The sequence below is a fragment of the Algoriphagus sp. NBT04N3 genome (assembly GCF_019443765.1).
GTDB lineage: Bacteria > Bacteroidota > Bacteroidia > Cytophagales > Cyclobacteriaceae > Algoriphagus > Algoriphagus ornithinivorans.
In genome coordinates this window covers 2,452,687-2,683,372 of the sequence record NZ_CP048415.1, presented here as the reverse complement: position 1 = coordinate 2,683,372, position 230,686 = coordinate 2,452,687, and the positions used below count along the sequence as shown (strand labels likewise).

Sequence of the window (230,686 nt, the reverse complement as noted above, 5' to 3'; positions counted from 1 at the left end):
GATATTATCACTGGCGAGCACTTCAAAGCAATGAAGGATAAGGCTATCGTTTGTAACATTGGCCACTTCGATAATGAGATCGACATGGCTTGGATGAATAAAAACTATGGTCACACAAAAAATGTGATCAAGCCTCAGGTGGATCTTTATGATTTGGATGGAAAAGAATTGATCATTTTGGCTGAAGGCCGATTGGTTAATTTGGGATGTGCTACTGGACACCCTTCTTTTGTGATGTCCAACTCTTTCACAAACCAAACCTTAGCTCAGTTGGAGCTTTGGGAAAAGCATGAAGAATATAAGCCTGGTGTTTATGTGCTTCCTAAGCATTTGGATGAGAAAGTAGCAGCATTGCACCTTTCCAAATTGGGTGTTGAACTCGATACTCTTTCTGAAGATCAAGCCAAATATATTGGTGTTGAAGTAGAAGGACCATTCAAGCCTGAATACTATAGATATTAATTCGTTAAGAATTAAAGTATCAAAGCCCCGAAGTGATTCGGGGCTTTTTTTATGGATTGAGAAGTAATTTTCTTCCGTCGGAGAGCTGAGCAAAGGCATCTACTTTGCAACTGTCTTTTGCCACATATTCCAAAGAGTGAAGAACTGATTTACCGGGTTCTCTACTGATTCTCCAAGATTCTTTTCCCGCTCGGGGATAAACTTTTCCTGACCTGATGCAGGTCGCTTCCAATTTTCTTGGAGAATCCACAATCAATTGGATAGATCGACCTACGGGGTTTATTCCTGTAACTTCCCCCGTACTATTGATGGTGTTGATTCCAAAAAGTGTTCTTGAAATTTGATGAGTTAAGTTTCCATTGATGGTTGTTCCTGCTTCATTTTTTGAAATAATTCTGAGGTCTTCAAAGGATTCTTGAATTTCAATCAAACTTTTGGGAGTAAAGGTTCTGACTCCCTGTAATTTAAACTCCCCAAACTGATAATCCTGATAAGTTAGTGTCCAGCTTGAGGTAGGTGAATTGAGTCCGTATTGAAGAATGATTTTCCCTTTTCGTTCAACTTGATTTTTGATTTCACAAGCGATTTTTGTGTCAAAGTTGAGGGTGACAGTTCTGGTGGATTCAGTGAAAGTAACAGTTGGACACCCTGGAATAATCGTATTGGGAGACTGGTAATCTCCATATCGCAGGATAGCAAAAAAAAGAGACTCGCTGATATTGAGAGAATTATCCAAAAGTTGCCTCGACTCCACCGGAAGATTGGTTTGGATAGTTCTATCCACATCATCCTGACAGGAGCTTAATCCAATACTTGCAAATAACGCCCAAAACAGAATTCGTTTCATCAGTTTATTATTTGTTTTTAAGCTTAATCCTATTTTCATAGCGTGAGATACTTTCTGATTTTTAAACTAGAAAATGATAAAAGGCCCAGTCAAACTTTTTAAATCATCTTAAAATTTAATTCGTATCGGCCTTAATGTTCTTTCAATTACCAGGCCGAGTCTTTATCTTGGAGAAAGATAAATCCAAAATTTCTATGATTTTAAACGAAGGCATGCTCAAGGAAGGGGCATTAAAAGGGAAAAATATTTTGATCACTGGAGGAGGTACTGGATTGGGACGCTCTATGGGTGAGTATTTTTTGGAACTAGGAGCAAATCTCATTATCACCTCAAGAAAACTAGATGTTTTAAATGCAACAGCTGAGGAGATGATGAAGGAGAAAGGAGGGAAGGTTCTTCCGCTAGCCTGTGACGTCAGGGAAATTGATCAGGTGGAGAAAATGTGGGAAGATGCTACCAAAGAATTTGGGCAAATCCATGTAGTATTGAATAATGCTGCAGGTAATTTTATCAGTCCAACGGAGCGACTCTCCACCAATGCTTTCAATACAGTTTTGGATATTGTTTTAAAGGGTACCTCACAGGTCACTTTAACAGCAGGAAAGGACTGGATAGCCAAAAAGCAGAATGGAACATTTTTGAATATTGTGACCACCTATGCATGGACTGGATCAGGTTATGTGGTGCCTTCAGCAGCTGCCAAAGCCGGAGTATTGGCTATGACAAGGTCTTTGGCCGTAGAGTGGGCCAAGTATGGAATCAGATCCAATGCTATTGCCCCTGGACCATTTCCTACAGAGGGTGCATGGAGTAGACTTCTTCCAGGGGATTTGGTAAAAAAGTTTGATCCTGCCAAGAAAGTGCCGGTTGGGAGAGTTGGAGAACATCAGGAGTTGGCAAATCTGGCCGCTTACCTCGTTTCAGATTTTAGCTCATTTGTCAATGGAGAAGTAATGACCATAGATGGTGGAGAATGGTTGAAAGGAGCTGGAGAGTTTAATAATCTGGATCAGATTCCTCAGGAAATGTGGGATATGCTTGAAGCGAGTAGAGGAAAAAAAGCATGAGCCCCAAAGTGATTTGGGGCTACCTCAAAGCAAAATGGAAAATAAGGAATCTCTAATCCAAGTCTAAAGAGGAAGAGATTCCCTCTTTTTCAAATGTTTTGTTTTGATTGACGGACTCTTTGATACTTTTCTTTAATGCCTGATCGAGCTGCTGAGTCTCTTTCTTGATGATTTCTACAATTCTTTTAGACTCTATGGATTGTTGCTCTATGTCCAACACGTCTAATAGCCCCATGATGTTGGCCACTTTAGCTCTTAGGGTGTGAGATTGCTGAAATGCCAAGTCCTTGAGGAAATAATGGTGCTCTTTTAACCATAGCTCTTGCTTTTTCTTTTCTGTAATATCCAAAATTACTCCCTGAACTTTCTTAGGAAGATGCTCTTTGGTCCACTGAATAGTCCGACCAAAAGCCATGATCCAGATAGTTTGATTTCTTTTGGAAATCAACCTGAATTCCCGTTTGAAAGGGATGTTACCAAAACTTTTGAAATGCTTGGTTAAATCAATGGTTAACTGTTTGAAATCTTCCGGGTGAATGTGTTTTTCCCAAGAGATTTTTTCAGATGACAAAATTTCTTCTTCTGAATATCCCAGCGTTTGAGCTAGTCCTGAAGAAATGGTATTTGATTTTTCAAAAGGGTTGAACTCCCAAAATCCCAATAGTCTATCTTCAAGGATAGTATCCATGATTTCATTGGCGGAGTCCTCACTGTCCATGAAATCACCCAAACCGATGTTATATGGTTTTTGAGTTTCAATAGGATGCCCTATTCCAAGACAGGTTCCTATCTCTGAGCTTAAAAAGAAAAATTCCCATTTGGTCTTAATTAAATTCCCTGATGGGTAAGAGATTTTCTGAAGATCCACCACAAAAGATTGATGGTGGTTTTGCCATGCTTTTAAGCGGTTATTTTCATATTTTACCCAATCAGAAGAAAGAAAGCAGTCTGCAAATTGAATGGGTCTGTCTTTTTTCTCGAAAAGCGATGGGGTAGGTCCCAATCCTGAATCTGAATTCAATACAATCCCATTTTTATCCAAGGTTACTTGCATCAAGTAATCTGACCTTATGGCAAATTGAGCCAAGTAGTGGATGGATTTGGGGTGATTCATTTTCAAAAGTACATAAAAAACAAATCAAATTACATAAAATATATTATAAAATACATTAAAAAGTATATGAAATGAATAATTCTGCAATGAATTTAAATAGAACTGAGTTTGGAGATCCTCAAAACAGCGGAAATGTGATTTCCGAAAAGGAGGCATTTGAACTTTTGCATGCATGGGTAGAAAATGAAAAACTAATTGCTCATATGAGGCAGGTAGGACATTTGATGCGCTCTTATGCAAAAGAAAAAGCCTATTCAGAGGATGTTCAGCATAAATGGTTTTTGGCTGGATTACTCCATGACGCGGACTGGGAAAAGTGGCCCGAAACGCATTGTAATAAAATTGTGGAGGAATTAGAGGCTAGAAATATTGATCCTGAAATCATCAGAGCTATTGCTTCCCATGGTCCTAAATACTTTGGTGTAGATCCAAAAACAGAAATGGATAAAATGCTCTATGCCTTTGATGAATTGAGCGGTTTGATTCATGCTTATTCCCTAATGAGGCCCAATGGCTATGAAGGAATGGAAGTCAAAGGAGTGAAAAAGCGACTCAAGGATAAAACTTTTGCAGCACAGGTAAGTAGAGAAGATATAGCCGATGCTTGTGAGCGAGCGGAGATTTCATTGGATGATTTGATCCAATTTATTGTCAGGCATCAAATTGATGCTCTTTCTTAAATAAAAAAATAAATCCCCCAGAGGCAGGCTTTGGGGGATTTGTAAGAGAGTTTTTAATCTTCTTCCTCAGCTTCTTGTTCCAGAGGTTTGAAATTTCCCGGAGGCAAAGCCAATTCCTCATCTTTTTCGTAAGGGAAGACTTCTACAATTGGGCTTTCAGTGATGTCAGGCACTCGGAAACTAACCAGCATATTGCTGAGACTTTCCTGAATTCTATCGAATGCTTGTTTGACATCTTCGGCAGTGACTATCATGTATTGTGTCACCTTTTTTTCTTTGCCACTTTCTCCATCTGCTACCAAGTAAGTGATTTTGCACTTGTGCCAAAGATCTGCATCCTCGTAAAAGAACACATCCACTATATTACTCTTGCTAATTCCAGTCACCTGAAAGTCTCCACGAATCTGAGAGCCAAGTCTATCGTATAAAATTGCTTCAGCTTCAGTAAAAGACACTGCATCTACCAAGTACTGCTCGGATATATTTTTGAGCAAGCCCTGCTCATTTTCTTTTGCATATTTTACTTTGCACAAAAACCAAGTTCTCATATCATTCTAATTTGAGCCTGAAGGTAAAAGTTATAGATCGAAAGGCCATATTCGGAAAGGAGAAAATAAATGGCTTTGAGAAAGTAGAATTTTAATACATTGATATTCAATAGGCTGAGTTTTAATTTTTTTCCCTTTTAAGAAAAAACGTATCTTTTATCAGTCATATGAAAGATAAATTCTGGAATAGTCTTCCCATCCAACTTTTCTTGTTGCACCTCAAGAAAAATCTGGCCTTAATCCTGGTTTGGGTCCTGCTATTGGCAATTACCTTTGAAGGTTTTGGAGTGGTATTGGGTATCCCGTTTTTATTCTTGGATCCAGAATACTTGCATGAGGTTTCTTGGTTGAGCTTTATGTTGATGGGGATTGGATTCGCAGTCTTTACCATGGCCTATCACATGACAACATATATTATTGATAGCCGGGAGTTTCCTTTTTTGGCAGTTATCAATAAGCCTTTTATTCATTTCTGCGTTAATAATTCCATTGTTCCCACCATTTTCTATGCTTGCTATTGCTTTAGGTTTGTGGAGTTCCAACTTCAGAATAATCTTCAAACAGAATGGCAGGTTGCCGGGTATTTTGGTGGTTTTACCTTAGGAAGTATCCTTTCCTATAGTTTGATTTTCGGATACATTGCCTTTACCAATAAAGATTTTTTTATTCTGTTTGCCGGTTCAGTGGATAAGCGCCTGAGAAAAGTAAGACTAACCCGTGCCAATGTGCTGAGTAGATATAAAGATCTTAAATCAAAGAAAGGTCAAGTACACTATTATCTCAATCTCAAATTAAGACTGGTTCCTGTACGACCGGATATTGCAAGGTTTGAAAGTGGGAAATTACTAAGGGTATTTGATCAGAATCATCTCAATCTATTTCTGATTCAGATTTTTCTAATAATCTTCGTTTTATTCTTAGGCTTTTTCAAAGAAGAACCCATACTTCAATTACCTGCAGCCACGTCAGCAACTTTACTACTTGCAATTTTGGTGATGTTGGTAGGAGCGGTCAGTTTTTGGCTGAGGAGTTGGGCTACAGTAATTGTTTTTTCAGTTATTCTATTAGCCAATTATTTCTCCAACTTTCCTTTCCTAAATCGACCTCATGAAGCTTTTGGGATGAATTATCAGACAGAAAAAGCTTCCTATACGCTGGATAAACTCAATGAAATCCTGCATCCAGACACGGTGCTAAAGGATAGGCTCAACACTGAAAAAATCCTTGATAATTGGAAAGGGAACCTAGTAGAAGAAAAACCAAAAATGGTTTTGATTGCTGCTAGCGGTGGAGGTCAGCGAGCTGCACTTTGGACATTATCAGTCTTGCAAAATTTATATGCTATCAATGATGGTGAAGTAATTAAACATACAGAGTTATTCACAGGTGCTTCTGGAGGGGTTCTAGGAGAGGCTTTTTTCAGAGAAATTTACCTCAGGTCTTTGGAAGATCCTTCCGTCAACCCCACAGATTCTTTGTATCTGGATCAAATGTCGGCTGATAACCTCAACCCAATTATCTTTTCCTTACTAGTCAATGATCTTTTGATCAGAAATCAATATTTCAAATATAACGATAGGCGTTATCTGAAGGATAGAGGCTATGCTTTTGAAAATCAGTTGAATATCAATACTGATGGCATCATGGATAAACCGTTGCATGCTTATAAGGAGCCTGAAGAAAGTGGGAAAATCCCTCTCTTACCAGTTACTTCTTTGATAACCAATGATGGAAGAAAGCTGGTTATCTCTCCTCATTCCATGTCTTATTTGGGTACTTCTATGATGGGGAAGTTGGGTTTGGATGAGAAAAAACAAAGCATAGATTTCTTGCGATTTTTCAGAGAGCAGGATGCAGAAGACATACGCTTTCTTTCTGCATTGAGAATGAGCGCTACTTTTCCTTTTATTACTCCCAATGTGCAATTGCCTTCTGAGCCTGTTATGGAGACGATGGATACAGGATTATCAGATAACTTTGGGATTCAGGATGCTTTGAGATTTACCTATGTATTTCAAAAATGGATAGCTGAAAATACCTCTGGAGTAGTATTGATTACAATCAGGGATTCAGAAAAATCAACCGAGATTCCAGAAAGTCCTGTCCCCCGAATTTTTGAAAAGGTATTCAACCCGTTGAAAAATATTTACTCCAATTGGGACAATGTTCAAACCATTCAAAATGAGGTTCTCTTCAATTATATGGCAGAGTCCATGACTTTTCCATTGGAAAAAATTGAGTTTGAATATGCCCCGGAATTGGTTCAGGCCGAAGAACTCACAGGCAGTCAACAAACCATGCAAAGGGCTTCCCTGAACTGGAGACTAACTGCGAGAGAGAAGCAATCCATTTTGTTAAGTATTTACTCTCCAAAAAATCAGAATTCACTTCAGCGTGTCAGTGAGATTTTCTCTAAAAAATAAAAAGGAGTTTTTAGCTCCTTTTTTGCTTTCAAATCAATAGGCTAAGCCTAATTTTTTATAAATAAAATGCATCAACCAAGCGGGGCCTATCATTAGAAATTGAACATCTTTCAGAAAAGATGGCTTTTTTCCTTCTACTTTATGTCCATAAAACTGAAAAATCCAGGCGATAACGAATATACCCAAACTGATCATCCAGAGCTTGCCGGGGAATAAGATGTCCAGAAAGTTGGCTAAAGCCAGGCAGAGAGCAGAGAAAAATAACATTCCTAATGATAGTGGTGCTGATAGTGTTACATAATAAACCAATACCAAGAAAAGGATAATGGTTGCCCAATTAGCAAAATTTCCCAATAATGGAAGGTACTCGGGAAGGGGACCCTCAGGTATGCTGAAAATCAACCCAACTATGCTGAAAAATATAGCCGGAACACAAATCCAGTGAATTAATTTATTGGTCGGATTCTGATGGCTAAGGCCATATTCATGCAGGAGTTCATCAATTTTTCTCATAGCTATTTGGGTTTTTCCTCATCTTTGATTTTAAATTACAAATTCTCTATTTCAAAATTTATAAACTGAACCAAAATGTTTAGCTATTGGGAGTCAAAAAACTTTTTTAATCATGATCTGATTGTGGTGGGGGCAGGATTTGTGGGCCTTTCTACTGCTATTCATTTCAAGCGTAAAAATCCGAAAGCCAGTGTTTTGATTTTGGAAAGAGGAATTTTTCCGGTTGGAGCCAGTACCAAAAATGCTGGTTTTGCATGTTTTGGATCCCTAACAGAAATATTGGATGATTTTTGGAGTATGACCCAAGATGAGGTGGTGGAGTTGGTGAATAGAAGATATAAAGGACTCCAAAAGATCAGGAAAGAATTTGGGGATAAGGCCTTGGCGTATAAGCATAATGGAGGTTTTGAACTAATAGAAGAGGATCAGCTTGGGGCAGTTGAACAGATTCCTGAAATCAATCAACTTCTAGAAAAAAGCTTTGGAGGAAAAGTTTTCTCCAAGGTCAAGAAGTTTGAGAAAATGGGTTTCTCAGATAAAATCAAGATGGTGGTGAAAAATAGATACGAAGGTGAGTTGGATCCCGCCAAATACCTAAGTTGCCTTTGGAACTTAGCTGGTGAATTGGGAGTCAAAATCGTAACTGGAGTAGAGGTACTGGAAATTGAAAAAGACACTGGAAGAATATTGGCTACTGATAAGTCTGAAAATCCGTTTTTTGAATTTTTCGGAGGTCAGGTTGCCATTTGCTCCAATGCATTTACCAAAAAAATCTGGAAAGAGTCTGAAATGGAACCAGGAAGAGGTTTGGTGATGGTTTCTAATCCTTTAGAGTTTGAAATTCCTTGGAAGGGATGTTTTCATTTGGACAAGGGCTACGTGTATTTTAGGGCAGTAGATGGAAGACTCTTATTGGGAGGTGCCAGAAATGTAGATTTTGAAGGGGAAAAAACAACCGAAAATAAGGTGAATCCCAAAATCAAAAAGCATTTGATACAATTGGCAGAAGAGGTGATTTTTCCTGGAAAAACTATTGAATGGGATAGGGAATGGACCGGAATCATGGCTTTTGGAGCTAAAAAATCTCCATTGATACAGCAAGTAGGACTCAAAACAGCTGCCGGGGTAAGGCTCGGAGGGATGGGAGTGGCTTTAGGATGGCAGGCAGGAAAAGAACTTAGCGACCTTTTGAGAAAAGGGAATTGATTTTTTTTGGTTAGATTCAAGACTTCAATCACCAATTACTGATTAATGCAAGAGAATATTCGAGCTCCCAAAGTGCTGGATGCACTGATTCCACTCATTTTTTTGATAGTTCTGCTGGTTCTCAATATCCGTGTTTTTGGTACGGATGGACTGTCAGGATCCAATCAAATTGTCTTGATTTTATCTGCTGGAGTGGCGGCCTTGGTTGCTATTTATAGATTAGGATTTCATTGGGAAACCTTGCAAGATGGCATGGTAAAGAGTATTAGCTCAGCCATGTCCAGTATTCTGATTTTGTTTCTAATTGGTGCACTAGCCGGTACCTGGCTGCTATCGGGGATAGTGCCTGCGATGATTTATTATGGTCTTCAAGTCTTAAGTCCAACCATATTTCTATTTGCAGCTTGTATTGTCAGTGCTGTTGTTTCAGTTTCTACCGGAAGTTCCTGGACTACTGTTGCTACAGTAGGTGTAGCTCTTTTAGGAATTGGGAAGGCTTTGGGTTTTGAGGAAGGAATTATTGCAGGCGCAATTATCTCTGGTGCGTATTTTGGGGATAAAATGTCACCGCTTTCCGATACAACCAATCTCGCCCCGGCGATGGCGGGTACGGATTTATTTACCCATATCAAGCATATGGCCAAAACAACGGTTCCATCCATCACCATTACCTTTATCATTTTCATAATTATTGGCTTCAATTATGAAACTAATGGCTCTGTTGATGATGTGAAGGCAATTTCTCAGGTGATTCAGGAAAACTTTAATATCAACGGTTGGTTATTTATCGTGCCCTTGGTGGTTTTGGTTTTGATCGTGAAAAAAGTACCTGCAATTCCTGCTTTATTGGTTGGAGCTCTACTAGGTGGGGTATTTGCAATTATATTTCAACCTGAAATAATCGCCTTGATTGCTGATGAAGGTGGCTCATACGCTTATTTGAGTTTTAAGGCAGTGATGATGTCGCTTTACGGAGAGATATCTGTTGTGACCAGTAATGATGTAGTGAATGAATTATTGGTGACCAGAGGAATGGGAGGGATGCTTAATACCATTTGGTTGATTATCTGTGCGATGATCTTTGGAGGTATTATGGAAGTAAGTGGCATGCTAAGAGTATTGGCTGAGGCTGTAATTCAGAAAGTTCATCGTGTAGGGTCTTTGATTGCTTCTACCGCAGCTACCTGTGTGTTCTTTAACATTACCACTTCAGATCAATATTTGGCGATCTTGGTCCCAGGTAGAATGTATGCGGATGTCTACAAAAAGAGGAAATTGAAGCCTGAGAATTTGAGTAGAACGTTGGAGGATTCAGCGACTGTTACTTCTGTATTGGTTCCATGGAATACTTGTGGAGCAACGCAGGCTTCGGTATTGGGAGTGGCTACATTAGTGTATGCACCTTATTGTTTTTTTAATATTATTAGCCCATTTATGACCATTCTTTATGGGTATTTGAACATTGGTATTAATTATTACGAGGAGGAAGAAGTTTAGTGGCATGATTCCATTTCGGATTAGCAAAGATGAAGTAAACGCTCTTCCTTTAGGGCAGTTTGAAGGCGAAATTTACCTGATTGACCAGGCAGATGATGTGCAGGAGGTAGTCGATTTTCTCGAGGATCAACCTATGTTGGGTTTTGATACCGAGACCAAACCATCCTTCAAAAAAGGGATCATCAATCAAGTTTCTTTATTGCAGCTTTCTACCCCAGAGCAGGCATTTCTATTTCGTTTGAATGAAGTGGGTTTTCCGGACTCGGTCAGAAATCTTTTGGAAAAGGAAAATATCGTCAAAATTGGTGCTGCTGTGCATGATGACATCAAAGCATTGGGCAAGTTGACTGATTCTTTTTATCCCAATTCATTTTTCGATTTGAATGATGAACTCAAGAAAGTGGGCTTTCACAATGTGGGGGTAAGAAATCTTTGCGCTATGGTCTTGGGAATGAGAATATCTAAATCAGAGCAGGTTTCGAATTGGGAAGCAGAGGAACTCACCGAGAAGCAGCAGAGATATGCAGCCACAGATGCCTGGGCATGTTTGGAGATATTCAAAAAACTAAGAAAGGATGGGTATTTGGACTCTTTATTCAAGTCCTAATATTTCAATATCCTGACTTTCCTCTAAAAATTCTAAGACAGAGGGCCTGAGCTTCTCCCTGAACTCTAAGGTCATCTCGCAGTCTAATTCCATTTTTTGGTGTAAAATCTCCAAGTCCAATCTCTTGACCAGCTTCATAACCTCGTTCATAGCTGGATAGGGAAATTTGATTTGAACTTGCTCTTTTACCAGTTCTTCTATGATTTCATTTTCTTCTATAGCCAGACTGGCAGAGGTCTTATAAGCTTGGATCAGCCCGCTTACTCCTAGTTTGGTTCCTCCAAAATACCGAACCACTACGATCAAAATATTGGTTAGATTATTGGATCTTATTTGCCCAAGGATAGGATCTCCAGCGCTATGATTGGGTTCTCCATCATCCGAGGCCCTGAAAATATCTCCATCACGTCCCAGTACATAGGCAAAGCAATGGTGTCTGGCATCGTAGTACTTTTTTCTCAACTCGGCCTGTTGCTCTTTGATTTCCTCTTCTGTTTTAACAGGAAAAGCATAGTAATGGAATTTGCTGTTTTTATCCTTATATAGCCCGGAGGAAATCTTGGCAATGGTCAAAAAACTGTCTTTTTCTATATTCTCTTCCAAGGTTTTAAATTATTCGAGACTTCGAAATTAGAAAATTAACGCATTGTAATCCCTTTTCCCTTTGAATTGTCTTAATTTTAGATCTCTTGAACAGAGCAATGCAATTACATATCAATAAGGAAAAAGTACAAATTCTCGATTTAGGAGGAAAAGTGAACCTAGGGGGGCAATTGCATTTTTGGGAAAAAAACGACCTATTCCCAAAAGGAATTCAGCGATGCTTTTGGATTACTGCTGTTCCTGAAAATGAAAGTCGGGGGAATCATGCGCATTGGAAAGAGTCTCAGGTATTGGTAGCAATGCATGGAGTTATTCAAGTAGAAGTTCATCAACCCGGGCAACAAGCTCAATCCTTTACATTGGATCAACCTGGAAAAGGGCTTTTCGTGCCACCTATGCATTGGGTAAAAACTTCATTTAGCACTGATGCAGTTTTACTCGGCATGTCTGATAGAGAGTTTTCTGAGTCTGATTACATTCGTGACCTAGCATATTTTGAAAGTCTTGGATCAGGATAGAATAAAGCATGTGACATTTCAGCGTGAGGCTGTACAAATTGAATCCAAAGATTATTTTTTGGCAGGAGAGGTATTAGCCGATTTTCTGGAAGCTTTCGATTTTACTATTCATAAAAAAGACAAGCTAAAGGGTTGGATTTCATTTCGGATTACTTCTGATTACCATGCTATTTCCTTACCTAAAGCTCCTATGGGTGGCTTTTGGCTTGAAAGAGGATTAGACTCTCAAGTGATTGAAGAGTTTATTTCCTACGTTTTGGAAGAGCTGAAAAGCCTTGGTGTGAAGCAGGTCAAAATTATTCAAGCCCCCAAACCTTACTCAGAAGATGCAGATCTGATCAATTATCTTCTATATCATTCAGGATTTTTCCAGGAAAAGCTTCAGGCTCATCATTTTTTCTGTGGAACCAAAAGAATGAAAAAATTCATTCAGTCTGAGTCAAGCTCATTTTCAAAGAAGTTGAAGAATCAGAAATTAGAGCTTTGCATGAGTTCTATTCAAAACTTTAATTTCTTACAAGAGATTGTTTCTTGGAATAAAAGAAAAGGCTATCAAGTAAATTTGGATGAGTCCCGACTGATTCAGAAAGTCTCAAGTTTCCCTGAAAGATATTTCTTGATTTCTATAAAAAATGAAGGGATCGCCCAAGCTCATTCTTTGGCTGTCAAACTGAGTAGCAATAGTATGTATTATTATCTCTCGGCTGTAGATTCCAATACTAAATTCAAGCATTTAGGCGACTTGCTTCTTTGGGGGCTATTTCAATTGGCTGTTGATGAAAAGGTAGAATTTATTGATCTTGGTTCCTCGGAAACAGATTCAGGACCCAATCATAGCCTGATGTTCTTTAAAGCAAAATTTTCAAATGATGTATTCAATAAAATAATCTGGATTAAGGACATATGAAGATGAGTAAATCTGGAAAAGTTGTCATCATTTGTATTGCATACAACCATGAAGACTGGATCAAGGAGAGCTTAGAAAGCGTCGCCATGCAGGACTATTATAACAAAGAACTGCTGATCATTGATAATGGAAGTAAGGATCAGACTAAGAAGAAAATTCAAGAATGGGTAGCCCAATACACTGGTTTATTCCCTGTAAACACCTTATATCTTGATGAAAGTAAGCCATATTGTGCCTTATTTAACAAGGTCCTTTTCCAAACAGATGCGGAATATGTGGTAGACCTGGCAGGAGATGATGTTTTTTATCCTGACCATATTTCCAACTCTATCCGGGAATTAGAAAAAGATCCCCATGCAGCCTTTGTATTTTCAGATGCCTATATTTTGGAGCCCGGAGGAGCCATACATACATTTTATAAAAGGAATAATTTCGGCGAACTCTCAGAAGTAATTGAATTGGGGATTATTTATGAGACGCTTTTACAAAGAAGTTTTATCTGTGCGCCTACGGTAGTATTCAATGCAGCTATTTTAAAAAAGGAGGGAGGCTATGATCCTGATCTCTATTATGAAGATTTTGACATCCAATTGAGATTAGCCAGAAAATATAATCTGGTGTTTTCTGATCATATAGGTGTATTGAAAAGAAAGTTATACAATTCCATGTCTGGAAATCAATACCAGCGCTATGGTTCTAAGATGTTGCCCAGCACTTTGAAAGTTTGTGAAAAAGCTTTGGAAATGAATAGGACTCCTTCTGAAAATAAAGCTTTGGGAAAAAGATTGCAGTATGAATTGAAACACGCCCTCTGGTCAGGAAACTTCCAAGTAGCAGAAGGTCTTGTTCAATTGGGTGAAAAGACAGGATTAAAGACGCCTATTTTCAGTATCTACAAGCTTTGGGCAAAAGTAAAATTAGATCTTTCCTGGCTGTACGTTAGGGCAACCTAGCCTACAATTACTTGGGTGAGCTGTTGATCTTTGAAATACTTTTTACCGATTTTCAGGATATCCTCTGCCGAAAATTCCTTCAAGAAGCTTAATTTTTTTTGGTAAAAATCTAAGTCTAGGCTGGAGTGATGAACTGCTCTAAACCTATCCATCAAATCAAAAGCAGAACTAAATCTAGAAAGCATTTGTCCGATTTGGTAGTTTCGTACAATCTCCAATTCATCCTGATTCAAGGGCTCCCGACACAATAATTGCACTTCGTGTTCGATTTCTCTAATTACCTCATCCGTGAATGCTTTTTGTACATCCGCTGCAATTACAAAATAATTGGTGTCTCCAATTTCAGCCAAACTGGAATAAATCCCATAAGTATGACCCTTGTCTTCCCGGATATTTTTAATCAGTCTTGATCCGAAATATCCCCCTAAAATGGTATTGAAAACTGACAAAGGAATAAAATCGGGATGAGTTTTTGGGATCGAAAATTTTCCAACCCGTACACTGCTCTGCACTGCACTTTCCCTAATTTCATGAAAACTGTCAATCGGTTCAGGTTGAGGTAGTAAAATGGGTTCCAATCCTTTTCTATTCGGAATTTGCTCCAAGAATTCTATTAACTTTTCCCATTCTGAACTCGAGAAGTTTCCGGTAACAAATATTTCCAAGTTCTGCCAAAGAAGCTGTGAGGAATAGAAGTAAAGTTGCTCTTGCTTGATTTCATCTACATGTTCGAAATCAATCTCCACTCCATAAGGGTGGTTTTTTCCGAAAAGCGATTGCCTAAATAATTGACTAGCTCGGGATGCAGTTTTTTCTTTCTCCAGTTGAATACTCAATCTTCTCTGAGATTTTCTTTTTGCCAGCATTTCCAAAGGGAAAGTTGGAGTCTCTATCATTTCCAGGAAAAGAGGAAGTATTTCGAAAATATGGAGTTTAGTGCTCAAGATACTCATGCCTTCATGCCCGAAAGTAAGAATAGGAGAGATCTCACTGGCATGAAAATCCAAAAAGTTAGCGATTTGTTCGGCATCTCTTTTATGAGTGCCTTCAGCCAACATTTGAAGTGTAAAGGAAGGCAACAATGTTTGAGAAAGGGGAAGATTTGCTCTCTGTCCTTTACCAATTACTTCGATTTTCACCGCATCCAAATTGGGCGTAGGCATATGAAAAACATTGGCTCCTGATTGGAGAATGTGTTTTTCAGGCTCTATCAAATCAAAATCATCCGGAATTCTAAACTCCGGAGCAAGCCTTCTGTCTAGCATCACAAATTAATTGTTGGGAATAGTGTAAAGTAGAGAGAATCTTAACGTCTCTGCCAATGGATGGTTTTGAGTCTGTGGGACTAAATACGAAAAATCAAACCCGAGTTTATTCAAGTCAAATCCAACCCCCATGGTGAAATACCTTCTTCCTCCTTTAGTTGGATTTTCATAAAAATACCCTGTACGAAGAGAGAATTTATCATTATAAGTGTATTCAGCACCGAAAGAAACGGTTACTTCCTGCATTTCTTCGGAAAAACCATCTGGAGCATCTGCAAAGGATCCAAACATCCCGGAGATCAAAGCCCTATTTGGGTCTTTACCTCTGGAAATGATCAGATTTCCATTCTCATCAGTGGCTAGAGAACCGTCTGGATTGGTTTGATATACAGGTGGAGTAGGTACTAAAAGCTTGTTGAAATCCAATGCGAATGTGATTGAATTCATTTCGTTAATATCTATGCTGTATGCCGTACCAATTCTCAAGTTGGTAGGGATATAATCTAGATCATCTGCACTGTTATAGGTGATTTTAGGACCAATATTGGAAATGTTAACTCCCCATGACCAAGTACCTTCTTTAGAGCCTGCAAGAATAGGCTTGCTGTAGTATAAACCTACATCCGTTCCAACACTGACTCCAGGTCTGCTTTCACTGCCTCCAACCGAAGATATACTGCCAGATAGATTGGAATGAATAAATCGAGCTGAAATACCCAAACCCAAATTGGCAGAAAGTTTTCTTGAGTAAGTTGCGCCTAAAGCAATATCTCTTGGGTTAAATTCACCTAGTTCATTTCCTCTTCCATCAGTCAACTGGATGTCACCCATGTTGAAATAGCGAAGGTCAAATCCGAATGCTGAGTTTTCATCAATTTTAAAAAAACCGGTTAGATAGCTCAAGGACATATCATTCACCAATTTTCCCAGCCAAGGAGAATAAGAGAGTGAAAAACCCATTTGATCTTCTACGAAGGCAAGTTTACCACTATTCCAGTGAGCTGAATTAGCATCAGGACGCGTAGCAACACCCACATCCCCCATAGCAGAATGTCGGGAATCCGGAGCAAAATTTAAAAATGGAACTGCTGTAGTAATCACTCTCCGATCTGGGTCTTGGCCGGAAATGACAACAGAATTCTGTGCTTGAGCTGAATATCCCATTAACACGAACGCTCCCGCGAGTAATCCAATCTGCTTCCTAATGGCTTCTAATTTCATTCAATAACAATTTTACCGCTTGTAAAGTCCATAGAACCGTCAAGCTCTGACTGAAGCGTTACTCTGTAAATATAAGTTCCTTTTGCTGGATATTTGGTTTGATTTTGTAAAAAAATCCAAGTCAAATCCCCAATAATCTGTTTGGCTTCCACTAAACGCTGATTTTCTGCGAATAGTATCCTTCCTTCTAAATTTATTATTTCCAGCCTAATAAGCAGGTTTTCGCCTGCCCGATTATGCTTTATTTCAAAGTTAGTTAAAGTTTTAGCCGGATTCGGAAAAACTTTTTGATCCAAGATTTGAAGTTTATTACTTCCTTCGACCAACACCTCTATCATCTCAGTGCTTCCGTTCCCTACCAAGTCAAAGGCTTTGATTTCTAGACTGTTTTTTCCTTCTTTCAATCCAGAAATTTCCATCACGACCTCTCCCTTTGTATAGCTACCAGATAGACTATTAAATAGCTTGTTTAGGGAAATCTCCTGCTCATCATTAATAACTAGGAGTAATTGCTTTCCTTCTCTTAATCCTGTAATGTCAATTCCCGAACTATCTGTAAAACTGAAATTTGCGGATAAAGTTGTAGATGCAAAACGAAATGGAGCTTGGGACTGATTTTCTAGCTGTATTTCTATTTGGGGTCCCTCTTCATCTTGAATTTCATTCGCTTGCCCTCCGCTCTCTACTTTTTCAATCCCCCAGGCATCTTTCCCACTTTCTTCATCTTTTGCGTAAATACGGAGATTACTGCTTTCGAAGTTTTCGGCCAAGAGGGGAGGCAGTAGTAATTTTCCCTGAATTTTCCCATTTCTAACTTGTCCTTTCCCTTTGAAATAAATCAGACTTTCTTCCGGGAATTCAAGAGGTGCACTTTCATCTCCCAGCGTTTTGATTGCCTGCTGAGGTCCTCTGTAGTCAATTTCAAACTCACCACTAAACTCTGAAACCAGCTGCTGAGAAGCATTAATGATCTCTGCCTCATAGCTGACTTCCTGAAGGGGTGCTATTTGTTCTATGTCATTTCCTGCCTCATCCTTTAATGAAACAAGCCGGATAGAATGATTAGGTCTCGCCAACCTCATACTGGGATCTCCAAGCAGTGAGAAATTTCTATTGAGAGCTCCATTCAAACTCTGATTTTTGGTGTTTTTGAAAATGGTGCCCAAGTCTTGAAATTCCTCATTCTCTTTTCTAAAAACTTCTTGAATAAAAGCTTGATTGAGAGAAAAATTAACACTGCTAAAAACCGGTCGCCCTGTAGTCAATAATCCGATTGCACCTTTGCCTTTGGCAATTAAGAGTTCTTCAGCCGATGAACGCAGAAATGGACTATCATGCCTTCCAAATTCACAAGTAGCAGTAATCCAAAGTGGCAAATGCTTCATCTGAGGCCAGTTTGCGATATCTTCTACCCGAAAGACTTCTTCAGCAGTTAAGGTTGTTTCATTCCCATGCCCTATATAATTCAGAAATAAGGTTCCTTCGTCCAATGTTTTTTTCAGGGCTTCTTTGGCTTTGGGAGATCTTTGGGTAGTTCCATTTCTTACCTTCTCAAACCTGTCTAAGTAGATCTTATTTTGAAAATAAGCCGGATGATTCTGCTTGAGAAAACTAGCATGGGATTCCGCATCTCTCAAATGGATGTTGTTATCTGCATCATCCGCCATAAAAGAGATGTTTCTATGCCAGTTTCCTAACAGAGGCTGCGATTCATATTGGATGATTTTATTGATTAGCAAAGAGGCCTCCTGGAGGTTGATCACAGGTAACCTCCCAATTCCTATCTGCATAGGTTCATCTCCTTCACGGCTCTCTTCCCAGACTCCTTGCCCCATTTCCACTAGGCCGAAAAAATCATCAGAGCTATATGTGGTCAATGGATTGAGGCTATTCCTACTACTGTAAGTGGGGACAATATTCGGTCTTCCACCCAATTTGGATTTGTAGTCAAATGTACCCTTACCCAGGAATAGCACATTTTTTAAGTTGCCTCCTTTATGATAATGATAAGCTATAAAATCTCTAATGGCCACCACATCCCTATTTCCATATCCGAAGGAATCATAAATATCTTTGGTAATCACCACCTCTGCTAAAACACCCATACTCAATTTATGAGTTCTGAGTCTTTCAGCTTCCGAGTAAAAGGCTTCGGATGTGATGATCAGTAATTCGGGCCAAAATGTATCAGCTCGAAGTTCGGATGAAATAGGACTAACCTTTTCAATCGAAGGAATTTCAGTTGAACTTGCTACAGCAATTTTTTTGGAGGTAATTGTTCGGGTTGAGTTGGGGGCAAAAGATTTGGGTTGGAAAAAATCACTGACATCCCAGACTATTAAATTGGCATCAGAAATAGTGTAAGAAGATCCTTCTAATGAAAAATAAACTCCTGATTTCAAATTGGAAGTGGAAAAAGGTACTCCGATTTGAATATGCTCGAAGTAGGCTCTTGCATTTGGATCTGAACTGGTTAATCCAAGTTCAATGGTTCTCAGCTCATTTCCTGCGGGCCTTAGCTCGGATTTAAAAGCCTTTTCTCTGCCTTTGATTCCATAAGTTGTATTGGGAATGGGATCTATTTGTGTAGAAAAAAAGCTTTGTCCACTTTCAGATAACCTAAGCTCGGAGCTGGATAATGATTGGGCCATGATAACCCCATTTACTTTCCAAGCAGCGTTCGTATTGCCTGATTTTCTGATCGGAATAGATCGAATATTCCCCGTAGAAACTGGGGCTGAATACCAAGTTCTTCCAGAATTGAGAAGATTATTTTCTTCTCCTTTTATAGCAGACCATTGATAAAGAGTAGAAGCTGAAACTTCTGAACTGCTGGCGGAAATAGACTCTACTCGTTTAGGGCTTGTCTTTTTTCCTATCAAATAAGAAAGTGTGTCACGGTAAATATGATGCTGATAAGAAAGATTATTTTCCGGATTAATAAAAAAACCATGTGGGCCTTGCAGATAGACTAGCAGTTCATTTCCAGCAAGTAAAGTTGGGATTTCCCTTAGTGAAAGCGATTCATTGTTTAATTGCTGAGGTATGGAGCCAGGATATCCATAGATCGCCACTTCTGATAAATTTGCTGCTCCAATCTGAGTTAGGAGAGAAGGGTTAATTTTATAAATCCCTTCTTTTGTGACTTCAAATTTGAATAAAGGGCTTTGGGCAAAAAGTATTTGCGGTAAACTGCATACTAGCAGCAGGAAGAAAAAAAATATTCTGGAATTTAAATTCATTAAGTCTTCAACGCATTTTCCGCCAAGGAGAGTCCTAAGTATGCAAGAATAATGATCGGAATTCCTCCCAATCCAAGCCAAGCGATACAAATAATTCCCAATCCAATCAACACAAACCTAAATACATTATCCGAGAGCGAAAAGTTCTTGAATTTCAGGGCAATCAGTGGAATTTCACTCACTAATAAAATCGAAAACACCCATGCAATAATGATCAAAGTCCAGGGATTGGAAAGTGAGTTTTCTATCAAAAACCATTTCTTAGCTAGGTAGGGCAGAGTACTGATAAACAAAGCATTTGCTGGAGTAGGAAGTCCTATGAAGCGATCACTTTGTCTAGTGTCTATATTAAATTTTGCTAAGCGCATGGCTGACATCAAGGGAACGATCAAGGTTAGATATGGCAAGTAAGTGTTGTTGGTAGCCTCAGAAGTAAGTTGAAACAAAATGAAACCTGGCAATACTCCAAATGATACACAGTCCGCTAGGGAGTCTAATTGTTTTCCCAGTTCGCCTGAAACTTTTAATAGGCGAGCAGCAAACCCATCGAAAAAGTCGAAAACAGCGGATAAGACTATGAAATATGCGCCTGAAAGAACATTTCCGTTCAAGACGAAGCTAATCCCAATCACTCCCGAAAGGAGATTCATAAGGGTTAAGCCATTAGGAATATGTTTCAAAAATTTCAATAGCTCGCGTTTTTACCTACAAAAGGGTTGTAAATCTTTTCAAATTCTATGGAGGTTTCAGGTCCGTGACCTGGATATACGATGGTATCTTCCGGCAGGCTGAAAAGCTCACTTTTAATTTTCTCCAAAAGTAAATCATGATCTCCTCCCGGAAGGTCTGTTCTTCCAATGCTTCCTCTAAAAAGTGTATCGCCTGCAATACAGATTTTGCTGGTAGGATGATAAAACACTACGTGACCGGGAGCATGTCCAGGAACGAATAATACTTGTAATTCTTCCTGTCCAACCGAAATTTCCTTTCCCGGACTCACATATCCATCCGGTTCAATTCCCCTGTAGGCAGGAAATCCGTAATTGCGTGCAAGAACCTTGGCCGAATTTAAAACAGGAATCTCATTTTCATGAATCAAAAAAGGAATGCTGTACGTTTGCTCAACCCACTCATTGCCCAAGACATGGTCTACATGGCAATGGGTATTTAGTAACAGTTCAGGTTTTAAATTCTCCTGAATGATAAAGTCATATAATTCTTTTTTCTCTTCAGGTTCATAGCAACCAGGATCTATAATGGCAGCGGAGCCTTTTTCATCATAGATGATATAGGTGTTTTCCTGAAAAGGATTGAATGTGAAGCGCTTAATTTTCAACATGGTTTTTGTATTTCCATTTGAAACAAATTAAGGAATAAAACCTTTATTTTGGGTTATGGAAATAGATTTTTTGCTCATAGGTCAAGGTTTGGCAGGTTCTGCATTAGGATATAGACTAAAGAAAGCCGGATTTAAAATCAAGCTTTTGGATCAGCCTGATTTAAATCAATCTACCAAAATTGCTGCCGGCCTATACAATCCCGTTACAGGGAGAAAAATGGTTAAAACATGGAATGCTGACCAGTTATTTCCAGAGATTGAACCTTTTTATCAGGAGTTGGAGCAGGTTACTAAAAAAAGCTTTCTTCGCCCGATCAATATCTACCGGCCTTTCCTTTCCATAGAAGAACAGAATGAATGGATGGGAAATAGTGCAGATCCAGGTTTTTCCAAATACATCCAAAAAATATATCAAGAATCCCAGTCTGAATTTTTAAAGGATCCATACGGTGGGGTTTTGCTGAAAAATTCAGGTTGGCTGGATAGTAAAGCCTTCATGGAGGGCATGAGTGAATATTTCGGGGAGGACCTCATTTTGGATTATTTACAGGAGGATCAACTCCAATTTCAAGAAGGATTTTGGAATTATGGAGACCTAAAGGCCAGATCTGTGATTTATTGCAATGGGGTGGCGGCCAATCAGTCTAAATTTTTCGGTTTTTTACCATTTGCTCCGGTGAAAGGAGAAATTTTAGAGGTGAAGCAAGATTTTTGCCCGGATTACATCGTAAATAGAGGTGTGTTTAGGGTTCACTTAGGCGATGGAATTCACAGAGTGGGTTCTACCTACACTTGGCATGACTTGGATCAAGGGCCAACTGAACGGGCAAAAAATGAATTGACTGAGCGCCTAGCTGGATTAGTTCAGCTGCCAGTTGAAGAATATGTCAGCCACAAGACAGGAATTAGGCCGGCGACGAAGGACAGAAAACCTTTTTTAGGAAAACATCCTGACTTGCAGAGCGTTTACATATTTAATGGTTTTGGTGCTAAAGGAGTGTCATTGATCCCTTTTTACAGTCAAGTCATGGTGAATCACCTTACACGATCCACTCCTATTCCAAGTGAGGTAGCGATCACTAGGTATTTTAATTATATTTAGACATTATCTGGGTATAGAATGCAAATAAAGTTGACGCGATTAATTCTTTTTTTAGGCCTCTGGCTAAGCGCCGGAATGGCTTTAGCACAATTTGACCAAGAACGCTTCGGGAAAAACCGAGTGCAGCATAAGGAATTCGAATGGTACTTTTATTCCTCCAATAATTTTGAGGTTTATTATTACGATCGTGGAGGCGCCAATGCCAAAATGGCTATTGAATATTTGGAGTCAGAGTTCCAGCGACTCACTCAAATGATCGGCTATGTAGCCTATACCAAGCCTAAAATTTACATTTACAATACTCCTGAAGAACTGCTGCAAAGCAACCTTAATTTGAATAAGCAGGAGTTTAGCGAAGAAGGACAAACTAACTTCAGTCGATTAATTGCAGAAGTAGCATACAAAGGAGAAGTGGATCTTTTTAAAGAAGACTTGATATACGCTACTTCCAAAGTTATCATCCAAGAAATGTTGTATGGTGCATCTGTAGCTGATGCATTTCAGTCTAATTTGATGAATGCCTTTCCGGAATGGTATGTAGAAGGTATTTCTTTATACCTAGCGAAAGGATGGAGTAGAGAAATGGATGATTATATCAGACATTATCTCAGAGAGGAAGAAAACCCGAAAATTCTCAAATTGACTGACATTGAGGCGGCTTTGGTAGGTCAATCCGTTTGGAACTACATAGCGGAACGCTATGGAAGAAGGTATATTTCAAGCATACTCAATCTTTCCAGAATCAACAGAAATGAGGAAAATAGTATAGCCAATACAGTAGGTTTGAACTACAAAACATTCAAAGAAGATTGGCGAAAGTATTACATCACTATCAATGAGCAGGTAACCCAGACCTTCCAAGATATATCCAGCGAATCAGCGATTGCTGAAACCTCTCCGAGAATAGAAGGTGTCATCAATGATATTAAATTCAGTCCGGATGGATTGAACTTGGCTTATGTGATCAATAATGGCGGAAAGTTTAAAGTTCAGGTAAGAGAAGTTACCTCTGGACTCGAGCGAACTCTTTTTACAGGTGGGGCGGTCTATGAAGATCAGGACCCTAACTTCCGAGCCCCAGTCATAGCTTGGAGAGATTCAGCTAACCTAGCCATTGCATCTTTCAAAAGAGGATTGACCACATTGAGACTGCGCTCCATAGACGGAAGCACCCAAGACAAGATTTTCCTCAGAAATATCAACCAGATATTGAGCTTGGATTTCAACAGTACAGGAAGAAATATGGTGCTTTCAGCCATTTCTAATGGAAAAACAGATATCTACACACTTAATACCAGAGGACAGGGAAGAAGATTGACAAACGATGAGTTTGATGATTTGACCCCAATGTTTTTGAATGATTCGACCATTATTTATTCTTCTAATTTCACCGAAAAGTCTGATTCCACTGCAGAGCAAAGAACTAACCTGAAAGATTTCCCGGATAGTTATAATCTATTTTTACTGGAAGTAAGAGACACGATTCGAATTAGCAGACTGACCAATGCCTTGAGTAAGAATGTGAGACCTAGAAAAGTCAATAGCAACTCAGTGGTATTTTTATCAGACCTGAGTGGCATTAATAACTTGATGAGACTCAATGTTGGAAATCAGGTAGCAAGCCAGATATCAGGTTATGATAAAAGTTTAGAGTCTTTCGATGTCAATTCGAGAATGAATAAAATAGCATTCTCGGTTCGGGATGGAAAAGAGAGCTTCCTAATCTTGCAAAATTACAGTGGCGCTGATCGCTTTACTCCAAGTACTCCGAGAGTGCAGTTGGAGCAGGCAAAAAGCCTGAACGAAAGAATAGCTGCGAGACGGCTATTAGAGACTCCTAAGGAAGATACGACCCGAGTTCAGCGAACAGCTCCGCTAACTGTTCCTAAGCCAGCGGAGGAAGTGAAAATGGACACAGTGGCCAGCAACACAACTTCCTCAATTAATCTGGATAGGTTAAGATTCCAGAAAGGGAATGGGGTAAATACAGAGAATTATACATTTGACTCATTACCTAGTCCTCAGCAAGGTTTGGAGCAAGCCAATGCCCAGGAAAACAGAGTCAATCTGCTTGAATCTTTTAGAAAGCAAAGTCTTCAAAAAAGGGTGACTGGGCCTAGAAGAATGGAGCCACAATTCTTCACGAATAATATCAATACCCGATTTATTGTCGATCCATTGAGGGGTTTTGGAATAAGCCTTCATGGAAAAATGACCGATTTATTGGATAATCATTCTTTTCAGGGTGGGGTAACCCAAGCTTTGGATTTCAGGTCTGGAGGGGATTTGTACTTCGAATATGAATATTTGAAAAGTAGACTTGATTTCCGAGGAAGGTTTGATAGAAGATCTATCCGCATCACAGAAGGGGATATCACTTTCCAAAAGTATATTCTATCCAAAGTCGAGACTGGAGTTGCTTATCCTTTAAATGTCAACGCCAGAGTATACGTCGCTCCTTTCCTTGCAAAGACTCAATATTTCAATTTGAATTCTGATTCTCTGATTTTGGGTTCCAACTCACCAGCAAATCGCTTTGATGTAAATTATGCTGGTGCAAAGGCGGAATTCGTTTATGATAAGACCCAGCAAATCGGTTTGTATTCCCAAACTGGCCTGAAGGGTAAAGTTGGTTTCATGCACTATCAAGGCTTGAATAATTCCTCCAGAAGCTTCAGTAATTTTTATTTGGATATCAGGAATTACCAAAGAATCCATAAAAATATTGTGCTGGCTTCCAGATTGTATGCAGGGTCATTCTTTGGCAATAATCCTCAAACCTATTTGGTCGGAGGAATGGATAACTGGCTCTTCAATGAATTCTATAGACCGCCTTCCAATAGACCTGAGGCGTCGCCTGTAAGAAATCCGAACGGGGTAGAGAATTCCAATATTCTATTTGCGGATTTTGTGGATTTGAGAGGATACGATTACGATGAAATCAGGGGAAATAAGGTGATTACTTTTACCACAGAGCTTCGAATCCCTGTTTTCTCTTATCTCACCAGAGGAAATATCACATCCAATTTCATCAGGAACTTCCAGCTTGTTGGATTCTATGATATAGGTTCGGCATGGAACCATTCTGCTCCATGGGAGCGGGTAAATGATCAGAATACTGAAGTGATCAACACTGAGGGTTCGCCTTTTACTATAGTTTTAAATAATTTTAATAACCCATGGTTGCAAAGTTATGGAGCTGGACTACGCACAGTGCTCCTTAATTACTATGTCAAACTGGATGTAGCGCGACCAATCAGAAATTATGAGGCTGAAGATTTAAAGTTCTATGTAACTTTAGGCTATAATTTCTAAAACCACCACACATGATTAAATCTATGACCGGCTTCGGAAATGCCGGATGGGAGAATGAGGAGTTTATGATTCACGTTGAGGTTAAGTCTCTCAATTCAAAATTTCTAGACTTGTCTATTCGGAGTCCCCGTCAGTTTTCAGATAAAGAATTGGAAATTCGAAATCTGACTCAAGCCGTCCTGGAAAGAGGTAAAGTAGGTATCTCAATTGAGTTTTTAGCTAAAAATACTTCTGATATCCCTGTTAGTATCAACGAGGAGCTTTTTAAGGCTTATTATTCCAAGTTCCAGAATCTTTCTGAAACAGTGGGAGCAAATACTGCGGAGGTATTCAAACTAGCCTTACAGGCTCCTTCTGTAATCACAAATACCAATACCGATGAAAATGACACTGAGGCTGAGTGGGCATTGGTGAAAAAAGTGATCGAAGAGGCTTTGGCAAAATGTGATGAATTTAGATCTGATGAGGGCAAGGTGCTGGAGCAAAAACTGTTGGAAAACATAGAAGCTATTGCTGGAGGACTTGAAAAAGTGAAAGCAGAGGAGGGGCAGAGAAAAGAAAAAATCAAACAGCGAATTCGCGGACACTTCCAAGAATGGTTGGATGAAAATGATTTCGATAAAAATCGTTTTGAGCAGGAGTTGATCTACTATTTTGAAAAACTGGATATCAATGAGGAAATAGTAAGATTAGATACCCATCTCAAATATTTCAGAAAAAGCCTAAAAGAAGAATCCAATCAGGGTAAAAAATTAGGGTTCATTAGTCAGGAAATAGGAAGAGAAATCAATACTATTGGTTCCAAAGCGAATGATGCAGGCATACAGCAATACGTCATATTGATGAAGGATGAACTTGAAAAAATTAAGGAACAATCCATGAATGTATTATAAAAAAGGGCTGAAAAGCCCTTTTTTTATGAGTTCGATTTGTTTAATTCTCGATATCTTCTCTTATGGAAATATATAGAAAATACAGTTCAGTATATTCTTAAAGTATAAGGTCAGGCTACCCTCTGTCTTCCGTCTTCTGTCTTCCATCTCAATTATAAATGACGATTTCTATCGGTATCCCAGAAAGCGATATTATTCCATCCTATTCTTTCTCAGAATTTTCCCGGGTCTGATGTCTTGAAACTCACCTTGATCGACTATAAGTCGACCGTTGACCAAAACAAATTGAACTCCAGTAGGATATTGATGCGGGTCAGTAAATGTGGAGCGATCAATAATCTTTTCAGGATCGAAAATGGTTAAATCTGCAAAATTGCCTTTTTTGATAATTCCCCGGTCTTGAATCCCCAGTCTCTGAGCAGAAAGTCCGGTCATTTTATGGATTGCAGTAGGGAGGTCTAAAATGTTTTTTTCTCTTACATAGTATCCTAAAATCCTTGGGAAAGTTCCGTAGGCTCTTGGATGAGGATGTCCGTCTCCAGGCTGTGAAAGCCTCCCATCCGAACCAATCATCGTCATAGGATGCTTCATGATTCGTTCTACGTCGGCATCGTCCATTGCATGGTAAATGGTACCGGTTCCACCGTTTAGTTGGGCCTGAATGACGAGTTCAGCTCCATTTTCCACAGTGGGCTCCATTCCTTCCAATATTGCCCAATCATGTAGAGTTTTACCCTCCAATTCTTTTCTCCAAGATACTCTTGAAAATTGGATCCTTCTCAAATCATTCCCTCCACGGTCATTCAGGATATTGAATATGATTCCCGATTTGATACTGTCTTTTAAGATGGGGTCTTGGACTCTATTGGAAAATTCGCTTCCCTCCAAGGCCCAGCTAGGAATCAATACACTGATTCCGGTATGGGAAGCTGCATAAGGATACTGATCCATCATTATATCCAATCCTTCCTTTCTAGCGGAATCCACCAAGCTCAGTGTTTTTACGCTTGCTCCCCACATTTTGACCCCAATGGCTTTGTGGTGGGTTAATACAACAGGGATTTCAGCTTCTTTCGAAATTAAAATCGCTTCTTGAACAGCATCAATAAGTCCTAATCCTTCTTCTCTAAGGTGTGATGTATAAATACCCTGATAAGAAGAAGCCACTTTGGAAAGACTGATGATCTCATCCACTTTAGCAAATGTGCCCGGTAAATATTTTAAACCAGTGGATATTCCGAATGCACCTTCTTTCATCGCCATCTCTACGTAGTTTTTCATAGAGTCCATTTGAGAAAGAGTAGGGGCTTGGTCGACATTTCCCATTACCTCTCTTCGAATGGTATTATGCCCGATTAGATAAGCTAAATTTGGCCCTGTCCCAAGTTGCTCTAATGAATCCAGATATGAACCGAATGGCCAAGGTCCTCCTCCATCCGGCCCACCTAATGCAAGCGTAACACCCTGCATAATCAAACTTTTGGCATCCGGCATTTCCATGATAGGTTCCAAGTGCGTATGCATATCAATAAAGCCAGGACTTACCACCATCCCTGAGGCATCTATGATAGTTTTTGCTTCTGCATTTTTCAGGTCACCGATTTCTACAATTCGCTCATCTAGTATACCAATATCGGCTTGAAAGGAATCCGAACCCGTTCCATCCAGAATGGTACCATTGATGATGATAAGATCATACTTATCAGATTTACAAGATATTAGAGTTAGAAAAAAGAGAAGGATGAGACAGTTTTTCATGGTCTTAAATTGTATTCATCCTGAAAATAAGTGAAATAAAAAATAAAAGATGCCCTTTCATCATTTTTGAAAAAAGTAAAAGGGCCGAAGCCCCTTTTTTAATTCAGTCTGAATTTGATTGGCATAACCATTCTTGAGCGAACAGGTAAACCTCCCATCTTTCCGGGATTCCAATTCGGTGAACCCTCAATTACTTTGATAGCCTCTTCATCACATCCTCCACCAATTGATCTCATGATTTCTACATCCTGTACAGAACCATCCTTGTTGATTACAAAGCGTACCAAAACAGTTCCTTCAATGCCCATTCTCCTCGCTTGTGGAGGATATTTCAAATTGTCTCGTAGGTATTTGTACCAGGCTTCCATCCCACCTTTGAATGAGGCTTGAACTTCTGTAAAGTCTCGAATTTCATCAGCCTCGTCTATTATTGGCGGTCCCTCAGATAAAATTACATCAGGGATTTTATCAGTTTCCTGAGTATTGATATCTATGGGAATTTGGAGGTCTTCAATTTCGATGTCATTGGGTTGCTCCTTCAAAACAGGCGGCGCCTTAGGCGGGGGAGGAGGAGGTGTTTGTATGGTAAGTGGGATATCTATTAATTCCCAGGCTTGTTGAGTATTGGGGATTTCTTTGATAGGTCCACCTTGGTTGCTTTTCCATTCAAATGCTGCGAGAGCCAGACCTATGCTAGTTGCCAAGCCAAAATTCAGCAAAGTTCCAGACCACCTTTTGACGTCTGCTTTGGGGTTCTTTTTCAGTTCCATGTGTAATATGATTTGTGGTTAAAAATGAATTACCAAAGAATTTACACATTAAAAGCCTGTTATTTAGTGATTTAAGAGAAATTAACTATGTTAAAAGTTATCAAAAATTGGCAATAAAAAAGCCCAGACAATGCTGGGCTTTCTTGATATATTTAATTGATTAGCTCAATTTAAATCTAATAGGTAGTCTCATACGAGTTCTTACCGGACGACCTCTTTGCTTACCTGGAGTCCATTTAGGAGCGTTTTTCACAACCTCAACAGCTTCCTCATCGCAACCGCCACCGATTCCTCTCAAAACTTCAACGTCTTGAATTGAACCGTCAGTATTAATAACGAACACTACGATAACTGTACCTTCGATACCCATTCTTCTTGCTTGAGTAGGGTACTTTAGATTTTTGGATAGATACTGATTCCAGCCTGACATACCACCCGGTGGCTGAGGCTGAGTTTCTACCACGTCAAAGATTTCGTCTGCTTTTTCCTCTACTGGAGCTTCAGCAATGACAACCTCTTTGATTACAGTTTGCTCTTTAACGTCAACGTCAAAGTTTACCTCAATTTTTTCCTCGATTTCAACCTCATCAGGAATTTCTTGGATGATAGGCTGCTCCACTGGTGGTGGAGGTGGTGGAGGTGGTTGTTCGGTAATAGGAATATCGAGCAGCTCTTCAAAGTTGTCATCTGTCATGCCTAGATCTTTCAAGGCACCATCATCAAATGACTTCCATTCGAAAGCAGCAAGTGTTGCTCCTACAGCCAATGCCAAACCCAAATTCAGGAACATTCCTGTCTTTTTGGTTAAATCAGCACTGGGAGTCTTTTTTGCTTCCATGTTGAGTTTGATTATATAGGTTAAATGATTTCTTATTCAGTCTAACAATTGTAAGGATAATGATGCATTAATCCAAGTGATTTTGTACGGAGAGAGTCTTAAAATATGCTAATATTCCCAATAAAACCCCTATTTGATTGACAATCAAGTCAAATACATCAAAGGATCGGTTGGGAACAAACAACTGTCCCAGTTCAAAAGCAAAGGATGGTAATACCACAAAACCCAATACAATAGGGATATTTAGTTTCTGGAACCCTTGTTTTTTCTTTTGAAATCTGATGCCAGCCCAAAGAAAAGCTAAGATCGCAAATGAAAGTACATGGATTAATTTGTCCTGAAAATCGAAAGCATCTATTTCAGGGAATTTATCTCCAGGTGTCAGCATGGCAACTGCCAAAATCAATAACCAGGAAATAGCAAAAACTAAACGCAAAATTGAGAATTAATTTTTCCCAACTAATTCAGAGTATTCCTCGCTGCTCATCAAATCAGAAGGCAGGTCACCACTGATTTTCACCTTGACCATCCAGCCATTTTCATAAGGTGATTCGTTCACCAACTCAGGAGAGCTTTCCAGTTCTTCATTGAACTCAAGGATTTCACCACTCAATGGCATAAATAGATCAGATACAGTTTTTACAGCTTCTACTGTTCCAAAAACCTCACCTGCTTCTATTGTCTCTCCTACAGTTTCAACTTCTACATAGACAATATCGCCCAACTCGGACTGTGCAAATTCTGTGATTCCGATGATAGCAACATCACCATCTATTTTCACCCACTCGTGATCTTTGGTGTACTTTAATTCTTGAGGAAAATTCATGTTCGGTAAATTTTTTATAAGGGAGTCCAAAAATAAGATGATTCCCTTCTTTAAAAAATCTATTGAGATAAATTAAATCTTAATTGTCCACCAAAGGCTGTAGAAGCTCGCTTAAATGCAGTGGTTACACGTGGATCATTGATAGTTCGGTCAAAATAAATAGTCAGATTCAGGTTTTGGTTGATGACATAGCCAATCGTCGGTCTGATCTGAATGTTCAAGTTTCCATTTGTGACAGTGCTGCTCTCTTCAATTTTTCTTTGCACCTGTCTCGTGTCCACAACTTTCATATCCATTCTTAGCGTCAAATCATTTTTGAGGATAGTTTCTCTTCCCTGTATTTTAAATGGAATCTTCATTCCTGATTTGATATAGCCTATGTTGATACCAAAATCATTGGAACGCTGCTCTGTGACTTGCGCGTTGGAGAAGTTCAAACCTAAATTCCGCTCCTTATTATAGTTGACTGTAATATTCAATCTGTTTTTGGTTAGCAAGTCAACTCCAATCAATGGAGCAAATCTTTCTGAAAGCACTACCTGATTGAGGACATAGATTGGGATAAATAGTCCTTCATCATTGATCTCGTTAGGTAATCTGGTTTGCTGTAAACTGTTAAATAATTCCAGTCCTTGTTGGTATTGCAATGAATTGGAGAAATTGCTGGCATCATAAGTAGAGGCATAGCCGTGGGAAATATTTATGCTGCTGAAAATATCACTCAGGCCTTTCAGTCTTGACAAACCGGTATAATTGACTCTCCAGTTAGGGACAGGGATTTTCGGGAATGGATTCAAATCAAACTCATTTGGATCTTTTCCTTTATAGGCAGCCAAGAAAGATGGTACTAGTACATCCTGACCATTAATTCCATACTCTCCGGCAGCAGGATTGGCAGCATCCAGTCTGGATTTGAAAATAGCTCTATTGGATTCGAACTGACTGAAAATAGCTGAGTTGTTTCGCTCATCATCTCTTGCGAAGCTAGTCCCAAGAAGTATAGTAGTCACAGAATAAGACTGCATGTTTCTGGTAGGACTAATAGATAAATATTCCCCCGGATTCTCCATGGAGTTCCTGAATATTTCTTGGTAATCCCCAACTTCCCGTTTATCAGCATTCAGTGTAATCGTGAAATCTCGAACAGGCCTCACCAAAGCCCCAAATCTCATGTTCACAGCTCTATTTTGCCTGAAAGGTTGGGTTAACTCGGCGCTTGGAGCCATGACTCCCCGCATGGCTAATTCTGTTCTTATTCTAGGATCTTGGCTTCCAAAAAGGAAGGCTAACCCAGGATTGGTAAAGGCCCTGTCCATTCCCAATAATCCTGTATTGGGAAGATAACCTGGGAGGAAGGTTCCTTCAATCACCCCATAATTGAAAGTTACTTCCTTCACCATCATTAGTAACTTCAATATTTTATTGGTAAAAGGGGTTCCAATCGTATCCTCAGCATTGACAGTATTTCTGCCAGGTATGCTCGGTCTCGCAGGAGCATTCAGCGCCGAAAGCTTTTTGTTTTTGTTGTAAAGTCGTACTAAATCCAATTTCCCGTTGATAGTTTGCTCACGGGTATTTTGAATAGTATTTCCCAAGGTATCTCTTTGGCCTATGGCTCCAGTAAGCCAAGAATAAGTGGTATTGTATCGGTAATCTGAGCGCACCCAATCTAGAGCAGGTATCTTCGAGAATGGAATGGTGTAGTTTAGATTGACCGTATGATTATAATTCGTCCTTCTTCCAAAATTCCAAAAATTGGTTCGGACTGAGTCTATCTTTTCCTGTGTGTCCAAATCTCCCTGGGGTTCATCGATGACAGCCATCACAGTGCCGGTATAATCCACCCTTAGATTTTTGGTCAAATCCCAATTCAAGGTGTAGAACCTATTCATGAAAAATGACTTTTGGAATAAAGGATCCACACCACTGGTACTCAATTGATCATTTCTGTATTGTGATCTTAGGAATCTTCTATCTACATCCAGCCTTGCAAGTATCAGACTTGGGGAAAGGTTCAGATTGAAATCTTTGATCAATGATAAGTAAGGTTTGTTGAGAGCCCCTGAGCTTTTGAAAGGCTCGAAATTCAGAGGCTTGGGTGAATAAGAATAGGTAACATTTCCCCTGTTCGTTTTGAAATCGTATTGCTGTATTTGTGCGTTGGTTTGAGATACCATTCCTACAGCGTAGGAAAAGGAGAAATTACTGATATCATAAAAACGTGCCGGAGCCTCAGGATTGGATTTGAGTTTTCGGACATTATTGAAACTTATATTTTTTCGATTCAATTGATCCAAAGCAATTTGCCTGTATTCATCCCGTTCATCATCAGTTTCAAATTTCCTCAGTGCCAATTCAAATGGCACATCAGGATTTAATGGGTCATATTCAGGTCGGGTGGTTGAATTTTCCACACTGAAATACATGGGAATGCTGACTCCCAATTGCTCTGGAAGTAGCTTGTCTACATTGACATTGGTGGAAATATCGTATTGAGTAGTAGCCTGTCTAGCTCTTTGAGAAAGACGAGTTTCCAGCCCTCCAAAGCCAATGCTATTATGTCTTATGGATGCCGAAACCACGGCCAAGTCAGCAATTTTGGCATTGATATAAGCATTGGCAGCCCAGCCATTAGATTTGGTAAATCCTGTTACTCTCAATTCATTGGCCCAAATACAAACACTTCTACTTCCTCCCACTCCGGTACCTGGATTTCTTACCCCGATCATGCTGCCTTGGGTTTGATTCAGTTCAGGTCGACCTACCACAGTCACTTTATATTGCCTTACTGTTTTAGAGTAGGGGAGATTGAGCGGAACTCTCATATTATCCCGCTCAATTTTTACGTCCACAATTTCTTGAATGGCGATGTCAATCTCGTTTTCCAGTGGCCAAATCTGCCTTGGATCTCTCGTTCCCTTTGGAGTAATAATCAAAGGAACTTCTATTTCATAATAGTTATCTGTATAATCCGTTCCAATTCTCAGGAATGCTGTCAATTCACCATCCAAAGCATCTTCACTGTCCGCGTGGAAGAACATTTTGATTCGCTCAAACTGAACCAAATCCAAAGTGACATTTTTAAATACTGCACGGGCATCTCGGGCTGCTAAATCTTCCACGCAAACTCTCAAAGACTGCTCATTCAATCTTCTCTCAACAGTGGAAGTATTGTCTCTGTCTCTGACAATTCCTGGAGGGAGTACATAAGGGCTTTGGGTATCACTTCCTTGCGAATTTTCTTCAATCCCTACCACATCCACAGTGACATTGGAATTGTCTGGCTCAGGAATTTCAAAAAATCCTCTCTCAAAAAGAGATTCCTGGAATACCCTCCATTGACTTCCAATCATTCTAAAATTAGCCATACGCAATACAACTGGCTGACTAAACCCTGTCAAATAGGTACGCATCCATCGAATAGACTTGAATCCTGTGATATCACCCTGTGTGCGGTCAGGCTGGCGAACAGGAATTCTAAAGAGATACCAATTCACAGTTTCTCCAGCCTCAGTATGGGTTACTTTGTCTACAATATAATTTTGACCTACTTCCAGGTTGCCTGGTCTTAGGTCTATTTCGTACTCGTAATAATTTTCAAGTTCGTTGATGGTATTATCGGTATTCAAATCCTCGTTGTCAGGATTATTGGATCCTGAAGGGGTGTAAGGTAAATTTTGGTTGGCGGTAACTGGAGAGTTTCCTTCCATACCATTAAATTTCTTGTAACGCTCCAGAATTTTGACATTGTTTTGGTCAAACTGCTCGTCCAAATAGTACTGAAAAAGATCTCCGGAAACGTCCTGTCTGATTTGATTCAAAGCCTGTGGAGTTACGCTCAGCCTATCCAAAAACCTGGATTGGAAAAATGCAGCCTCATCTTCATTCTTCAAGCCATCCAATCCTACATCCTGATTTTGTCTGGCTGTTTCAGAGTTATCAAATGCCGGAAGCAAAAACTGTTTTCTTGTAATTCTTCCCCATTCATTAATTCGGGTTTCTGAAGGATCTCCATCTGCAGGCAATCCATTTTCAAAGGCATGGCTTCCATCTTTCATGATGTCCTCAGAAATGTCTCCCAAATTCAGGAATAGCTTTCCTCCCGTGGTGTTATTGGTATTGAAAATTCCATCCAGAACTCGTCCATTTTCACCTTGAATAAATGGGTCCAAAAGCCAGAATTCCACATATTCTATATTGGTTCTATCAAAATCCACTTCCGTGGTAATAGCTCTCGTTACCCCTCCGTAATTCAGTTCCGGATTAGGTAAAAGTCCATCTGCAGTTAAGTTAGGGTTGTAATTATACATCCCTCTTTCACTTGGAAAATAGGCCATTTCAAAAAGCGGCTCAGGTGTGATGATCACATCTCTATCCTGTTGAGGGAAAATTTCCTGAGGAACTACTCTTCTGACATAGTGGTTTCGGCGATCTTCCCGAGTGATGTTGGAAGGCACTCCCGGTCCATTTTCTCTATAGAAAATATTGTCAATATTGTACCAAGCCACTCTTGCTCTTCTGTAGGCAGCTCCGAGATTATCTTCAGTTTGATTACTTAAATCAAATCTATTGTCCGGAGTAGCAGGAGTGGAGGCTAGCTTCCAGTTTTGGTTCGCTGCACCGCCCAAATTGAATGGAGTGATTGCTGCTTCGAAATCGTCAATATATGATGCTTGTTCTCCATTGACCCTATTGGATGTACCCGGAATCAAATGCGCAAACTCACCGCTGATTTGAACCAAGGATGTTTCTTTGGTATCAGTAAATGGCAATGCATCAGCCAGCTTGGTCAAGAATCTTGACTCATCTGAGAAATTGGCATCCAATCCCCAAAGGCTATTCCTCAGAGTCTCATTACCGGTAGCTATTCTGGTGACATTAGGCCTTTCATTCAGATAAAGGAATGTACCGCCAACATTGAACTTGTCATTAAATAGGTAATCCAAACGGGTACCGAGCAAACTTCGTGTCTGGAATGAAACCAAATCTGCCTTTTCAAAGCTGATATTTAATTGCTTTCCGGATTCTAAAATCGCATTATTGATGATAACAAGTCGACCTACATTGTAATCAATAGTAAAGTCTACTCCCTCGGTTAGAGGAATATTACCAGCCATGACTATGACTGATCCAGGAGAAATATTCAATCCCGGTAACTGAATTTCACTGGCCGAACCTGCAGTCAATCTACCTTTAATAAAATATTTATTCAGTCTAGTAACTAGCTCGGCATCTGCTTGGGTGGTAGCGTAAAGCGTATCGTAAACATACTTTTCTCTCAAAACCGCCTCACTCGGAAGGAATTGGGAGGCAAGATTGGAGCCGAAAGGTTCCAGTTTAGGGAATATCAATAGCCCCCGACTGGAAATCATCGTCAGTCCTTCTACAAAATCAAAGTTTCCATCTGGAGCCGGGTCATTTTGTGGATTGAGATTATCTAAGCCCGTCAATCGAATCAGAGGGACATCTTTTACATTTTGGCCTTCTAAAAGGGAAGGGTTGTCCAAGCCTGTTCTATCATCTCTATAGATCACCTGAAGTTGGAAGCCATCTCTCAAAATTTGACTGGCATTGAGACTATAGACGTTTTTCATCATCAAATCCCAGGTTGGAACTCGGGTATTGATTCTTGCAGGTCTTAATAATTTGAGGAAAATCAACTCATCTTCTTGCCTGTTCTGGTAATCTTCTGTTAGTTCTCCGACTTTGTATACCTGACCATTATAGGTGTATTCGTAAGAAACAGCCAAGACTTCGTCATTTTGAAGTCTTCTAAAAAGTGAGATATAACCTAATTGAGGATTGAAAAAATACTCTGATTGTTCCAGTCTTCTGGCTCCGTTGATTTGCTCGAAGTCAACACCTTTTCTCAGCCCCAATGAACTTTCAATAGCTCGTGAACCTGTATCAAAAGGTCTAAAGGATGGGTTGTTTGCAATATTTTCAAAAAGCTGATTAGCTCTGTTTCCTGCCGGAGCATTAGGGTCTCCCGGGCCTACGTTTGGATTATTTGGGTTCAAAAGCCTGCGTCCTTCGCCTAGATCCATGAAAGCAGCGAAATTCCTCAGGGTTTCAGTATTGGCTGCCCGGTTCATGATATACACCTCAATTCTGGTAATATTCACTCCCGATAAGACCTGAGGCAATCCTCTCAGCCAGCGCTCATAATTATCTCTAAAAAAGTGAGAAAGGAAAAAGTGTCGGTTTTCATCATAGCGGGAAGCCTGAATTTCAAAGGATCTCCCCTGACCATTTGCATCGATCACCAAATTATCCCTCCGTCCTCTTTGAGTGGATGCCACAGCAGTGACGTTTAGCCTACCAAATTGCATTTGGGTTTTAACACCAAATAGATTTTGAGCTCCCTGAATTAGTCTATTTTGAACCGGCATAGAAACGTTACCGATTTCTATGGACTGAATGATATCTTCTTCAAAGCCGTTGAACTCTAATTTCATTTGATTTTGGAAATCAAAGGAATTGTTTGAGTCAAAGTTTGCGGCGATTTTCATTTTTTCACCCAAAGAGCCATTGACAGCCATTTGAATTTGTTGATCAAAATTGAATCCCCCATTACGCTGCTGCCTGATTGGAAGTGTAGGGTTATCTATTCTTCTGAATATGGCTCCAAAATCCAGATTGACGTAACCTGTAGGAGTGATGTTGATTTCACTGCCACCAAAAATTCGGTCAAAGTTAGGACTTACTGTCAGGGGAGGTATCAATCCTCTTCCTTCTACAGCACTTTCTCCATCTCCACCTCTAGCACGGCTTCTCCAATAATCTTGTCTGACTTTATATTCCTGAATTTTTGAGAATTGGTCAAAATCGTACTCTTGTTCATTCCCAACACGGGTACTGTCAAGTTCATCTACAATATTATATCTCAGGGTAGAGTCAATTTTGACCTCTACATTTTGATCAATGATGGGGCTCGGTAAAAAAGGAGAGGAGGGACGTAAATAAGGGTTCCTACTGGGGAATAAAGGATTGGTCCTCATGTTTTGCCAAAGCAAAAACGAGGGAGACATTCGTCTCTTGTTGAGTGAGTCGATTCGAGTCTGTGTCGTGTCGGCCTCTGTTTGTTGGGCCTGAGTGGGTGATAAACTCAGAAACAATCCAAACAGGATGAAGCAAACAGGCCAACTGCCTCGAGACCTTCCCCTGCAAAAAGTCAGTATCCTCCGAAAGTTCAATCCAAGTTTAAATTATGTGGTCTTTAAAGATGCTTTAATTAAATCTTCTAAAGAAATTTCTCCAGTGGTTTTTTTGAGCACCTGAGTGATATTTTTCTCCGCAGCCGCTTTTGGAAAACCTAAAGTAATTAAGGCTTGTAACGCCTCCTCACGTAATTTATTGCTTGATTTTAAAAATCCCAAAGAACTAGTAGAAACATCTGATCCGGATTTGCTGACTTTGTCTTTCAACTCAAGAATAATCCGCTGAGCGGTCTTAGCACCAATTCCTTTGACATGTTGAATAGTAGCTACATCACCAGCTAATATTGCCTGTTCGATTTCTTCGGAGCTCAAAGATGACAGAATCATTAAGCCGGTATTTGGTCCTACTCCGTTGATCGAAATCAGCAATAAAAAAAGACGCTTTTCATCCTCCTCTTTAAATCCGTAGAGTGTGTGAGCATCTTCCTTAATATGTAAAAAGGTGAGGAGCCTGATTTGCTCCTCATCCTTGATTTTACTGTATGTCTGAAGGGAAATTTTGACATGATATCCAATTCCTCCTACGTCAATGATCACATAGGTAGGGTCTTTGAAAACCAATTTTCCTCTCAAATAATCTATCATGGTCTACCTGCAATTTGTGCATCCACTACCGCTATAGCCACCATGTTGACTATCTCTCGGATGGAACTACCTAACTGTAGAATATGTACAGGCTTGTTCATACCCAACAAAATCGGCCCAATTGCTTCAGCATTTCCTAGTTCAGCCAAAAGCTTGTATGCGATATTTCCAGATCCCAAATCTGGGAAAATCAGGGTATTGGCCTTTTTGTTGATCAATTGGGAGAATGGATAAACATCTCTTTGGATCTCTTCATTCAAAGCCACGTTTGCCTGCATTTCACCTTCTATGATCAAGCCTGGGAATCTCTGTTTTGCCATGGCAGTTGCTTTTGCCATTTTCTCGGCGATTTCCCCTTTAGCTGATCCAAAATTGGAGTAAGATAAAACAGCAACTCTAGGCTCAATATTGAAGAATCGAACCGCGTCTGCAGTCAATCCAATGATTTCCACCAATTCTTCCGCTGTTGGATTCAGGTTTACTGTTGCATCCGCAAAGAAGTAAGGGCCTTTATCGGTATTCATGATATACATCCCGGCCACTCTCTTGGTTTTATCCTTTACTCCAATTGTATGAAGTGATGGAAGAATAGTCTTTGGATAATCTCTAGTCAAACCTGAGATGAATGCATCCGCCAAACCAGTTTCCACCATCATGGCACCAAAGTAGTTTCTTTGAGTTACGAGTCTGGAGGCGTCAGCCAAGGTCATACCTTTTCTTTGACGTTTTTTATACAGAATATCTGCAAACTGAGAAAGCTTCTCGCTTTCCTCCAATGGATCAATGATTGTTACATTTTGCAGATCTAATGAGTTTTCTTCGATCAAAGTCAAGATTTTAGCTCTGTTACCAAGCAATATCGGGTTGGCTATTTTCTCATCCCGAATGATCTGGGCAGCCTTCAATATTTTGCGGTTATCGGCTTCTGCGAATACGACTTTCTTAGGATCTTTCTTAGCTCTGGAAATAACCACTGACATCAATCGCTGATCGATACCAATTCTTTCCTGCAGTTCCAGTTCGTAAGCTGCCCAATCTTTAATTGGATTCTTAGCAACTCCTGAGTCCATTGCCGCCTTAGCTACTGCCGGAGCAATAGTGGTGATTAGTCTTGGATCAAGTGGTTTTGGAATCAAATAGAATCGACCAAACCCTAGTTTACTTTCACCATAAGCTTTGTTAACGATATCTGGAACTGGCTCCTTCGCCAACTTGGCGATTGCTTTGGCAGCTGCCAATTTCATTTCTTCATTGATTGCGGTAGACCTTACATCCAAAGCTCCTCTGAAGATATATGGGAATCCCAATACGTTATTTACCTGATTAGGATGGTCAGATCGGCCAGTAGCCATGATCACATCCTCTCTAGCTTCAATTGCCAAATCATAGGCAATTTCCGGATCAGGGTTGGCTAGCGCAAATACAATTGGATTTGCAGCCATCAATTTGATTTGGTCCTGGGATACAATATTACCTGCCGAAAGACCTAAAAATACATCTGCTCCTGCAAGTGCATCACTCAAAGTGCGCAAGTCTCTATGGGTAGCAAATTCTTTCTTGATATCATCCAATTCTGGTCTATCCTGACGGATTACACCTTCTTTGTCACACATCACCAAGTTTTCACGCTTCACGCCCAATGACATGTAGAATCGGGTACAGGAAACAGCTGATGCTCCAGCACCATTTACCACCAACTTGATTTCGGAAATATCTTTTTCAACTATTTCCAAAGCGTTGAGAAGTGCAGCTCCGGAAATAATTGCTGTTCCATGCTGATCATCGTGCATGACAGGAATGTTCATTTCCCGCTTAAGAGTCTGCTCGATTTCAAAGCATTCAGGAGCCTTGATATCTTCCAGGTTGACTCCCCCGAAAGTAGGCTCTAAGGATCGGATAATTTCGATTAATTTTTTTGGATCCTTTTCATTGATCTCTATGTCAAAAACGTCAATTCCTGCGAATTTTTTAAAAAGAACGCCTTTTCCTTCCATTACGGGTTTGGAAGCCTCTGGCCCAATATCTCCCAATCCCAGCACCGCAGTACCGTTTGAGATGACAGCGACAAGATTTCCTTTAGCCGTGTATTTGTAGACATTTTCTACATCAGCCTCAATTTCCTTACATGGTTCAGCTACTCCTGGAGAATAAGCCAAAGCCAAGTCCATTTGACTGGAAAGGGGTTTGGACGGGATTACTTCAATTTTCCCGGGAGAACCTTGAGTGTGATAATTTAGTGCGTCCTCCTTGCGAATTTTAATTGCCATATAAGCCGAATTATTTGGGTTTTAGGCCCCTTGATCCGGAATCCAGCTTACATCTGTATTGAGCAAAATGGTTTCAATTTCACGAAGGGCGTCCCGATGAACTTCATTGGGATAAAATACAAAGCCTTCAATGTAGTATAATTTACCCTTTTTCTCATCAACCATGAGATAACCCAGGTAAGAACCGCCCATACTGATGTTGTTGGTCTTCCAAGAAGCCCTTATTTCGGTGGTAAAATTATCATTTATCACCATGTTTCGGAAAGCTGGAACGATTTGTTTTTCAGTTACTACATAAGAGGTAGGATCGTCAGGATCGCCAAAAATATGATTTCTTGCTACTGAGTCTCTGATTTTCAGGATGTTTTCCGGAAAAGTCTGCTCTTCTGAGACATAATCTTCTACATGAAAAAACAGGCTGATATCTGCACGATTGGCGGTAGGGGTTGGCTGTCTTACCCATAAAAAGTTAGGAACAGACTTGGCAACTTGGTAAGAAGCGGGAATATTGATCTGTATCCCTAAGTTTTTCTCTGCCTCTGCATTGGCAGCTGTATTTTTTCTGGCTAGGATGATTTTTTCCAATCTGCCTCTTTCTCTTACCTCGAAAAGGTTCTGTAATCTATCTCCGTTCTTTTTTAGATTTTTTACCAGTTGCTCTTCCGTATTTCCAAAAAGGTATAATACCTCCTGACCAACTGCATATTCATCCTCAACTCTTAAGGAATATAATGAAGGGTCATTCAGGGCCTTTTCTTTGGACTCTTTTGAAAACTGAGCATTGATTACCTGAGAAGATGAGCCTCTATCATCAAAAGTGGTTACATAAATGAGGTTAGTGGACATTTTGAGCATTCTGGTCATTGCTCGTGGATCCACGGTGTTTACTTTGAACTTGCTCTCAGATCTTACCATGCCTGGCAAGTCTGCCTCAAAAATGTCTTTTAATGCATCTCCAACAGGTCCTGCATACTTGGCAGAATCTATTACTAAGATGATTTCCCCGATAGAACCCCGGGCTTTAGGTTTGGTACTGTTGGAATTGCTTCCTTCGCTTGAGCAGGAAATCAATAAAGTTCCTAGCAAAAGAATTCCTATAATTTGTGAAAGGGTTTTCATTCAGATTTGGTTTGATTCTTGGGAGATTCAAAATAAATACTTTCCAATCGGAAACCTGAATGCAAGCCCATCTTTTGGCCTTTGTTAAAAAAAATTAACAGTTTCCGGAGCTTTCAAGCCCCTGATATCAAAATTGTATTATCCGATGATAAGTTTTTGACCTGGCTTGATATTGTTTGAATTCAAATTATTCAGGCGTTTGAGCTGCTCCACTGTTAGGTTTGCATGTCTCTTAGAAATAATCCAAAGGGAATCTCCTGGCTGCACTGTGTAAGTTCTTTGTCCATTTGAATTGGTACTTGCCTGTGCTATTCCTCCTGAGTTGGAACCCGAAGAGGTGTAGAGTGTAAGGGTTTGTCCGACGCGGATCAAGTTGCCGGAAATCCCATTCCAAGCTCGGATTTGAGAAACTGTCACACCATGTCTACTGGCAATTGTTCCTAAAACATCTCCAGATCTTACTCGATAGGTAATTCCATTTCTCTGGATTTCCTCTGCTATAGATTCCACAGACTGTACTATAAGTTTATCTCCAGCGGCCAAATCTAGGGGTGCATTACCCAAAGAATCACTGATCCAAGCCAGATTTTCCTTTACAAAAAGGGCTTTCGATTTTGGGATTCGGATCGCCATGCTTCTATTGGCTTCCGGAATTTGTCTGGTTTTGATGGAAGGATTCAACTTCTCCAAATCAGGGATACAGAGGTTGGTCAATTCAGCCAGCTTATCCAGTGTCATTACCCGATCAAACCTGATTTTTTCATATGCAGGGGAGTAGGTAGGCTCTTCAAGATGAAAGTTATGTTCTTCCAAATGATTTAAGATGTACAGCATAGCCTGAAACTGCGGTACGTATCCGCGGGTTTCTCTTGGTAGGTAATTGTAAATTTCCCAGAATGTCTTTTTTCCTCCTGATCGTCTGATGGCTTTTCTTACATTGCCGGGACCACAATTGTAAGCAGCCATGGCTACTTCCCAATCTCCAAACATTCTATACAAGGACTTCAAGTATTTTGCCGCCGCATCAGTGGACATTTCAGGATCCATGCGATCATCCACATAAGGATTGACATCCATTCCATACATTCTTCCAGTGGCTGGCATAAATTGCCACAAGCCCATGGCCCCAACCCTAGATCTAATCTGAGGATCCAAACCCGACTCTATGATGGAGAGGTATTTTATTTCTTCAGGCATATCATGCTTGCGCATGGTTGCATCAAAAAGTGGGAAAAAGAGATCTTTTCTGGCCAAAACCATTTTGGTGTAATCTCTATTTCTAACCGTGAAATATTGGATAAATGAAAAAATTCTATCATTCAGCTCAAAAGGCATATCGGTTTTCATTGCCTTAATTCGCTTATCTATCTGATCGTATGTGAAGTCAGGAATGTATTCATAATGATAATTTGGCTGCACATCATCTTCTGAAAAGGGAGCAGCAGCAATAAGCTCATCGTCCTGTGAATAAGCATTTGTCAGGAAAATCAAACAAGAAAAAACTGAAAGTGTGATTGTTCTGAACAAAGTCTTTTTCATCATGAGAATGGGTTTAGTCGGTTAATTGAGTTAGATAATTACTAAATGCATAAAGCTCCGCTTCTTTAAACGAATTTGCAATGACTTGTAGTCCAATTGGCATGCCATTTTTATCTCTTCCATTTGGAATGGAGATAGCCGGAACACCTGACACGGATGCTTGCACAGTAAATAAGTCTTCTAAATACATGGCAACAGGATCATCACTATGCTCACCAAATTTGAAAGCAGTAGATGGCGTAGTCGGCAACAAAATATAATCAAAATCCTGCAAAAGATTTTCAGTATATTCTTTAATTAATCTTCTGACTTTCTGTGCTTTAGTGAAGTACGCATCATAATAACTGGCGCTGAGGACAAAAGTTCCCAACATGATCCGTCTTTTCACTTCTTCCCCGAATCCCTCCGTTCTGGTCAGTTTATACATGCTTTCCAAATTATGAGCATTGGGACTGCGGTAACCGTATTTTACCCCATCAAAACGGGAAAGATTGGAGCTGGCTTCTGCTGTGGTTAAAATGTAATAAGTAGGAAGAATGTAGTCTAGCAAAGGGAAGCTAACCTCTTCTACCTCATGACCTTCTTCCCTAAGTTGATCCAGTACTTTGAGAGTTTGCTCTTTAATTTCCGGCTGTAGTGCAGGTGACTCAATAGTCTCTTTCAGGTAAGCTACTTTAGCCTTTTTCTCGAAATGTAATAATTGAGAGTAAGGGAAAATTGGTTTTCTCGAGGAGGTATTATCAAACTCATCATGGCCGGCAATGACCTCCATGATCAGGGCATTGTCTTTTACAGACTTTGAAAAAATACCAATTGTATCGAAAGAGGAGGCATAAGCAATCAAACCCCATCTTGAAATTCTGGAATAGGTAGGCTTCATGCCTATAACTCCTGTGAATGCTGCAGGTTGACGAACGGAACCGCCGGTATCTGTTCCCAGTGAAGCTGTGCATAAATTCGCCTGTACAGCTACTGCAGACCCCCCTGAGGATCCTCCCGGTACGCGGGATTCGTCTTGAGCATTAAGAACTTTGCCATGGACAGAGTTTTCATTGGAACTTCCCATTCCAAATTCATCACAATTGAGACGGCCTATGATGATGGCGTCTTCCTGTATGAGTCTCTGAACTGCTGTGGAGGTGAATTGGGCTTCGAAGCCCTTGAGTATTGCTGAGGAAGCGTTGGATTCATGTCCTTCATAGCACAATACATCTTTGATACCAATTACCATCCCAGCAAGTTTCCCCGCTTTTCCTAAGGCAATTTTCTCATCGATTTGCTTGGCTTTTTCTAAAGAGGATTGCTCATAAACTTCGACGAAGGCGTTGAGATGCGCCTTCGTCTGAATGTTTTGTAAATAATGACCGACAATCGTCTGACAATCAGTCTCTTTTTTATCGAGCGATTTTTTGATTTCCTCGAATGAAATGAATCGTTCCAAAGCTTATTGGCTTAAGGGATTACTTTTTCTTGTCTTTCAGTCCCTCTTCGAGATCGTTTTGAATATCCTTGGTAGCATCTTTGAATTCTCTGATTCCGCGGCCTAGGCCTCTTGCTAATTCAGGGATTCTTTTTGCTCCAAATAATAGGAGAATGACCAAGATGATCAAAATGATCGAGCCACCGCCCATGTTTTGAATAAAACCCAATGTTGTCATGATTAATTTGTTTAGGGTAAATGTGGTCACAAAGATATAACTGTCATCGGCTTAGACAAAGAAGCTTTGCGACTCTATGAATCTTTTTCTTGAATATACGAATTTTATAGCTATTTCGATGTGATCCAGGTGGCTGGATCCATTTTTTGAAGACCTTTCCAAGTCTGGAAATGAACTTCAGCTTCGCCGTTTGCATCCGTAGCAACAGTACCAATTACGTCTTTTGCTTTGACAGTTTGACCTGATTTTACAGAAACGGACTTAAGCTTGCTATATAAGGTATAATACTCTCCGTGCTTGATCAATACCGTTTCCCCATAGCCCGGCATGGAGGCTACTTTGGCTACTGTTCCATCGAATACCGTTCTCACATTAGAGTTGGGTTGGGTACGAATGTTCAATCCATCACTCGGCACTGTGATACCTTTCAAAGTCGGGTGTGGATTATCACCAAATGTCTGGGTTACAAACCCTGTTTCTACAGGCCATGGAAGTCTGCCTTTATTTCCTGCAAAAGAACTGGAAAGCGCAGCTACTTCCGGAGTCATCGGCATGCTGCTTCCAGCTGATTTGGTGGCTTTACTGTTTTCTTTTCTGGCAGCAGCTTCTGCAAGACGGATTTCATCCTCAATTGCCTTTCTGATCATGGATTCCAACTGCTGTTGCTGCTTTTTGGTAGCAGTTATCTGCCTCTTAATGGAAGTTTCTTTCCTGGTCAGTGTATTGACCATGGTCTGCTGTTCCTTTCGGAGTTCCTCTAGTTTGGCTCTTTCCAACCTTTCCTCAGCCAATACTTTTTCCTTGTCTGACTTTCTCAGATCTAATTCAACTCTGATTTCCGCCAGTTCTGCTGCTACTTTTTGAATTTGTTCGGCCTGTTGTTTTCTGCTATCAGAATATTGCTTGAGGTATTTCAATCGCATATACAGTTGATTGAAACTTGAGGAACTAAAAACGAAAGCTACAATGGATAAGCTTCTATTCAACTTGGAAGCATTGTAGACCATTCTTCCATATTCGGCTTTAAGGTCTTTGAGTTGCTGTTCTAAGCTGGCAATTCTGCTTTCTGTGGTGGAGATTTCTTGATTCAGGAGTTTTACTTCCCGGTCTAGTGTATTGACCAAGCGGTTTTGGGTCTGAAACTGCTGCGTGATCGCGTTTAGCTCCCCAATCGTATTCTTTTTAGTAGCTGCGGTTTGCTTAAGAATTGCATCAAACTCCCGCAATTTGGCCTGAACTTCGGCTTTTTCCCTTTCCAATTCCTCCCGGGTTTTGCTCGTTTGAGCAAGAGCCTCCATTGAGAAAAAGGCTAAAAGAACAAGAGTAATTACTACAACGAACTGCTGACGCATGCTGATTCTAAAATCTAAATGGGAAACTCAAAGGTTCTGACTGTGGGTTGATGGACACCCATTCCAAATTAATGATGGTGTTCTGACTTCCTTCCGGAAGCTTGTAAGCCAATTTATAAAGCACTTCCGATGGAAAAGCCTGACCATTTACATCCTGAAAAGAAGCATAGCTAGCCAGTAAACTTCCCCTGTCATCCAAGGAATTGCTGACCAATTCAGAAACCTTTGCGACATTCACGTCCACCTTGCTAAAGTAGCGGACCTGTTCTCGTACCTGAGTTAACTCAAAGGACTTTCCAACTCGAACTAATCGATCCTGGTAATCAAAAGGATGAGGGGGATTTGCCCAAAACATGTTTTGAAATAAATCCAGTGATAGACTCAGTCCGTAGAAATTTTCAAATTCCGCGAAAGTCAAATTAATATCTTCCTTTCCGATTCGGTCTTTGATCTGAATTTTATCATTGGTAATCAATCCCCGAACTGCTTCCATGCCCATTCCCGGAGAAATTGTAAACCAAAGCACACTGTCCTTTTTTGCTCTCAAGCTTAAAGTACCCCGGGTGATTTTTCCGGATTCTTCTTCAATGATGACCTTTGCCTTGGCATTGATAAAATCATATTCAGCATAGGATGGAGCGAATTCACTCATTTTTCCATCTGACTCAAAAGGGATGACCTTTTTGGAACAGGCATTCAAAAAAATCACTGCCATTCCCAGAAAAAAGATTTTCAAAAGTCTACTCATGGTATTTTCCTTCTTTTATTTTCAAAGGTAATTTTTCAGAAGCCTCCGGACTGTCGGCTGCTTTTTTCCAAAATGAAATCGCTTCGTTTTTGTCTCCTAAATGGTAGAGAATATCTCCATAATGCTCCAACATAACTCCGCTAGGCTTGCTTTCGAATTCTAAGGCTTGAGCCATGTATTTCTTAGCTCCCTCATAATCCCCTAATTGAAACAATACCCATGCGTACGTATCCAAAAAAGTGCCATTGTCTGGAAATTTCTTAATTACTTTTTCAGACATGGTCTTGGCCTTTTCCAAATCCTTTTTTTCCAAAGAGAGAAAATAGGCGTAATTATTTAGGACTTGTTCATCATTGGGGTTGAGCACTAAGGCTTTTTCAAAAAACTGAAATGCTGAATCCTTTTTCCCAAGGTTATAAAGGGAGCTAGCCAAAGAGCCAAAAGCTACCTGATCCAATTGAGGATTTTTGTTGGCATTAAGTTCAATAGCTTTATTTAGAGATTCAACGGCAGCAGAATCTTTTTTCACAGCAGATTTCACTATCCCATCGTAAAACCAGAATTCAGGATTTTTAGGGAATTCATCCACACCCATAGTAGTGTATTTTTCTGCCTCCCGGAAATCCGGGTTTTCTCCAAAAGAACCTAGGATGATTTGCTCAAGGAGTTTGGCATTCTTTGCGTTGAGATCTAAGGAGCGCTTAAAGTAATTTCTTGCTTCTTCCTGCTTTCCGTTTTTTGCCTCTCTTTCTCCCAAAGCTTCAAATATTGCAGCGTTTGCGGGCTCTGTTTTGATCATAAAACCAGCTAAGCTATCAAGCAAGATTTCTCTTTCAGGAGTTTTGAATTCATTGAGGATAGAAACGAAAGCCCTGGATTTTACTTCAGGATCCAAGTCTGGACTGGCAAATGCGCGAATGAGATATTCATTTGATTTTTGAATCTGACCTTTCTCTTTTAACAAAGAATGGGCAGCCATTTGTAATTCTGGCTGATTGGGATATTTGCTGATTTCCTCATTGACCAGATTTAGCGCATCATCTACCAGATTGTTATTGTAAAGAATTTCTACCAAGCCTAAGACATAATTTGGATTTCCTGGTCTGGCTTCGATTAGACGTTCTCCTTCTTCTATTGCCTTTGCTAAATTGTTGTTTCTGAGGTAGATTCTTTGTTTTTGAACCGTTATTGGCTCCATGATTCCATAATATTCCTCAGCTCTGTCCAATACTACCAATGCTTTGTCGAATTCACCGGCATTCAATAGAATGGAGGCTAAATCCAGGTTGTACTGCTGGTTGCTCTCCCCATCGGCAGTCAGCCTGTCCAAGATATCAGCAGCTTTTAAAGGTTGCTTAAGGTTGGTGTAGATTTCAGCAACCATCAAGGCATAGTACTTATTTTCATCGTCCAGTTCCACAGCCTTGAGAGCAAATGGAAGAGCCTTTTCTGGCTGATTCGCTCTGGTGTAAACCTCTGCAATTTTATAGTTGATTGCAGGTTCATCCGGACTCAATTCCTCGGATTTTTGCAGGTAAAAAAAGGCTTTCTCCAAATCACCCAGATTCATCTGCTTGGTGCCTTCGATAAAATATCTACTGGCCAAAGCTTCGTTTTTTTGCTGCTTGCGCTCTTTTTTGGAGAGCTTTTGCTGGCTAAAGCCATCCCAAGCAAACAGGGATAGGGAAATATATAGAATTAGGAATTTCTTGGAACTCACGGATAATAGGATAATGGGATCAAAACACAAACATAATGCCTTTTACGAAAAGGCTTAAGAGAAAGCGGGTTTTCTCTGGATTTCTCTTGTCAAACAAATTTTTGCAAAAAATGATCCCGAATTTTCTAGCCTCTCCTTTTTACAAGGTTTTTTAACGTTTCTTTTTCCCAAATGAAAATTAAAACTGCAAATGGGATGATGAGTGCATTTTTGATGAAAAAGTCTAAAACCGAATTATCCGTGCTCAGATAGAATCCTCCGTAACTTAAGCCGAAAGCCAATATCAGGTAAAAGAGTCCTTTGCCCGTTTGATAGGGGATGGGGTAATATTTCTGCCCAAAATAAAAGCAAAGAATACACATCAGAAGGTAGCAGAGTAGGGTACTCATTGCTCCGCCCATGTACCCATAAATCGGGACAAAAATCCAAACTACCAAAATGCTGACCAAGGCTCCAGCCAGAGTGATCCAAAAGCTGTACTTGGTTTGATCAGTGACTTTAAACCAAATGGACAAGTTGAAGTAAATGCCCAGCAACAAGTAGCCCATCAATAAAATGGGTACAATAAATAGACCTGCTTCATAACCGGAACTTCGAAGCACCATTGGGCCGAGCCAGAATAAATTCACAGAAATAGCAATCATCAGCAGACTGCAGAAAATTATAAAAGCATGCATCACTTTTGCATAGATGGCCGCAGAGTTTTTGTTTTCTGATTCCCTGAAGAAAAATGGTTCTGCCGCGTATTTAAAAGCCTGAATTACCAGGTTCATTAAGATCGCTAATTTGAAATTCGCTCCAAAAACACCTCCAGCTCCCCGGCTGCTCAATCCAGGGTAGAAATTTTCCGGCAGTATGTATTCAAACAATAATCGGGAAACGAGTTCATTGGTTACTCCAGCCAAACCCATGAAAAGCAAGGGTAGGGCATAATTCCACATGGGTTGAAGTATTGTTTTTTCCAGTCGAAAAGAAAAAAGACCCGCTTTCCACCAAACAAAAGGAATAATCAATCCATTGGCGAAGAGATTGGCAAGCAGAATATATTCCACTCCCCAGTCCAACCTATATCCTAAGAACCCATCGGAAATCAGACCCGATTCGATCCATTGAGGAAATAAGATGATAAGGACAATGTTGAGCGCAACATTGAGAAATATATTGATCAGCTTGGCAGAGGCGAAGGAAATAGCTTTGTTGTCCAACCGAAGTTTGGCAAATGGAATTGCTAAAATTGCATCGAAGGATAAAATCAAGGCAGTCCACCTGAATAAATAGGCTTGCCCGGGATAGTCCATCCAATCAGCTAAGAAAGGAGCCAATAAATAAAGCCCCGAACCCAATAATAAGGTGGATAAAATGAGTAAAGATTGGCTGTTGGAATAAACTCGATGGGAATCAAGATTTTTTCCTGTGGCAAATCGAAAAAAGCTCGTTTCCATTCCGTAAGTGAAAACGATATTCATAAAACCGATTAGCGCATAGATGCTTGTAAATGAACCCAGCGATTCCTTGCTGAGATACTGGGTGTATACGATGATCAGTAAAAAATTAATGGACCGGCCCAAAATGCTGCTCAGTCCATAAATCGCGGTTTGCCCGGCCAGTTTTTTTAAATTACTCATGGGGAGTCAGGGAATTACTCTCCCTTAAACACAGGCTTTCTTTTTTCTAAAAACGCGCTTGTTCCTTCTTTGTAATCGCCTGATTTGACACATCTAGCAAAACTATTTGCCTCAGTTTGGTAGCCATTTTCCTCAGCTAAATAAACTGCATTCACGCAGTCGACGATCATTCCGATTGCCAAAGGAGCTTTAGACATGATTTTACCAATGATTTCTTCGGCTTTGGCCATTGCATCATTTTTGGTTGGGAGCACATGGTTGACAAGTTTGAGGTTCAGGGCCTCGTCTGCACCTATCATATCTCCTGTCATCATCAATTCATTGGCTTTGCCTCTGCCTACCAAAATGGTCATTCTTTGTGTACCTCCGTATCCCGGGATGATTCCCAAGTTCACTTCAGGTTGGCCGAATTTGGCATTGGCAGTAGCAATTCTCATATGACAAGCCATAGCCAATTCACAGCCACCACCCAAGGTATATCCGTTGGTTACGGCGATTACAGGCTTGTGGCAGTTTTCTATCATGGAAAAAATTTCCTGACCGTTTTCCGCAAATTTTCTGGCATTTACCTCATTCAATTCAGCTATTTCGCTGATGTCAGCACCTGCTACGAAGGCCTTTTCTCCAGCGCCCGTCAAGATGACTGCTTTGATGCTTTTATCATCGATGACTTGGTCAAAAATCTCTCTCAACTCTTCCAAGGTGGCAAAGTTGAGGGCATTCATTTTATCCTCTCTATTGATGGTAAGGTAAAGAACTCCTTCTTTTTCCTCGGTCAGAATATTTCGATAATCTCCCATAAATTATTTTTTGAGTAGCAAACAAATATACGAGCAGGGTACTCAATCCCAAATTCCCTTTGGGAAATTTCCTGGCTCAAGATCTGATTCCAAATTGATTTTATGGATATCATCAATCTAATTTAGTCATTTTCAAAGGCCCATCCGCCATTTTTTATTTACTTTTGCACTGGTAAAATAAAAACTAAATCCACAATATATATGTCTTCAAAAAAGAAAATCACCGTAGCCTATGGTGATGGTATTGGGCCAGAAATCATGAAAGCAACACTAAATATCCTGGATGCAGCAGGCGCGCAACTGGAATATGATGTGATTGAAATCGGTGAACAAGTATACTTAAAGGGGATTTCCTCTGGTATGGAACCTAAATCATTTGATTCACTTCGTGAGACCAAGGTATTTTTGAAGTCACCAATCACCACTCCTCAAGGTGGTGGATTTAAGTCCCTGAATGTGACTACCAGAAAGTCATTTGGACTATATGCCAACGTGAGACCTTGTAAGGCATATTCTCCATTTATTAAAACCCACTTCCCAAAAACAGACTTGGTAATCATTCGTGAGAATGAAGAAGATTTGTACGCGGGAATCGAGCATAGACAGACTCAGGAAGTTTACCAAACTTTGAAATTGGTATCTGAGCCGGGTTCAGAGAAAATCATCCGTTACGCTTTTGAATACGCTAAAAAGTATGGCAGAAAGAAAGTGACATGTATGACCAAGGACAATATCATGAAATTGGCCGATGGTCTTTTCCATAAGAAATTTGACGAGGTAGCAAAAGAATACCCTGAGATCCAGACTGAACACAAAATCATCGATATCGGAACAGCTTTGATTGCTGAAAGACCGGAAATTTTTGATGTGATCGTGACTTTGAACTTGTACGGAGATATTATTTCCGACGTAGCAGCTCAGGTTACAGGCTCTGTAGGGCTAGGCGGTTCTGCTAACGTAGGTGAGGAAGTTGCCATGTTCGAAGCGATCCACGGTTCTGCTCCTGATATCGCAGGAATGGGCATCGCAAACCCTTCAGGTTTGTTGAATGGTGCTATCATGATGCTGGTTCACATCGGCCAACCTGAAATTGCTGAAAAGATCTCTAACGCTTGGATGAGAACTCTGGAAGATGGTATCCACACCGGAGATATCTATCAGGAAGGTTTGTCCAGCAAGAAAGCAAGTACTCAGGAGTTTGCTCAGGCGGTAATCGAAAGATTGGGTCAGAAGCCTCAGAAGATGGCTGAAGCTTCTTTCGACAAAGAAGCGACTGAACCAATGAACATCAAGCTAACACCTAAAACCAAGTCAAAGAAAGAATTGATCGGGGTGGACGTATTCATCGATTGGGATGAGGACAACAGAGACCCTAATGTAATTGGAGAAAGATTAAGAAAAGCGAATGCTGACGGTCTTCAGTTGCAATTGATCACCAATAGAGGAGTGAAAGTATTCCCTGAGGGAATGAAGGAAACCTTCTGTACTGATCACTGGAGATGCAGATTTAAAACTGCTGATCAAAGAGTAATTTCTCATGATATAGTGTTGGAATTATTGAAGCAAATCCAAGGATTAGGCTTTGACTTTATCAAAACTGAGCATCTATACACATTTGATGGAGCGAGAGGTTATTCTTTAGCACAAGGAGAATAATCATCATCAAGTACATATTTTAATTTTGAAAGGGGGAGGATTTCTTCCCCTTTCTTTTTGTCCTATAATTTTTCCAAATTCGGATTCCTATGGATCAAAAACTTTCCAAACGAGTTTTAATTATCACCTATTATTGGCCGCCTAGTGCCGGTTCTGGAGTTCAGCGTTGGTTGAAATTTGCCAAGTACCTTCCGGATTCAGGATGGGAACCTGTCATTTTTACTCCCGAAAACCCCGATTTTGATCTGAAAGATGAATTTCTCCTAAAGGAAATCCCAGAATCACTGGAAGTGATGAAGTTTCCGATTTGGGAACCTTATTCCTTACTGGATAAACTCCGGGGAAAGGGGAAAACGCATCCAGCCAGAATCATGGAGCAGAAGAAAAAGGGAATACTGGAAAAGGCCGCAATCTGGTTAAGAGCCAATTTTTTGGTGCCTGATCCTAGAGTTTTTTGGGTAAAGCCATCAGTGAAATTTCTCTCTGAATTAGTCAAGGGAGGGCAGTTTGAGGCAATCATTACGACAGGACCTCCGCATTCCATGCATTTGATTGGGAGAGAATTGAAACGCAAGACCGGAGTTAAATGGGTTGCTGATTTCAGAGACCCATGGTCGGAATGGGAGTTTTTGGATACCATGCCGATGAGCCCAAACATTCGGAAAAAGCACCAAAAGCTGGAAGAGTCTGTTTTGAAAGAAGCAGACGAGGTTTTGACCATTTCGCCTACTTTTCAGAAGGACTTGGAGCGGCTTTCAAAAAGAAAAGTAAGATTACTTACCAATGGATTTGATCCTGCCGATTTACCAAAAGGATTTCAGCCAAAGCAGAAGAAAGAAGGGGAACTTCATTTGGTCTATACTGGAATTATCGACGCGATCAGAAATCCACTTCCTTTATTTAAAGCTTTGAAAGAGGAATTTTCTACCACTGAGGATAAAGTGAAATTTACCTTTGTGGGGAAAGTAAGCGAGCAAGTGAAAAAATTTGTGGAGGCAGACACTTGGCTAAAATCCATTGTGGATTTTGCAGGTTATGTTTCCCATCAAAAGGTATTTGAATTTTATGCTCAAGCAGATGCTTTGGTTTTGATTTTAACCGATACTAAAAATGCCAAAGGGAATATTCCCGGAAAATTATTTGAATATTTAGCGATCGGAGTTCCGGTTTTGGCTTTGGGTGATCCAAAAGGAGATTCGGCAGCAATACTTCAAAATACCGGAATGTCTCAGGTAGTTTCCCATGAGGATCATGTTCAGATACAAATAGCCTTACGGAAATTGATGGATGATAACATGCAGTCTGAATCCGAAGGCATGCCCAATCAATATTCCAGAAAATATCTATCCGCTCAATTAGCAGAGATTTTAGATGAAAATACCCTTTCTTGATTTAAGTAAGATTCCGAATGAAATTCAACTGAAGCTGCAAGAGAAGTTTGCTGAGCTTTTGAAAAGAGGAGTTTATTCTTTCGGTCAAGAGGTGGAGAGTTTTGAATCTAAAGTCAAAGAATTTTTAAATACCTCTCATGCGATAAGCTGTGCCAATGGAACCGACGCTTTGGAATTGGCACTTCGGGCATTGAATATAGGTTCGGGGGATGAGGTGATCCTTCCTGCTATGACTTGGGTAAGTACAGCGGAAGCCGTGATTATGGTAGGGGCTAAACCTGTCTTTTGGGATACGGATGAAAATGGACTCTTGGCTAAGGACTGGACCAAGGCCGTCACCCCAAAAACCAAGGCTGTGATCCCGGTTCATTTATATGGGCAGATGCTGGAGATGAATAATTTGATGGTCAAAGCCAAACACCATCATTTGAAAGTTATTGAAGATGCAGCCCAAGCATTTGGATCTTTCTACGATGGGAGCTTTGCCGGAACTTGGGGGGATGTAGGATGCCTGAGTTTTTATCCTACAAAAAATCTGGGTGCTTTAGGAGAGGCAGGTATGTGTTTATGTCAAGATGCTGGCTTGGCGGAGCGGATAAGGTTGATCAGCAATCATGGGCAACCAGAAAGAGATCAGCATAATTTGGTGGGAAGAAACAGTCGGATGGATACTTTGCAGGCTGCCTTTTTGAGAATTTATCTGGAGGATTTTTTCAAGCATCAGCAATTGAGAAAGGAATTTGCGGGAATTTACTGCGAAGAACTATCAGGTTTACCAGACCTTGAATTGCCTTTTAATTCCCAAGACCCAAGTTCGAATATGCATTTATTTGTGATCAAGTCTCCAAGAAGAGATTCTTTGAAGCAATACTTGGAAGAGCATGGGGTAGGAACAGCTATTCATTATCCTACTATTTTGCCTGATATGGTTCCTTACGAACATCAGGGTAATTATATGAATGCAAGAAAATTAAGTAAAGAATGTCTTTCCTTGCCTTTGAACCCCTGGATGAAAAAAGAGGAGGTTTACAGGGTTTGCAAATTGATTAAAGACTTTTTTTAAAGTAAACCTAAGCAAGATCAACATGCACTGCTCTTTATAATTCCATATTAAAACCTGGTTTTGCCAATTAGTTGAAAATCGGCTTATTATCAGCCTAAAGGATCAGATTCCGGAAGCTTCGGTCTTCGGTCATCTGTCTTCCAGCCAGATCATCAAAGCAAAAATGGCGAATGGAATTATATCGAATAACCAGATAATCTAACCCCGAATCTGCAAAGGGTTCTGAAAATTCCAATTCAATTTCCTATTTTCAAAAATGCCTTTCAATCAAAACCCGCTCTTTGTTGCTGGAGCGCTTTGTGTTGCCGTTTTTTTTGCAATCTGGTTAACCCGATTTTCATGGGGAAAAACCGTAGGAACTCCCATTCTGGTGATCTTAATCTGTGCCATTTTATCCAATGTAGGTATCATTCCCAGTGCCATGGGTGGTCATGTGGTTTATAATGGAGTTTTCAATTATTTGGCACCTTTAGGGATTTTTATTGCCCTTTTGGAAGTCGATTTAAAAAGCATCAAGAAAGCTGGATTGCCTCTTTTATTGATGTTTTGTTTGGGTACACTAGGAACAGTCATTGGAGTATTTGTAGCCTGGTTCGTGGTTCAGCCTCAATCCGAAATAGGAGATATGGCTTCTGCTGTGGCGGGCATGTTTACGGGCACTTATATAGGAGGAAGTATCAATTTCAATGCGGTAGCCCTCAGCTATGGAGTCAATGAAAACGGAACTTTGTATGCTGCAACTACTGTAGTGGATAACTTAATCGGTACACCTTGGATCATTGCCACTTTGATATTGCCGAGGTATCTGCAAAAACTTTTCCCTCGAAAAAAGCTGCAATCTGCCAAGCAGGCTCAGCAGATTCCAAGCGTAGAATTTATTTCACTTTCCTCCTTGGCTTCCATTTTAGCATTAGGCTTTTTGGCTATGGCTATTAGTCGAGTTTTGGAATATTATATTCCCCAAATTCCGGAAATCATCACTTTAACGACCATTGCCTTGATCCTCGCACAGTTTCCCTCAGTGCAGCAGTTGCACGGGAAGCATACTTTGGGATTTTTCTTTATTCTGGTTTTTCTCGCTGTAATAGGAACTCTCTGTGATGTGGGGGCACTTTCGGGAGTAGGATCTTTAGCAGGTACTCTAATCTTGTTTGTGGGCTTACTAGTGCTGATTCATGGTGTCGTGATTTTCGGTTTGGGAGCCTTATTCAAAATGGATTGGGATGTAATAGCTGTGGCCTCTCAAGCAAATGTGGGCGGGAATACTACCGCCATAGCAGCTGCTGAAAGTTTGGACAGGCCTGACCTGCTGATTCCTGGGGTTTTGGTAGGGAGCTTAGGAAATGCCTTGGGAACCTATTTAGGTTTTATGGTAGCGGGAATATTATAAAAGCCCTCAAATCAAAAGAAATGAGGGCTAAGGTAAAGGTGGTGGTGTTTTTTTTAGAAATAAAATGCAGTGCTGACTATCCCATAATAATCTGCTCTGGTTGGTAAATTAAATTTGTCTCTGAATACGGCATCTTTATTTACTCCATATTTTCCTTCAGCTCTGAAAGTAATCCAGTTAGAAGGTAAATATTCGAAAGTTAGAGTAGTAGCCTTAGATTGCCAGCCATTGGGAGTATTGGTTTTGAGTTCGGGTATGATGTTACTTGGATCATAAATGTATTCAAACCTAGAGGCAACGCCAAACTTGTCATTGATTGCATAACGGGCTGAGAATGCCGGAGCTATCACTTTATTCCAGCCTTTTTGGGCTGCTGGTTTGCGCTCAACCATGATGTCTAAGACAGGTAGAATAAGCAACCTTTTTGATAACCAGATTCGATAATAAATATTCTGATAATGCCTGAAGAGAGGTTTGGGTGCCATCAAAGACTGCTCATCAGCAAACATCAGGTTCCAGTTACCAACTATTTTACCGGGTTTATTGAGCGTCCAAGTAAGAGCATAAGCTTTGGTGGTGTTGGTCTCTCTTATCACTTGCCAGCCGTTTAAAACCATCGCGGTAAATGTGTTGAATTGATCAGGTTTGTAGTGTAACCTAATTCCCGCTTCATAATCGGGAGTAAAATCTGCAATATATGCCCGTGTTGCATGTAGATTTTCCTTATTCAGTACTATTTCAGCTCCGAAGTAGGAAGGGAATATACCCGCTTCAATTGCCCATTTAGGATTAAGATGGTAATAAATGGCCATCTCTCGAATTATTTTGGTAGAGGGGGTTTCTTCCACATAAAGGGCATCAACAATATGTCCTGAGTGTAAAGCCAATCGGAATCGAAATTTATTTTCAATTTCATATTGAGCCTGAACAAAGGCATAGGACATAGAAAATTGATTCGCATACAAGGGGTAACTGGTAAAATCTCTCCGTCCGTATTGAGTGACTTCATTTTGGGTAATGGGATCATAAAAGGTGTGAGTCTTTTGAGGCCCAAATACATATCCGAAATCACCGTAAAGATTTAAAGTCAACTTTCCATCATTAATCTGGGTGGACAGAAGATCCTTGATTTTAGAATTTTCCTGAGGAATGCTGTCACATAAAGATGTAAATGCAGCAGATGCTGGTATTGCAGAGTAATAGCAAAACAAGGCCAGCATTATGATTTTTTTCATAATTGAAATATTGAAATAAACAGGGTAGAATGAAGACAGCTAGCGTATTTCAAGCTGTTAGAAGAAGAGAAAAAATAGGCTAAAGCCTGAGAACCCTATTGAAAAGAAAAATGGGTAAGGTGGAATAAATTGATTTCTCCTTCTGATAGAGTAAGCCAATTCTTTGGAAGAAGTGTCTTTGATTTTCAGCAAAAGAAAATGATAAGAAGAAGCCAGTTTTGAATTGGCTTTGAAAATGGAAGGACTGAACCTGACTTTGAATCCCTACCAACTCCTGACCATCCAATGATGGAAATTGAAGCTGATCAATATGGGAAGACGTATGGCTTACAAAACTGGTTTGATGAAAATTGTTTGCCAAGCTCTTCGGAAGAAGAACCAAAACAGACAAGAGTAAAATGATGCTTAAGGAAGCAACAGTGGTCCGTAAATTCATCGGCTGATTATCGCCGCGAAGCTAGCAAAAAAGAATTCTATTTTTCAAAATGTAGGCCGAGTTTATTTTTCATGCCCTTTTTTTAATTATGTATATGTTAATAATTCATCGTTTTCTTGCCAAATCTCAAACGATCAAAAATAATCTTTGAAATATTTGAAAATATTGTTTGGATTCTATTTTACTTTGCATCGTGAAAGAGGAGAGGGCCAGACAATATCTCAATCCGCTTTATTCACGAACCCTTATTTTACTGCATTTAATCCTAGATTGAATTTATGAGATTGATCACGCTGATTTTTCTCTTTTTTGCAGGTCTTCTTTCTGTCATCGAACAGGAGGGGGAAGGGAGGATTATTTCATCAGGCGAACAGCCAGTCTCTTTCGAATTACAGGAAGGATCCTTTGACTATCAAGATTTATTTCTTCCTCATATTTCTCCAGTTCAGGGAAAAGTAAATTCCTCACAGCGCTGGAGAGAATGTAAAGATTTTAACCCAGCAGAAATTTATTTTCCAATTCTCCATCAAATCGGGGAGTTTGCGAAAATTGAATATACCCAAATATACTTCCTGCCTCATTTACTTTTCAGGCATACAATTGAAGTCAACGCTCCCTGATTTTTTGATAAGTACCTACTAATTCCCCAGGCTAAGTGTAGTCCGGTTATTCCATTTATTTTCTAAAAAATATCATGAAAACAGAAAAACAAGTAAGTTTTTCCAAAGGGAAAACTTATGCTAAAATCCTATTATCCATTACCATTCTAAGTGCATTAGTTGTAGGTATTAATTCCTGCACAGAAGTTAAATCCAAAAATACCACTGAAAAAGAGGAGCCGCTTATTCCAATTTTGGAACTGCAGCCTCAAACAGTGGAGGTTCCTCAAACATACATCTGTGATATTCAAGCGATTCAGTTTGTAGAAGTAAGATCCAAAGTAGAGGGTTTTGTAAATCAAATATTCGTGGATGAAGGTCAGCATGTGAAAAAAGGCCAAAAGCTTTTTCAGCTATCATCCGCTGAATACAATGAGTTGGTGAATTCAGCAAGAGCTAATTTGATGAAGGCTAAAGCTGAAGAAAAAGCAGCCAAAGTCGAAAGAGAAAGGCTATTGGTACTGGTGGAGAAAAATATTATCTCCAAATCAGAACTGGAGTTAGCTAATTCCAAACTCTCTGTAGCTGAATCCCAAATTGCAGAGGCTGAAGCTCAGCTAAAAGGTGCCCAAATGGGGCTTTCCTATACGACTGTAAAAGCTCCTTTTGACGGAATCGTGGATCGCATTCCTCACAAAATCGGCAGCTTGGTTAATGAAAACGACTTACTGACATCGATAACAGACATCTCTTCTGTATTTGCTTATTATAAAGTCAATGAGAGTGAATACCTCAGCTTTATGCGAACTCAAATTGAAGGAAACGATTTCTCATCGCTTGACGACAAGCTTTCTTTGATTCTTTCCGATGGAGAAAAATATCCTGAAAAGGGCCGCTTGGAAACCACAGAAGGCGATATTGAAGAGAAAACCGGTTCTATTGGTTTCAGAGTACGTTTTCCAAACCCGGATAAATTGATCAAGCATGGTGCTTCTGGTAAAATCCAGATGATGAGCAATTTGACTGATGTATTCTTGATTCCTCAGAAGGCGACTTTCGAAATACAAGATTTTACCTATGTCTATGTAGTAGATAAGGAAAATGTAGTGAAAGTGAGAAGCTTCAAGCCTCTTCAGAGGATGGGTGTTTATTACATAGCTCAAGGTTTTGAGCCTGGAGACAGGATTGTTTTGGAAGGAATTCAACAGCTACAAGATGGCGCAAAAATCCTTCCTCAGGCAATTGCTGCAGGTGATGTTTACTCAGACATGATTTCCTCTAACTAATCGCAACGGCTAATTTATTGCCACATGTTTGAGCTCTTTATCAGGAGACCCATACTCTCCACTGTGATATCTATATTTATCACGCTCTTGGGTTTGTTGGCCTTTACCTCATTGCCAATCACCCAGTTCCCGGACATTGTTCCGCCTTCAGTGACAGTGACCGCAAAATACACTGGCGCAAATGCCGAGGTATTAGCGAAGGCTGTTGCTACTCCGCTCGAAAGAGCAATTAACGGTGTTCCAGGAATGGAATACATGACTTCCGTCAATACCAATGACGGTATTACCCTGATTAATATTGTCTTTAAAGTTGGCACCGATCCAGACCAAGCTGCTGTAAACGTTCAAAACAGGGTGGCAACGGTCTTGGATGAATTACCTGAGGAGGTTATACGAGCCGGAGTTCAGACAGAGAAGGAAGTCAACAGTATGTTGCTTTACCTCAACCTGACTACCACTGACTCCACTCAGGACGAGAAGTTCGTTTACAACTTTGCAGATATCAATATTCTTCCAGAACTAAAGAGGATCGATGGGGTGGGTTTTGCCCAAATCATGGGGATGAAGGATTATGCCATGAGAATTTGGTTGAAGCCGGATCGATTGGCCGCATACGATATTTCTCCTCAAGATGTAACCGATGCGATTCGTGAGCAAAACGTGGAAGCAGCACCCGGAAAATCAGGGATCAGCTCGGACAGAGATCCTCAAGCATTACAATATGTATTAAAGTATACTGGGAAATTTAATCAAGAAGAAGACTATCGAAATATCACCTTGAAGGCTTTGCCTGATGGTTCATTATTGAAACTGAAAGATGTGGCAGATATTCAATTTGATGCCTTGGAATATAGCATGGTTTCGATGACGGATGGTAAGCCTTCTGCCTCCATCATGATTAAACAAAGACCAGGATCAAATGCAAGAGAGGTAATCAGCAATATCAAAGATAAAATGGTGGAGCTGGAAGGTTCATCCTTTCCTCCGGGGATGAGTTTCAACGTTTCATATGACGTAAGCCGTTTCTTGGATGCTTCTATCTATGAAGTAGTAAAAACCTTATTGGAAGCATTTATTCTAGTTTTCTTGGTGGTTTATCTCTTCTTACAGGACTTTAGGTCCACTTTGATTCCGGCCATAGCTGTTCCGGTCTCGCTGGTGGGGACCCTGTTCTTCATGCAGCTCTTTGGGTTTTCTATCAATTTGCTAACTCTATTTGCATTGGTGCTCGCTATCGGTATAGTGGTGGATAACGCCATTGTAGTGGTGGAGGCTGTTCACGTAAAGATGCATGAACTTAAGCTCAATGCCTTAGATGCTACAATTGCCGCAATGAAAGAAATTGGGGGTGCAATTGTGGCTATTACTCTTGTAATGTCCGCTGTGTTTATTCCTGTGAGTTTTCTTTCCGGTCCAGTCGGAATTTTCTACAGACAATTCTCCTTAACCCTAGCAATAGCTATCGTGATTTCCGGAATTAATGCATTGACCCTTTCTCCGGCTTTGTGCAGCATTTTGTTGAAACCCATGCATCATGGAGAAGAGAAAAAGTCTCTGATAGGACGTTTTTTCCTTGGCTTTAATTCAAAATACGATGCCTTGGCTGGAAAATATGCCAGTGTGCTGAAAGGTATTGTAGGTAGAAAAACAATCACTTACGGTTCTCTGGTCTTGTTCTTTGGCTTGACTTATGGAATGTTATCCATCGTTCCTACAGGTTTTATTCCAAATGAGGACCAAGGGATGATTTACGTCAATGTGACCACACCTCCCGGAGCAACTGTAGATAGAACCTCCACCATTATGGATGAGGTACAGGCAGCATTGCTTCCTATGAAAGATGTGGAGACAGTTTCCACATTGGCCGGATACTCTTTATTGACTGAGACTGCAGGTGCATCTTATGGTATGGGAATGGTCAATTTGAAAACCTGGGATCAAAGAGAACAAAATGTCAATGAGCTAATTGCTGAATACACTGAAAGAACCTCTCATATCAAAGGGGCTGACATTCAGTTTTTCGCTCCTCCTCCGGTTCCTGGTTTTGGTAATGCTTCTGGATTTGAAATGAGACTTCAGGATAGATCTGGCGGTGACTTAGGCAACATGGCAACAGTTACTGAGGAATTTCTGAAAGCCTTGAACGATCGACCTGAATTGGAAGGAGTCTTCACCAACTTTGATCCAAGCTTCCCTCAGTTTTTGTTGAGTGTCGATCATGATAAAGCTGCAAAATTGGGAGTCTCAGTCAATGATGCTATGGAAACGCTTCAGAGTTACATCGGTAGCTACTATGCATCCAATTTTATCCGATACGGGATGATGTACAAGGTGATGATTCAGGCTTCACCTGAATACAGAACCTCACCGGAATCTTTATTGGATATGTATGCTAAAAACAAAGAGGGTGAGATGGTCCCTTATTCCAACTTTGTCAGTTTGGAAAGGGTGTATGGACCAGAGCAGCTGACCAGATACAATATGTTTACTTCCGCCTTGGTTTCTGGTGATGCCGCACCAGGATACTCATCAGGAGATGCGATTAAAGCTGTAGAAGAGGTCGCTTTACAAACTTTACCTAGAGGATTTGATATTGACTGGTCTGGAATTACCAGAGAGCAAATTGCCTCGGGAAATCAAGCTGTCTACATATTCATCATCTGTTTGGTATTCGTTTACCTGCTATTGGCAGCACAATATGAAAGCTATTTCCTTCCTCTTTCTGTAATTCTGTCCTTACCGGCAGGGATATTCGGAGCCTATTTCTTTCTCTATTTGGTAGGCTTACAAAATGATATTTATGCGCAGGTTTCTCTGGTCATGCTTATTGGCTTGCTAGGTAAGAATGCGATTCTAATCATTGAAATAGCCATTCAAAATAGAAATAAGGGCGTCTCTATACTTCAAAGCGCGATCAATGGGGGCATGGAACGTTTGAGGCCTATTCTGATGACCTCTTTTGCCTTTATCTGTGGCCTGATTCCTTTGACCATTGCTTCCGGTGCAGGGGCAATCGGAAATAGAACAATCGGAACGGCGGCAGCCGGAGGAATGCTGATAGGAACGCTCATAGGAGTCTTTCTGATCCCGGGGCTTTATGTGGTTTTCGAAACCATCGATTCAAAATTAAAAGCTAATAAGGCTAAATCATCTCCAAAAATTCTTGTTGAGCAAGAAGTATTCGCATGAAAAATCTAGGTTTTGTTGCCTTAATATTCTTTTTGCTGGTGACAGGTTGTGCCAGTATAAAAGAAAACTCAAAAGAAACGAACCCGACTTTGCCGCTGGCATTCGAAGGTATTGATTCGCTAAGAACAAGCATAGGCTTACTGAAATGGGAAGAATATTTTCAGGATGAAAATCTGAAATCACTCATTAGGCATGGCTTGGTTCATAATCAGGATAACCGAATTGCATTGGAAAGAATCACCGCTTCCCGAGCAGGAATGAAGGCAGCAAAAGCTGCAATTTTTCCCGCCGTCTCAGGAATTGCAGGTGCTTCCCAGCGAAAATTTGGAGATTATACGATGGATGGGGTAGGAAACTGGGATACCAACCGTTCCGAAACCATTCCGGATGATAAAAGGATTCCGAATCCATACAAGGATTTCATCTTAGGAGCCAATTTCAGCTGGGAATTGGATGTATGGGGAAAATTAAAGAGTAAAAGAAAGGCAGCAACTGCACGTTTCCTCGCTTCAGAACAAACTTCCCATGCTGTGAGAACCATGCTGGTAGCAGAGATAGCTAAAAACTATTATGAGTTATTGGCGGTGGATCAGGAGCTTCAGGTATTGAGAGAGTCAATTCAGCTTCAGCAAACCGGTCTTGAACTCATGATTGACTTAAAAATGGCAGGGAAAGCAAATCAACTAGCAATCGATCAGTTTGAGGCCCTTTTGCTCAACTCCAAATCCAAGCTGGAAGCCAATAGAAGAGTGCAGAAATCTCTGGAGTATGAACTCTCAAGATTGGTAGGAGATGGAAATATAAAGCTTACCCGAAGTAATTTGAATGAAGTGATAGAAATGCCTAGGCTACTTGCCGTGGGGATTCCTGCAAATTTACTTCAAAACAGACCGGACTTGCGCGCTGCTGAGTTGGAATTGAAGGCTTCTCAGGCGGATGTTTCAGCAGCTAAATCTGCCTTTTTCCCTTCGATATCCTTGTTTGGGATGGCAGGATTCAATGCGTTCGAATTTAGCAGGCTTTTTTTCCAGCCCGCTTCAACAGCTTACCAGTTAGGCGCGGGATTGACAGCTCCTATTTTCAATAGAAGAGAAATCCAAAAAGAGTACATGTATGCCAAAGCAGATCAGAAAATCGCCTTTTTGGAATATGAGAAAAAGACCCTAAATGCCTACTTAGAAGTTCTTGATCTGGTAAATCAAATTAAAACCTACGAAAACCAAATGAAATTGAAAGCAGAGGAAGTAGAGGTTCAAAAAAGATCAGTTGATAATTCCTATACACTATTTACTGTGGGATATGCGAATTATCTGGAAGTTATAAATGCGCAAAGCAGAGCTTTGGAATCGGCCGTAGAACTGGCAGATTTAAAAGCGTCAAAACTTCAGTCCCATGCGCTCTTGTACAGAGCTTTGGGCGGGGGTATGGAATAATGGATTAGGTTTAGAGATGGTTAAAGAGGGAGTCGATAGGCTCCCTTTTTTTCTTTAGGAATCAAAAAAGCTGAATCTGTCCAGGCTTGGAAAATTGCTGAATGCCTTCCAATCTGAGAAGTTTCTTTTTGGCTTCCAATCCTCCTGCATAACCTACCAAACTTCCATCCGAACCTATAATTCTATGACAAGGTACAATGATGGATATTGCATTAGCTCCATTGGCTGAGGCAACAGCCCGAATGGCATCCGGATTTTGGAGTTGTTGGGATAAGGCTAAATAGCTTTTGGTTTCTCCAAAAGGAATTTGAATCAAGGCATTCCAAACCGATTTTTGAAAATCAGACCCGACAAAATGCAAGGGCAATTCGAAAGTTTTTCTCTCGGAGTTGAAGTATTCATTTAACTGGACTACTGCTTTTTCCAAAATAGGATGATTCCCTTCCTGATATGTTACATTTAATCCACTTTGAATTCGCTGATCAATAGCCTGACGCATTTTTCTGTATTTCCAGTCACAAAGGCAAAGTTGATCCTCGAAAACTCCCAAGAGAAGCTCTCCCACAGGAGATTGATAGGTTTGAGTAATTATTGTTTTCATCTTAAGGTCTTCTATATGCTTGGCGAGCCAAAATTTTCCATCCCCCTTCTTCCTTTACCCAAACCAGCATCACTCCTAAATTGAGTTTCCTAAGTTCTCCATCAACCCAGATGGATCCATTGACCAAGTGTCTAACAATACCCAAATCTTCTGAGGCATAGCTGATTTCCTGTTCACTGATGTCCCAAGTTTCATAATCGTTGATTTTCTCTTCGAATATTTTCAGAAATGCCTTTTGACTCTCAATTACCCCACCGCTATGTCCATAGCTCAGTTGTGTGGAGGTGAGAGCTCGGAGCTTTTCCACGTTTTCTGAGAGAAGTGCCTGCGTCAGCTCAGTCATTTTCCCTTCCAATTCGGTTTTGGATTGAGCGAATAATGGTGCATTACAGCAATATAGAAAAGCGAAAATCAGCAGGCATTTTTTCATAAGGAATAAGTTTTTTGGTATTTTGATAATTCTCAATTTTAGCAGAATATAATGTAAGGGTTCATTTTGCTTATTTTGAATCATGATACTATTCCCAAATCAATTAAAATTTTTCAATACAGGAACTAATATGTTCAAAAACATAAGAGTCAAAAATCTTAATAAGGGAATTTACTAGGGTCACCCTGAGCGCCTGCCTGACGTCAGGCAGGGAGTCGAAGGGTCCTCGACTCAGTTCGGACTGACCTAAACTTCATATCAACAATTAATTTCAATTGGGATGACATCTCCCAAGATAATAAACTCCCAATCTTAAGAGATAAAGGTTTTTTACTCAACGACAGCTTCTGCCTCAATTTCTACCAGATATTCATCTCCAATTAAATCCGCTTTGACCATAGTATTGGTAGGTTGGATCTCTGCAAAGCGTTCTCCGTGAGCTCTGGCCACCGCTTCCCAGTCTGAAATATTTCTGATGAAAATTCTGGTTCTGATCACATCTTCCAATTTTCCTCCCAAAGCCTGAATAGCCCCTTCCAATTTGTCAATGATAAAATGTGTTTGGGTGGCAGGATCTGAGCCTCCCATGGCAAACGATCCATGAGTAGCCGTGGTACCTGAAACAGAGATTCGATTTCCCTTTCTCACAGCTCTGCTAAAGCCTGCAACATCCTCCCATATCGTTCCGCTCAGAGCTTTGGTTCTTCCATCGTTTCCTTTCACAGTAGGATAGGGGGCAGGAAAAGACTCTACATGATGGCTTAAGTCTCCCGAAGCAGTCAAAAAAGGAGGTTTTCTATACTCGTCCCCACAATCTCCAGGGATTGGATCAAAGGTATTCAAGACCTCCTTGATTTTTTCTTTGTCCTGATCTTCGATTTGAAGTTTAAAAAGCTTTTGATTGTCCTCAATATGAGCACTTTTTCCAAGTCTGGCTCCGATGATGACTCCTCCTGCCGCCGGCTGGTCCATCATATATCTGCTGGCCACGTTGGCGATGCCTACTTCCTGTTTCTTTGCAACTTGGTCTAAGATCTGAAGTAAATCCTGGAGTTTATTCCAGCCACCAATCTGATCTACAAATCGCTTGTACTTCATCTGTGACCAAGTCAGGTTTTCGTTTAACAAAGGCTCTTCTTTTCCCAGCCATTTTTCTGAAAGAAATCCACCTCCAAGGGTTCCAAAGGCCAATAATTTGATTCCATGCTGCAAGCAAAGTTCTGTCATCTTCCCTGCAGCTCTTTGATCCAAAAGAGAATAACAAACTTGGTTTGATACCACTTTGATGCCTGAATTGACCACAATATTTAGATGTGCGGTGTCAAAATTGGTCAATCCCAAATGCTTGATCAGTCCTTCTTCTTTCAGCTCCTGCAACCAAAAAAGACAATCCACCCATGAAGGATGCGAATATTGCCAGGCGTGAAATTGCATCAGATCTATTTGCTCGGAATGCATTCTTGTTAAAGCTCTTTCCACTGCTTCCCTTACCTGATCTTTGCTTATGTTTCCGGGAGAGGGTACCCACTTGGTGAAGAATTGGACATTTTCTTTTCTGTAGGTTTGAATGTAAGTGCCGGTGATTTCTTCGGCCGAACCGTAATGATCTGCCATGTCAAAAGTGGTAAAACCAGCATCTGCATAGGACTTCATAGCTTTTGCAGCTTCATAGGGATTCACCTTGTTTCCATCTCTTTCCAGATCGGCGATTTGCCATAATCCAGTCAAAACAGGACATATATTCAACCCGGGAGCCAGTTCTATAGTGTGATTTTCTTTGCTCATAATTTTTAAAGGACTTAATCAGGTAATTCTGAAAATCGTTTTGCTACATCTACTCCTGACTTTTTCAGTTGTGTCCATTGGTAGGAGAATAACAGAGATGCGATTAGCAAAACCAAAAGGTAGACCCACGTACTATGGAAGTACCAATCACTTACCTGAGCATTTAGATCTTTTGAAATATGGATAATGAGGAATGTTGCCAAAAACAGCATGCCTAAAATGGCCAATATTCTTTGAACCTTTCGGTTTTTGATGGTTTTGATTTCTCCAGCCAAAGTAGGATTTCGAAAGGGCAAGAAAAACAGGGAAAAACTCATCAGTAAGAAATTGATCAGCATGGAAGTTACCATAATGTCTATTCCCAAAAAGAAATCCCCCGCAAAATGACTTCCCAATACTCCAATACTTGCCATAATTCCGCTGAGAATTAAGGCAGCATAAGGCGTTTGATATTGTGAGTGGATCAGTGAAAGTTTATTGGGGAATATACCGTCCTCTGCCCAGGAAAAAACCAGTCTGGAAACGGATAAAATCATAGCTGGTAAATCATTCAATAAGGCTATGGCAGCTCCGGCGAGAATCAGAATGCCCACAGTTGGGTTGAGTACATAACTCAGAACACCTGCTGCAGAAATATCTTTTTGCAGGGCTTCTTCAGCTACAAACTGCCAAGGCACCGTATGGTAGACTGCATAAGTAAATGCGATGTAGAAAATTCCTACGCCCAATATGGCCAATGCAATGGCTTTAGGAAGATTTTTGGAAGGGTTTTTTGCCTCCCCTCCGGCTTGGGCTATGGAATCAAAGCCGATGAAGCTTGAAAATAAAAGAGCAGCAGCAGTTAAAAATGTACCCCAACTGAATTCCGCATCGATCAGAGAAATGCTTCTTTTTTCTTTTTCTGAAAGTGCTTGCAGAAAATCCTGATGCTCAAAACTCAAACCTGAGAAAATAACAACAGCACCCAAGGCAAACATTAAAATCATCAATGGGATGAGAGTTCTCTCATAAAACTTAAGTCCTCGGATATTGATCAAGGTGAAAAACCAAATCAGAAAAAGTGCTAAACCGACTCTTACAAGTCCGATTTCCAGAAAACCTGCAAATGAAGTCCATTTCAAAGCCAATGCCACATCCCGAAAAAAGGGGATGACTACATAAGCAATGACCCCGATTACGATAGATAGCCCAAACCATTGGGAAAAACTGGCGATAAATCCCAAATAGGGGTGTAAAGACCTGCTGGCATACAAATAGGAACCACCTGCTCTAGGCATGGCAGTACTGAGTATGGCATAGGCAAAAGCAGCCAAAAGGGCTGGAATGGCAGCAAATAAGAATGCCGGAATTACGTAAGGCCCGATCCCAGGTACATTCCTTTGAATCATAAAGGGTACTACATAAATAGATGCTCCTATCATGGAGCAAATTCCTGTAGCTGCCAAGCCTAACAAACCCAGCTGTCTTTTGAGGTGATTTTCCATAGGTGAATTGATTCCGAAAATAGGAGAAGAATCAAGGAATCAAAAATGGAATGGTTTAAAAGGTAGGTCTAAGATAGAAGATGGGAGACCGAAGACAGAGGACCGAAGTTGGGAGACGGAAAACCGAAGACGGGAGAAGGAAGACCGAATGACCTTGCCTGTTGCTCAAAAATTACATTGAAGTTCAACCCTAGCAAACACCGGACATCTAACACCGGACACTTGACACTAAACTAAGTCAACCCTAATCAAGTCAGAGCTTTTAAATGCTTGTTTTTCCAATCCTTTGCTTCTTAACCAATCCAAAAAGGTCTGCACAGAATCCAAATCCATTTTTCCCCAAGAATCATCATCGCCCAAATGAGGAGCTGAATAGTTGAGGCATTTCATCAGATCTATATCGGCCTCATTTTCAGTCAAGTGATTTTTTAGAATTGTAATGGCTTCCTGAGGTTTTTCTTTGGACCAGAGAAACCCCTTTTTGCTGGCTTGAAGAAATTTAGCATAGAGATCAGGTTCCAAGTCGATTTTCTCCCTGCTTCCCGAAATGACAGGAGAATAGGAGTAGGGGATATCGTGATCACTCATTTTGAAATAATTAAACTCATACTTCATTTTCTCTGCCACTACACCTTCCCAATTCATAAAAATCCAGGTTGAGTCTGCATTTCCTTCAATCAGCCTGTCCCAAATGCCTAGCTTTTCAGGATAGCTTATTTTCAAATCTCCTTTTCCACCATCATTCTTGACCATTTCTTTGACAATAGCATCTTCATACTTTGCCTCATAGGAAGCGTAAACTTTTCCATCCAAATCCTTGGGGGAATTTATATGGCTGTCTTTTCGAACAGCAATAGCACTCAGGTCCTCCTGAAAAATGGCAGCTATTCCTAAAAGAGGAAAGCTATTTTCCTTGGTTCTATAGCTGATCAAGCTTTCCGTAGGACAAAGAGCCAGATCAGCTTTACCTAATTCTACCTTTTTGGCAGGAGTGAGCGCATAATTGTCTTCAGAAGGACTGATCAAATTCACATCCAGATCATATTCCTTAAAAAAGCCTTGATTTTGAGCTACAAAAAAGCCGATATGATTGATGTTTGGAGTCCAGTCGAGTGCAAGGTTGATTTTCATCATATTGAAAATTCTTTTAGGTTTTGGTAATAAAAAAAGATCCACAATAAAGTGAACCTAAAACTAAAAGCACTGCCTTTCAAAAAGGTTTGAAAAAACCCAAAGAAATGGAGAGAAGAAGAGGATTTTTATTAAATGAGTATGTTATTAGCCCTAAACTGAATTTACATTTCCAAGCGAGGAAATAGACACTAATCCAAGTGAGGGACTTATACTTTTTCATGAAAACAACTTTGTTTTAAAAATCGCTTTCATACCCTGCCTTGTTTTTCTGGAATTGCCGAAATTTTTATCTTCCATACTTACGGCATGGTAGAAATAACCTGTGAATTTTTACTACCTAGCTTAGATCCCTTCGGGATTATTTGGAACTAGTAATCTCCAATGATTTACCGAAAGTCGCGAAGCGACGATCGATTTTATAGCCAGAGATTTTAATCACTGGAAATCTTAGGTTGATAATAATAAATTGTAAGAGTCCCATAGGGCCGGCCGATTTTGAACGTGGTTTAATGGTGCCTCATTTTCCTTACAATTGAGCTGTCACTAGAGTATATCTCTTGCTAAACTTAATTTCTATTTCCAAAATAAAGATTGCCTCCTATCTTGTCGAAAGCATATCTTATTTAATATCTTCTATTCAAATATTTTGCTGAAGGCGTATTTCTTTTTATTTCAACTGTATTTCTTTTAAACTCCATTTATTGAATAGAAATCTGAGTTCCAAGACTGGTATTCGAACTTCCACCTACATAAATGTCAAAAGCTCCTGGCTCTACGATGTAATTCCCCTGATTGTCATAAAAACCCAAATGACGTTCATCCAATTCAAATGTGATGGTTCGAGTCTGGCCTGCTTCAATCAGTGTTTTTTCAAATGCCTTCAGTTCCTTGTTGGGTCTGGTCACCGATGCCACGATATCATGAATATAAAGCTGAATCACCTCTTCACCAGGTCGCTCACTTTCATTTTTTACATCTACCGAAACAGTCACTTTTCTTCCTTCATTGGAAACTTTCAGGCCGGAATAGGTAAAATTACTATAGCTCAAACCATGTCCGAAAGGATATAGGGGATCATTGCTGATATCAGAATAATGGGACCAGAATACTACATCACCTCCCGGAGGAGTTGGTCTTCCTGTGCTTTTTTGGTTGTAATAAATGGGCAACTGTCCCACAGATCTTGGGAATGACATAGGTAGCTTACCGGAAGGATTATAGTCTCCAAAAAGCACTTGTGCAATCGCATTGCCACTTTGACTTCCCAAATGCCAAACCTGAAGAATAGCTGGGATATTTGCATCAGCCCAACTCAAATCCAGCGGACGACCACTCATGTTGACCAATACTGATTTTGGGTTAACCTTTTGGATTTCCTCCATCAACTCTTGTTGCAGTCCCGGCAAACCAATATCAGACCGACTTCTTGCTTCCCCTGATTGAAAACCATTTTCTCCCAAAATCAAAAGCACTACATCCGCATTGGCAGCCACTCTTTTTGCTTCCGCAAAGCCACTTCTGTCATCGGTATTAATTTTTACTTCCGTGATAAAAGCCGTAGGGCCAAGGATCAAATCAGCTCCTTTCGCATATTGATAGCTGTTTCCCGGATAGTTTTGCAAGCCTTCTAAAACCGAAACAGCAGAATTGCTAATTGCTTCTGCTCTCCAGTTGCCAATCGGACTATCCTTGTCATCAGCCAGATCACCAATCACAGCGATTCGCATTCCCTCTTTCTTCAATGGAAGAATCTGCCCTTCATTTTTTAGCAGAACAATAGATTTTTTGGCCATTTCCAATACTCCCTGAATATGCTCTTCACTTCCAATGATCTCCTTCTCTCTTTCATCATTGCAATACTTGTAGGGATCATCAAATAAGCCTAATTCGTATTTGATTCTCAGAATTCTGCGAACAGCGTCATCTATCAGCTTTTCATCAACTTCTCCCGATTCGACCAACTTCTTTAATTCATTCAGATAGATATAAGACTCCATGTCCATATCCGAACCCGCAGTTACAGCATAGGAGGCGGCGGCAGCACTATCGATCGCAAATCCATGAGGAATCATCTCAGCGATGGAACCCCAATCTGAAACCACAAAGCCATCAAATCCCCATTTTTCCTTGAGTATTTCTCTTTGTAAAAAAGCATTGCCAGTGGCAGGTATTCCATTCAAATCATTGAAGGCATTCATAAATGTTCTTGCCCCAGCATCCAAAGCAGCTTTGAAAGGAGGTAAAATGATATTGTACAAAGTGGAGGTGCCTACATCCACCGAATTGTAATCTCTACCGCTTTCTGAAAAACCATATCCCGCAAAATGCTTCACGCAGGCAGCCAAGGTCAAAGGGTCCGAAAGATCTTCTCCCTGATAGCCTTTCACTCGGGCTATGGCGATCTGTCCGCCCAAATAAGGATCTTCTCCAGCACCTTCCATTACTCTTCCCCAACGTGCATCCCTGCCAATATCTACCATGGGAGCAAAAGTCCAGTTGATCCCAGCAGCGGCAGCCTCTCTGGCACCTATTTCGGAGGATCTACGGATGGCTTCCATATCCCAACTTGAAGCCTCTGCCAAAGGAATGGGACTCATGGTCTGAAATCCATGAATCATATCATAGCCTATAATCAGAGGTATGCCCAAACGACTTTCTTCTACTGCAATTTTTTGTACTTTTCTTACTTCTTCCACGCCAGTCACATTGAGCATGGAGCCTACCAAACCCTTTCTAAGATTTTCATACTTCATAGCCGCAGCCCCTTCTTGGGGAGTGGGTCCGGTTATTTCCCAGAAACCATTGTACTGGTTCATTTGACCTATTTTCTCCTCCAAAGTCATAATGGACAGCAAACTGTCAATTTTCTCTTCATAAGGGCTTTCCGAAGAGCTGGAACTTGAGTTGCTGCCTGAGTTGCAAGCAAAAATCAAAGCAAGTAAAAGGAAGAAGGGTATATTTTTCATAGCTAGCTTGGGTTCAGAATAATATTGGGGTAAACATTAATTACTTCTCATCCTAAAATTCATCAGAAGCCAAATTCTCTTTGATAAGTGGGCTTAAAGACCGAAGACAGAAGGCCGAAGCTTGCATTAATTGTACTTCAAGCCGTTTTCTAAGCCTTTTAAAATGGTCACGGGTGAAAAATGGATATGCTTAAAATTAGAAGTTTATTTTGAAAATAAGATGGAATAGCCTCTAAACCAAGAGGAATAAACTACATCAAAAATTCATCAGGAGATTTCGAAAGGCTCAATATGAATCAAAACATGACCTAACTCAGGTATTTCTCTTTTTAAAGTATCCTGAAGCTGATGGGCGATATCATGTCCTTCCCTTACTGTTAGATTTCCGTCCACATTGGCATGCAGGTCCACATGATATTTCATGCCGGCTTTTCGGATGTAGCACTTCTCGGTTCCATTGACTCCCTGCACTTGGGAAGCAATTCTTCGGATTGCTTCTGTTAATTCTTCATGATTATCCTCATCCATGACCTCGCCCAAAGCAGGTCGGAAGATATTGTAGCAGTTGTACAATATAAAGGCTACCGCAATCAGGGCTGCATAGTCATCCGCGACTTCAAATCCTTCCCCTCCAAAAATCGCAATCAAGATTCCTATAAAAGCAGCCACGGAAGTAATCGCATCACTTCTATGATGCCAGGCTTCGGCTTTGAGGGAACTGCTTTTGAGTTTTTTGCTCCTGTTATTCACCAACTGAAAGGATATTTCCTTCCAAAGGATAATGGCCCCCAGTACCCATAAAGTCCAGGATTTGGGACTGGGGTGGGGGGTGAGGATATTTTGAACAGCTTGGTAGGCGATGGTGGCGGCAGAAACAATTAGAAAACCAACCACCAAAAAAGTGATAAGAGGCTCTGCTTTTCCATGCCCATAAGGATGATTATCATCAGCGGGTCTTGCGGCATATCGAATTCCTATCAGGACCAGGATACTGGCAAATACATCCACGACAGATTCAATAGCATCGGCGATAAGGGCAAAAGAATTCCCGAAGAAGCCTGAGAAAAACTTGATTACTGCCAGCGCAGCATTGCCAAGCATACTAAAAATCACTGTTCGTATTGCCAGATTTTGTCGAGCCATGGGGCGAAGGTAGTGATTAATAGAATTATTGTGGGGAGAGTAATCGTGTAATTGGGAGGAGGGAGCTAGTTATTGGTTATTGAGTTATTAGGCGAGAGAGCCAATTTTTGTTCAGAGTTCAGTGTTCATAGTTGTTACCCGCTTGAATGGATTGTTATAGCAATGGAGAAAACTCAGCCGCACTTACTTCGATATTCGACATTCGGCGTTCGAAATTAGTAGGGATGAGTAATCGTGGGAAGGGAGTGATTGGTTATTGAGTTATTAGGAATGAGTAATCGAGTAATTGAGTAATTGTGCAATTGAAAGAGTGATTGTTCAGCATTCAGGCTCGCTAAAATGTCTTATCTAAAGGAAGGGAGTTAACTTGCCCGCCGTCAATCCTAATACGTCAATCGTAACTTTCTATAGTCGGTTTAATTTCAAAAACTTAGCTTATAAACTGGGTGTAAATAATTTTTTAGGAATTCTTCACTCCGCTATTTGAACTAATCTTGATTTTTACTTTCTTGTAAGAAGTTTTTCGTCCACAGAAAATTGGTTTTTTAAGTTGATGTATCCCAGAGCCATTCTCAATCCCATTTATCAGATTACATTCGTTTGCTGTCGTATAATAGCTCTTGAAATTCTTAAAGGGCAGTTTTTTGGAGTTCCCGAAGGTTTCGGAGATAATGGATATAGACGCCATGGAGAGGGGAAGTTAGGTATATATAGATGTTGTGTGCAACCATAAAACACGGAAAGTAAAATCATAGAATTATGGAAAAGCAATGTTTAGAAGCACTACGAAAAAAAAGACGTGAACTTGATTACTCACAGGAATATGTAGCCGGAAAATTGGGAATTACCCAAAAAGCCTACTCGGACATAGAAAATGGAAAAACGACTTTAAAAGATGGAATTCGTTTGAAGTTGTCAAAAATTCTTGACCTAAACCCCGATGATTTGTGCCCTATATCAAATTCTTGTAGCCACATATACAAAGCAAAAAACGAGGAGTTTATTAAGTTGTTAAAGAAAAACAAAATCGAAATCCCCAAGCATCTATTATAATACTAGTAATTTTAGGTATGAATTAGAAGCTTGACTACTTGTGTTTTATGATTTCTACAAATAATTTCGAATTAACAAAAACATATGCAAAAACAACTTTTTTATATTTTATCACTTCTATTTTTCCCTATGGTTTCATTTTCTCAAATAATAATTACCGGCCAAGTTGTTGATGCAGACGGCAGCCCAATAGAATTAGCGACAATTGCAGTATTCTCATCTGAAAATGAATTTATCAAAGGAGATTTGACCGATGAAACAGGCAGTTTTGTCATTGAAGTAAACAAAGGACATTATACAATTCAGATAACATACTTACAAAGTATCCTTTACCAAAAAGAAGACGACTTTCTCGAACATACAAACTTTGGTATAATCGAAGTTGAAAGCTCTATTCAGTTAGACGGGGTAGAGATCACAGCAAGCAATCGACCAGTAATAGAAAAGGAATTAGGAAAATACACCATTCAAAATCCCTCCACATCTCCTTTTGCAAAAAACAAATCAACTTTGGAGTTTTTGAGGTTTGTCCCTATTCTAAACCTTGACAACCAAAACAGCATCAGTATTCTGAATAAGGGCACAGCCACCATTTATCTTAACGGCAGAAAAGTTGAGGACAACTCAATGGCATTAAGCATATTGAAGTCCCTTCCCTCTGAGAATATAAAAATAATCGAAATCATTACGACCCCTGATAGCCGTTTTGATGGTTCCACAAGAAACGGTATTATAAATATCATTACGAAAAAAGAAGACGAAGGCCTCAGAGGGGCGGTCAATTCTACAATCTCGCAATCATATTTTAACTCTCAAAACCTGAATGGATTTCTGTCTTATTCCAAAGGTAAAATATCTACCACCACAACACTCTCATTAGACAATTCAAAAATCTTTGCGAGTTCCGATTACAGCTACAATAACCTTACTGATGATATTCAAACACAAATTAAAACCAACTCGGTTTCAAGATATAGAAACATTAATGGTAACCTAAACCTAAACTACGAAATAAGTAAAAATCAAAACATTGGCATCCAATTTTTTACAAAACTGAATGATATTTCCAACAAGCACCAAATCACCAATATATTTAAGCCTTTTAATGCGATACAATTGGATTCTGTTTACAATTCTGAAATTAGCAGCCAATCCCCCGATTACTTAACAACATATAAAGGCAACATAAACTATAATATTAAAATAGACAGCCTCGGCAGTAATATAGATATTGAGCTAAACAGATACCAGAACAACAACAATATCTATACACAAAATATTTTTACCCAAATTACAAACGATAACTCCCTTGAAATTACCCGTTTTTTGCAAAACCCCGACATCATAACATTAATTGGAAACTATAAAGCAGACTACACAAGGTTTCTTGATGAAGACAACATACTTAGTATTGGGGCATTTTTTACCAGAAGTAAAATAAACAATGATTTTTTCTTTGGCGATTTTGACGGAGCTAATTACGTTTCCGACCCACAGCAGACCAATAAATTTGAATACAAAGATGATATTTTAGCCGGGTATTTCAATATTGAAAAGGTTTTCAACGAAAAATGGGAAGGACAATTGGGCTTGCGTGTTGAAAACTTCAAAGCACAAGGTAAAACTGAGACCGACTCAGAACAGCTAAAAATTGATAACACATACCTATTTCCGTCATTTTCACTATTATTCCTTCTCAACGACAGCAACGAGTTTTCACTTGACTTTGGTTCCTATATACTAAGGCCGGGGTATTCCCATTTAAACCCATTTATTCATATCACCTCACCAAATTCTTTTAAAATTAACAACCCAAGCTTGAAACCCATATTGACCTATGAACTTAACTTTAACTATTCGTTCCAGGAAAATTATATGCTCGATGTTGGATATGAGATAAACAAAGACCTTTTCAATGAATTCGATATTGTCTTGCCCGGCAATGAGATTATGACTACCACAGCTAACTACGGAAACTCCAATGCAATCTTTTTTAATTTTATCTACTCCAACAGATTTTTCAAAAATAACTGGGATCTTTCAGCCATTTTAGACTATTCCTATGAAAAGGCAAAGGGCAGTTTTCAAGGAGTTGATATGGGTTTTTTGAACAGTCGATATTCATTTAAAATAAAAAACCAAATCAATTTAAGCAAGGAAAAGGATTTCTCACTTGGAATGAATTACGGCTATTCCAGCCGGTCAAGATTTGTTGGAGGTGAATTCAATGGCTTACATTCCCTTGAAGTTATCATCAGTAAAAATTTCAAGAATTTCAATATTTCCATTGGTGGTTACGACCTCGTAAGAGCTGATTTAAGGATTTCTGAATACAAACAGAATTATAATTTCAGCAAACTAATAAAATACTACAAAACAGCATTCATAACTTTTAACTACCAGTTTGGAAATAGGAAAGTAAAAAAAATACATGAGAAGGATGATAAAGAAACAAATAGAAGGTTGCTATAAGCAAGGCTTAGTCAGAACGCCTAAAAGTAAAGTTTTTGGCAAACCATATCAAAAATTTAAATTTTATGGATACTAAAAGTAAGTTTACAAATTTCGTTGCAAAGTTAGAGCAAAAAATGCTTGATAGCAACCAAGAATCAATGGTTCTCCTTGGCATTCAAGGAGAAGAAATAGGAGGTTCAAATGGCTCATGTACAAATGGGGTTGCGGCCTGTAGTGGATCCATCAACAATAGAAAATGTACCAATAGCAATGATACTGGTTGTACCGGATCGATAAACAGTAGGACTTGTAATATACAATAAGACTAATTCAATTTGAAGGCTTCCCTTTTTTTGGACAATTCTAAAATAGACAAAATCGGTTTTTGATGTTGACTATTACTACTATTAAGGGTGTTAATTGTGGGTAACTTCAGAGAAGTTATCCACTGTTAACGCCCATTGCTTTGCAAACTCCACTGGGGAGCAATTATTTAGGCTTCCATGGGGTCGATGATGGTTATAATCCTCTAACCATTCCCGTGTAACATCTCTTACCTCTTCGAGTGAAATAAATGAATAGTAGTTCAATACTTCGGTCCTGTAGGTTTTGTTGAATCTCTCTACAAATGCGTTTTGCATGGGTTTCCCTGGTTGGATAAATAATAGCTTTACTTGGTTTGTTTCTGCCCAAGTCCTGAGTGGTTCTGCGATGAATTCCCGACCATTGTCCACTCTGATCTGACTGGGCAAGCCTCTCCATTCTTTCAGTTCTTCCAATACCCTGACCACACGGAGTGAGGGCAGGCTGGCACTTATCTCAATATGAAGGGCTTCTCGGTTGAAGTCATCCAAAATATTGAGCGTTCTAAATCGCTGACCTGAGAGCAGACTGTCAGACATGAAATCCATCGACCAGCTGGAATTGACCAGTTCCGGCTGAACAAGGGGTTCCTTGACTCTTGCAGGGACTCTTCGCTTTCCTTTTCTGCGCATGCTCAGTTGGAGTAGTTTATAGATCCTATATACCCGTTTGTGATTCCAGATGATTCCTTCTTTACGCATTCGCTTGTATAATAGCCAAAAGCCATATTGCCCAAAGCGATCTGCATATTCTCGTACTGTATCCACTACTTTCAAATCATTCTTGACTGACTTGTAATAAAATGTGGACCGAGAATACTCAATCAGGCCGCAGGCCCTGCTGATACCCACCGGATAGCTTTCCAAAATATAATCTACCCGCTCTTTTCTATCAGCAGGGCTCAGAACTTTTTTCCTAGAACATCTTTGAGAATCTTGTTGTCCAGGGCCAGCTCCGCATACATCTGCTTGAGTTTCCGGTTTTCCTCCTCCAGCTCTTTGAGCCTTTTGAGCTCCTGAACTTCCATGCCTCCATATTTCTTTTTCCAAGTGTAAAAAGTACCTCGGTGGATCCCCAATTCCCGGCAAAGTTCATTGACATCCCTGCCGGACTCATGTTCTTTCACTGCCTTGATGATCTGGCTTTCAGTAAATCTTGACTTTTTCATACAGTTTAAAGTTAGTGACTTTGTCGTCTTTTAAACTGTCCTATTTTTGGGGAAGCTTATATAGAAAAGACGGCTTTTGGAGGACCACGCTTTGGCAGTCGCTGAATACTTACCATGCTTTCCTTCTGACAGCAGGGGCAGTATCGCGGGTTGTGGCTTTCCAGAATCCGGGGCTCCTTTTCTGGAATCGGAATTCCAAGTTCCCGGTGAATGAGGGCAATACTGATCTGCTTGGCTGAGCTTCCCAAGATCCCAAAGTGCCGAATCCGAACCAGTCCTTTGGGCAGAATATGCATGGAAAACCTTCTGATAAACTCCAGATTTTCCAGGCTCATCTCCAGTTTCTGAGCTCCTTGGCGGTAGTCTTTGTAGCTGAACCTAGTCTGTGTTGGACCAATATCCAGAATCCGGTGATTGGAGATCGCTACTTTGTGGGTATACCTGCCCAGGTATTCCAACACCGCTTTGGGATGACCAAAGGGCCGTTTGGCGTATACTACCCACTCTTTTTGAAAGAGTTGATTGATCAGTTCCTTTTCCGGTTGGATTCTTGACTTGAGTGCTTTCACATACTTGGCCCGGAACACCTTGCTCATGGCCTTGACCGGAAACAGGTACTTGCCTTTGCTTTTTGCAGTCTTCCACTTTTGGTATTTTGTCAATCCACCTCCCGGTACAATACAATGCAGATGGGGGTGAAGTGACATCGTCTGTCCCTGACTTTGCCGGCCTTTAGGTTTGCAAAGGAGAATTATTTGGGAAAATAAGAGCTAATATCTTTCCGATTATTAAGTGACTCAAATATTGAATAAATTAAAAAAGAATGGGGTGAACTTTCTTGCCGTCTAGGATAGTGACCTAGTGCCTGTATCAGTCCCCATTCTTAATTGAGTTGCCAGTAACCAGTTAGAATTTTAGGCTTTAGGCCTGTTAAAGGTTTTAGTTTCCGCAACTCTCATTTGTTAAACTTCAATGTCTAAATTATGAAATTCAAATCAATTATTGGAGTCGATGTAAGTAAATCTACACTTGATGCCTATCTGAAGATCAACCAATGCCACGCAGTCTTTGAAAATAATGAGAAAGGTTACCAGGAGCTGGTGGAATGGGTAATGGAAAACTCTGGGTTAATACTCGCAGAAGAACTGCTTTTCGGATTTGAATCCACTGGGATTTATTCTTCAGAACTTGCTTTGTTTCTTGAAAAGCACTCCCTACCATTTTATATCATCTCAGGACTTGAATTAAAGCGATCCTTGGGAATAAGAAGAGGTAAGTCAGACAAGGCAGACTCTAAAGACATAGCTGAATATCTTTATGAAAAGCAGGAGAAGATTATCCCCACTGTTCTTCCCAAAAAGGTCATCCAGGATCTCAAAAAGCTGTTTAATTACAGAGAGCGACTTGTAAAAGACAGAGCAGCTTACATCACCCGTATCAAAGAATATGAAGCTGTAGTTTCAGAAAACAAATTAAAAGTCTATCAAAAATCCAATACCGAAGTAATCGCTTGTTTAGATAAACAGATCCAAACCGTGGAGAAAGAAATAGACAAACTTTTACGCAAAGATGAACTGTTAATGAACCAATATAAGCTGATTAACTCTATCAAGGGCATAGGCCCACAGACAGCTGTTGCACTTATCGTCCTAACAGAAGGGTTTACCCTATTCGATAGCTGGAGAAAGTTTGCCAGTTATGCAGGAACAGCTCCGTTCCCAAACCAGTCCGGTACTTTTAGAGGAAAGACGAAAACGAGCAAGTTAGCGAACAAGAGAATTAAAACACTGTTGACTTTATGTGCAGGAACTGCCATCCAATACAGCACTGAAATGAAGACCTATTACAAGAGAAGAATCGATGAAGGTAAAAGCAAGATGAGCACCCTTAACATCATCCGAAACAAACTTCTCGCAAGGGCTTTTGCCGTTGTCAATCGAAATTCCAGCTATGTAGACATATTAAAATATGCCGCATGAAAAAAAAACTGAAAATCTTCTTGTTTAAACCTTAGAATACAGGCAGGCCCAGGTATGGAGAATGGCAATCATTCCCGGTTTTGCGCCCAGATGCTTTGGGTCTTTTGCAAAGCATGCTATAGTTCGCCAAGACGCTTCAAACAGGCAGTCATAGACTGCCTTAGGCTGGTACATTGCCAGTTGATTCAGCGTGTCGGGGAGCGTGAACACGACATGGAAATAGGGCACAGGAAGCAGTTCGGCTTCCCGCTTTGATATCCAATCCTCTCTGTTCTTGCCCTGGCACTTCGGACAATGGCGGTTCCTACAACTGTTATAGCTGATCCGTGTATTCCCGCAGTCGGTGCAGGCATCCACATGACCTCCCAAGTCAGCGGTTCGGCAACGCTTGATCGCAGACAGCGTTCTCAACTGCCAGCGGTTGAGCTGCGGGTGGCTTTCCACTTCCGGCCAGTGAAGTCTGAGGACATGGGCCACTTCAAAGCCTGCTTTCACTTTCTGGACAGGTAGAGTCTGTCCAGGGGACTGAAGGCACGGCTCTTCTCGGTCTGGGCCACGTGCAGATAAATCATGGTGGTATCGATGCATTCGTGTCCCAGCAAATCTTTAATGGTCAGAATATCCAGTCCTTCCTCCAGCAGGTGGGTGGCATAGGTATGCCGGAGCGTGTGAACGTTCATCGGCTTTTGGATCCCTGCTTTCTTTTTGGCTTCATTCACAGCCCACTGCACACCCCGCTGGGAATACCGGGAGTCGAAGTCGCCGCCGGCCCTGCCTTTGATCTCCTGATCTTTGCTGTTGAACACCCATTCGTTGGGCTGTTCGGCTTCCAGATAGGCTTTCAGTCCACGGATCAGCATGTCAGCCAGCGGGACGTAGCGGTCTTTCCTGCCTTTGCCATCCTTCACGTGAAGGACTTTCCGGTCAAAATCCAAGTCGGCGATCTTCAGATTCCGAACTTCAAAGCAGCGAAGACCACAGCCATACAGCAGGCCAATCAGCACACGGTGTTTGAGCAGTTTGGGAGCTTTAAGAAGTCTACGGACCTCTTCCTGACTGAGAACGACCGGAAGCTTCTTACTCCTCCTGATGGTAGGAAGTTCGATCCGCTTGTCCTTCATCCCCTCGATCCGATAGGCGAAACGAAGGGCGTAGACGGTGAACTTAAAGTAGGAATCCGAGGGAGTGTTGTGTCCACGCTTGACCAGATGCAGGTAATCATTGATCCGGTCGGGATCAACCTCAGTGGGTAATTCATGGAAATGAAGAGCAAGTTTGGCCAAGTGACGGCCATAGTTCGTTACGGTGCTTTGACTTTTGCCAGCCACTGTAACTTTTTGCTCAAACTTGGCTAATAGTTCAGCAAATCCAGCTATCTTGGAACAGGCAGCCTGGAGGATGGTTTCCTTTTTTTTTCATGATTAATAAGAGTTAATGAATGATCTAAAAAGTTACCGCTTCTTGGCTGTTCTTGAAACTACCGAAGGTTTAGTGCAATCGAGTAGACGGCCGTGAGCCATAGGCCCACGGTGCGCCTCTCACACCACCGTACGTACGGGTCTCGTATACGGCGGTTCATTGAATCTCAGGCTTTGATTTAGAGTAATAGTCCAGCATACTTAGATAACCTTTTCTTCTCAGTCTAGAGAGCGTAATTGTTGTTCCGAGTATGGGACTTTGGGCCACAGCCCATCCTCCTTTTCTGGTCCTGCTCCATGCGTAAGCATGGTCATGATCCACTCCAAGTCTGATTAGGTTTTTACGTTTTCGCTCGGGTTTCTTCCAGTCGTGCCAAATACAATATCTGAGTCGGTTCCTCAGCCACTCGTCGAGTTGTTTGAGCTTGGCCTGAATACTGGCCAGTCGGTAATTGTTTACCCATCCCATCCATACCTCATTGAGTTTTTGAAGCCTTTCCTCAAAACTGTATGGCAGGGTTTTCTTGGTGATCCATTTGAGCTTACGTTTCAGGTTTACCCAGCTTTGCTTCTTCACTATCAGTTGGTATTTGCCCTTTTCCCCTTTTTTTGTAGGTTGGCACGAAGCCATGACCTAGCAGCTCAAAGTCAGAGGGTCTTCGGATTCCGCTTTTCTCCTTGTTGATAGGCAAATCCAGTTTGTTCTTCAGAAACAGATAGACTTCATTGCCTACTTTTTGGGCGGATGCTTTGGACTTAGTATAGATACTGAAGTCATCGGCATAGCGCACGAATTTCAACCCTTTACTTTTGAGGTACTTGTCCAGTTCGTCCAATAATATATTGGACAGCAATGGACTCAGGGGACTTCCCTGTGGCATACCCTTTCGGCGTTTGTGCAGTTTTCCATTGATCTGGATTGGTGCTCTCAGCCATTTTCGGATCAGCCACAAAGTTGTGGGACATTTTACCCTATTGTAGATTAACTGAAGCAGTTTGTAGTGTTGTACCTCATCAAAGAAACCTTTCAGGTCAATGTCCACAATGTCCTGATAGCCATCATTGATGTTTTTCAGGGCTTGTGTTACTGCTCCGTGAAGGTTCTTTCCGGGTCGAAAACCGTGGCTCTCCTCTTCGAAAGTTAATTCGAATCGGGTGGCTAATTGCTGGCTAACTGCCTGTTGAAGCCATCTATCCACTACGCATGGGACTCCGAGTAATCTGGTTTTTCCGTTACTCTTTGGGATTTCAACCCCTCTGATAGCTTTAGGTACGTACCTCCTTTTCAGGATGTCGGTTAATACAGCTGTCCTGCCTTGGTCGATAAACGACTTCAATTCGGTCACCTGCATACCGTCCACTCCCGATGAGCCTTTATTACCCACTACTTGACGGTAGGCTTTATAAAGGTTTTTGGATTGAAGTACTCTTTCTATCATTACTTTGTTCTCCTTGTCCGCTTAAGAATAGGCTATCTCGCATGTGCGGGATTCCTATCCGAATTAGGACGCGATTCAATGTTCAGTCCTTCGTTATTCAGTGAGACCTCTGCAGTATTTACAGCTCGTTTCCGATAACTACTATGACCTCGGCTGACTTCTCTTGGACATTCCAGACGTCCAGAGACCTCCCTCGGTAAGATGAATATCCTTGTGTCTATCGCTGCTCTATCTACTATTTTGGCTTATCTCTGTTTCCAGAGCTTAGGACTTCGGCATGATGTGCTACCTCATCCAGCCTCATAGCCTCAGTATAGAGTTCCTTTTCGTCAGTACAGACACCGCAGTCTGGCTTACTTCAGTGCATACCTCACGGTAAACCACCTTGCCACTTGCTTGGCTTCGGGTAACGACTCCCGCGCTTAAGGGACTTTCACCCGTTGGAACGACCATCTTTTTGGTCTATATTCACCATTCAAGGCACACACATCGGCTATAGCAAATGCGGGCTGACTGCTTAAATATAAATTTATTACAACTAAATAAAATTCGGTCTGGCGGACAAAGATTCGGTTTCAAAATCCCGCACTTGCCATAGCCAGAGCCGTTGTGAGCAATTTAAAATGAAGACACTTCAGTGGAACATATATTCAAGCTACAATCTGCTAGTATTAGTATTCATCCTATGGGTCTTGCTTTACTTGAACACGTATATAAATCCAATCTTTATCCCGAGTGACTTTAGATGGGAGAATGGTCGACTACGCGAAGACATGACTTATTTCATGCTTGCACAATTTGTCATTTTGACTCTAGAGATTGCTTTTATCTCGCTACTCGGATTTTGGATTAACAGAAGTGTCTTTAAGAGAATGAATATGAATGAACCAAAAAAGTATGCCAAGTGGACTAGCATTGTACTATTCCTAGTCTTGACAATTTTCTCGGCATACTCACTTCTCAAGTTTTATTCGAGATTATGAAAAAGAAAAATCTGCTCAACAAGGTGTATAGTGCATACCCTTCGGGATAAGCATCAAACAAAAAACGTTATTAAAGCATTTTAAAATCTGATTATTATGAATTTTTTAGCATTAGATGTAGAAACTGCAAATGCAGATTATTCAAGTATCTGTCAAATAGGAATTGCAGAATTTGAAAATGGAAAAGTGATTAATAAATGGAGTACTTTGATAAATCCAGAATCATATTTTGATCCATTTAATATTTCCATTCATGGCATAGACGAAATTGATGTAAAAAACTCCCCGACTTTTGATAAAATCTATGAAGAAATAAAAAGTCGACTCGAAGAAAAAATCACTGTTCATCATATGCCATTTGATAGAGTAGCATTAACTAGGGTTTGTGAAGAATACCAACTGCCATCAATAAAAACAAAGTGGCTTGATTCAGCCAAAATAACAAGAAGAACTTGGGAGCAATTTGCAAATAAAGGGTACGGGCTTAAAAACATTGCTAACTATCTAAATATTAAATTTGAACACCATGACGCACTTCAAGATGCAATTGCTGCAGGTCTAATTGTTGTGAATGCTTGTTTAGTTAAAGAAATGTCGATTGATGATTGGTTTAAAAGAATTGGTAACCCAATCAACCAAAGGACTTCAAAATTTGATTATACAAGTTCTATCAAGCAAGATGGAAATCCTGAAGGCTCTCTTTTTGGACAAAACTTGGTGTTTACGGGTTCTTTATCATTACCAAGAAAAGAAGCTGCAATAATTGCAGCAAGAGTTGGGTGCAATGTTTTTGACTCAGTAACTCAAAAGACCACTATGTTAGTTGTTGGAACTCAAGATTCAACCAAATTAGCTGGTTATGAGAAAAGTTCGAAACATAGGAAAGCAGAGGAACTAATTGAAAAAGGAAATCAAATAAAAATTTTGACAGAAAAGGATTTTGTTGAAATGTGTAACGATGAAGATAAAGGCCTAGATTTTGAATCTCCAATTGAAGAGAATATCAATAAAGTATCAAAGACAATTAAATCTAAAAATCAATCTTTGGCAATAGAGATAAATCTTAATGAAATACTTGCAAATGCTTTTAATAGGCTGTCTAATGAACAAAAAAAAATCTTAGCAGAGGAAAGCAAAAAGAACAAAGATTTTTTAGATAGTATTCCGGATTTTATTCAAGACCAGAAAAGAGAGTTTGCGAAGAATTTTCAAATACAATTGTAAGCTTCCCTAAAAGTCGGCCATTTGAAAGTTGAATTGAAATTATCAACTTTAAATGGTTATTATGAAAAAATCGAGATTCACAGAAACGCAGATCGTCAAAGCGATCAAAGCTCATGAGGCCGGCAGAAAAGTAGAAGAAATCTGTCGTGAAATGGAAGTTACACCTGCCACTTTTTATAAATGGAAGCAGCGTTATGGCGGAATGGAAGCCAGTGAGGTCAAAAAGCTGAAAGAACTTCAGGAAGAGAATTCCCGCCTAAAGCGGATGTTTGCCGATCTGAGTCTGGTGCATGAGGCTCTCAAGGATGCGGTGGCAAAAAAGCTCTGACGCCTGACGAAAAAGGCATGCTGGTTCAGTTCATGGTCGAAGAACATGGAGTGAGCCAACGTCAGGCGTGTAAAACGCTTAGTGTGCCACGAAGTACTTTCCAGTATCACCCCAAACCAAAAAACGATATGCCCGTGATCCAGGCGCTGGAAGAACTGGTAGCCAAACACCCTGCCATTGGCTTTTGGCAGTCCCATTACCGGCTTCGCAGAAAAGGCCATCTATGGAACCATAAAAAGGTCTACCGGATCTATTCTGCCATGGGACTGAACATCAGACGCAGACACAAGAAGCGGCTACCGGCAAGGATCAAACAGGCCCTATACAGGCCGGAATCGATCAACCAAGTCTGGTCTATCGACTTCATGAGCGATAGCCTTTGGAGCGGCAGGCACTTTCGGGTTCTTAACATTCTGGATGACTATAACCGGGAAATGCTGGCTATGGAAGTGGATTTTTCACTTCCGGCACAACGGGTAATCCGAGTGTTGGAGTTTGTTGAGCTGGTCCGGGGCCTCCCCAAAATGATCCGCGTGGACAATGGACCGGAGTTTATCTCCCGTCTGTTGGATCACTGGTGTAGGGAGAAGAACATTGAGCTGGTCTTTATCCAGCCGGGCAAGCCGATGCAAAACGGCTATGTGGAACGCTGTAACGGATCGGTCAGAAAAGAACTGCTTAGCTCCAATGTATTTAATTCTCTGGATGAGGTCAGGGAAAAAGCGATGGAATGGATGGAAGATTATAACCGGGAAAGGCCCCATGAGGCACTTGGATATCGGACTCCCGTTGACTTATTGAAAGAACTAAAATGAACATATCTTTTACTTTTCAAACCGTAAAGCAGCGCAAAAGTGAATGCGGAAAGCGGCTCAAGACCGGTTGGCCCAAGCCAACCGCTCGCCTTGGTCTTGAACCACTTGGAGTATTCACTTACCTTCGCTTATCGGGTGAAAAGTAAACTTTTGACTGGCCCAATTTTCGGGGGAGCTTACACAATTAGAAAATATTGCATCTGCATTCGATCTTTTTGACATTGAATCTTATGAAGATGATGAGTTAGAAATCCTCTTCACCATTGAGTCTGAAATTGATGAGTTGGTTGAGATGAATTTCGATTTAATGAAGAATAAAATCGCAATTAGTGCTTTTTACAACCAAATCGATAATTCTACAAAATTTATTTTATCTGATTTAGAAGAAGATGATTGTCCTAAAAAGGTGAAAAAATATGCAAAAATCATTTTGGAAGAATTCCACAAAGCCAAAGAAAAAATTATAACCCGTTAATCAAAGCTTTACCCGAAATTAGATTATGTAGTGAATTTGATTGAAGTTATTGTTCATTCACCCTCGTAATTCGTAAATCAAAATTCTCTCACTTCCCTTTCTTCCCAACCCAATACAATCCGGTTCCGATTGCTACAAACATGGCGGTCATCCATACGGAGGTCAAGCTGACTTGGAACATCAGCCAGATACAGGCAAGTATGCCTAAAACAGGAATCAGCTTTCCTCCTTTTAAAATAAATCTGCCGGGTCCTTTGAATTTTGGTCTGAGGACTGGCACAGCCGCACAACTCATTCCAAATAGAAAGAGTCTTGCTAATACTGTCAAAGCTGCCAAGAAGGTAAAGGAACCCATAGCAGCTAAAGCAAAGGCAGAAATGCCAAAAAAGATCACTGAGTTTGAAGGAGTGAGGTATTTGCTATGAACCTGCCCAAACCAAGCGGGAAGTGAATTCTCTAGGGATAGGGCATAGGTCACCCGGGTTGCAGAAAACATGGAACTGATAAGGTTGGCTATCACGGAAGTTGCCACGCCTATCATCAAGATCACGGCTCCAATTTCTCCAAATAGGGCGGAAGAAGCATCTAATAGGGGAGTGGTGGAACTAGCCAAATCCGGAACAGCAGCTTGGGAAACCAATTGAATCAGCATATACAAAATGGCCACGATTCCTAAGCCTAAAAGTAATCCTAAAGGCATATCACGCTCTGGCCTTTTGGCTTCTCCCGCCGGCACTACAGCCCCTTCAAAGCCCACAAATGCATAGATCAGGAGTAATGTGGCCTTTCCTAAATCGGAACCTGCAGGTAGGGGAGAGTTGAATCTGGGAATCACATCTGCTCCAAGCATGGTAAAGCCTCCGAAGATTAAGCCTATCAGCACGGCGAATTTGATCACCGTGAATAGGGTCATGGTTCGGATAGACTCCAAGGAACCCAGTACATTGATCAGGCTTAAACCCAGGCAGGTTACCGCCAGAGAAATCAACCTTCCGCTTCCTTCCCCAGCTATAGGGAAAAAGTAGGCAATACTGTCTGTCAATAAAACTGTATTGGCGGCAAAGGAGATTAATCGGGCTAGGTAATACAACCATCCTCCCTGAAAACCCACGAACTTGCCGAAGGCCAGTGTTCCATATTTGATAGGTCCTCCGGTTCCTCTGAAATAGCTTCCCAACTCAGCAAAGCAGAGAATGATTGGAAGCATCAAAAGTGCACAGAAAGCATAAATCCAAACGCTGTATTCTCCTGCAAAAGCAGCTGCCCCGCTGGGAAGGCCAAAAATACCAGCTCCAATCAGGCCATTGACAACTAGCATCCATACACCCCAAAGTCCTAGGTTTCTCGGTAATTTTTCTTGGGTTTCTTCAGAGGAAGGGATTTGACTCACAAGTAAAGTTTTTGGTGAAAAACAGAATGGGGAAGATAAACAGAAAGTTGAAAGAATTAAATGCTTTTGGGATACTAGGCTTGTTACCGATTGGAAAAAGTTATTTCAGGTTTCTTAAAGCTCGCGGCGGCGTAGCGACGCAGCGGTTTTTATCTCCCGCAAAGTAAGTAGGCAGTGGCAGTAGGCAGTGTCGTCACCGCGAGGAACGAAGCGGTCTCAACAAGTCTGAATTAAGAATTATGAAGTCTTAAATATTGGCGTTTAAGAATTAATCTCCCGCAAAGAATTGAAGAAGTAAAGAAAGTCTGAAATTTGAAATGAGAAGTCTGAAAAGTAGGCTGTGATTACTCTCCCGCAAAGGATTGAAGAGGCGAAGAGTTTATGAAGCTATTTTTTCTATGCTTGCTATGGGGAAAAAATTTGCGTCAATTTTTGGACTAGTTAATAGTTATTAGGCTCTTTTTCCAGTTTGGGCTCAACTTATACCAAATCTATGTTTGCTACTGTGGCTATGTGGTTTTTAAAAATCTCTCGCGGTGACGCAAGGATTTTCTCCCACAAAGAATTGAAGAAGCAAAGAAAGTCTAAAAGATGAAATGAGAAGTATGAAAAGTAGGTGGTACCCAGTAATCAGTGTCGTCACCGCGAGGAACGAAGCGGTCTCACCAAGTCTGAATTATGAAGTTCGAAGTCTGAAATATTTGTGCTGTGATTAATCTCCCGCAATCAATTGAAGAAGCGAGGATGGTTTTGGAGTGGTTTGCGACAAGGGCTTCGACTCCCTGACTAGCCATCAGGCAGGCGCTCAGGCTGACATTGGCTTCGACTCTAAAAATCTGTGAAGGTCTGCTAATTTTTCTGCGTAGATCTGCAGGAAATAAAAGGGATAATATGCCTAAAAAAAGCCTCAAAAGTTCCTCTGCCCTTCGTAAATCGTAAATCAAAAATCTTAAATTTTAATCTCCGTGTTCTATGTGATGAAAATAATCAGTTGCGAAGAATAGAAAATAATCCTGTTAACCAGATTTCCTTCTTCTCTTGATAAACTTCTCCAACTCCACCGCATGAAATACAATCAAGCCCATTCCAAAACAAAATGCCAATTCCTCCAAAGTCAGCGCTTGGGTATGAAAAACACTATTAAAGAAAGGCAGATAAATCACTGCCAGCTGAATAAGCATGGTGGCAAACACGGATAAAAGGAGAGGGCTATTGCTTTTAAAGCCCTGTTCGTACAAAAAAGTCTGTTCACTTCTCACAGCAAGCACATGCCCTAACTGGGAAAATGCCAAAACCGTGAAAACCATGGTTTGCCAATGCCATCCATGCTCAATAGCCCAGAATTGGGAGAAAATAGTAACTCCAGCCATCAAGAGCCCAACCCAAATGATATGAACTCCAACCCCGTCTGCAAAGAGACTTTGACTGGGCGGGCGAGGAGGCCTTTTCATAATGTTTTTCTCTGCTCTTTCTCCCGCCAATGCCAACGCAGGCAGCCCATCTGTTACCAGATTGATCCATAAAATATGGATAGGTAAAAGCGGAATAGGCAATCCGAGTAGAGGAGCCACTACAATGGTCCAAATTTCCGCCCCATTACAGGTCATGATGTACTTTACAAACTTGCGGATATTGTCGAAAATTCTCCTTCCTTCACGAATTGCCCGGACGATGGTGGCAAAATTATCATCCAATAAAATCATATGAGCCGCCTCCTTACTAACATCTGTTCCGGTGATTCCCATGGCAACTCCAATCGTACTGCTTCGTAAAGATGGGGCATCGTTAACTCCGTCTCCTGTCATCGCTACATAATGTCCTCTTTTCTGTAAAGCTTTTACAATTCGAATTTTTTGATCGGGGGTCACGCGGGCATAAACCGAAATATGTTCCACTTCCTGCTCAAATTGCTCGTCGGATAATTGGGCAAATTCCTTTCCGGTCAGGATTTTCTGACCTGATTCTAAAATCCCCACTTCCTTGGCGATCGCTTTGGCTGTTTCTGGATGATCTCCGGTGATCATTACAGGATGAATTCCCGCAGTCTTACATTCCTGAATTGCCAATACAGCTTCTTCCCTTGGCGGATCTATCATTCCACAGATGCCAAAAAAGTCCAAATCCTTTTCCAGAGAATCGGCACTGATTTTTTCGGGTTTTTGATCTAAAATCTTTCCTGCAAAGGCCAAAACTCTTTGTCCATTGGCAGCCCATTCATTGCTTTTACTTAGAAATTCATCTTTATCAGCATTGGGAGTGCAGGCATCCAAGATGGACTCCATAGCTCCTTTGCAAAGCAAAATGATTTTGCCATTGGACTCATGAAGGGTACTCATTCTCTTTCTTTCCGAATCGAATGGGACTTCATCGAATCGGGGAAATAGTTTTTGGATAAACTGATAATCTTCTTCTCCCAAATTTCCTCTTACCCAATTGACCAAGGCCAACTCGGTAGCCTCGCCTTGCAAGTCTCCGTCTTCGTCGGGCTTGATATCATGATTCAAGGCCATGGCCAAATCTATATTGGAATAATTGCTGGTAATGGGGGCGATTTCTGCCGATGCTGTCTGCATGACAGTCATTTGATTTTTCGTCAAAGTGCCTGTTTTATCAGTGCAGATATAAGTGATCGAACCCAAGCTTTCCACAGCAGGAAGTTTTCGGATCAAGGCTTCTTTTTTTGCCAGCCTGGCTGCTCCCAAGGAAAGCGCTATAGTAATCAGGGCCGGCAATGCCTCTGGAATAGCTGCGACTGCCAAACTTACCGATAGCAGCAAAAGAGGGATAGGTTCCTCTCCCCGCAATATGCCGAAGCCAAAGATCAAAAGACAAATCAGCAAAACGAGGTAGGAAATGATTTTTCCAAAACGCTTCATCCTTTCTTGAAGCGGTGTTTTTGGTCTTTCCTCCTGAAGCAAATCTGCGATTTTACCCAATTGGGTTTGCATCCCGGTAGCTATCACCATGCCTATTCCTCTGCCATTGGTAACCAAGGTTCCCTTAAATAAGTGATTGGCACTTTCTACCTTCGGGCTTTCAATTATCTGATTTTTCAACCCTGATTTTTCTACCGGCACGGACTCCCCTGTCAAGGAGGCTTCGTCCATTTGTATGGAAAATCCTTCCAGCAATTGGATATCAGCTGGAATCATATTTCCTGCTTCCAATCTCACCAAATCCCCCGGAACCAATTCCTCAGACTTGACCTGAACATTCTTTCCATTTCTGATCAGGTTCGCCTGAACCTCACTCATTTTTTTGAGTGATTCCATAGCTTTTTCGGCTCTGTATTCCTGAACGAATCCCAAAATGGCATTGAGGATAATAATAACCAGGATAATGATGGTGTCAGTCCATTCACCAGCCACACCGGAAATCAAAGCTGCCACCATCAAAATGAGGATCATAAAGTCCTGAAACTGCTCCAAAAATAGTCTCCAGGCTGGTTTTCGCTTTTTTTCTTCCAAAAGATTGGGACCAAACTCAGCCCTTCTTTTTTCCACTTCCGCCTCACTCAGGCCTTTAGAGATAAAAGCTGAAATTTCCTGTGCTGATGAAGGAAAAAGTGACATGGGAAACTGGGTTAAACTCCTTTAAAATAAAAAAGTCTGAAGAGAATCTACCCCTCAGACTATTATTTGATTGAGCTTATTTTTAGAAACTGGCTTTAAGGGAAAGCTGGATATTTCGTCCCGGTCCTGAAATGCCGGAACTGAAAGGCCGATAGCGTTGATCCGTAATATTTTCAATTCCTGCATTCAAAATCAGGAAGTCAAAAATCGGATAGCTTGTTTTGAAATTCAGGGTATACCAGGAGGGAGCAAAGGTTTTTCCATCACTGTCTTTGGCATAAATTTCTCGCTTTGCACGCTCTTCTACGGGGAGCTCATCGAAGCTTTTTTCTCCCTGATAGCTTGCATAAAGTTGAACCTGAAGTTTGTTTTTTCTATAGGTCAATCTGCTGATTCCAAAGAGGGGAGCAGCATGTCGGGATGGGCTGATTGCACCATTGTCTAGTTCTTCTTCACCGCTTTGAATATTCAAATCCGATGAAAAGGAAAGGTGATCGTTCATTTTGATTTCCAGTCCAATTTGTAGCCCATATACTCTGGCCTGAGCTGCATTTTGGATCGCCTGTACCTTACTCAATTCACCTTGATAGATGATGCTGTCATTTCCTGCCAAAGTAAAATCCCTTCTAACCAAGGCATTATTAAGTAAAGTATAATAGCCTGTTACATCCAGTTTGGCGAAATCACTGAGTTTTTTGGCTACACCCAAATCCAAAGAATAGGCATATTCGGCTTCCAAATCAGGGTTGGGTACAGTCACAGCTCCGGGTTCAGAATCAAAAACCTTTCCTATATCATCCACATTGGGAGACCGAAAGGCCGTTCCAAAATTGCTGCTGATAACCCATGAATCATTGGGTCTATACACTCCTCCTATACTTCCTGTCAAAGCTCCATTGGAAAGATTGGCCTCTGTGAAAGGGAAGGGATAAAAGCTGGTATCGAATCTTGCATCCAAGCCAAACCAATTATAGCGCAGTCCAGCCTGCAGATTAACTTGCTCATTCAATTTGTGCTCTTCATTGATATAAACTCCAAATGAACGCCAATCCGCTCTCGGATATCTGGAAGGGCCGGGGCTTGATTCCTGGCTGATAATATTGGTGATCATACCATTGGAATAAACCTCATTCAGAACCCACTCAGCTCCATAAACCAAAGTATTATTGGCATCCAGGATTTTGGTAAAGTCGGTATTGATGGAAAAGGCTGTCACCTTTTCATTCTGTGTAGTCCGAATCGGTTTATTCAAATCCCTGTCTATTCTGCTTTCTTCAAAATGCTGATGTGCCAGCCTGATACTCATTTGATCAAATGCTCCTCTTTGAGCAAAATGTGTGATGCTCAGATTATTCATCATCCAGATTTGAGGTCCATAATCCCATTCAGCATAGCGGGGAAGACCATTTCTGATTCGGTTATGTCTGTCATATCTTCCATAGGGAGAAGTTTCAGAATAATGAAAACCGTATTGAAAATCCCAGGCTTGCGAGGGTTTGAATCGAACCTTTTGCATCAGATTAAGCTGAGAATAGGCAGAAGGAATTTGCCTTAAACCTCCATCCTCCAGAGGGATTACCACATCCTCTTCATTGATTCTTTTGACATAAAAGGGTTTCAGGTAATCATCGGGCCCATTAGATCCCTGTCTCAGATGATCATAGTCCCATGCACTGATACTCGTACTGATTGCCCATTTTTTCCAGCCAACATTCAAGTCCAGATGTCCTGTACTTTCATTATTTGCCGAGGAATATCGGGTGATTGCATTGCCGGAAATACTGGCATTTTCATCTAAGGAAAACTTTGGAGTCAGGGTATTGAAACTCATAACTCCGCCGACCGCATCGCTTCCATATATCACCGAACCCGGACCAAATAATACCTCTGCGTGCTCCATGGCAAATGGGTCCAGGTTGATCACATTTTGAATATTGCCTCCCCGGAAAATGGCTGTATTCATTCTGATCCCGTCCACCACATACAATAGGCGGTTGGTTGCAAACCCTCTGATCATAGGGCTTCCGCCTCCCTGTTGGCTTTTTTGGATATACACTTTTCCGGATACTCCCAGTAAATCTGCGGCAGTTTGAGGATTTTGGAATGCTATTTCTTCGGGTGATATGGATATTATTTTGGTAGGTAAATTTTCAGAAGATCGGGACCATCTATTGCCGGAAATCACCACCTCGCTGAGATTGAGGTTGGAGTTTTCCAGTTGGATAATATCTCCCAAAGTGAGCAGTTCATCATAGCTTATCTTGATGGTTTGATGACCAAAACTGCTGATAGTAATTTTTGAAGCCCCTTTGAATGGGCTCAAGTTGACCTGACCTTTGGAGTTTGTCAATTCAAAGGCAGGAGGTATTTCACTACTCAAGGTAGCGTAACGGATGGGTTCGGATGTGGCTTTATCTACCAAAGTGACTGTTTGAGCCTTTAGTTGAAAGAAAAAGCAAAGCATGCCAAACCCAATCAATACTTGTTTCATAATTGAAGAATTGATACGAATGGATAGACCTTTCCCGGTTTATCGGAATAGGAGATTTTTAGTGGTATATCAATTCAAAAAGTCGGGAGGGGAAAAGGGATTGGAAAGTAAGGGCTGAGGAACAGCCTGAGGGGTAAAGTTTGAATATTGTCTATCTATTTCCTGCGAAAAGGGTTTGGGAATCAAAGAATGATTGGCTTGAAAGAATAGGGTGAAAACGGCCAATTGTTGTTCTTTTTTTTCAGTTCCTTCTTCTTCCCAGAGTTTGGAGAGTTGCTTTTTGATTTTGGTTTCTTCCTTATCCCTCCAAACTAGGTATTGAATCTGACCTCCATCTTCTTTTATTTCGAGTACATCATACATTTCGCCTTGGTATTCAAACTCCCGTTCATGTTCCCATTCCAATAGCGTTTGGGATTCCTCTCTCGTGAAGCTTAAGGTGAGAAGGTCAGACTTTTCCTCAGATTCTTCAAACCTGCTTTCAAAGGAGTTTTGAAGCTGGGTCTTTTGAAAATTCAGCCACAGCAAGCTCAATGTCAGAGGGCCTGAAATCACAAAAAGGAGCAATATGGAGCTGAGACGGATTTTCAAGATTTAAGGATGAGCTGCCAATTTTCTTGAAAATTTACAATAATTAAATAAGTATTATGCTTTGGGAGTATGGAAGTGATAAAGGGCCTTGGGGAAGGCTGAATTATGAAAGTGTGAAGTCTGAAAAGTAGGCAGTAAGCAGTGGTAGTAGGCAGATTCGGAAAGTCTGAAAGATAAAGTGAGAAGTCTAAAAAGTAAGCAGTGCCGTCACTGCGAACCCGCCACTCTTTATTTTAATGATGATTAACTCGGAATGTTTCTAAGAATACAATTAATGGAAAAGAATTGGATCGGGTGAAGCAGTCTTAATAAATCTAAAAGATGAAGTGAGAAGTCTAGAATGTCCCTATGCGATTTTATCTCCGGAAATGGATTTAAGAGCCAAAGTAATTATCAAATCGCACCGCTGGTGCTCATGGCTCATTTCATAACTTATTTTCTACAATAATATCGCACCGCTGGTGCTCCTGAGTAGCTGGATTTTTGAGAGCCTCGGAAAGGCGTTTTGATTGTAGTATCTGGCATGACGAGTAATTAAGAGCTTCGGAGAAGCGATTTGATATTTAATCTTCTTCCGCAAAGAATTCAAGAGGCAAAGAGTTTATGAAGTTTCGTTTTCAATGCGTGCTATGGGATAAAATTATGCTTCAATTCTAGGGCTAGTTAATTGTCATTAGTTATTGGGTTCTCGTCCCAGTTTGGTGCCCACTTTTGTCAAATCTATGTTTTCTATTGTGGCTATGTGGTTTTTAAAAAATTCTTATTGTGGAGCGGTAATTTTTTTTCCCGCAAAGGAAATAAGAAGCAAAGAGTTTATGAAGTTTCGTTTTCAATGCGTGCTATGGGATAAAATTATGCTTCAATTCTTGGACAAGTTAATTGTTAGTAGTTATTGGGTTTTCGTCCCAGTTTGGTGCCCACTTTTGTCATATCTATGTTTTCTATTGTGGCTATGTGGTTTTTAAAAATTCTTATGGTGGAGCGGTGATTTTTTCTCCCGCAAAGAATAGAAGAAGCAAAGATGATTTTGGAGTGGTTTGCAACAAAGGCTTCGACTCTCTGACTTGGCGTCAGGCAGGCGCTCAGCCTGACAATAACTTCGACTCCCTGACTAGCCGTCATGCAGGCGCTCAGCCTGACATTGGTTTTGACCCTGAAAATCTGTAAAAAACTTGCCTAACGGCAGTCAGGTCTGCGAATTTTTCTGCGTTAATCTGCGGGAATTTGAAGCGATTATATGTTTAAACAAAGCCTCAAAAGCTCCTCAGCCCCTCGTACCCCGATATTTATCGGGGCGTAAATCGTAAATCAAAAATCTTAATCCCTGAGTCTCTCTATGTATTCCTCCGTCCCTCTGTGGTTTTAAAAGCTCGCTGCGGCGCAGCGACGCAAAGAATTGATATCCCGCAAAGAATAGAAGAAGCAAAGATGATTTTGGAGTGGTTTGCAACAAAGGCTTCGACTCCCAGACTAGCCTTCAGGCATGCGCTCAGCCTGACATTGGTTTTGACCCTGAAAATCTGTGAAAAACTTGCCTAACGGCAGTCAGGTCTGCGAATTTTTCTGCGTTAATCTGCGGGAATTTGAAGCGATTATATGTTTAAACAAAGCCTCAAAAGCTCCTCAGCCCCTCGTACCCCGATATTTATCGGGGCGTAAATCGTAAATCAAAAATCTTAATCCCTGAGTCTCTCTATGTATTCCTCCGTCCCTCTGTGGTTTTAAAAGCTCGCTGCGGCGCAGCGACGCAAAGAATTGATATCCCGCAAAGAATAGAAGAAGCAAAGATGATTTTGGAGTGGTTTGCAACAAAGGCTTCGACTCCCAGACTAGCCTTCAGGCATGCGCTCAGCCTGACATTGGTTTTGACCCTGAAAATCTGTGTAGTTCTGTGATTTTTCTGCGTTGATCTGCGGGAATTAGAAGCGATTATATGTCTAAACAAAGCCTGAGAAGTTCTTCTGCCCTTCGTACCCCGATATTCATCGGGGCGTAAATCAAAAATCTTAATCCTGAGTCTCTGTGTATTCCTCCGTGTCCTCTGTGGTAAAAAAAACTTACTCTCCCTTAATCAAACTCAAAAAACCCCCATTTCTCAATTCATAATCCACCCCTGAAACAGGATTGTTAAAGCCCTTCAGTTCTAATCTGATTTCCTGTTCAATTCTTCCCAAATCCCTGTAATAATTCAACCAAAAAGAAGAAGAGGAATTAAGGCCATGAACCTTGCACCAATTGAAATATCCTCTGCTATCGGTAAATAACTCAAGGTTGTATAGGACTAAAAAAAGGCAAAGAGGCTGATTCTTTTCATCAAAATCCCCACGCTCATCTTCCAAATAAAGCGTCCAGTATTTTTGCTTGATTTTTAGCTCCACCTCCAACATCAAATCTTTGAAAACGCCTCCATCTCTCACAAAAATTGTATGAGAGCGAATCAAATCATTAAAAGCCGTTAGAGGTGTTTGGTCCATATATTTTAATCGGATATTCCTAATGCTAAGTTGATAAAATTCCAGATTATTTCTTGTAAACGTTTCCATTTGAAGAATATTTATTGGCAATTGCTCTATTTATCCTTAAAATGAGTTAAAAATTGAGTGATTCGCTCGATTTGCCTCTAAACCCAAAATTTCCTTGCCTGATGGTTTTTAAGCTCCGTCACCTGTTGATAGTTTTCAGCCTTGCAGTTGTATCTTGTACTGAGCAAAAGCCTTTGGAAGAAAGCCATGACAGTCCCGTTCGGTCTCCTCAAGAGGAATTGGCAACTTTTCAGATTGAGAAAGGATTTGAAGTACAGTTAGTGGCTTCCGAACCCTTGGTAGAAAGCCCGGTGATCATCCAGTTTGATGAAGACGGCAGGCTTTGGGTGGTGGAAATGCGGGGCTATATGAGTGATATAGAAGGTTCGGAGGAAAGCCTGCCTGTTGGAAGAATTGCCATTTTGGAGGACTTGGATGGAGATGGGGTGATGGATCACAGGATTACCTATCTCGATGGCCTGATTATGCCGAGGGCTTTGGGTTTGGTTCGCAATGGAGCTTTAGTTGCTGAAAATAATGCACTCTGGATTACCAAGGATTTGGATGGAGATTGGAAAGCTGACACTAAAGTATTATTGGATTCTACCTATGCTTCGAATGGAATTCCGGAGCATTCCGATAATGGCTTTGTGAGAAACCTAGACAATTGGTATTACAGTGCCAAGTCCAGACTTCGCTATAAATTTCAAAATGGATTTTGGATTCGGGATAGCACTGAGTTCCGGGGACAATGGGGTATTTCCCAAGACGATCAGGGAAGGTTAGTGTATAATTATAATTGGTCTCAATTGCATGCCGATTTGGTGGCTCCCAATTCCATCACCAGAAATCCCAATCATCAACCCAGCACAGGCATTGATCATGGTTTGACTATTGACAGGAAGATTTTTCCCATCAGGTCAAATTTAGCGGTCAATCGGGGATATATTCCCGGAACTCTTGATTCTGCGGGGCGATTATTGGAGTTTACCTCTGCTTGCTCACCCACGGTTTATAGAGCTGATCTCTTCCCAAAGGAATATCATGGAAATATTTTCGTCCTAGAAAATGCAGGGAATTTGGTCAAAAGAAATGTGGTTCGGGAAAAGGGAATGCTTTTAGAGGCTTTTGACCCAAATCCTGGTAAGGAATTTTTAGCCTCAACAGATGAACGCTTTCGTCCTGTATATGCCAGTGTTGGCCCAAGCGGAGGGTTGTATATAGCAGATATGTATCAGGGAATTGTACAGCATGGAAGCTATATGACTCCCTATTTGAAAGAACAAACCTTACTGAGAAAACTCGAAGCTCCTGGGCATATGGGCAGAATTTGGAGAATTGTTCCCAAAGGCTATCAATATCAAAAACCTCCTCAGCTTTCAAAATTGGCTCCCGACCAATTTCAGGTCTATTTGGCCAATTCCAATGGTTTTTACAGGGATCAAGCTCAACGGATAATGGTAGAAAGTGGAGATCTAAAAATTGCTAGGGATTTACAAAATCTGGACTTTTCGCTGGGAGGAAAATATGCTTCGATTCACGGCCTTTATACGCTGGAAGGCTTGGGTGCTTTAGATAGTAAGATCCTTTTCAATGCCTTAAATTCCAGCAGTCCTGAGGTTCAAATTCATGCATTAAGGTTATTGGAAGCCTTTCAAAATGAGCCTGGTGTGAAGCAGAACTTAAAAAAGTTTTACCAAGCCAATTCAGGAACCAAAAACCCAACTCTGGCTCTGCAGATGGCTCTTTCCTCCTTCGTATTTGAGTCAGAGGTTCAGTTTGAGGCCTTGAAGCAAATGGCAGAGCAATATGGATATGAAGCCTTAATGCGGGATGCCATTCTTAGCAGTTTGGAGAAGCGTGAAAGTGACTTTTTGAATTTCTTAACAGCAGACTGGAAAAACCCTAATCCGGAAAAGGAAATAGTATTGGAAATGCTCAGTGCTGCCATTATTCGCAATAAAGATAAAAATGAGATAACAGATCTGTTGATATTAATTGAAAAGAACCAAGATAACTGGAAAGCACAGGCGATCCTAGCGGGGATGGCTGTTCAGGCAGGAGATGTTGAAAATATTGGCTTGGTTTCTTTTTCCAGCCAACCTGCATTTTTCAAAGATCAGAAAATGGGTTTGGACCTTAGGCAGTTGGAAAAAATCAAGCTCTTATTTCGATGGCCAGGCCATCAGCCTGAAATCGGAGAAAATACCACCATGATTCTGGATGCAGAGTCTATGAAGCAATTTGCCTCAGGAAGACAAAAATACCTAAGCGCCTGCGCAGGTTGTCATGGAGGAAATGGAAAAGGAGTTAACCGAATGGGCCCACCTTTAGCGAATTCAGATTGGGTTTTGGGAGATGAAAGAAGGCTTTCTTTGATTTTGCTGCACGGGATAGAAGGGCCCATTGAGGTAACAGGGAAAGAGTATGATGCTCCGGAAATTCTACCTGTTATGCCTTCCCATTCTACCTTGGATGATGGAAGTATTGCGGCCATTTTAACCTACATCCGCAACGAATGGGGAAATCAGGCAGCACCCATTTCGGGTAGAACAGTGGGGAGAGTTCGTCATACCTCACAGGGAAGAGTTTATCCTTGGTCTGCCAATGAACTGAATGAGCACGTGAAAAACCTTCAAGAATAAACCCCTACCTTATGAAACCCACCCGACGAGAATTTATCAAAACAGCCAGTTTGGGCCTTTTGGCTACAGGTTTTTCTATGCCTGCTATTCCGGATTTCCTCGAGGAATATAAAATGGGAATTGTGGTTCATTCTTATGGTCATCGGTACGGATCCAAAGTTGGAAGTTCTCAATATCCCGGTTTTCAAAACACCTTGGATTTCATGAGGCATTGTCATGCAATTGGGGCAGGAGGGATACAGATAGGAGTGGGAACCTGGTTTGGTGAAATGGGGCAAAAAGTCAGGGATGCAAGGGAGGAATTGGGAATGTACTTGGAGGCAAGTATTGCCATGCCTGAAGGGGAAACAGATGTAGACAGGTTTGAAAATGAAGTACTATTGGCGAAAGAAGCTGGAGTAAAGGTGATTAGGACTGTTTGCTTGGGAGGCAGGCGCTATGAAAATTTTAAGAGTAGAGAAGAGTTTGAAGCCTTCAAGGTATATTCCATTCAAAGAATTCAATTGGCTGAAAAGGTGGTGCGAAAGCATCAGATGAAGTTGGCGATAGAAAACCATAAAGATTGGAAAGCAGCCGAATTGGTAGAAATCCTGCAAAATCTCAGTAGCGAGTGGGTGGGAGCGACAGTTGATTTTGGAAATAATATATCCTTACTGGAATATCCGGATGAGGTGATAGAAACTTTGGCTCCTTTCGCCTTTTCTACCCATGTGAAAGATATGGGAGTCCAAGAGTATGAGGAAGGCTTTTTACTTTCAGAAGTTCCTTTGGGAAAGGGGATAGTCAAACTGAAGAAAGGGATAGAGCTTTGCAAAAACTATCATCCTGATGTAAATATTTCACTGGAAATGATTACCAGAGACCCTTTGAAAATCCCTTGTTTTTCGGAGAATTACTGGCAAACCTTCGAATATCCTTCATCTAAAAAATTTAAGAGGTATCTTCAAATGATCGGTAAAGAAAGCTTTGATGGAAAACTTCCTTCAATCAGCAATCTAGGTGAAGAAGAAATCCTGGCCTTGGAAGAAAATAACGTGGTGGATTGCTTAAGGTATTATGGAAAGCTGAATTCTTAAAGTCTGAAAGCTAAAGTGAGAAAGCTGAAAAGTAGGCAATAGGCAGTAGGCAGTGTTGTCACCGCGAGGAACGAAGCGGTCTCATAAAGGATGAAATTTGAAGTGAGAAAGCTGAAAAGTAGGCAGTTGGCAGTGGCAGTGTCGTCACTGCGAACCCGATTTTTAAAAAGATTATTCAACTTAAATAAGACCATTATTAAAACCTTAAATTTAAATTATAACATAAAGCCGGGTGAAGCAGTCATATAAATTCTGAAAGCTAAAGTGAGAAAGCTGAAAAGTAGGCAGTTGGCAGTGGTGTTGTCACCGAGAGGAACGAAGCGGTCTCATAAAGGATGAAATAAAAGTGAGAAAGCTGAAAGGCGCTACGTTTAAGTGGATATTAGTAATGCGGTCACTAAGGATAATATTGGCCGCCCACCACTACGAGGGACTTTGAAAAAAACCATTTCTCAATTAACCAAATACACAATTACACAATTAACCAAAAATCAGTAACCAAATGACAAACTTCAAAAAACTTCCCGGAATTCAACTTTTTTCACTCAAAGGCAAAAGTGCCATAATTACTGGAGGCTCTAAGGGTCTTGGTTTTGCAATGGCTGCCGGATTGGCTTCCGCAGGAGCAAATGTGATGTTGGTTGCCAGAAATCAAGAGGAATGCGAACAGTCTGCCAAAGAAATCGCTGAGGAATATCAAGTTAAAGCCATAGGGTTTTCAGCCGATGTGACTCAGGGAGATCAGATGAATGCGATGGCTGCCAAAGCTTTGGAGTCTTTTGGATCTATTGATATTTTGATCAATTCAGCCGGAATCAATATTCGTGGAGCCATAGACGAACTGACAGAGGAAGATTTCAAGAAAGTCATGGATATCAATGTCAATGGGACTTGGTTGGCTTCTAAGGCAGTAATTTCTCAGATGAAAAATCAGAAAAAGGGATCCATAATTAATTTAGCGAGTACCCTGGGTTTGGTGGGGCTAGCCAACAGAACACCCTATACCGCCAGCAAGGGAGCTATTGTCAATATGACCAAAGCCTTGGGCTTGGAGTTGGCACCATGGAATATCAATGTCAATGCGATCTGTCCTGGACCATTCTTAACTGAAATGAATTTACCGATCGCTGATACAGAAGAAGGAAAGAAGTTTATCGTAGGTGCCACGGCATTGGCGAGATGGGGAGAACTGAAAGAAATTCAGGGAGCAGCCCTGTTCTTAGCTTCCGACGCCGCAACTTATATGGTAGGGTCTATGGTGACCGTTGACGGAGGCTGGACTGCAAGGTGATTTTGAAGGCTGGATTTGAAGTGTGAAGCGAGAGGCGAGACTCAATTACCCAATAACTAATAATCAAAAAAATATCTCCCCTAATTACTTCTACAAATCAATTTATTACAGCGGATACCGATTAACTTTGAAAAATGACTTAGCCTTGATTTTTAGGCGTTAAGAATTCTTTTCTTTCTTTAGGATGCTTATGATTTGATGCTCTAAATGGGGCACTATATCCTCTACTACAGCCCAAACAGCCCAAAGGTCAACTCCAATGTAATCGTGAATTAATTTATCTCGCATTCCGGCGATTTTTTTCCATTCGATATCAGGATACTTTGAACGGAAAGTTTTATCCAATTGCTTCGTGGCTTCACCGATAATTTCAAAGTTTCTAATTACAGCATCCTGAACAAGGGAATTATTTAAAAAATCATTCTCATTCAATCCCTTTGTGTATAAAATGATCTTTGAAATACATTCAGAAATATGCTCAAGATAAATTATCGGATCTTTATTCATATTAACCTGATTAAATCAGATTCGATGTATGACTTAAGAGATGAATTCAAGGATCGTCTAGTGACAAGATCAACTCTAACTCCAAGCATTTCTGAAAGTTCTTGCTCCAATCCAATTAGTTCTAAAAGATCAACTTTTGTTTCAAAGTCGATTAAAATATCTAGATCACTTTTTTCATTTTGCTCTCCTCTGGCATAAGAACCAAAAACCCCCACAAGTGTAGGTTTAACCTTTTGAGTAATTGATTTGATGATATTTATTTGCCTTGGAGTAATCACTCTATAAAGATAATTGATTTTTTAATTGAATTCTACCACCTAAATGGTAAACAAGCTACCCAAGAAAATTTGATTCCTTTGAATAGAAACAGAAATAAAGAAGGTAAAATGGAAAGTAAGGCCTCAGTTCAGGAATTACACTTTTAAAAAGCTTAAGGGGATTGGGTGTAAATGAACATACATCCTTAAAAAATGCGATTTAATGGAGCTTATTTCAATAATCATATCGAACGGATTTGAACGCTGAGCATTGAACTAAAAGGGAGAGGCGATATTCAATAACTTAATAATCAATAACTTTTCATTTTATCAACTCCTAAGTTATTCATGTTCTCTAATTAGCTCAGAAAATAAATTTTACATTTTAAACTAAAAACTTGTTAAACTGGCTTTTTGATATTTCTTTTGACGAAATTTTAGTTATGAAGAAGTCAAGTTTGAATTATTTTTTCACATTTTGTTTTATCCTTTTTTTCCAAAGTGGATTTGCTCAAACAAATTTTACAACTGGGGAGGTAGTGACACTATCAGGTGACAGAATATCAGGTGAAATTGATTATAGAATTTGGGAAAAGAATCCAAAGAAAATTGATTTTAGAAATTTTGGAAGTGATGAGATAATTGCGTTTTCACCGGAAGATATACGTGGTTTTTCTGTAGCTAATGAGGTTTATGTAAGTGCGCGGGTAGAATCTGAGGTCTTAAGCAATGGTGAATTGGATTTTAGCTCTAGAATCGAAACTGTTGTTGAAACTGTATTTCTTCAGGCATTAGTGAAGGGGGAGAAAAGCTTATTTTATCTTAAAAACACAAACTCAAAAGATAACTTTTACATCAAAGTAAATGATGAATATGTTCATCTGAAGTACAAAAAATTTAAAAAAGAGGAAACTGTTAACGGCGTAAATCGAGTTTTCGCTGTTGAAAATAAGGTTTTCCATACCCAATTGGAAAACTATTTAAAAGATTGTCCAACTATAATGAAGGACCTTGCTTTTGTTCGGTATAATTCACAAAGCTTAACTCGTCTATTTTTAGAATATGCGAAATGTAAAGGAGATAGACTGGATTTTTACAAGACAGTTGAAAAGGTGTTGACAAGATTTGAAATTCTTGCAGGGGTTTCTATGTCAAAATTAAATTTTGAAGCTCTGAATCGACCCAATTTGACGGATGTCGATTATGGATCTTCAACAAATCCCACTTTTGGAATTTCATTCGATTTGATATTTCCAAAGAATATGAAAAAGTGGTCTCTATCCAATGAATTGCTGTATGCGGAATATAGATTTTTTGGTAGTAATATCAATCAAAAGTCATTTAACCACATAGAGAGGTCTGAAACAACCTTTGAGATTAAACAGATAAAATTGAACTCTATGTTACAGCATAGTTTATTTTTCAATTCTGTTGAGTGGTTTGTCCACGGAGGCGCCTCCTTCGGTTTTATTATCGATGAAACAAAAAATGAATTCATCGAGACAGAGTTTTTTAATTCGTTTCGAAGCGAAAATAAAGTTCCTTTTGAAAGTGATCGCTTAGCAGAAATGAGTTTCTTGGTTGGGACAGGAATAAGAATTGGAAAAATCTCAGGAACTGTTAGATATGAAAATGGTAACGGAATGTCTGATGTACCATCAATATCCTCTAAAACCCATAAAATATTTTTCTTAATAGGCTATAGATTATAACCAGCTTTCTTAATTCTATTCAAATTATAGGGGGGAATAACATTGAAATGGATTTCAACCCTTTACTAAGATGTGAGAGGCGAGAGATAAGAAGTGAGAGACTAGAAACGAGACACGAGAAGCGAGAAGCGAGAAGCGAGAATCAATAACTCTATAACTCTATAACTCAATAACTCACCACCTCATCAGTTACTCAATTACTCCCAAATCACCCCACCACCAAACTGATCACATATATGATTCCTATGGCGGTAACTCCCATGATCAGGGTGCCCAAGCTATGGGACTGATTTCCCTGTTTGATAGTCATTCCTGAAAGTTGAGTCACTACCCAAAAACCGCTGTCATTGGCATGGGAAATAGCTATTGCTCCAGCTCCTACCGATAAGGCCGTCAGAACTTTCATGGTTTCAGAGTCCAAACCCAATGGCCCAAGCAAAGGGGCAATTATGGATGCTGTGGTAATCATGGCCACGGTAGTTGAACCTTGAGCAGTTTTCAAGGCAAAGGCAATCAAAAAGGGTAGAAAAATCCCCCAATTTGCATCCTGCATCCCTTCACTCACCAAAGCTCCAATCCCGGAGTTTTGCAGCATTTTTCCAAAAACTGCTCCTGCACCTGTTATGAAAATGACCGGGGCCGCTATCAGCAATGCCTCGCCAATCCATCCTGAAGTGGATAGCATTTTCTTATCTAACTTCTTGGGCAAGGCAAAAGACAAAATTGCGCCAATCAATAAGGCCAATACAGGGGAACCTATAAAAGTGATAATGGTGATATGTCTGCCTGTTCCCAATGGTTGTGTAGGATAACTTGCAATAGAGGCCAAAATGATCAACAATAAGGGGATCACTATAGGTAAAAATGACTTGAAAACTGAAGGAAAAAGCTTTCTATCCAGTTGCCCTTCTGCCTCTGCCAATTTAGGCTTAAGAGGGATTTTTGAGACAAATCGATTAACAAAAATATAACCTGGAATCAGGGTCAGCAGTGATACAATTATTCCCCAGAAGATCATTTGGCCCAGATCAGCTCCTAATATTCCAGCCGTTGCGATTGGACCGGGAGTAGGCGGTACCAAAGAGTGGCTACACATGGCACCGAGGGAAAGGGCGATCATGGTACCTGCATAGGAACGATTACTTTTAAGCGCCAAAGACTTGGCGATAGGATTCATCATGATAATGGTTGAATCCCCAAAAACAGGAATAGAGAGGACGTAGCCTCCCAGCATCATGGTCAGATTGACGGATTTTTTTCCGATCCAAGATAAAATCCGTTCTGCAATGACGATCGCACCTCCTGTTTTTTCCAGAAATGTACCCAAAATAACCCCGAACAATATCAGAAGGCCTACCGAACCCAGAACCCCGCCGAATCCTTCGGAGATGGATTTTAGGATCAAATCGGTACTCATTCCTGCCAATAATCCATAGATCAAAGCACCTCCGAAAAGCGCTAAAAATGGATGAATATCAAATTTGACTATAGCCAGTAGGATGATTGCTAATACTAGCAGGATTAAGAAAATACTCAGCATGATGGGTTTATGTCAAGGTAGAAAAGATGGTCTTTCGACCGATTTCCAAAGTGTAGGCTAAAAATTACCCAATTTTCCCTAATTAAAAAGGCTGAATAGCGAGATGGGTGAAATTTCCTTTTGATAGGGGAGTTGGATGCTGATTAGAGCAAGCTTATTTTATTTCTTTCTCCAGCATTTCCAAAATGATTTCCAGGTCTGCTAAAAGAGGTTGATAATGTAGCGTTTGGGTGGCTTCAGTAGAAAGGATGAACTGTAATAAAGAGTTCTCAAACTCCAATGATTCCAGAATTGGTAAGATGGAACTTCCCTGATTGGTAACAGGAATACCCATTTGCGATGAAACTCCTGACTGTTCTAGGATAGTTCGAAGGCTAAACTCATCACTTCGAAATAAATCCAATGCCTTTTCTCTTTGAGCAAGCAAATCTTTCTCCTGCTTGGCAATATCATCTAAGGTCGCCAGCCAGTTTGTCAGATTATGGCGAAGGTTTAGGTTAGAAAGCTCCCTTAAACTTCCACTGCTGATCATTTCCAGTAAAAGTGAATTATTTGGATTGAAAGAAATGTCTCGCGAATAAGTCTGGAAAAGCATAGATGAAAGTTGAGAGCTACTAACCTCCTTTTTGTCTATCTGTATCAAAATAGCTTTGGCCGTTATCAGGTTTTCCTGATTGATTTTCATCAATTCCAAAAGCTTAGCTTTGGAGGTGCTAAATTCATTTTTCAGACCAATTAAATAATTCTGTTCCTTGTTCTTGATGATTCGGTTTTGGTTGGCATTATTGATCGCCAAGGCTATCAGAATTCCTATGACAACCAATAGAATCTCACCCAGCGCATAGACTAAATAATTTTTCAGCCGATTTTCTTTCAGGAGTTTCTTTCTGATTTTTTTAAAAAGGTGGAGCATTATGTGTTTTTTGAAAGCAAGGATTTAGAAGCAGAAAAGGTGGTTTGCTCAAATTGTATTGATCTATGTAAAATAGGAAAGGATCATTTCTTAATATACTAGAAATGGTTTAAAGCTTCAATTTGAAACCTTGATAAAGTCCAATTATGAGAATGATATTTTGATGAATACTTGATAATCAGATTATAGATGCGGTCTTTTAGCTTGGACAGTACTTATGCAAGTGGAAGTTTGATATGGGTGAGTTTATTTTTTTGATACCTTATATGAAAGTGATAAATATGAGTAAAATCAGTCCTTTTGCGTAAATATTCAGTTCTCTGCTGAGAATGAATTTTTTAACTTATGCTTCAATAAAAAGTGCAAAGATTCATAGTTTTTATCTATCGAAATTTTATTTCCATAAGAAAAAAATAAGCTATCTTCGATTTCGAAAAACAGAATTTCAATTTTAAATCCAATTAATAACATGTCAGACAAAGATTTAAATCCTAATGGCCCAAGAAGTTATGATATGAATGAAGGAGGCGATATCAGCAAGTGCCCATTTCACAATGGTGAGATGAAGCAAGTGGCTGGTGGAGGTACTTCCAATCGTGACTGGTGGCCAAATCAGTTGAAGATGAATATCCTCAGACAGCATTCTTCCAAATCCAATCCAATGGATCCGGATTTTAACTATGCAGAAGAGTTTAAATCCTTGGATTTGAAAGAGGTAAAAGCGGATATTGAAAAAGCATTGACTACTTCTCAGGACTGGTGGCCGGCAGATTATGGGCACTATGGTCCATTCATTATCCGTATGGCTTGGCACAGTGCGGGTACTTATAGAGTTACCGATGGCCGTGGTGGTGGAGGAACGGGAACTCAGCGTTTTGCTCCCTTAAACAGCTGGCCTGATAATGCTAACTTAGACAAAGCACGTTTGTTGCTTTGGCCTGTAAAGCAGAAATATGGTAAAAAATTATCCTGGGCCGACTTAATGATTCTTGCCGGGAACGTGGCATTGGAATCCATGGGACTAAAAACTTTTGGTTTTGGAGGAGGTCGTGAGGACGTATGGGAGCCAGAAGAGGATGTATACTGGGGTTCTGAAACTGAGTGGTTGGGAGATAAGCGATATACTGGTGACAGAGAGCTTGAGAATCCACTTGGAGCGGTTCAAATGGGATTAATCTACGTGAACCCAGAAGGACCTAATGGAAAGCCAGATCCTGTTGCAGCTGCCAGAGATATTCGTGAGACTTTCGGCCGTATGGCAATGAATGATTATGAAACTGTTGCCCTGATTGCGGGAGGGCATACTTTTGGTAAAACTCACGGAGCTGCCGATCCGACCAAATATGTGGGAAGAGAGCCTGCGGGAGCTTCCATCGAAGAGATGAGTACTGGCTGGAAAAATACCTATGGAAAAGGTCACTCTGAGCATACCATTACTTCCGGCTTGGAAGGTGCTTGGACTACTACTCCGGCGCAATGGAGTCATGACTATTTCAAACATTTGTTTGAATATGAGTGGGAATTAGACAAAAGCCCGGCTGGTGCCCACCAGTGGAAACCAAAAAATGGTGCTGGAGCAGGAACTGTACCTGATGCACATAATCCAGAAGTGAAGCATGCTCCATTTATGCTGACCACTGATTTGGCTTTGAGAATGGATCCGGATTATGAAAAAGTATCCAGACATTTTTACGAAAACCCAGAGGAGTTTGCCGACGCATTCGCAAGAGCTTGGTTTAAGTTGACTCATAGAGATATGGGTCCAAAGTCACTTTACTTAGGGCCTGAAGTCCCTGCTGAAGATTTGATCTGGCAAGATCCTATTCCTGCTGTTGACTTTGAATTGGTAGATGAAAAAGATATTGCAGGTTTAAAAGCGAATATTCTTGCTTCAGGCTTGACAGTTTCTGAGTTGGTATCTACCGCTTGGGCTTCTGCCGCTACTTACCGTAATTCTGATAAAAGAGGAGGAGCCAATGGTGCTCATATCAGGTTGGAGCCTTGCAAAAACTGGGAAGTAAATAATCCTGCTCAGTTGGAGAAAGTCTTGGGAACTCTAGGCAGTATTCAGGAAGAATTCAATAGCACTGCAGGTGGAAATAAAAAAATCTCCATGGCTGACTTGATCGTTTTGGCAGGCTCCGCAGGTGTTGAAAAAGCTGCCAAAGATGCAGGGTTTGAATTGACAGTTCCGTTTACACCGGGTAGAAATGATGCTTCTCAGGAAGAAACTGAAGTTGATTCTTGGGCCTTCTTGGAGCCAAGAGCCGATGGATTCAGAAATTATATCAGCAAAATTTGTCCGGTAAAGGCAGAAGAAATGTTGATCGATAAAGCACAGTTGATGACCTTAACCGCCCCTGAGCTTACTGCTTTGGTAGGTGGAATGAGAGTAATGGGTGCAAACTGGGATGGATCCAAGCATGGGGTGTTTACTCAGACTCCAGGTAAACTGACTAATGATTTCTTTGTGAATTTATTGGATATGAATACTACTTGGAGAGCCACCAATGACACTAATAATGTTTTTGTAGGTTCTGATAGAAATACCGGTGAACCAAAATGGACTGGTACCCGTGCAGACTTGATTTTCGGTTCCAATTCAGAATTGAGAGCAATCGCTGAAGTGTATGGATGCGAGGACGGAAAAGAGAAGTTTGTAAAGGACTTTGTAAAGGCCTGGAATAAAGTAATGAATCTGGATCGATTTGATCTAGCCTAATTTGCTCAAACCTAATAAACCGAAAAGGTGGTCTGGAAACGGATCACCTTTTTTTGATTGAAAATTCTAAAATATGACCTCGGAATTTGTAATTCAAACAAGCAGATTTAGAAGAGATAAATGGCGTAGCCATGGGCGAAAAAATAGCCAGGGGTTTTAACCCTTGGATCAAGTGAGGATAACCACCCCAGCACTGGCCCTATTTTTATTTTTGGAAATAAGCCTTGATGCCAGCAAGACGGGTAATGGTCATTTAAATCTCCAATAGATTCCATTAGCCACAACAATTTTTATTCTCTTGAATAGGAGGGCATTTGACAGTCCCATAGCTACAATAAACGCAACAATCTCCAGGTTTGGGCTTCAAAACGGTATGGCAATTCTCACATTCATAGAAAAACTGACAGGAATCTGTTGGCATAGTTTCTTCTTTTTGATGTCCACAATTAGGACAGGTGAGGGTAGATTCAAGAGTTATACTCATGGCTTTGTCGACTTTAAACTTGCTTTATAACCTGTAGACATTATAGCTCTTTCAATTTCAGAAACTTCTGTTTGGTTTGGGTCAAATTGAATCACCGTATTACCTTGGCTGTAAGAAGTATTGATTTGAATAATACCTGGAAGTTGCTTAACCTTTAGATCCAGATGTTGCTCGCAACCAGAACAGGTCATCCCATCTACAGAAAACTCTACCATCTGAAGGTTTTCCTGATTTGTAAAAAGCTGATTTTCCTGATTATTTTCAGGATAGAATCGGTCTGCGAATAAAGGGAATGCCAATAACAAACATGCAAGTATGGTAATGAGAGTTAGTGATTTTTTGTCTTGTAGAAAATTGAGAGATCCTTCTTCCTCACATTCGCACTCAAGCTGCTTTTTAGGTTTAAGTTTTTGAAACCACGCAAAGCCAAGTACTCCTACAGTGAAAAAAACAAGGAAAGGCCTTAATGGGTCTAACCAAGTGAATGTAGTGGCTAAACTTCCAGCACCTGCAATTAGAGCTAGCAGTGGAGTAATGCAACAAAGTGACGCTGAAAATGCAGTTAAAACACCAATCTTTAAGATCGTTTTCTCTGATTTCATATTGGGTTAATAAATGATTAAGGGAGTGAAGTTAAGATCTTTTTAATACAATAAAGTAGTCAAGAAGAATAATGAAAGGTTCAGGATTTCATTCGATTTTCTTTTTTCAAAGATTATACCCATTTAAAATCATTCCTTCCTTTACAGTCTTTAAATAGGTGATAACTTTTCCATCTTCTCCAACTTCTACCACACGGTAGCTAGGAAATGGGTTTCCCCAAGAACCTCCAAAATGCCCTGACCAAAGAAAAGGTTTCCTATTATAAAGCATTTGTCCATCCACATCGTGATCATGTCCATGAAAAGTAGCTTTCACATTTGAATAACTGGTGACAAGATCTAAAAATGGTTTACAGTCAATTCCGTGTCGGGTCCAATCATTTTGAGATATATGCACAAATACAAAAACGTGGGCTAGTTCAGTATATTTTTCCAGATGGGTGCTCAAAAAGTCTAAATCAGCACAGAGATATTCTCCCTTTTCATTGGAACAATCCAATAGGATGAAGCCATTATCCCCTTTCTTTTCAAATGAAAAATTGCTTGGCTGCCCCATCACTTCCTCAAAGGTTTCGGCGCTAACACGGTCATGATTTCCACGGGTCACATAATGAGGCACTTGAAGCTGGTTATAGACCTTCTTTACCTCAGGTAGCCATTTCGGGTCATCGTGGATTAAATCCCCATTGAATAAAACAAAATCTACCTCATTTTCCTTTTGTATGGCTTCAATTAAATTTTGATGGGATTGCTTAAAATCTGTCTCTGCTTGTCCAAAATGTCCGTCTGATGCGGTGATAAATTTCAATCGGGTCTTTTTCGGGAAGTCCATTTTCCCATAAAGCATAAAAGGCATAGTCATAAGAGAAGTGCCAAACAGGCTGATTTTTTGAAGAAAAGGTCGTCTTTGCATTGACTCAATTTATGGAATTCTGGCCAATCTTGATATCGCATCTAGATTTTTATCCTTTTACTCAATCCAGCCTTCAACTCCGCCTCGTAAGTGTGTTCAGGTGTTGATAAAGACCTAAAATCAAATAATCAGCTTTTAGCATTTTCGATAAGATGGTTATCAAAGTTTTTAGTTCGAATGAGACTCTGAAAAATTTTAGCTCAAAACAAATACTATTTAATTACTGAATTATGAGAATTCCATTACTTACCAGTTTGATGTTGTTGGTCACAGGTTTTGCCCTGGCCCAAAGTCCCGTTAGTGGGTTTATGAAGAAGAAAGGTGAAGGTTCCGTTGTGTTGACCCAGTTTAGGGAGTCTTATGACAGAGTCTTTTTGGTTCCTACCGAAGTAGATGGGGTACCAGTGTTTAATGAAGTAACTATTTCCAGTACTTCACTTTATGGGGAGTTCGGTATTTCTGATCGCTTCAACGTGATTGTGAACCTTCCATATATTAAAAGTGAAGGAAATGCTTCCGAGGCAGTTTTGCAGAATAACGGATTTGAAAATGAAAGATCCGGTATCCAAGACATCAAAATCTATGGTAAGTATAGCTTCTTGTCAAAAGCAGTGGGTACTAACCAATTGGATATCATAGGTTCTGTAGGTATTGAAACTCCACTAGGGAATTATTCAGCGGATGAAGGACTGCAGTCTATCATTGCCATCGGTAATGAGTCCACCAGATTCACAGGTTTTGGTATCGCACAATTTATGACTGACTTTGGTCTATTTGCAACAGGACAATTGGGATACAGCTTAAGAAGCAATCAAGTTCCAAATGCTGTGTTGAGTGAGTTGAAGCTTGGTTATGCAGGTTCTGCATTTTACTTGGATGCTTTTATTTCCAACCAACTATCCAGCAAAGATGGAGTAGACATTTTGGGTGAAGGATTTACAGGTTTCTTCCCAGCTACAAGAGTGAATTTCACAAGAATTGGACTTAACGGATATGTGCCTGTAGCCAAATTTGCAGGGATTGTAGGTGGAGTTAACTCTTACATCGCCGGTAGAAACGTAGGAAAATCAACAGGTTATTACGCTGGTCTAGCATTTTCTTTTTAATCAATCACTTATACAGCTGATACAGTTAACATTCAATTAATTAAAGACATGAAAAATATATTAAATATTAAATCCACATTGATTGCCCTTTTTGCAGTCATCACGTTCACAGCCTGTGAATCAGTTTCATCCTATGAAGATGAAAGCCCATCTATCGCTTTCGTTGCGGTTGCAAATGCTGACTTCAGCGTATTGGAAGCTGCAGCGGTAAGAGGAGGAGTAGCCGGTGTATTGAGTAATTCAAACCCAAATGATCCTTCTGGAGCTTACACGGTTTTCGCACCAACCAATACTGCTTTTGCAAGATTGGGTCTAAATGAGGAAACACTTGGTGTATTGCAGGTTCCATTCTTGACAAATACACTTTTGTATCACGTATCCAATGGCAACTTGCTTTCTTCCAATATAACTGCTGGCGGAATGTCTGCATCAGCTTTGGGACCACAGAGAAGATTTATCCAAAGAGGAGGTGATTTGTATATCAATGGATCAAAGATTCTTGCGACTGACGTAGATGCAAGTAATGGAACAGTCCATGTAATTGACAAAGTAATGATCGCTACTGGTGCGGATATCGTACAGTCTGCCATTGCTCTTCAGTCAGCCAATGTATTTATCAATCCAGAATTGAGCTTCTTGGTGGAGGCAGTAGTTTATGCAGGTCTTGCTGAAGCTTTGACTGCAAGTCCAGGAAGTCCTAAGTTTACTGTCTTTGCACCAACTGATCAAGCTTTCAAAGATTTGGGAGCAGCGCTTGGATTGACCTTCAACCAGCCTTCTGATATCAGACAATTGCCAGCTAATGTGGTTGGTCAGGTATTGTTGAACCACGTTTTTGTAGGTGAGAAATTTACAAGTGAATTGAATGCAGGAAATGTAAGCCCGTTAGGTGGAGATCCATTGACTTTGGGTGCATTTACTGAAGGAACACTAACAGTAAGAGGGGTCGGAAATAACACTCCGGCAAACATGGTGATTCCTGATGTGCAGACAACAAATGGTATTGTACACGTAATTGATAGAGTTCTTTTACCTAATTTGTAAGAACTATTTAGAGTATATAAAAGCCGATCTGATTGAGTTCAGGTCGGCTTTTTTTGTGAATTAATGTATTTGGATAAAAAACCCTAAAGTGAGGCCTCGGGATTACAAATTCCGAGGAGCAGATAAAGAGAAATACAGTTGAAATACAATAGAAATACGCTTTCAGTGAAATATCCCAATAATTGAGGTTTAGGGCCAACTCCATAGGAGCGGAAGATTTTCTAGCTTGGGGTTTTAACCCCTGGATCAATGGAATTAATTAATCCCAGCGCTGGCCCTATTTTTATATTTGGAAATGAGCGATCGTGCCAGCAAAACGGGTAGGGAGGGGTGTCTTTAAATTACTCTACCATCTTCCATTTCGATGGTACGGTCTGTTCCGGCAGCAAATTCTGGATCATGTGTTACAATCAACATGGTTTGCCCAAACTCTTGAGTTAGCTCTTTGAATTTATTATACACGATATCAGAGTTCTTTTTATCCAGATTTCCGGTAGGTTCGTCTCCCATTATCAACAAAGGGTCATTGATCAGGGCTCTGGCAATCGCAACCCTTTGCTTTTGTCCTCCGGAAAGCTGATTGGCTTTTTTCAAAGCATGCTCCTCCATCTCGAAAATTCTAAGTTTTTCCATTGCCCTATGCTCCAATTCTTCTCTCGAAACTTTCCCAAGTTTTAAACCCGGAATCATGATATTCTCCAATGCTGAAAATTCATTCAGGAGATAATGAAACTGAAATACGAATCCAATTTTTTCGTTTCTCAACTTTGCTAAATGATCTGCAGACCTATCTGTCACCAACTGATTATCTATGGATAGTTTTCCCTGATAATCTGTATCCATGGTAGAAAGAATATAGAGCAGTGTTGATTTTCCACAGCCTGACTTACCTACCACGGAGATAAATTCCCCCTTTTTTATTTCAAAACTCACCTTTTTCAATACCTGTGTTTTGGTAGGGTTATAGAAAAACTTATCAATATTTTCTGCTTGTAGAACTGTAGGTCTCATTTTCCTCTAATTATATCCACAGGGTCAACGCTACTCGCTTTTCTGGCTGGAAAGAAGCCTGCCAAATAGGTGGTGATCAAACTGAAAGAACCCCCGATCAGGTAATACTTCGGGTTATAATCTACCGGGAAAGTTTTAATAGTGGGCAAGGCATCTGTTTCAAATGGAACTTGGTCTATTCCGAGGCATGCTAAAAAGCCTAGAATCAATCCAAAAGCACCACCAATCAATCCTATGCTAAGCGCAATAGTGATAAAAATCCTATTGACATCTGTGCCGTTAAACCCTATTGCTTTGAGAATAGCTATCGTATCCAATTTCTCGTAGATCATCATGTTGAGAATATTGTATATCCCAAAACCTGAAACCACCAATAAAGTGATACCCACTGCATAGGAAATCAAAGTTCTGATCTGTGTTCCTGTTTCAAACTGTGCATTGACAGTTTGAATATCATCGGCGTCAATGCCAAAAATTTTCTCCATTTCTTTTGCCATATCAGGAGCCAAGTCCAGATCTTTTAGCTTCACTTGAATATCTGTTACGTAGGAAGGTGATTCGCCCAGCATTTTTTGTACTGTGGTGAGAGAAGCAAAGCTGTTACTGTTATCGAAATCTCCCAGACCGGATTGATAGTAGCCCACAACCTTCAGTTGGATTCTGTTTCCTTGGGCTGTGGTTACTTGAATCACATCCCCAACATCTGCCAACATCCGGTCTGCAGCCCCTTTTCCCAAAATAATGGTATTGGTCTGTGCCAATTCCGAATAATCACCAGATGTGATGTAATCAGTAAAGGCAAATAGCTGAGCTTCTTTTTCCACATCAATCCCATTTACAATTCCAGTGAGATCGATAGTTCCTACATTAAAGAATACTTGGGATGATATTTTCGGGCTTACACCCAAAACTCTTGGATCAGCTTGCAGAGTTTGAATAATTTTTTCTGCATCATGAATGGCTAATCTGCTTGTACTGGGCTTAATGGACCGGATGATATTGAGCGATTCAGAAAATTCCAGTGTTTGGTCTATAGGCTGATTAGGATTTGGCTTGATCTCATTATAAAATCGGATATGAGGTGTTCTATTCAGTACCAATCCGTCCAGCATGGTATTGAGCCCATTCATGAATCCTAATAAGGCCACAAACATGGTGATGCTGAACATGACGCCAACTGCAGCTACTGCCGTTTGCTTGATTCTGGCAAACATCAAGGCTTTTGAAAGCTCTATGATCAAGGACCATTTCATGGTTTGATCAGTTGGGTTTCTTTTCCAATTCCTTCCAATACTTGAGCGAATTGAAAGTTTCTAATGCCAATTTTCACAGGAATTGTATCTCCATCAGAATTGATGACCAATTCATCATTAATGAGGAAGTTTCGTGGTATGACTAGGGAGTTTTCGGCTGTGGCTGTAATAATATTTGCTTCCAAACTCAGGTTAGGGTATAGAACTTTAGGTTCTTTGGTAAAAGTGGCTTCAACCGTAAAGCTTTTGGACTTGCTATCCATCAAAGGAAATATCCTACTAACAATTCCCTGAAAAGTTTCTCCTTTGTAGCTATCCATGGTTACGATCACCTGCTGCCCAATTTCTATTTTTGATATATCATATTCGTCAATTTGAAGCTCCATGAGGAAATGATTTTCACTTCCTAATGTGGCTACCGGAGTCTGGGGATTGACCATTTCTCCCTTTTCTTTGGGAAGCGCATAAACTTTGCCTTTGATTCTGCTTTTCAAGACAAATTCACTTTCCAAAGCTCTGCTGATTGCCAAGCTTTTTGATGCACTTTTGGAATTGAACTCTATTTCTCTTTTCAAGTCTTGATATCGAATAAGAGCTGATTCGTAGGCAGTTTGGGAGTTTTCGAAGCTTAATCTTCGCTGCTCCAAATCCACTGCAGTCCCGATATTCTTTTCCCAAAGGTTTTTCTGCCGTACAAAAAGCATAGAATCATTTTGCATTTTACTCTTTGCAAAATCTATGGTGAGCTGAAGATCTCTCAGTTTGGATTGGTTTTGTTGGTAATCGTCAAAAACCTGTGCCAGTTCAGCATTTTCCCTATTTAGTCTCTCCTGCTCATTATAAATGGCGAGGATAGGGGTTCCTTCTTCGACTAAATCACCTTCCTTTACAAAAATCTCCTGAATAGGGCCAGTGTTATTGGCAAAAGCCTCATATTGGTTTACTGCTTTTATCAAGCCAGAAGCATAAACCGATTCGGTAATGGATGTGAGTTCGGGATAGGTGCTTTCCTGCTCAGAAGGAAAACAGGAGAAAATACTCAGGCTAATTGCTAGGAAAAGAAATACACGAAGGATAAATTTCATCCGTTAGGTCTTTGATTCTTTTCAAATTAAGGAAAGTAGTCCAGCTTTTTTCATGATAAAAATCACCCGGGCCATAAATTTTATAAAAACATTGAGTTTGAAGCTCAGTTAATTAAATCGAATAATTATTCCAATGCAAAAAAAATACAGCCTTTTTCTTCTTGCCTTAATTCTGCAATCCTGTGCTTTCCAGCCAATCAGACGAAGTAAAAATATTACTTATATCTCGGATCAAAACGAGTCGGAATTACCGGCTAAGGACCTGAATATTTTTGCTCCCAGAAAAGGAGAAGATTTACCTGTTTTAATTTTCATTCATGGCGGAAGTTGGAATAAGGGGAAGAAAGAGATTTATGACTTTTTGGGAAGTAGAATGGCCAGGAGAAAAGTGGTGACAGTTATCATCGATTATCCCTTAGCTCCGGATTATCAAGTTCCTGCTATGGAAAAGGCAAGTGCCCTGGCAGTGAAGTGGGTCTTTGAAAATATTTCAAAATACAGAGGAGATCCGGATCAAATTTATATTTCAGGACATTCTGCGGGAGGTCATTTAGCGGCTTTGGTAGCCATTAAAGAAGAACCCTTTCAGGAATTAGGCTTAAAAAACCCATTAAAAGGAGCCATTTTAAATGATCCTGCTGGGTTGGATTGGTTTTGGTTTTTAAGCGAAATGAAAGGGAGACCCAAAGGAACTGAAAATTATGATGCCTTTACAGATGATCCAGAAATTTGGAAAGCTTATTCTCCGATTTATTTTTTGGAGGGAAATGAAATACCCATCATGATTTTGGAAGGAGAGGAGACATACCCGGGCATCCGGCTGACCGTGGAGCGGTTTCGTAGAGCTGCTGAGCAAAAAGGGACCGATTTAACTTACTCCTTTTACCCAAAAACCAAGCACATTCCCATGATTACTCAGTTTTTTTGGACTTGGAGTAAGGGATATGAGGATATTTTGGACTTCATCAATTCTCAATCAAGTCTTCGGACGAGCTCTTCCGGAGTTAGCACCGGCAAATAGGTATTAGATAACTTTAAAAAATCTCTGTCGGAGGTGACTATAGCATCGATTTGATTTGATAATGAGATTTGATAAAAAATAGCATCTTCGATATCTTTAGAATCCATCCTAAGAGCATTAAGTATATCTTTTTCATCTCCATCCAAAAAATGAAACATAGGAACAATAATGGTTAATATTTCTCTGGTTTTGTTATAATCAAGGTACTTAAGAAGGAAGTAGGAGACTGTTTGAATTAACCCAGTTGTTACATAGCCTTTGATTTTTCCGCTTTCTAGAGCAAAAGTAAGTTTGTTGAAAATTCCGGGATCTTTTGTTCTTTTTATGGCTATGTCCAGTACTACGTTAACGTCAAAAAAGATCTTCATACCCTAATTTTTTTGCCTTAGCCTTGTAGTATTCTTCTTTGTAATCAAAATTTTCAGGGAAATCGAATTTAGGTAATGACTGCATGTATTCCACCAGCGACATTCCTTCGGGCAATCCGGTTTTGCGACTAATGAGTTTTTCGAAATGCTCTTCCACTAGGCTGGAAATACTTTTCTCCTCTTTGTCTGCATACCGCTTGATTTTATCAAGCAGCTCTGCATCAATAGTAATATTTAGGCGCTTTTTCATTTGATGCGTATTAATATTTAAATATACGCATTATTTAACTATTCGTTCTATAAGAAGCTGGTTTTAAGATGGATCTACATCGACAATCCATCGTACTGAGCGAAATTCCGGCCTGGATTGTAATTCTTCCAGTATTTCAGCCAGCCTTTCTTTGAAGCTTGTTTGGGTAGCGCCTGACCGATCTAGCTTGATCAAACTTTCAAATTGATATTGATTTTTGATCCTGCCAATTAGGGCTTTTTCTGGGCCTAGAACGATTTTCTTTACTGTAATCTGTGCCATTTCCCGATGAAGTGCATTGGCGGCTTTTTCGGTAGTTTTAAAATCAGAATGCCTGGTGGTAATCTTGACCAGCTTAACATATGGGGGATAATAAAACTTTTTCCTTTCCATCATTTCCTGACGGAAAAACTCATAATAATCTCCCTTAATTACCTTCTCAAAAATATCATTATCGGGATTTCTGGTTTGAATGATTACCTCTCCCTGAGTAGCTCTTCTACCTGCGCGACCTGCAACTTGCGTAATTTGCTGATAAGCTCTTTCGCCAGCTCTGAAATCCGGGAAATTTAAAATCCTATCCCCATCCCAAATCCCGACTACGGTAACTCTTCCAAAGTCCAGTCCTTTGGTGATCATCTGGGTTCCTACTAAAATATCGATCTGACCAGCTCCGAATTCCTCCAATAATCGCTGATACCCATATTTATTTCGGGTAGTATCCAAGTCCATCCGTCCCAACCTGGCTTCCGGGAAAAGCATACTTAAGGATTCTTCTATCCGCTCTGTTCCCATACCCATGGTAGAAAGTTGGGTGCTGGCACATGCCGGGCAGGAGCTGGGAACCTTCTCCTTATAACCGCAATAATGACAGCGCAATTCTTCCGCAAATTGATGGTAGGTTAGGCTGACATCGCATTGCACACATTGACCCGTCCAGCCACAGTCTTCACACTGAATGTATGGCGAGTATCCGCGTCTGTTCTGGAAAATCAGGACTTGTTCATTTTTGCTGAGTGCATCTTGAATTTTTTCTCTCATCAAGCGGGTTGAATCCAGCTTCAAGAGATTTTTTTTACGGTCTGCACTCAGATTGGCGAGATGATATTGTGGGAGTTGAGCTTCTCCATAGCGCTGATGCAACTGCACATAGCCGTATTTTTCCTGAAGTGCATTGAAATAAGATTCAAAAGATGGAGTAGCAGAACCCAACAGCGTTTTGGCTTGATGAAAATAAGCCAGCATAATGGCGGAATCCCTAGCCTGAAATCTAGGTGCTGGATCAAATTGCTTGAAACTGGATTCATGCTCCTCATCGACAATAATTAAACCCAGGGAATCAAATGGGAGAAAAATGGAGGAACGAACCCCCACTACAAATGAGAACCGGCCTGAAAGAACTCCGTTCCAAACTTCCACACGTTCATTATCTGAATATTTGGAATGATAGACTCCCATCTTCGAACCAAAGACTTGCTGTAATCTGCTGACTATTTGAGTTGTCAGGGCAATTTCAGGAAGCAGCATAAGTACCTGCGAACCACTTTCCAAAACTTCCTGAATTAGTCTGATGTAGATTTCAGTTTTACCGCTTCCTGTAATCCCGTGGAGTAAGACGCATTGCTTCTCCTCAAAATGTTGGTGGATTTCTGCTACCGCTTGCTCCTGTGAATCCGAAAGTTTGGCCGGTTCTTTTTCAGGCTCCATTTCTTCGATGCGGTTGACTACCACTTTGAAGCTTTCAAAAACACCATTTTTGATCAGGGTTTTCAAAGAGCTTTCGGAATCCCCCTCTTCCAACAAGGTAGCCTTATCAACTCCCTTTTCATTGAGTTTGATGTTTTTGAAAACAGGGACATCCCTAAGGTATTTTAGCAGAATGGACTCCTGTTTGGCTTTTCCTGCCAATCCCTCAAAAACTCCTTCCAATGCTTTTTTATCAGATGCGATTTCTGCTTTGATCCGGACTCTGGTTTCAATTTTTGGGCTGTATTTTTCCTGTACTTTTTCAAAAATCAATACTGCCTCTTTGGCAACCAAACTCTTCAATATGGGATGTATGGTCTTGACGCCAAGAATTTTTTCACAGTCTTCATAGCTCAATTCTGCCTGATTTTCTAAGGCGTCCAGGATTTTATCTTCCCTTTCATCCATAGGATAGGCAGCATTTTCCCGGTCAAAATTTGGGTTTGCCTGAACCTTTGACTCTGAAGATAGGCGCAAGCCTGAAGGCAAAGCCGCATGCATGACTTCACCTATATGGCAGCAATAATAGCTGGCCAGCCAAACCCAAAATCTGATTTGAAGTGGATTTACGGATGGTTGATCATCCAGTACTTCCAAAATAGGCTTGGCATCGTATGCCTGAGGAGGCTTATTATGAACTTTACCAATGATTCCAGTTAGGATCTTTTTTCGGCCAAATTGAACAATTACCCGGGCGCCAATTTGAATTTCGGAAGCCAGATTTTTTGGAATTTTATAAGTGAACATCCTTGGAATGGGCACAGGAAGTATGATATCCGCGAAATTTTTCCCGGATTCCATCATCATATTATCTTCTTCTCCAAAAAGGCTTTGCACTGAATCAGGCTAGATAGGGTAGTTGTGAAATAGTTTCTTCTATGCTTGAGACCGGTTTTTGACAAGTATGGTCAAAGCAGACATAAATTAAGGCATTTCCATCCGAATCAGGCTTTTTATCGGAAAGAATAGGGGCAGTTTCTGTCATGTTTTCTGCCCAAGCTACTATGGTATTCGGTTGATAGCCTCGCTGAATTTCTATAGCCTTTTCATGAGCGCCTTTTCCCAAGATTCCAATTTCAGCAGTAGGAACAAGCGACTCTAATAAAAAAGAGGCCCAATTACAGAGAAACCCGGGTTCTTTTAAAATTAAGCTTTTCATTCCTCCCAGCATTTTGGAAGCGACTTCACCGTATTTCTCTTCATAAGTAAATATCGAAAGTCTGTGTAGGTTTCGGGCCATGACAGAATTGGAGGCAGGAATGACATTGTCAAAGAGTTCTTTTTTGTCTGCAATAAGCTTTTCTGCTTTGGGATTGTTGAAAAAGAAGAATCCATCGCTTTCATCATAAAAAGCCTCTAGACAATAATCGCTTAATTTTTGGGCAAACTCTAAATAGGCTAATTTTCCACTGGCTTCAAATGCCATCAAATTGGCTTTGATCACCTGAGAGTAATCTTCCAAAAATGCGGGAGTGTAGTGATGACCGTTTTTGTAAGATCTATAGAGCAAATCTTTTTGGTAGAGCTTTTCTTTGATGAAATCTAAATTATTCAAAGCGAGCTTCAAGTAATGATGATTGCCAGTTGCATGATATGCTTGGATCAGGCCTGAACTCATTATGGCGTTCCATCCGGATAGAATTTTATCATCTTTGCCTGGAAAAATCCTTTGATTTCGGACCTCAAGCAGGCTGTTTTTAACTTGCTTGATTTTCTTTTTAAAGTCATCTTCTGACATACCAAATTCTGAAGCAATTTGAGAATAGCTTTCAGTTTGGAATAAGATGTTTACCCCATCTTCCCAATTTCCATTGGGTTTGAGATTGTATAATTTATTCAGCCAAGGGAGTTCATCTCCAACCAAATTTGCCAATTCAGCATAGGTCCAAGTATAAAATTTTCCTTCTACTCCTTCGCTATCTGCATCTAGTGCTGCATGAAATCCACCTTCTTCCTCTAGCATTTCCGCTTCAAGCCAGGCGATGGTTTCTTCAACTTTTTCCAAGAAAAAATGATCACCACTAACTTGGTATGCCTTGGCATAAAGCTCAACCAATTGACCATTATCATACAACATCTTTTCGAAATGGGGAGCAAACCATTCTCCATCTACAGAATACCTGGCAAAACCACCTCTCAAATGATCATAAATACCACCCATGCCGATTTTCTTCAGGGTAAAAAAAACTTTTTCCTTCAAGTCTTCATTTTTGGAAAGTAAGGCGTAATCAAGTGTGAAAAGCCAGATGGAAGGCATAGGGAATTTGGGGACACGATTCATTCCTCCCCATTCCATATCAAACTGGGAGCTGAGTTTTAAGCTTATTTCAGCCAAATCATCCGGATCAAAATCAAGTTCTCCTGCTGAAATCCCATATTTTTCGGTTTCTCGTCGGGCTAGACTTTTCCCGAATCCTTCCGCACTTTCAGCCAGCTGATCCTCATGCTTTGAGAAAGCATCTGCGATATTTGCCAAAAGACCCTTCCATTGATGATTCTTGAAATAGGTTCCTCCGTAAAATGGTTTTTGGTTAGGCATCAAAAAAACATTCAATGGCCATCCTCCCTGTAATCCCATGGCCTGAACCGCATCCATATAGATATTATCCAAATCAGGTCGCTCTTCTCGGTCTATCTTGATGCATATAAAGTGCTCATTCATTAAATCTGCGGTGACCTCATCTTCAAAGCTCTCCCTTTCCATCACATGGCACCAATGGCATGCTGAGTAGCCTATGGATACCAAGATGGGCTTGTTCTCTCTCTTAGCTTTTTCCAGTGCTTCTTCTCCCCATGGATACCAGTCTACTGGATTATGAGCGTGTTGGAGAAGATAGGGACTTTGACTATGAATGAGTCGATTCATTGATTTGATAATTTATAGAGAACTCTTTGAGGATTAATTGTATTGAAGATTATTCTTTAATGAAATCCTTGGAGCGTTTTTGAAACAGTTTCGATTTCATTGGAAAAATCAAATTCCTCGTTTAATAGTTCAAGTTTACTTTTTAAGTTCTGTAAGAATTTCTGATGCGATTTGCTTTCAGGATTAAGTGGACGATGAGCAAGTTCACGATTTACCTTTTGAATTTCCTGATAGGTAACTAGCGTTTCACGGGTGAATTGACTTTTTACCCACTTTTCCCAGATGTAGTTTTCGGCTTCTTCTGTCGGGTGGATTCTATCTTCTTTGTAAAATCTATAATCCCTTAGCTCATCCATCATGATTTCATAGGAAGGAAAATAGGAAACCGAATCAAGTTTTCTTTCCAATTCTGAGCAAAGTACTCTCAAGAGGCTTTTACTCAATTGATTTTCAGGGATGCCATCCTTGATATGTCTAACTGGGCTGACTGTTAAAATAATTTTGAGGTCTGGAAAGGCTCTAGAAAAGTTGTCCAAAACATGGAAGAGATCAAGCACCATTCTATCAAGATCTGTGATCTTCTTGTTAAATAAATTTTGAGGCTGTTTGTGACAATTGGCTACAGGTCCAAAGTCCTGATGCTCATAAATCCAGGCAGTACCAAATGTCAGGATTAAATGTGACCCATCTTTGAGATATTGATGGGTTTGTTCGATCTGGTGAGCCCACTTTTCTCTAAGCTCTTCTTTGGATTTCGCATTCAAATCAGAATGACTTGAATAGTGGAAAAATAGATCTTCCCGCTGCAGAATTCCCCCTTCATTTAATTTGTCCTTGAATAGGGCATGATCTAACAATTCCGCCAAGATACTGGGGTGAAAAATGGTACCAAAAGGGTTGACTAGAATATCAAACTTGGCTTCTTTCATCCGCCTTCCCATAGAATCAGCAAAGCAGGAGCCCATACTTAAAATTTTGGACTGATAAGTGATAGGGGAAGGGCTTTCGGGAATCGAAAAATTAGTCATCCATTGCATGCTGTGAAATTACAGAATTGAAGCTTTTTAAGCTTCCTATGGGTCACTTAATTTTCTATATCTACATGTGAATCCGTGGAAAAAAAAGCAGTAATGAAATTCTGACCCTGATGGGATCGAACTTATATAGGTAAGTTCAACTCCTTCAGAGTTGGTGTGGGGAGATGATGGAGCATTCTTTCCACCAGTTTCACTGGCGGTTATTGAGAGGTTTAACCACTTCGTGGTTATTGAAACTGAAAGACCGTTTAATCTTTTTGTAATAACTTTAAGGTGATTAAAATCCTGAAAGGATTTAACCTTATAATAACCACGGGCCTGCCTTTGCCGGTCATAGCCGTCAGGTTAAGGTTTTAAGTATCTCATTTAAGGCTAGTTTTCCTTTTTTCTTTTCTAGGTATAAAATTTTAGGAGCAAATTCTTTGAGTTGATCAAGTAAGGATATCAACTCTTTATGGTTTTTCAAAGCATTGATTAGATGATTTGATATGTTTTGGATCAGCCTGAAGTATTTCCAAACACTGCATAACACCTTGTTCTTTTGTAATACCTGATTTTGTAACCAATTGAAAATATTTAGATTAAGAATAATCCAGATCAACTTTCCATAAAGTTGGCATTCAAACCGATGGATTTTTTTGGTATTAAACTCGTCAATGGTGACCAGCGATTTCCAGGTTTTGAAGATCAGCTCGATTTGCCAACGTAAGGAATATACTTTCCTGATGTCTTTTCCTTTCAGCATCTCAGCGGGAACATTGGTAATCATGATATTTAACCTTGCCCTTGCCTTAAATTTGTCCGAAACCTTGTTTCCCGTAGATTTTGCCTGTTTTGAGGTTTTTCGAGTCTTTTCTCGTAGGTAGTCTCATCGGCAAGCGAAACCACAATCCGAACAGGAACTCTTTCTTTTTTCCCCAGAAAAACAGACATTTCCAGATATTCCAACTTATTTTTTTTGAGCTTCTTGAGGTAGGAGTTGATCTCCACTGGATCTTTTGAGTCCCGTTCTGAATAAATATTAACCTGTGGTGTCAACCGATTGATAAAGTAGGCTTTGGCTGAGTGAATCTTGGAAAGAAATCCCAGGGTACAATAGCCCATGTCTCTGAGAAAAAGATCATTTTCCTGAATATCATGGGTAAAATCGGCTGAGTCAGACTGATCATTCATCACCCCGGAAGTAAGCCTGAGATCAAGACTCTGCCCACTGAGAAAATCATATTCATATTGGACACTGATCATCGAAGAAGAGTGATGAAGCGCCCCTCCGTACCCTTTGTACTTTGCAGAAAAAGAATCTGGGAGGGCAAATTTGGTGGAATCCTTAATCCGAATCCGGTTGAAATGAGTTTTGAGTGCCTGCTTTTCGCCACTATAGCTGATCTTTTGAGTCAAAAGACAGTCAAGACACTTTTTAGAAAGTCGACAGCGGGTGAAGTAAACGGGTCATGAAGCGACTGCTTGGTGATGTTAATCCCGAATTCCTGAAATAGAAAGGAAGCCATATCTAGGAGACTGAAATCTTTCCCCCGTTGATAAGAAAACATGAGGCTCAACAGGAAACCGAAACCATCGAGCTTCGATTTCCTGATCGAATAGCCGGTTTCTTTGGCGAATGAATTGATGGATTTGGGGTTGAAATTTAGGAGAAATTTTTCTTTTAAAATCTGGTCTTTTTTCTGTATAAACCATTGATTTTCTATCTTTTAACCCTCAAAAATCCGTATATTAGAAGAAGAAAAAAGGCGGTAGACCGTGATTCCAACCGCCTTTTTAAACTAAAAAAACATTATACAAATATGAGCAAAAGGAAGAAAGATCCCAATGGGGATCTACGCTTTGTTCATAAATAAACTCACCCACAAGGTTTTAGCTTGCTAAACTGACGGCTATGGCCTTTGCCGGTAGGCAGGTGCAACCCGTGGAACGAAAAAAATATACCGCTAGCTCTTCATGACCCTGAAGGGGTCAAACTTTTTCTAAAGGCTGTTATGAAGATTTTTTCATAATTTTTAAAAAAAGATGAGTTCAACTGTGATTTTTTCCAACTCTTTCAGACTAATAAGTCAAAAGCCATTCAATGAATAAGGATCAAGAATTTGTTCAGCTCATTCAGGAAAACCAGGGACTGATCTATAAGATCACCACTATATATACCCGGGATCGAGAGGAGCAAAATGATCTCTATCAGGAAATTGTCTATCAGACTTGGAAATCTTTTGATCAGTTTAAAAAAGCGTCCAAACCCAGTACCTGGCTTTACAGGGTGGGTATGAATACGGCAATTACGCATCTTAATCAATCCAAGAAAAAGGTGACTGCAGTGCCTTTGGAGGGCTTGAGAGTAGAGATTGCGGATGAAAAAGATCCCATAAAGGAAGAAAAAATAACTCAGCTCTATGCAGAGATCAGAAAACTGAATCTGCTGGACAGAGGGATTGTCTTTCTCTATCTAGAAGGAAAAAACCATGAAGAAATTTCTGAAATCGTGGGAATCAGCATCAGTAATGTAGGTACGCGTATGTCGCGGATAAAGCAGAAATTAAAGCAAGGCGTTCACTCCAATAAAGCATACTAACATGGAATTAGAAGAAATGAAATCGCTTTGGGAGGACCTTAGCGTCAAAGTAGAACAACAGGAAAAAATTCAAAAGGAGATACTCATGGAAATGACTCAAAAAAAATATAGACAAAAAATAGGGCAAGTCGCATTCTCGGAAATATTGGGAAGTGTAATCTGTTTTGCCTGTGCAGGATACTTTATTTATAAGTTTCCTCAGTTACAAAATCCGGTTAATCAGGTATTGATGATCTTAAATATTTTGATTGTCACTATTATACCGGTATTCAGTCTCAAATCAATCTGGAGCTTGAATCAACTGGATCTGGGAGAGAGTGCACCGGTTCGGGTATTGGAAAAGTTTCAAAGAGATAAAAAGCGATTTTGGAAGGTTCAAAAATATGGACTTTACCTATCAGTGATTTTTCTGATCACTATCCTTCCTCCTTTGATGGAGTTGGCAGGAGATCCAAGTATGGTTGAGAGGTCTTGGTATTGGTTGGGATATGTACCAATAGGATTTATATTCTTATTCTTTTTTACTCGTTTTGTGATGAAGAAGTATCAGGCTTCGCTTAAGGATTCAGAGGAAGTTTTGAAAAATTTGGATTGATTGAGGACTCAAAAAACTAGAGTTTTTTTCAATTAGAGTTAGACTAATTAGGGTTTCGACTTTGTGTCAAATGATAGTTATATCTGCTGTCAGGTTGATCTGAGCCGAAGCCCTTTTTTGTACGTTCTATAAATACCGTAGCTTCTGACTTTATTATCCTATTTTCTCCCAAATTCTCAATACCTGTAAATCACCTAAACCATAGTGAGGAGCTATTTGACAAAAGTATCGAAAGGCTTCCTGAAAAGTGGAGTCGGGATTTTGTTGCTTGAATTGGATTAAAAGTTCAGCTGGTAAATTACGATTTTTGATCTCCTCTATTCCTTGGATTGCTTTGGATAAAAAGGGGAATCTACTTTCATAGCCGGAAATTTCGTTTGTAAGCATTTCGAAATTCCCTCCTTTGTAATGATCCCAAAGCTTTCTAAAAAGTAATAAATCCGAATCTGTAAGCAACTGGGCATTTTGAAATTGATCCTGTAAATCCTTTTGAGAAAGATTTGCAAAACTGTAAGGAGACTTCTCATCGGGAAGTACTAGATAGGATTTATGATTTTTTGCAACTAATAAACTGACGGCCTTCCAGAAATTTACTTGACAGAAGCAATCTTCCTCAAACCAAAAATAAACCTCTGACTTATCCGGGATTTTGGAGATTTTCTCGATTTCGGCCTTGGAATAGGTGTCGTAGTTTAGATCGTGATAATCCTCTGAAATGAATTTTTTTCTTGTTTTCCAAAATGATTCCTCTAAATCAGATTCAATCGGACCGTCAATTAAGCATTCTCTGAATATGATCTTTTCACCTATAATGTCCTTCGGAAACTGATCCTTCAATGCATCTCCATTGAGTATGTGGTAAATCATCTGGAAGGATATTTTTCCTTCATAAAATCGTAAGATTTTTTAATCAATTCCCGTAGAACGGATTCATTTATATCTGTCAACTTATTGATATATAAGCAGGAAACACTCATTTTATGTTTTCCTAGTTTGGATAATAACTCATCAAAGTTATTCTCCATGCATCCGAGTAAATAAACTGAAATTGAAGCTTTTCTGGGAGAAAACCCTACAATCAGAAAGTCTCCCTCTCTTCCTGAATCATACTTATAATGATATTGGCCAAAGCCTACTATAGATGGACCCCACATAACCGCTTTTTCACCTGTTACTTCTTCCATCATCTTCTTTAAGGCATAGGCGTCTTCCCTCTTTTTAGGAGATTCTACTGCCTCGATAAACTTGTCCACAGAGGCATCGGTAGCTTGGGTTTTATTTTCAGCCATAATCAGTTCATTAAGTGTTTTTTCAAGAAATCTGCGGTTGCTTGATCTACCCGGATCATGTTTCTCCATTTCATCCAATGATGTGTGTCTCCGGGAATCAATATAGATTCATAGGGCTTATTCAATTCTTCAAATCTTCGAATTAGATCTGTGGTTTGGCTCACATTGACATTTCTGTCATCATCGGAATGAATAAAGAGCACAGGTGAAGTCCAAGTTTCTAAATCTGCGATTGGGGAGGATTTCCATGCAACTTCCAAAGCTTTTTCATAGTCTGGAGCCACTTCATAACCATCCGGTAAATCATACCTTCCGTCCAAGTCATGAACTCCATGGATGTCCACCCCAACCTTAAATAAATCCGAGTCTCTAGCTAAAGCCAAAGCAGTCAAAAATCCGCCATAACTGCCCCCGTAAATCCCTATTTTATCAGGGTCAACTTGCGGTAAAGCTGCCAAAAATTCTCCTCCAGCCTTTACATCCTGATACTCTACAGCTCCCTGATAGTATCCATAAGCAGGCCGATGAAATTCATAGCCATAACCAATTCCTAATCTGAAATTGACTGAAAGGACAACAAAACCTAATTCTGCCAGATATTGGTTGAGTGCATAAGTATTAGAATAATAATCCATGTAGCTCCAGCCTAGAAGCATTTGCCTTTGTGGACCTCCGTGAACAAATACTACTCCTGGCTTTTGAGCAGGTCCCCCGGCTTTTTCAAAAAGCTGTCCATAGACTATCGTGCCATCTGGAGCAGTAAAACTGACCTGTTTGGGTGTAACCAAGCTTGTTTGAGGAAAATCAGAAGGAATCAAATTTTCCTGTAAAACGCGTATTTCCGCTCCCTTTTTTAAGGTGACTAAATGAGGCCTTTGAGCGGTTGCAGAAAAATATGCCAGCGTATTCCCTTGGCCAATGGTAACCGGATAGGCCTCAATTCCAGTTCCTGAAGTTTCCCAATTGAGTTTTTTGCTGAAAAGGTCAACGGAGCCAATATGCCTTCTATCCATATCTTCTTTTTCAGGACCGGTATTAGCCGAAAAGACTAATTTCTTGTTGTCTGGGCTCAGTTTGATTTGTTCCACCATATAATCTCCCGGAGTCAGTAAGGTAGTGGTCCCCGAGTTGATGTCTAAGGAGTATAAGTGTTGCCACCCATCTTGGTAAGACTCGAAAATCAGCTCGTTAGCGTTGGGAAAAGCAAAAAAAGGATAGCGGTAGGATCCTCTCAATGTTTCGGGAGCTTTCCAAAGCATTTTGCCTTCTCCTGAGCTCACATCTGCTATCCAAATTTCCCATGGGACATGTCTTGGTTCCAAAAGAGAAAAGGCTCCTCCTTCACCGCCCAATGTTTTAATAAAAGCTATCTTATTTCCATCCGAAGACCATTTAGGCTGAGAATAGCGATGAAAAGAAGGGGCTATCCAATGTATGGGTGTTTGAGTGTTTTCGAATATGCCTAAAAGCTGATGCCCGCCCCGATTTACGGTAAAGGCTATCTTTTTTCCATCAGGTGAAAATTCCAATGAATTAACAGAACCTTTGACTTCAAATAATTGGGTGGGTTTATCCTTCCCTGAAATATCTGCTTTCCATACTTGGCCATTTTTCAAAAAAACCAATTGTTGCCCTGCTCCTAAAAAGAAATCATCTCCCTCTGTAACGACTGCAGTGGCCTTTGTTTGAAGATTGATTTTCCAGATTTCAACCTTGGGAAGCTTGGGCAAATTTTGTGCATTGACAGTTGAGGAAGCATTGCCACCACCATGGTCGCCTCCTCTTACAAAAACCAACCAATTTCCATCAGGAGTAAATCGAAGACTGCTGATTTCTTGCCCATCATCTTCATTGAAAGAAGTGAGTTTGGTGGGTTTAAAATCTGGGCCTTCAGCGAAATACACATTGCGTTTTCCTTGTTCGTTCATGGCCCAGGCGATCTTTTCACCTGAAGGGGAGGAGGTCAGTTCGGAGGGAAAGCTGAATTTCCCCACTTGTTCCATGCTAAAGTTTTGGGCTTTTGCTAGAAAACAAAAAGTCAGGAATAGAATGAAAGTAAGCGATGTGGTCTTCTTCATGTTAGTATTGGTCGTGGAGGCGATAAAGTATCTTTTGAAGTTCGGTTTTTAATTCGTTGGATGAAATGGTGTAATTGTTAAAAAGACAGGAAAAGTGAAGGATTTTCCCGCTTTTTGTGATCAAATACCCACTGAGGGCATTACTCATGCTGAGAGTTCCTGTTTTAGCATAGATGTAGGGCTCCTGCCCAGGATCGGAAGGATACCAGTTGCGGATTGTGCCTGACTCTCCTCCGGCAGGGAAATAGGCTTTGATTTTTTCCAAAGGAACTTCAGCTCTGATTTTAGCCAAGAGTGCAATAATGGAACGCGGAGTAAACATATTTCGAGCTGAAAGCCCGGAGCCATCGTACCATACCGGTTCATCCGGTAAGTCACCTAATAAATTTTCCTTTGCGTAAGCAATGGCATCCCGAGTGCTTAGTTTATTGCTGAGTTGATCAGAAACCAACAGCAATAATTGCTCTGCTAGAAAATTATCCGAGATTTTCATCATCTGAGCATAAATGCTGTCAGCCGGCGTACTGAGTAATTTTTTTGGCTCTTCGGAAAAGTAGGCTTGGTCTTTTATCAGAGTGATCTTTTTATCTAAAATAGCTGAAAGCATCAAGGCCGTGAGCTCGGCAGAAGTCACAAAAGGGATGTCTCTTTCGAAACTTTTTTGTTCGGGCTTATCAGTAAATTGGTAGGAAAATAAGTTTTGATATCTATCTCTCTTGAAATTGTATCCAGTCCAATTTTCTGTTTTTTGAGCGGAAAGAAAGGGCTTAAACCAGGTTGGATTGATGGTGAAATTAGGATCTCCGATATCATACTTGAAGCGGAGGACATTTCCATAAATTGGAAAGGCTGAGCGCTCTGTGGCATAGTAAGCATTGTACCAATCCCAAGACCATCCTGGGCCAAAAGCATCTACTTGTTCAAAATTGTCCAGGAGATACAGCTCCTTTTTGCTGTTTTTTAAAAAATTAATCGCTTTCTCGTTTTTCAGATCGGGATGCAAAAGACTGGGATCACCGGTTCCCCAAAAAATCAAGGAGTCTCCTTTTTCCAGATAATTGAGGCCATTAATCAAGCTGTCACCCAAAACCGTGTAAGAGGTGTAAAAGGTGAAAAGTTTGGTATTGGAGGCAGGAATGAAATATTTGCCAGAATTGATATCTATCAAGGTTTTGTCCTTGATAGGGTCAACTACCATCATTCCCATATGCCCCTGATTGAAAACCTCAGATTTTTTAATGGAGCAGTTGATCTTCTGAACGGTACATGAACTACCGAGTAGCAGGATTGCGAAAAGAATTTTTTTCATTCTCTTAAAATAAAAAAAAGTCTCCTGCATTTTGGCAGGAGACTTAAAGGTTTACTGTTTAATTATTGATTCCACCAGATTCTATCCAGCAAAGTAACGGAAGGGACATTGTCGCCATTTCTACTGACCTCACTATCTGGATAGGCAAGTCTTCGGATATACTGCCCATTCAAATCTGGGTTTAAATTTTCCGGAAGTGTCATATTCTTATAGCTATAATCAAATCTCCTTGCATCATTCCATGTTTCAGGATGTAGGAATAGAGCTACCCATTTTTCTTTCATGATATCAGCCAAGGTTAAATTGGCGGCACCCATGCTTACACTAGGATCAGCCAAATAAGATGCTTTTTCTGCATCAGCAACACCCAGCATATTCATGTGCGCCTCGATTCCTGCTAAATAGGCCGAATAGGCTCTGGCTCTATCATTCTGTAAAGCAGCTTCCGCTTCAATGAATTTGAGTTCGGCAAAGGTCGCAATCAAAATAGGAGATTGAGTGGAGGTGTAAAACTGACCTGGGATCAAAGTGGATCTAGCACCTTGCTCTGGTGCATTTCCTCTTCCTGCTCCGTTTACTGTACCTACAAATTCCCCTTCGTCAGTGGTTCCGATCATCAATGGCAATCTTGGATCAACCGTAGGATAGGAAGTGCCATCCAGTGCTTCTACAAATTGCTCTGAGATCCATCCACCTAAAAGAAGGTTAGAGTTGTTGATGGCAACCTGAGCCCAAGGATTAAACCTTTGCTCGAAAAAGCTTACGCTTGCATCATCATTTGAAGAAGAAAAGCCTGCATTGACTGCTGCTAACAATTCAGATTCACTGTAGGCAGAAGTGCCTTTGGTATGCAATAAGAATCTTGCTTTTAAAGTATTGCCAAATTTTATCCAATTGGCAACATTGCCTTGATAAATGAAGTCATCATTCCCCATGGAAATGGAAGTTTGGCCTTGGAGGTTTGCAATACCTTCATCCAAGAGATCTAAGACTCTTCCATAGAGTTCTTGATCATCATCATAAGCCGGAGTCACGGTCTCAAAATTGAAACTTTGTGAAAACGGCACATCTCCAAAGAAGTCAACGGTCATTCCCAGATTGAGAGCCATGAGGATTTGAGCAGCTCCTTTATAATGATTTGCTCCATTTTCCTCACTTTTTTTAATGATTACATCCAAATCAGTCATCACATTATAAAGACTGAACCAAGTGCCACTGAAGTCCGAAGGATCCATTATGTCGGATGAACTGCCGGGATTTGGAGATGCTAAGTATTGTACGTAATTACTTGTAGCACTACCGCCCCTGAAAATATTGAGTGCGGTTTCATAAGTACTGTTAGTCATCAAACCTGAGATAGGTGCATCTTCAGGGTTATTAGGATTTTCATTGACATCCAAGAAGGAATCGCAGGCTGAAGCCATCAATACCACGGATGCTAAAATCGCTGATAGTTTATTTTTAAATTTCATCTTTTTCGTGGTTAAAGGTTTACAATCCCAAATTCAAAGTGAAGAATAGGCTTTGAACCCCCGGGAATCCCAATCCGGTGAATCCGACAGCATTGCCACCAGCTCCTGCAGAGAAAGACTCAGGGTCAAACCCATCCCAAGGAGTGTAAAGAATGATGTTGTTTGCTGCAACGGAGATTCTGGCTGTTCTGAAAGGAGTTCTTTCCAGAAGGTTTGGCTGTAAATTATAAGCCAAAGTCACATTTCTCAGTTTGATGAAGCTGGCATCTTTAACAAAGTTTTCAGAAGTGGTTCTGTAATAATTTCTCCAATATCCAGCTCCATAATTAACTCCGTCAGGTCCAACTCCCTGGCCCAGCCATACTTCTTTCGTGTTTTGAGATCCATCAGCCAAAACGCCTGGGAAAACCACGAAATCATTTCTTCTTTCTGAATCCTTTTGTTTACCAAAAGCAGAAAGGAAGTTGCCAAACTGATCATATTGCTCCAGTCCTGCTCTGAAATCAATTAAGAAGGAAAACTCTAGTCCTTTGTAAGAAAAGTTGTTTCTCAAGCCTCCAAAGAATTTTGGAACAGCATTTCCCAAGATTAGCTGATTACCTGTTCTCACTGGGAATCCATTTGCCCCAATAAGTACCGGTAAATCTCTGTTTAATTCTTCAGTTCCTTCTGGAGCCCCAGGGCGGATATAGCTACTTCCATAAATATTTCCATAAGCCTGCCCTTCTTTCAAGATCATCGTAACTCTACTTCCGGCATATCCGAATTGAGAGCCTACAACGATCTGATCAATACCTTCTCTGATTGCCTTGATTTCATTTTGGTTGGTAGTTAAGTTAGCTGTAACGTCCCAGCGGAAATCCCCTCTTTCAATTGGAGTACCTCCCAAAACGATTTCAAATCCTCGGTTCTCAATTTCTCCTGCATTGGTAATATAGGAAGAGAAGCCAGTTGCGTCGGAGATCGGAACTGGAATAATCTGATCTGCAGCATTGGATTTGTAATAGGTTACATCCAAACTTGCGCGGTTATTGAAAAATGCGAACTGTGTACCAAACTCAACAGAAGTAGTCGTTTCAGGTCTTAGATTAGGATCGCCAAATGTTGAATTTCTCGAGAAACCAACTTGCCCATTCAGAGGGAATACTCCCGGAGAAACAAAAGTTGCTCCCAAAATATGAGGGTTGGTGTCCTTACCTACCTGAGCCCATGATGCTCTCAGTTTACCGAAGGTGACCCATGATGGTAGATCAAAATTCTCGCTGAATACATACCCTAAATTAACTGAAGGATAGAAGAAGGAATTGTTATTCTTAGGTAGGGTAGAGGAGATATCATTTCTTCCTGTAATATTCAGGAAAAGGAAATTTTTGTAATCAACCATCAAATCCCCGTAGAAACCAACCAATCTTCGGATGCTTTTACCCTGAGAGGCAAAAATTTGAGTCGTATTATTCAAATTGTAGAATCCTGGAATCACGAAGTTGGTACCAGTAGCGGTTACCCTGTCAAACTTTCTTTCAAACACATCATTTCCTAATCTTAGACTGGTATTCCAATCAGAATTCCATTGTTTCTTCAAGGTGATGTAAAAGTTGGAAGTGATATCCCTGCTGTTAATTCTGGTTTCTTCTAAAAATCCTGTAGAACTTAACGGAACCTCGCCATCGATGCCCATAGGACCAGGAGTGATTTCAGTTCTGGAATCCGAATAATTGTCCATACCTAACCTATATGAAAAGGTCAGCCATTCTGTTGGGCTGTAGTTTAAGTTGATATTTCCTATGATACGATTGACATTGTCTTCGTAAGTAGCAAATCGGGCATCATAGATCGGATTGGTGTTTCCGTAGGTTTTCATGGTACCATCTGGATTGATGTAATCCCGCACATCGGTGGTTTCTGACCAGTACATCATCCGCTCCAAAAATCTATCATGAGGCACTCTGTTTCCTCCGGAGTTGGTGTAGTTAAATGAGCCGGAAAAGTTAAATTTCTCACTGGCCTTTACTGTACCGGATAATTTTGCACTGGTTCTATCCCAGGTAGAGAATGGTATAATTCCTTCTTGATCCAGTCTGCCAAAGGATCCGTAAAAAGTTGCTACTTCATTACCTCCTGATACACTTAAACTATTATCGAACTGCATTCCTGTATTGAATGCTCTGTTCCAGTTATCCTGATAAACATAATTCGGATCATTTTCCTCAGCAATATTGGCACCCCAGGAAGGCCAGAAGCTGGAATCATTTCTAACCCCGCTAAAACCTTGACCAAATTGATCCTGTAGCTCAGGTAGCTTTGCCAAATTATCGAAGCCTAAAGAAGAATTAAAATCTACACGAATCTGTCCTGACTTCCCTTTTTTGGTGGTTATGATTACTGCACCGTTGGCAGCACGAACACCATAAAGCGCTGTAGCAGCCGCACCTTTTAATACGGACATGGACTCAATGTCATTTGGGTTGATGTCAGCGATACGGTTGGACATACCGCGAGGCGTTCCATTGGATTCAATAGTCGAGTTGTCTACAGGAACTCCATCTACCACAAATAATGGTTGATTGTCTGCGGAAGGGTCCAAGGAGTTGATACCTCGAATAATGATTCTGGCCGACTGCCCTGGTGCTCCACCTGAATTGGTTACCTGAACACCAGCTACCTGACCTTGAAGGGCATTGACCACATTCGGCTGTCTTGTTTTAGTAATCTCGTCGGCATTAATACTTTGAGCTGCATAGCCTAAAGCCTTTTTCTCCTGCGAAATACCAAATGCGGTGACTATAAACTCATCGAGGTTGGACGTTTCTGTTGCAAGACTTACGTCAAGTGTGCTCCTGTTTCCTACAGGAACTCGCTGCGTTTCGAAGCCAATAAAGGAGAACACCAAGACCGCTTGGGTATTGGGAACTGAAATGCTGTATTTCCCGTCGATATCAGATACCACTCCCGTGGAGGTTCCCTGAATGACGATGCTGACACCCGGTAAGGGCGCTCCATCTTCTTTAGCGGTGACAATTCCCGAAACAGTCTGTTGGGCATACAATGGAATGCAAGCCAAAAAACCAATCAGAAAAAGCAACGCTGATTTGTAGCTGTTTTTCATGTGATTTTATGTTATGAGTTTAAAATTGGTTCTACAAAAACTAGAATTTTGCATTTTTTTACCGTTTTAAAGTCTGTGATTGTCAGTATTTACTTTAAAAACTGCATAAAAATGCCTGATTCTAATACCTTTCTTTGGGTTGATTGCTTAATTAGAACTCTTGTAAAAAGATCTTTTTTGAAATATTAAGAGAAAATTTTATCCTCTAATTTGGTTGAAGGCTTAATTTAAAAATTTATAGAGTGTAAAATCAACATTATTTGATAATTTATTTTAGCGGTTGCCAAGAAATGATGAATTCAATATTGCAAGTTTTATTGCAAAATTTTGCATTTATAGATATTTAAAAAATGCAATAAACTGATTTCAAGGATAAAAAAAAGGCTGCTCGGTAATCGAACAGCCTGTTTGTAGTGAATGAAATTCTTTATTTCACAATGGTTTTTGTCTCTGTGACGATCTTCTTTCCGTCTTCGTATTTTATTTCTTTTTTCACTTCCACACGCTCAGCCATTGGCTCTCCGTGTGGACGCTCACTAATATGAGGAGCAATAACCAAAGCCACAATTGACATCAGCTTGATCAGAATGTTCATGGAAGGACCAGAAGTATCCTTAAAAGGATCACCTACTGTATCACCTGTTACTGAAGCTTTATGAGGTTCTGATTTTTTGTAGAAGGTCTCTCCGTTGATTTCTACTCCTTTTTCAAAGGATTTTTTCGCATTATCCCATGCACCGCCTGCATTGGATTGGAACATACCCATTAATACACCGGAAACAGTTACACCTGCTAATAAGCCACCCAAAACTTCCGGGCCAAAGGAAAATCCTACAATAATTGGAGTAATCAATGCAATAGCTCCTGGAGCAATCATTTCTCGGATAGAAGCTTTGGTAGAGATTTCCACACACTTATCATATTCAGGTTTGGACTTGTATTCCATGATTCCAGGAATTTCTCTAAACTGTCTTCTTACCTCATTTACCATGTCCATGGCAGCTCTACCTACCGCAGCAATAGCCAATGAGGAGAAGATGAATGGAATCATTCCTCCCACAAACAAGCCCGCCAATACTGGTGCTTTATAGATATCAATTGCATCAATGCCGGCAATTCCAACGAATGCGGCGAATAAGGCTAAAGAAGTCAAAGCTGCAGATGCAATTGCAAAGCCTTTTCCTGTGGCAGCAGTTGTATTACCTACAGCATCCAAAATATCTGTTCTTCCTCTCACTTCTTCCGGAAGCTGGCTCATCTCTGCGATACCACCTGCATTATCAGCAATAGGCCCAAATGCGTCAATTGCTAATTGCATGGCAGTAGTAGCCATCATACCGGCCGCTGCGATTGCCACACCATAAAGACCTGCAAATTCGTAAGCACCATATATACCACCAGCTAAAACCAAAATTGGTAAAACTGTGGATTCCATACCTACAGATAGTCCACCGATAATATTGGTTGCGTGACCTGTAGCAGATTGTTTTACAATTGACATTACAGGCCGCTTGCCCATCGCTGTATAATACTCAGTAATAATGGACATCAAGGTTCCCACTACCAAACCAAGGATGATTGCATAGAATACGTCCATATTGGTAAATACATATCCTCTTATTTCCAAGGTCTCAGGAAGCATGTGTTTAACAACGAAAAAGGATGCAATACCTGTGAATATGATAGAAGACCAGTTGCCCATATTGAGCGCTTTTTGCACATCTCCTTTGTCATCTTTTACGGTTACAAAAGCCATCCCCATTATAGAGAATACGATCCCCAAACCTGCAAGTACCATTGGTAAGAGAATTGGAGCAATTCCTCCAAACTGATCATCGGAAACAATTTCTCTTCCCAAAACCATGGTTGCCAAGATAGTCGCTACATAGGATCCGAATAAGTCAGCACCCATACCGGCCACGTCGCCCACGTTATCACCTACGTTATCAGCAATAGTTGCAGGGTTTCTTACGTCATCTTCCGGGATTCCAGCTTCAACTTTTCCTACCAAGTCAGCACCTACGTCAGCGGCCTTAGTATAAATACCACCGCCAACTCTTGCAAAAAGAGCAATGGACTCTGCACCCAAAGAGAAACCAGCCAATACTTCCAGGGCTTTTTCCATTTCTACTCCGTTGACTCCAGCACCTGCGCTGACCACATACATTTGGTAGAAAAGAATAAACAAAGAGCCTAATCCTAGCACGGCTAATCCTGCCACGCCTAGACCCATCACTGAACCTCCAGTAAAGGATACTTTCAGTGCCTGCTTTAAACTAGTTCTTGCAGCTTGAGTGGTTCGAACGTTCGCTTTGGTAGCGATATTCATTCCTATGTATCCTGCAAAAGCAGAGAATACTGCTCCGATTAAAAAAGAACCTGCAATAAGTGGGCTGGAGGTTTCAACTGTTGTTCCTGAATAGGCCAGTAGAATTCCTGCGATGATAGCAAAATAGGATAAAACTTTCCATTCTGCTTTGAGAAAGGCCATGGCTCCATCAGCAATATATCCTGCCAATTCCACCATGTTTTTGTCACCTGTTTCCTGTTTGTTTACCCAGGCTGACTTGATTGCCATGACGATCAAGCCTAGTATCCCCAGTGCCGGGACCAAATAAATCACCGCTTGTTCCATAAAGTTTGTTTACGCTGTTGTGTTTGGTTAATAAATAATTGGGCAAATATAGAATTTCTCTCTTACCTGCCAACTCCAAAGAAATTTTGGGTAAAGCCCTTTATTTCCAATGTTTGTTGAAAATATCTCAAAGATTTTAAATATCTACTGTTAATTCTTTACAGAAACTCTGAATTTACTGAGGATAAGTCTAAGTGCTTTGATTTGATGGATTTGTGATTTTCGGTAAAATAATTCCTTTGAATACTAAAATGAAGTATCTCAAGAGATCACATATTTAGGAATTCTGGATTTTTCAAAGGCGAAAATCAGCAATCGCCATTTTGTGAAAGTTTAAGATTTACACAACTTTAGGCCATGGATTTAGAATCATTTAAAAAATCTACAGCACCAGATTCCAGTTTTTCACCTGAGTTGAAAGCGCTTTGGTACGATCTCCATGGGGATTGGGATAAAGCTCATGATCAGGTAGATCAATTGGATGGGAAATCCGCGGCCAGAGTCCATGCTTACTTGCATAGAAAAGAGGGGGATTTATGGAATGCTGATTATTGGTATAGAAGGGCAGGAGAGCGGAGGCCTGAGTTAAGTTTGGATGAAGAATGGGAATACTTATATCAAAAATATTCTCAGTAATTAAATACTGATTTCTGAAAAATCGGTTCTAAAATATTCTTTGGAAGATAGGGGAACTCTCAGGTAAAAATTCTCTTGTTGTTAATAAGTTAGTTTAAAAGTGAAGGTTTTACCCCTAAAAATACCCTGTATAGGGTATTTTTTCGTGTTTTTTTGGGGTGTATTTTTGATGTTCAACTTTCAGCCAAACACATGAAATTCTTTTATTTATCTTCCGTGGCAAATTCAGAGGGGAGTCATGAGGTGCACCACAGAGATTGTGAGTTAATTCCAGATTCTTTAAACAGAGATTACTTAGGCCCTTTTAACAATGGGTTAGAAGCCATTCGTAGAGCGGAAAAAATCAATCCAAAAGTAAGTTTGTGCGAGGTTTGTTGCAAAATCATCAGCCAACCAGTTTTCTTTAAAGAAAAAAACGGATAGTCGATATTTTTTAAAGCCTATTCGACTGGCAAAAAAATCAGAATCATGTAAATTCGCTCTTCAATTCGGGATGTGGCGCAGTCCGGTTAGCGTATCCTGACGGGAGTCAGGAAGGTCGCAGTCCACAAGTCTAACTATGGTTTGTGAAAAGAAGTATTATACATAATGAAAAATTATCGGGGTGTGGCGCAGTCCGGTTAGCGTATCCTGACGGGAGTCAGGAAGGTCGCAGTCTACAAGTCTAGCTATGGTTTGTGACAAAAAGTATTATACTTAATGAAAAATTATCGGGGTGTGGCGCAGTCCGGTTAGCGTATCCTGACGGGAGTCAGGAAGGTCGCAGTCCACAAGTCTAACTATGGTTTGTGAAAAGAAGTATCATACTTAATGAAAAATTATCGGGGTGTGGCGCAGTCCGGTTAGCGTATCCTGACGGGAGTCAGGAAGGTCGCAGTCTACAAGTCTAGCTATGGTTTGTGACAAAAAGTATTATACTTAATGAAAAATTATCGGGGTGTGGCGCAGTCCGGTTAGCGTATCCTGACGGGAGTCAGGAAGGTCGCAGTCTACAAGTCTAGCTATGGTTTGTGACAAAAAGTATTATACTTAATGAAAAATTATCGGGGTGTGGCGCAGTCCGGTTAGCGTACACGTCTGGGGGGCGTGAGGTCGCAGGTTCAAATCCTGTCACCCCGACACTAAAAGTTCAATGAAAAGTCGATGATTAGCATGTCCTGATTCTGGTCAGAGAGTTCGTCCTGACAAAGTCAGGATCACCCCGACATAATAATTAGAAAGTCGATGATTAGCATGTCCTGATTCTGGTCAGAGAGGTCGTCCTGACAAAGTCAGGATCGCCCCGACATAATGATTAGAAAGGCGGCGGTTAGCATGTCCTGATTCTTGTCAGAGAGGTCGTCCTGACAAAGTCAGGATCACCCCGACATAATAATTAGAAAGTGGCGGTTAGCATGTCCTGATTCTGGTCAGAGAGTTCGTCCTGACAAAGTCAGGATCACTTCGACATAATGCTTAGAAAGGCGGCGGTTAGCATGTCCTGATTCATGTCAGAGAGGTCGTCCTGACAAAGTCAGGATCACCCCGACACTGAAAGTTCAATGAAAAGTCGATGATTAGCATGCCCTGACTGTGGTCAGGATGGTCGTCTTAACAAAGTCAGGTTCACCTTGGCAATTTCAAAAGTCTCTCTTTAAAGTATTTTTTGTTTATGGAGTTTGTAGTCTACATACTTTTTTCAGAAAGGCTCGGTAAATATTATGTTGGGCAGACATCTGATCTGGATAAACGATTAAAAAGGCATAATTCTGGAAGAGAGCGATTTACTCGGTGTGTGCTGTGTAAGCTATGATAAAGATGAGGGCAGGCCCCTCGGTGAGGGTTGTTTAGGAACACTCACCAAACCACTTCTATGATGCATCTGCGGTAACAATGATGTGTGAAGCGATAGAAGAAAAGGCTGTTTAAATGGTCAGGTAAGGATAGAAGAGATGAGCGAAAGCGAACCTTCCGATGAAGTGACGAAAAGACCAGTCGTTGTCAAAATCCGGTTTATATCGAGAGGCCGGAGATAAGTATAGAAGGTGCCTAATTTACTGTCTATACGGCAACCGTCATAAAGGGGGCATGACTTCTATTCAGGCTTTATTGTGGAATCGCAGGAAGCCTATATGCTATGCCAAAAGGAAAACACAAGCAGGCAATACCTGTGAGTTGATTACTGATGAGTATATAGGTGACGGATGAAGTCGTAGTAGTGATGAAACTCCTGTAATGGGAGCGGGCGAAGAAGGGCTTCAATTATGCAGTTTTAATTTAAGAACAACTTAACTAGTTAAGGATGATTTTTAAAGAACAGACAAAGTCGGTACCAATTACCAAAGAGATGGTTTGGGAATCCTACAAGAAGGTAAAAAGTAATGGAGGTAGTGCAGGGATTGACCAGCAGAGCCTGTCGGAATTTGACAGGGTACGTTCCAAAGAACTGTACAAACTCTGGAACAGACTGGCTTCTGGAAGTTACTTTGCACCAGCGATAAAGCGGGTAACAATACCCAAGGCAGGGGGTAAGACCCGTCCTTTGGGAATTCCCACTGTAAGCGACAGGATTGCCCAACAGGTAGTAAAGACGTACCTAGAACCAAGGCTGGAATCAGTATTTGTGGACAATTCCTACGGATACCGCCCGAACAAAAATGCGCACACAGCAATCCAAAGCGTACAACAGAATGTACGTCGATACAGCTGGGTTATAGATTTGGATATACAGGAGTTCTTCGAAAATGTGAACCATGAGCTTTTGTTGAAAGCTTTGGAAAGACACGTTTCAGAGAAATGGGTATTGCTGTACATCAAAAGGTGGCTGGAAGCACCAGTCATACTTGAGGATGGTGCGGTCAAAGTATCCACGGGAAAAGGTACTCCTCAGGGAGGGGTAATCAGCCCGCTTCTTGCCAATCTTTACATGCATTATTGTGTTGATAAATGGCTGGAGAAATTCCATCCATCCGTAATCATGGTTCGGTATGCTGATGACCTTATTATCCATTGCAGTAGCTATCAGGAAGCTGTCAGAACACTTACAGATTTGAAGGATCGTTTAGAAAAATGCGGCTTGAGAGCCCATCCCGAAAAGACGAAAATTGTTTACTGTAAGAAGGAAGGCAGAAATCTGAATGATTACCCTGTACAGTTTGACTTTCTGGGCTTTAGTTTTCAGCCCATGAGAAACAGATTAAGAAATGGGGGAAGCTTTCTGCAATTTGATTGTAAGATGAGCCGAAAGTCCAAAGTGCGCATCAACGGAGAACTCCGAAAGCTCAATTTCCATAACAAAACCCAAAGGGGTATTCAGGATCTGGCCATATTGCTAAATCCAAAGATACGAGGGTGGGTTCAATACTATGGGAAGATAAGCCGAAGAAGTCTAAAACCGGTGTTCTATTATCTGCACCATCGATTGATCAGGTGGATTCTGAACAAGTACAAGAGCTTTAAAGGAAGCAAGGTCAAAGCAGTGAAATGGCTTAGACAAGTTACGGTCTCTTATCCAAACCTGTTCTACCATTGGGAACTGGGATACAAGTTAGTCTAACTTGATAGACTATAAACCGACTGCATAATAAGAGCCGTATGAATCGAGAGGTTCACGTACGGTTCTGTGAGAGGTTTAGGGGTGGAATTCCCCTTTACCTACTCGACTAGGTACTCCTTGGGTTTTGGTTCACTCTGAATTGACTAATTCAAGAGCTGAAGCAATGAAATTAGAAAAGAAAATCAAAAATTTGGGTGCGAAGAGATATTTGGAATTGTTGAAAAGGGACGGTTAGCGTATCCTGACTATGGTCAGGATGGTCCTAGATTCAAATCCTGTCACCCCGACAACAAAGGTTCATCAGAACCCAAAAGCCTGCAAATCTTACGATTTGCGGGCTTTTTTATTTTTTACGTATCAGTTCGATTTAGACAATTTCAGCAAAAATGAGACCTATCCGGTGAACCAAATGAATGGTTTATTTTAGTTCACCAGATTGATGCAAATAGCTGTAAAACAGATAGTTGCATCGCATAATTTGAACTGTTTTAGGTCTGTTTGAGTGACCTTGTGGAAGCAGTTCACCACGAGAGGAATCATTTTAACACAAACACTCAAAAGCTGAATTGTCATGAGAACTACAAACACCTTCGGAGTTCAGTTCATCACAAGAACGAACAAGGCCAAAGATGGCCTACTCCCAATCTATGCCAGGGTCACCGTAGATGGCCGCAGGGTAGAAATATCATTGAAACGCTGGATCAAACCAGGCGACTGGAATGGTAGCAAAGGCATGGCCAAGGGCAGCCGGGAAGAAATCAAATCGCTCAATCATTATTTGGATGAAGTCCAGGCCCGTATCATGGAATGCTACCAGGAAATGCAAGTGCAAAAGCGACTGATCACCGCAGATGCTATCAAAAGCATGTTCCTGGGTACAGACCAAAAGGACTTCACTTTATGCAAGCTGGTGGATTATCACAACCAGGCTATGCGAGATACACTGGCTTGGGGCACGATGAAAAACTACTTCACCACTCAGAAGTACATCCACAGATTTTTGAAAGAGCGGTTCGGTACAACTGACATGTTCCTTTCAGAACTGTCGTACAAGTTCATCACCGATTTTGAATTCTACCTCCGTAACTACAAACCCAAAGACCACCAGAAGCCACTTGGCAACAATGGAGTGATGAAGCACTTGGAGCGTTTCCGGAAGATGGTGACCATGGCTGTAAAAATGGAATGGGTAAGCCGGGATCCATTTGATAAATACCAGCTCAAATTTCACCGAATGGATAGGGGTTTCTTAGATGCCGAAGAATTGGAAACATTGGAAAACAGGGACTTCAAAATTGTGCGTTTGCAGTGGGTAAGAGATCTGTTTGTATTCAGCTGCTACACTGGACTGGCTTACATCGATGCTATGAACCTAACACCTTCCAACATCACCATAGGCATAGACGGAGAATACTGGCTCTCCACCTGCAGGCAAAAGACTGACCAGCCTGTAAGGGTTCCCATTCTTCCCAAAGCCTGGGAGATCATAGAGAAATACAAAACCCATCCAAGGGCTTTACAGAAGGGAACAGTATTTCCAGTGATCTCCAACCAGAAGCTCAATTCCTATTTGAAAGAAATTGCCGACCTGTGTGGGATTGAAAAGAACCTGACTTTCCACTTGGCCAGGCATACATTTGCCACCACCGTTACCCTTTGCAATGGTGTCCCGTTGGAGACCGTAAGCAAAATGCTCGGCCATTCAAAAATTACTACTACACAGGTTTACGCAAAAGTGGTGGAGAAGAAGGTAAGTGAAGACATGCACACTCTCCGGGAGAAGCTGGCAGCACCAAAATTGATGAGAAGGGCGAAATAGCCCTTTGTATTTAAGTACTTGCTTAAATAACTATCATTCCCTACCTTTGTTTAAGCAATTGCTTAAATACTATGAATACATGTATCCGTGTCTTTGCAGATAGCATCCAGATCAGTCGCTGCAGAGAAGACTTGAAAAACAAAGAAGAAAGCTTTTTAGAACTGGCCGATGTACTGAATCTGGCAGGTAATGCGGTTCGCCTCAAAATCCTGTACCTCTTGAAACAGGAAAATGAACTTTGCCCATGTGACTTGTCAGACATCCTGGGCATGACCGTGCCGGCCGTCTCCCAACATCTAAAAAAACTGAAGGATGCGGGAATCGTGACGACCAAAAAATCCGGTCAAACCATCTTCTATTCAGTAGAAGAGCAAAGTCAGCGAATCATTTCATCAGTGCTCGATTTGTTTAAGCTCCCAAATTCAATTCCTACCTTATGAAAAATTCCCTTTTAACCAGCGGCCTTTTAGCTGCTTTAGTAAGTTCACTTTGCTGCATCAGCCCGGTGCTTGCATTAGTGGCCGGTGCAAGCGGGATTGCGTCCACTTTCTCATGGCTCGATCCGGCAAGGCCTTTTTTTGTCGGCATCACAGTGGTTGTATTAGGCTTTGCCTGGTATCAGAAACTCAAACCAAAGGCCAAAAAGGAAAAAGAATGTGCCTGTGAGGAGGACCTTCAGCCCTCCTTTTGGCAAACAAAAAAGTTCCTTTCAATAATCACGGTCTTTGCTGCCCTGATGTTGGCGTTCCCGCTTTATGCTCACATTTTCTACCCTAAATCTGAAAAGCAAGTGATCATCGTTGATAAGTCAGACATTCAGACCGTAAATTTTCAAATCAAAGGCATGACTTGTCAGGGGTGCGCAGCGCATGTAGTGCATGAAGTAAATAAGCTCAGCGGCATCCTGAATGTAACCGCCTCCTACGACCAGGGGAATGCCATCGTAGAATTTGATAAATCCAAAACGGACGTCCTTGAAATTGAACAAGCCATCAACTCAACCGGATATTCCGTGACCAATAAAACAGAGAAATAAATGGAAATCATATTAGAATCAACCATCACCTGCCCCAATTGTGGCCATCAGAAGGAAGAAACCATGCCCAATGACGCCTGTCAGTATTTTTACGAATGCGAAAACTGCCACCAGGTGCTAAAACCAAAAGAAGGAGATTGTTGCGTGTATTGTAGTTATGGAACAAAGGCTTGTCCTCCGATTCAAGAGGGTAGTAAAAAAAACTGCTGTTAAACGGCAAGGATTATGGAGGCCTTCAGATTGTTTTTTAAAGACGGTATTGGTGTATATTCAGGACATGTTGCCACTACTAAACTTCACGCACATCATGCCACAGAAATAATCTATTGCACTCAGGGTCAACATAAAATAATTGATAATAGTGGCAAAGAAAATTTTAGCGTTTTGTCTATAATCCCTCATGACATAAAACATCAATTTAGCTGTCATGGAAATAGTATTCCTGTTTTCATTTTTATGGATCCTTTCCATCAGTTTTCAGAACGTTTAAAACAGACATATCAACTTGATAAGGAAATTATTGGTCTTCAAAAATTACCGAATGAACAAATCATGAATGAATTCAAGCATTGGATCATGGGCAAGGAGATTGATGTCATGCATTATACCAGACTATTAGTGGATCAATTGACTGGTCATCATACTTATTCAACTCAATCAGATCAAAGGATTGTCAATTCCATTCAACACATTAAAGAATCACTTAGTCAGGAAATGAGAATTGAAGACATGGCTTCAAAGGTTCACTTGTCTGCGTCAAGGTATGCTCATTTATTTAAAGAGCACGTGGGAATTCCATTTCGGAGGTATATTCTGTGGGCAAGAATGCAGTCCACAGTCGAATCAATCATATTAGGAAATTCATTGACCATAGCTTGTTATGATGGTGGCTTCTCAGACCTTCCACACTTTTCAAAGACGTTTACTGAAATGTTTGGCGTTGCGCCTTCCAGTGTTCTGAAAGGTTAGCAGGTTTATACAAGTAATTCAATTTAAGGCTATTCATCTTTGTAGGGTAAAAAATCTACAGGATGAAAAGAATACTGCAATACAGCCTCTACCCAATATTCATGCTTTCGGCTTGGTGCCTGATACTGTTGGGTGTACAATCAGGGTTGAACCAATACCTTGTGACTATCCCGATCATTGCCCTGTTTGGCATAATCGCTTTGTTTCTTGAAAAATGGATGCCGTTCGAGAAAAACTGGCTGGACGGCAAAGACTGGAATCTTGATTTTACCTATTATATCATAAACTACCTGATCAAAATATCAGCGCAGTTTAGCTTTATCTGGGTCTCTGCTTATTTTACTTTCTTCAAATGGTTCCCTACGAATATACCACTATGGATACAGGTAATATTTGCACTAATAATCATTGATTTCTTTTTATTTTTTGTACACTGGCAAAGTCACAAGTACCAATGGTTGTGGAAGCTTCATGCCATTCATCACAGCTCGGAACGGCTATATTTTCTCAATGGCGAAAAACGCCATGCACTCCATCAGATATTAGAAGGTGGTCCGGGAATCATCGCTTGTCTGATTATTGGTGTGCCCCAACAAGTTGTTGTACTCGCACTTGCATTCCTGGCAATCAATATGATGATGCAACATACCAATCTGGATTATAAAGCAGGGATACTAAAGAAGTTCTTTTGTGTGGCAGAGTTACACAGGTGGCACCATCGAGCTGACTTCAAGGATGCACAGGTAAATTACGGGGCATGGTTGACCATTTGGGACTACATCTTCAAAACCAGCTTTGATGATCCGAAAATTTACACATCCGAAGGTATTGGGGAAATTGGTATAGCAGAAGAGCCAAACTTTCCGAAATCTTATCTAAAGCAGATAGCATATCCATTTCGAAAATAGATAGCGACTCTCTTTATCATCTTCACGCACCTGTAACAATCCCAAAGAGTACTGATTTCAGTTGGATAAACCCGCCTTTGTTCAAACATGATGTAAGTCATGTTTTGACATGTGCAATGTCATAGCCCTCTCAATAACCGTTGCGTACTTTTGAGTCATATTGAAGGAGATAACAAACAGATACCCCTTCAATGAATGGCATTTTACATCAAAAGGCTCATGAAGCGCAACTTATATATCGTCCTGCTCATTGTAATGCTTCTCCCTGGCAAAGGGATGGCAGTGTTTCAGCACTTTTGCGGGGGCGAACTGATCAGCTTCGAGCTTTTTCTAAAACACCACGAACCATGCTGTGACGATCACAGCAACCCTTGTGATGGTTGTGAGGATCAGGAAACCATCTTCTCTCTCGATGATTTCAGGACACCTCATTCTGACATTCCGGTCATTGCTTCTTCACCAGCGGCATTGGCTCAGCCATCTTTTCATTTGCCTTCTACACAATTTTTCGAGTCAAGAAACTACACAACTTCTAAAAAGGCTCCCCCCGGCTGGTCAGGGCGGTATCGCTCTATCCTGTTCCAGTCATTTCTTCTTTAGCTGACATCTGATTATCAGTTAGTTGCCCGGTACAAAACCTTCGGGCAATGTCGGAAATGGTTCTGTGAAAAACGGATATACAGACTATAATTTCCTGAACGAACGCTATTCAAAATGTGAGATAGCTTGAATTTATCACAATTAAATAGTTGATATTCAATAATGTAGATGATTTTAAATTTTAAACTTCAAAATGGAACACCAAGAAAATTACATAAAAGATCAGGCTTGTTGAGCCAATAAATTTGCAGGCGTTTGGCGCTATTTGGATTCGTTCGGTTGGCGGTCTACAACCAAACGCAGGATGCGAAAGGAACAGACTAAATGTCAATTTGACTGATGTGTCAATGTTAGAAAGTATTCATTTAAATAAATAACCATGTTACCAAAAACCATGAAAGCGGCTGTGGTTACAGAGTTTGGCCAACCGCTTAAAATTGAAGAGATGCCTGTAAAGGCCCCAAATGAAAACCAAATCCTGGTGCAGGTAATGGCATCAGGAGTATGCCATACGGATTTGCATGCAGCTGATGGCGACTGGCCTGTCAAGCCCAGGTTGCCGCTCATTCCTGGCCATGAAGGCATTGGCTATGTGGCGGCTGTGGGCTCCAATGTAAAAAATACCAAAGAAGGAGATATCGTGGGTGTTCCCTGGCTCTACAGTGCCTGCGGTCATTGCGAGCATTGCATTACGGGTTGGGAAACACTGTGCGAGTCGCAGGTAAACGGAGGCTACAGCATAGATGGCGGCTTTGCGGAATACGTGTTGGCCGACCCTAACTATGTTGGTCGTTTCAGTGGGACCATAGACTTTGTACAGATGGCACCTATTTTATGTGCAGGCGTAACGGTGTACAAAGGCCTAAAAGAAACCGAAGTACGACCGGGGCAGTGGGTGGCCGTTTCCGGTATAGGTGGCTTAGGTCACGTGGCAGTGCAATACGCCAAAGCCATGGGGCTGCATGTGCTTGCAGTGGATGTGGCAGATGACAAATTGAACTTGGCCAAAAAACTTGGAGCCGATATGGCCGTCAACGGTAAGAATCCCGATGAAGTGATGAATGCCCGAAAAGAAACAGGGGGTGTTCATGGCGTGTTGGTCACGGCTGTGTCACCAGTGGCTTTCCGGCAGGCGCTGGACCTGCTACGCAGAAAAGGAACGCTGGTAATGAATGGACTTCCTCCCGGTAGCTTTGATCTGCCCATTTTTGAAACCGTATTGAATCGCTATACGGTACGGGGCTCCATTGTTGGCACCAGGAAAGACCTGCAGGAAGCTATCGACTTTGCAATGGAAGGAAAGGTAACCACCACGGTAAAATCCGCTCCGCTGGAAGATATCAACCTAATCTTTGATCAAATGAAAAAGGGACAGATAGAAGGCCGTATGGTACTGGATATTGGTCATTAACCCACCTAACAATGAAACGATTCATAAAAATAGAAACATATTTCCTGCTTTTGGCAGTCGTAGCGCTTTCCCTACCGGCAACTGCACAACAGCACTATGAGCTGATGGGCAGTCAATCTTTGAAGGTAGCAGGAACCTCCACCCTACACGATTGGGAGATGGTTTCTGAAAAACCGGAGGGTTCGGCAAGTATTACCCTGAGCGGTGAGCGGATCAAGGAAATAGTGTCCTTGTCGGTAACCATACCGGTAAATACGTTGAAAAGCGGCAAAAGTGGGATGGACGAAAATGCCTATAAGGCGCTGAGAGCGAAGCAACATCCCAACATCCACTTTGAACTGACCAGGGCACAGGTGGATGACCTCACCATCTTTGCCGGTGGCAGGCTCACCATTGCCGGTACTACCAGGCCAGTTGAGTTCAAGGTAGACTATCGGGTTTCTGGAAAAAACATTCGCTTCAAAGGAAGCCTGCCCGTGACTTTCAGTCAGTTCAATATGGATCCGCCAACAGCAGTATTTGGTACCATAAAGACAGGAAATGACCTGAAGATTTCTTTCGAAACCTTTTTTAAACAATCAAACAATTAAAAGTTCAAACAAAATGAAAATGAAAAATAAAATAACTCAATCCTTGCTTGTTGCCATTCTAATATTGGCATCTGGCGTAGTGTATGCCCAGCAACCGGCCTTGCAGTATTTCAGGCCAAACGATAAAAACGGCCTGAATGTATTCGAGCCCTCAAAAGAGGATACAGTTATCTTTGATGGATTAAAAGTGAGGGTTGGTGGCGATTTCGCCATGCAGTTTCAAGGTATTAGGCAAAGCAATACGGCAGGTAACCTGACCAAACTGGGATCAGACTTCAATTTGCCGTCTGCCAACCTCAACCTGGACGTCCAGGTATTGGACGGAGTTCGCATGCATCTTAGGACCTATCTTTCTTCCAGAGCACACAACGAAGCATGGGTTAAGGGCGGATACATGAGAGTGGATAATCTTGACTTTGTTAAACCCGGGTTTCTGGAGGGAGTCATGAAATATACAAGCATCACCATAGGGTTAGATGAGTTCAACTATGGAGACGCACATTTCAGGAGAACGGACAATGCGAGAGGTATTTTCAACCCTTTTGTGGGGAATTATCTTATGGATGCATTCTCCACCGAGGCATTCGGAGAGCTTACAGTTCAAAAGAATGGTTTATTGGCAGTGGTTGGGTTGACAAACGGCAAGCTCAATCAAAATGTAACGGTGAACGACAATACAGACAATAAGCCATCATTTTATGGCAAACTTGGATTTGACAAGCAACTTAATGAAGACTTCAGAGTGCGGTTAACAGGTTCCTGGTATATCAATAATGGTACATCAACTGGAACCTGGTTATATGGTGGTGACAGGGCAGGGACCAGGTATTATAATGTATTGTACACATTACCTGATGCCAATGGAGTTGCTGAAGGAGGTCCAAGAGATGGAAGGTTCAATGCCAGATTCACAAAACTTACCGCCTTACAGATCAATCCATTCATCAAATTCAAGGGACTGGAATTCTTCGGGATATATGAGTTGGCCAATGGCAACAATGAATTTACCCAGCCCCAATCAGATACTGAAGGGGGCTTCACACAGCTTGCCGCTGAACTTCTTTATCGGTTTGGTACAAATGAAAAGTTCTACATAGGTGGAAGGTACAATACAGTAAATGGCAAGATGAGAGAAAGTGCCACTGAAAACCTGGATATCAGCAGACTCAATCTTGGTGGCGGTTGGTTTATTTCCAAAAATGTCCTGACCAAATTGGAATATGTGAAGCAAAGCTATAATGGCGAGGCATGGACTGGCAGATTTGCCGGAGCTGAATTTAGCGGAGTGATTGTGGAAGCTGTTATCAGCTTTTGATTGTCCAATGATCATGGAGTCGGACATGTAGTCCGGCTCCATAGATTTTTAACCAGGTCAATAATGAATTGGTTACAGTACAGTAAGGAGATACTCAGGAAAGTAAGCTTTGACAGCCAACTTCTAAAGAAAGAATTCAAAAAAGCACTAAGGATGCTTAACCGGAAGGATGGCATTTCTCTGAAACGATGGTTTAAAGAGAAATTTGGAAAAACACACGATGCATCAATTGACAGAAAAAATCAATTACCATGATCATTACTAAATCAACGGGATTACAGGAGCCTTTCAATAAAGGAAAGTTAAAACAATCTCTTTTACGGTCAGGGGCAAATGCTGAACAAGCTGATGAAATTGTTGCAAAAGTAACTTCGGCATTCTGGTGGATGGAATGTCTACCCGGAAGATTTATAAGAAAGCGTTTCAACTGCTGAAGAATGTGCCAGGCCCGGTTGCGGCAAGGTATAAGCTCAAACATGCCATTATGGAATTGGGGCCTTCGGGTTTCCCCTTCGAGCAATTTGTAGCTGAGCTTCTCAATTACAGTGGTTATACTACCCGTGTCGGTATCATTGTTCAAGGGCATTGCGTAAAGCACGAGATAGATGTGATTGCCGAAAAAGACGAACATCACTTTATGATTGAATGTAAATTCCACAACCGTCAGGGCTATTCCTCCGATGTTAAAATTCCACTTTACATTCAGTCAAGATTTTTGGATGTGGAAAAACAATGGAAAAAGTTGGATGGTCATGCTGAAAAATTTCATCAAGGCTGGGTGGTAACCAATACCCGTTTTTCAGAAGATGCTACTCAGTTCGGACGATGTATGGGGATGAACCTTATTGGTTGGGATCATCCGAAAAATGGGGGATTGAAAGATTGGGTTGACCGTTCCGGTCTTCACCCAGTAACCTGTCTTACCACACTTACCCAAAAAGAGAAACAACAATTATTAGATAGAAAAATAGTGCTATGTAAAACCATTCACCACAATCACACTGTATTGAAAAGTATAGGCATCGGTTCACCAAGATTAGAAAAGGTAATGGATGAATGTTCAGCATTATGTGAGACTTTTTCGGAAAAAATAATCATTAAAAACAACAGAAATGAGTAACAATACAATCAAAATCCAATTTCTCGGAGCAGCCGGAACAGTAACCGGCTCTAAATATCTTATTACTGCATTCGGAAAGAACATCCTTATTGATTGTGGACTTTTTCAAGGTTTGAAAGAATTACGGCTTTTGAATTGGGAACCATTGAGTTTTCCACCCGCCCAGATTGATGTTGTTTTACTTACCCATGCACACCTTGACCATACAGGCTACCTTCCCCGATTGGTTAAAGAGGGTTTTACCGGAAATATCATTGGCACATCGCCCACATTGCAGGTTGCCGAAATAATTTTAAAAGACAGTGCAAAAATTCAGGAAGAAGATGCTGTCCGGGCAAACAAGCATAAATATTCAAGACATAAACCAGCCCTGCCTTTATATGGTCTTGATGATGTAGAGGCAACATTGCCTTTAATGAAATCAAAGCCATTAAATGAATGGTTTCACATCAATGAAAATATACGTTATCGTTTTCGGTATAACGGTCATATTATTGGCGCAACTTTTATAGAGCTTCAGATAGGCGATAAGTTATTGGTTTTTTCAGGTGATATAGGTAGAGAAATTGACCCCTTGTTATTTCCACCCGAAAAACCTGAACATGCCGATATTCTTTTTATTGAAGCTACTTACGGTAACCGTCTGCACCCAAATCGTCAGGCAATTGATGCGTTACAGGAATTAATCAACCGATGCACCAATAGAAACGGAACCATCATTATCCCAAGTTTTTCTGTTGAGCGCACTCAACTGCTCATGTATCTTTTTTGGCAATTAAAAAAGTCAGGAAGAATGAAAGACATTCCCATTTATATGGATAGTCCCATGGGAAGAAATGTGTTGGAAGTATTTCATAAAAACACTTCATGGCATAAACTTTCAATTGAGGAGTGTTCCGAAATGTGCAGTGAGATTAGAAGAATTAAAACAATGGATGAAACCCATGCGCTTGCTGCCGATAGTTCACCGAAAATAATTATTGCCGGAAGCGGTATGGCGGCAGGCGGCAGGGTGCTTACCTATTTTACAAAGTATCTCAGTGATGAAAATGCTACCATACTGTTGGTTGGTTTTCAGGCGGAAGGCACGAGAGGGAGAGCATTACTGGAAGGAGCAAAAGAAATCAAACTCTACGGTAAATATTTTCAGGTAAAGGCAACGATTGAAAACATCGAGGGCTTATCAGGTCATGCAGACCAAAACGGATTGATTGACTGGATGAGTAAATTAAAATCCATGCCCGAAAAAATATTTATAGTTCATAGTGAGAAAGATGGGGCGGAAGGTTTGCAGAAAAAAGTAAAAGAAATCTATAAATGGGATTGTGCAATTCCATCCCTAAACGAATTAATTAACCTCCAAATAAAAAACACATGAAAACAAAAACATTATCCATGTATGCTTAATGCTGATAACAACATCAGTTTATTCTCAGAAAGACAGCAGTGGCATCTACTTCACTTCAGATGATTTTACAAATCACCGCCTCAGTTATGTAATAAACTGTAAAACACAAAATTTCAGCCGACCTGATTTTTCGGGACAAAATAATTTCCGTAAAGCACAACGATACAGTTTATACTTTTCAAAAAGATAGTGTTTTTGCTGCCAGATATTGTGATAATTCGATTGTTCGTTTTTCAAACAACCAGCAATACCCACTGTTAAACCCTGCGGAAGCTATACTCTTATATAAAGTGGTAAGCGGTTCAGGGATTAAGGGAAGTCCTATTGTTACCAAGTATTATTTCAGCAATGGGGCTAAAGACAGCATTCGGGAACTCACGCTGAATAACATTAAAAAATCATTTCCAGACAATCATAAGTTTCATAATCTTTTGGATATGCAATTCAAAAGCGATGATGAATTGATTGAGTATGACCGGTTTCATAAATGCTATAAAATAAATCAAATCCTTAAATCCTCACTTGAATAATGAAGCACACAAAGAAATCATCACGAATTGGAATGTGATTACAGGATGTCCCTGCACAGGAAAAACAACGGTAGTAAACCTGCTTGCCAAAAGAGGTTACAAAACCACCATTGAACATGCACGGAATTACATTGATACCCAAAATATAAAAGGGCGCACAGTTGAAGAAATACGAGAAAACAAAAAAGAATTTCAATTAGGTGTGCTGAATATGCAGATTGAAGAAGAAGGAACTTTAGATGTAAACGAAATGGTGTTTTTAGACCGTGCCTTGCCCGATGCTATGGCTTATTATCAGTTCTTGGGTTTGGAGTATGACGAGCGACTGGTGGCACAGTGCAATAAGTATTGCTACAAGCATGTATTTATATTAGACCGATTGCCCCTTACAAATGACTACGCACGGTTAGAGGACGAAGCGGAACAAATACGCATACATAATCTCATCATCGCGGTTTACCAGTCTTTTCCCTGCCCTATTGTTCATATTCCAGTATTGCCTCCTAAAGAAAGAGTAGATTTTATCCTCAAACACCTTTAACCTAAACCCAATGAATAAAATTAGCAAACGCAGGTTACAAAATTTAGATGGTCCAAAATGAAAACGAAAGAAGACATAATGGAAAAATCTTCAAATTCTACAGGTCAGGTACACTGGCACAGCTTGCCTGTGGATGAAATTTACAGGAGATTGGATACCTCTCCAGAAGGACTGACAGATAAGTCCGCAGAAGAAAGAAGCTTGAAATACGGATGGAATAAACTACCTGAAAAATCTGGTGTCAATCCGGTAATGAAATTCCTGAAGCACTTTGATAATTTGCTGATTTACATATTGCTGATTGCTGCTGTCATTACAGCCTTAATGGGCAACTGGCTAGTCACAGGAGTCATTTTTGGCGTTGAGCTAATCAATGCTGTGATCGGATATATTCAGGAAAACAAAGCCGAACGTGCTATTCGGGGAATAAGTAATATGTTGCCGGGACACGCAAAAGTAATCCGTTCTAGTCAAACGAAATCTATACTTGCAGAAAGCCTTGTGCCGGGCGACATTGTGCTGCTTAAAGCGGGTGACAAAATTCCGGCAGACATAAGGCTTACAGAAGCAACCAACATGAAGATTGAAGAAGCTGTCTTAATTATGAGTCTCTACCTGTGAATAAAACCACAGAGGTATTTCCCGAAGAATCGCTTCCTGCTGACAGGAAATGTATGGCCTATTCGGGAACGCTGGTTACAAACGGAATAGGTACAGGTATTGTGGTCTGCACTGGGGTTCATACTCAAATCGGGCAGATCAGCAAAATGATGGAGAATGTGCAAACCCTTAGCACCCCTTTAATGAGAAAATTTGACCGCTTCGGTAAAATGCTCGCTATCGCAATTATTTTCCTTTCCGCAATATTTTTTATGTTGGGCTATTTTATTCAGGGTTATGCACTGAATGAACTGTTTCTGATAGTGGTTGGTATAGCTGTTTCACTCATACCGGAAGGATTGCCTGTACTAATGACGATAACCCTGGCAAAAGGCGTACTAAAAATGGCCAAGCAAAATGCCATCATCCGAAAACTTCCTTCAGTGGAGACGCTTGGAGAAGTTACGGTGATATGCTCTGATAAAACAGGTACCCTTACCAAGAATGAAATGACAGTTACCGATGTTTTATTGGCCAATAAACAATACACGGTCACGGGAGTGGGATATTCCCCTGTAGGAGAGATTTTCGACAATGGGAAAAAAGTAGCAATGGGTGAATCTGATGGATTCGATGAACTCCTTCAGGGTGTTGCCCTTTGTAGTAATTCGGAAGCCAACAAATCCGGGGATGAGTGGTCAATAATCGGAGATCCAACTGAATCAGCCCTTTTGTCACTTGCTCTCAAGGGTGGCTACTATGGATTTAAAAACAACAAACGGTTGGATATAATACCGTTTGACTCGTCCCAAAAGTTTATGGCGGTTTTAATTCCGGGTGAGCATTTCAATACCATTTATTTAAAGGGTGCCCTGAAAAGGTTCTGGAAATGTCTGTATTCCACGGCAGTATCGGTCAAAGCGATACCAACTCTCCTGAATGGTGGAAGGAGCAACTTTCATCCTTGGCTTCGGAAGGAAAAAGAATCATAGCAACAGCAAGTAAAAAAGTACCTTTAGATTATAAGAATATTCTATTGAGCGATGTTTTTAATATGGATTTTTTGGGGATAGTGGCTATGATTGACCCTCCTCGACAGGAAGCCATCAAGGCAATTGAACAATGTCATCAGGCAGGGGTAGAAGTCAAAATGATAACCGGAGACCACACCCTTACCGCCAAAGCTATTGGGGAAAGCCTGAACATTGTTAAAGAAGATAATGTAATAAGTGGACCGGAACTTGAAAAACTAAGCGATATAGAATTAGAGGCTGTGGCAAAAAAATACCAGGTATTTGCCCGCACAACGCCTGAACACAAGCTCAGACTTGTAAAGGCACTCCAAAGTAACGGACAAATAGTAGCTATGACGGGTGATGGTGTCAATGATGCCCCCGCACTTAAAAGAGCCGATGTTGGAATTGCTATGGGGATCAAAGGAACAGATGTAACCAAGGATTCCGCAGAAATGATCTTAGCGGATGATAATTTTGCAACTATAGCCAAAGCAGTATTTGAAGGACGTTCCATCTACGACAATCTTAAAAAATCCATCTTGTTTGTCCTGCCAACTAACGGTGCAGAGGGTTTTGTTATGATGGCATCTGTCCTTATAGGAGGACATATGCCCATTACCCCACTCCAAATTTTATGGATTAATTTAGTTACTGCCGTTACACTTGGGTTTGCACTGGCATTTGAACCCGGGGAGCCCAATGTGACAACCCGTCCTCCCCGTAAACCCAATGAACCGATTTTGGACGGATTCCTTATCTGGCGTATAGGGTTTGTTTCAGTTTTATTGGGATCGATCACTCTAATGGTTCACCATTTTTTGATTCAGTTTGGTGCCGATTATGGCCACGCAAGGTCAGCTGCAGTAAACACCCTTGTAGCAGGAGAAGTATTTTATCTCCTTAACTGTCGCTATTTGAGAGAACCAGTGCTGGGTAAAGGTTTCTTCAGTAACCCTAAAGTATTTTATGCAATTAGCTCTGTGGTGCTGATTCAGCTATTCTTTACTTACACTCCATTTATGAACATTTTATTCGATACCACGCCATTGCATACAAGAGAATTAACCTGGATACTGGCGGCAGGTCTTTTGTTTTTCATAATCGTTGAAATTGAAAAGATGATAACAAAAAAGATATTTGACAATGATTCGGAAAAAGGAGGATATTTTAATCCTTTTAAAAAAATTGTTCCTATAAGGAAATCCGAAAACGGAACAATGAAATCTTTGTGGTCTAACCCCTCAAGGAGCAACTTCATGTAAAAAACCTTCAGCCAATACAAATATTTGAGTAAAAATTTCTATCCTTTTCAAATATAATTTGTAATTTTGACCATTGCAACGTTTTAGAAAAATATCGGCCATTATGCTTTCAGCCTTGGTGCTGCTCAGTTCCATGAGCTTCACCTTTGGCATGCATTTCTGTATGGGCCAGCTAGAGAGCATTGCACTTTTTTCTGGGGTTGAGCCCTGCGAAATGGCCACACAGAAATCACCTTGTGCCACGAATAAGCATGATCCGGATTGTGAACACCAGCAAGTAACTAAGAAAGGGTGCTGTGAAGACCAGACTGTTGTAATTGAGGGTCATGAAGATCTTACGCAAGTGACCAAAGTTGCAGTTCCTGGAGTTCGATACGCTTTTTCTTCAACTCCACATCCTTTTCCATCGCCTGCTGCAACATGGACTCAAGTTCATGCTTACTCAAGGAATTCAGGGTATAGACCTGACACCTGGAAAGCAGGGCGGCATTGACTTCAAAGGATGGGTTTTCGGTGGTGGCTCCGATCAGGCGGATGACACCTTTTTCTACAGCCCCCAAGAGCGCGTCCTGCTGGGATTTGTTGAAGCGGTGGATTTCATCGATGAAGAGTACGGCTCCCCTTTGGTACTTGGCTTTATCGATGACTTCCCTGATATCCTTGACTCCTGAACTTATGGCACTCAGGGTGTAGAAAGGAACTTTGATCTCATTGGCAATGATGTTGGCGATGGTAGTTTTACCCACCCCGGGAGGTCCCCAAAAGATCAGGGAAGGCACATTCCCTGACTTGATGGCTTTGTACAAAAATGCCGTTGGGGCCGTCAGGTGTTCCTGTCCTATCAGCTCTTCCAATCGGGAAGGCCGCATACGTTCTGCCAAAGGGGTGCTGTCGATCATTTGTCCTGGAAATTTTGAAGATGCAAATTAGTAATAAGACGGTAATTGGAAAGACTATCCATAAAATTAGAAAACAGCAAGCTACTAATTTGTACAGCTTTTTGTACAATAAGTCAAATTGCTTAAATTTGTAAAAAAGAACAATCATGGAAATCACAACTTACTCAAATTTCAGGCAACATCTCAAAAGCTTTTTGGATAAAGTATTCCATGACAGGTCTCCACTTTTTGTTACAAGGGCCAATGGCGAAGACGTAGTGGTAATGTCCAAGACGGACTATGAGAGCATGCAGGAAACATTTTATTTGTTAAAGAGCCCTAAAAACGCTGAGCGACTTTTGAGAGGAATAGAAGAATTTGAAAAAGGCTTGGGAGAAGAAAAAAATCTTTTTGAATAATAAGTATCTCTTTCACCATGAAAATCATTTTTTTAAGCACCGGATGGGAAGATTATCTTTTTTGGCAACAGCATGACAGAAAAACCCTCAAAAAAATCAATGAGTTGATCAAAGAATCCATAAGAACACCATTTGAGGGGACAGGAAAACCAGAACCCCACAAACATAACCTTTCAGGTTGGTGGTCACGAAGGATCAATCTAGAACACAGGTTGGTTTATAGAGTCGAGCATGACTCAATTTATATCCTTCAATGCCGGTATCACTATTAGGAAGTATGATTTGAAATCTGCATAAACAAAATATAAACACTATGTGAAAGCCTTATGCTACAAGGTTGATTAGATATTCATGGATATTGATTTTGAGACTAATATCCAATATCATGAAATAAATATCAACCAATATCAACTATACATTTTTCGAGGCCTATCCCGAATCGCTAAAGCTCTCGGGATCTGCGCTACGCTCCGATTTCTACTATATCTCCTTTATCCTCTCCCCGAATAACTCTAGCATTTCATCATTGAAATCCAGATGCGTCACAAAACGGACCTGGTCTTTGCCGAACTTCACGGCTTTGATGCCTTTGTCGGCCAGTTTGGAAAGAAAATCTTCCGGACTGATGCCCTGCAATCTCGCAATCACGATATTGGTCATCACTGGAAAAACCTCTGATACGAGGTGATGCTTTTCCAACATTTGACCAATGACCTTCGACCTGGCATGGTCTTCAGTCAGACGATCCACATGATGGTCAAGGGCATAGATAGCAGCTGCAGCTAAGTAACCAGCCTGTCTCATTCCTCCTCCAAAGGACTTCCTGATTTTTCTTGCCCTCTTGATATCGGCTTTTGTCCCTAACAGCACTGATCCAATCGGACAGCCTAAACCTTTGCTCAGACAGATGGAAATGGTGTCAAACTGGACACCCCAGTCTTTGGGGCTTTCACCGGTCACCACCAAGGAGTTGAACAGCCTGGCGCCATCCAAGTGGAGTTTGATCCCATGTTGATCACAAAGGGTTTTGATCGGCTTCACTTCCTCCAAGGTATAAATACTTCCCCCTCCCTTATTCATCGTATTTTCCAGAGATACAAGTGATGTCTCACAGGCATGCACATCATCGGGACTGATATTGTCAGCCACATCCTGGGCAGTAATCTTTCCATACACCCCCTCCAAAAGTTTAACAGATGCATGGGCATTGGCCATGATACCTCCAGCCTCATAGAGGTAAATATGGGAATACTTGTGGCAGATAACTTCCTTTTGCGGGCCGGTATGCAACTTGACCGCTATCTGATTGGTCATGGTGCCAGAGGGGCAGAAAAGCCCGGCCTCCATCCCGAACATTTCCGCCAACTTTTGTTCTAAAGCATTGACGGTTGGGTCTTCTCCAAAGACATCATCGCCCACTTGGGCAGACCACATGGCCTCCAACATGCCCTTGGTAGGCTTGGTCACGGTATCTGAACGTAGATCGATTATCATATTTTTTAAGAGATTAGATGCGAGAAGCGAGATGCTAGACTTTTCCGCAAATGGTAAATATAAAGACTAAAAATCTTAGACATAAGACATAAGATGCAAGATTTGAGATCTGGAGCTTCCCGTCGACCGCCATTCGAAACCACACTTAAACCTGATCTCTCGCTTTCCATCTTCCTTTATCCTTAATTATTTCCGAAATCACACTTTCGAAATCCGGCTTTTCCACGCGCTGCAACCTGGCCCCTCGCTAAAAAGCTTTACTAAAGCTTTTATTTACGCTCGGTCCTCTTTTACCTTGGCTCTTAATGAATCCCTCAACTCCTTAATTGTTCAAAATCTTATGTCATAAGTCTTGTGTCTAGCATCTAAGTTCTTGCTTCTTACCTAAAATACTTCAACTTAGAACTATTCCCGGGAATCAAGTCCGCAATGGCCTCTGCAGCCTCGATTGGCCTGTCAGTTGCCAGGATATCAGCGCCCTTCTCAACAAACTCCGCATAGATTTGGTCCCCACGGGCAATGGCACTGCGGTCCAGGTTGCCCAAAACCCCAAGAATAGTGAAAACACCTTTCTCATGGAGCAATTCATTGAATTCCTTCGGACGCTCGGAAGTGCCGGTAAAGGCAATCCAACGGTCCACTGGGATACCCGACTCCTCAAACCGCTGAAGTTCTTCCTCATTTCTGATAGTCACGGACAACATCAGTTCCGGGTGCAATCTGTGCATTTTCTTTGCTGCCTCTACACTGTAGGTTATCACCGCAGCGTAGGGTTCGGCATTATACTTCTTGATAACATCCACGACCATTTCAAAAGGAACTTCTCTTTTGATATCCACAGTGAATAAGGTTTTTCCTTTTCCCCATGCCAATGCTTCCTCAAAAGTAGGTATGCGGAAATTTGTCTGATGGCCTTCTTTATCCACCAGGAATAATTCCCTGATTTCTTCAAAAGTATGATCAATTACCTTCCCTTTACCTGTTGTGGTTCGGTCCAAGGTATTGTCATGCATCAAAACCAAAACCGAATCTTTGGTCAGCGCTACATCAAATTCGATGATGGAAGGCGTATGTTTTAAAGTGTTTTCAAAAGCCTCTATGGAGTTTTCGGGATAACCCGGATAAGGTCCTCCCCTGTGGGCAGAAACCATCGGAATCCTATCGGAAGTCCAAGCGTAGAAGTCCCTGGCCTCTTCTACCCTGGAAAGCACTATCTTATGCAGATCATTTGAAGCAACAGCTGTTTTTTGACTGTCTGAGGCCTCTTTTTTACAGGAAAAAAGAAGCAACAAGATCAATAGTCCATAAATCTTAGTCTTCATTTTTATCTTTTTTAAACCAAAATCTGGAAGAGCGTTTTTGAAACAATTCTTCCATGTCCTGAATTTCCAAATTTAAGGCTTTGGTTGATATCAATATTTCAATCAATGAAATCCCCAAAGAAACCAATAAGGCCAGCATGCTCCCAATAAAAACATAATTGGCTGCCTCCTGGGCTTCAATGAAAATCAGGTACATACAAACCACACAAAGCAAAAAGCTCAATACCCCACAGAGCTGCATGTACTTGATCAAGCTCAATCGTCTTTTCAGGTTGTGAATTTGCTCAATGATGATGTTTTCTTCAGGGTTTTCCAGGTATTTTTTATGAAGCCCCCGTATCAGATTGGCAATGGCCAAAAACCGGTTAGTAAAAGCCAGCATCATCAAGGTAATGGCCGAAAAAAGCAATGCAGGTGTGGAGAGTTGGAGTTCCATAAATAAGGTCAATGTAAAGCTATGAAATATATACAACTAGCACTAATCTCTACAATTCTGAATTGAATCTAGAAAATTTTTACTAATTAAGAATGGTGAAGAATCACTTTCGAATGATTAGTTTGAGCATGAATTGCCTATTCAGCAGCAACAATTATACAACTTAAAATGTGTAAGACTAAACCTAAGATTGATTTCCGTATTATCAACTTTGTAATGATGTGGGTTGTTATACTTTTGGGAGCCTGCAATCATAAATCAGGTCATACTGCCATCAGCCATACTAAAGAAGGACTCAAAACGATCACTGATATGCGGAATGTTTCGGTGGATGTTCCCATTTCACCTGAACGGATCATTACCGTAAGTGATGGGATGCTAGAATCCGTATTGTGGGCCTTTGGAAAGTTAGATAAAGTAATTGCCCTAGGTTCAAGATGCGTGCAGCATAATTTTTCCTACGATATTCCCGGTAAGAACAAAACTTACAGGTACACAGATGGAATGAATCCTATCCGCGTGCTTTATCCGGAAACTGCACAATTGCCTTTAATAGCCAGTTCTGGATTACCACTGCAGTTAGAGCAGATGGTAGCCTTACAACCAGACCTTGTAGTTCTCAGAGAAGGAAGTTGCACCCTCAACAATTTGGATGACCCTAAAAGCCAACAGGCCTTATCCATGTTGAAGTCAATGGGTATTCCAGTAGTGGTTTTAAAGGGCACCACCTCCTACGACCCGCCAAATTTGGATATGTTGAACCAGGAAATCCTGCTACTAGGGATGTTGTTTGATAAAACAGAAGAAGCGCAGCAATTGGTGACTTATTTAAATGAAACCATTCAATTTATCAAAAACCGAACCTTTGACCTCCAAGAACATGAAAAGCCTAAAGTCCTTATGCTGGGACTATCTCCAGTAGCAAGGGAAGGTGGGAGTGCAGGTGTCACTAGAGGAACTGATACTATTGAAGGATATTTTATAGAAACAGTTATAAATGCCAATAATGCCATTCAGGGTAGAGGTGGAAGGTCATCCTCATTGATGCTTAGCGAAGAGCAGATCTTGGCTCTTGACCCTGATGTTATAATTTTACATACGGCTTCAGGTTATCATCCACCTGAGGAAATCTATGAAGCACCCTACTATTCCCGATTACAAAACCTTCGGGCCGTTAAAGAAAAAAAAGTCATCGCATTACCTTGGACACCTTGCAATTGCTCCAAAAGACTGGAATACCCCATAGAGGTAATGATGATTGCCAAAAGTGCTTATCCGGAAGCTTTTACAGACATTCAAATTCATGAATGGGTTTTAGACTTTTATCAAAAAACTTACCATATAGATCGGGAAATGGCTATCAAGCTAAGAAGCGCTCAATGGTTAGATTGGACAATTGATTATTTTTAAAACCATGCATAAGGTATTTGTTTCCAAAAAACATTACACTAGAAAGAAGCCACTTCTTCTAATTCTGGGGATTTTCGTGATCTTGACAGCCTTGATTTCTCTGAGTATTGGCCCATATGACTTATCAATAAAGGAGGTATTAAATGGGATCTTTCAGACCAAAAGTCTTCCGCTTCCTGCCACGGAAAGAGGGGTTTTGGCAAGGTTAATCATCTGGGAAATTCGAATGCCAAGAATCATATTGGCAGTTTTGGTTGGCAGTGCCTTATCCATTTCCGGAAACATCTTCCAATCTTGTTTTAGGAATCCTTTGGTGGAGCCTTATATCCTTGGAGTGTCCAGTGGTGCGGCTTTCGGGGCTTCGATGGCCATCGTTTTTCCTGCCATGTTTTTTTCTATTCCATTATCCGCCTTTCTTTTTGCCGGATTGACAGTCTTACTGACCTTGTCCCTGGGAGTTGTCAGGGGACAGATTCAAACATTATCCTTAATCTTAGCAGGGGTGGTCATAGGTTCTTTCTTTTCATCCCTAGTTTCTATTTTAAAATATTTATCCAACGATGCCGCTCTAAGAGAAATAGTATTTTGGCTTTTAGGAGGATTCTACCACAGCGGTTGGAATGAAATCTATCTTTTAGCTCCAATAATCATTCCTGTATCCGGACTCGTTTGGTTGTTAGGATGGAAGTTGAATGTGATTTCGATTGGAGATGAAGAAGCCAAGAGCTTAGGTGTGGACCCGAAAAAAAATAAGATTATCCTGATCCTGTGTGCTACAGTTTTAACATCCCTTTCGGTGGCCTACGTAGGCATTATAGCCTGGGTAGGATTGATGGTTCCCCATGCAGCAAGAATGATCATTGGGCCTGATAACCGTTATGTAATTCCATTATCCGCTTTAATTGGAACCTTATTCTTACTTTTTTGTGATACCCTTGCCAGAAATATGGCCACTGGAGAAATCCCGATTGGTATTCTTACTTCAATCTTAGGTGCTCCTTATCTGATTTATTTACTAAGAACGAAAACCGTATAACATGTTGCTGCAAGTAGATCAATTAAGTTTTCAGTATGATACCAAACCTGTTTTTCAGGATGTCAGTTTTGCTTTGAAAGCCGGGGAGCTATGTGCTATTTTGGGTATTAATGGAAGTGGAAAGTCCACACTCTTTAAGTGTATTATGGGCTTTATACATGCAAAAAGGGGGAGCATTTCTTTTGATGGAATCAATGCCAAACGACATAAAATCATCGAAATCGCCAAAAAAGTAGCTTATGTCCCTCAAGATCATCCCATTACTTTCCCTTACTTGGTCAGAGAAATGGTTCTCATGGGAAGAACTTCACGCATCGCTAATTTTTTTAAAATATCAGATGAGCAATACTTCAAAGTAGAAGAGGCATTACAAGCACTTTCTTTAGTGGATTTAGCGGATAAACCCTTTAATCAGCTAAGTGGTGGACAGCGGCAAATGGTTTTAATCGCACGGGCACTGGCCCAGGAGACCAAATTGATGTTATTGGATGAACCCACTTCCTCGTTGGATTTTAAAAATCAATTGCTGATTTGGCGTACATTGTTACAATTGAAGAAGGAGGGAAAATCAGTCCTGGTCTGCACCCATGATCCCAATCATGTACTTTGGTTTTGTGACCGCGTACTCATTTTGGACAATAAGAAGTTGATTGCTGACGGTCCACCAAAAGAAGTGATGACAGAGCAGTTACTACAGCAGGTTTATGGTACCATGTGTACCTTGGAAGCTGTTGCAAACAAAAAGATGGTCCTTCCTCGAATGAGTTAGTTGGGTTGATTTTGTTACACCATAAATTAAATGCCTGAATTCCACTAACTTTCCCCTTCTTCTGCAATAATATTTTTAAGTTGGTTCAATTTTTCTTGATGTTGCTGGGCCTCACGCATAAATTCTTCACCTGCGTGGATGTCCATCAATTCATCGATCCGCATTTGCATCTCATGAAGCCTGCCGGGATTGTTTTCATCAGAAGAATTATCGGCATACCATGAAGCTTCTAAGTAATTCAATAAAGTAATACTTCTTTCAATCGGAAAATTTTCCGCATCCCTGACAGCCAAAGCCTCTTGAAAATAGCTAAGTGCTTTTACAAAGTTATCTGACCTTACAGCTTGTGGGTATTTCATCAAAGCGTTCCCATAATGGGTACAGACTCTGGCATAATCGTAAGGGAATTCTTCTTTGGTAAAAATGGTCAAGGCCTCTGCAAAGCACGAAGCTGAAACTGCCGCCCAAACACTTTTCTTTTTCGCTTCATCAGGGATTTCTGAATAAATGATCCCTAAGCTTTCTTGAATCTCTGCATAGGCCAAGGGGAAATATTCCTTCGTAAAAAACCTACTGGCCTGTTGATAGGCTTCCATAGCCGGTTTAAAAAACTGAGGATTGCCTTTTTGAGACCAAGTGGTTAGCAGTCTTGCCTTTTGCAATAAGGCTTGATGGGCAAATTCTTCCATTCCCTCTTCCTGAAAAAGCTTGATGGCTCTGGTATAGTAGCCCAATGCTTCTGAAAAGCTTTCAGAAAAGCTGGCTATCATCCCAGCGTCCAAAAGACATTGCGCTTCTTCTACTTTAAACCCGTGAATATCATAGTAGGTGACGCATTGCCACAACTTATCTTTTAATACTGTCAAACCTTTCTCATCATAAGGAGGGCTTAACAACTGCGTGGATAGATGGGCCAATGTAGCCTGTATTTTCATTTTTCCTTCTTGGGAAATTTCTGCTGTATGAGTTCTTCTCAATTGTCCCTCCGCTTCAGCAAATCTCCCTTCATCAAACAGATAATTGAAATAATGAAAGGCTGAAAATGCAGCGTATTCCTCAGTTGGGGCAGACATCGTAGCTTCCTGGTAATAATAGTCCACTTTAGAGGCATCTTTTACATGGCCATAATGTCTTACCACGGCATGATTATGCATCAGCCTATAGTCATCAAACTCCTCATAACTCTCTACAGAAATCAGCCGAGGATCTATTTCGCCGCCTTCCATCAAACCGATAATGATTTGAAATTCTGATTTTAGTGTCGGGGAAAATGAAATAAGTTGCAAGGATTTCTCAAATTCTCCCAATCTTATCATGACTAAGGCCAAAAGTGCCTTTTCACTGAATAAAATTTTTTCCGGAAGGAGATAGGGAGGCATTGCATTTTGCCAATCAACAGGCAGGGTAATATACCCTTTATCCACGATAAGATGGTTAGCAGATGCTGAAGGCTTAATGGTCTCAATATCTGCAAATGTGAGCCATTCTTGAATTTTAAAATCGAAATAAACGGCATCTTTTATTTCTTCCCATAAGCCAATGTGACAGAATAACTTGATCATAAAATATGTATTTCTAAAATACCTTCTTTTTCGTCAAAACTATATTTCAGCACCTGATTTTCTTGAGATAAATCAGGATGATCTGCAAAAAACTCTTGTAAGGAAATTGATTTGTCCCCTTTAATATTCTTTTGTTTGACAAATAGCATAATGGGTTTAAACTTTGCCTTAAACGCCTTATTACTTGCCTTTGTCAAAAGAATTTTCCTTTCTTCTGGCATCATCGCCGCATAGGTTTGTCTTTCCTCACCAATCACCTGGTTTGCCAAATCATTTTGGATAATCAGGTGTTGATTTTGGAGTTGAACAGGAGTATCCAGTATTTTGCTTTGCTGTGGAATATTTTGATTGAAATCAAAGGCCCTTTCCATTTTTCTCAAATAGTTCTAAATCTTCAATAATTTTATTGGCCAAGTTGTGCGCAGATCGTTGGATGACTTCTGACATACCAACGCTTAATTTAGTATCTGTGATTGCTATCAAATAAACGGTGATATTGTCTTCAGGAAATTCATCCCTAAAGATTTTTTTGGCGTAGGAGAGCGCTTGGTCCCACTTGAGACTGTGCAGAAAAACCATGGGATCATCTTGTATGGCTGATTGGATCTCCTCAGCAGGCAATTTAAATAGACTTCCGTCTTCGTGGCCAGAATGTATGACACCGTCTATGAGTAAAATCCTATCATGATTTTTAAGCGAAAACAAGACCTCGAAGGCTGAAGTCCCCATATCAATAATGGTCAAGTGCTCATTAACAGGATTCAACTTATCTTTTAATAAGCGAATTACCTCACAACCTACAGCATCATCACTTCTCACAGGGTTACCAAATCCAAGTATGGCAGTTTTTATCATGATTTCTAAAAGAGTAAATAACAGTGGAAATCCCTAAAACTTGACAAATGCCAAGTTATGAAAATAAAAAAGTGGAAGCCTTTCCAGGATTCCACTTTTTAGCTGGGGAAGGCATTATAATTTAAACTTGGTCAATTCTTTTCCACTCTTTCCATCATGGGCATGAACTGTACATACAAGGCAGCTATCAAAGGACCTCGCCACCATACCCACTTCTACGGGATCATGCGGATCTTCGATTTCAGTTCCCTCGAGCGCTGCTTCGATAGGGCCAGGGTTTCCTTTACCATCATTTGGGCCTACATTCCATGTGGTTGGGGCCATCACTTGATAATTTTCAATCACACCATTTTTGATCTCAACCCAATGTGCCAAAGCACCACGGGCCGCTTCAGTTGCTCCCCATCCTTTTCCATCTCTTTCTTCTGGCTTGATGTAGAATTCACCGTCCAGATCTATCTGACTGAGCCATTCATTCAAATATTCATAGATTCTTGGGGCCTCATGAAGCCGGGCCAAAGTTCTTGTAAATACAGAAGGTCCTAATTTATCCATGATATCCAAAAACAAAGGGTCTCTGTTTTGGTGCTCCAAATTATCAGGATTTCCTGCCATAATCACCCTGGATAATGGACCTGCTTCAGCAGCAAACCCCATATATCTCGGAGCTTTAGACCAACTATACTTACCTGAAAAATCAGTATTTTCCAGATTCTGAGAAGGTACCGGTGTCGGAATAGGCTCATCCCAAGGGTGGGCAGGTGGAACTTGTTTGTACCAAGCGTGATCCACATGCTCCTGAATATCCAGATGGTTTAAGCGGTGAAATTTGGATCCATCATAAAATCCTCCAGCTGAAATAACCGCATCATTCCTCCCCTCTATGGTCGGATGATTATATCTATCCTTGTGCAAATAAGTACCATAGGCGATAAATTTGCCTACTCCCTGTCCAAACTTATCTATTCCAAATTCTAGACCGGCTCTGATAAACAGTCCCAAATCACTATTTCTCTGACTTTCATTTTCCTCTACCCAGGCCAACATATCATCCCATGATTTTATTTGTAAATACCTTTCTATAGAGCCGCCTAGGAAGTTTGTCTCCAACCATCTGTTTCTGAAATGATTCAGGATTGCATGTGCTCTTGTGATATCTTTCAAGGTGGGGGCGCACATTACACCTCCTGGAACCATATAAGAGGAATGTGGCCATTGTCCTCCAAAAATAGCATAGACCTCCACCGGCAAAGCAGAGGCAGTTAAGCCAGTTTGAAAGGAAGTACCCACATATGCTGCAAATCTTTTGGTCACTTCTTCATATAGCGGCTTATTCGCAAACTTTTTATTGGCCATATCGGTGGCAAAAATGGCATAAAACCACCTTGGTATACTCTGTAGCGTCTCAGTAGCCTGTCCTATAGCCCTTAACAAAAGGGCATTTGGAGTGAGCTGTGTCTTCCATATGGTATCTAAGGCAGAGGAGGCACAATACAGGTGTGACCCACCACATATCCCACAAATTCTTGGGGTGACTATTAGCCCAGACTGAGGGTCTTTTCCGGCCATGATTTGTTCAAAACCACGGAACATGGCAGCCTGGGTATGTGCTCTTGTCACTACCCCGTTTTCCATATACACTTTTACGTCCAAGTCTCCTTCTACACGTCCGACCGGAGATATATTTAATTCTTTATATGTTGACATTGTTTTGGTTATTTTGAGCTTTCAAATTGAGGTCTTGTTCCTACAATCACCTTATCCAGGGTACCCATCGCTTTTTCAAATCCGGCTCTCGCATAGTACCCTGCTTTGGTATTACCGGCCGGGACTGACTTTGGTAAAAAACCCAAGTATTTCATGGTTTTGAAAACAGAGCCTTTTACAAGATCATTGTGAGGGAAGCCAGGCTCTGTACAGCCTAAGCAAGGATGGTTTGCCCTGGTCTTACTGGATTGGCGGTTCCATAATATACGGTTACAACTAGCACGGGTCATGGGACCTCTACAGCCTACTTCGTAAAATAAGCATCCGCCCCGTTTACCGAACTGACCATCCACTTTTTGGGCAAATGAAATGGCATTTGGACAACCTGTCTGAACAAAATCGGTGAAGAAGGTTTTAGGTCGATGAAACTCATCCAATAAAACGTCCCCTATTCTTCCTGTAGAAATGGCTACTAAAATTTGGGTAATCCAATCAGGGTGCGCGGGGCATCCTGGGATATTGATTACCGGTAATCCTCCTTTGGAAACATAATCAGCACCCAAAAAACCTCCTTTCTCTTTTTTGAGAAATTGCATTCCGGTACTTTCAGAAGGATTTGGCGGCACCGCTGGAATACCTCCCCAAGTTGCGCAGTCACCTATCGCGACCACATAGCCTGAAACTTTGGACAAGTCTTTGATCCAATCCATCATAGGCCTTTCAGCAAAATAATTCATCGTACCGGTTCCGTTTGGCCCTTGTACGATGGAACCTTCATAAACCAGAATATCCAGTTGGGTTTTACCAGCAACGATGCTTTCCAAAAGGTCAGAGACCTGATGGCCTATTTCAAGACCTATAGATGGATGCCAGAGAATATTGACACCAAAATCGGTTACCAATTCCACTACAGTTGGCTCCTCTGCATTTAAAAAAGACATGGTGTTACCACTACATGCCCCTCCTTGCAACCAAAGAACATTTGCCATTTAAGTTGTTGTTTTAGGTTAAATTGTTAAATGAAATTCACTTGATCACAAAACAAAATATTGAAATCAAGCAATGATATCAATTTAAAAATTCTCAATCAAATTAGAAAGCGTTTCCTAATTTTTTTTGAATATTTTTTTCTAATTTTTAGAAAAATTTTTCTAAAAATTAGAAAAATGATAACTGAGAGGGTTTTGAAAGCATACTAATCTTAAATCCTTGGATTTTATCAGTTTATGTAATAAAAAAGAGCTTAGATAAGAATGGGATATATATAAGCCACAAACTCTTCTTCTCCCCTGTCTGTCAGGTAGGGTGTCATTTGACTCCAAACGGCCTCTTTGAAAAGTTTCTCCTCAGCTGGAAGCCCTCTTAATATTCTCTGCGGTAACCAAAAAATTATAGACATCCAGATATTACTGGAAAGTAACTCATTCATTTCATCAGATTGAGGAACAAGGACACCCCGCTGAACATCAAATTCAATCCTGGATTTGACCTGTAATAACATCCGGTTGGAATACTTGTGCCATTTCTCCAGGATATCTGGATAATTTCGCTCTATCTCAAACATGTCCGTAAAGAAAAAGCGGTACTTCATGAAAAAAGCATAGTATTGCTCGAGATTTCTGTCCAGTCCTTGAAAGTTCTCTATAAAAAGATAATCAGACAATATTTCAGAGAACTCACTAAAAATGAAGTCATAGACATGAGAAACTATTGCCTCTTTGTTTTTAAAGTGATAAGCTAAGTTTCCTACGCTTATATCCGCAGCATCCGCTATCTGTTGCAACCTTACATTGGCTACCCCATGTGTGTGCCTTGAATGGTGAATATAGACCAAAAAGATGGTCGTTCCAACGGGTGAAAGTCCCTTAAGCGCGGGAGTCGTTACCCGAAGCCAAGCAAGTGGCAAGGTGGTTTACCGTGAGGTATGCACTGAAGTAAGCCAGACTGCGGTGTCTGTACTGACGAAAAGGAACTCTATACTGAGGCTATGAGGCTGGATGAGGTAGCACATCATGCCGAAGTCCTAAGCTCTGGAAACAGAGATAAGCCAAAATAGTAGATAGAGCAGCGATAGACACAAGGATATTCATCTTACCGAGGGAGGTCTCTGGACGTCTGGAATGTCCAAGAGAAGTCAGCCGAGGTCATAGTAGTTATCGGAAACGAGCTGTAAATACTGCAGAGGTCTCACTGAATAACGAAGGACTGAACATTGAATCGCGTCCTAATTCGGATAGGAATCCCGCACATGCGAGATAGCCTATTCTTAAGCGGACAAGGAGAACAAAGTAATGATAGAAAGAGTACTTCAATCCAAAAACCTTTATAAAGCCTACCGTCAAGTAGTGGGTAATAAAGGCTCATCGGGAGTGGACGGTATGCAGGTGACCGAATTGAAGTCGTTTATCGACCAAGGCAGGACAGCTGTATTAACCGACATCCTGAAAAGGAGGTACGTACCTAAAGCTATCAGAGGGGTTGAAATCCCAAAGAGTAACGGAAAAACCAGATTACTCGGAGTCCCATGCGTAGTGGATAGATGGCTTCAACAGGCAGTTAGCCAGCAATTAGCCACCCGATTCGAATTAACTTTCGAAGAGGAGAGCCACGGTTTTCGACCCGGAAAGAACCTTCACGGAGCAGTAACACAAGCCCTGAAAAACATCAATGATGGCTATCAGGACATTGTGGACATTGACCTGAAAGGTTTCTTTGATGAGGTACAACACTACAAACTGCTTCAGTTAATCTACAATAGGGTAAAATGTCCCACAACTTTGTGGCTGATCCGAAAATGGCTGAGAGCACCAATCCAGATCAATGGAAAACTGCACAAACGCCGAAAGGGTATGCCACAGGGAAGTCCCCTGAGTCCATTGCTGTCCAATATATTATTGGACGAACTGGACAAGTACCTCAAAAGTAAAGGGTTGAAATTCGTGCGCTATGCCGATGACTTCAGTATCTATACTAAGTCCAAAGCATCCGCCCAAAAAGTAGGCAATGAAGTCTATCTGTTTCTGAAGAACAAACTGGATTTGCCTATCAACAAGGAGAAAAGCGGAATCCGAAGACCCTCTGACTTTGAGCTGCTAGGTCATGGCTTCGTGCCAACCTACAAAAAAGGGGAAAAGGGCAAATACCAACTGATAGTGAAGAAGCAAAGCTGGGTAAACCTGAAACGTAAGCTCAAATGGATCACCAAGAAAACCCTGCCATACAGTTTTGAGGAAAGGCTTCAAAATCTCACTGAGGTATGGATGGGATGGGTAAACAATTACCGACTGGCCAGTATTCAGGCCAAGCTCAAACAACTCGACGAGTGGCTGAGGAACCGACTCAGATATTGTATTTGGCACGACTGGAAGAAACCCGAGCGAAAACGTAAAAACCTAATCAGACTTGGAGTGGATCATGACCATGCTTACGCATGGAGCAGGACCAGAAAAGGAGGATGGGCTGTGGCCCAAAGTCCCATACTCGGAACAACAATTACGCTCTCTAGACTGAGAAGAAAAGGTTATCTAGGTATGCTGGACTATTACTCTAAATCAAAGCCTGAGATTCAATGAACCGCCGTATACGAGACCCGTACGTACGGTGGTGTGAGAGGCGCACCGTGGGCCTATGGCTCACGGCCGTCTACTCGATGTGTGCTGTGTAAGCTATGATAAAGATGAGGGCAGGCCCTAGGTGAGGGTTGTTTAGGAACACTCACCAAACCACTTCTATGATGCATCTGCGGTAACAATGATGTGTGAAGCGATAGAAGAAAAGGCTGTTTAAATGGTCAGGTAAGGATAGAAGAGATGAGCGAAAGCGAACCTTCCGATGAAGTGACGAAAAGACCAGTCGTTGTCAAAATCCGGTTTATATCGAGAGGCCGGAGATAAGTATAGAAGGTGCCTAATTTACTGTCTATACGGCAACCGTCATAAAGGGGGCATGACTTCTATTCAGGCTTTATTGTGGAATCGCAGGAAGCCTATATGCTATGCCAAAAGGAAAACACAAGCAGGCAATACCTGTGAGTTGATTACTGATGAGTATATAGGTGACGGATGAAGTCGTAGTAGTGATGAAACTCCTGTAATGGGAGCGGAGCGAAGGGCTTCAATTATGCAGTTTTAATTTAAGAACAACTTAACTAGTTAAGGATGATTTTTAAAGAACAGACAAAGTCGGTACCAATTACCAAAGAGATGGTTTGGGAATCCTACAAGAAGGTAAAAAGTAATGGAGGTAGTGCAGGGATTGACCAGCAGAGCCTGTCGGAATTTGACAGGGTACGTTCCAAAGAACTGTACAAACTCTGGAACAGACTGGCTTCTGGAAGTTACTTTGCACCAGCGATAAAGCGGGTAACAATACCCAAGGCAGGGGGTAAGACCCGTCCTTTGGGAATTCCCACTGTAAGCGACAGGATTGCCCAACAGGTAGTAAAGACGTACCTAGAACCAAGGCTGGAATCAGTATTTGTGGACAATTCCTACGGATACCGCCCGAACAAAAATGCGCACACAGCAATCCAAAGCGTACAACAGAATGTACGTCGATACAGCTGGGTTATAGATTTGGATATACAGGAGTTCTTCGAAAATGTGAACCATGAGCTTTTGTTGAAAGCTTTGGAAAGACACGTTTCAGAGAAATGGGTATTGCTGTACATCAAAAGGTGGCTGGAAGCACCAGTCATACTTGAGGATGGTGCGGTCAAAGTATCCACGGGAAAAGGTACTCCTCAGGGAGGGGTAATCAGCCCGCTTCTTGCCAATCTTTACATGCATTATTGTGTTGATAAATGGCTGGAGAAATTCCATCCATCCGTAATCATGGTTCGGTATGCTGATGACCTTATTATCCATTGCAGTAGCTATCAGGAAGCTGTCAGAACACTTACAGATTTGAAGGATCGTTTAGAAAAATGCGGCTTGAGAGCCCATCCCGAAAAGACGAAAATTGTTTACTGTAAGAAGGAAGGCAGAAATCTGAATGATTACCCTGTACAGTTTGACTTTCTGGGCTTTAGTTTTCAGCCCATGAGAAACAGATTAAGAAATGGGGAAGCTTTCTGCAATTTGATTGTAAGATGAGCCGAAAGTCCAAAGTGCGCATCAACGGAGAACTCCGAAAGCTCAATTTCCATAACAAAACCCAAAGGGGTATTCAGGATCTGGCCATATTGCTAAATCCAAAGATACGAGGGTGGGTTCAATACTATGGGAAGATAAGCCGAAGAAGTCTAAAACCGGTGTTCTATTATCTGCACCATCGATTGATCAGGTGGATTCTGAACAAGTACAAGAGCTTTAAAGGAAGCAAGGTCAAAGCAGTGAAATGGCTTAGACAAGTTACGGTCTCTTATCCAAACCTGTTCTACCATTGGGAACTGGGATACAAGTTAGTCTAACTTGATAGACTATAAACCGACTGCATAATAAGAGCCGTATGAATCGAGAGGTTCACGTACGGTTCTGTGAGAGGTTTAGGGGTGGAATTCCCCTTTACCTACTCGACTCATTAAAAGTGCTTATCGCTGCTTCTAAAATTCTGTCTTTAGTTTTAGACATTTTCCCAGCTGTTAATTATAATCCAAATTTAATAACCCCTCTTTGATCATCAATGTTCCCCGTTGATCTTTTGCTGCTTGTCGCCTAAACAACTGGGACATAATTTCCGCCTTTTTTCTATCTGATTGGACTGTAATGTTTCGGACCAAGAACTTTAAGGGTTGTTTATGATGTGCAAAAACAAGATCTATTCTAAAAGCTCCTCTTCGGTAAATCAACCTGTCTATTACAGCAGTATCTACAAGCCATTCGTTGGATCGCAAGAAATTAAATTCTGTCTCGTTTCCCAATCTATCCTCATACAATGATAATTGATTGATGGAGCGAAGTAACCAATTATACGTTTGAAAATCTAAAACCGGATTTTTTTTCATAGTTCATGTATTATAACCCTATTTTCAAATTCTTCTATTCCTGTATCCGTAAAGTAAGGCCTCAACAAAAACCAAACCATTTCCAGATAGCTACTTTTATCCAATTCTTCTGCACCTGTTACTGCCTGCCTACTGATCCAACTTTCACTGGCCCAAACCAAAAGCGAGGACATTTTTTGTACGAAATCCTGATTCCCTTTTGAGTCCAAAGCCCCCCTTGCTTCATTGAAAACCAACATTCCTTGCAATTGTAGCTCTTGCCAGGTCAAATGTTCCCTGTATTGCTTCGAAATGTTTTCATACAACCTGGTCAAGTCCAGAGCATCTTTGTAAAAGAACACATACCGTTTTTGTAAGTCAAAATTAGAATTGAGAAAACGGTTAAAATCTTCAAAAAGTGGCAAAACACGAAATTCAGACAGTAAAAGCTTTTGTTCTTCCACAAAGTCACTGAATAAGGCATAAAGAATATCATTTTTTGTTCTGAAATGGTAACCAATATTTCCCAAACTAAGCCCACAGACATCTGAAATGTGCTGTAATCTAACATTGACGAAACCATCCCTGTTAAAAAGTTTCAGGGCTACCTCCTTAATTCTTGTTTTGGTATCTTTCCTAGGCATTGTAATCGGGAATTTAGTCTTCAGGCATATGCTTCACACTAGGTTTGACAATCAAACGGCTTTGGCTCGAAGGAAGTCAATCAATAAGTTCAACCCCTGAAATCAACAACTCATTTCCCTGGGTTACCTTATTGGTAGGTTTATTACAAGAACAAACAAACTTATAATTAACCACTTCCGATTCTTTATTACATTCATCGCAATGTACTAAAATAGGCAATACTTCAATACAAAGCTCGCAATCCCTATACTCTTTTCTTTCTGTAGCCACTACCGCTTCAAATGCATTTTGCATCAAAATGGGCTCAACATTGGAAAGTAGCCCAACTTTCATATGGATCTTTTTAATTCTTTTTCTTTCCTTTTCCGGATAGACTGAGTCAAGGGATCCGAAAATATTTTTGACCAATGATATTTCGTGCATGATTAGTTATTAATATTTTTTCTCTTTGCAATTACCTCTCTTATCCTGACAGCGCTTTGATAATCTTCCTTTTCCAGTACCTTTTGTAAGAGGTTCTCCAATTCTTCCATGGTATACGAAGAAAAGGCAGTTCGCTTGCTTTCCCCTACATAAATGTCCATATCTATGCGTTGTTCCTCCAAAAGTTGCTTAGGAATTAAGATCGGGCTATCAAACCTTAAGGCTAAGGCAATAGCATCAGATGTCCTGCTGTCCACGCACAGCTCCTTACGCTCAGCCGTTTTGAAAACAATTTCGCTCTTAAAAATATTATCCTTGATCTCTTTAATCCAAACATATTCCACTTTGGCGTGAAACAAACTCACCACATCGAAAAAAAGGTCATGGGTAAGTGGCCGCTGGGTTTTAATCTGCTCCAAAGCAACCCCAATGGATAAAGCTTCAGCCTCGCCAATAAGCAAAGGAAACCTGTTTTTTTTATCCAAGTCCTCCAAAATCAAAGCGAATTTACCAGGGAAATTCGTACTTGGTGACATGGCAACGATAAAAACTTCCACCAATTCTAAAGTATCCTTCATTTAGCTGTAAGTTTTAATAAATCCACATAGTTCCTCAAGGTCATCAAACGGAGCGATGACATCACCCAAATGGATGAGCTTATAAAGAGCAGGGCCTTCTACCTCAATTACATAGCCATTCTGTGTCTCGATATGCTTCCCATGCTGAGTCAAAACCGGCAGGTTAAATTGCTTCATCATTTCTAACAAGCTCTCTGTCCCATTCATATGTTAACCTTTTTAAGACATTTGTAAATCACACAATACGATCCGATGATTACCTGTATCAGCAATTACTATTTGATTTTTCGCAGGAAACATACTAAAACTGAAAGGCCAGTACAGAGACTTTTCAGTGCCAAATACTGTCTCCCCAAATTCACTGCCCGTATAAAAATCCGGCTTACCAATCAAAGCGTCCGCAGATACACCATGCTCTTTAGGAATTTTTTCAAACCAGAGAATTCTCGAATTCCCTGTATCATTTACAAAAACCCCCTCTTTGTAAAATCCTGCAAAATAACACCAATTCAATGTATTTGGACCTGGTGATAAGCCAAATTGGTTTTGCCCATTGGACTCAAAATTGGGTTGGCCAACAAGACATGTCGCTTGCTGATTTAACGAATCTTTCCAATGATTCCAAAGGAGGACCCTATAGTACTGTGTATCTGTAATGGCCAACTCTCCTTTTGGCCCAAGGGCAACTCCATAAGGCCAAATGGCATTCTCTGGATCATAGCTTCTACTTTCCAAATTTTTTTGGCCAATAACCGCATCTGCCGCTTGCCCTGAACATTCAGGGATTTGATTAAAAACCAGTACCCTTCTATTACCGGTATCAGCCACAAATAATCTTTCATCATGCACAGCTATCCCGTATGGCCAATAAAGAGATTCAGCGGAAGGGTCTGAGTTAACTCCTTTTCTATTGGGTAGGTTACCTTGAAAATCCTCCTGACCCAACACAACATCCGCAGGTTGATGATTTTGCTGAGGAAATTCCTTCCATATCAAAACCCTATGGTTCCATGCATCTGCTACAATTAACTTTTTCCCATCAGTCCATACTGCCGAAGGATATTGAAGGGATTGGGCAGAAGCTTCTCCACCTTCATTTCTACCGGTATTCTTTAAATCAGATTGACCGATAATCAAATCTGGTTTTTGCTTTTCACTCTTGGGAATCTGATGCCAAATGAAAACCCTGTTTTGCCCTGTATCAGACACCAATAGTTTATTGCCATGAACATATACTCCTCTTGGGGCAAGAAATGGACTCTCCGTATCCCCTAAAAAAAACTTACTTTTACCCTCAATTATTGGAATTTCCTTAGCAGGGCTTACGGAAGGAGCAGGAGCTCTTTTCAAGGTAATATTCAGCACTATATTTGGTTCTTTTTTATCCATATCAACAAATTCTCGGCAACTGCTCCCCAACCAACATATTGACAACCCTTCTCCCTCCAATTTGACTATGGAATACCACCTGACCGGGATGTTGGTCGGCAACTTCTCCAATCACTGCTGCATGCAACCCATTTTCCCAACTTTTTAATTTTTGGACCACCTGATCCGCAATAGAAGCCTCTACAAATGCCACAAAAACTCCTTCATTGGCTACATATAGTGGGTCCAAACCCAATAATTCACAAGCTCCTGCGACTGATTCATCTACGGTGATGTCTTTTTGGTGAATGGCAATTCCTTTGGATAGAGACTGGGAGACCTCATTCAAAATGGTGGACAATCCGCCTCTGGTAGCATCCCTTAAAAAGTGAATTCCATTTCCAAAATCTTCCAAAAGCTGCTCTACTATATGATTGAAATGACAGGTATCACTTTCTATATCGGATTCGAATTCCAAGCCCTCCCTCACACTCATGATGGCAATACCGTGCCTTGCAATATCATTGGATATAATCACTTTATCCCCTGTTTTGATTCGGTCAACCGATATAGCTGCTTCTGGATGTACCTTTCCAACACCACTTGTGTTGATAAAAATCTTATCCCCTTTTCCACGCTCTACTACCTTGGTGTCCCCTGTTACTATTTTGACTCCGGCATGATCTGCTGCCTGTTTGATATGCAATAATATTTCCCAAAAATCACTTACCCGTAAACCTTCCTCAATGATAAAAGACAATGAAATAAACGCCGCTTTGGCGCCACACATACAAAGGTCATTCACCGTCCCATTGATCGCCAGTTCCCCAATATTTCCTCCCGGAAAAAATATGGGAGAAACCACATAGCTATCTGTGGTAAATGCCATCTTTCCAGGAGTTACGTCAAAGACAGCCCCGTCATGTTGCTTGTCGAGGTATTCATTGGAAAGGACATCAAAAACCCCCGCATCCAGAAGTTTGTGGGTAAGCATGCCCCCACTACCATGTCCCATAGTGATGATCTCAAAATCTAGCTTGGGCATTGGACAAGATGCCGATAAAATACTTTTATAATCCGACATAAATTAAATTTATTCTGGTTTTAAGTGTCAGGCTTCAGTTAACTGACCGCTGATTTTGGAAAAATGGTAATAAGCAGCACAGGCGCCTTCACTGCTTACCATAGGCGCACCAAGTGGTCTTTCCGGTGTACAACCTTTTCCAAACTGTGGGCATTCATGTGGTTTCTTTATCCCTTTCAAGACCTGACCTGCAATACATTCCGGGTTTTCCTCCACTTTGGGTATTTTGATAGAGAATTTTTTATTGGCATCAAATGCTGCATACTGCTCTTTTACTTGATATCCACTTAAGGGGATATTCCCCACTCCTCTCCATTCCCTATCCGTAATTTCAAAAACCTCCTCAATCACTTTTCTTGCCTCCGGATTGCCCTCCGGCCTGACTACTCTGGCATACTGGTTTTCAAGTTTATGCTCACTTTTTTCTAATTGCTTGACTACCATTAATATCCCATGCAAAATATCTACAGGCTCAAACCCTGTAACGACAATAGGTACTTGGTATTTCTCTACCAGAGGGCCATATTCCCCAATTCCCATAATTGTACATACGTGTCCTGCTGCAAGAAAACCCTGTATATTTACCAAATCATCATTCATCACAGCATCTATAGCTGGAGGCACAAGGACATGAGAAGCCAGAATGGAGTAATTTTCCAATCCCTCCCTGTGGGCATGAAGCACAGAAAGGGCATTGGCAGGCGCAGTGGTCTCAAAGCCCACCGCAAAGAAAACCACCTGTTTATTAGGATTATCCTTGGCCAATTTCACAGCTTCCAAAGGAGAATACAATATCCTTACATCCGCTCCCTTGGACTTGGCTTCCAATAAACTATCTGTAGACCCCGGCACCCTTAACATATCTCCAAAGGAACATAAAATCACCTTTTCTTTAAGCGCCAGATAAACTGCTTTATCTATCAGGTGCATGGGCGTCACACAAACCGGACAACCTGGTCCATGAACCATGGTAATTTCTTTGGGAAGCAATTGGAGCAATCCATTTTTCACAATACTGTGGGTCTGTCCTCCACACACTTCCATGATCATCCAAGGTTTTGTACAGGATTGGCGTATTTCATCTAAATATTTCTTTACCAATTCAGGATTTCTGTATTCCGATAGGTATTTCATTTCGATCAGATTTTGTGGTTAAGTGAGTTTATTGTTTTTAGAGCAAGAAATTTAAAAATCAAGCCTTGCTTATAATATAACCTTAAGCACCATCCGCCGATTGGCTTTTACTTGAATTGATGGAAGGCAGGTCGTTCCTGTCGGTTTGGGTATGTTCGATCAATTCATCAATTTCACCAATCTGCTCTAGGTATTCGAATGATTTCATTGCCTCCTCCTCGTCCACAATACTGATGGCAACGCCAACATGGACAAGCACATAATCCCCAACTTTTGCTTGGGGAACCATTTCAAGGCTGGCCTGCTTTATAATGCCTCCAAATTGGATTTTAGCCATTCTGACCAGACCATCATACATGGTCTCTATACTTTTTATTTTACCGGGAATCGCCAAGCACATAAGATTTTATTTTAAGGTTTTGTGATCTATTTTTTATATGATACCAGGCCATTTGGCCAAGGGATATATTCTCGTCATTGGGTGACAACTGTTCATGGAATAAAAGTTGATATTCATCCCCCAAGTATTGCTGAAGCAAATCAACCAAAAGGGCATTTTGGAAAACTCCTCCTGAAAATCCAATTTTCCTACAAGATGTATTTTGGATGACTTGAGAAATGATGTGAACCAAGGTCAGATGAAATTTGGCAGCAATAAGGCCTGAATCCAAGCCGTTTGACTTATCCTTTATTATTTGAGAAATTAAATCAGCACCCGAAATCTTATCTTTTACAATGGAATCCATAAAATAAGATTGGGTAGCAGCATGACCATTTGCGTCAAAGTAGTTCCTGGCCAATTGTTCCAATAGCATGGCGGCCTCCCCTTCATAGGTGTTGAAATCACAAAGCCCTAAGATGGAAGAGACCGCATCAAAAATCCTCCCCATGCTGTTGGTTTGGGCATGGCCACCTTTATCAAGCATTTTGGTATAAAGTACCCATTCGGTAGTAGAATACTTTTCTTTGAGGAAGTCAAGCGGTTCTCCTGTATGATAATAAAGCACCAAAGCCGAAAGTCGTGGTTCAATGGACATTTTGTCCCCCAGGATATAATCAAAATAGTCAAAAGAACAAACCCGCTCAAATTCTCCTGAATTGAAAACAAAAAATTCTGAGCCCCATAAAGCTTCATCATTTCCAAATCCCAGCCCATCCCAAATCACTCCCAAGATGGGTTCATCAGCATCAAGAGCAGCATGTTCCCAAAGCAAGGCGGCAAAGTGTGCTTCATGATGGGGAACTTCTGTAACATTCACATGAGGGAAATTGCCTGAAAACCTTCTGCTATGGTACAAAGGATGCTTATCCATCAATATTTGCTGAGGTTGGATACCAGTAAGGTCTAAAAACTTGGTCAAAGTGTCCAGGTATCTCTCCTGTGTATCAAAACTGTCCAGGTTTCCTAAGTACTGACTCACATAAACATTATACACATCCCAAAGTGCAAAAGTAGCTTTTAAATCAGCCCCTAATGCTAAAATCGGAAGCTCAGTTTTTATCCTGACCTTATTCCAAAAAGACGGGGCCAAGCCCCTGCTCCTTCTCAGAATTATTTTTTGTTGGGAATTTTCAGCAATGCGCAAAACGCTATCATCTTGAGGGAAATGGATTTCCCTATTGTGATAAATGACGGCATCGGCAATTCCGAGAAGATTTTGTATGGCTTCTTGATCTTTAAATTGCAAGGGGCTTAGGTGAAGGTTACCGCTAGTGGCAATAATCGGTTTGCCAACTTTTCTGGAAATAAGGAACATCAATGGGTCTGCAGGCAAGTAAACACCTAAAAGAGAAAGACCTGGAGCAACCCAAGCTTGAGTGCCATGAAGAGCAGTATATTCCTTCGGTTTGCAAAGCACAATGGGCCGGGCAGCTGACCTTAACAACTCTATTTCTTCATGTGAAACTGTGAAAAAATCTGAAAGCATATTTTCATCATGAACCATCAAGGCTAAGGGTTTTCTGGGCCTCTGCTTTCTTTTTCTGAGTAATTTTACAGCATCCGAATTGGTAGCATCTGTTAGCAATAAAAAGCCTCCTGTTCCCTTTACTGCAAGAATTCCACCTGATTGGATAATAGTTACGGCATGATCTACAAAATCAATGGGCTTAGAAATAGTAGGACCCGTTTCGGGAAAAATCCTCAAATCTATTGGACAATCAGGACATGAATTGGTTTGGGAGTGAAAGCGCCTGTCATGTTCGTCGTGATATTCATCCATACAAGAAGAACACATCTCAAAATTCCCCATGGATGAGCGATGCCTATCATAAGGAATGCCTCTTAGGATAGAATACCTGGGACCGCATTGTGTACAGGAAATAAAAGGATATTGATAGCGCCTGCTATTTGGATTTAACAACTCCGATTGACAGGACATACAAACTCCAAAATCTGGACTGACGTTGGCACTCTTACTCTCACCTTCTTGAGAGGGTAGAATCTGAAAATCCTTGGTAATGTCTCCTATGTTGGAAATTTGCTCAATCTGTAAATTGGAAATTACTGCCAGTGGCGAAAGCTTGGATTGTAATTCTTCCAAAAACTCATCGAGATCAAGTTTTGAACAATAGACTTCTACGGTTACTCCTTTGCTTGTATTGAATACCTTACCGCCCAAGCCCTTTGCTTGAGCAATGCGCGAAACGTGTGGCCTAAACCCCACTCCCTGCACCTGTCCTTCAATATGAACGCTCCAAAATGGCACTAGACAGCAACTGAATCTGATGATTTTTTCTCTTTGATTTTAGCTTTTAGCCAATTACACCAAGCCTCAATGCCCGTTCCGTCCAAAGAAGAAACTTCAATTACCTCGATACTGGGATTAATGGCCCTGGCATCATTGGTGACCGCCTCGACGCTAAATGGGAGATAAGGCAGAAGGTCTGCCTTGGAAACCAACATCATTTCGCTGGTCAAAAACATTTTAGGATACTTTTGAGGCTTATCATCACCTTCTGTGGTGGCAATAAGTGTAACCCTATAATCTTCCCCAAGATCAAAAGAGGCTGGACAAACTAAATTGCCTACATTTTCAACGAAGAGCACATCCAAACCGGAAATATCAAAACTCTTTAGAGCCTGCCACACCATCTGGGCCTCCAAATGGCAAATACCTCCCGTCACAATCTGTAAAGCTCTCCCTCCTACTTCCTTGATGCGGTCTGCATCTCTTTCCGTTTCAAGGTCACCAACAAGAATACCCATGCTTATCTCATCCTTTAATCGTTTGACTGTTTCTTGCATAAGTGTGGTTTTACCGCTTCCAGCAGATGAGGTGATGTTGATCATCAGCACTTTTTTTTCCGCCATCTGATTGCGGATACTCTCTGCCACAAAATCATTGGCCTGAAGCAAATGGATGGTGGTATTGTCACAGGTAATGGTACCCCTGACATTTTTACTGGACTTAGGTACTTTGGTATTGGACATAATGTAATCGTGTTTTTTTCCAATATACCATTAAAAAAACCTTAAGCAGTGATTTAGTAATTTTTTTCTAAAAATCATTTAGGCCTACCAACAGATGCCTTAACTTAAAAAAATGAAGAGGCTGTCTCAGAATAAATTTAAATTCACAGAATAGCCCCAAATGAGCGATAGAGGCCGATTTTCATTAAATCGGCCTCTGTTTTTTTGAATGCTGTTCAAAAATTCTTGTTTTGTGCCATTTCTTTAACTTTTTCATTTTCTATTTCGGTAATGGAAAATCCCTGCCTGTTTGAGTGACCAGAAGGCTTCTTTAAAGCTAACCTGCCTTTAATGCGGTCATTTTGGCGATGTTATGGGCTATTAAATGGAGTCCTGTTTCAATATCTACCTTGTCCAGTCCTCTGAGCATGTAGCGCTTCATTCCTTTGTTCTGCTTAAGGTGTCCGAAAACAGGTTCAACGTCTGTGGCCCTGCGTTTTCTTTTTTCCAGTCCCTGAGGTGAGGTCAGCCTTTTCTTTGCTTCGGATTTATATCTTTCAAGTTTTCTGTTTACCTCAATAGTCTTTTCATCCTTCATGGGTTTGCATGAAGCTGCCAGTGGGCATCCGGCGCACTTTGTTGCTGTATATTTTGCATACTCCTGTCTATATCCTGATGAAGTGGTTCTTATTCTGGTCCCGCTTCTTTCCATTGGCTGTCCGATTGGGCATATGTAAATATCCCTGATATTGTCATAGTGAAGATTGTCAAGCAGTCCACGTTCCCTGTTTTTTCTTCCCTCTTCTCTGAGTTCTTTATGGAAGTAGTTGTACTTCACGTATGCTTTGGTGCCGTTTTTTTCAAGTGCTGAGTAATTTTCTTCACTTCCGTATCCCGCATCTGCGGTAAGTGTCTCCGGATATGTACCGTAAAGATTATAGTACGATTCCAGGTGGGGAATGAGTGTATTGATGTCGTTGGCGTTCTGGTGTATGCTGTAGTTTACCACAAAGTGTCCGTGTGTGCTGAGCTGCAGGTTGTAGCCCGGTTTGAGCTGGCCATTTTTCATATGGTCTTCCTTCATCCTCATGAAAGTAGCATCCTGATCGGTCTTCGAATAACTGTTACGGCCCTGTAAAACCTCTTCTTTCTGTTCGTATTCGGCAAGCTTTTCCGGCCAGTTCTTTCCTGCATACCTGAGTTTCTGCTTTACTTTAGGATCAACTTCCTTGCCCTCAAGCGCTGCGTTGATCTTTTCAACTGTCTCCCGTACTTTCTCCGGACTTGGATTTTCAAACTTCTCTTCAGGCTGTCCGAGCTCATCTTTGGCCACTTTGGAAGCATAATCCCAGAGTTCCTCAAGCTGTCTGCTTATCCGTTCCCTGCTTTTCTTTATGGTTTTCCCCCATACAAAGCTGTACCTGTTTGCATTGGCCTCTATTTTGGTACCGTCAGTATATACCTTAAATCCGCACTGCGGATTTAAGGAAATAATTCAATCCTTGCTTGTTGCCATTCTAATATTGGCATCTGGCGTAGTGTATGCCCAGCAACCGGCCTTGCAGTATTTCAGGCCAAACGATAAAAACGGCCTGAATGTATTCGAGCCCTCAAAAGAGGATACAGTTATCTTTGATGGCCTCAAAGTAAGAGTAGGCGGTGATTTCGCCATGCAATTTCAAGGTATTAGGCAAAGCAATACGGCAGGTAACCTGACCAAACTGGGATCAGACTTCAATTTGCCGTCTGCCAACCTCAACCTGGACGTCTAGGTATTGGACGGAGTTCGCATGCATCTTAGGACCTATCTTTCTTCCAGAGCACACAACGAAGCATGGATTAAGGGTGGATACATGAGAGTGGATAATCTTGACTTTGTTAAACCTGGGTTTCTGGAGGGAGTGATGAAATATGCAAGTATTACCATAGGGTTAGATGAGTTCAACTATGGGGACGCACGTTTCAGGAGAACAGACAATGCCAGAGGTATTTTCAACCCCTTTGTGGGGAATTATCTTATGGATGCATTCTCGACCGAGGCATTCGGAGAGCTTACAGTTCAAAAGAATGGTTTATTGGCGGTGGTTGGGCTCACAAACGGTAAGCTCAATCAAAATGTAACGGTGAACGATAATACCGACAACAAGCCATCATTTTATGGCAAACTTGGATTTGACAAGCAACTTAATGAAGACTTCAGAGTGCGGTTAACAGGTTCCTGGTATATCAATAATGGTACATCAACTGGAACCTGGTTATATGGTGGTGACAGGGCAGGGACCAGGTATTATAATGTATTGTACACATTACCTGATGCCAATGGAGTTGCTGAAGGAGGTCCAAGAGATGGAAGGTTCAATGCCAGATTCACAAAACTTACCGCCTTACAGATCAATCCATTCATCAAATTCAAGGGACTGGAATTCTTCGGGATATATGAGTTGGCCAATGGCAACAATGAATTTACCCAGCCCCAATCAGATACTGAAGGGGGCTTCACACAGCTTGCCGCTGAACTTCTTTATCGGTTTGGTACAAATGAAAAGTTCTACATAGGTGGAAGGTACAATACAGTAAATGGCAAGATGAGAGAAAGTGCCACTGAAAACCTGGATATCAGCAGACTCAATCTTGGTGGCGGTTGGTTTATTTCCAAAAATGTCCTGACCAAATTGGAATATGTGAAGCAAAGCTATAATGGCGAGGCATGGACTGGCAGATTTGCCGGAGCTGAATTTAGCGGAGTGATTGTGGAAGCTGTTATCAGCTTTTGATTGTCCAATGATCATGGAGTCGGACATGTAGTCCGGCTCCATAGATTTTTAACCAGGTCAATAATGAATTGGTTACAGTACAGTAAGGAGATACTCAGGAAAGTAAGCTTTGACAGCCAACTTCTAAAGAAAGAATTCAAAAAAGCACTAAGGATGCTTAACCGGAAGGATGGCATTTCTCTGAAACGATGGTTTAAAGAGAAATTTGGAAAAACACACGATGCATCAATTGACAGAAAAAATCAATTACCATGATCATTACTAAATCAACGGGATTACAGGAGCCTTTCAATAAAGGAAAGTTAAAACAATCTCTTTTACGGTCAGGGGCAAATGCTGAACAAGCTGATGAAATTGTTGCAAAAGTAACCGGCATTCTGGTGGATGGAATGTCTACCCGGAAGATTTATAAGAAAGCGTTTCAACTGCTGAAGAATGTGCCAGGCCCGGTTGCGGCAAGGTATAAGCTCAAACATGCCATTATGGAATTGGGGCCTTCGGGTTTCCCCTTCGAGCAATTTGTAGCTGAGCTTCTCAATTACAGTGGTTATACTACCCGTGTCGGTATCATTGTTCAAGGGCATTGCGTAAAGCACGAGATAGATGTGATTGCCGAAAAAGACGAACATCACTTTATGATTGAATGTAAATTCCACAACCGTCAGGGCTATTCCTCCGATGTTAAAATTCCACTTTACATTCAGTCAAGATTTTTGGATGTGGAAAAACAATGGAAAAAGTTGGATGGTCATGCTGAAAAATTTCATCAAGGCTGGGTGGTAACCAATACCCGTTTTTCAGAAGATGCTACTCAGTTCGGACGATGTATGGGGATGAACCTTATTGGTTGGGATCATCCGAAAAATGGGGGATTGAAAGATTGGGTTGACCGTTCCGGTCTTCACCCAGTAACCTGTCTTACCACACTTACCCAAAAAGAGAAACAACAATTATTAGATAGAAAAATAGTGCTATGTAAAACCATTCACCACAATCACACTGTATTGAAAAGTATAGGCATCGGTTCACCAAGATTAGAAAAGGTAATGGATGAATGTTCAGCATTATGTGAGACTTTTTCGGAAAAAATAATCATTAAAAACAACAGAAATGAGTAACAATACAATCAAAATCCAATTTCTCGGAGCAGCCGGAACAGTAACCGGCTCTAAATATCTTATTACTGCATTCGGAAAGAACATCCTTATTGATTGTGGACTTTTTCAAGGTTTGAAAGAATTACGGCTTTTGAATTGGGAACCATTGAGTTTTCCACCCGCCCAGATTGATGTTGTTTTACTTACCCATGCACACCTTGACCATACAGGCTACCTTCCCCGATTGGTTAAAGAGGGTTTTACCGGAAATATCATTGGCACATCGCCCACATTGCAGGTTGCCGAAATAATTTTAAAAGACAGTGCAAAAATTCAGGAAGAAAGAAGATGCTGTCCGGGCAAACAAGCATAAATATTCAAGACATAAACCAGCCCTGCCTTTATATGGTCTTGATGATGTAGAGGCAACATTGCCTTTAATGAAATCAAAGCCATTAAATGAATGGTTTCACATCAATGAAAATATACGTTATCGTTTTCGGTATAACGGTCATATTATTGGCGCAACTTTTATAGAGCTTCAGATAGGCGATAAGTTATTGGTTTTTTCAGGTGATATAGGTAGAGAAATTGACCCCTTGTTATTTCCACCCGAAAAACCTGAACATGCCGATATTCTTTTTATTGAAGCTACTTACGGTAACCGTCTGCACCCAAATCGTCAGGCAATTGATGCGTTACAGGAATTAATCAACCGATGCACCAATAGAAACGGAACCATCATTATCCCAAGTTTTTCTGTTGAGCGCACTCAACTGCTCATGTATCTTTTTTGGCAATTAAAAAAGTCAGGAAGAATGAAAGACATTCCCATTTATATGGATAGTCCCATGGGAAGAAATGTGTTGGAAGTATTTCATAAAAACACTTCATGGCATAAACTTTCAATTGAGGAGTGTTCCGAAATGTGCAGTGAGATTAGAAGAATTAAAACAATGGATGAAACCCATGCGCTTGCTGCCGATAGTTCACCGAAAATAATTATTGCCGGAAGCGGTATGGCGGCAGGCGGCAGGGTGCTTACCTATTTTACAAAGTATCTCAGTGATGAAAATGCTACCATACTGTTGGTTGGTTTTCAGGCGGAAGGCACGAGAGGGAGAGCATTACTGGAAGGAGCAAAAGAAATCAAACTCTACGGTAAATATTTTCAGGTAAAGGCAACGATTGAAAACATCGAGGGCTTATCAGGTCATGCAGACCAAAACGGATTGATTGACTGGATGAGTAAATTAAAATCCATGCCCGAAAAAATATTTATAGTTCATAGTGAGAAAGATGGGGCGGAAGGTTTGCAGAAAAAAGTAAAAGAAATCTATAAATGGGATTGTGCAATTCCATCCCTAAACGAATTAATTAACCTCCAAATAAAAAACACATGAAAACAAAAAACATTATCCATGTATGCTTAATGCTGATAACAACATCAGTTTATTCTCAGAAAGACAGCAGTGGCATCTACTTCACTTCAGATGATTTTACAAATCACCGCCTCAGTTATGTAATAAACTGTAAAACACAAAATTTCAGCCGACCTGATTTTTCGGGACAAAATAATTTCCGTAAAGCACAACGATACAGTTTATACTTTTCAAAAAGATAGTGTTTTTGCTGCCAGATATTGTGATAATTCGATTGTTCGTTTTTCAAACAACCAGCAATACCCACTGTTAAACCCTGCGGAAGCTATACTCTTATATAAAGTGGTAAGCGGTTCAGGGATTAAGGGAAGTCCTATTGTTACCAAGTATTATTTCAGCAATGGGGCTAAAGACAGCATTCGGGAACTCACGCTGAATAACATTAAAAAATCATTTCCAGACAATCATAAGTTTCATAATCTTTTGGATATGCAATTCAAAAGCGATGATGAATTGATTGAGTATGACCGGTTTCATAAATGCTATAAAATAAATCAAATCCTTAAATCCTCACTTGAATAATGAAAGCACACAAAGAAATCATCACGAATTGGAATGTGATTACAGGAGGTCCCTGCACAGGAAAAACAACGGTAGTAAACCTGCTTGCCCAAAGAGGTTACAAAACCACCATTGAACATGCACGGCATTACATTGATACCCAAAAAATAAAAGGGCGCACAGTTGAAGAAATACGAGAAAACAAAAAAGAATTTCAATTAGGTGTGCTGAATATGCAGATTGAAGAAGAAGGAACTTTAGATGTAAACGAAATGGTGTTTTTAGACCGTGCCTTGCCCGATGCTATGGCTTATTATCAGTTCTTGGGTTTGGAGTATGACGAGCGACTGGTGGCACAGTGCAATAAGTATTGCTACAAGCATGTATTTATATTAGACCGATTGCCCCTTACAAATGACTACGCACGGTTAGAGGACGAAGCGGAACAAATACGCATACATAATCTCATCATCGCGGTTTACCAGTCTTTTCCCTGCCCTATTGTTCATATTCCAGTATTGCCTCCTAAAGAAAGAGTAGATTTTATCCTCAAACACCTTTAACCTAAACCCAATGAATAAAATTAGCAAACGCAGGTTACAAAATTTAGATGGTCCAAAATGAAAACGAAAGAAGACATAATGGAAAAATCTTCAAATTCTACAGGTCAGGTACACTGGCACAGCTTGCCTGTGGATGAAATTTACAGGAGATTGGATACCTCTCCAGAAGGACTGACAGATAAGTCCGCAGAAGAAAGAAGCTTGAAATACGGATGGAATAAACTACCTGAAAAATCTGGTGTCAATCCGGTAATGAAATTCCTGAAGCACTTTGATAATTTGCTGATTTACATATTGCTGATTGCTGCTGTCATTACAGCCTTAATGGGCAACTGGCTAGTCACAGGAGTCATTTTTGGCGTTGAGCTAATCAATGCTGTGATCGGATATATTCAGGAAAACAAAGCCGAACGTGCTATTCGGGGAATAAGTAATATGTTGCCGGGACACGCAAAAGTAATCCGTTCTAGTCAAACGAAATCTATACTTGCAGAAAGCCTTGTGCCGGGCGACATTGTGCTGCTTAAAGCGGGTGACAAAATTCCGGCAGACATAAGGCTTACAGAAGCAACCAACATGAAGATTGAAGAAGCTGTCTTAACCGGTGAGTCTCTACCTGTGAATAAAACCACAGAGGTATTTCCCGAAGAATCGCTTCCTGCTGACAGGAAATGTATGGCCTATTCGGGAACGCTGGTTACAAACGGAATAGGTACAGGTATTGTGGTCTGCACTGGGGTTCATACTCAAATCGGGCAGATCAGCAAAATGATGGAGAATGTGCAAACCCTTAGCACCCCTTTAATGAGAAAATTTGACCGCTTCGGTAAAATGCTCGCTATCGCAATTATTTTCCTTTCCGCAATATTTTTTATGTTGGGCTATTTTATTCAGGGTTATGCACTGAATGAACTGTTTCTGATAGTGGTTGGTATAGCTGTTTCACTCATACCGGAAGGATTGCCTGTACTAATGACGATAACCCTGGCAAAAGGCGTACTAAAAATGGCCAAGCAAAATGCCATCATCCGAAAACTTCCTTCAGTGGAGACGCTTGGAGAAGTTACGGTGATATGCTCTGATAAAACAGGTACCCTTACCAAGAATGAAATGACAGTTACCGATGTTTTATTGGCCAATAAACAATACACGGTCACGGGAGTGGGATATTCCCCTGTAGGAGAGATTTTCGACAATGGGAAAAAAGTAGCAATGGGTGAATCTGATGGATTCGATGAACTCCTTCAGGGTGTTGCCCTTTGTAGTAATTCGGAAGCCAACAAATCCGGGGATGAGTGGTCAATAATCGGAGATCCAACTGAATCAGCCCTTTTGTCACTTGCTCTCAAGGGTGGCTACTATGGATTTAAAAACAACAAACGGTTGGATATAATACCGTTTGACTCGTCCCAAAAGTTTATGGCGGTTTTAATTCCGGGTGAGCATTTCAATACCATTTATTTAAAGGGTGCCCCTGAAAAGGTTCTGGAAATGTCTGTATTCCACGGCAGTATCGGTCAAAGCGATACCAACTCTCCTGAATGGTGGAAGGAGCAACTTTCATCCTTGGCTTCGGAAGGAAAAAGAATCATAGCAACAGCAAGTAAAAAAGTACCTTTAGATTATAAGAATATTCTATTGAGCGATGTTTTTAATATGGATTTTTTGGGGATAGTGGCTATGATTGACCCTCCTCGACAGGAAGCCATCAAGGCAATTGAACAATGTCATCAGGCAGGGGTAGAAGTCAAAATGATAACCGGAGACCACACCCTTACCGCCAAAGCTATTGGGGAAAGCCTGAACATTGTTAAAGAAGATAATGTAATAAGTGGACCGGAACTTGAAAAACTAAGCGATATAGAATTAGAGGCTGTGGCAAAAAAATACCAGGTATTTGCCCGCACAACGCCTGAACACAAGCTCAGACTTGTAAAGGCACTCCAAAGTAACGGACAAATAGTAGCTATGACGGGTGATGGTGTCAATGATGCCCCCGCACTTAAAAGAGCCGATGTTGGAATTGCTATGGGGATCAAAGGAACAGATGTAACCAAGGATTCCGCAGAAATGATCTTAGCGGATGATAATTTTGCAACTATAGCCAAAGCAGTATTTGAAGGACGTTCCATCTACGACAATCTTAAAAAATCCATCTTGTTTGTCCTGCCAACTAACGGTGCAGAGGGTTTTGTTATGATGGCATCTGTCCTTATAGGAGGACATATGCCCATTACCCCACTCCAAATTTTATGGATTAATTTAGTTACTGCCGTTACACTTGGGTTTGCACTGGCATTTGAACCCGGGGAGCCCAATGTGACAACCCGTCCTCCCCGTAAACCCAATGAACCGATTTTGGACGGATTCCTTATCTGGCGTATAGGGTTTGTTTCAGTTTTATTGGGATCGATCACTCTAATGGTTCACCATTTTTTGATTCAGTTTGGTGCCGATTATGGCCACGCAAGGTCAGCTGCAGTAAACACCCTTGTAGCAGGAGAAGTATTTTATCTCCTTAACTGTCGCTATTTGAGAGAACCAGTGCTGGGTAAAGGTTTCTTCAGTAACCCTAAAGTATTTTATGCAATTAGCTCTGTGGTGCTGATTCAGCTATTCTTTACTTACACTCCATTTATGAACATTTTATTCGATACCACGCCATTGCATACAAGAGAATTAACCTGGATACTGGCGGCAGGTCTTTTGTTTTTCATAATCGTTGAAATTGAAAAGATGATAACAAAAAAGATATTTGACAATGATTCGGAAAAAGGAGGATATTTTAATCCTTTTAAAAAAATTGTTCCTATAAGGAAATCCGAAAACGGAACAATGAAATCTTTGTGGTCTAACCCCTCAAGGAGCAACTTCATGTAAAAAACCTTCAGCCAATACAAATATTTGAGTAAAAATTTCTATCCTTTTCAAATATAATTTGTAATTTTGACCATTGCAACGTTTTAGAAAAATATCGGCCATTATGCTTTCAGCCTTGGTGCTGCTCAGTTCCATGAGCTTCACCTTTGGCATGCATTTCTGTATGGGCCAGCTAGAGAGCATTGCACTTTTTTCTGGGGTTGAGCCCTGCGAAATGGCCACACAGAAATCACCTTGTGCCACGAATAAGCATGATCCGGATTGTGAACACCAGCAAGTAACTAAGAAAGGGTGCTGTGAAGACCAGACTGTTGTAATTGAGGGTCATGAAGATCTTACGCAAGTGACCAAAGTTGCAGTTCCTGATTTTCAAATGATCGCAGTGCTCTACGCTGTGGTATCGTTTCTTTTCAGCGCTCCTGCAGTTGATTATTATTCGTATAACGATTATTCCCCCCCTCTGATTGAGCGTGACATACCTGTGCTCGTTCAATCCTTCCTTATTTAAGCTTTTCATTCAATTCTTTCACTAGGCATAGCATTATGCTGCGCCACAAGTGCATGCATTTGTATGCGCTCAAGTCAATCCAGTTTTAAAGAAAATTGAATGAAAAATGCTCAATTCCATAATCAAATTCTTTCTCGAGAATAAGCTCGTTACTGTTCTCGTATTGCTACTCATTGTAGCCTGGGGCATTGTTACAGCCCCGTTCAACTGGGAGGTGGGCTTCCTCCCTCGTGATCCCGTACCCGTGGATGCTATCCCGGATATTGGGGAAAACCAGCAAATCGTTTTCACCGAATGGATGGGGCGGTCTCCGCAGGATGTGGAAGACCAGATCACCTATCCGCTCACCACGGCTTTGCTGGGCCTTCCCGGTGTAAAAAGTGTGCGGAGTAGTTCTGCCTTCGGCTTTTCCAGCATCTATATTATTTTTAATGAAGACATTGAGTTCTACTGGAGCCGGTCACGGGTGCTGGAAAAACTCAACTCTTTACCGGCAGGTTTGCTTCCACCGGATGTGCAGCCAAAACTTGGCCCTGATGCTACCGCCCTGGGGCAGGTGTATTGGTACACGCTGGAAGGCCGGGACAAAGACGGAAACCCTACCGGAGGTTGGGATCTCCACGAACTGCGTACCATCCAGGACTATTACATCCGTTATGCGCTTACTGCTGTAGAGGGTGTGGCCGAAGTAGCTTCCGTAGGTGGCTATGTCAAAGAATACCAGGTAGATGTCGATCCGGCAGCTTTAAAAGCGCATGGGGTTAGCCTCATGGATGTGATGCAGGCCGTAAGAAACAGCAATATCGATGTAGGGGCCAACACCATTGAAGTAAACCGGGTGGATTATTTCGTAAGAGGCCTGGGTTATGTAGAAGAGCTGGCTGATCTGGACAAGGCTGTAGTAAAAGTAACGGACAATGTCCCGATCCGGGTAAAAGATGTTGCCAAGGTAAACATTGGCCCCCAACCAAGAAACATGAGCGGCATCCTGGACAAATCAGGTGCCGAAGCGGTGGGCGGTGTGGTAATTGCCCGCTACGGTGACAACCCCTTGAAAATCATCAATGCGACAAAAGCGGAAATTGAAAAAATAGCCGATGGACTTCCGTCCAAAACACTGGCAGACGGCACGGTTTCTAAAGTGACCATTGTCCCTTTTTACGACCGCACCGGATTGATCTACGAGACACTCGGTACCCTGTATGAAGCCATCAGCCTCCAGATTCTGATCACCATCATTGTAATTATTGTGATGGTGTACAACCTGAGGGCATCTATCCTCATTTCAGCGCTTTTGCCACTGGCGGTACTCATGTGCTTCATATTCATGAAGTACTTTGGAGTGGATGCTAACATCGTAGCGCTTTCCGGTATCGCTATTGCCATCGGCACCATGGTCGATCTGGGGATTATCCTGAATGAAAACATTCTCCGGCACCTGGAAATTGCCCCCGAAGGCCAGTCAAAATTAAAAACCGTGTATGAGGCTACTACCGAAGTAGCCACTGCCATTATCACGGCTGTAAGTACTACCATTGTCAGTTTCCTGCCGGTATTTACACTTCAAGCGGCCGAAGGCAAACTTTTCGGGCCATTGGCTTACACCAAAACTTTTGCCTTGGTGTCGGCCGTGATTTTTACCCTCGTCATCATGCCGGCATTCTCGCATTGGATATTTTCAATGAAAAAGGCAAAAGGGAAAACAGGGCTGTACCTGAATTACCTGTTACTCATTGCCGGGCCGGTGATTGCCTTTACCGTATGGTCATGGGCAGGCTGGGTGCTGTTTGGTTTTGGGCTGGTGAACGTGCTGCTGCACCACTACCCTGACAGACTGGGAAAATACCGCGATCTGATGATGGTGGGCGTAACAGTGGTGGCTGTAGCCTGGCTACTGACCACCGAATGGGTACCCTTGGGGGTATCCAATAGCCTGCTTGTCAATTTTCTGTTTATTGCTGTAATCCTCGGCCTGGTGCTTGGCACCTTCGCTCTATTCCTCAGGGTTTATCCGAAAATACTCATGTGGTGCCTGGACAATAAAGGCTTGTTCTTGGTTACACCTGTTGTCATTATTTTATTGGGGGCCAATATCTGGCTGGGTTTCGACCGGGTCTTTGGCTTTTTGCCAAATGCAACTGAGAAGCTGGGGTGGAAATTGAGGAAAACTTCAGGATGGTCGGCTGTATCGGAAGCTTTTCCCGGTTTGGGGGAAGAATTCATGCCTTCGCTCAATGAAGGTTCATTCTTGTTGATGCCTACATCCATGCCACACTCCGGCATTGAAGTGAACCGGGAAGTATTACAAAAACTGGACATGATGGTCACCGCCATTCCTGAGGTGGAAATGGTGGTGGGTAAGGCAGGCAGGGCAGAAACGGCTATCGATCCTGCACCCATTTCGATGTTCGAAAACACCATTAACTACAAAAGCGAATACGTATCCGATATCAATGGAAACAAGCTGCGGTTTAAAGTAAATGATGACGGTCACTTTGAACTGAAAGATGGAACCACCTATGACCCGGAAACCATGTCCCCTGAGCAAATAGATATAAAGCATCTCACTCCTGATCCTGATGGAGAATATTTCCGCCAGTGGCGGGATCACATCAAAACACCGGATGACATTTGGGACGAAATTGTTGGTGTCGCCAATATTCCGGGCGTAACCTCCTCTCCCAAATTACAGCCTATTGAGACACGCCTGGTGATGTTGCAAACGGGTATGCGGGCCCCTATGGGTATTAAGGTGTATGGACCTGATTTGGAGACCATTGAAGAATTCGGCCTTCAACTCGAGAAATACCTGAAAGAAGTGCCATCGGTAAAAAGTGAAGCTGTCTTTGCTGACCGGATTGTGGGAAAACCTTATTTGGAGATTGACATAGACCGGGATCAGATTTCCCGCTACGGATTGAACGTACGGGACGTGCAAGACTATATAGAAATAGCCATCGGTGGCATGAAGCTGAGCACCACGGTGGAAGGAAGGGAGCGCTTTCCGATAAGGGTACGCTATGCCCGTGAATACCGTGATGATCCTTCATCCATTGAAAACATGCAGGTGCCCACGCCCTTAGGCAACTACATTCCGTTGGGTCAATTAGCGAAAATCACCTATCGCCCCGGGCCCGAAATGATCCGTGGGGAGAACAGCTTCCTTGTAGGCTATGTGCTATTGGACAGGAAAAAGGAGTTTGCAGAGGTTACCGTAGTAGAGGATGCGCAACGCTACCTGAGATCAAAGATAGATGCAGGTGAACTGACCATTCCTGCTGGTGTCCGCTATGAATTTTCGGGAAGCTACGAAAACCAAATCCGCGCAGAGAAACGACTCGCAATTGTAGTCCCGCTATGCCTTATGGCCATTTTCCTGATCCTGTATTTTCAGTTTCGAGCCATCTCTACCACCTTATTTGTATTCTCAGGCATTGCTATGGCTTTTTCAGGTGGGTTCTTGATGCTCTGGCTGTATAGTCAGGGTTGGTTCATGGATTTTTCGGTCTTTGACACCAATATGAGAGAACTCTTCCAGATGAAGACCTACAACCTGAGTGTGGCCGTCTGGGTAGGCTTCATAGCACTGTTTGGAATCGCTACCGATGATGGCGTAGTGGTGGCTACTTACCTCAAGCAAAGCTTTGAGAAACGGGAACCTGAAAACGTGAAGGAGGTTCGCAAAGCTGTATTGGAGGCTGGTCAAAAGCGGGTACTCCCGGCCATGATGACCACCGCCACCACTTTACTGGCCCTCTTACCTGTACTCACATCTTCCGGGCGAGGATCCGACATTATGATACCCATGGCCATTCCTTCATTCGGGGGCATGATCATCGAAATTATGACGGTTCTGCTGGTGCCAGTCCTATACTGTTGGTGGGCAGAGCGCAAGATTAAACGCAATCCCAAAGTATTTACTGAATCATAAATAGAGGAAGATGAAAAAAATAGCAATCATATTCCTGTTGTTTTTAGGAGTTCAGTCCACAAGCTTTTCACAAAGCCTGGATGAATACCTGAAAGTAGCAGCAGAAAACAACCCGGAGTTAAAAGCCTACTTCAATGAATATCTGGCCTCTTTGGAAAAAGTACCTCAGGTGGGAGCACTTCCTGATCCTGAACTGACCATGGGTTTCTTCTTTCAACCAATGGAGCGGTTCATGGGCAACCAGCAAGCCGACATCCAGTTGATGCAGATGTTTCCCTGGTTCGGCATGCTGAAAACCCAAAAGGATGAAGCCAGCAAAATGGCACTGGCGCAGTACGAAGTGTTTCAGGATGCCAAATACCGCTTGTTTTATCAGGTAAAAAACACCTGGTATCAACTGTATCGGCTAGAAGAGGAAATCCGCATTACGGAGGAAAACCTTGAGATTCTTAAACAGTATGAGCGGCTGGCGCTCATTCGTTTTCAGAGTGCAGATATAGGAACCGGTTCCGGCCCTAGCAATATGCAGCAAGCTACAAGCATGAACAGCGGTTCCTCCACCTCATCAGCATCGTCAATGGGTGGAATGAGCGGTGGAATGACCAGTGGCACTTCCGGTAAAAGCAGTTCAAAAGGTGGTTCTTCAATGGGTACTTCCTCATCAATGAACGGGGGCGGGTCAGGCATGAGTGATGTGCTCAGGGTAAGGATTCAGATCAAGGAACTGGAAAACACACTTGCCTTGCTTGAAGACTCCCGACTGCCCATTAAAGCCGAATTCAATCAGTTGCTTAACCGGGATATCAATGAAGTGGTAAGCATAGCCGATTCATTGAGCGGATCAGTAGTCTCTTGGGAGCGCCAGGCTTTGCTGGACAGCATTACGCAGAACAATCCCATGTTGAAAATGCTGGATGCCGAGGAAGAAGCCTATGAGGCACAGAAAAAGATGGCTCGGCTGGAAGGCAGGCCTATGTTGGGGGCAGGCGTCAACTATATACCCTTTAGTCCAAGGACAGAAAATGGAATGCCGATGGGCGGCAATGACATGGTGATGCCCATGTTGAGGCTGACTATACCCATCTATCGGAAAAAGTACAATGCTTTACAGAAAGAGGCGGAATTGAAACAATTGGCCGTTCAGCAGCGCAGGGAAAACACCGTCAATCAGTTGACCACCCGATGGTCAACCGCCTTGCGGGATTTGGACGATGCAACCAGAAGGACAAAGCTGTACCGGGAGCAAACCGACCTGGCCAGGCAAACTCTGAACCTGCTGATGACCAGCTACGCTACTGACGGACGGGATTTCGAGGAAGTGCTGCGGGTACAACAGCAATTGCTCGATTATCAACTCAAGCTGATCACTTCAATAGTAGATCAGCACGTCACCATTGCCATGCTGGAAAACCTGGCAGCAACAGAACTGAATTAATTGATCTAAAAAGTTAAAACGATGAAAGAAATATTTAAAAATAAAAAACTCCTACTGATCGTGCTCGTAGCGCTGACATTGGGAGGCGTACTCGGCTGGATGGTAAAACCATCTTCAGGTCATCAGGAGACGGAAGCAGCCGTGCATAACCATGATGAAGGTAATGAGGTTTGGACCTGTTCTATGCACCCGCAGATCAGGCAATCGGAACCCGGCCAATGTCCCATTTGCGGAATGGACCTGATACCAGCTTCCACTAAACGGTCATCAGCCAGTTCGAATCCATTGATTCATGAGATGACCCCTGAAGCGGTGGCCATGGCCAATATCCATACCTCCAGAGTTACAGGAGTGTCACCTGAAGGTGAGCTTTTCCTTACCGGTAAAGTGAAGGCCGATGAACGCCAGTTGGCTTCCGTTACGGCAAAATTTCCCGGGCGAATAGAGCAGCTCTTTGTAAACTTCACAGGGCAGGTGGTAAGAACCGGGGAACGATTGGCCACCATTTATTCGCCTGAGTTGGTTACAGCCCAAAAGGAATTATTGGAAGCTGCCTCCACGAAAGAGACCTACCCTGAGCTTTATACTGCTGCACGTGAGAAGCTCAGGCTTTGGAAACTCAATGAAAACCAAATCGATGAAATAGAAAAAACAGGAAAAGTAAGGGATCAATTTGATGTTCTCGCAGACAAAGGAGGTATAGTGACCCAGCGAAACATTGCCGTGGGCGACTATGTGGGTACCGGATCAGTATTGTTTGATGTGGTCGATCTGAGCCGAGTCTGGATCATGATCGATGCGTACGAATCCGATCTGCCATTTGTAAAAATTGGTGATGAAGTAAGCTTTACGGCTGCCGGGATCCCCGGACAAACATTCACAGCAAAGGTCACTTACATAGACCCGGTGATTAATCCAAATACACGGGCGGCTTCTGTTCGTGCAGAAGCTTATAACAGAAGTGGGGAACTACGGCCTGAAATGTTTGTCAATGCACAGGTTAAAACCACTCTCCGGAAAGGTCAATCATCCCTGGCCATACCCCGTACCGCTTTGCTCTGGTCTGGAAAACGCTCCATTGTTTACATCAAAGTGCAGAACTCTGAATTCCCAGCCTACGAAATGCGGGAAATCACCATCGGTCCCCGGATGGGTGAAATGTACCTCGTAGAAGCAGGGCTGGAAGCGGGTGAAGAGATAGTGACCAATGGAGTATTTGCCATCGATGCGGCTGCACAACTTTCCGGAAACTACAGTATGCTCATGCGTCCGGATGTGAAAACCATGGACGTACCACAGGCTTTCAGGGAACAAATCACAGCGCTGGCCGATGCTTATTTCAAAGTAAAGAATGGTTTGGTCGCTGATGATCCAAAGGCTACACAATCCGCATTGGAACAGTTGGAGGCAGCTTTGGACCAGATTGACATGGCCGGGCTGAAAGGCCAGGCACACGATCACTGGATGGCTTTGAAACAGAAGTTTTCAGAAGCAACTAAAATGATGCAGGCTGAAGAAAGCCTGGATGGCCTGCGGCAACACTTCTCAATGCTTTCTGAAAATATGCTGGAGATGACCGAATCTTTCGGACTGGAAAAGGACAAAGTGTACAAAGATTTCTGCCCGATGGCATTTGACAATAAGGGCGCATTTTGGCTCAGTGAAACGGAAGAGATTCTCAACCCCTACTTCGGTGAGGCCATGCTTTCCTGTGGGGAGGTGAAAGAGACGTATCTCAAAGGTCAAAAAGTCTTTGAGGATGGAGGGCCTGCCAAGCAAGCAGCCGGTGGACATAACCATTAAGAGATGAAAAGTTGCTGTAAAACCGGAGATGAAAAAGCTCCTTCAACAATAAAAAAATGGGTCAGCCGGATGGTCTGGGGAGTAGTCATTCTTCTGGTCACTGGTTTAGCCCTGATTCAAGTATTTAACCTTTAAACAAATAGAAAAATGAAAAAAACAATGATCATGCTTTGCCTGGCTTTCGTAAGCTGGGGAGCAACCGCACAACACGACCATGCAGCACATGGTGCACAATCAAGTACCCAACAGATGGAGCCCATGTTCAAAGACAAGGCACTGGGTTCTTCCTACACGCACTACATTCATTTGAAGAATGCTTTGGTGGCATCTGATTTTCAGAAAGCAAAATCAGCTTCTGAAGCTTTGGTGAAAGCGATTCACAATGTAAAGGGAAGTGATAAAGTCCATGCAGAGGCGGCCAAAGTTGCGCAGGCAGGTTCACTGGAAAACCAGCGAAAGGCTTTTACCGCCTTAAGCAATGAGGTGGCCACTTTGGTGAAGGGTGCTGATATCAGCATGGGAGAACTCTATCTGGAATACTGCCCCATGGCCAACGGCAACACCGGAGGCTATTGGCTTTCCAATGAAAAGGATATCCGCAATCCCTACTTCGGTGACAAAATGCTGAAGTGCGGAAGCGTGAAAGAGACGATCAATTGAATCAAAGACCTGTATGAATCGGATGGAATGGACTTTTGTACTACTCCCTCCTTTTCATGCAGGTACAAATTAAATGTATCATGAACAAGCACATCATTTTCAGCATCGTATTCCTTGGAGGAATGCTGCTGGTAGCACATGGGGTCTTGGCACAGCCAAGTAACAAGACAGAGCAACGCCTTATTCACATCAATGGAAAAGGAGAGGTATCGGATGACCGGGGCACCAAACTCGGGTACATCAGTAAAGAAGACATAGTCTTTAACAACCAAGGTCAAAAACTGGGCTTCATCAAAGGCGGCAGGGTTTACGATGCGGAAGGCAATTCATTAGGAAAGGCTAAAAAAGATGGCCGCTATTACAACAACGATGGAGTCTTCATCCTGAGCACCAAAACGATAGGGGATAAATGCGAGATTCTGGATCCGGAAGGTCACAAGAAAGGCACGGTACACAAAAACTATAAGCTTCATGCGTGTGCTACACACTGTTTCTTCTTGGAACAGGAAATGAAAAAAGAGGAAGATAAGTAAAATTAAAGCCCTGTTGGAGAGTGGCCCTTGTGTAGGTTGTCATGCATACAATCCTGCCGCCACTCTTCCATCAGGCACCAAACTCTTAATACGATGAAAACGAGAAAACACAACGCTAGTCCAAAGTCATTGCGCAAAGACAAACTAGTGGCTTATCTGACCTTGGTATCACTGATAGTTGTAGCTACTGTAGCGGTGTTTTGGATTCAGGGTTACCGCATAGGCTCATCGGTTGGTATAGCCACTGATGAGATAAAGACTCCAATTGACCCAAGCTTAGTATGTATGGTCAATGACGCCTATATGGGTGTAGCCCAAATCCCGGTACCGGTCAATGGCAAAACCTATTATGGTTGCTGTGAAATGTGCGTGGATAAGCTTAACAACCTGGAAAGCGCAAGGATCGCGATTGACCCCTATAGTGGTAATCCTGTAGATAAATCAGAAGCATTTATAGTAGTGACTAACCAACAAGGTGCAGTTGCCTACTTTGAATCAGAGGCCAATTACAACGCATTGAAGAAAAACTAAAAACAATCCTTTAACCCAAAATCTATGAAATTGAAACTGCTTTTTTTTGGTCTTGCTGCCATAGTGGCCGTGAAGACTCAAGCGCAACAGTCGGATGAAATTAACCAGGTAAAACAAGTCCTGGAATCATACAAACAGGCCATTGAAAGCCTCGATACAACCGGCACAGGTAATTTATTTGTATCGCAATCAATTGTTATTGAATCAGGCAAAGTTGAAGGCCGATATCAGGACTATCTGGCCAACCACCTGGGCCCGGAGCTCCATCATTTCGAATCTTTCAAGTTTAGTGACTATGAAGTAGCCATTGAAGTCGCTTTGCCATTTGCCTTTGCTACTGAAACCTACAAATACACCATTGTGCTAAGCAAGGACAAGTCAGTTATTGAGCGAAAAGGAGTTGCCTCCAGCATTTTGAAAAAAGAAAACGGTCAATGGAAAATATGGCAAACCCATTCTTCAGCAAGAAAACCAAAGACCAATCATTAACCAACTAAATAATATGACAATGAAAAATATTCTAAAAGCAGTTGTATTGGTACTATTCACTACAGCAACCGTATCGGCTCATGACGGCCACAAAAGCAAACAAGACAGCACCGCCCAACAAGCGGATACTGTGATGACCACCCCCACCAGCGAGGCAGATCAAAGTGAACATGAACATACCAGTGAGGCAGTGAGCCACGATGCGCATGAGAAAGATGCACACCACGAAAAAAAGGTTACGGCTGACCTTGCGGATTTTCCTACAATCCATCCGCTAATTGTCCATTTCGCTATCGTATTGCTGATTGTGGGAGCCTTTCTGGCGGTCGTCAACATCTTTTTCATCAAAAGGGAATTGGCGTGGACAGCATTCGCTTTGGTGCTGGTAGGTTTTGTAGCTGCTTACTTAGCTGGCAGAAACTTCCATCCGCATACTCACGGACTAACCGAACATGCCAAGCTCGTGCTCGAACAACATGACTTCTGGGCTGACTGGACAATCAATCTTGGGTTTATCGGCCTGCTGTTACAAGGGATCAATCTATTTATTTTCAAATCGAAAAGATGGGCAATGGCTATTGTAGCAGTTGTGTTATTGAGCGCAGCGTATGCTGTGGCACATGCAGGGCATTACGGAGCACAATTGGTACACATAGAAGGTGTAGGTCCGGAAGGTAAATTTTTAGAACTGGAGCATGACCACTAATTGACTTGAAATCACCAGTATGCCTGGGTTATTTTTTGATTCGGTACTTACCTGTCCGGTATGTGGCCAGCAGCAGGTTCGCAGAATACCTTATAACGAGCGGCTGGATAGCTTCATTTGTAAGGGATGCGAATGCGAGATTACTGTTCCGGGCGATCAATGCTGCATTTTTTGTGCATTTGGTTCACATAAATGTTTGGTCAGCCAAGGCTGGGAAAAATTAGAACAAAAACAATGGAGAGAAAAAATGAAAAACACAGACCATAAAAAAGAAAAGGAATTCATCCCTGCATTAAGCTATAATTTCCTTACCGGCCTTTATGATACCACCATAAGACTGACCATGCCTGAAAAGAAATTTAGAAGCGAACTAATAGACCGTTTAAAGCCCGAACCTCATGAGCAAATTTTTGAGTTTGGCTTTGGCACAGGGGCTAATCTGGCGATTGCCTCTTCACGGTCTCCCAACACTTCATTTTTCGGATTAGACATTGACCCGAAGGTAAGGGAGATAGCCTTTTCAAAGCTCAAAGACAAAGACATTCTGGTTGAACTTCAACTTTACAATGGGGGCATTTTTCCGTATGATGATGCTGTTTTTGACAAGGCCTACAGTTGTCTGGTATTTCATCAGTTAGATGATGAAACTAAAGCGCATTGTTTCAGTGAAATCTACCGGGTTCTAAAGCCCGGAGGCAAGCTCATCATTGGCGATTGGGGCAAGGCAAAGAACCGATGGATGCGCACAGTTTTTTACACCGTGCAGCTTCTGGACGGTTTCAAAACCACCACAGCCAATGTGAAGGGCTTGCTGCCGGATTACATACGTGAGGCAGGGTTTTCGGATGTGCAGGAGACAGGCTTTATTAATACCAGGATCGGGTCATTTTGCTATTATGAGGGAACTAAATCATTGAAAATCAAAAATCAAATTTAATTACGGAAATCATGAACTTAAGATTCTACTATATTTTGACCATTTCTTTTTCGTTGCTTAGCCTGTCTACGAGGGCACAAAACCTCACTGAAAAATCAGTCGAAGGCAACACTGATAATCTTCCTGTAAGAGAATATGCCATTTCCATAAATGAGCTGGCAGTGAACAAGGCAGGCAAAGAAGTCATGGGAATGGCCATTAATGGCAGTGTCCCGGGACCCACACTTACTTTTACTGAAGGTGAATATGCCGTAATATATGTAAAAAACGAGATGGATGAAGAAACTTCCATTCACTGGCACGGTTTGTTGTTGCCAAATTTTTATGACGGGGTTCCTTACCTCACCACTCCGCCCATCGCGCCTGGGGAAACACAGAAGTACGAATTTCCCCTGAAACAAGCCGGTACCTATTGGTATCATTCACATACCATGCTGCAAGAGCAGAGTGGTGTTTTTGGCTCTATCGTCATCCATCCTAGAAAAGAAAACCTGGCCTATGACAAAGAGCTCGTTATAATACTTTCGGACTGGACGAATGAAAAGCCTATGAACGTACTCCGTTTTCTGAAACGAGGAACCGAATGGTACAACTGGCGAAAAGGTACGGCCACACCCCTCAACCGCGTTATTGCCAGAGGTGCAATGGGAGCCCAGTTAAATTTCTGGAGGCAGAGAATGGAAAGTGCAGACATTGCCGATATATATTACCCGGCCTTTTTAGTTAATGGTGAACAAGTTCAGGAATATTCCAATTTCAAACCCGGAGAAAAGGTTAGGCTTAGAATTATTAACGGGGCAGCTTCTACCTCGTTTTGGATGACGTTTGGTGGTGAAATGCCGACCTTAGTTGCGGCCGATGGACTAAATGTTGAGCCGGTCAAGCGCAATAAAACATTTATTGCCATTGCGGAGACCTACGATTTTATTGTAAGTATTCCGGAAAGTGGAAAGATGGAATTTCGGGCCACCGCTCAGGATGGTTCGGGAACAGCCTCTGCTTTTTTGGGCCAAGGTGAAGTTTTAGCAGCCGAAGATGTTCCCCGCCCTGATAAAATAGGGATGATGATGCAAATGGCAAAAATGGACATGCGCATGGGGGCTCCTGCCCTAAAATTTAATCCTAAAAAGGACGATCCCCAAAAAATGATGGAGAACTGGGGAATGCAAATGAAAGGCGACAAAAACCCGGATAATGATATGCCGGGTATGAATATGGCCGGAAATAAGGAAGAGGTCTCCCAAATGGATCATTCCTCAATGGATATGTCTGATGATAAAAACTCCAAAATGGATCCGCCAAGTGCTCCCATGGCTGAAATGCCCGGGATGGAAAACATGGATATGTTTTCAGAATACAATTACAATTATCTGAAATCACCTGAAAAAACGGTTTATGGTAAGGATGTTCCAGTCAATGAAATCCTCCTCAATCTTACTGGGAATATGAACCGCTACATCTGGAGCATGAATGGTATTCCCCTATCTGAAACCGATAAAATAAAAATCAAAGAGCGGCAAATTACCCGAATCACACTTAACAACCTGACGATGATGCACCATCCCATGCACCTGCATGGTCATTTTTTCCGTGTCATCAACGAAAGCGGTGATTACTCGCCCCTGAAGCATACGGTGAATGTGCCACCCATGCAAAAAGTAACCATTGAGTTTTACGGGAACGAATATGGAGATTGGTTCTTTCATTGCCATATTCTCTATCATATGATGGGAGGTATGGCACGGGTAGTCAGCTATGATACACCGGAAGACCCTAGAATGAAACCCTTTCCAATTTCCAAACTGATTCACGAAACCAACCGCTTCTATAGTTGGGGAATGGCAGATGTTGCCTCACATAATACAACAGTCAATCTGACCACTTCAAACATTCGCAATCAATTCAATTTATCAATGGAATACGGATGGAATCAGAACCTGGAAGCTGAATTTTCTTATGAGTATTATCTGTACGATTATTTGAGGGTTTTTGGAGGTATTAATGTTGAGAATACCACCAGGAATAGTTTGGATGATATGAAGACAATTGCCGTGGCTGGTATCCGGTGGTTTACACCTTATATGTTCAATGTTGACCTAAGGATAGATAATGAGCTTCGGCCTAGAATTGGAATCGGTCGATCGCTGATGATATTTCCGAAGTTATCAATTTTTGGCTATTACGAATATCAAATTGATGCAGGATTGGTAAACGGTCTGGAGGCCGGCCAAAATTACAAAGAAGAAATTGTATGGAGTGCCGGTGCACAATACATGCTTTCTAAGAATTTTTCACTGATGACAAGCTATGACAACCGCTTCGGAGCAGGGGGCGGATTATCTGTCATGTTTTAATTAGGAAGTTATGGAAGAAAGTTATAAAAAAGGAAGTTTAAGTTTATTAGGATCAATTGCTTTAGGCACTGGTGTAATGATCGGTGCAGGAATCTTTGCATTATTGGGCCAGGTGGCTGAACTGTCAGGGACCTGGTTTCCTTACATTTTCGTTTTGGGAGCTCTCATTTCAGCATTTAGTGCTTACTCCTACATCAAAGTTTCAAATACGTATCCTTCGGCTGGGGGGATAGCCATGATTTTGAAAAAAGCTTATGGTAAATCAACCATAACAGCTTCTGCATCATTATTAATGGCACTATCCATGGTAATCAACGAAAGCCTGGTTGCCAGAACTTTTGGCTCTTATTGTTTCTGCATCTGTGATGCTAATAGTTTTTGCAGGTGAAAAATGGTTCTTAAGTCGAGCAGATAAATCTACCCAAAAATGAAACGAAACAGAAACTACTACATCCGCAAAACGCACCGGTATCTGGGGCTTTTTATAGGCATTCAGTTTATTGGGTGGACGATCAGTGGCCTCTATTTTAGTTGGACGGATATTGACAAAATCCATGGAGACCAGTTCCATCGTGAACATGTAATGACGCATTCACCCCCGGACTTAATCAGTCCGGCTCAGTTAGATTCAACGCTTGGTATTTCATCCCTTGAGCTTCGCTACATCAATCACCAACCGCATTATTGGGTCAACGATAGTCTGCTCTACAATGCCCAGACCGGGCAAATCAAAAAGGGCATAACCGAAACGGAGGCGGTCGAAATCGCACAGAACCATCTCGTGAAAAACCTGGAAATCCTGAAAACCGAATGGATTACTGAAACCGACAACCATCATGAATACCGTGGCAGGCCGCTACCAGCCTGGGCTGTCCACTTTGATCATCCCGAAAAACTGGTAGCGTATATTGATGCCTCCAATGGCCGCTTTGAGCGGGTAAGGCACAACAGTTGGCGTTGGTTCGATTTTCTTTGGATGTTCCACACCATGGATTATGCCGGGCGGGACAACTTTAACAATTGGCTGCTCAGGGCATTTTCAGTCTTTGGCCTTTTTACAGTGCTTTCAGGCTTTACACTTTACGCAGTATCCTCTAAAACTTTCTTAAAAACCACTTCAAAACTTAAAAAGAATAAATGATGAACAAACTGATTTACACACTTGCACTGGGATTGCTGATCGTATCCTGCCAAAACAAAAAAGGTGAAAATGGTGGTCACGAACACCATCAGCCGGAAGCCGCAACCTCTACGGTCGACCAATCGGATAATTCGAAAAAGAGCATCCCTCAGGAAGCGCATGGCAATGTGGGTGATGCCCACGTTTCTGTGTACTACCACTCACCTGCGGTTCGAAGTAGGGTCATTTGGGGCGGCCTGGTACCTTTTGACGAAGTTTGGGTTGCGGGTGCCCACAGTGCCACCAGCATAGAATTTTCCAAAGCAATCGAGATAGAAGGTACGACCATACCCAAAGGGAAATATGCATTCTTTACTATCCCCGGACAGGAACGCTGGACGTTGATCCTAAACAAAAACTGGGAGCAGCACCTTGCTGATGATTACGATCAGGCAGAGGATATTATCAGGATCGAGGTAACACCTGAAACAGAAATGCCGCTATCAGAACGGCTTACTTATACCATTGAAGACAAAAGAGAGGGTTCGGGCGCTATCCGCATGTCTTGGGAAGAGCTAAGTGTTTCCCTTCCATTTAAAACAGATTAACCACTAAAATTTTTACTCATGGAAAAGCATAATCACGAACATCACAAGCACCATCACCACGATGATGACCACCAAAAGAGCCAATCATCAGATGATCAAACCGTCAACAAATCAGACCATCAGCATGGACACCACGACCATCATGCCATGATGATCGATGATTTCAAGAAGCGTTTTTGGATTTCTCTGGTGCTCACGGTACCGATCCTGGCATTATCTCACATGATCCAGCAATTACTGGGATTTGAGCTAACCTTTTTTGGTGATCAGTACGTCCTTTTTGGCCTTTCGTCTATCCTCTTTTTCTATGGAGGATGGCCTTTTCTTAAAGGACTTTGGGACGAGCTAAAAGACAAAAACCCGGGTATGATGACCCTGATCGCAGTGGCCATTACCGTGGCTTACGTATACAGCTCGGCAGTGGTTTTTGGTTTGGAGGGAATGGACTTCTTCTGGGAGTTGGCGACACTGATTGTCATCATGCTGCTAGGGCACTGGATCGAGATGAAATCAGTAATGGGAGCATCGAAGGCTCTCGAATTATTAGTACAGATGATGCCGTCCGAGGCGCATTTGGTACAGGGAGACCAAATCAAGGACATCAAAGTAGATGAACTAAAAAAAGAAGACATCATCCTGATAAAAGCCAATGAGAAAATACCTGCGGACGGTACAGTGGTGGATGGGGAAAGCCACCTGGACGAAAGCATGCTCACCGGTGAGAGCAAGCCGGTGAAAAAATCCAAGGGCGACCCGGTCATTGGCGGATCAGTAAATGGCAGCCAATCCATCAAGGTGAAAGTGTCCAAAACCGGGAAAGAAAGCTACCTCAATAAAGTGATCACGCTGGTGGAAGAGGCTCAGAAAGCCAAATCGAAAACCCAAAACCTGGCCAACATTGCCGCCAGATGGCTCACGTTCATCGCCATTGGTGCCGGTACAGCTACGCTGGTGACCTGGATCAGCTTGGGTAAGCCTTTAGATTTTGCATTGGAACGAATGGTGACCGTCATGGTTATATCCTGTCCACATGCGTTGGGTTTGGCCATACCACTAGTTGTAGCCATTTCCACTGCTGTTTCAGCAGGAAAAGGCTTGCTGATCCGCAACCGTACTGCTTTTGAAAATGCTCGGAAGATTACCGCAATGGTGTTTGACAAAACAGGCACGTTGACCGAAGGCAAATTTGGTGTCTCACGATATGAGAGCCTTTCTGATGATATGAACAAAAATGAACTGCTGTCCTTTGCCGCTTCGCTGGAGCAGCAATCGGAGCACCCAATTGCACAAGGCATTGTGAAAGCAGCGAAAGAGGCAGGCCTGGCATTGAAAAAGGTTGAAAATTTTGAATCGCTGACGGCCAAGGGCATTCAGGGCAAGATCGATGGACAAAACTGGAAAGTGGTCAGCCCCGGCTATCTGAAAGAAAACAACATAAACATCCCTGAACAGGCAGGATCTGATGCCGCAGAAACCATAGTTTTTGTGCTTTTGGAAGAAAAGTTGATTGGCTTCATAGCCTTGTCCGATCAAATCAGGGAAGAAAGCCCTAAGGCCATCGAAACGCTTCGGGAAAAAGGCATGAAACTATACATGGCTACCGGTGACAATGAGAAAACGGCCAAAGCAGTAAGCGACAAACTTGGGCTGGATGGCTACTACAGTGAAGTACTGCCCCATCAAAAAGTGGAAATCATCAAGAAACTTCAGAAAGAAGGCCACTTTGTGGCTATGACGGGTGATGGGGTAAATGATGCCCCTGCACTGGCACAAGCCAATGTGGGTATTGCTGTAGGTTCCGGTACCGATGTGGCTGCCGAGACAGCCGATATCATATTGGTCAACAGCAACCCAAAAGACATTGCCAACCTGGTACTGTTTGGCAGGGCCACTTACAACAAAATGATCCAGAACCTCGCTTGGGCTACCGGCTACAACGCGATTGCATTGCCTTTGGCCACAGGATTTATTCCGGGTCTGGTGATTAGTCCTGCAATAGGCGCAGTATTCATGAGCCTGAGTACGGTCATAGTGGCCATTAATGCGCAATTGCTGAAAAGGAAGATGAAAAGCTGAACTATTTAGGAATCCCCAAGGGTACTTGCCGTCTTTTGCAATACCCTTGCACCTTAATTTTGCCTATATTTGCAGGCAAATGAATTCCATTCTATCCATATCGTTCAGCTTTCTGTTCCTGATGCAGGCAATGGGACCTACTTTGGATTTATGTTGTGAATTAGCAAAGCTTCCGGTGCTTTTTGAACACTACGAGGAATATGCAGAACATAATGGAACTTCATTCGCAGAGTTTATTGACTTTCATTATGGTGACGGGCAAAATGCAAAAGGCCACCATGATGACGAGCATGACAAAAACTTACCTTTTCACGGTCAGCACCAGTGCTGTCACGGATACACTTACATAGCCCAACTATGGGGGTATACAGAAATGACTCCCATTCATATTACAACAGAAATAAGAGCAACACGCTATAGTTTTTCTCTTTGTTCTGAGTACTCAGAATCCCCTTTTCAGCCTCCCAAGGCCTGATTTACCGGGCAATTTTCAAAATCAACCTTTGAATCATTGCATTTGTGCAATGCTGTAAGGTGCATTTTGCTATTTCCGTCCGGCATTCCACCGATGGGCATTTTTGCCCCAATCAATTCATTAAATCAGGATTCAAAATGCAAAATAAATGCTGGATAAAATCATTCAATTTTCAGTCAAAAACAAACTGATCATTGGCCTGCTCACGCTGGCCCTCATCGGAGTAGGTATCTACTCCATGTATACGGTCAATTTGGGTTCAGTACCTGATATCACCAACAATCAGGTGCAGGTAATGACTGTATCTCAAAACCTGGCCACAGAAGATATAGAACAATTCGTCACTTACCCGGTGGAATTAGCCATGGGGAATCTGCCGGGCGTTACAGAAATCCGTTCAGTATCCCGTTTCGGCCTTTCCGTGGTTACTATCATATTTGAAGACGATATGGGGATATACAAACCCCGGCAACTGGTGCAGGAAAAGCTTAATGAGGTAAGGGATAAAATCCCTGAGAAATTTGGCAGCCCGTCTATGGGGCCTATAACCACGGGACTCGGTGAAATCTACCAATATACCATCAGGCCTAAGCCAGGATATGATACAGTCTATACCCCTACAGAGTTGCGAACCATTCAAGACTGGATAGTAAAACGGCAAATGACATTAGTAGATGGTGTGGTGGATGTCAATGCCTTTGGTGGAAAGATCAAGCAATATGAAATCGCAATCAATCCGGAAAAACTCAATGCACTTAATGTATCCATCTCAGAAGTTTTTGATGCCCTTCAGCGCAATAATGTAAATACTGGAGGGGCTTATATAGAGAAAAACAACATGGCCAACTTCATTCGTGGAGAAGGCCTTGTGCGTTCGCTTGACGACATTCGGGATATTCTGGTACGGAATGAAAACAACATTCCTATCACTATTGGCGATGTAGCTGAAAAGGTGCATTTTGGAAATCAGGTCCGCTATGGAGCATTCACCCAGGATGGCCAGGAAGCTGTAGGTGGAATGGTGTTAATGTTGAAAGGATCAAACCCTAACTCGGTGATCCAGAATGTGCAGGAGCGCATGGAAAAAGTGCAGAAGTCTTTGCCTGAAGGCTTGGAAATAACTCCATTTCTTGATCGTAGTTCCCTGATTGAAAGAACTACCAGTACAGTAAAAACAAATCTTTTGGAAGGAGCCCTCATTGTGATATTCGCCCTTGTAATCTTACTGGGGAGTGTGCGAGGGGGTATCATCACAGCAACCACCATTCCTCTTTCTCTGCTATTTGCCTTTATTCTAATGAAGCAGTTTAATGTCTGGGCCAACCTCATGAGCCTGGGGGCTATTGACTTTGGGATTATCATTGATGGAGCAGTGATCATTATTGAAGGTACGGTATACGAAATCCAGAAGCGGATTCGCTCTGGTAAAATCAAATTCAATCAGGGCGTAATGGATGAAGTGGCTTATGATGCCGGAAGTACCATGATGGGATCAGCATTTTTTGGACAGATAATCATTCTGATTGTTTTCGCTCCTATTCTTTTCCTCACCGGGGTTGAGGGTAAAATGTTCCAGCCTATGGCCTATACCTTCGGTTTTGCCATGATAGGTGCCATTATCCTTTGCCTCACTTACGTTCCTATGATGTCAGCTTTATTTATGAAGCCCATCCAGAACAAAAAGAACTGGTTTGGGAAGTTTGAACGCTGGCTGGAAAAAGTCAGTGATAAAATTATTGGGGGAATCCAATGGGCTTATTTGCCATTGCTTAAAGGTGCTTTAAGGTTCAAGACCATTGTCATCATTGTGGCTATTGTGTTACTAGGGCTTTCAGGATTCATTTTTTCACGTATGGGCGGAGAATTTGTACCCCAGCTGGATGAAGGGGATATCGCCATGCAGGCTTTGATACGTCCTGGAAGCGGATTGAGTGAAGCCATTGATGTTTCTACTAAAATTGAAACGCTTCTTCTGGACAACTTTCCTGAAATAAAAACTGCTGTAGCCAGAATCGGTGTGGCCGATATTCCTACCGACCCCATGCCGATGGACATAGCCGATATGTTTATCATCCTGGAAAAGGATATGGACAAATGGACAACAGTAGAAACAAAAGAAGAACTCATTGCAGAGATAAAGGAAATGCTGGATGAAAAACTGACGGGTGTCAACCTTGTTTTCAGCCAGCCTGTAGAGCTTCGTTTTAATGAGTTGTTGACTGGCGTGCGTGAAGATGTGGCTGTCAAACTCTATGGTGAAGATTTAGATGTACTTGCCCAAAAAGCTGAGCAAATGGCGGAAATAATCCAGACTATTCCAGGTGTGGGTGATGTAAATCCGGAACGAACTTCTGGTTTACCTCAAATGACCGTTCGTTACAACCGTAAAAAGATTGCCCAGTATGGACTGGACATTCAAAAGCTGAACGAATACGTGAGTGCCGCCTTTGCCGGAGGAGTAGCCGGGGTGATTTTTGAAGGAGAAAAGCGATTTGATATGGTCATCCGCTTTGATGAAAAACACCGAAGGAGCATTGATGACTTACGTACCTTATATATTGACCTGCCCGATGGTACACAAGTACCTATTAAAGAAGTAGCTGACATTAATTATGTGCCAGGCCCCATGCAGATTTCCCGTGATAATACTTTCCGCAGGACCTATGTGGGTGTCAATACCAGAGGGCGTGATGTAGAGTCGGTAGTAACGGATATACAAGAAAAATTAGATGCAGAGCTTGATCTCGCACCCGGTTACTATATCACTTATGGAGGTGAATTTGAAAATCTTCAACGGGCCAAAAGCAGGCTGCAGATCGTTGTGCCTATCGCACTCTTCCTAATCTTTGTGCTGCTATATTTTGCCTTACAGTCATTTTCACAATCTATTATGATTTATATGGCCATTCCCCTGGCTGCCATTGGAGGTGTTTTTGCGCTATGGTTGCGCGGGATGCCATTTAGTATTTCGGCAGGTGTAGGCTTTATCGTTTTATTTGGGGTAGCAGTGTTAAATGGGCTGGTACTGATCAACCGATTCAATTCCCTGAAAGAAGAAGGGGTCACCAGCATCAGAGACCGCATTCTTACCGGTACCAAAGAAAGGATCAGGCCGATCATGCTTACGGCTACTACAGATATATTCGGCTTCTTACCGATGGCATTTTCAGGTTCTGCCGGAGCTGAGGTACAAAGGCCGTTAGCCACAGTGGTAATTGGTGGAATGCTTACAGCTACACTGCTCACATTGGTGGTGCTTCCTGTACTTTACACTTTTGTGGAAAGCAGAAGTGACAAAAGAAAAAGCCTGAAAGGGCCAAATGCCAACGTGATTATTGTACTGCTGGTTTGTGGAGGTCTATTGGGGCTGCCTGTCTTGGCCAATGCCCAAAACCAACAACAACCACAAGACAGTTTGCAAACGATCACGCTGGAGCAGGCCAGAAAACGTGCGGTAGAAAGCTATCCGAAAATCCAATCGGCAAGACTAGAGATAGAAAACCAGGAGGTGCTTAAGAAAACAGCCTGGGACTTTGGGAATACGCAGGTATTTACCGGAAAGGAAGAAGTGGGCAATGGTTCTGATGGAATCTATACTCAGTTCGGCATCCAGCAACAACAAATTGATGTTTTCGGTATTGCTCCTAAACTTAAGTTGCAAAAAGAACGGATAGCACTTGCTGAGAAGGCACTTGATCTATCAGTTATTGAACTGGAGCGGGAAGTAAGCCAGGCTTGGGCCATGGTATTTGCTACCAAAAACAATTACCAGGTTTATGAACACTTGGATTCGGTATTTGCAGATATTGAAAGAGCGGCCAGGATTCGCTTGGAAACGGAAGCCACATCTAAACTGGAATACCTGGCTACTTCCAACCAGGCCAATCAGGTACAGATACAAAAAGAGCAGGCATATCGGGATTATCTGAGTGCTTTACAGCGCCTGAACCTTTGGTTTGCCAATGACACGCTGTATACCGTACCGGATGTCCCAACCAGTCAATTGGACGAACCGCTCAATTATGTAGCTGATTCATTGATGAACCATCCTTTGCTGAATGTATCAAAGCAACAGGTAGATGTAGCGGATGCCACCATAAAAGAGAGGCGTTCGCAGTTCTTGCCTCAATTACAGGGGCAGTATGGGCGACAGCAGATTGCCGGGCAATCTGGATTTTATCAGTACCAGGTAGGTGTCAGAATCCCTTTGTTTTTCGGACCTGAGCTGGGCAGGACACAGTCGGCCAAAATCCAACGGGATATTGCGGGTCAAAACCTGCGCCAAAACCAGTTGGAACTGAATGCCGCCTATCAGGACATGAGAGAACAATACCTGAAGTGGCTCAATTCATGGAACTACTACCGGGATGAGGCACTTCCGCTGGCCCAGGAGCAACGGGACGGAGCTATTTTGGCTTACCGGGAAGGGGCTATTGATTATGTGACCTTCCTGCAAAATATCCGGGATGCCATTAGCATAGAAGTTGATTCCTGGAATGCCTTTGGTAGTTACCTGGATAGCCGCTACCAATTGGAATACTACTTAAGAACATCAAACTAAAAGTAAACTGATCATCAGATATAAAAATAGAAGCACAATGAAAAAGCAAATCATATATATAGTGGCACTGGTACTTATGGTATCGGTATTTACGGGCTGCGATAACAACTCGGCTGATAACTCAGGTGATGCCTCTCACGAAGAACACAGTGAGGGCGAGGCTGGGCACGAGGGTGAAGAAGGAACTAATGAAGAAGGGATGGCGGAGCTCCACCTTTCCAACCTTAAGTTTGAAAGTTTGGGCATTAAAGTGGATACATTGCCCACCCGAACCCTCTCCGGGACAGTAGAGGCCAACGGCCAGTTGGAAGTGCTACCTCAGCATGAGGCCACCGTTACAGCCATACTGGGAGCCAATGTGACTTCCATCAAAGTGATAGAGGGAGACAAGGTAAGAAAAGGTCAGATATTGGCCTACCTGGCTCACCCCAATCTGAGCAGTATTCAATCCAACTATGTAAGGGCATATAGCCAGTTACAATACCTGGAGAAAGAACACGCACGTCAAAAAAAGCTCTATGAAGAAAATGTGGGCTCGGGAAAGACCTATCAGCAAACCTTAGCTGACTATCAAACCACAAAAGGTGAAGCAAAAGGCTATGAAGCCCAGCTCAAACAACTCAGTTTGAATGTAGAGAAGATACGGCAGGGAGAAATATATGAGCAAGTGCCTGTGGTTAGCCCTATAAGTGGCTACATAGAAAAAGTAGAAGTTCAGTTAGGGCAGTTCGTAGATCCTCAGACCGTAATGTTCAGGGTTGTTAATACCGACCACATCCATGCCGACCTGATGGTGTTTGAAAAGGATGTTTATAAAGTAAAGAAAGGACAAAAAATAACCTTCACCGTGGAGTCGGTTCCCGGAGCTACTTTGACGGCCGATATTTATTCTGTTGGCAAACAATTCGAGCAAAACCCGAAAGCAGTGCATGTACACGCTGAAATTGATCAAAAAGAAGATTTTCTGATTCCCGGGATGTACATCAATGGAAGAATCCATACCAACAGCCGGGAAGTTATGGCCTTACCGGAAGATGCCATCATAGAAGAAGAAGGCAAGCCTTATATTTTTATTGCGGAATCTCATCAGGAAGACGGAGAAACCGAATGGGCATTTAAACCAGTGGAAATTCGAACAGGCATTATCGATGAAGGATGGGTAGAGATCAAGCTGCTGGAGGCGTTACCCGAGGGTACTAAAGTAGCCTGGAATAACGCCTATTATCTTATAGGAGAGATGAAAAAAGGTGATACAGAGCACGGCCATTAAGTGCCAAGTGGGTGAGGAATAGTTGGTGATTAAAGGTTGGCAAAGGGCAGTTGGCAAGTAGGCAAACACTGAAAGTGAGCTTGCAACACAATTACCAACTGCCTTTTTGCCCCTTGCCAACTTTATTAATTGATTAAAAATTATAACGACTAAAAAGATGAAAGAAATAAAAGCATTTATAAAGCCAAAAAGAGTACAGGTAGTGGTAAAGTCTCTGCGGGATGCAGGGTTTGAAAGTGTAACACTATCCAAAGGAGAAGGTACGGGAGCTTATAAGGATCCTGATGCATCTCCTTCCCTGAATTTTCATTTTACCGATAGCCCGATAGTAAAACTGGAGCTTGTTTGCCAAAATGAAGAAATGGATAAAGCAGTGCAATTGATATGCGGAAAGGCTCAAACGCCTGATCCGGGCGATGGAATCATTTACGTTTCTGAAATAGATGATGCCTACAGAATAAAGACCGGAAAGTCTATCAAAAGATTTGATATGAAGTGAAAAATGTCATGGAGTTTCCAATTGAAAAAATGAGGCAATTAGCCAGGACAAGGGGTGGGCTTTGTTTATCAGACTTATATATCAACAGCAAGTCCAAATTGTGGTGGCAATGTGCAAAAGGCCACCGGTGGCAGGCCACCCCTTTTAGTGTGAAGATACGGAAAAGCTGGTGCCCTGAATGTGCTAACAACGTTCCGCATGGAATAGAGAAGATGCAATTCCTGGCTCATGCAAAGGAAGGTAAGTGTCTTTCTAACGAATACATAAACTCCAAAATACCCTTGAGGTGGCAATGTAAAAACGGTCATCGTTTTCTGGCTACTGCAGACAGTGTGGTACAGGGGAAGTGGTGTAAAAAGTGTAAATAAATGTTAAACCTTAAACCCTCATAGTTATGATGCATGATTGGTATTTCGGAGGAATGCACTGGATTTGGTGGATCCTATGGCTGATCCTCATATTTTGGATATTTCTGATTCCATACCCTACACCCGGGCAAAGAAGAAGCAAGGATAAAGCCATGGAGGCGCTAAGAGAGCGCTATGCCCGAGGGGAGCTCAGCGATGAAGAATTTGAGCAAAAGAAGAAAGTTCTTCAAAACAGGATGAAATAGGTATAGGGTCGCAGGTGTCTTCACATCAAATGTGGCACCTGTGGCTCCAAAACTGACAAGAAGATGAAAAGCAAGTTACTTCTATACATCGCTATTGGGTTTACCCTCGGTATTTTCTTACTACAGCCTTTGGTTATTTCACTGCACATGTACGATATGCAGGGAGACCAGGGAAATTGGTGGGCCTGGCTACTTACTTCCTACCAGCAGGTTGTTGGATCGTGGGATGTGGATCAGGCGGTTACCAAATTGCTCTTTGGATTGTTAGGTGTTACCCTCGCACTTCTTTTTATGGTCAGACAAAAAATATTTCAGCTTACCGGGAAAAGAGATAAACTGGAGGAGATCAAGGAGCTTATAGCTGCGGGAGAAAACCAGCAGGTAGAATTTAAATCTACTTTGAGGTGGGACTTACACCAATTTAAGCCGAATAAGGCACTGGAAACAGTAGTAGCTAAGACAATAGCCGGATTTATGAATACAAGTGGAGGACATCTGTTCATCGGTATTGATGATGATGGGCAACCATGTGGCTTACAGGAAGATTATGCCACGCTAAAAAAACCTGGCAGAGATGGTTTTGAGCAATACATTATGGAACTAATATCCAATAAGCTGGGAACAAATTTATGTACGTTGGTAGCCGTTTCTTTTTACAAGATCGAGGCATATGATTTCTGCCATCTCGCTATCAAAAGGGCCGGTTCCCCGGTTTATCTTCATGATAACGACCGTTCTCATTTTTTTGTTCGCACGGGCAACGGTACACGTGAGTTGGATATACCTGAGGCACTCAATTATATAGAAGAAAATTTAAATGGTCGTTAATGATGAAAATCAAGTGGTTTATACTTCTGCTAATTGCCTTCAACTCCTCTGTGGTTAAAGGTCAAACGCTTTACAGGACTACTGAAGGGCATATTGTAATGGTTGCTGAAGTAGATGACGAGCAGGTGATTGCTGAAAGTCATCAACTGTTGATTCAACTGGACTATGACACAAAAGAAATTTCAGGTAAGCTTAACCTGAAAAGCCTGGATGTTGGTAACGGTTTTTTAAGCGAACAGATAAGCCAGCTTGCAAACGATGAATCAATAATCACTTTTTCCGGGAGGATTCCGGTGGATAATTTTATTAGCCAGCCTCATTCGCCTATATCGTTTAACTGGCCTATTAAAATTATAGCAGGTGAACGGGAGTTTCAGGTAGTAATGAATGCCACGCTCAAGCATTTTAATGGTGGAGAATCCATTGCATGTTTGCTAAGTGCTACGGGAGATTTATCTACAAAAGAGGTTGGTTTGGCGTCCTTCATTCCGGGGGTTAGTGAGGTATTAAAAGTGCAGTTTACACAAGTGATACTTAGAAAAAACACATTATGAGCGCAATAAAAGAATTAGAAGAAACTCTTGTAATGCATAAGATAAAACCAACAGCCATGCGGCTGCTGGTGCTGGAGTATCTGCTGGATCGGGAGATAGCAGTAAGCCTTACTGATTTATACAGAGACTTTGTGAAATCAGACAGAACAACCATTTACAGAACCTTAAAGGCTTTTCAGGATAATGGTTTGGTGCATAGCATTGATGATGGTACCGGTGTGCCCAAGTATGCTTTATGTGAAGATGGTTGTAAATGTGAAATAGAAAGAGACCTGCATCTGCATTTTCATTGCAGAATTTGTGAGAAAACTAAATGCCTTACCAGTTACAAAATTCCTGAAATTGTCCTTCCGCCTAATCATGAGGCCGAAGAAGCCAATTTGGTTGTAAAGGGCATTTGTTCCCAATGTAAAATTGAAAGCTAATATTATGAGCCAGCAAATTCATTATCAATCTCTATTGGTTTGCCCACACTGTCATCACCAACGTCAGGTAGAAATGCCCCAAGATAGTTGCTTGATTTCGTTTGATTGTGAGCGATGTGATAACATATTACAGCCAAATTCAGGTGATTGCTGTGTTTTCTGTTCTCATGGTTCAGTGCCTTGTCCATCCGTTCAACGGACATTAGAAGGGCATATTAATCTTCAAAAAGGACTTAGAACTGCTTTCATCCTCAGCCTGATAACCATTGGATACAATACTATTGAAGGCCTTGTCTCTACCTTCTTTGGCGCAACAGATGAAACACTGGCCTTATTTGGGTTTGGAGTAGATAGTTTTGCAGAAGTACTCTCTGGAGTAGGAGTTGCCCATATGGTTTGGAGAATGCAGCATCATGAAATAAAGCAACGTGATGATTTTGAGATAACAGCATTGAAAATAACTGGTACAGCTCTGTATCTATTGGTGGCAGGGCTTATTGCAGGTGCTATACTTTCAATTGTTAGCCAGTCCGAGCCACAGACTACCACAGCCGGTGTTATCATTTCAGTGCTTTCTATTGCTACAATGTATTTTCTTTTTAGGGCAAAAATAAAAGTGGGTAAGGAGTTGGAGAGCGAGCCAATCATTTCTGATGCGCAATGCACCAAGACCTGTTTTTACCTGTCTTTTATTCTTCTGGCTTCTAGTCTAATTTATGCTATTTGGCAGATCCCTTATGTGGATGCTGTTGGTAGTCTAGGTATAGCCTGGTATGCATGGAAGGAAGGTAAAGAAGCCTTTGAAAAAGCTAAAACAAAGCGCTTATCATGTGAGAATAGTTGTTGTTAATAAATAAATGAGAAGAATGAAAAAACTACAGATAAAAATACCACTCATCCTGCCCGAAGTGCCGGACGAAAAAGATCAGTGTGTACACAAACTGATCAGCCGTCTTCAGGATACCGAAGGTTTGGAAAAAGTACATGTGGCTGATGAAACCGACAATGGTGTGCCACAACTCTGCTTCCATTATGATCCTGAGGTAATATCAATTAACCGAATCCAAAAACTGGCGGAGCAAACCGGGGCTGAGATCACCAAGAAGTTTGGCCATAAACTCATAGAAGTTGAGGGGATACGGCACACGCGGCATGCCCGTAACGTTGAGCGAAATCTTCGGAGCAAAGAGGGGATTTTGGAAGCTTCTGTCTCAGGTTCCGGCATGGTAAGACTGGAATTTGATACCACCAAAATAGATGAAGCGGAGATACTTAAATCATTAAGGAAAGAAGGTCTTGATATACCCGATACGCAGGTAAGTGCTGAGCGATTTCTTCAGCAAGCCAAGAAATCTGAACAACAGGAAACCCAAGAAAAAGAAGATGAGCATTCACATGAGGAAGGTGAAGATCATGACCACTCACACGGTGGTATTTTCGGCAAAAATACAGAGCTGATCTTTTCCATCATCTGCGGGGCATTGCTTGGAATAGGTTTTGGGCTTTCATATGTAGAAGCTATTCCTTCATGGGTAAGCTTGACGCTCTACATCGCAGCGTATTTCTTTGGAGGCTTTTTTACGGCCAAAGAAGCTATTCAAACAGTTGCCAAAGGTGGCTTTGAGATAGATTTCCTAATGCTGGTTGCTGCTATTGGAGCAGCTATTCTGGGTGAATGGGCAGAAGGTGCCCTGTTGCTGTTCCTGTTCAGCATGGGCCATGCTCTGGAGCATTATGCCATGAACAAGGCCCGTAAATCCATTGCCGCTTTGGCAGAACTGGCTCCTAAAACCGCCTTGCTCAAGAGAAATGGAAAAACAGAAGAAGTAGGTATAGAAGAACTGAGCATTGGAGACATCATCATAGTGAAGCCTAATAGTAAAATTTCTGCTGATGGTGTGGTAGTAGATGGTCGGAGTAGCGTAAATCAAGCACCTATTACCGGGGAAAGTGTGCCCGTAGATAAAGAACCTGTAGATGATCCCGATAAAGACTGGTCACAGGAAAAAGACATTAAGGACGAGAACCGTGCCTTTTCCGGTACGATCAATGGCAATAATACACTGGAAATCAAAGTGATCAAAGTAGCGAAGGACTCTACGCTCTCCCGCCTGGTGAAACTGGTGAATGAAGCCCAGACCCAGAAATCGCCTACCCAGCAACTTACAGACAAATTTGAGAAATACTTTGTGCCTGCTGTATTGGTACTGGTAGTATTGCTCCATTTTGCTTTTCTGGTCATTGACGAGACCTTTAGCGAAAGCTTCTACCGCGCCATGGCCGTACTGGTAGCTGCGAGCCCTTGTGCTTTGGCTATCGCCACCCCGAGTGCGGTGCTCAGTGGAGTAGCCCGGGCAGCCAAAAGTGGGGTACTTATCAAAGGTGGCCGCCCATTGGAAGATTTAGGCGTACTTACTGCCCTGGCTTTTGATAAGACCGGCACACTAACAGAAGGTAAGCCTAAGTTAACGGAGGTGGTAGCCTTGGAGGATGTGAAAGAAGAAGAACTACTGAGAATAGCAGTTGCGGTAGAGGGTCTTAGTGATCACCCACTGGCAAAGGCCGTAGTGCGTGACGGGAAGGAGCGACTGAAGGGTGCTGACATACCTGAGGCGAAAGACCTGGAGGCAGTGCTTGGGAAAGGGATCAAAGCCACATTGGGAAGTGACAAAGTCTACATTGGCAACCTGGACCTGTTTGAGTCGCTGGATGAAAAGAAGCCATCAAAGGAAATAGAAGAAAAAGTAAAATCCTTAGAGTCTGATGGCAATACTACCATGCTCATCCGGCAGAATGACGATTACATAGGCATCATCGCCCTGATGGATACGCCAAGAGAAGAAGCGAAAAATACCTTAGCGCAACTGAAAAAGATCGGCATCAAACGCATGATCATGCTCACCGGTGACAATCAGAAAGTGGCCGATGCGGTAGCCAAAGAAATCGGTCTCACGGATGCCTGGGGCAGTTTGCTGCCGGAAGAAAAAGTAGAAGCCATTAAAGAGCTTAGACAAAAAGAAGACAAAGTAGCCATGGTTGGCGATGGTGTGAATGATGCCCCGGCCATGGCCAACAGTACCGTAGGAATAGCCATGGGAGCAGCAGGAAGTGATGTGGCTCTGGAAACAGCCGACATTGCCCTGATGGCCGACAAGCTGGAAACCTTGCCTTTTGCTATCGGTTTAAGCAGAAAGGCCAAAGGCATTATCAAGCAAAATCTTTGGGTTAGTCTGGGAATAGTGGCTTTGCTCATTCCTTCAACCATTTTTGGTCTGGCCAATATCGGTATTGCAGTGCTTATTCATGAAGGTTCAACCTTGGTGGTAGTCTTTAATGCGTTGAGGTTGTTGGCTTATAAGAAGTAGAGTTGGTTAAAGTTGGCAAAGGGAGAAGTTGGCAGTTGGCAAGGGATATTTGGCGAAGTGAGGACAACTTTTGCCAACTCGTCAACTGCCTGTTACCAACTTAAAATGATGGAAAGAAACAGAACAACTAACAATATGAAAGAGATCAAGACAAAGAAAGTAAAGGCAGGTACTTATGGCAGGTAGTTTTCGTGATTTGACTGTTTTCAAGAAAGCATTTTCGCTGGCGATGGGGGTGTTTGAGCTTACTAAGAAATTTCCATGCGAAGAGAAGTATGCGCTGACTGATCAATTAAGAAGATCTTCACGATCAGTATGTCGGGCTATTGGCGAAGGATATAGAAAACGGCAATATCCAAAGCACTTCTCAAGTAAAATGAGTGATGCAGATATGGAAAACTCTGAAACTCAGATTTCTCTTGATTTTGCTTTAGCCTGCCAATATATATCGGAAGGAAAGCGAAATGAACTTGTTGTTAAATCAGAAGAGGTAGGCCGAATGCTCAACCATATGATTGAAAACCCTGAAAAATATAAACCAAGAAATAAATGACGGTATTGTCAACTGCTATTTGCCTATTGCCAACTTTTTTTGGCCAATTAAACTAACAGGTAAACAAAAAAAATACATGAAGAAAAGCACATTCATAATAACAAAAATGGACTGCCCCTCAGAGGAGCAAATGATCCGCATGAAGCTGGAACCTCTCAGCCAGGTAAAGCACCTGGAGTTTGACATTCCGGCACGTAAGCTGGAAGTATTTCATCAGGATGAAGTACTGCCTATACAAAATACCATCAGTGAACTAAACCTCAGTGATCAACTCCAAGGTACTTCTGAGGCAGAAATGCCCCTTGCCGAGCGGCTTACTTATACCATTGAAGACAAAAGAGAGGGTTCGGGCGCTATCCGCATGTCTTGGGAAGAGCTAAGTGTTTCCCTTCCATTTAAAACAGATTAACCACTAAAATTTTTACTCATGGAAAAGCATAATCACGAACATCACAAGCACCATCACCACGATGATGACCACCAAAAGAGCCAATCATCAGATGATCAAACCGTCAACAAATCAGACCATCAGCATGGACACCACGACCATCATGCCATGATGATCGAAGATTTCAAAAAGCGTTTTTGGATATCTCTGGTGCTCACTGTGCCAATCCTTGCATTGTCTCACATGATCCAACAATTACTGGGATTTGAGCTGACCTTTTTTGGTGATCAGTACGTCCTTTTTGGGCTTTCCACTATTGTCTTCTTTTATGGGGGCTGGCCTTTTCTCAAAGGACTTTGGGACGAGCTGAAAGACAAAAACCCCGGCATGATGACCCTGATTGCAGTGGCCATAACCGTGGCTTACGTGTACAGCTCGGCCGTGGTGTTTGGTTTGGAAGGGATGGACTTCTTCTGGGAGCTGGTCACACTGATTGTCATCATGCTGCTGGGGCACTGGATCGAAATGAAATCGGTAATGGGAGCATCAAGGGCACTTGAATTGCTGGTGCAAATGATGCCTTCCGAAGCGCACCTGGTACATGGAGACCAAATCAAGGACATCAAAGTGGATGAACTAAAAAAAGAAGACATCATCCTGATAAAAGCCAATGAGAAAATACCTGCGGACGGCACAGTGGTGGATGGGGAAAGCCACCTGGACGAAAGCATGCTCACCGGTGAGAGCAAGCCGGTGAAAAAATCCAAAGGAGACCAGGTAATTGGCGGATCGGTGAATGGCAGTCAATCCATCAAGGTAAAGGTGTCCAAAACCGGCAAAGAGAGCTACCTCAACAAAGTGATCACGCTGGTTGAAGAAGCTCAGAAAGCCAAATCGAAAACTCAAAACCTGGCCAATGTTGCCGCAAGATGGCTCACTTTCATCGCCATTGGTGCGGGTACTATTACGTTGTTTACCTGGATCAGCTTGGGTAAACCACTTGATTTTGCCCTTGAACGAATGGTGACCGTCATGGTTATTTCCTGTCCACACGCATTGGGTTTGGCCATTCCATTGGTCGTAGCAATTTCCACAGCTGTTTCCGCAAGCAAAGGCTTGCTAATCCGTAACCGTACCGCTTTTGAAAATGCCCGGAAAATTACTGCAATGGTATTTGACAAGACCGGGACTCTGACCGAAGGGAAGTTTGGGGTTTCACGATATGAGAGTCTGACGGATGATATAGACAAAGAAGAGCTATTGGCCTTTGCCGCTTCGTTGGAGCAGCAGTCCGAGCATCCAATTGCTCAAGGCATTGTGAAAGTAGCGAAAGAGGCAGGTCTGACATTGAAAAAGGTTGAAAATTTTGAATCGCTGACGGCCAAGGGCATTCAGGGCAAGATCGATGGACAAAACTGGAAAGTGGTCAGCCCAAGGTACCTGAAGGAAAACAAAATAGAGATACCAGAAAAAGCTGGCTCTGATGCAGCTGAAACCATAGTGTTTGCCCTCAGGGAAGAAAAACTTATTGGGTTCATTGCCCTGTCGGATAAGATCAGGGAAGAAAGCTCCAAGGCCATCGAAACGCTTCGGGAAAAAGGTATGAAACTGTATATGGCCACTGGTGACAATGAGAAAACGGCCAAAGCAGTAAGCGATAAACTTGGGCTGGATGGCTACTATAGCGAGGTGCTTCCACACCAAAAAGTAGAGATTATCAAGAAGCTTCAGAAGGAAGGCCACTTTGTGGCTATGACGGGTGATGGGGTAAATGATGCCCCTGCATTGGCACAAGCCAATGTGGGCATTGCTGTAGGTTCCGGTACCGATGTGGCTGCCGAGACAGCCGATATCATATTGGTCAACAGCAACCCAAAAGACATTGCCAACCTGGTACTGTTTGGCAGGGCCACTTACAACAAAATGATCCAGAACCTCGCTTGGGCTACCGGCTACAACGCGATTGCATTGCCGCTGGCCACAGGCTTTATTCCAGGTCTGGTGATCAGTCCTGCAATAGGTGCAGTATTCATGAGCCTGAGTACGGTCATTGTGGCCATTAATGCGCAATTGCTGAAAAGGAAGATGTTGTTATAACGCTGCTATTTTTTTGAAATAAGGATAGTGCAATGGTAGTGAAAAAAAATGCACTACCCTTGCACCTTAATTTTGCGTATATTTGCGGGCAAATGAATTCCATCTTATCCATATTGTTTAGTTTTCTGTTCCTGATGGGACCTACTATGGATTTATGCTGTGAACTGCAAAAACTTCCCAACCTTTTTGATCACTACGAAGAACATCAGGAATTTGATGGGGATTCATTTTTGGATTTTTTGGCTGAAGATTATTTCAATGATACGGGTGATGCTCAAGGGCACCACGATGATTCTGATCACGATGATCTACCCTTTCATGGCCAGCACCAGTGCTGTCACGTCCACATTTTCATGACCCCTTTACTGGGGCAGCCAGAAATAGCCACTTTACACTTTTCTACCCAAACCAAGGGTAGTCATTATAATTTTTCTCTTTGTTCTGAGTACTCAGAATCTTCTTTCCAGCCCCCCAAGGCCTGATTTACCGGACACTTTAATATGAGCCTTTTACTTCATTGCACTGCGCAATGAAGTAAAGATTTAGTCTTTTTATTGCCGTCCGGCATCCCTCCGATGGGCATTTTCGCCCCATTCAATTCATTAAAATCAGGATTCAAAATGCAAAATAAATGCTGGATAAAATCATTCAATTTTCGGTCAAGAACAAACTGATCATTGGCCTGCTTACGCTAGGCCTGGTCATTTGGGGAGGCTACTCACTGACGAGGCTTCCCATTGATGCCGTACCGGATATTACCAATAACCAGGTACAGGTCATAACCACTTCCCCTTCGCTGGCCGCTGAGGAGGTAGAACGTTTAATCACTTTCCCAATAGAGATCACCATGGCCACCATCCCGGAGCTGGACGAAATCCGTTCTTTCTCCCGCTTTGGGCTGTCGGTGGTGACCATTGTGTTTAAAGAAGATGTGGACGTGTATTGGGCACGTCAGCAGGTAAACGAACGCCTGGCCGATGTGCAAGCCCAAATCCCACCGGGAGTCGGTCAACCGGGCATGGCTCCCATTACCACTGGGTTGGGCGAAATCTACCAATATGTGGTAGGTACCGAACCCGGCTATGAAGATCAATATGATGCCCGTGAACTACGAACCATTCAGGACTGGATAGTTCGCAGGCAGTTGCTGGGTACGCCCGGTGTTGCCGATGTAAGTAGCTTTGGTGGCTATCTCAAGCAGTACGAAATCGC

194 protein-coding genes, 1 tRNA gene and 5 pseudogenes (2 of these 200 running past the window's edge) are annotated in these 230,686 nt (G+C 41.4%); 106 read left to right on the top strand and 94 right to left on the bottom strand.

Going from position 1 to position 230,686, the window contains the following annotated elements; translation table 11 throughout:
• Positions 1-462, top strand: partial view of an adenosylhomocysteinase gene (gene ahcY / locus GYM62_RS11590; RefSeq protein WP_091649483.1) — the 3' portion only. 858 nt of this gene lie to the left of the window's left edge; the window shows 462 of its 1,320 coding nt (coding positions 859-1,320); its start codon lies beyond the left edge, outside the window; it ends in the stop codon at positions 460-462.
• Between the two features lie 49 nt (positions 463-511).
• Here the strand turns inward: ahcY and GYM62_RS11585 are convergent, their stop codons facing one another.
• The gene (locus tag GYM62_RS11585; protein ID WP_219956510.1) at positions 512-1,309 is read right to left on the bottom strand and encodes a hypothetical protein; all 798 of its coding nucleotides are present in this window, start codon (positions 1,307-1,309) and stop codon (positions 512-514) included.
• Positions 1,310-1,503: 194 nt separating this feature from the next.
• On the opposite strand from GYM62_RS11585, the gene GYM62_RS11580 reads away from it, so the two are divergent.
• A complete protein-coding gene (locus GYM62_RS11580) occupies positions 1,504-2,376 on the top strand; it encodes an SDR family oxidoreductase (protein WP_091649725.1) in 873 nt (290 codons plus the stop codon).
• Between the two features lie 52 nt (positions 2,377-2,428).
• Here the strand turns inward: GYM62_RS11580 and GYM62_RS11575 are convergent, their stop codons facing one another.
• Positions 2,429-3,490, bottom strand: coding sequence for a PAS domain-containing protein (locus GYM62_RS11575; RefSeq protein ID WP_144604225.1), 1,062 nt, complete (start codon positions 3,488-3,490; stop codon positions 2,429-2,431).
• A 71-nt stretch (positions 3,491-3,561) separates the two neighbouring features.
• On the opposite strand from GYM62_RS11575, the gene GYM62_RS11570 reads away from it, so the two are divergent.
• Positions 3,562-4,170 (top strand): HD domain-containing protein, encoded by a 609-nt coding sequence (locus tag GYM62_RS11570; RefSeq protein ID WP_219956509.1) that lies wholly within the window; start codon positions 3,562-3,564, stop codon positions 4,168-4,170.
• Positions 4,171-4,223: 53 nt separating this feature from the next.
• On the opposite strand, the gene GYM62_RS11565 is transcribed toward GYM62_RS11570, so the two are convergent.
• Positions 4,224-4,718, bottom strand: coding sequence for a DUF4494 domain-containing protein (locus tag GYM62_RS11565; protein WP_091649493.1), 495 nt, complete (start codon positions 4,716-4,718; stop codon positions 4,224-4,226).
• Positions 4,719-4,885: 167 nt separating this feature from the next.
• Here GYM62_RS11565 and GYM62_RS11560 point away from each other — a divergent pair, with 167 nt between their 5' ends.
• Positions 4,886-7,141: a patatin-like phospholipase family protein gene (locus GYM62_RS11560; RefSeq protein ID WP_219956508.1), complete on the top strand. Its 2,256-nt coding sequence runs from the start codon at positions 4,886-4,888 to the stop codon at positions 7,139-7,141.
• A gap of 33 nt (positions 7,142-7,174) precedes the next feature.
• Here GYM62_RS11560 and GYM62_RS11555 read toward each other — a convergent pair whose 3' ends face one another.
• On the bottom strand, positions 7,175-7,654 hold the full coding sequence (locus tag GYM62_RS11555; RefSeq protein ID WP_091649499.1) for a DUF962 domain-containing protein: 480 nt from the start codon (positions 7,652-7,654) through the stop codon (positions 7,175-7,177).
• Positions 7,655-7,729: 75 nt separating this feature from the next.
• Here GYM62_RS11555 and GYM62_RS11550 point away from each other — a divergent pair, with 75 nt between their 5' ends.
• The 3 genes from GYM62_RS11550 to GYM62_RS11540 are packed head-to-tail and all read left to right on the top strand — an operon-like array spanning position 7,730 to position 10,964.
• Positions 7,730-8,860 carry an FAD-binding oxidoreductase gene (locus GYM62_RS11550; RefSeq protein ID WP_219956507.1) on the top strand — a complete coding sequence of 377 codons (1,131 nt, stop codon included), beginning with the start codon at positions 7,730-7,732 and terminating at the stop codon, positions 8,858-8,860.
• Positions 8,861-8,905: 45 nt separating this feature from the next.
• Complete coding sequence (nhaC, locus tag GYM62_RS11545; RefSeq protein ID WP_219956506.1) at positions 8,906-10,357, top strand: Na+/H+ antiporter NhaC; 1,452 nt, start codon at positions 8,906-8,908, stop codon at positions 10,355-10,357.
• Between the two features lie 4 nt (positions 10,358-10,361).
• The gene (locus GYM62_RS11540; protein WP_219956505.1) at positions 10,362-10,964 is read left to right on the top strand and encodes a 3'-5' exonuclease; all 603 of its coding nucleotides are present in this window, start codon (positions 10,362-10,364) and stop codon (positions 10,962-10,964) included.
• Here GYM62_RS11540 and GYM62_RS11535 read toward each other — a convergent pair.
• Positions 10,950-11,567, bottom strand: a complete 618-nt coding sequence (locus GYM62_RS11535) for a YigZ family protein (protein WP_255590359.1) — start codon at positions 11,565-11,567, stop codon at positions 10,950-10,952. The two genes, GYM62_RS11540 and GYM62_RS11535, sit on opposite strands and share 15 nt — an antisense overlap.
• An 86-nt stretch (positions 11,568-11,653) precedes the next feature.
• On the opposite strand from GYM62_RS11535, the gene GYM62_RS11530 reads away from it, so the two are divergent.
• The 3 genes from GYM62_RS11530 to GYM62_RS11520 are packed head-to-tail and all read left to right on the top strand — an operon-like array spanning position 11,654 to position 13,945.
• Positions 11,654-12,085 (top strand): FdtA/QdtA family cupin domain-containing protein, encoded by a 432-nt coding sequence (locus tag GYM62_RS11530; protein ID WP_219956504.1) that lies wholly within the window; start codon positions 11,654-11,656, stop codon positions 12,083-12,085.
• Positions 12,072-12,992, top strand: a complete 921-nt coding sequence (locus GYM62_RS11525) for a hypothetical protein (protein WP_219956503.1) — start codon at positions 12,072-12,074, stop codon at positions 12,990-12,992. The genes GYM62_RS11530 and GYM62_RS11525 overlap by 14 nt, the downstream gene beginning before the upstream one ends.
• Positions 12,989-13,945: a glycosyltransferase family A protein gene (locus GYM62_RS11520; RefSeq protein WP_219956502.1), complete on the top strand. Its 957-nt coding sequence runs from the start codon at positions 12,989-12,991 to the stop codon at positions 13,943-13,945. Before GYM62_RS11525 ends, GYM62_RS11520 begins: the two co-directional genes overlap by 4 nt.
• Here the strand turns inward: GYM62_RS11520 and GYM62_RS11515 are convergent.
• The 5 genes from GYM62_RS11515 to GYM62_RS11495 are packed head-to-tail and all read right to left on the bottom strand — an operon-like array spanning position 13,942 to position 21,012.
• Positions 13,942-15,210, bottom strand: a complete 1,269-nt coding sequence (locus GYM62_RS11515; RefSeq protein WP_255590358.1) for a pitrilysin family protein — start codon at positions 15,208-15,210, stop codon at positions 13,942-13,944. The genes GYM62_RS11520 and GYM62_RS11515 overlap by 4 nt on opposite strands.
• Before the next feature lie 6 nt (positions 15,211-15,216).
• Positions 15,217-16,374, bottom strand: coding sequence for a type IX secretion system outer membrane channel protein PorV (gene porV, locus GYM62_RS11510; protein WP_370627671.1), 1,158 nt, complete (start codon positions 16,372-16,374; stop codon positions 15,217-15,219).
• Between the two features lie 53 nt (positions 16,375-16,427).
• The gene (gene porU, locus GYM62_RS11505) at positions 16,428-19,673 is read right to left on the bottom strand and encodes a type IX secretion system sortase PorU (protein ID WP_219956500.1); all 3,246 of its coding nucleotides are present in this window, start codon (positions 19,671-19,673) and stop codon (positions 16,428-16,430) included.
• Positions 19,673-20,362, bottom strand: a complete 690-nt coding sequence (gene pssA, locus GYM62_RS11500) for a CDP-diacylglycerol--serine O-phosphatidyltransferase (protein WP_219956499.1) — start codon at positions 20,360-20,362, stop codon at positions 19,673-19,675. Before pssA ends, porU begins: the two co-directional genes overlap by 1 nt.
• On the bottom strand, positions 20,359-21,012 hold the full coding sequence (locus GYM62_RS11495; protein WP_219956498.1) for an MBL fold metallo-hydrolase: 654 nt from the start codon (positions 21,010-21,012) through the stop codon (positions 20,359-20,361). Before GYM62_RS11495 ends, pssA begins: the two co-directional genes overlap by 4 nt.
• A gap of 55 nt (positions 21,013-21,067) precedes the next feature.
• On the opposite strand from GYM62_RS11495, the gene GYM62_RS11490 reads away from it, so the two are divergent.
• From GYM62_RS11490 to GYM62_RS11480, 3 genes are read left to right on the top strand one after another with little or no spacing between them, the layout of a single operon-like run.
• Complete coding sequence (locus tag GYM62_RS11490) at positions 21,068-22,114, top strand: FAD-binding oxidoreductase (RefSeq protein WP_219956497.1); 1,047 nt, start codon at positions 21,068-21,070, stop codon at positions 22,112-22,114.
• An 18-nt stretch (positions 22,115-22,132) separates the two neighbouring features.
• Entirely contained in the window at positions 22,133-25,429 is a 3,297-nt protein-coding gene (locus tag GYM62_RS11485) for a biopolymer transporter Tol (protein ID WP_219956496.1), read from the top strand.
• Positions 25,430-25,440: 11 nt separating this feature from the next.
• Complete coding sequence (locus tag GYM62_RS11480) at positions 25,441-26,322, top strand: YicC/YloC family endoribonuclease (RefSeq protein ID WP_219956495.1); 882 nt, start codon at positions 25,441-25,443, stop codon at positions 26,320-26,322.
• A 192-nt stretch (positions 26,323-26,514) separates the two neighbouring features.
• On the opposite strand, the gene GYM62_RS11475 is transcribed toward GYM62_RS11480, so the two are convergent.
• The 17 genes from GYM62_RS11475 to GYM62_RS11395 form a co-directional block, all read right to left on the bottom strand.
• Positions 26,515-28,080 (bottom strand): amidohydrolase family protein, encoded by a 1,566-nt coding sequence (locus GYM62_RS11475; protein ID WP_219956494.1) that lies wholly within the window; start codon positions 28,078-28,080, stop codon positions 26,515-26,517.
• 98 nt (positions 28,081-28,178) lie between these two features.
• Positions 28,179-28,850 (bottom strand): energy transducer TonB, encoded by a 672-nt coding sequence (locus GYM62_RS11470; protein WP_091649553.1) that lies wholly within the window; start codon positions 28,848-28,850, stop codon positions 28,179-28,181.
• 160 nt (positions 28,851-29,010) lie between these two features.
• A complete protein-coding gene (locus GYM62_RS11465) occupies positions 29,011-29,688 on the bottom strand; it encodes an energy transducer TonB (RefSeq protein ID WP_091649556.1) in 678 nt (225 codons plus the stop codon).
• Between the two features lie 67 nt (positions 29,689-29,755).
• Positions 29,756-30,124 (bottom strand): VanZ family protein, encoded by a 369-nt coding sequence (locus GYM62_RS11460; RefSeq protein ID WP_219956493.1) that lies wholly within the window; start codon positions 30,122-30,124, stop codon positions 29,756-29,758.
• A 9-nt stretch (positions 30,125-30,133) separates the two neighbouring features.
• Positions 30,134-30,514, bottom strand: coding sequence for a glycine cleavage system protein GcvH (gene gcvH / locus GYM62_RS11455; protein WP_091649561.1), 381 nt, complete (start codon positions 30,512-30,514; stop codon positions 30,134-30,136).
• Positions 30,515-30,573: 59 nt separating this feature from the next.
• Positions 30,574-37,515 carry a cell surface protein SprA gene (sprA, locus tag GYM62_RS11450; RefSeq protein WP_255590357.1) on the bottom strand — a complete coding sequence of 2,314 codons (6,942 nt, stop codon included), beginning with the start codon at positions 37,513-37,515 and terminating at the stop codon, positions 30,574-30,576.
• A 207-nt stretch (positions 37,516-37,722) separates the two neighbouring features.
• Positions 37,723-38,319, bottom strand: coding sequence for a Holliday junction branch migration protein RuvA (ruvA, locus tag GYM62_RS11445; protein ID WP_091649564.1), 597 nt, complete (start codon positions 38,317-38,319; stop codon positions 37,723-37,725).
• Complete coding sequence (locus tag GYM62_RS11440; protein ID WP_144604245.1) at positions 38,316-40,586, bottom strand: NADP-dependent malic enzyme; 2,271 nt, start codon at positions 40,584-40,586, stop codon at positions 38,316-38,318. Before GYM62_RS11440 ends, ruvA begins: the two co-directional genes overlap by 4 nt.
• 21 nt (positions 40,587-40,607) lie before the next feature.
• Positions 40,608-41,705, bottom strand: a complete 1,098-nt coding sequence (locus GYM62_RS11435; protein ID WP_091649569.1) for a DUF4837 family protein — start codon at positions 41,703-41,705, stop codon at positions 40,608-40,610.
• Between the two features lie 138 nt (positions 41,706-41,843).
• A complete protein-coding gene (locus GYM62_RS11430) occupies positions 41,844-43,247 on the bottom strand; it encodes a LysM peptidoglycan-binding domain-containing protein (protein WP_250161299.1) in 1,404 nt (467 codons plus the stop codon).
• A gap of 10 nt (positions 43,248-43,257) precedes the next feature.
• Entirely contained in the window at positions 43,258-44,685 is a 1,428-nt protein-coding gene (gatA, locus tag GYM62_RS11425) for an Asp-tRNA(Asn)/Glu-tRNA(Gln) amidotransferase subunit GatA (protein WP_144604246.1), read from the bottom strand.
• A gap of 19 nt (positions 44,686-44,704) precedes the next feature.
• Positions 44,705-44,902, bottom strand: a complete 198-nt coding sequence (gene tatA / locus GYM62_RS11420) for a twin-arginine translocase TatA/TatE family subunit (RefSeq protein WP_091649576.1) — start codon at positions 44,900-44,902, stop codon at positions 44,705-44,707.
• 110 nt (positions 44,903-45,012) lie between these two features.
• Positions 45,013-46,254 (bottom strand): murein hydrolase activator EnvC, encoded by a 1,242-nt coding sequence (locus tag GYM62_RS11415; protein WP_144604247.1) that lies wholly within the window; start codon positions 46,252-46,254, stop codon positions 45,013-45,015.
• Positions 46,255-46,261: 7 nt separating this feature from the next.
• Positions 46,262-47,002 (bottom strand): DUF4292 domain-containing protein, encoded by a 741-nt coding sequence (locus tag GYM62_RS11410; RefSeq protein ID WP_144604248.1) that lies wholly within the window; start codon positions 47,000-47,002, stop codon positions 46,262-46,264.
• Positions 46,995-48,722: a tetratricopeptide repeat protein gene (locus GYM62_RS11405; protein WP_219956491.1), complete on the bottom strand. Its 1,728-nt coding sequence runs from the start codon at positions 48,720-48,722 to the stop codon at positions 46,995-46,997. Before GYM62_RS11405 ends, GYM62_RS11410 begins: the two co-directional genes overlap by 8 nt.
• A gap of 125 nt (positions 48,723-48,847) precedes the next feature.
• Positions 48,848-50,347, bottom strand: a complete 1,500-nt coding sequence (locus GYM62_RS11400; RefSeq protein ID WP_219956490.1) for a lipopolysaccharide biosynthesis protein — start codon at positions 50,345-50,347, stop codon at positions 48,848-48,850.
• 14 nt (positions 50,348-50,361) lie between these two features.
• The gene (locus tag GYM62_RS11395; RefSeq protein WP_219956489.1) at positions 50,362-51,147 is read right to left on the bottom strand and encodes an enoyl-CoA hydratase/isomerase family protein; all 786 of its coding nucleotides are present in this window, start codon (positions 51,145-51,147) and stop codon (positions 50,362-50,364) included.
• Between the two features lie 201 nt (positions 51,148-51,348).
• On the opposite strand from GYM62_RS11395, the gene GYM62_RS11390 reads away from it, so the two are divergent.
• The 4 genes from GYM62_RS11390 (at position 51,349) to GYM62_RS11375 (ending at position 56,647) form a co-directional block, all read left to right on the top strand.
• Positions 51,349-52,803, top strand: a complete 1,455-nt coding sequence (locus GYM62_RS11390; RefSeq protein WP_219956488.1) for an NADP-dependent isocitrate dehydrogenase — start codon at positions 51,349-51,351, stop codon at positions 52,801-52,803.
• An 89-nt stretch (positions 52,804-52,892) separates the two neighbouring features.
• The gene (locus GYM62_RS11385; protein ID WP_219956487.1) at positions 52,893-54,194 is read left to right on the top strand and encodes a glycosyltransferase family 4 protein; all 1,302 of its coding nucleotides are present in this window, start codon (positions 52,893-52,895) and stop codon (positions 54,192-54,194) included.
• Entirely contained in the window at positions 54,175-55,257 is a 1,083-nt protein-coding gene (locus GYM62_RS11380; RefSeq protein WP_219956486.1) for a DegT/DnrJ/EryC1/StrS aminotransferase family protein, read from the top strand. Before GYM62_RS11385 ends, GYM62_RS11380 begins: the two co-directional genes overlap by 20 nt.
• Positions 55,258-55,513: 256 nt before the next feature.
• Positions 55,514-56,647 carry a DUF819 domain-containing protein gene (locus GYM62_RS11375; protein ID WP_219956485.1) on the top strand — a complete coding sequence of 378 codons (1,134 nt, stop codon included), beginning with the start codon at positions 55,514-55,516 and terminating at the stop codon, positions 56,645-56,647.
• A gap of 53 nt (positions 56,648-56,700) precedes the next feature.
• On the opposite strand, the gene GYM62_RS11370 is transcribed toward GYM62_RS11375, so the two are convergent.
• Together GYM62_RS11370 and GYM62_RS11365 are read right to left on the bottom strand one after the other, a co-directional pair.
• The gene (locus GYM62_RS11370; RefSeq protein WP_219956484.1) at positions 56,701-57,882 is read right to left on the bottom strand and encodes a porin; all 1,182 of its coding nucleotides are present in this window, start codon (positions 57,880-57,882) and stop codon (positions 56,701-56,703) included.
• A gap of 79 nt (positions 57,883-57,961) precedes the next feature.
• Positions 57,962-58,318 (bottom strand): hypothetical protein, encoded by a 357-nt coding sequence (locus tag GYM62_RS11365; protein ID WP_219956483.1) that lies wholly within the window; start codon positions 58,316-58,318, stop codon positions 57,962-57,964.
• Positions 58,319-58,596: 278 nt separating this feature from the next.
• On the opposite strand from GYM62_RS11365, the gene GYM62_RS11360 reads away from it, so the two are divergent.
• The 4 genes from GYM62_RS11360 (at position 58,597) to GYM62_RS11345 (ending at position 64,825) form a co-directional block, all read left to right on the top strand.
• On the top strand, positions 58,597-58,938 hold the full coding sequence (locus tag GYM62_RS11360; RefSeq protein WP_219956482.1) for a hypothetical protein: 342 nt from the start codon (positions 58,597-58,599) through the stop codon (positions 58,936-58,938).
• A 74-nt stretch (positions 58,939-59,012) separates the two neighbouring features.
• Positions 59,013-60,203, top strand: a complete 1,191-nt coding sequence (locus tag GYM62_RS11355) for an efflux RND transporter periplasmic adaptor subunit (RefSeq protein WP_219956481.1) — start codon at positions 59,013-59,015, stop codon at positions 60,201-60,203.
• Between the two features lie 24 nt (positions 60,204-60,227).
• Positions 60,228-63,392 (top strand): efflux RND transporter permease subunit, encoded by a 3,165-nt coding sequence (locus tag GYM62_RS11350; RefSeq protein WP_219956480.1) that lies wholly within the window; start codon positions 60,228-60,230, stop codon positions 63,390-63,392.
• Positions 63,389-64,825, top strand: a complete 1,437-nt coding sequence (locus GYM62_RS11345; protein ID WP_219956479.1) for an efflux transporter outer membrane subunit — start codon at positions 63,389-63,391, stop codon at positions 64,823-64,825. The genes GYM62_RS11350 and GYM62_RS11345 overlap by 4 nt, the downstream gene beginning before the upstream one ends.
• Positions 64,826-64,886: 61 nt before the next feature.
• Here GYM62_RS11345 and GYM62_RS11340 read toward each other — a convergent pair whose 3' ends face one another.
• From GYM62_RS11340 to GYM62_RS11310, 7 genes are all read right to left on the bottom strand, one after another.
• On the bottom strand, positions 64,887-65,426 hold the full coding sequence (locus GYM62_RS11340) for a methylated-DNA--[protein]-cysteine S-methyltransferase (protein ID WP_255590356.1): 540 nt from the start codon (positions 65,424-65,426) through the stop codon (positions 64,887-64,889).
• A gap of 1 nt (position 65,427) precedes the next feature.
• Entirely contained in the window at positions 65,428-65,856 is a 429-nt protein-coding gene (locus GYM62_RS11335; protein WP_219956478.1) for a nuclear transport factor 2 family protein, read from the bottom strand.
• A 330-nt stretch (positions 65,857-66,186) separates the two neighbouring features.
• Entirely contained in the window at positions 66,187-67,641 is a 1,455-nt protein-coding gene (locus tag GYM62_RS11330; protein WP_219956477.1) for an aldo/keto reductase, read from the bottom strand.
• Between the two features lie 14 nt (positions 67,642-67,655).
• Positions 67,656-69,125, bottom strand: coding sequence for an APC family permease (locus GYM62_RS11325; protein ID WP_219956476.1), 1,470 nt, complete (start codon positions 69,123-69,125; stop codon positions 67,656-67,658).
• A gap of 228 nt (positions 69,126-69,353) precedes the next feature.
• Complete coding sequence (locus GYM62_RS11320) at positions 69,354-70,259, bottom strand: ABC transporter substrate-binding protein (RefSeq protein ID WP_219956475.1); 906 nt, start codon at positions 70,257-70,259, stop codon at positions 69,354-69,356.
• A 698-nt stretch (positions 70,260-70,957) separates the two neighbouring features.
• Positions 70,958-73,225, bottom strand: a complete 2,268-nt coding sequence (gene bglX, locus GYM62_RS11315) for a beta-glucosidase BglX (protein WP_219956474.1) — start codon at positions 73,223-73,225, stop codon at positions 70,958-70,960.
• A gap of 267 nt (positions 73,226-73,492) precedes the next feature.
• A complete protein-coding gene (locus GYM62_RS11310; protein WP_219956473.1) occupies positions 73,493-74,368 on the bottom strand; it encodes a cation diffusion facilitator family transporter in 876 nt (291 codons plus the stop codon).
• Positions 74,369-75,127: 759 nt separating this feature from the next.
• On the opposite strand from GYM62_RS11310, the gene GYM62_RS11305 reads away from it, so the two are divergent.
• The 3 genes from GYM62_RS11305 (at position 75,128) to GYM62_RS11295 (ending at position 78,198) form a co-directional block, all read left to right on the top strand.
• The gene (locus GYM62_RS11305; RefSeq protein ID WP_219956472.1) at positions 75,128-75,421 is read left to right on the top strand and encodes a helix-turn-helix transcriptional regulator; all 294 of its coding nucleotides are present in this window, start codon (positions 75,128-75,130) and stop codon (positions 75,419-75,421) included.
• A gap of 129 nt (positions 75,422-75,550) precedes the next feature.
• Entirely contained in the window at positions 75,551-77,893 is a 2,343-nt protein-coding gene (locus GYM62_RS11300; RefSeq protein ID WP_219956471.1) for an outer membrane beta-barrel family protein, read from the top strand.
• 65 nt (positions 77,894-77,958) lie between these two features.
• Positions 77,959-78,198, top strand: coding sequence for a hypothetical protein (locus GYM62_RS11295; protein WP_219956470.1), 240 nt, complete (start codon positions 77,959-77,961; stop codon positions 78,196-78,198).
• 93 nt (positions 78,199-78,291) lie between these two features.
• Here the strand turns inward: GYM62_RS11295 and GYM62_RS11290 are convergent.
• Positions 78,292-79,406 (bottom strand): IS3 family transposase gene (locus GYM62_RS11290; protein ID WP_219956469.1). Its coding sequence is split into 2 segments (ribosomal slippage): positions 78,292-79,154 and positions 79,154-79,406, totalling 1,116 coding nucleotides; the frame shifts between segments, so codons are not numbered across the junction.
• 56 nt (positions 79,407-79,462) lie between these two features.
• Entirely contained in the window at positions 79,463-80,113 is a 651-nt protein-coding gene (locus tag GYM62_RS11285; protein ID WP_219956468.1) for a transposase, read from the bottom strand.
• 276 nt (positions 80,114-80,389) lie between these two features.
• Here GYM62_RS11285 and GYM62_RS11280 point away from each other — a divergent pair, with 276 nt between their 5' ends.
• Positions 80,390-81,385 carry an IS110 family transposase gene (locus tag GYM62_RS11280; RefSeq protein WP_219956467.1) on the top strand — a complete coding sequence of 332 codons (996 nt, stop codon included), beginning with the start codon at positions 80,390-80,392 and terminating at the stop codon, positions 81,383-81,385.
• Positions 81,386-81,433: 48 nt separating this feature from the next.
• Here GYM62_RS11280 and GYM62_RS11275 read toward each other — a convergent pair.
• From GYM62_RS11275 to ltrA (GYM62_RS11265), 4 genes and pseudogenes are all read right to left on the bottom strand, one after another.
• Positions 81,434-81,880, bottom strand: a pseudogene (locus GYM62_RS11275) (transposase zinc-binding domain-containing protein); the annotation flags it as partial.
• On the bottom strand, positions 81,877-82,668 hold the full coding sequence (locus GYM62_RS11270; protein WP_255590355.1) for a tyrosine-type recombinase/integrase: 792 nt from the start codon (positions 82,666-82,668) through the stop codon (positions 81,877-81,879). The gene GYM62_RS11270 and the pseudogene GYM62_RS11275, both read right to left, overlap by 4 nt.
• A 292-nt stretch (positions 82,669-82,960) precedes the next feature.
• Complete coding sequence (locus GYM62_RS21045; protein WP_255590354.1) at positions 82,961-83,380, bottom strand: group II intron maturase-specific domain-containing protein; 420 nt, start codon at positions 83,378-83,380, stop codon at positions 82,961-82,963.
• Positions 83,346-84,242, bottom strand: a complete 897-nt coding sequence (gene ltrA / locus GYM62_RS11265; RefSeq protein ID WP_255590353.1) for a group II intron reverse transcriptase/maturase — start codon at positions 84,240-84,242, stop codon at positions 83,346-83,348. Before ltrA (GYM62_RS11265) ends, GYM62_RS21045 begins: the two co-directional genes overlap by 35 nt.
• Before the next feature lie 1,079 nt (positions 84,243-85,321).
• On the opposite strand from ltrA (GYM62_RS11265), the gene GYM62_RS11260 reads away from it, so the two are divergent.
• The 3 genes from GYM62_RS11260 to GYM62_RS11250 all read left to right on the top strand — a co-directional run bounded on the left by GYM62_RS11260 (position 85,322) and on the right by GYM62_RS11250 (position 88,067).
• Complete coding sequence (locus GYM62_RS11260; protein WP_219956465.1) at positions 85,322-86,449, top strand: exonuclease domain-containing protein; 1,128 nt, start codon at positions 85,322-85,324, stop codon at positions 86,447-86,449.
• Between the two features lie 61 nt (positions 86,450-86,510).
• A protein-coding gene (locus tag GYM62_RS11255; RefSeq protein WP_219956464.1) for an IS3 family transposase occupies positions 86,511-87,592 on the top strand; the annotation gives its coding sequence in 2 pieces (ribosomal slippage) (positions 86,511-86,763 and positions 86,763-87,592; 1,083 coding nt in all).
• A gap of 307 nt (positions 87,593-87,899) precedes the next feature.
• Complete coding sequence (locus GYM62_RS11250) at positions 87,900-88,067, top strand: hypothetical protein (RefSeq protein ID WP_219956463.1); 168 nt, start codon at positions 87,900-87,902, stop codon at positions 88,065-88,067.
• Positions 88,068-88,155: 88 nt separating this feature from the next.
• Here the strand turns inward: GYM62_RS11250 and GYM62_RS11245 are convergent, their stop codons facing one another.
• From GYM62_RS11245 to GYM62_RS11230, 4 genes are all read right to left on the bottom strand, one after another.
• Positions 88,156-89,457 carry an APC family permease gene (locus tag GYM62_RS11245; protein WP_255590352.1) on the bottom strand — a complete coding sequence of 434 codons (1,302 nt, stop codon included), beginning with the start codon at positions 89,455-89,457 and terminating at the stop codon, positions 88,156-88,158.
• Between the two features lie 1,016 nt (positions 89,458-90,473).
• Entirely contained in the window at positions 90,474-93,029 is a 2,556-nt protein-coding gene (locus GYM62_RS11240; RefSeq protein WP_219956462.1) for a calcium-translocating P-type ATPase, PMCA-type, read from the bottom strand.
• Positions 93,030-93,111: 82 nt separating this feature from the next.
• The gene (locus GYM62_RS11235) at positions 93,112-95,520 is read right to left on the bottom strand and encodes a TonB-dependent siderophore receptor (RefSeq protein WP_219956461.1); all 2,409 of its coding nucleotides are present in this window, start codon (positions 95,518-95,520) and stop codon (positions 93,112-93,114) included.
• Between the two features lie 69 nt (positions 95,521-95,589).
• Entirely contained in the window at positions 95,590-96,111 is a 522-nt protein-coding gene (locus tag GYM62_RS11230; protein WP_219956460.1) for a hypothetical protein, read from the bottom strand.
• Positions 96,112-96,990: 879 nt separating this feature from the next.
• On the opposite strand from GYM62_RS11230, the gene GYM62_RS11225 reads away from it, so the two are divergent.
• The gene (locus GYM62_RS11225; RefSeq protein WP_219956459.1) at positions 96,991-97,278 is read left to right on the top strand and encodes a hypothetical protein; all 288 of its coding nucleotides are present in this window, start codon (positions 96,991-96,993) and stop codon (positions 97,276-97,278) included.
• Positions 97,279-98,168: 890 nt separating this feature from the next.
• On the opposite strand, the gene GYM62_RS11220 is transcribed toward GYM62_RS11225, so the two are convergent.
• The gene (locus GYM62_RS11220; RefSeq protein ID WP_219956458.1) at positions 98,169-98,654 is read right to left on the bottom strand and encodes a hypothetical protein; all 486 of its coding nucleotides are present in this window, start codon (positions 98,652-98,654) and stop codon (positions 98,169-98,171) included.
• A 101-nt stretch (positions 98,655-98,755) separates the two neighbouring features.
• Here GYM62_RS11220 and GYM62_RS11215 point away from each other — a divergent pair, with 101 nt between their 5' ends.
• The 3 genes from GYM62_RS11215 (at position 98,756) to GYM62_RS11205 (ending at position 103,645) form a co-directional block, all read left to right on the top strand.
• The gene (locus GYM62_RS11215) at positions 98,756-101,278 is read left to right on the top strand and encodes a c-type cytochrome (RefSeq protein WP_219956457.1); all 2,523 of its coding nucleotides are present in this window, start codon (positions 98,756-98,758) and stop codon (positions 101,276-101,278) included.
• Positions 101,279-101,289: 11 nt separating this feature from the next.
• Complete coding sequence (locus GYM62_RS11210; protein WP_219956456.1) at positions 101,290-102,354, top strand: sugar phosphate isomerase/epimerase; 1,065 nt, start codon at positions 101,290-101,292, stop codon at positions 102,352-102,354.
• 502 nt (positions 102,355-102,856) lie between these two features.
• Positions 102,857-103,645 (top strand): SDR family NAD(P)-dependent oxidoreductase, encoded by a 789-nt coding sequence (locus GYM62_RS11205; protein WP_219956455.1) that lies wholly within the window; start codon positions 102,857-102,859, stop codon positions 103,643-103,645.
• Positions 103,646-103,804: 159 nt separating this feature from the next.
• Here GYM62_RS11205 and GYM62_RS11200 read toward each other — a convergent pair whose 3' ends face one another.
• The gene (locus GYM62_RS11200) at positions 103,805-104,152 is read right to left on the bottom strand and encodes a DUF86 domain-containing protein (protein ID WP_219956454.1); all 348 of its coding nucleotides are present in this window, start codon (positions 104,150-104,152) and stop codon (positions 103,805-103,807) included.
• Positions 104,149-104,430, bottom strand: a complete 282-nt coding sequence (locus tag GYM62_RS11195) for a nucleotidyltransferase family protein (protein WP_219956453.1) — start codon at positions 104,428-104,430, stop codon at positions 104,149-104,151. The genes GYM62_RS11200 and GYM62_RS11195 overlap by 4 nt, the downstream gene beginning before the upstream one ends.
• A gap of 422 nt (positions 104,431-104,852) precedes the next feature.
• Here GYM62_RS11195 and GYM62_RS11190 point away from each other — a divergent pair, with 422 nt between their 5' ends.
• Positions 104,853-106,121: a hypothetical protein gene (locus tag GYM62_RS11190; RefSeq protein ID WP_219956452.1), complete on the top strand. Its 1,269-nt coding sequence runs from the start codon at positions 104,853-104,855 to the stop codon at positions 106,119-106,121.
• A 208-nt stretch (positions 106,122-106,329) separates the two neighbouring features.
• On the opposite strand, the gene GYM62_RS11185 is transcribed toward GYM62_RS11190, so the two are convergent.
• Complete coding sequence (locus GYM62_RS11185) at positions 106,330-107,661, bottom strand: GntP family permease (protein ID WP_219956451.1); 1,332 nt, start codon at positions 107,659-107,661, stop codon at positions 106,330-106,332.
• A gap of 154 nt (positions 107,662-107,815) precedes the next feature.
• Positions 107,816-108,574 carry a DUF6090 family protein gene (locus GYM62_RS11180; protein ID WP_219956450.1) on the bottom strand — a complete coding sequence of 253 codons (759 nt, stop codon included), beginning with the start codon at positions 108,572-108,574 and terminating at the stop codon, positions 107,816-107,818.
• Positions 108,575-109,043: 469 nt separating this feature from the next.
• Between GYM62_RS11180 and katG the strand changes: the two genes are divergently transcribed.
• Positions 109,044-111,296, top strand: a complete 2,253-nt coding sequence (gene katG, locus GYM62_RS11175; protein WP_219956449.1) for a catalase/peroxidase HPI — start codon at positions 109,044-109,046, stop codon at positions 111,294-111,296.
• A gap of 274 nt (positions 111,297-111,570) precedes the next feature.
• Here katG and GYM62_RS21040 read toward each other — a convergent pair whose 3' ends face one another.
• The 3 genes from GYM62_RS21040 to GYM62_RS11165 form a co-directional block, all read right to left on the bottom strand.
• Positions 111,571-111,780, bottom strand: a complete 210-nt coding sequence (locus GYM62_RS21040) for a GDCCVxC domain-containing (seleno)protein (protein ID WP_255590350.1) — start codon at positions 111,778-111,780, stop codon at positions 111,571-111,573.
• Positions 111,777-112,382, bottom strand: a complete 606-nt coding sequence (gene merTP, locus GYM62_RS11170; RefSeq protein ID WP_219956448.1) for a mercuric transport protein MerTP — start codon at positions 112,380-112,382, stop codon at positions 111,777-111,779. Before merTP (GYM62_RS11170) ends, GYM62_RS21040 begins: the two co-directional genes overlap by 4 nt.
• Before the next feature lie 106 nt (positions 112,383-112,488).
• Entirely contained in the window at positions 112,489-113,295 is an 807-nt protein-coding gene (locus tag GYM62_RS11165) for a metallophosphoesterase (RefSeq protein ID WP_255590349.1), read from the bottom strand.
• Between the two features lie 230 nt (positions 113,296-113,525).
• Here GYM62_RS11165 and GYM62_RS11160 point away from each other — a divergent pair, with 230 nt between their 5' ends.
• Entirely contained in the window at positions 113,526-114,401 is an 876-nt protein-coding gene (locus GYM62_RS11160; RefSeq protein WP_219956447.1) for a hypothetical protein, read from the top strand.
• A 48-nt stretch (positions 114,402-114,449) separates the two neighbouring features.
• Positions 114,450-115,445, top strand: a complete 996-nt coding sequence (locus GYM62_RS11155; RefSeq protein ID WP_219956446.1) for a fasciclin domain-containing protein — start codon at positions 114,450-114,452, stop codon at positions 115,443-115,445.
• A gap of 336 nt (positions 115,446-115,781) precedes the next feature.
• On the opposite strand, the gene GYM62_RS11150 is transcribed toward GYM62_RS11155, so the two are convergent.
• Genes GYM62_RS11150 through GYM62_RS11140 form a run of 3 tightly spaced genes read right to left on the bottom strand, consistent with a single transcriptional unit; the run spans position 115,782 to position 118,794 of the window.
• Complete coding sequence (locus tag GYM62_RS11150; RefSeq protein WP_091655132.1) at positions 115,782-116,456, bottom strand: ABC transporter ATP-binding protein; 675 nt, start codon at positions 116,454-116,456, stop codon at positions 115,782-115,784.
• Complete coding sequence (locus tag GYM62_RS11145) at positions 116,453-117,709, bottom strand: ABC transporter permease (protein WP_219956445.1); 1,257 nt, start codon at positions 117,707-117,709, stop codon at positions 116,453-116,455. Before GYM62_RS11145 ends, GYM62_RS11150 begins: the two co-directional genes overlap by 4 nt.
• The gene (locus GYM62_RS11140; RefSeq protein WP_219956444.1) at positions 117,706-118,794 is read right to left on the bottom strand and encodes an efflux RND transporter periplasmic adaptor subunit; all 1,089 of its coding nucleotides are present in this window, start codon (positions 118,792-118,794) and stop codon (positions 117,706-117,708) included. The genes GYM62_RS11145 and GYM62_RS11140 overlap by 4 nt, the downstream gene beginning before the upstream one ends.
• Positions 118,795-118,927: 133 nt before the next feature.
• Between GYM62_RS11140 and GYM62_RS11135 the strand changes: the two genes are divergently transcribed.
• On the top strand, positions 118,928-119,815 hold the full coding sequence (locus GYM62_RS11135) for an alpha/beta hydrolase (protein ID WP_219956443.1): 888 nt from the start codon (positions 118,928-118,930) through the stop codon (positions 119,813-119,815).
• Here GYM62_RS11135 and GYM62_RS11130 read toward each other — a convergent pair.
• The 7 genes and pseudogenes from GYM62_RS11130 to GYM62_RS11100 form a co-directional block, all read right to left on the bottom strand.
• The gene (locus tag GYM62_RS11130; RefSeq protein WP_219956442.1) at positions 119,767-120,183 is read right to left on the bottom strand and encodes a PIN domain-containing protein; all 417 of its coding nucleotides are present in this window, start codon (positions 120,181-120,183) and stop codon (positions 119,767-119,769) included. The two genes, GYM62_RS11135 and GYM62_RS11130, sit on opposite strands and share 49 nt — an antisense overlap.
• Complete coding sequence (locus tag GYM62_RS11125) at positions 120,167-120,433, bottom strand: DUF6364 family protein (RefSeq protein WP_091655137.1); 267 nt, start codon at positions 120,431-120,433, stop codon at positions 120,167-120,169. Before GYM62_RS11125 ends, GYM62_RS11130 begins: the two co-directional genes overlap by 17 nt.
• Positions 120,434-120,496: 63 nt before the next feature.
• The gene (priA, locus tag GYM62_RS11120; RefSeq protein WP_255590347.1) at positions 120,497-123,016 is read right to left on the bottom strand and encodes a primosomal protein N'; all 2,520 of its coding nucleotides are present in this window, start codon (positions 123,014-123,016) and stop codon (positions 120,497-120,499) included.
• A gap of 4 nt (positions 123,017-123,020) precedes the next feature.
• Positions 123,021-125,045, bottom strand: coding sequence for a thioredoxin domain-containing protein (locus GYM62_RS11115; RefSeq protein WP_219956441.1), 2,025 nt, complete (start codon positions 125,043-125,045; stop codon positions 123,021-123,023).
• A 56-nt stretch (positions 125,046-125,101) separates the two neighbouring features.
• A complete protein-coding gene (locus GYM62_RS11110; RefSeq protein ID WP_219956440.1) occupies positions 125,102-126,010 on the bottom strand; it encodes a GSCFA domain-containing protein in 909 nt (302 codons plus the stop codon).
• A gap of 412 nt (positions 126,011-126,422) precedes the next feature.
• Positions 126,423-126,872: pseudogene (locus tag GYM62_RS11105) on the bottom strand (transposase); the annotation flags it as partial.
• Complete coding sequence (locus tag GYM62_RS11100) at positions 126,857-127,480, bottom strand: transposase (RefSeq protein ID WP_219956439.1); 624 nt, start codon at positions 127,478-127,480, stop codon at positions 126,857-126,859. The pseudogene GYM62_RS11105 and the gene GYM62_RS11100, both read right to left, overlap by 16 nt.
• A gap of 685 nt (positions 127,481-128,165) precedes the next feature.
• Here GYM62_RS11100 and GYM62_RS11095 point away from each other — a divergent pair.
• Positions 128,166-128,663 (top strand): RNA polymerase sigma factor, encoded by a 498-nt coding sequence (locus GYM62_RS11095; RefSeq protein WP_219956438.1) that lies wholly within the window; start codon positions 128,166-128,168, stop codon positions 128,661-128,663.
• 1 nt (position 128,664) lies between these two features.
• Positions 128,665-129,258, top strand: a complete 594-nt coding sequence (locus tag GYM62_RS11090) for a hypothetical protein (RefSeq protein ID WP_219956437.1) — start codon at positions 128,665-128,667, stop codon at positions 129,256-129,258.
• A 153-nt stretch (positions 129,259-129,411) separates the two neighbouring features.
• Here the strand turns inward: GYM62_RS11090 and GYM62_RS11085 are convergent, their stop codons facing one another.
• The 7 genes from GYM62_RS11085 to GYM62_RS11055 all read right to left on the bottom strand — a co-directional run bounded on the left by GYM62_RS11085 (position 129,412) and on the right by GYM62_RS11055 (position 141,147).
• Complete coding sequence (locus GYM62_RS11085; protein ID WP_219956436.1) at positions 129,412-130,125, bottom strand: DUF1835 domain-containing protein; 714 nt, start codon at positions 130,123-130,125, stop codon at positions 129,412-129,414.
• Positions 130,122-130,547, bottom strand: coding sequence for a DUF1801 domain-containing protein (locus tag GYM62_RS11080; RefSeq protein WP_219956435.1), 426 nt, complete (start codon positions 130,545-130,547; stop codon positions 130,122-130,124). Before GYM62_RS11080 ends, GYM62_RS11085 begins: the two co-directional genes overlap by 4 nt.
• Before the next feature lie 2 nt (positions 130,548-130,549).
• The gene (locus tag GYM62_RS11075; protein WP_219956434.1) at positions 130,550-132,625 is read right to left on the bottom strand and encodes a prolyl oligopeptidase family serine peptidase; all 2,076 of its coding nucleotides are present in this window, start codon (positions 132,623-132,625) and stop codon (positions 130,550-130,552) included.
• 1 nt (position 132,626) lies between these two features.
• Positions 132,627-133,934 (bottom strand): D-alanyl-D-alanine carboxypeptidase, encoded by a 1,308-nt coding sequence (locus GYM62_RS11070; protein ID WP_219956433.1) that lies wholly within the window; start codon positions 133,932-133,934, stop codon positions 132,627-132,629.
• A 62-nt stretch (positions 133,935-133,996) separates the two neighbouring features.
• The gene (locus GYM62_RS11065; protein WP_219956432.1) at positions 133,997-135,406 is read right to left on the bottom strand and encodes a SusD/RagB family nutrient-binding outer membrane lipoprotein; all 1,410 of its coding nucleotides are present in this window, start codon (positions 135,404-135,406) and stop codon (positions 133,997-133,999) included.
• A gap of 19 nt (positions 135,407-135,425) precedes the next feature.
• Positions 135,426-138,512 (bottom strand): SusC/RagA family TonB-linked outer membrane protein, encoded by a 3,087-nt coding sequence (locus GYM62_RS11060; protein ID WP_219956431.1) that lies wholly within the window; start codon positions 138,510-138,512, stop codon positions 135,426-135,428.
• Between the two features lie 427 nt (positions 138,513-138,939).
• The gene (locus tag GYM62_RS11055; RefSeq protein WP_219956430.1) at positions 138,940-141,147 is read right to left on the bottom strand and encodes a sodium-translocating pyrophosphatase; all 2,208 of its coding nucleotides are present in this window, start codon (positions 141,145-141,147) and stop codon (positions 138,940-138,942) included.
• A 357-nt stretch (positions 141,148-141,504) separates the two neighbouring features.
• On the opposite strand from GYM62_RS11055, the gene GYM62_RS11050 reads away from it, so the two are divergent.
• The 8 genes from GYM62_RS11050 (at position 141,505) to GYM62_RS11015 (ending at position 148,386) form a co-directional block, all read left to right on the top strand.
• Positions 141,505-141,783: a hypothetical protein gene (locus tag GYM62_RS11050; protein ID WP_219956429.1), complete on the top strand. Its 279-nt coding sequence runs from the start codon at positions 141,505-141,507 to the stop codon at positions 141,781-141,783.
• A 1,044-nt stretch (positions 141,784-142,827) separates the two neighbouring features.
• Positions 142,828-142,902: transfer RNA gene (locus GYM62_RS11045), tRNA-Pro, on the top strand.
• A gap of 532 nt (positions 142,903-143,434) precedes the next feature.
• Positions 143,435-143,575: a GIY-YIG nuclease family protein gene (locus GYM62_RS11040; RefSeq protein WP_219956428.1), complete on the top strand. Its 141-nt coding sequence runs from the start codon at positions 143,435-143,437 to the stop codon at positions 143,573-143,575.
• A 489-nt stretch (positions 143,576-144,064) separates the two neighbouring features.
• Positions 144,065-145,318, top strand: coding sequence for a group II intron reverse transcriptase/maturase (gene ltrA, locus GYM62_RS11035; protein ID WP_219956427.1), 1,254 nt, complete (start codon positions 144,065-144,067; stop codon positions 145,316-145,318).
• 571 nt (positions 145,319-145,889) lie between these two features.
• Complete coding sequence (locus GYM62_RS11030; protein WP_219956426.1) at positions 145,890-147,137, top strand: site-specific integrase; 1,248 nt, start codon at positions 145,890-145,892, stop codon at positions 147,135-147,137.
• A gap of 71 nt (positions 147,138-147,208) precedes the next feature.
• Positions 147,209-147,577: a metalloregulator ArsR/SmtB family transcription factor gene (locus GYM62_RS11025; RefSeq protein ID WP_073094979.1), complete on the top strand. Its 369-nt coding sequence runs from the start codon at positions 147,209-147,211 to the stop codon at positions 147,575-147,577.
• Positions 147,574-148,173, top strand: a complete 600-nt coding sequence (gene merTP / locus GYM62_RS11020; RefSeq protein ID WP_144606308.1) for a mercuric transport protein MerTP — start codon at positions 147,574-147,576, stop codon at positions 148,171-148,173. Before GYM62_RS11025 ends, merTP (GYM62_RS11020) begins: the two co-directional genes overlap by 4 nt.
• Complete coding sequence (locus tag GYM62_RS11015; protein ID WP_219956425.1) at positions 148,174-148,386, top strand: GDCCVxC domain-containing (seleno)protein; 213 nt, start codon at positions 148,174-148,176, stop codon at positions 148,384-148,386.
• 57 nt (positions 148,387-148,443) lie between these two features.
• Here GYM62_RS11015 and GYM62_RS11010 read toward each other — a convergent pair whose 3' ends face one another.
• Positions 148,444-148,644: a hypothetical protein gene (locus tag GYM62_RS11010; protein ID WP_219956424.1), complete on the bottom strand. Its 201-nt coding sequence runs from the start codon at positions 148,642-148,644 to the stop codon at positions 148,444-148,446.
• A gap of 81 nt (positions 148,645-148,725) precedes the next feature.
• On the opposite strand from GYM62_RS11010, the gene GYM62_RS11005 reads away from it, so the two are divergent.
• The 13 genes from GYM62_RS11005 to GYM62_RS10950 all read left to right on the top strand — a co-directional run bounded on the left by GYM62_RS11005 (position 148,726) and on the right by GYM62_RS10950 (position 160,443).
• Positions 148,726-149,142: a helix-turn-helix transcriptional regulator gene (locus GYM62_RS11005; RefSeq protein ID WP_219956423.1), complete on the top strand. Its 417-nt coding sequence runs from the start codon at positions 148,726-148,728 to the stop codon at positions 149,140-149,142.
• A 62-nt stretch (positions 149,143-149,204) separates the two neighbouring features.
• Positions 149,205-150,050, top strand: a complete 846-nt coding sequence (locus tag GYM62_RS11000; RefSeq protein ID WP_219956422.1) for a sterol desaturase family protein — start codon at positions 149,205-149,207, stop codon at positions 150,048-150,050.
• Positions 150,051-150,245: 195 nt separating this feature from the next.
• On the top strand, positions 150,246-150,650 hold the full coding sequence (locus GYM62_RS10995) for a hypothetical protein (RefSeq protein WP_219956421.1): 405 nt from the start codon (positions 150,246-150,248) through the stop codon (positions 150,648-150,650).
• A gap of 379 nt (positions 150,651-151,029) precedes the next feature.
• Complete coding sequence (adhP, locus tag GYM62_RS10990; RefSeq protein WP_188462256.1) at positions 151,030-152,061, top strand: alcohol dehydrogenase AdhP; 1,032 nt, start codon at positions 151,030-151,032, stop codon at positions 152,059-152,061.
• Positions 152,062-152,072: 11 nt separating this feature from the next.
• Complete coding sequence (locus GYM62_RS10985) at positions 152,073-152,651, top strand: YceI family protein (RefSeq protein ID WP_130276915.1); 579 nt, start codon at positions 152,073-152,075, stop codon at positions 152,649-152,651.
• 13 nt (positions 152,652-152,664) lie between these two features.
• Positions 152,665-153,966, top strand: coding sequence for a hypothetical protein (locus GYM62_RS10980; RefSeq protein ID WP_219956420.1), 1,302 nt, complete (start codon positions 152,665-152,667; stop codon positions 153,964-153,966).
• 251 nt (positions 153,967-154,217) lie between these two features.
• Positions 154,218-154,400 carry a hypothetical protein gene (locus tag GYM62_RS21035; protein WP_255590346.1) on the top strand — a complete coding sequence of 61 codons (183 nt, stop codon included), beginning with the start codon at positions 154,218-154,220 and terminating at the stop codon, positions 154,398-154,400.
• A gap of 5 nt (positions 154,401-154,405) precedes the next feature.
• Complete coding sequence (locus GYM62_RS10975; protein ID WP_255590345.1) at positions 154,406-155,086, top strand: restriction endonuclease; 681 nt, start codon at positions 154,406-154,408, stop codon at positions 155,084-155,086.
• A complete protein-coding gene (locus GYM62_RS10970) occupies positions 155,079-156,464 on the top strand; it encodes an MBL fold metallo-hydrolase RNA specificity domain-containing protein (protein WP_219956419.1) in 1,386 nt (461 codons plus the stop codon). Before GYM62_RS10975 ends, GYM62_RS10970 begins: the two co-directional genes overlap by 8 nt.
• A gap of 552 nt (positions 156,465-157,016) precedes the next feature.
• Positions 157,017-157,565 (top strand): AAA family ATPase, encoded by a 549-nt coding sequence (locus GYM62_RS10965; protein WP_219956418.1) that lies wholly within the window; start codon positions 157,017-157,019, stop codon positions 157,563-157,565.
• Between the two features lie 57 nt (positions 157,566-157,622).
• Positions 157,623-158,186 carry a cation-transporting P-type ATPase gene (locus GYM62_RS10960; protein WP_219956417.1) on the top strand — a complete coding sequence of 188 codons (564 nt, stop codon included), beginning with the start codon at positions 157,623-157,625 and terminating at the stop codon, positions 158,184-158,186.
• A complete protein-coding gene (locus GYM62_RS10955; protein ID WP_219956416.1) occupies positions 158,183-159,157 on the top strand; it encodes an HAD-IC family P-type ATPase in 975 nt (324 codons plus the stop codon). The genes GYM62_RS10960 and GYM62_RS10955 overlap by 4 nt, the downstream gene beginning before the upstream one ends.
• Positions 159,130-160,443 carry an HAD-IC family P-type ATPase gene (locus tag GYM62_RS10950; protein ID WP_219956415.1) on the top strand — a complete coding sequence of 438 codons (1,314 nt, stop codon included), beginning with the start codon at positions 159,130-159,132 and terminating at the stop codon, positions 160,441-160,443. The genes GYM62_RS10955 and GYM62_RS10950 overlap by 28 nt, the downstream gene beginning before the upstream one ends.
• A 353-nt stretch (positions 160,444-160,796) precedes the next feature.
• Here the strand turns inward: GYM62_RS10950 and GYM62_RS10945 are convergent.
• A pseudogene (locus tag GYM62_RS10945) lies at positions 160,797-161,342 on the bottom strand (AAA family ATPase); the annotation flags it as partial.
• Between the two features lie 146 nt (positions 161,343-161,488).
• Here GYM62_RS10945 and GYM62_RS10940 point away from each other — a divergent pair.
• Positions 161,489-161,740, top strand: a complete 252-nt coding sequence (locus tag GYM62_RS10940) for a type II toxin-antitoxin system Phd/YefM family antitoxin (RefSeq protein ID WP_144606316.1) — start codon at positions 161,489-161,491, stop codon at positions 161,738-161,740.
• Between the two features lie 17 nt (positions 161,741-161,757).
• Positions 161,758-162,012, top strand: coding sequence for a Txe/YoeB family addiction module toxin (locus tag GYM62_RS10935; RefSeq protein ID WP_106567542.1), 255 nt, complete (start codon positions 161,758-161,760; stop codon positions 162,010-162,012).
• Between the two features lie 208 nt (positions 162,013-162,220).
• Here the strand turns inward: GYM62_RS10935 and GYM62_RS10930 are convergent, their stop codons facing one another.
• The 3 genes from GYM62_RS10930 to GYM62_RS10920 form a co-directional block, all read right to left on the bottom strand.
• Positions 162,221-163,234, bottom strand: a complete 1,014-nt coding sequence (locus tag GYM62_RS10930) for a low specificity L-threonine aldolase (protein WP_144606318.1) — start codon at positions 163,232-163,234, stop codon at positions 162,221-162,223.
• A gap of 380 nt (positions 163,235-163,614) precedes the next feature.
• A complete protein-coding gene (locus tag GYM62_RS10925; protein ID WP_144606320.1) occupies positions 163,615-164,556 on the bottom strand; it encodes a glycerophosphodiester phosphodiesterase family protein in 942 nt (313 codons plus the stop codon).
• Positions 164,546-164,992, bottom strand: coding sequence for a DUF2721 domain-containing protein (locus GYM62_RS10920; protein WP_144606322.1), 447 nt, complete (start codon positions 164,990-164,992; stop codon positions 164,546-164,548). The genes GYM62_RS10925 and GYM62_RS10920 overlap by 11 nt, the downstream gene beginning before the upstream one ends.
• 168 nt (positions 164,993-165,160) lie before the next feature.
• Between GYM62_RS10920 and GYM62_RS10915 the strand changes: the two genes are divergently transcribed.
• Genes GYM62_RS10915 through GYM62_RS10905 form a run of 3 tightly spaced genes read left to right on the top strand, consistent with a single transcriptional unit; the run spans position 165,161 to position 168,207 of the window.
• On the top strand, positions 165,161-166,402 hold the full coding sequence (locus GYM62_RS10915; RefSeq protein WP_144606324.1) for an ABC transporter substrate-binding protein: 1,242 nt from the start codon (positions 165,161-165,163) through the stop codon (positions 166,400-166,402).
• A 4-nt stretch (positions 166,403-166,406) separates the two neighbouring features.
• On the top strand, positions 166,407-167,438 hold the full coding sequence (locus GYM62_RS10910; RefSeq protein WP_144606326.1) for an iron ABC transporter permease: 1,032 nt from the start codon (positions 166,407-166,409) through the stop codon (positions 167,436-167,438).
• Position 167,439: 1 nt separating this feature from the next.
• Positions 167,440-168,207, top strand: a complete 768-nt coding sequence (locus tag GYM62_RS10905; protein ID WP_144606328.1) for an ABC transporter ATP-binding protein — start codon at positions 167,440-167,442, stop codon at positions 168,205-168,207.
• Between the two features lie 44 nt (positions 168,208-168,251).
• Here the strand turns inward: GYM62_RS10905 and GYM62_RS10900 are convergent, their stop codons facing one another.
• The 6 genes from GYM62_RS10900 to GYM62_RS10875 form a co-directional block, all read right to left on the bottom strand.
• Positions 168,252-169,769, bottom strand: a complete 1,518-nt coding sequence (locus GYM62_RS10900) for a hypothetical protein (protein ID WP_219956414.1) — start codon at positions 169,767-169,769, stop codon at positions 168,252-168,254.
• Entirely contained in the window at positions 169,766-170,140 is a 375-nt protein-coding gene (locus tag GYM62_RS10895; RefSeq protein WP_130277233.1) for a hypothetical protein, read from the bottom strand. Before GYM62_RS10895 ends, GYM62_RS10900 begins: the two co-directional genes overlap by 4 nt.
• Complete coding sequence (locus GYM62_RS10890; RefSeq protein WP_130277234.1) at positions 170,124-170,624, bottom strand: hydrogenase maturation protease; 501 nt, start codon at positions 170,622-170,624, stop codon at positions 170,124-170,126. Before GYM62_RS10890 ends, GYM62_RS10895 begins: the two co-directional genes overlap by 17 nt.
• A gap of 114 nt (positions 170,625-170,738) precedes the next feature.
• Positions 170,739-172,331 (bottom strand): nickel-dependent hydrogenase large subunit, encoded by a 1,593-nt coding sequence (locus tag GYM62_RS10885; RefSeq protein ID WP_130277235.1) that lies wholly within the window; start codon positions 172,329-172,331, stop codon positions 170,739-170,741.
• A gap of 8 nt (positions 172,332-172,339) precedes the next feature.
• Complete coding sequence (locus GYM62_RS10880; protein WP_130277236.1) at positions 172,340-173,320, bottom strand: hydrogenase; 981 nt, start codon at positions 173,318-173,320, stop codon at positions 172,340-172,342.
• 254 nt (positions 173,321-173,574) lie between these two features.
• On the bottom strand, positions 173,575-174,237 hold the full coding sequence (locus GYM62_RS10875) for a TetR/AcrR family transcriptional regulator (protein ID WP_255590343.1): 663 nt from the start codon (positions 174,235-174,237) through the stop codon (positions 173,575-173,577).
• Positions 174,238-174,622: 385 nt separating this feature from the next.
• Between GYM62_RS10875 and ltrA (GYM62_RS10870) the strand changes: the two genes are divergently transcribed.
• From ltrA (GYM62_RS10870) to GYM62_RS21030, 3 genes are all read left to right on the top strand, one after another.
• Positions 174,623-175,903, top strand: a complete 1,281-nt coding sequence (gene ltrA, locus GYM62_RS10870) for a group II intron reverse transcriptase/maturase (RefSeq protein WP_219956413.1) — start codon at positions 174,623-174,625, stop codon at positions 175,901-175,903.
• 585 nt (positions 175,904-176,488) lie between these two features.
• Positions 176,489-177,424: a group II intron reverse transcriptase/maturase gene (gene ltrA, locus GYM62_RS10865; protein ID WP_255590342.1), complete on the top strand. Its 936-nt coding sequence runs from the start codon at positions 176,489-176,491 to the stop codon at positions 177,422-177,424.
• Positions 177,421-177,741: a group II intron maturase-specific domain-containing protein gene (locus tag GYM62_RS21030; RefSeq protein ID WP_255590341.1), complete on the top strand. Its 321-nt coding sequence runs from the start codon at positions 177,421-177,423 to the stop codon at positions 177,739-177,741. The genes ltrA (GYM62_RS10865) and GYM62_RS21030 overlap by 4 nt, the downstream gene beginning before the upstream one ends.
• Before the next feature lie 171 nt (positions 177,742-177,912).
• On the opposite strand, the gene GYM62_RS10860 is transcribed toward GYM62_RS21030, so the two are convergent.
• The 12 genes and pseudogenes from GYM62_RS10860 to GYM62_RS10805 all read right to left on the bottom strand — a co-directional run.
• Entirely contained in the window at positions 177,913-178,275 is a 363-nt protein-coding gene (locus GYM62_RS10860) for a hypothetical protein (RefSeq protein WP_130277238.1), read from the bottom strand.
• Positions 178,272-178,898: a TetR/AcrR family transcriptional regulator gene (locus GYM62_RS10855; protein ID WP_130277239.1), complete on the bottom strand. Its 627-nt coding sequence runs from the start codon at positions 178,896-178,898 to the stop codon at positions 178,272-178,274. The genes GYM62_RS10860 and GYM62_RS10855 overlap by 4 nt, the downstream gene beginning before the upstream one ends.
• A gap of 76 nt (positions 178,899-178,974) precedes the next feature.
• On the bottom strand, positions 178,975-179,322 hold the full coding sequence (locus GYM62_RS10850) for a hydrogenase maturation nickel metallochaperone HypA (RefSeq protein WP_130277240.1): 348 nt from the start codon (positions 179,320-179,322) through the stop codon (positions 178,975-178,977).
• 2 nt (positions 179,323-179,324) lie between these two features.
• Positions 179,325-179,900: a bifunctional nuclease family protein gene (locus GYM62_RS10845; RefSeq protein WP_130277241.1), complete on the bottom strand. Its 576-nt coding sequence runs from the start codon at positions 179,898-179,900 to the stop codon at positions 179,325-179,327.
• Positions 179,901-180,107, bottom strand: coding sequence for a hypothetical protein (locus tag GYM62_RS10840; protein ID WP_130277242.1), 207 nt, complete (start codon positions 180,105-180,107; stop codon positions 179,901-179,903). It abuts the gene before it with no gap.
• Positions 180,108-180,119: 12 nt separating this feature from the next.
• Positions 180,120-181,289 carry an NHL repeat-containing protein gene (locus tag GYM62_RS10835; RefSeq protein WP_144606334.1) on the bottom strand — a complete coding sequence of 390 codons (1,170 nt, stop codon included), beginning with the start codon at positions 181,287-181,289 and terminating at the stop codon, positions 180,120-180,122.
• Position 181,290: 1 nt separating this feature from the next.
• Positions 181,291-182,352 (bottom strand): hydrogenase expression/formation protein HypE, encoded by a 1,062-nt coding sequence (gene hypE, locus GYM62_RS10830; RefSeq protein ID WP_144606336.1) that lies wholly within the window; start codon positions 182,350-182,352, stop codon positions 181,291-181,293.
• 27 nt (positions 182,353-182,379) lie between these two features.
• Positions 182,380-183,486, bottom strand: a complete 1,107-nt coding sequence (gene hypD, locus GYM62_RS10825; RefSeq protein WP_144606338.1) for a hydrogenase formation protein HypD — start codon at positions 183,484-183,486, stop codon at positions 182,380-182,382.
• 82 nt (positions 183,487-183,568) lie between these two features.
• Complete coding sequence (locus GYM62_RS10820) at positions 183,569-183,886, bottom strand: HypC/HybG/HupF family hydrogenase formation chaperone (RefSeq protein ID WP_144606340.1); 318 nt, start codon at positions 183,884-183,886, stop codon at positions 183,569-183,571.
• Positions 183,864-186,194, bottom strand: a complete 2,331-nt coding sequence (gene hypF / locus GYM62_RS10815; protein WP_186300123.1) for a carbamoyltransferase HypF — start codon at positions 186,192-186,194, stop codon at positions 183,864-183,866. The genes GYM62_RS10820 and hypF overlap by 23 nt, the downstream gene beginning before the upstream one ends.
• Entirely contained in the window at positions 186,194-186,919 is a 726-nt protein-coding gene (gene hypB / locus GYM62_RS10810; protein WP_144606344.1) for a hydrogenase nickel incorporation protein HypB, read from the bottom strand. Before hypB ends, hypF begins: the two co-directional genes overlap by 1 nt.
• A gap of 316 nt (positions 186,920-187,235) precedes the next feature.
• Positions 187,236-188,360, bottom strand: a pseudogene (locus tag GYM62_RS10805) (IS1182 family transposase); the annotation flags it as partial.
• Between GYM62_RS10805 and GYM62_RS21160 the strand changes: the two are divergent.
• From GYM62_RS21160 to GYM62_RS10625, 38 genes and pseudogenes are all read left to right on the top strand, one after another.
• Complete coding sequence (locus GYM62_RS21160) at positions 188,293-188,670, top strand: hypothetical protein (protein ID WP_370627623.1); 378 nt, start codon at positions 188,293-188,295, stop codon at positions 188,668-188,670. The pseudogene GYM62_RS10805 and the gene GYM62_RS21160 overlap by 68 nt on opposite strands.
• A gap of 3 nt (positions 188,671-188,673) precedes the next feature.
• Positions 188,674-189,672 (top strand): hypothetical protein, encoded by a 999-nt coding sequence (locus GYM62_RS10800; RefSeq protein WP_370627622.1) that lies wholly within the window; start codon positions 188,674-188,676, stop codon positions 189,670-189,672.
• A 251-nt stretch (positions 189,673-189,923) separates the two neighbouring features.
• Positions 189,924-190,790, top strand: a complete 867-nt coding sequence (locus GYM62_RS10795) for a restriction endonuclease (RefSeq protein ID WP_219956412.1) — start codon at positions 189,924-189,926, stop codon at positions 190,788-190,790.
• Complete coding sequence (locus tag GYM62_RS21025) at positions 190,783-191,142, top strand: MBL fold metallo-hydrolase (protein ID WP_255590339.1); 360 nt, start codon at positions 190,783-190,785, stop codon at positions 191,140-191,142. The genes GYM62_RS10795 and GYM62_RS21025 overlap by 8 nt, the downstream gene beginning before the upstream one ends.
• Complete coding sequence (locus tag GYM62_RS10790; RefSeq protein WP_255590338.1) at positions 191,093-192,172, top strand: MBL fold metallo-hydrolase RNA specificity domain-containing protein; 1,080 nt, start codon at positions 191,093-191,095, stop codon at positions 192,170-192,172. Before GYM62_RS21025 ends, GYM62_RS10790 begins: the two co-directional genes overlap by 50 nt.
• 560 nt (positions 192,173-192,732) lie before the next feature.
• Positions 192,733-193,275: an AAA family ATPase gene (locus tag GYM62_RS10785; RefSeq protein ID WP_084121529.1), complete on the top strand. Its 543-nt coding sequence runs from the start codon at positions 192,733-192,735 to the stop codon at positions 193,273-193,275.
• 57 nt (positions 193,276-193,332) lie between these two features.
• Positions 193,333-196,155, top strand: a complete 2,823-nt coding sequence (locus tag GYM62_RS10780) for a cation-transporting P-type ATPase (protein WP_219956411.1) — start codon at positions 193,333-193,335, stop codon at positions 196,153-196,155.
• Positions 196,156-196,258: 103 nt separating this feature from the next.
• The gene (locus tag GYM62_RS10775; protein ID WP_219956410.1) at positions 196,259-196,663 is read left to right on the top strand and encodes a hypothetical protein; all 405 of its coding nucleotides are present in this window, start codon (positions 196,259-196,261) and stop codon (positions 196,661-196,663) included.
• 106 nt (positions 196,664-196,769) lie between these two features.
• On the top strand, positions 196,770-200,594 hold the full coding sequence (locus GYM62_RS10770; protein WP_219956409.1) for an efflux RND transporter permease subunit: 3,825 nt from the start codon (positions 196,770-196,772) through the stop codon (positions 200,592-200,594).
• A gap of 10 nt (positions 200,595-200,604) precedes the next feature.
• Positions 200,605-202,029 (top strand): TolC family protein, encoded by a 1,425-nt coding sequence (locus tag GYM62_RS10765; RefSeq protein ID WP_219956408.1) that lies wholly within the window; start codon positions 200,605-200,607, stop codon positions 202,027-202,029.
• Between the two features lie 60 nt (positions 202,030-202,089).
• Positions 202,090-203,832 carry an efflux RND transporter periplasmic adaptor subunit gene (locus GYM62_RS10760; RefSeq protein ID WP_255590336.1) on the top strand — a complete coding sequence of 581 codons (1,743 nt, stop codon included), beginning with the start codon at positions 202,090-202,092 and terminating at the stop codon, positions 203,830-203,832.
• Positions 203,833-203,979: 147 nt separating this feature from the next.
• Positions 203,980-204,492 carry a DUF3347 domain-containing protein gene (locus GYM62_RS10755; protein ID WP_219956406.1) on the top strand — a complete coding sequence of 171 codons (513 nt, stop codon included), beginning with the start codon at positions 203,980-203,982 and terminating at the stop codon, positions 204,490-204,492.
• A gap of 80 nt (positions 204,493-204,572) precedes the next feature.
• On the top strand, positions 204,573-205,025 hold the full coding sequence (locus tag GYM62_RS10750) for a 5-fold beta-flower protein (protein WP_219956405.1): 453 nt from the start codon (positions 204,573-204,575) through the stop codon (positions 205,023-205,025).
• Between the two features lie 93 nt (positions 205,026-205,118).
• Positions 205,119-205,556 (top strand): hypothetical protein, encoded by a 438-nt coding sequence (locus tag GYM62_RS10745; RefSeq protein WP_219956404.1) that lies wholly within the window; start codon positions 205,119-205,121, stop codon positions 205,554-205,556.
• Between the two features lie 24 nt (positions 205,557-205,580).
• Positions 205,581-206,045, top strand: coding sequence for a nuclear transport factor 2 family protein (locus GYM62_RS10740; RefSeq protein ID WP_255590335.1), 465 nt, complete (start codon positions 205,581-205,583; stop codon positions 206,043-206,045).
• Between the two features lie 19 nt (positions 206,046-206,064).
• Positions 206,065-206,751 carry a hypothetical protein gene (locus GYM62_RS10735; RefSeq protein WP_219956403.1) on the top strand — a complete coding sequence of 229 codons (687 nt, stop codon included), beginning with the start codon at positions 206,065-206,067 and terminating at the stop codon, positions 206,749-206,751.
• A gap of 19 nt (positions 206,752-206,770) precedes the next feature.
• Positions 206,771-207,688, top strand: a complete 918-nt coding sequence (locus GYM62_RS21020; protein WP_255590334.1) for a class I SAM-dependent methyltransferase — start codon at positions 206,771-206,773, stop codon at positions 207,686-207,688.
• An 11-nt stretch (positions 207,689-207,699) separates the two neighbouring features.
• The gene (locus tag GYM62_RS10725) at positions 207,700-210,042 is read left to right on the top strand and encodes a multicopper oxidase domain-containing protein (protein WP_219956402.1); all 2,343 of its coding nucleotides are present in this window, start codon (positions 207,700-207,702) and stop codon (positions 210,040-210,042) included.
• Positions 210,043-210,052: 10 nt separating this feature from the next.
• Positions 210,053-210,409: pseudogene (locus tag GYM62_RS10720) on the top strand (amino acid permease); the annotation flags it as partial.
• 60 nt (positions 210,410-210,469) lie between these two features.
• Positions 210,470-211,183 carry a PepSY domain-containing protein gene (locus GYM62_RS10715; protein ID WP_219956401.1) on the top strand — a complete coding sequence of 238 codons (714 nt, stop codon included), beginning with the start codon at positions 210,470-210,472 and terminating at the stop codon, positions 211,181-211,183.
• The gene (locus tag GYM62_RS10710) at positions 211,180-211,770 is read left to right on the top strand and encodes a DUF2911 domain-containing protein (RefSeq protein WP_255590333.1); all 591 of its coding nucleotides are present in this window, start codon (positions 211,180-211,182) and stop codon (positions 211,768-211,770) included. The genes GYM62_RS10715 and GYM62_RS10710 overlap by 4 nt, the downstream gene beginning before the upstream one ends.
• 18 nt (positions 211,771-211,788) lie before the next feature.
• Positions 211,789-213,846, top strand: a complete 2,058-nt coding sequence (locus GYM62_RS10705; RefSeq protein ID WP_219956400.1) for a copper-translocating P-type ATPase — start codon at positions 211,789-211,791, stop codon at positions 213,844-213,846.
• Between the two features lie 79 nt (positions 213,847-213,925).
• Complete coding sequence (locus tag GYM62_RS10700) at positions 213,926-214,321, top strand: hypothetical protein (protein ID WP_219956399.1); 396 nt, start codon at positions 213,926-213,928, stop codon at positions 214,319-214,321.
• A 148-nt stretch (positions 214,322-214,469) separates the two neighbouring features.
• A complete protein-coding gene (locus tag GYM62_RS10695; RefSeq protein WP_219956398.1) occupies positions 214,470-218,882 on the top strand; it encodes a CusA/CzcA family heavy metal efflux RND transporter in 4,413 nt (1,470 codons plus the stop codon).
• 37 nt (positions 218,883-218,919) lie between these two features.
• Entirely contained in the window at positions 218,920-220,152 is a 1,233-nt protein-coding gene (locus GYM62_RS10690) for an efflux RND transporter periplasmic adaptor subunit (protein ID WP_219956397.1), read from the top strand.
• A gap of 157 nt (positions 220,153-220,309) precedes the next feature.
• On the top strand, positions 220,310-220,651 hold the full coding sequence (locus tag GYM62_RS10685; RefSeq protein ID WP_219956396.1) for a P-II family nitrogen regulator: 342 nt from the start codon (positions 220,310-220,312) through the stop codon (positions 220,649-220,651).
• A gap of 8 nt (positions 220,652-220,659) precedes the next feature.
• The gene (locus GYM62_RS21155; RefSeq protein ID WP_219956395.1) at positions 220,660-221,019 is read left to right on the top strand and encodes a zinc-ribbon domain-containing protein; all 360 of its coding nucleotides are present in this window, start codon (positions 220,660-220,662) and stop codon (positions 221,017-221,019) included.
• A gap of 26 nt (positions 221,020-221,045) precedes the next feature.
• Entirely contained in the window at positions 221,046-221,264 is a 219-nt protein-coding gene (locus GYM62_RS10675; protein WP_137404429.1) for an SHOCT domain-containing protein, read from the top strand.
• A 63-nt stretch (positions 221,265-221,327) separates the two neighbouring features.
• Positions 221,328-222,092, top strand: a complete 765-nt coding sequence (locus tag GYM62_RS10670) for a helix-turn-helix domain-containing protein (protein WP_155171105.1) — start codon at positions 221,328-221,330, stop codon at positions 222,090-222,092.
• Complete coding sequence (locus tag GYM62_RS10665; RefSeq protein WP_246223581.1) at positions 222,092-222,646, top strand: hypothetical protein; 555 nt, start codon at positions 222,092-222,094, stop codon at positions 222,644-222,646. The genes GYM62_RS10670 and GYM62_RS10665 overlap by 1 nt, the downstream gene beginning before the upstream one ends.
• Positions 222,643-223,071 carry a Fur family transcriptional regulator gene (locus GYM62_RS10660; RefSeq protein ID WP_155171106.1) on the top strand — a complete coding sequence of 143 codons (429 nt, stop codon included), beginning with the start codon at positions 222,643-222,645 and terminating at the stop codon, positions 223,069-223,071. Before GYM62_RS10665 ends, GYM62_RS10660 begins: the two co-directional genes overlap by 4 nt.
• A gap of 4 nt (positions 223,072-223,075) precedes the next feature.
• Entirely contained in the window at positions 223,076-223,921 is an 846-nt protein-coding gene (locus GYM62_RS10655; RefSeq protein WP_155171112.1) for a GDCCVxC domain-containing (seleno)protein, read from the top strand.
• A gap of 16 nt (positions 223,922-223,937) precedes the next feature.
• Entirely contained in the window at positions 223,938-226,436 is a 2,499-nt protein-coding gene (locus tag GYM62_RS10650; RefSeq protein WP_219956394.1) for a heavy metal translocating P-type ATPase, read from the top strand.
• A gap of 175 nt (positions 226,437-226,611) precedes the next feature.
• A complete protein-coding gene (locus GYM62_RS10645) occupies positions 226,612-226,989 on the top strand; it encodes a four helix bundle protein (protein ID WP_219956393.1) in 378 nt (125 codons plus the stop codon).
• A 76-nt stretch (positions 226,990-227,065) separates the two neighbouring features.
• A complete protein-coding gene (locus GYM62_RS21015; RefSeq protein WP_255590331.1) occupies positions 227,066-227,398 on the top strand; it encodes a hypothetical protein in 333 nt (110 codons plus the stop codon).
• 18 nt (positions 227,399-227,416) lie between these two features.
• On the top strand, positions 227,417-229,474 hold the full coding sequence (locus GYM62_RS10635; RefSeq protein ID WP_219956392.1) for a copper-translocating P-type ATPase: 2,058 nt from the start codon (positions 227,417-227,419) through the stop codon (positions 229,472-229,474).
• Between the two features lie 92 nt (positions 229,475-229,566).
• Positions 229,567-229,956: a hypothetical protein gene (locus tag GYM62_RS10630; protein ID WP_106565264.1), complete on the top strand. Its 390-nt coding sequence runs from the start codon at positions 229,567-229,569 to the stop codon at positions 229,954-229,956.
• A 149-nt stretch (positions 229,957-230,105) separates the two neighbouring features.
• Positions 230,106-230,686 carry the start of a CusA/CzcA family heavy metal efflux RND transporter gene (locus GYM62_RS10625; protein WP_219956391.1) on the top strand. It continues 3,796 nt past the right edge of the window, so only the first 581 of its 4,377 coding nucleotides appear in the window; it begins with the start codon at positions 230,106-230,108; its stop codon lies off the right edge, out of view.

What these genes read in the sequence shown, in the direction of transcription:
- GYM62_RS11440 (WP_144604245.1), bottom strand. Translation starts at nt 40,586, where the DNA reads ATGGCAATTAAAATTCGCAAGGAGGACGCACTAAATTATCACACTCAA.
- GYM62_RS10735 (WP_219956403.1), top strand. Translation starts at nt 206,065, where the DNA reads ATGAAAAATATTCTAAAAGCAGTTGTATTGGTACTATTCACTACAGCA.
- GYM62_RS11410 (WP_144604248.1), bottom strand. Translation starts at nt 47,002, where the DNA reads ATGAGTAGACTTTTGAAAATCTTTTTTCTGGGAATGGCAGTGATTTTT.
- merTP (WP_219956448.1), bottom strand. Translation starts at nt 112,382, where the DNA reads ATGAAATCAGAGAAAACGATCTTAAAGATTGGTGTTTTAACTGCATTT.
- adhP (WP_188462256.1), top strand. Translation starts at nt 151,030, where the DNA reads ATGTTACCAAAAACCATGAAAGCGGCTGTGGTTACAGAGTTTGGCCAA.
- GYM62_RS11350 (WP_219956480.1), top strand. Translation starts at nt 60,228, where the DNA reads ATGTTTGAGCTCTTTATCAGGAGACCCATACTCTCCACTGTGATATCT.
- GYM62_RS11250 (WP_219956463.1), top strand. Translation starts at nt 87,900, where the DNA reads ATGAAGAATAAAATCGCAATTAGTGCTTTTTACAACCAAATCGATAAT.
- GYM62_RS10930 (WP_144606318.1), bottom strand. Translation starts at nt 163,234, where the DNA reads ATGATAATCGATCTACGTTCAGATACCGTGACCAAGCCTACCAAGGGC.
- GYM62_RS21040 (WP_255590350.1), bottom strand. Translation starts at nt 111,780, where the DNA reads ATGAGTATAACTCTTGAATCTACCCTCACCTGTCCTAATTGTGGACAT.
- merTP (WP_144606308.1), top strand. Translation starts at nt 147,574, where the DNA reads ATGAAAAATTCCCTTTTAACCAGCGGCCTTTTAGCTGCTTTAGTAAGT.
- GYM62_RS11490 (WP_219956497.1), top strand. Translation starts at nt 21,068, where the DNA reads ATGGAAATAGATTTTTTGCTCATAGGTCAAGGTTTGGCAGGTTCTGCA.
- GYM62_RS10755 (WP_219956406.1), top strand. Translation starts at nt 203,980, where the DNA reads ATGAAAAAAACAATGATCATGCTTTGCCTGGCTTTCGTAAGCTGGGGA.
- GYM62_RS11355 (WP_219956481.1), top strand. Translation starts at nt 59,013, where the DNA reads ATGAAAACAGAAAAACAAGTAAGTTTTTCCAAAGGGAAAACTTATGCT.
- GYM62_RS11465 (WP_091649556.1), bottom strand. Translation starts at nt 29,688, where the DNA reads ATGGAAGCAAAAAAGACTCCCAGTGCTGATTTAACCAAAAAGACAGGA.
- GYM62_RS11495 (WP_219956498.1), bottom strand. Translation starts at nt 21,012, where the DNA reads ATGTTGAAAATTAAGCGCTTCACATTCAATCCTTTTCAGGAAAACACC.
- GYM62_RS10700 (WP_219956399.1), top strand. Translation starts at nt 213,926, where the DNA reads ATGAATTCCATTCTATCCATATCGTTCAGCTTTCTGTTCCTGATGCAG.
- GYM62_RS11430 (WP_250161299.1), bottom strand. Translation starts at nt 43,247, where the DNA reads ATGATGAAAAAGACTTTGTTCAGAACAATCACACTTTCAGTTTTTTCT.
- GYM62_RS10885 (WP_130277235.1), bottom strand. Translation starts at nt 172,331, where the DNA reads ATGTCAACATATAAAGAATTAAATATATCTCCGGTCGGACGTGTAGAA.
- GYM62_RS11380 (WP_219956486.1), top strand. Translation starts at nt 54,175, where the DNA reads ATGAAAATACCCTTTCTTGATTTAAGTAAGATTCCGAATGAAATTCAA.
- GYM62_RS21030 (WP_255590341.1), top strand. Translation starts at nt 177,421, where the DNA reads ATGAGCCGAAAGTCCAAAGTGCGCATCAACGGAGAACTCCGAAAGCTC.
- GYM62_RS11475 (WP_219956494.1), bottom strand. Translation starts at nt 28,080, where the DNA reads ATGAAAAACTGTCTCATCCTTCTCTTTTTTCTAACTCTAATATCTTGT.
- GYM62_RS21015 (WP_255590331.1), top strand. Translation starts at nt 227,066, where the DNA reads ATGAAGAAAAGCACATTCATAATAACAAAAATGGACTGCCCCTCAGAG.
- ruvA (WP_091649564.1), bottom strand. Translation starts at nt 38,319, where the DNA reads ATGATAGATTATTTGAGAGGAAAATTGGTTTTCAAAGACCCTACCTAT.
- GYM62_RS11160 (WP_219956447.1), top strand. Translation starts at nt 113,526, where the DNA reads ATGAGAATTCCATTACTTACCAGTTTGATGTTGTTGGTCACAGGTTTT.
- GYM62_RS11485 (WP_219956496.1), top strand. Translation starts at nt 22,133, where the DNA reads ATGCAAATAAAGTTGACGCGATTAATTCTTTTTTTAGGCCTCTGGCTA.
- GYM62_RS10765 (WP_219956408.1), top strand. Translation starts at nt 200,605, where the DNA reads ATGAAAAAAATAGCAATCATATTCCTGTTGTTTTTAGGAGTTCAGTCC.
- GYM62_RS11370 (WP_219956484.1), bottom strand. Translation starts at nt 57,882, where the DNA reads ATGAAAAAAATCATAATGCTGGCCTTGTTTTGCTATTACTCTGCAATA.
- GYM62_RS11385 (WP_219956487.1), top strand. Translation starts at nt 52,893, where the DNA reads ATGGATCAAAAACTTTCCAAACGAGTTTTAATTATCACCTATTATTGG.
- GYM62_RS11050 (WP_219956429.1), top strand. Translation starts at nt 141,505, where the DNA reads ATGGATTTAGAATCATTTAAAAAATCTACAGCACCAGATTCCAGTTTT.
- hypB (WP_144606344.1), bottom strand. Translation starts at nt 186,919, where the DNA reads ATGTCCAATACCAAAGTACCTAAGTCCAGTAAAAATGTCAGGGGTACC.
- GYM62_RS11480 (WP_219956495.1), top strand. Translation starts at nt 25,441, where the DNA reads ATGATTAAATCTATGACCGGCTTCGGAAATGCCGGATGGGAGAATGAG.
- GYM62_RS11395 (WP_219956489.1), bottom strand. Translation starts at nt 51,147, where the DNA reads ATGGGAGATTATCGAAATATTCTGACCGAGGAAAAAGAAGGAGTTCTT.
- ltrA (WP_255590353.1), bottom strand. Translation starts at nt 84,242, where the DNA reads ATGATAGAAAGAGTACTTCAATCCAAAAACCTTTATAAAGCCTACCGT.
- GYM62_RS11280 (WP_219956467.1), top strand. Translation starts at nt 80,390, where the DNA reads ATGAAATTCAAATCAATTATTGGAGTCGATGTAAGTAAATCTACACTT.
- GYM62_RS10725 (WP_219956402.1), top strand. Translation starts at nt 207,700, where the DNA reads ATGAACTTAAGATTCTACTATATTTTGACCATTTCTTTTTCGTTGCTT.
- GYM62_RS11330 (WP_219956477.1), bottom strand. Translation starts at nt 67,641, where the DNA reads ATGAGCAAAGAAAATCACACTATAGAACTGGCTCCCGGGTTGAATATA.
- GYM62_RS11005 (WP_219956423.1), top strand. Translation starts at nt 148,726, where the DNA reads ATGAATGAATTCAAGCATTGGATCATGGGCAAGGAGATTGATGTCATG.
- GYM62_RS11140 (WP_219956444.1), bottom strand. Translation starts at nt 118,794, where the DNA reads ATGAAATTTATCCTTCGTGTATTTCTTTTCCTAGCAATTAGCCTGAGT.
- GYM62_RS10685 (WP_219956396.1), top strand. Translation starts at nt 220,310, where the DNA reads ATGAAAGAAATAAAAGCATTTATAAAGCCAAAAAGAGTACAGGTAGTG.
- GYM62_RS10820 (WP_144606340.1), bottom strand. Translation starts at nt 183,886, where the DNA reads ATGTGCTTGGCGATTCCCGGTAAAATAAAAAGTATAGAGACCATGTAT.
- GYM62_RS21155 (WP_219956395.1), top strand. Translation starts at nt 220,660, where the DNA reads ATGGAGTTTCCAATTGAAAAAATGAGGCAATTAGCCAGGACAAGGGGT.
- GYM62_RS10630 (WP_106565264.1), top strand. Translation starts at nt 229,567, where the DNA reads ATGAATTCCATCTTATCCATATTGTTTAGTTTTCTGTTCCTGATGGGA.
- GYM62_RS10905 (WP_144606328.1), top strand. Translation starts at nt 167,440, where the DNA reads ATGTTGCTGCAAGTAGATCAATTAAGTTTTCAGTATGATACCAAACCT.
- GYM62_RS10860 (WP_130277238.1), bottom strand. Translation starts at nt 178,275, where the DNA reads ATGAAAAAAAATCCGGTTTTAGATTTTCAAACGTATAATTGGTTACTT.
- GYM62_RS11155 (WP_219956446.1), top strand. Translation starts at nt 114,450, where the DNA reads ATGAAAAATATATTAAATATTAAATCCACATTGATTGCCCTTTTTGCA.
- GYM62_RS11435 (WP_091649569.1), bottom strand. Translation starts at nt 41,705, where the DNA reads ATGAAAACCCTTTCACAAATTATAGGAATTCTTTTGCTAGGAACTTTA.
- GYM62_RS10895 (WP_130277233.1), bottom strand. Translation starts at nt 170,140, where the DNA reads ATGGAAAGGGCCTTTGATTTCAATCAAAATATTCCACAGCAAAGCAAA.
- gcvH (WP_091649561.1), bottom strand. Translation starts at nt 30,514, where the DNA reads ATGAATTTTCCTCAAGAATTAAAGTACACCAAAGATCACGAGTGGGTG.
- GYM62_RS11010 (WP_219956424.1), bottom strand. Translation starts at nt 148,644, where the DNA reads ATGGAAAGGATCCATAAAAATGAAAACAGGAATACTATTTCCATGACA.
- GYM62_RS11360 (WP_219956482.1), top strand. Translation starts at nt 58,597, where the DNA reads ATGAGATTGATCACGCTGATTTTTCTCTTTTTTGCAGGTCTTCTTTCT.
- GYM62_RS10995 (WP_219956421.1), top strand. Translation starts at nt 150,246, where the DNA reads ATGGCATTTTACATCAAAAGGCTCATGAAGCGCAACTTATATATCGTC.
- GYM62_RS11210 (WP_219956456.1), top strand. Translation starts at nt 101,290, where the DNA reads ATGAAACCCACCCGACGAGAATTTATCAAAACAGCCAGTTTGGGCCTT.
- bglX (WP_219956474.1), bottom strand. Translation starts at nt 73,225, where the DNA reads ATGAAAAATATACCCTTCTTCCTTTTACTTGCTTTGATTTTTGCTTGC.
- GYM62_RS10690 (WP_219956397.1), top strand. Translation starts at nt 218,920, where the DNA reads ATGAAAAAGCAAATCATATATATAGTGGCACTGGTACTTATGGTATCG.
- GYM62_RS11580 (WP_091649725.1), top strand. Translation starts at nt 1,504, where the DNA reads ATGATTTTAAACGAAGGCATGCTCAAGGAAGGGGCATTAAAAGGGAAA.
- GYM62_RS11185 (WP_219956451.1), bottom strand. Translation starts at nt 107,661, where the DNA reads ATGCTGAGTATTTTCTTAATCCTGCTAGTATTAGCAATCATCCTACTG.
- GYM62_RS11550 (WP_219956507.1), top strand. Translation starts at nt 7,730, where the DNA reads ATGTTTAGCTATTGGGAGTCAAAAAACTTTTTTAATCATGATCTGATT.
- GYM62_RS10795 (WP_219956412.1), top strand. Translation starts at nt 189,924, where the DNA reads ATGATCATTACTAAATCAACGGGATTACAGGAGCCTTTCAATAAAGGA.
- GYM62_RS11300 (WP_219956471.1), top strand. Translation starts at nt 75,551, where the DNA reads ATGGTTTCATTTTCTCAAATAATAATTACCGGCCAAGTTGTTGATGCA.
- GYM62_RS10960 (WP_219956417.1), top strand. Translation starts at nt 157,623, where the DNA reads ATGAAAACGAAAGAAGACATAATGGAAAAATCTTCAAATTCTACAGGT.
- GYM62_RS10880 (WP_130277236.1), bottom strand. Translation starts at nt 173,320, where the DNA reads ATGGCAAATGTTCTTTGGTTGCAAGGAGGGGCATGTAGTGGTAACACC.
- GYM62_RS11235 (WP_219956461.1), bottom strand. Translation starts at nt 95,520, where the DNA reads ATGAAACAAGTATTGATTGGGTTTGGCATGCTTTGCTTTTTCTTTCAA.
- GYM62_RS11240 (WP_219956462.1), bottom strand. Translation starts at nt 93,029, where the DNA reads ATGTCACTTTTTCCTTCATCAGCACAGGAAATTTCAGCTTTTATCTCT.
- hypE (WP_144606336.1), bottom strand. Translation starts at nt 182,352, where the DNA reads ATGTCGGATTATAAAAGTATTTTATCGGCATCTTGTCCAATGCCCAAG.
- ltrA (WP_255590342.1), top strand. Translation starts at nt 176,489, where the DNA reads ATGATTTTTAAAGAACAGACAAAGTCGGTACCAATTACCAAAGAGATG.
- GYM62_RS11115 (WP_219956441.1), bottom strand. Translation starts at nt 125,045, where the DNA reads ATGAATCGACTCATTCATAGTCAAAGTCCCTATCTTCTCCAACACGCT.
- GYM62_RS11365 (WP_219956483.1), bottom strand. Translation starts at nt 58,318, where the DNA reads ATGAATTTACGGACCACTGTTGCTTCCTTAAGCATCATTTTACTCTTG.
- GYM62_RS10635 (WP_219956392.1), top strand. Translation starts at nt 227,417, where the DNA reads ATGGAAAAGCATAATCACGAACATCACAAGCACCATCACCACGATGAT.
- GYM62_RS11565 (WP_091649493.1), bottom strand. Translation starts at nt 4,718, where the DNA reads ATGAGAACTTGGTTTTTGTGCAAAGTAAAATATGCAAAAGAAAATGAG.
- GYM62_RS10770 (WP_219956409.1), top strand. Translation starts at nt 196,770, where the DNA reads ATGCTCAATTCCATAATCAAATTCTTTCTCGAGAATAAGCTCGTTACT.
- GYM62_RS10840 (WP_130277242.1), bottom strand. Translation starts at nt 180,107, where the DNA reads ATGAATGGGACAGAGAGCTTGTTAGAAATGATGAAGCAATTTAACCTG.
- GYM62_RS10775 (WP_219956410.1), top strand. Translation starts at nt 196,259, where the DNA reads ATGCTTTCAGCCTTGGTGCTGCTCAGTTCCATGAGCTTCACCTTTGGC.
- GYM62_RS10985 (WP_130276915.1), top strand. Translation starts at nt 152,073, where the DNA reads ATGAAACGATTCATAAAAATAGAAACATATTTCCTGCTTTTGGCAGTC.
- GYM62_RS11065 (WP_219956432.1), bottom strand. Translation starts at nt 135,406, where the DNA reads ATGAAATTTAAAAATAAACTATCAGCGATTTTAGCATCCGTGGTATTG.
- GYM62_RS11375 (WP_219956485.1), top strand. Translation starts at nt 55,514, where the DNA reads ATGCCTTTCAATCAAAACCCGCTCTTTGTTGCTGGAGCGCTTTGTGTT.
- GYM62_RS11135 (WP_219956443.1), top strand. Translation starts at nt 118,928, where the DNA reads ATGCAAAAAAAATACAGCCTTTTTCTTCTTGCCTTAATTCTGCAATCC.
- GYM62_RS11070 (WP_219956433.1), bottom strand. Translation starts at nt 133,934, where the DNA reads ATGAAAAAAATTCTTTTCGCAATCCTGCTACTCGGTAGTTCATGTACC.
- GYM62_RS10710 (WP_255590333.1), top strand. Translation starts at nt 211,180, where the DNA reads ATGATGAACAAACTGATTTACACACTTGCACTGGGATTGCTGATCGTA.
- GYM62_RS11030 (WP_219956426.1), top strand. Translation starts at nt 145,890, where the DNA reads ATGAGAACTACAAACACCTTCGGAGTTCAGTTCATCACAAGAACGAAC.
- GYM62_RS10650 (WP_219956394.1), top strand. Translation starts at nt 223,938, where the DNA reads ATGAAAAAACTACAGATAAAAATACCACTCATCCTGCCCGAAGTGCCG.
- sprA (WP_255590357.1), bottom strand. Translation starts at nt 37,515, where the DNA reads ATGAGGACCAATCCTTTATTCCCCAGTAGGAACCCTTATTTACGTCCC.
- GYM62_RS10675 (WP_137404429.1), top strand. Translation starts at nt 221,046, where the DNA reads ATGATGCATGATTGGTATTTCGGAGGAATGCACTGGATTTGGTGGATC.
- GYM62_RS10740 (WP_255590335.1), top strand. Translation starts at nt 205,581, where the DNA reads ATGAAATTGAAACTGCTTTTTTTTGGTCTTGCTGCCATAGTGGCCGTG.
- GYM62_RS11520 (WP_219956502.1), top strand. Translation starts at nt 12,989, where the DNA reads ATGAAGATGAGTAAATCTGGAAAAGTTGTCATCATTTGTATTGCATAC.
- GYM62_RS11560 (WP_219956508.1), top strand. Translation starts at nt 4,886, where the DNA reads ATGAAAGATAAATTCTGGAATAGTCTTCCCATCCAACTTTTCTTGTTG.
- GYM62_RS11205 (WP_219956455.1), top strand. Translation starts at nt 102,857, where the DNA reads ATGACAAACTTCAAAAAACTTCCCGGAATTCAACTTTTTTCACTCAAA.
- GYM62_RS11025 (WP_073094979.1), top strand. Translation starts at nt 147,209, where the DNA reads ATGAATACATGTATCCGTGTCTTTGCAGATAGCATCCAGATCAGTCGC.
- GYM62_RS10645 (WP_219956393.1), top strand. Translation starts at nt 226,612, where the DNA reads ATGGCAGGTAGTTTTCGTGATTTGACTGTTTTCAAGAAAGCATTTTCG.
- GYM62_RS10980 (WP_219956420.1), top strand. Translation starts at nt 152,665, where the DNA reads ATGAAAATGAAAAATAAAATAACTCAATCCTTGCTTGTTGCCATTCTA.
- GYM62_RS11040 (WP_219956428.1), top strand. Translation starts at nt 143,435, where the DNA reads ATGGAGTTTGTAGTCTACATACTTTTTTCAGAAAGGCTCGGTAAATAT.
- hypD (WP_144606338.1), bottom strand. Translation starts at nt 183,486, where the DNA reads ATGAAATACCTATCGGAATACAGAAATCCTGAATTGGTAAAGAAATAT.
- porU (WP_219956500.1), bottom strand. Translation starts at nt 19,673, where the DNA reads ATGAATTTAAATTCCAGAATATTTTTTTTCTTCCTGCTGCTAGTATGC.
- GYM62_RS10665 (WP_246223581.1), top strand. Translation starts at nt 222,092, where the DNA reads ATGATGAAAATCAAGTGGTTTATACTTCTGCTAATTGCCTTCAACTCC.
- GYM62_RS10655 (WP_155171112.1), top strand. Translation starts at nt 223,076, where the DNA reads ATGAGCCAGCAAATTCATTATCAATCTCTATTGGTTTGCCCACACTGT.
- GYM62_RS11000 (WP_219956422.1), top strand. Translation starts at nt 149,205, where the DNA reads ATGAAAAGAATACTGCAATACAGCCTCTACCCAATATTCATGCTTTCG.
- GYM62_RS10695 (WP_219956398.1), top strand. Translation starts at nt 214,470, where the DNA reads ATGCTGGATAAAATCATTCAATTTTCAGTCAAAAACAAACTGATCATT.
- GYM62_RS11400 (WP_219956490.1), bottom strand. Translation starts at nt 50,347, where the DNA reads ATGAGTAATTTAAAAAAACTGGCCGGGCAAACCGCGATTTATGGACTG.
- GYM62_RS11575 (WP_144604225.1), bottom strand. Translation starts at nt 3,490, where the DNA reads ATGAATCACCCCAAATCCATCCACTACTTGGCTCAATTTGCCATAAGG.
- GYM62_RS10750 (WP_219956405.1), top strand. Translation starts at nt 204,573, where the DNA reads ATGAACAAGCACATCATTTTCAGCATCGTATTCCTTGGAGGAATGCTG.
- GYM62_RS10835 (WP_144606334.1), bottom strand. Translation starts at nt 181,289, where the DNA reads ATGGATAAAAAAGAACCAAATATAGTGCTGAATATTACCTTGAAAAGA.
- GYM62_RS11310 (WP_219956473.1), bottom strand. Translation starts at nt 74,368, where the DNA reads ATGGCTCGACAAAATCTGGCAATACGAACAGTGATTTTTAGTATGCTT.
- GYM62_RS21020 (WP_255590334.1), top strand. Translation starts at nt 206,771, where the DNA reads ATGCCTGGGTTATTTTTTGATTCGGTACTTACCTGTCCGGTATGTGGC.
- GYM62_RS11335 (WP_219956478.1), bottom strand. Translation starts at nt 65,856, where the DNA reads ATGAAAAAATGCCTGCTGATTTTCGCTTTTCTATATTGCTGTAATGCA.
- GYM62_RS11570 (WP_219956509.1), top strand. Translation starts at nt 3,562, where the DNA reads ATGAATAATTCTGCAATGAATTTAAATAGAACTGAGTTTGGAGATCCT.
- GYM62_RS21035 (WP_255590346.1), top strand. Translation starts at nt 154,218, where the DNA reads ATGATCATTACTAAATCAACGGGATTACAGGAGCCTTTCAATAAAGGA.
- GYM62_RS10715 (WP_219956401.1), top strand. Translation starts at nt 210,470, where the DNA reads ATGAAACGAAACAGAAACTACTACATCCGCAAAACGCACCGGTATCTG.
- GYM62_RS10850 (WP_130277240.1), bottom strand. Translation starts at nt 179,322, where the DNA reads ATGCACGAAATATCATTGGTCAAAAATATTTTCGGATCCCTTGACTCA.
- GYM62_RS11130 (WP_219956442.1), bottom strand. Translation starts at nt 120,183, where the DNA reads ATGAAGATCTTTTTTGACGTTAACGTAGTACTGGACATAGCCATAAAA.
- GYM62_RS11015 (WP_219956425.1), top strand. Translation starts at nt 148,174, where the DNA reads ATGGAAATCATATTAGAATCAACCATCACCTGCCCCAATTGTGGCCAT.
- GYM62_RS11470 (WP_091649553.1), bottom strand. Translation starts at nt 28,850, where the DNA reads ATGGAACTGAAAAAGAACCCCAAAGCAGACGTCAAAAGGTGGTCTGGA.
- GYM62_RS11145 (WP_219956445.1), bottom strand. Translation starts at nt 117,709, where the DNA reads ATGAAATGGTCCTTGATCATAGAGCTTTCAAAAGCCTTGATGTTTGCC.
- GYM62_RS11555 (WP_091649499.1), bottom strand. Translation starts at nt 7,654, where the DNA reads ATGAGAAAAATTGATGAACTCCTGCATGAATATGGCCTTAGCCATCAG.
- GYM62_RS10855 (WP_130277239.1), bottom strand. Translation starts at nt 178,898, where the DNA reads ATGCCTAGGAAAGATACCAAAACAAGAATTAAGGAGGTAGCCCTGAAA.
- GYM62_RS11200 (WP_219956454.1), bottom strand. Translation starts at nt 104,152, where the DNA reads ATGAATAAAGATCCGATAATTTATCTTGAGCATATTTCTGAATGTATT.
- katG (WP_219956449.1), top strand. Translation starts at nt 109,044, where the DNA reads ATGTCAGACAAAGATTTAAATCCTAATGGCCCAAGAAGTTATGATATG.
- GYM62_RS11085 (WP_219956436.1), bottom strand. Translation starts at nt 130,125, where the DNA reads ATGATTTACCACATACTCAATGGAGATGCATTGAAGGATCAGTTTCCG.
- GYM62_RS11220 (WP_219956458.1), bottom strand. Translation starts at nt 98,654, where the DNA reads ATGGAAACGTTTACAAGAAATAATCTGGAATTTTATCAACTTAGCATT.
- GYM62_RS11390 (WP_219956488.1), top strand. Translation starts at nt 51,349, where the DNA reads ATGTCTTCAAAAAAGAAAATCACCGTAGCCTATGGTGATGGTATTGGG.
- tatA (WP_091649576.1), bottom strand. Translation starts at nt 44,902, where the DNA reads ATGACAACATTGGGTTTTATTCAAAACATGGGCGGTGGCTCGATCATT.
- GYM62_RS10660 (WP_155171106.1), top strand. Translation starts at nt 222,643, where the DNA reads ATGAGCGCAATAAAAGAATTAGAAGAAACTCTTGTAATGCATAAGATA.
- GYM62_RS10925 (WP_144606320.1), bottom strand. Translation starts at nt 164,556, where the DNA reads ATGAAGACTAAGATTTATGGACTATTGATCTTGTTGCTTCTTTTTTCC.
- GYM62_RS10915 (WP_144606324.1), top strand. Translation starts at nt 165,161, where the DNA reads ATGTGTAAGACTAAACCTAAGATTGATTTCCGTATTATCAACTTTGTA.
- GYM62_RS11345 (WP_219956479.1), top strand. Translation starts at nt 63,389, where the DNA reads ATGAAAAATCTAGGTTTTGTTGCCTTAATATTCTTTTTGCTGGTGACA.
- GYM62_RS10785 (WP_084121529.1), top strand. Translation starts at nt 192,733, where the DNA reads ATGAAAGCACACAAAGAAATCATCACGAATTGGAATGTGATTACAGGA.
- GYM62_RS11260 (WP_219956465.1), top strand. Translation starts at nt 85,322, where the DNA reads ATGAATTTTTTAGCATTAGATGTAGAAACTGCAAATGCAGATTATTCA.
- porV (WP_370627671.1), bottom strand. Translation starts at nt 16,374, where the DNA reads ATGGGATATTCAGCTCAAGCACAGAATTCTGTTGTCATTTCCGGCCAA.
- GYM62_RS10780 (WP_219956411.1), top strand. Translation starts at nt 193,333, where the DNA reads ATGAAAACGAAAGAAGACATAATGGAAAAATCTTCAAATTCTACAGGT.
- GYM62_RS10705 (WP_219956400.1), top strand. Translation starts at nt 211,789, where the DNA reads ATGGAAAAGCATAATCACGAACATCACAAGCACCATCACCACGATGAT.
- GYM62_RS11215 (WP_219956457.1), top strand. Translation starts at nt 98,756, where the DNA reads ATGGTTTTTAAGCTCCGTCACCTGTTGATAGTTTTCAGCCTTGCAGTT.
- GYM62_RS11095 (WP_219956438.1), top strand. Translation starts at nt 128,166, where the DNA reads ATGAATAAGGATCAAGAATTTGTTCAGCTCATTCAGGAAAACCAGGGA.
- ltrA (WP_219956427.1), top strand. Translation starts at nt 144,065, where the DNA reads ATGATTTTTAAAGAACAGACAAAGTCGGTACCAATTACCAAAGAGATG.
- GYM62_RS10920 (WP_144606322.1), bottom strand. Translation starts at nt 164,992, where the DNA reads ATGGAACTCCAACTCTCCACACCTGCATTGCTTTTTTCGGCCATTACC.
- GYM62_RS11295 (WP_219956470.1), top strand. Translation starts at nt 77,959, where the DNA reads ATGGATACTAAAAGTAAGTTTACAAATTTCGTTGCAAAGTTAGAGCAA.
- GYM62_RS11110 (WP_219956440.1), bottom strand. Translation starts at nt 126,010, where the DNA reads ATGGGCTCCTGCTTTGCTGATTCTATGGGAAGGCGGATGAAAGAAGCC.
- GYM62_RS11080 (WP_219956435.1), bottom strand. Translation starts at nt 130,547, where the DNA reads ATGGCTGAAAATAAAACCCAAGCTACCGATGCCTCTGTGGACAAGTTT.
- GYM62_RS11055 (WP_219956430.1), bottom strand. Translation starts at nt 141,147, where the DNA reads ATGGAACAAGCGGTGATTTATTTGGTCCCGGCACTGGGGATACTAGGC.
- GYM62_RS11060 (WP_219956431.1), bottom strand. Translation starts at nt 138,512, where the DNA reads ATGAAAAACAGCTACAAATCAGCGTTGCTTTTTCTGATTGGTTTTTTG.
- GYM62_RS10910 (WP_144606326.1), top strand. Translation starts at nt 166,407, where the DNA reads ATGCATAAGGTATTTGTTTCCAAAAAACATTACACTAGAAAGAAGCCA.
- GYM62_RS10970 (WP_219956419.1), top strand. Translation starts at nt 155,079, where the DNA reads ATGAGTAACAATACAATCAAAATCCAATTTCTCGGAGCAGCCGGAACA.
- GYM62_RS11585 (WP_219956510.1), bottom strand. Translation starts at nt 1,309, where the DNA reads ATGAAACGAATTCTGTTTTGGGCGTTATTTGCAAGTATTGGATTAAGC.
- GYM62_RS11075 (WP_219956434.1), bottom strand. Translation starts at nt 132,625, where the DNA reads ATGAAGAAGACCACATCGCTTACTTTCATTCTATTCCTGACTTTTTGT.
- GYM62_RS21025 (WP_255590339.1), top strand. Translation starts at nt 190,783, where the DNA reads ATGAGTAACAATACAATCAAAATCCAATTTCTCGGAGCAGCCGGAACA.
- GYM62_RS10940 (WP_144606316.1), top strand. Translation starts at nt 161,489, where the DNA reads ATGGAAATCACAACTTACTCAAATTTCAGGCAACATCTCAAAAGCTTT.
- GYM62_RS11190 (WP_219956452.1), top strand. Translation starts at nt 104,853, where the DNA reads ATGAAGAAGTCAAGTTTGAATTATTTTTTCACATTTTGTTTTATCCTT.
- nhaC (WP_219956506.1), top strand. Translation starts at nt 8,906, where the DNA reads ATGCAAGAGAATATTCGAGCTCCCAAAGTGCTGGATGCACTGATTCCA.
- GYM62_RS10900 (WP_219956414.1), bottom strand. Translation starts at nt 169,769, where the DNA reads ATGATCAAGTTATTCTGTCACATTGGCTTATGGGAAGAAATAAAAGAT.
- GYM62_RS11150 (WP_091655132.1), bottom strand. Translation starts at nt 116,456, where the DNA reads ATGAGACCTACAGTTCTACAAGCAGAAAATATTGATAAGTTTTTCTAT.
- GYM62_RS11285 (WP_219956468.1), bottom strand. Translation starts at nt 80,113, where the DNA reads ATGTCACTTCACCCCCATCTGCATTGTATTGTACCGGGAGGTGGATTG.
- GYM62_RS11415 (WP_144604247.1), bottom strand. Translation starts at nt 46,254, where the DNA reads ATGCGTCAGCAGTTCGTTGTAGTAATTACTCTTGTTCTTTTAGCCTTT.
- GYM62_RS11340 (WP_255590356.1), bottom strand. Translation starts at nt 65,426, where the DNA reads ATGAAAACAATAATTACTCAAACCTATCAATCTCCTGTGGGAGAGCTT.
- GYM62_RS11540 (WP_219956505.1), top strand. Translation starts at nt 10,362, where the DNA reads ATGATTCCATTTCGGATTAGCAAAGATGAAGTAAACGCTCTTCCTTTA.
- GYM62_RS11090 (WP_219956437.1), top strand. Translation starts at nt 128,665, where the DNA reads ATGGAATTAGAAGAAATGAAATCGCTTTGGGAGGACCTTAGCGTCAAA.
- GYM62_RS10890 (WP_130277234.1), bottom strand. Translation starts at nt 170,624, where the DNA reads ATGATAAAAACTGCCATACTTGGATTTGGTAACCCTGTGAGAAGTGAT.
- GYM62_RS11180 (WP_219956450.1), bottom strand. Translation starts at nt 108,574, where the DNA reads ATGCTCCACCTTTTTAAAAAAATCAGAAAGAAACTCCTGAAAGAAAAT.
- GYM62_RS11125 (WP_091655137.1), bottom strand. Translation starts at nt 120,433, where the DNA reads ATGAAAAAGCGCCTAAATATTACTATTGATGCAGAGCTGCTTGATAAA.
- GYM62_RS10670 (WP_155171105.1), top strand. Translation starts at nt 221,328, where the DNA reads ATGAAAAGCAAGTTACTTCTATACATCGCTATTGGGTTTACCCTCGGT.
- GYM62_RS10935 (WP_106567542.1), top strand. Translation starts at nt 161,758, where the DNA reads ATGAAAATCATTTTTTTAAGCACCGGATGGGAAGATTATCTTTTTTGG.
- GYM62_RS10745 (WP_219956404.1), top strand. Translation starts at nt 205,119, where the DNA reads ATGAAAACGAGAAAACACAACGCTAGTCCAAAGTCATTGCGCAAAGAC.
- GYM62_RS11305 (WP_219956472.1), top strand. Translation starts at nt 75,128, where the DNA reads ATGGAAAAGCAATGTTTAGAAGCACTACGAAAAAAAAGACGTGAACTT.
- GYM62_RS10845 (WP_130277241.1), bottom strand. Translation starts at nt 179,900, where the DNA reads ATGAAGGATACTTTAGAATTGGTGGAAGTTTTTATCGTTGCCATGTCA.
- GYM62_RS11515 (WP_255590358.1), bottom strand. Translation starts at nt 15,210, where the DNA reads ATGCTAGACAGAAGGCTTGCTCCGGAGTTTAGAATTCCGGATGATTTT.
- GYM62_RS11320 (WP_219956475.1), bottom strand. Translation starts at nt 70,259, where the DNA reads ATGATGAAAATCAACCTTGCACTCGACTGGACTCCAAACATCAATCAT.
- GYM62_RS21160 (WP_370627623.1), top strand. Translation starts at nt 188,293, where the DNA reads ATGGTTTTCCCCCATACAAAGCTGTACCTGTTTGCATTGGCCTCTATT.
- GYM62_RS11165 (WP_255590349.1), bottom strand. Translation starts at nt 113,295, where the DNA reads ATGCAAAGACGACCTTTTCTTCAAAAAATCAGCCTGTTTGGCACTTCT.
- ltrA (WP_219956413.1), top strand. Translation starts at nt 174,623, where the DNA reads ATGATAGAAAGAGTACTTCAATCCAAAAACCTTTATAAAGCCTACCGT.
- GYM62_RS11325 (WP_219956476.1), bottom strand. Translation starts at nt 69,125, where the DNA reads ATGGAAAATCACCTCAAAAGACAGCTGGGTTTGTTAGGCTTGGCAGCT.